We start from the raw sequence: 206,294 nt of genomic DNA, 5'->3' as shown, positions 1-206,294 counted from the left end.
CGCTTCCGTGTTGGCATGATGTCACATTACCCGCTTACGTGGGCCGGGTCACCCGGCCGACGTACGCGGTGGACGTTCACCTGCGGTCGTGGGGTGGGTTCGGGTCGTTGCCGGGAGCGATGGTGTCGCTGTCCCTGATGTGGCCGTCGCGACCGTGAATCCGCAGCTCGCCACCACCCGCGTTGCCGACGATCTCCCGACCGCGCGCGATGGCGTCGGCCTGGGTCTCGTGGTGGCTGCTCGCTCGCGAGGATCCCGGAGCGACGACGTCCCAGCCGCCCCGCTCGTTGTTCGGCGCGACGTGCCGCTCGTTCTCGGTCACTTCGGTGACCTCCTGACTTGAGTAGGGTCATGTAGACCACGACGGCATGACCACCGAACAGTATCGGAGGAGTTCTGTTTACCTAGTGGGTGCATGAAACGTCCATTCAGGGCAGAGGCTAACATGGTGTCTACGGGTGTATGGAACCCGCAGGAGGCCGAGGTGTCGGGTGAAGATCTTTTTCGGCAGTTCTGAGCTCGCACGCGTCTGCAACGACGACAGGGAGCGAGCTCAGGTCTACGGCGAGCCGCTGGCCTCAACCCTGCGCCGGCGTCTCGGGGAGATTTCTGCCGCCTCCCACCTGGCTGAACTGCGGCGATTCCCGGCGGTGCGGCTGAGGCAGGACGCCACGCGCGGTGACGGATCGTTGCTCGTCGCGCTCGGGCGTGTCGCTGATCTTCGGGTACGGCCTCGGTACGATCCGCCTCCGATCTTGCCGGACGGCCGGCTCGACGAGTTCGAAGTGCGGGAGCTCGTGGTGGCGGCCATCGCGGTCGCGGCATGACCACGCAGGGAAGTCACCATCTGAGAGGTATCCGATGACACTCGGCGCCGAACCGCTCGAGTACGTCCCCCAGTCGTCGGCTTCGCCGGGGGAGACGCTTAAGGAGACCCTCGAGGAACTAGGCATCACCCAAGCCGACCTGGCTCGCCGGACCGGGATCTCAACGAAGCACCTCAACCAGATGATCCAGGGCACGGCGGTCCTGACACCGGAGACCGCAGAGGTGCTCGAGCGAGTCACCGGTTTGCCCGCGGTCGCATGGAACCGGCTTGAGGCTGCGTGGCGGGCGCAAGCGGTTCGGGCGTCGGAGGACGAGAAGCTCAGCGAGCACCTGGACTGGCTCGACAACTTCCCGTTGGCGGAACTGGTCGTCAGGAAGATCCTGCCGGACAAGAAGAAGTCGGTGCAGAACCTGCGGCGCTTGCTGAACTTCTTCGGAGTCGCTGATCCCGGTCTCGCCGAAGAGCTGTGGGCGGGCTACCGGGTGGCGTTTCGCAGATCTGCGAAGATCGAGCCCAACGACTATTCGGTGCTCGTGTGGCTGCGCCACTCGGTGCTGCGCGCCCGCCAGGTCGAATGTCAGCCGTTCCGCCGGGACGAACTGGTCCGGTCGCTGCCGGAGATGCGCGCCCTGTGCCGCCGGAACCCGGAGTCCTGGCTGACGGAACTGCCCGCGTTGTGCGCACGTGCCGGTGTCGCGCTCGTGTTCATGCCGGCCATGCGGGGCACCCACGTCTCGGGAGCGACCAGGTGGCTCACCCCGGAGAAGGTCCTGATCGCCCTGACGGACAGGCACAAGAAGGACGATCGGTTCTGGTTCACGGTCTTCCACGAAATCGGGCACGTTCTCCTGCACGGCAAGCGGCTCACGTTCCTGGACGGGGATCCGTTGAAGTACGACGAGGATCCCGCGGAGGACGAGGCGAACCGGTTCGCCGCAGAGATGTTGATCCCCACACGCTATTCGTACGACTACGAGCGGCTGCGGGGTCGGCCCAGGCCGTTCACGAAGATCGAGGAGTTCGCCGAGATGGTCGGCATCTCACCAGGTGTGGTCGTCGGCCGTCTCCAGCACGACGGTGCGCTGGCGTGGTCGGAGGGCAATGGCCTCAAACAAGGATTCGAGCTGATTCTCGACGAACTGGTGTGACGGCAGGGCGTTGGATCTCGGCAGCGAGGCGGCCGCTGATGGTGCTGCCGGTGCCGGTGACAGACGTGGGGTGGATCGCGTCGGCTACCAGCGACGTCGACCTGGCGCTGCGGTTGCTGCTGCAGCTCTCACCTCCGGTGGAGGTGCTCACCTCCGCACTGGCGCGGCTGGGACCGCTGTACAGCCATCTGGAGAACCCGGTCCACAACGAGTTCATGGTGCCCGCCGACCACCAGCACCGAGAGGTGCCGGAGCTTCTCAAGAAGCACGGTCACATCCACCGGTTCAAGAAGCGGCGGCTGGCCAACATGTTCGACGTGGTCGTGAGGAAGTAGGGCTGCGAGCCGCAGATGCTTACGAGGAACGCGGAAGTGGTCGATGCGTTCCTCGAGGTGTGTGGCGGCTGGACGCGGAAGGCGGCGGACAGGCGGAAGTTCGCCAACGACGGGCCGGGCCGAGGTCATATTTTGGCGAGATGGTGCAGTTCGAGACCACCGCGGCCGTGCGAGCATCGGATCGACCGCATACAAAGAGAAAAGTACTTTCTCCGCGGGGAGAGCTCGTTCGATTCAGCTGGACGCGTGGCGACTGGGACGTGGACACGAGCGAGATGAGCCAAGGCGAGGGTTGGGTTCAAGTCGCTACCGACTTGAACCCCCACGTGTCCGAGGACGAAGCCGCACACTATTCACCCACGTAACCCTTCCTGGACCCGAGTAGCGCACCTGGCCCGTCTGGCACATCAGACCCGTCCCACGTTGTCCACGCGGGACGGGTCTGATGCTGCGGAGATGAAGGCCTCTGCCTGCAAAGATGTGACCGCGGGACACGGGACAGGCCGAACCGCATGTGTCCCGGCGCGAGGAGATGCACTTCAGGGGTGGAGTAGTCGAGGGGCCCGGTACCGGGACCGCGGACGCTTACAGAAGGCTTGTCAATCCGTAGCGTCCTGGAAGCAGGTGACTCGTCACCACCACGATCGACCGCAGCACCACACACCACACGGCGATACGAGACCACTCGATCGCAGCGCCGAGCCCATGAACCCGCTACCTCGCCGGCGAGTCTTCAGTGAGCTGATCAGCGAGTGCGAACCCTGCAGTCGACCGCAGGGTATGCCGCAGCTACGTAAGTCGTCGGCCGGGTAGCTGGCCACCAGCGGAGAGAGGACGTCCGTCGTGTTCGCACGGCAGCGCCTGTAACGTCGAAGATCTACTGAGCGACAGCCCGTTGACGTCTCGTAGAGGCGGCTTGTAGAGCGCCGCTCTGGGTGGAGGTGGGCATGACGGCGTGGTATGAGTTAGTGAGTCTTCCCGACTCTGCGCGTGCCAAGCTGATCGCACCAGTGCGGGAAGCAATAAACATGCCTCTTCATCTTCCCGGCTGGCATACGTTGCCGATTGGCCCAAAGATCTGGGACTTGTACGCTCAAAAGATCACCGGTCACGTCGAGAACTTTGTTTCTGAATGCACTGCGCCTCCACTCTCCGTCGGTTTCAATGGAATTAAGGACTGGCTTCAAAACCTTCTTGAAATCCGCAGCAGCATCCTGTCGCTCACGCTCGCTTTGGCTCCGTTCAGGAATTTCGACGAGTTCGCTGCGAGAAATATGCTAGGTCTCATCGATTTGAGCCTATTAGATATATCTCGGCGTCTGACAAGCGGTGGTCCGTTCCTCGTCGAAGAAGATATTCGAGACAGCGTCGGATGGCTTAATGTCGAATTAGTGGACGATCGGGCTGATCTGATCTCTCTTGCGTTCAAAATTGACTCTAACGAGCTCTATGATGCCAACAACGAGTTTAGTCCTAGTCGGGTATTCTCACATTACTATCAACGGGCTGGCGAACTCCTTGATGTCGTACTTCCTCACCTCGGGTCTCTTAACCTCCCGGCAACCAGCGATGTGCTCGTTGCGGTGTCCACGGTAGGTTGGATTCTTGCCTGCGAGGATCCGGTAACGGCTTACTGCTCGATGGATTCGCTAAAGAATCGGCTTCTGGGATCGCGAGGATCGGACGCGGCCAGGCAGGCACTACAATATCTCCGAAGAAGCGAGCCCGAACTACGCCAAGGTCGCATCAGAATCAATCAGACCTTCTTACGTTTGCTGGCACATCTGGACGATGATGAAGAATCGCATCTCGCACTTGCCGATCTGTATAAGAGAATGATTGAAGGGCCCTTCAGGAAATATGGTTGGGTTCATCATTGCTTAAGTGTGGGGAAGTGGTCGGAGCCGCCCATGCTGACACAAATGCGTGATGCACTGGTTGCTCAAGGCGGATGGCTTGGTGGTCTTGCGCAGCAAGCCGTAATTAGGGACGTAAGGAACGGCGAGGCGCACGAAACGCTTTTCTGGGACGGAGTCAAAGAGGTCTTTGTTGTAGAGGGGGCGGAGGTAGAGGATGACGTCGTAGCGCATGCCATCGTCTTGATCGATGGCTTTGCGCGAGGCTGCGAAGCTGCTGTTTCGTGGTTTCACGGGCTAAGTGCCGAGCACAAACCGATTCGTCCGTTGATGGAAGATCCTGGAAGGCTTTCCTCGTGGAGGCGGGCCGAGGCGATATTCGGAACCAACGGACTAAAGTTGATTCGCGCGAATTTCAATTCGAAGGTCGCTAGAGTCGTCTGTGCCTCCATCGCACAAGAGAACATTAATCCATGTTTGCAGTCCTTGGTCGCGTGCAGCGGATTATTGCCGCATGTCGAGAGATTTGAAGTTTTCACAGCTGAATCTGTGGAGTCAGTGGTGGTTGCGTCCAGAGAATCGCTTGAGCGGGCGCTGCCAATCTGGGAAAAAGCCATCGACATGCTTTCGATGATGCCGCTATCGACTTTTCTTCCAGTTAACCTAGATTCACGTCTTCGTTCTGAAAGTCTAATGAATGCAACGCGCTCGGTGGCGTGGATCGCTGTAGACGATTTCCTTGATGCGTTTGATGGTAGCGCGGAGAGCTGGGACGCGGAAGAACTTGAACTTTTTTCTCGCCGCATTGAGATTACTCGGCTAGCTATTGGTAGCTGTCTATCTGCCGTTCCGGCAACTGCTCGTTTCAGAATGCAGGTTGTCAACAATGCCGTCGAAGAAGTGTTGTCTCTTGTTCGTAGCAAAAATTTCCCTGCGAGCTGGCATTCTGTTGAGAGATCTGGACTGGTAGAGCGGTTTCGGCATTGGTGGGTTGAGTGGGGACCGGTGCCTAGGCTACCTACGGTAGTAACTCCTTCCTCACTCTCGCGGGAGGACGCGAAGCGCCCCATGTTAAGAGCTGCGCCCTGCGATTTGAGGCTGCACACGCTGTGATCGCTGGTCGTCAACCTTGTAACCGCATCTGCCGTAACACCTGAGAAGTTTCCGCGCTGCTTTCTGATTGGTTGGTGCATGAAGTTCACCGTCTCGCCGCGCCTCTTGGATCACTTTGGCGTAGCTATGTACAACACAGTAACAAAAGCTATCGCAGAGCTGTGTGCAAATGCTTACGACGCGGATGCAAAAATTGTGAAAATCAACTATACCGACTCCCAGATTGTCATTTCTGATGATGGCCTCGGAATGACCACGTCAGATATGAAGGAAAAGTACCTTCATCTTGGCAGGGATCGGCGTGGAGACGAGAGCGAGAACGGAGAACTAACTCAAAGCGGTCGGGCGGTGATTGGGAATAAGGGGATCGGAAAGCTTGCTGGCTTTGGCATTGTTCAGACGATGACAATCGAGACCTGGAAGTCTGGTGAGAAGACGCGGCTTACTCTCGATCGAGACGCCTTGGATACGGTCGAGGAGTTGGAGTCCTTCGATCTGCAGCCCACGGTAACCAAGGTTCGAAGTAAGACTTCATCCGGAACTACTATTACGCTTAGTGACTTCCTTGAGGAGGTTAAAAGGCCCGAGGATGAGGTCTTGCGTGCGTATTTAGCACGGCACCTGCCGGCGCGCCACGACTGGCAGATCTTTGTCAATGGTGTTAAATGCAGCCCGGGGTCCATACCGGGGAAAAAGTTAGGATCAATGACGTCATCGAAGGACACGGCAGGGTGCGTGGGTACTACGTCATTGCGAACGATCGGCGCAGTCTGGAACCCGGCTTTAGCGTCCGAGTTCGAGATCGTATTGTTCAGGACACCGGCCTATTCGGCCTAAATCAGCAGACACACGGTTACTTCAATATTACTCGTATCGTGGGTGAGCTGGAGCCGGGACTTTATTGACCCTATCAAGAAGCCGTCTAAGTCTTCCTTGAAGTCTCGGCGAGGCGGATTTGTTATTAATACGAGTCGTAGTGGATTCAATCCAGAGGATGAGTCGGTACAAGCACTGGAAGAGTATGCGCGTCAGAAACTCGAAGAGATCGCGAGTGGCCTGGCCAAGGAGAGAGCAAAAGAACGCAAGAGGGCGGCCATCGAGCGTAATCCGGCAGTCGAGAAGCGCTTGAAGGCTCTGGGGCCCGAGCTCTATGAGAAGTTGAATAAAACCCTCGATTCGATAATTGATAAGCTTGCGAGAAATGAGAAAAACGAGACTGTCGATGAAATTGTAGACCCGACGCGGCTCCAGAGGTTGTCATAGCGGTGATAGGTGATCGGGCGGCCATCTGCGTAGCGCAGCAGGCGTCCGTTCATCGGTGCGCTGCGGTGTTCAACATGCTGGAGCAGGTGCCACATCAGTGTGGGCGAGACCGGTTGCCAGCGTGAAGTCTCGCCTTTCTCACGCAGATAGACCAGGCACTGCTCCTCGTCGAGGTCCTTGGGCCGTAGGGCCAGTGCCCCACCACGGCGAGCAGCGGTTTCGGTGTGGAACCGGATGATCAGCGAATCGAGTTGCGGATCGTTGCCGGTGGTCGCGACGACCTCGTTGAGCTGGTCCATCTGCTTGCCGGACAACGCCCGTCGATTGCTGGGCTGACGTCGGGGCTTCGCCACCTTGGCAGCCGGGTTGGAGCGTTCGTCGATCAGTTCGTCGTTGACAGCGTGCCGATAAAGGCAGCGCAGCGCGGCGATGAGATGTTCGGCCGCGGAATTGCCGTTGCGGGTGTTACGGCGAACCGTCAGGTTGGCCTTGATGTGCTGGACGAGCCGCTGGATATCGGTGGGGGTCCTGTCGCTCAGAGAGATGTCCGCCCACTGGTCCAGCACGCGGTTCCAGTACGGGGTGTAGGCGCGGCGGGTGCCGTCGCTGACCGCGGCAGCGACGACTGGGATGTATTCGGCGAAGGTCGGGGCCGGTGGCTTCACCGTGTTGAGCAGGTCCTCGGCAGTCACGCCCATCCGGTCGAGAACCAGGCGGGCGGCATCGAGCTCAGCCTGGGTCGGTGCGCCGGTCATTCGTCCTCACCACCTGGAAGAACGGGGAGCACCAGCTGGTCCAGTGCGAAGGGTGGGAACACCGTGATCGACTGGCGGTCGAGGTGGGCCGTGAGCAGTACCCGGTCCCCGGAACTGAGGTCGGCCGCGCGGCGGGCGTCGGCGGGCAGCCGGAGATAGCCCTCTTTGGTGGGCTTGAAGACGCCGTGTGGATCAGCGGTGGCGACGAGCAGGCCGTGGTGTTCGCGGATGCTGAGCCGGGTGCCCGCGTTCCAGTCCAGTGCGGCTGTGACGTGGCGGTCTGCGACGCGGCCGCGGTGGTCGACGGCGGCCATCCGGTACAGCACGTTCGTCAGACGAGGTGGCCGTGACGCGGGGACCACGATTAGTGGAAGAGGTTGACCAGCGGCACGGGCGGCTGCGTCCGAGCCTTTTCCTGGCGCCGTGTCAGGGACGATCGGACGGATGTAGGAAATGGTCATCGAACGCCACCTGCCTGTGGCGCCGAAACGCAAAACAGGTGCTCAAGTGGACTTGAGCACCTGCCACGCAGACGTCGCAAATTTGCGACATTTCCGTGTCCGAGGACGATCTTGCTCGCTAAGCACACGCCTCATCTAGCCCAGGGCCTGTCCCGGCCGTCCCTTGTGGCGACGGTGGTCAGGACGGGTTGCGGGACGGCTGAAACCCAGCATCTGCCTGGGTGAACAGTGCGATTGGCAAGTGCGGGACAGGGTGCAAATCCTGTCCCGCACGCGTGTCTCTGAGTCTTGAACTGCCCTGCGGGAGTCGGCCTCAGACGGGACGGGACACGTCGAGCGTGAGGCGGCGTCCCTGGGTGGGGGCTCAGTGCTTGCCGACATGCAGCTGACGGCGGTGGCAGTAGGGCTAGGCTTCCTCGATCCCGGTCAGATGCGAAGGATGGCGGATGGCAGACACCGAAGGGTTCGTCGTCAGCGTTGGGTTCTACACGCCTTTTGACTTCACCATGACTGATATTCTCATACGTCCCTCGCCGTGGGTTGGTCCGACAGGTATGGGTGCCAAGGGCTTCCGTCCGGAGACTTCAGAACCAGTGCTGCTTATCGCAGAAGACACACCGCTTCAGTTTTCGATCCCAGACGGAAGATTCTCGAAGGAATCCTTGGAGAGGCTCCATGTTCTTCGTTTCAATGCAGATCAAAGGATGGCAACGGGCCAAGCGTTGGGGGAGGAGCTCAGACAGGGGGCAAATCCTCCGGATCTCGAATGCGTCAGTGGGTCGAATTCATTTGGAATCGAGTGCACTCAGCTGGGCGCTCCGGGGCGGCGAGAGGTGAACGCCTTCTTTCGATCCGTTCGTGAAGCGTTGGAAGCGGCGCCTATGCACTACTTTGGAGGGCTTCTCGGCGCGTCGGTTCAAATCAGCTTCGGTGACAGCAGTCGTGATATCGGCAGACCGTTCAGAAGGACTGACTTCGCTTCGGCTGAGGCCTTGATTGAGGCCATGAATGGCTATCGCCTAAACATTGATGACTTCAAGAGTGATGAACTGCCGTCGGACCGGCTTCCGAGCGGGCCTCTGCTGCTTGGCGAAGTTCCGGGTAGGGATACCTACTCGCGGGTCTACGCCAATCCGCTGCTTAATGGAGCGCCGGACAGCTACTTCTACTCGGTTCGCGGGTTTGAAGTCGTCCTGGGTTATGCATCAGGTTACACGAAGACGGATGCTGAGGTGGAGGTTCGACGGCTTGTTGATCAGCATGACAAACCCGGAGTTGACGTGCTCCTGATAGCTGTGGGGGCGCCTGATCGAGCTGGACTTTCCTATCCTTCCGACACCATGTTTGGGACGTTCTACCTAGAGTGTGGGGACCCGATTACGAAGCCGAAACATATCGATCGGGTTGTCATGCACCTTTGGGACAGTGGGGAGGTCTGGGATATAGTCGAAGCGAAGAGGAAATTGTTTGGCCCGCTGTACTCGGGTGTGTCTCCTGCGCACAGAACATGGTCGAATGAAGTTACGTCCGTTCGAGACTAAAACGGTGGATGCGCCTGTCAGGTTGGCTGCACCGGAGGAACGTGCGGTGCAGCATCAACGTTGTCACCGACCGGGAAGCGTTCGCTCTCGTTCAGGACACCGGACTGCTCGGTGTTCCACTGCTCGACTATCGCCCGGCCGAGACCCTTGAACTGCTTCCCAGAGGAGACTAAGGCACCGCGTTCACGTTGTTGATCAAGGTGAGTCATCGTCGCACCACACACTGATCTGCGTGGTTGCGCCGTGTGACCGTTCGACGTTACAACGCTTCGTTGTGAACCTCGCCAGCGCCCAACCCTGACACCAGAAGGACGTCGGGTCCTCCGAGTGGCCCCCAGCCGCTGAAGTTGCTCACCGCGGACTTGATGGTTGTTCGGCTGTTCTCCGACCAGTGATCGGCCTTTGTCGCGAAGATGAGTGTGTCGGCGCGCAGCCATGCTGCGGCTTGGCACTTCTTGGCGACTTCGCTTCGTCCTCTCCTGCCCACAATGTCGTCGCCAGAGGATTTGCACTCGGCCACTGTGATCGTGTCGTCGATGTAGGTGACGAGGTCGACCTCAACCTGTGGGGCGCCGTCTTTTGTGAACACGACCTCTGCCGCGTCGTCGAAGGGGCTTCGAGGATCTGGCCTGCCATTGAACAGTTGACGGGAAAGCAAGGCAGGTACGTCGCCGTTCTCGGCGAGGAGATGTCGCGCCACCGGATGCAGGTCGTAGAACCACATGGGCTCCGTCGTGGGTGCCTTCCAGGACCAAAGATCGAGATCGTTGGAGGCGTCACAACGCTGACACGTCCAGCGTTGCTTGACCCTGTCGAGCTGCATGAACTGTGTCTGCTCGCATGTGGCGCATCGCAGGACCAGGCCGCGCCGAACGACGCCAGCTCGTGCAGCGGCGTCGATTCGCTCGCGTACATCGCTCTCTGTCAGGTCTGGGCTTCGGGCGCAGAGCCCGGCGAAGGTCAGCACGCCTTCCGAGCTGGAAAGTGCCACGCCTTGATGATCTGGATAGGCGGTGCTCGTTGTTGAGCTTCTCGTCAGCATTGCGCGCAACGCGGGTAGCAGCGGTCCGCCGAACAACTCCAGGAAGGCATGCCGCCCGCCGAGCATCTTGGCCAGGAGTATCGCTCTTCTGCCGGCCTCGCTCGGCCGTACGTCGAGTCCATGTTCCAGCCCTTTGACCTTGACCCATGCCTGCAGGCTGAGGTCGCGCAAGGCTACGCTCGCGAGCCGGTTCTCTGGGCGGATGCCGGCGGCGACGAAGTCGAATCGCTCAGCTTGGTAGGTGATGCCGTCCCTGCTGCTTCTCGTCCAGGTGGGCATCGCTACCGGTGGCTCGGCGAACAGTTCAACGCTGTCGATGCCTCGGCGCCGTACAGCACGACCGGGGCGCCAGCTGACGTCGATGTGCCAAGGCGTGTTCGCCTGGTGAGGGAATTCGGGGTGGATGACCACTGGTGGCGGCAGGGGAGCTGCCATTGCGGTAGTCAAGGTGTCGTCCACTGTCACCGGGATCGTGGTGATGACGTCCCACCGCCCTTGCAGCGCCTGCCTGATCGTCGCATTTTGCTTCCACGAGAGTTCACCATCTTTGATGGCCCGAAGCGCATTCTTCTGCGCGGTCGGACTGATGATCGGGTCTGCGGCACTCAATCGTTCGTGTGCCTCCTGGAGCCGCTCACCGGACAGCGAGATCGTTGTCAGCGCCAGTGATCCGCCGCGGCGAGCCAAATCGCGCGCCAGGCTGTTGACCCGGAGTCCGACGGCCGTCGGAATCTCCTCTTGGGTGCTTACGAGCACTGAAGGCAGCCAATAGGCCCCGCCGAACGTCAGTCGCCACAAACGGGCAAGGGCGAAGTCGTCGGCGGTATCGCCGATCACGAGCACCCCAGTCTGGTGGCGTGCCGGTCCAGAGCTGATTTCTGTCAGCCGCGTCAGAGCACGTTGATTTGCGGTTGGTGTGCGGCTCGTGTCGACTCCGACAGCGACGCCGGGATGCCAGACGAGGTCGTTCGGGAGTTCGGTACCGATGCCGCCGAGCAGCCAGCTGGCCAAGCCGATCCGAACCGCGTCCGTGACGGACGGTTCCGCGTTGCTTCGTGAAGGTGCGACGGCCATGCCGGCATGGGACGCGATCGCTGCCCCGAGGACTCCACCCCAGTCGGCCGGGCAAGCGAGCACCGAACCTGCCCACCAAATACCCGGAAGATCGGTTATGGGTGTGAAGTTCGTGCTGTCGTCTTCCTCTTCCAGCGACGTGAGCGCTTCATGCCACCCTGCGTAGACGTTGCTCTGATAGCTCGAGCACACGGCGGCGATCTGATCGCGGGCTGCCTCGCTCGAGATGCTGGGGATTTGGACTGCCAGGGTGGGAGTCGGCATCTGATCGAACTGCTCGCTGGTCAGCGGTTCTGCTTCTTCGCCAGCGAATGCAACGTCTTCGGGTGCGAAGACTGCGAGGTCACCAATGGTCGGGTGGTAGTTCACCACGTAGTCCGGATCGTATGCGCGGCATGCGCGCAGCAACGTCGGGTGGACTTTGCCGTCGTGGTGCGGAACGACTGCGAACCCCGCCCCGCCCCAGATCTTGCAAGCACGATGAATTGCACGCCTGGCCCAATAGCTCCAGTGGACGTCGCCATCGATCACGATGACGACGCGCGGCGGTCGCAGTGTCGTGCTGATTGGCGCATATGACAAGGGTCTATCCGACGGCATGAGCAACTGAATCACGAAGTCAGCGGCTCTCGTCGGATCTGAGAGCGTGTCGGGCTGATCGTTGCGAGCTGATCTTCCCCTGTCCCGACGGGTTCTAGGAGCGGCCACGTCTCCATGATCACGGAGAGCGGTGCGGTCGAGGCCTCGATCGTGCCGTGGCCCGCGTGAGGTAGCGACAGCTCCGGCAGGGGATGCGAGCGGCGAAGCCTGCCAAGTGTGGCTTCTTCTTGGACGGGATGGGCGCAGCGGGCACCGTTCGGCCGTCGAGCGCGGTCAGAGTGCAGCAGCTGCCCGCCAGTCGAGCTGAGCATGGGCGTACTTCTCTGCCGCCGGGTTCAGCTGAAACATGTACTGGCGGATTCCGGGGCTGCTTTCATCGGACAGCTTGCGCATGACATAACCGGCCCAGTAGAGCTGCATCGTGTTCTTTCGAACGGTCGCCTCGTTGCTGCCAGGAATCTTGTCGGCCAGCTCGCGAACCGTGAATGATTTCGCCGGTGCGTCCCACAGGACGTAAAGGATCGCGCGGTACCGATCTTTGATAGGTAGTGGCGTCACGGATGGCTGCTGTTCGTCATGTAGGTCGTCTTTGAGGAACTCGCGAACAGCATCCGTTGCCGACGGTTCGATACGCCAGCGGTCACGACCGTAGGCGCGGTTGCGGGGTACGAACTCGACCGCACCAATCCTTTGAAGTGCCTGCAGTGCATATGCGATGGACCCAGGATTGCGCGGTGGCCCGCCTCTCGCCGCTTCCGCGGCGATCAAGGATTCTGGCGCCGCCTCAAGGAGTCGGCGAAGGAGGTACCGCTTGAGGGTGAGTCCTTGTGGGCTCAAGCTGTAGAGAGCGGCAAGAATTCGGTCGTTCATCTAGCACGCCCTTACCGTGGCCCGGTCGGACGGCTCGAAAGTGAGCGAACTTGCTATCTCGGCTATCAGCTCAACGGACTGATCCGGGTCAAGAGCGGTCCGCTGCAGTGCCGTGAAACCGTGCTGTACCAACTGGCATACCGTCAGATCCTCGATGTACCGGCCGGTACCCGAATCCTCCACGTACACGACGTCGTTGTGTTGCCGGTGAGGAAAAGCGAGGTGGAAGTATGAACCTCCGGGCCGAGCGTCGAGGTGGCTTCCGTGCTCCAGAACCTGCACCGTGAACCGCTCAAGCTCCGACAGGTGTATCAGCTGGAGGAGCGCGGCGTTCGTGGTATCTGGGCCACCAATTACACGTCGAACAGCGTCTTCGGTGAGCAACACCTCGACGGCTCGTTGACTCTTGGCGGCGCTAAGGCGGTCAAGCCAGCTTTCGTGCGCCTCCGCCCGCCGCGCTGCATTGTCGCCTGGATAGGTCGGGCGACCCATCTCCTGAGCCGCAAGACGGTATTCGGGAGTGTGGAGGCAGCACGGGATCACGTCCGCGCCAAACACACGGAGCGTCGCCGCTTCAAGGTAGGCCTCGTCGATGTCCTCGGTCGCGTTGAGGGTGAGGCTGTTCGCGTGAGTGCTGGCGGCGGTGCGCTTGTCGCGTGCGTGTTCAGCGCGCCTGGCCTCTCGCTTCCAATCGGCACTGGACACCCCGTAGACGTGTCCCAGCACCATGACGTCAAGTGGGTCCAACGGCTGAACGGCATTCTCGATCATGCTGAGCTTGGCGCTTGAGAATCTGGCCTTCGCGCTGGCTTCGGAGAGGCTCAGGCCAACGGTGTCCCGCCATCTGCGCAGAACGCGCCCAACGGACCGCTCTGCCATCGAAGCGCGAAAGTCGTTCTTCACCGGTGGGCCTCAGATCCTCGGTATGGGGTGTCCGGCGGCGCTGAGGCGGACAGGAGGTGTCCACGCCGCCGGACGGCTCGGGCGACCGCCGTGAGGCGGTCCGTGTCAAACTGAAATCAACGTCTCATCAGCACTTGGTCAGCGGAACGACCTGGCGGCGACATGCCGGCGACACGGGAGGTGGCGCGACGTGCGGGCATTCCGGACGGTCTTGGAGCAGAAGATCCGGGAACGGCGTCAGACCCTCCAGGAGTTCGTGGACTTCGCCGAGGCGTTCGCACGCGAGCACAACGAGCCGGGCACGATCGGCGTCCGGCATCTTCAGCGTCTTATCGCTGGCCGAAAGCCTTCTGGCGAGCCTCTCGGCCCGACCGTTCAGCCGACGACCGCACGCCTGTTGGAGAGGATCTTCGACGTCCGCATCGACGACCTGCTGTCAGAGCCGAGGCCGCCCGAGATCGTCGAGCGGCAACAGCCGGAGCGGGACGCGGTCGAGTTGGCCGCCGCGCTCGACTGGCTCGACGAGCGCGCGGCGTGGCAGCCAGGAACGAGCCGGTCGAAGGTACGCGCGAGGCTCGCGGAACTCGACCGGGGAAAGTTGCTGGACACGCGCGCGAGGCGGGCCAAGATCGGGCGGACGGCCATCGCTCGTGCGCTCGTCGACTACTACGGGGAGCGCGGCGTGTACCGAGCCGTCTACGCAGTCGGCGAGATCTTGACCAGCGTCGTCACCCGCACCGACTGGCTCGACCTGGCTTGCCCGCTCGACGGCGCCCACGATCTGCTCGCGCTCACCAACGAATCCGGCGACAACGCCACGCTCAGCGGCGTAGAAGCATCGGCGGCCGCGTCACGGCTCGCCGAGTCGGTCGCGCTCGGCGTGCGCTTTGCCAACCTGCCACTCTATCGCCTGGAGAGCGTCGACATTGGCCCTCAGCGGGTCGGTGGCCGCGTGGGTGTCGTGCCGTTCGTCGAGTACGCGCTCACTGCTGATCTGCTCGAACAAGAACTAGTCGATGCGGTCGCCGCTGGAACTGGCTCTCGGCAAACTCCCTTGCGGGACAAGCACTTGCCGAGCCTCGAATCGATACTCGATCTGTCGGGGCGTGTGTGTGCGGGTGGGGTTCTGGCGCTGTGTGCCATCGCTCGGCCGCATGATCAAGTCCGCGGTTCGGCAGACTACGCGCTGTTGGTGCAGGAGCGGTCCGGTCAAGTGCTGAACGCGGCCGGACGGCTCGCGGTTATCCCGAAAGGTTTCCACCAGCCTCTGACCGACGTGCGAGCCGAGGCAGCCGTAGGGGCCACGCTCCGGCGAGAGTTGGAAGAGGAGTTGTTCGGCCGCCCTGACGTCGATGCGACCGTTGGCGATGCGCGCTCGGCGGCGCCGATGCATCCGGGCCGTTGGTCGGAGCCGATGAAGTGGCTCGCCGAGGAACCGGCGCGGTTGCGGATGGAGTGCACGGGTTTCGGGCTGAACCTCGTCAGTGGGAACTACGAGTTCGCGAGTCTCGTCGTGATCGAGGACGAGGAGTTCTGGCGCCGGTTCGGCGGACAGGTCGTGGCCAACTGGGAGGCGGCCGGACTGCGGCTGTACTCCAGTCTCGACGGCGACCTGGTAAGCGAGCTGATCACGCAGGAGACCTGGAGCAACGAGGGACTGTTCGCGCTGCTCCAGGGCCTGCGTCGGCTGAGTGAGATCGGCGGCGACCGCGTCAGCCTGCCGCCAGTCGAGTGGCGGCTTGGTGACTGATCAGGTCTGGGACGGCCAACGCACCGTCATGACCACCGAGTCGTCGACGGCTTCCCACGAGTGGTCGATGCCAGGACCCCACATCACGTAGTCACCCTGGCGCGTCATCGTCGCGCTGCCCTCGGTGAGGTCAACGCGGAAGTTCCCTTGTACCAAGAGGACGAGGGTCGTGCGCTGGTCGTCTGAAGTCCACTCGACACGCTTGTCACCAGCAGGGTGATTGAACCACTTCACTTCGACGTCCTTCGACGACCGCACACCCTCGGACGGGTCGATGAAGTGCCCAACCAGCCAGCCACGCGTGGCGCTTCCATCCTCTGCGGCGTTGCCCTGGCTCCAGTTCGCGGTCACCGTATCTCCCACTCGATCGTTGGCACATTCACGCGGCTACCGCCGATCTCCTTGAGTCGGCGAAGCCCTTGCAGGAGCGCGAACAAGCCCTCGTTGCTCCACGCCTCGTCGGCCGCGAGCTCCTCGACGAGCTCGGCATCGGCACTGGAGTACTGGCGAAGGTTCGCCGTCTCCCAGTTGGCCTCGATCTGCCCGCCATACCGCTGCCAGAACTCCTCGTCATCGACGACGATCAGGAGGGGGAACTCGAAGTTCCCGCTCACCAGGTTCAGCCCGAATCCGGTGGACTCCATCCTCAAGCGGCCCGGCTCGCCGAGGAGCCAACGCATCGGCTCGGAAAGGCGGCTCGGGTGCATCGGATCAGCGCTGCGCTGGTCGCCCACCGTGTTGTCGATGTCGTGGCGGCCGAACAGCTCTTCTTCCATCTCGCGGCGCATCGTCGCACCCACCTGAGCGTCGGCCCGGAAGTCCGTCAACGGCTGGTGGAAGCCCTTTGGGATCACGGCAAGCCGACGCGCGGCGTTGATGACGTGACCTGAGCGCTCCTGCACCAGAAGAACGTAGTCCGCCGGACCTCGGAACGGGTCAGCAGGTCGAGCGAACGCGCACAACGCGAGTGTGCCGCCGGCTGTGAGGCGTCCGCCCACGTCCAGGACGGAGTCGAGGTCAGGTAGGTAGCGGTCGCGCAGCGGGAGCGCGCCCGACTTTGTGCCGTTGGACAGCGCGTCGACCAGCTCGCCCTCCAGGAGATCCATCGTCACGATGTACTCGACAAACGACGTGAGTCCGACCGAGCCGCCGATCGATTGCGGCCCTATGTCGACGCTCAGCAAGCGGTAGAGCGGCATGTTCATGAACCGGACGCCGAGCGAGAGCGACTCGGCGAGCCGCTGAACGGCTTGGTCGAACGCTTCCTCGTCGAGGGTGAGCTGTACGTCTCCGGCTGCGCGTTCGAGAGTGAGCCGGTCATGGGCGGCGACCATTGGGCAGGCCAGATCGAGCCAGTCCGCGCGCGTGAAAATGCTGGTGTCCGCCTCGACGCCGCCGAAGTGGGCGGCGTATCGGCCGTACCCGTCGGAGCGGTGGCCGTAGTAGCTCGCGAGTGCTTGAGCGACGGTGCCCTGATCGACGCGTCCGCGACGACTTCCCCTGTCCCGCAAAGCATTCACGTCGATCTGAACGAGACGCGACGCTACGGCGCGGCGTGCGGCTCCCGGTTCGCGAGCAGCGCGGCCGTCGAGCCAGTCGAGTGCGGCGACGATGTTCGGATCGGCTGCGAGCCGTTGCTCTGCGTCTGCCGCCGCGCTGTTCATCACAGGTGCGGTCGCGCCGCCCGATATGCCTGCGCGAGCCTCGGCGAAGCGTGCCTTCACCTCGTCGGACGCTCGATCGAGCGTTGTGTCCAAGGCCTGTTGTAGCTCTGGCTTGGGTCGTGAGCTGGGCTTCTTGTGCCAGTTGCCCACCGTGCGCCAGTGAACGCCGAGGAGATCGGCGAACCCCTCCTGGCTGAGCCTTAGTGCGTCCTGCAAGGCGCACGCGTCAGCACCAGTCCAGCCGTTCGGCAACGTCATCTCGTCGCTACCCCCGAAGCGCGATATGTAGGGAACTTGTCGTGGTTGTGTAGTGGTCTTGCATGGGCTCCGGCGCGTTTTCGCAGTGGAATTAGAGCCATGGAAAACAGCAGCGCCACCAGGCCAAACAACGAACTACCGGCGGCCGCGGACGTGCTTCGAGAGTTCCGCGAGCTGGCTCATTACCGAAGCAACATCGGATTTGAGGCCGTCGAGCCGGTCGGTGATGTCTTCGAGTCGCTCTTCGACACGGTCCATTCGCGACCACAGCGTGTCGGCGAGGTCCACAACCGGGTCGCCGACCTCGGGGGGCTTGCGGCCGCGCAGCACGGCGTCCAGGTGCTGCGGGTGCCAACCCAGTGCTGTGGAAAGAGATTCGAGGGTTCGAGGGCTCCGTCGGCGTTCCACGAGGTTGTGCTGAAGCTCGCGGACGATCGCGAGCGACACGTGTGACCGCTCGGCGAGTTCCTTCTGTCGCAATCCCAGCTCGTCCACCCGCTGGTTGATCGCCTTGGCGACTGCCGCCCAATCCTCCGACACGTATTTCCTCCGCGCTCCGCCTCGGCGCAGACATTAGTCACTGTTTCGCGCACTGCGGTGTGACACGGCGTTTCATCCGCCGTTCGCGACCTCGCACGTCTTCGTGACAACTGATATCAGCACAAATTGAACTGAAATCATCATTTCTCGTAGAAAGGTCATTCCTCATGCGTACTTCTCTGCCTTCCTCCGCGCACACCATCCGCGAGACCGCGTGGCTCCTCGGCGTCACCCGGTCCGAGGTCTGCCGCGCCATCCGGCTCGGCAAGCTGCACGCCGAACGTCGGCGCGGCCAGACCGTCATCCCCGTGAGCGGGCTCCTGCCGCTGCTCGCCAACGCTGGTCCGGGGGTGCTCCGTGACTGACGACCGACTGATCGGCATCGCGTGGTCGCTGGACCGCCTGCGGTGGGTGCCGACCGACCAGCTCGCCGAAGTGGTCGAGCGTGACGGCCTGTGCATGTGGGCGTTCACGAACGAGCCGCCCGACGCTGGCGAACAACTTGCCGATCGTGAACTCGCCGAGCGCACCTGTGCTGGCTGTCCCGTCCAGCACGAGTGCCTGGAACTGGAGCTGCGCACGGCCGGTGAGCAGACCACCGGCGTGTGGGGTGCGCTCACCGAGGACAACCGGCGGGAGTTGTACCCGCACTGGCTCCGTCGCGGTGACCGCTTCGAGAGGGGGCCGCGTTCATGAACGCTCTCACTCTCACCCCGACTCAGGTCATGGCGGGTGTTGGTGCGCTCTTGGTCCTGGTGCTCGTGTGGCGTACGGCGTCCCGTCGCGCGAAGGCTGCGGCGAGCGCTGCACGCACGGGAGCGCGGTTCGCCTCGCTCGCCGGGCGCGTGCTGTTCAACGCCGCGCTGATCGTCGTGGCGCAGTGGATCGTGATCACCCAACGAGGTAGCGGCTGGCTGCTCGTCGCGGTGCTCGCCGTGCCAGCGCTGTTCGCGTCGTACGCCCTGACCAAGGCGCTGACCGTGACGACGTACGAGCCTCGTCGCCGAGGCGGTGAACGGCGATGAGCGAGCCGATCGAGCGCGTAGCAGTGCAGGTCGATCGGTTGTGCTGGACCGGCATCCTGCTCGGGCTGGCGTTCACGATGACCAACGTTCAGCAGTTCGCGGCGGCTGGTTCTCCGGTGTGGTCGCTCGCCTGGTGCGCGGCGTGGCTGCTCGACCCGATGGTGTCGCTGGTGCTCCTGGCGATCCTCCGGGCCGAGCAGGTCACGGCCCGGCATGGCGTCCGCATGGGTGGCTGGGTGCGGGCGGCGAAGTGGTTCACGCTCGGCGCGACGTACGTCATGAACACCTGGAGTGCGTACGCCGCCGGATCGGCCGCGCTGGTGGTGCTGCACTCGGTTCCGCCGCTCGTCGTGTTCGTCGCCGCCGAGGCGGTGACCGATCTTCGAGACAAGCTCGGCTCGGCGGTCGTCGCGTTCACGGCGGAGCAGGAACCGTCGACTTCGCCGAGCCCTCGGCGGAAGGCGCCGAAGCGCGCGAATCCGAGGACGTCGTTTGACGACTACCTCGCGGTTGCCAGAGCGGCTCGAACGCCGGACGTGACGATCACGCCCGCGTGGGTGCGTGAGGTGACGGAGTGCTCACGCGGTCTGTCGTCGAAGCTGGCAGCGGCACTGAACGCCGAGGTGCAGCCATGAACGGCGAGATGGTTCCGGCCGGACCGGTGTTCGAAGGTGAACTCGTCGACGACCACGCGGACGTGACTCAGCCGCCACACGCTCACCGCGTGGCGGGCTGGTGGCAGCGGTCGCGGTTCGTTCCGGCGGCGTTGAAGTCACGGCAGGCGCTCGGGTATGCGGCCAAGGACGGGCTCGTGTGGTTGGCGCGGTCACCGTTCCGTTTCGTCCGAGCCACCTTTCGTGGCCTGGTGGTCGCCGTGCGCGGCTGGCGGCGATGGGTGCGGGTGCACGACTACCGCGAGGCGGCTGAGCAGTCCGAGAAGCTGGCGGACAAGTTCGCCGAGATCCGTGGACTGACGTTGTTCCGGTGGAAGGTAACCGGTGCTGTAGCCGCCGTTTCCCTTGTCTCGCTTGCGATCCTCGATCTCGTCTACGGGCACCGAGTGTTGTGGGTTGCCGGCGTCGTCGGCTCGGCGGTGTTGGCGATCTTCGGCAGGCAGAAGGATGGGAATCCCGGACGGAAGGCCGCTCTTGCGGGGCCGCGCTCGCTCGCGTGGACGATGGACTCACAGATCCTGGTGGACGCATTTCGTGACGCGAAGCTGATCGGCAAGGACGAAAGCCTGCGGCTCGTCGAGCGAGCGAAGCACCAGGGCGGGGGATGGGCGGTCACCATCGACCTACCCGCCACCCGCAAGGCGGCCGACGTCGTCAAGCATCGCGAAGACCTGGCGTCCGCTCTGGCAGTCGACGAGATCCAGCTCAGCGTCGAGCGCGTGCGCGGCAACGGCGGACACGCTGGACGCGTCGCGATGTGGGTTGCCGATGAGGACCCGTACGCCAAGCCGCCGATCCGGACGCCGTTGCTGGCGGTCGAGCGATGGGACGCGTGGCGGCCGGTGCCGTTCGGTACCGACGCACGCGGCAGGCGGATCACGCTGCCGTTGGTGTGGACGTCGCTTCTCATCGGCGCGCTTCCCAGACAGGGCAAGACAATGGCCGAACGGTTGGCAGCCGCGGGCTTGATCTTGGACCCCCACGTGCGGCTGTACGTCGCCGACTTCAAGAACGGCAAGGACTGGAAAGCCGCAGAGAAGGTCGCCCACCGGTTCATGGCGGGCGACGACGCCGAACACGTCCTTGCGTTCCTCGACTGGCTCGTCGAGCTGGTCGCCGACGTTCAGGATCGCTACCGGAGGATGCAGGACCTCGACGACGTGACGTGTCCCGAGTCGAAGGTGACGCCGGACATGTCTCGTGATCAGTCGCTGGCAATGCCGATCACGGCGCTGATCGTCGACGAGGTCCACATCGCACTGGAGGACCGCACTCCCGTTGAGGTGCAAGGGAAGAAGCTCACGGCGGGGGAGTACATCGGTGAGCTGCTGACGTGGTTGGCGAAGAAGGCGCCGGCTGCGGGAATCATCCTCGTTCTGGCGACCCAGCGACCAGACAGCAAGACCATCCCGACCAAGCTGCGTGCTGTGCTCGGCTCTCGCTTCGCCTTGCGCGTCATGGACTTTCGCGACAGCAACATCATCCTCGGCGAGCAGATGAACACGCGCGGATACGACAGCAGTCGACTACTCCCATCCCATCGAGGCGTCGGCATCTTGCGGCCGGACGGCGAGACCCAAGCTGGCGCCGATGTGCTCGCGCTGACCGTGCGGACCTACTACATGCCCAACGAGGACTGGCGGGAGATCTGCGAGCGCGGCCGTGTCCTGCGGGAGGCAGAAGGGACGCTGAGTGGCCACGCGGCGGGGCGGGACGTTCCGCCGATACTCGACCGCTCGACGGCGGTCAAGGCTATCGGAACCGGCACCGTGGCGAGACTGGCCGAGGTCGAGCTACCGGAACCGCTGGCATCGGTCGTCGAGTACCTCGGCGACGGCCTGGACGAGCGGGACTTCGTGCCTACCGCCGAACTCGTCGGAGCACTGGAAGTCGAGGCGACAGCGTTCGGTGCGGACATGGCGGAGTTCGACTGTCGGCCCACGCGCCAGTACGTCCAGGACGGCGAGAACACCCGGCGAGTACGCGGCTACCTGACGGCCGACATTCGAACGGCGATAACTGAAATCAGTTCCTCGGGTGGGTCGTCATGACCGCCGATGACCAGCAGGGGAAGCGCGTCACGGTCTACGTACCGGTTGATCCACCTGTCCTAACTCGGCAGGTAAGCCGCATACTGCTACAGATGCTGATCGAAAGAACCGAGATCGAGGTGCTCGACGTACCTCGGGGAGAGGAGGTGTGATGACTGCTGAAATCAGCACAGACCCGTGGGCAACGCTTGACGACCTCTGGGGTGTCGAGGCGGTGAGCGTCCTCGACGAGGGGATCGGGCCGTTGGCGTTCAGCGGCCGGTGTTCGACCGAGGACAACCAAGACCCAGAGACGTCTCGCGCTTGGCAGTTCGGCAACGCCCAGAAGTTCGTCGAGCCGCTCGGCGGTGTCATCGTCGAGGAGTTCTTCGACGTTGGTCAGTCGCGGTCCGTGCCGTGGGAGCGACGGCCGGAAGCGGCTCGGCTGCTGGAGGCGCTGAAGGACCCCAACCGGGGCTGGAGCGGCGTCGTGGTCGGTGAAGGGACGCGGTGCTGGTTTGGTAACCAGTTCTCGTTGATCGCACCCCGGTTCGAGGCGTACGGAGTGGATCTGTGGGTGCCTGAACTCGGTGGGAAGTTCGATGCCCGCAACCCGTCACACAAGATGCTGATGAGCGTGCTCGGCGGCATGAGCGAGTCGGAGCGACAGCACGTGCAGGCGCGTGTTCGGGCCGCCATGGATGCCCAGGTGGTCAACGAGGGACGGCACCAGGGCGGCCGAGCGCCGTACGGCTACGTCGTGGTGGACGGCGGCCCTCACCCGAACCCGCGCAAGGCAGCCGAGGGCTACAGGTTGCGCGTGCTCGCCGTTGACGACTCGGCGGCCGAGGCGGTGCGCCGGATCTTCGCCGACTACCTGAGCGGCGAACTCGGTGACCGGGCGATCGCGACTCGGCTCAATCGCGACGGCGTGCCGTGCCCATCGGCATTGCGGCCAGAACAGAACCGGCATCGGCTCGGCGACGGCTGGCAGGGGAGCACGGTCCGGGCGATTCTGGAGAATCCGCGCTACACGGGCTATGCGTTCTTCGGCCGGTGGCGAAAGTTCGAGACGCTGCTCGACCCGGACGACGTGGCGGCCGGTCACGTCGTCAAGTTCCGCCGATCGAGTCCCGACCGCGTTGTTCGCTCTCGCCGACCTGCGCACCCTGCGCTCGTATCGGTCGAGGAATTCACGCAGGCCCAGCTACTGCGGAAGTCACGAGCGGCCGGTGGCATGCGAGGACGGGCGAAGCTTGAGCGCACTCGCACCAGCGGAGCGCGGCCGTACATCCTGAAAGGCCGGATGCGGTGCGGAATCTGCACACGGAAGATGCAGGGAGCGATCATCCGGAAGGAACACACCTACTACCGGTGCCTGGCGCGCTCGTTGGCTCCAGGGTCAGCGGCACTGACCAACCATCCGAGGACGGTGAATCTCGCCGAGGACGTCGTGCTGGAGCCGCTGAACAAATGGCTGTGCCAGGTCTTCGACCGCAAGAGCATGGATCGGACCGTGGTGCACCTCGTCGCGTCACAGGGAGGACCAGAGGAAAAGTCGACGACGCGGGATGCCGCGAAGAAGCGGCTTGAGGCAGCCGAGGCCGAATTGCGGCGGTTTCAGGCGGCGATCGCGGCCGGAGTCGCCCCCGTGGCGCTGGTGAAGGCGATCAACGAGGCGGAGGAACAGCGCGCGGCGGCGAGCGCGGAACTGAAGGGCTTGCCCGCACCGACAGCGCTCACTGCTGCTGAGGTACAAGCGAGGCTCGACGGGCTCGACGACGTGACAACAATCATCACAGAAGGGAAGCCGGAAAGGCTCGCGAGGCTTTACGAGGATCTCGGAGTTGAACTCAGGTACGACATAGCAGAAGAGGCCGTCTATGCGACGACCTCTCCGCGTGTGTTTAACGTACGTGTCCGAGGGGGGACTTGAACCCCCACCCCCTTGCGGGGACTAGCACCTCAAGCTAGCGCGTCTGCCATTCCGCCACCCGGACGTATTTAGTTCTGCCGCGGCTCGCGCCGTGGTGTGTGCATAGGTTACATGATCGTCGCCGCGCGCCAAAATCGGGGGGTTGGCCTGCGGTTTGCGCTGGTCAGCGGCGGTGGTCGACGGCGGTGAGGACGTAGGGGGTTGGCCGGGCCTCAGGCCGGCGGGTCGGTTGGGTGCGGAGCGTTAGGGTCGGTGCATGAGTGAGCTGGTGGGGTGGTTGCTCGACTCTGATCCGGCTCTGCGGTGGCAGGTTGAGCGGGACCTGCTCGGGGAGCCGCAGGCGGTGTGGGAGGCCACGCGGGCGAGGGTGGCGAGTGAGGGGTTTGGGGCTCGGCTGCTTGCTGAGCAAGGGGGCGATGGGATGTGGGACGGCGGGGCCTTCTTTCCTGCCGGGTTTGACGTGGGTGGGGGTGGGCAGCCCTGGACGGCTACCACGTGGTCGCTCAACTCGTTGCGGGAGTGGGGGTTGGACGCCGCGGTGCTTCGGGGGCGCCGGACGGTTGAGTTGCTTGCGGAGCACTGTCGGTGGGAGTACGAAGGGCGGCCCTATTGGGGTGGTGAGGTCGACGTGTGCATCAACGCGTGGACGCTTGCCAACGGGGTGTGGCTCGGGGCGGATGTCGAGGGGATTGCTGAGTGGTTCCGTGTGCATCAGCTTGGGGATGGCGGGTGGAACTGCGAGTGGGTTGAAGGGGCGGCTCGGTCTTCGTTTCACTCGACGCTCAATGCGCTCAAAGGGTTGTTGGCGTACGAGCGGGCTGGCGGGCGCGTGCACGCGGCGCGTGAGGTGGGGGAGGAGTACCTGCTTGAGCGGCACCTGTGTCGGCGGCTGTCCACTTGGGAACCGGTGGGGGAGTGGGTGTCGCGGTTCCGGTCGCCGTTTCGGTGGGAGTACAGCGTGTTGAACGCGTTGGACTACTTCCGGGAGGCCGGGGTCAGGGATTCGCGGATGGCCGAGGCGGTTGCGATGGTCGAGGGGGCTCGGCAGGCGGACGGGACGTGGTTGCAGGCTGGGCGGCATCCTGGGCGCGTGTGGTTCGAGATCGATGTGGACGAGGGTGAGCCGTCCAAGTGGTTGACGTTTTGTGCCATGCGGGTTCTCGCTTGGTGGGGGAGTTAGATCCAGCCTCGGGCCTTGGCGAAGCGGGCTGCCTCGTGGCGGTTGGAGGCGCCGGTTTTGCCCACGGCGGAGGACAGGTAGTTGCGGACCGTGCCGGGGGACAGGGAGGCGCGGCGGGCTATTTCGTCGATCGGGGCGCCTTCCAGGGCCAGTTCCAGGACGTCGGCTTCGCGTGGGGTCAGTGGGTTGTCGCCTGCGCTGATGGCTTCGGCGGCCAGGGCCGGGTCGACGTAGCGGCCGCCGGCGGCGACGGTGCGGACGACTGTGGCCAGGACGTCGGAGGAGACGGTTTTCGGGAGGAAGCCGCGGACGCCTGCGGCCAGGGCGCGTTTCAGGTGGCCTGGGCGGCCGTGGCTGGTGACGATCATCGTTGAGCACGACGGGAGTTCGGACGAGAGGGCCTGGGCCACGGAGACGCCGTCGAGGTCGGGCATCTGCAGGTCGATCACGGCCACGTCCGGACGGACCACGCGGGCGGTGGCCAGGGCTTCGGCGCCGGTGGCGGCTTGGGCGACGACTTCCAGGTCGTCCTCCAGCGACAGCAACGCCGCCATGGCGCCGCGGATCAGGTGTTCGTCGTCGGCCAGCAGGATGCGGATCACGGGAGCTCCACGGTCAGCACGAAGCGGTTCGGCGGTTCGGAGGTCGCGGACACCGAGCCGCCCAGCGCTGACACGCGTTCGCGCAGGCCGGTGAGGCCGCTGCCGAAGCGGAACGGGGATGGCGCCGCGCCGTCGTTGGACATGGTGAGAACCTTGCCGCGCAACGTGATCGTGCACGTGCGGGCCTCGCTGTGGCGCAGGACGTTGGTCACGCCCTCACGGACCGCCCAGCCCAGCGCGCCCGCGGGCTCGCCGTCGAAGGTGACGTCGCCGATCACGCGGCAGTCGATGCCGGCGGAGGCGAGGAGGGAACGGGCGCCCGCCAGTTCCACGGACAGGTCGGCGGTGCGGTAGCCGCTGACGACGGCGCGCAGTTCGTCCAGGGAGTCCTGGGCGATGCGGCGGACCTCGAGCATCTCGTCGATCGACTCCGGGCGGTCGCGGCGGGCGAGCTGGGCGGCCAGTTCGGCTTTCAGCGCCACGACGGAGAGGTTGCGGCCCACCACGTCGTGCAGGTCGCGGGCGAAACGGAGGCGTTCCTCGGCGACGGCGAGGTTCGCGCGGACCTCACGGGAGCGGTCGAGCTCCCAGACGAGCCCCACCATCCACAGCGTCGTCCGGAACGCGAACGCCACCAACAGCAGCATGGCGACGACGTACACGGCGCGGTTCGGGGACGCGGTGAGCAGCACGAACAGACCGCTCGCGGCGGACGCGAGGATCAGGGTGCGCGGACGGACCACCGCGGACAGGGTCGTGATCGTGAGGACGAGGATCATGACCGCGACGGCGTCGGCGGGACCGTCGGGCTTGCCCGGGGTCGGCACAGGGAACGCCACCTGCGCGGCGACCAGCACCGCGCAGGTGAAGACGAGCAGGATCACGAGCGGCCGGCGCGGGTACGGGACCCTGCCGAGGTGGTGCTCGATGCCGAGGTGGACCAGGCGCACGCTCAGCACGATGTGGATCAGCACCGACGCCGAGATGGCCAGAAGCGCGGCCGTGCTGATCTCCTCCGCCAGCCCGATGATCAGCAACGGTGGCAGGAACAGGTAGCTCAGGTAGAACGTCGCGCGCACGAACAGGTCGAACCGCGCCGCGTTGCCCCTGGACCGCCACCAGCCGAGCAAGCTCACCTCCGAGGATCCCAGCGGAACCAGCGACGTACAGCGTAGGTGCCGAGGCCGATCCACAACGCCAGAACGATCATCGGGCGCAGCACCGGACCACCGTCCCAGCCCGCGCGCAGCAGGTCGAGCACCGGGCTCAACGGCAGCAGGCGCAGCACCGTGCCGACGCTGTCCGGCAGCACCGACACGGGGAAGAACAGGCCAGAACCGAGCACGCACGCCATGAGCACCGGCAACGACGTCACCTGCGCCATCTCGACCGTGCGCGTGAACGCCGAAGAGGCCGCCGCGAGCAGCATGAACACGATCACGCCCCCGACGACTCCCACGAGCAGGAACCACGGCCGCGACGGCAGATCAATGCCCGTCATCACACCGACGATCACCGCGAACAACGTCATCTGCCCCAACGCCACCACGACGGACGGCAGGGAAGCGCCGAGCAGGATCTCCGGATCCATCAGCTCGCCGACGCGAAGACGCTTCAGAACGAGCTCTTCCCGCCGCGCCACGAACGTGGTGACGAGGTTGTAGTAGACCGCCATCAGCAGGACGAACCCCGTCAGCCCGATGACCAGTGGCACGCCGTCAGCGTCCGCCGCCATCAACGCCGGCACGAGCAGCAACGGCAGGATCAACGAGTTGAACAGCGCGGTCTTGTTGCGCCAGAACAACTTCAGCTCGGCCTGCCCCACGGCCACGGCCCTCATGCCGCCTCCTCCGCGATCGCCAGGAACGCCTCCTCCAGGGACGCCGACCGAGCGTCCAAACCGGACAGCTCCACCGAGTTGGCGTGCGCCCACGTCAGCAGTTCGTGCAGCGTTTCCTGCAGGTTGTTGGTCCGCACGGTGACCCGCCCCGCCCCGTCCTCCGACGCCACGACGGGCAACGGCACACCGGTCGGCGGCACGAACGAAATGCGCGACGGATAGGCGTCCACCACCTCGGACACCGTCCCCTGGGCGACGATCCGGCCTCGATGCATGATCGCCAGACGGTCGGCCAGCGCCTGCGCCTCCTCCAGGTAGTGCGTCGTCAGCAGCACGGTCACGCCCTCGCGCAGCAACGAACGGATCAGCGCCCACGTGTTGCGCCGGCTTTCCGGATCGAGTCCGGTCGTCGGCTCGTCCAGGAACAGCACCTCGGGCCGCCCCAGCAACGCGAGCGCCAGGTCCAGGCGCCGCCGCTCGCCACCGGACAGCTGCTTGACCCGCACGGAAGCCCGATGCGGCAGGTCGACGAGGGCCAACGCTTCATCGACCGGACGTGCCGAGGTCAACGTCCCCGCCCACATCCGTGCGGCCTCGGTCACGGTGAGGTCGGGCGGGAATCCGCCTTCCTGCAGCATCACGCCCACACGCGGCCGTACGAGAGAGCGTTCCCGAAACGGATCGTGCCCCAGCACGGACACGGTGCCGGAGGCAGGACGTGAGAGCCCTTCCACCACTTCGACCGTGGACGTCTTCCCCGCGCCGTTCGTGCCGAGCAACGCGAACATCTCGCCCCGCTCCACCTCGAACGAGACGCCCCGCACGGCCTCGAAACCCCCGCTGTACCGGCGGGTCAGCCCACGCACCTCGATCACCGTCATAAGCCCACGATCTCGGCGGACACGCCGGAAAGGCAGTGCCGCGAAACATCAGAAAGCCATGACAGATGTCACGGGCGGTAGCGACCCACGACCTCCACCAGCACTGCGGCCGCCCACCGCCGCAAGGCCGTTCTTCCTGTGAACCACTTGGTCCAGTTGGCTGAACGACCGCGTTTCGTTTACCTCCTACACTCGCGAGGATGAATCAGCTGGACGATCCACGCCGATCGGTCCCGCGGGAGCTGGCGCCGTTGCTCCGAATGGAAGTGCCGCCGTTGTCGGTGGCCATTTTCGAGGCCATCGAGAAATCGATTCCCGAATACAGCCTGTTCCGCGAGAACGTCGTCGACGGCATTCGGCAGGCGTTGGTGAAGTTCGTCGACATGATCGCCGAACCGGAGGCCGGGCGCGACCCGCACGACGACATCCACCGCAAGCTCGGGGCCTGGGAGTTCAAGTCCGGCCGCAGCCTGGACAGCCTGCAGGCCGCCTACCGGATCGGGGCGAGGGTGGCGTGGCGGCACGTGTGCGGGTTCGCCGAGCAACGCGAGCTGTCGCTGCACCAGATGTCGGTGCTCGGGGAGGCGATGATCGCCCACGTCGACGAGCTGGTGAGCCTGTCGGTGGAGGGGTACGCGGCCGCGCAGGCGAGTGCGGCCGGGACGCTGGAACGCAAGCGGCGCAAGCTGATGGAGCTGCTGCTCGGTGATCCGTCGACCAACTGGCAGGCCGTGCTGGACGCGGCGGAGGCGGCGGCGTGGCCCATGCCCGAGCGGCTCTCGGCGGTCGCGCTTGAGCCGTCCGCCGCGCCGCCCGGCGACCTGCCGCCGGACGTGCTGGTGAACTTCGAGGACGCCACGCCGTACCTGCTGGTGCCGAACCCGGCCGCGGTGTCGCGCTGGATCCGCCGGGCACTGCCCGGTTGGCACGTGGCGATCGGGCTGCCGGTCGCTCCCGCAGAAGTGCGCAGGTCGCTGGCCTGCGCACGGCGGGTGCTCGGGCTGGCGCGCGAGAAGGTGCTGCCGGACCGGCCCGTTCTCGACTGCGCCGATCATCTGGTCGAGCTGACCGTGCTCGCGGACGAGTTCCTGGCCCGGCAGCTGGCCGAGCGCGCGCTCGCGCCGTTGGGGCCGCTGACCGACCGGCAGCGCACGAAGCTCGCCGAGACGTTGCTGGTGTGGCTGTCGGCACGGGGTGGCGCACCCGAGGTGGCCGCGCGGCTGCAGGTGCATCCGCAGACCGTTCGCTACCGCGTGAACCAATTGGAGGAACTGTTCGGCGACCGAATGCAGGACGCCGAGGAGCGGTTCGCGCTGGAGCTCGCGCTGCGGGCGCACAATTTATTGGATCGCGACTGATAAAAGGCGCCGGGTCAATTCGTACGCAGGTGATAAAAGCGGGTTTCCTCTTGCACTGCGGAATGTGGTGTGGCTACATTACCGGCGAGTAAACAAAGCCCGCCTTCTTGCAGTTCAATGTCGTACTCATGGAGGTCCCTGCAGATGAAGACCCTCGCACGCGCCGCTGCCTGCGTTCTGGCCACCGGAGCGCTGACTGCGGCGATGGCAGGTACCAGCTTCGCCGCGACCGCGTCGCTGAACCTGACCTACAACTGCGCCTTCACCCTCATCGGCGCGCAGGACATGCCGACCACGGTCAGCTCCGCGAACCTGCCGGACTCGGCGGCGGTCGGCGTGCCGACGGCGGCGTCCGACACCACGGTGACGAGCACGGTGTCGCAGGATGCCACGACCACGCTGGCCTGGCTCGGCGCGAAGACCGTCGACGGCACGATGACCAGCAACGTGCCTGTGACCAACGGGTCGGCCACCCAGACGCTGACGTCCGTGTCGACGATCCCGAGCACGCCGGTGCCGTCCAGCGGCACGTTCAGCGTCACCGCCACGGGCACGTTCCCGGCGATGACCCTGGCCAACGCCGGCACCGCGACGATCTCGCTCGGCAACGCGACGCTGAAGCTCACGCCGCGCCTGGCCGACGGCTCGCCGACCTTCCTCGGCACGATCACCGTTCCCTGCACCGTCAAGGCCGGTCAGAACACCTCGTTCTACACCTTCCCGGTGGCGTAGTGCCGGTCCCGTGATGGGATTGGCGGCATGGAGCTCCAGCAACTGGTGGACCGCATTGCCGCCGAGGTGACGCCAGGGGGTGCAGTCGCCGACTACATCCCCGCGCTCGCCAGGATCGATCCGCACGCCTTCGGCCTCGCCGTCGCCACACTGGACGGCGAGGTCTTCGGCGCGGGGGAGTACCGGACGCCGTTCTCCATCCAGAGCATCTCCAAGACCTTCACGCTCGCGCTGGCCCTGTCGCACAACGACGACGTGTGGACGCGCGTCGGCCGTGAACCGTCCGGATCGCCGTTCAACTCGCTGGTCCAGCTGGAGACCGAGCACGGCATCCCGCGCAACCCGTTCATCAACGCCGGTGCGCTCGTCGTCACCGACCACCTGGGTTTCGGCGCCGCTGACCGGCTGCTCGACTTCCTGCGTCAGGAGAGCGGCAACCCCTCGCTCGACGTGGACCCCGAGGTCGCCAAGTCGGAGCTGGACCACTCCGACCGCAACCGTGCTCTCGCGCACTTCATGGCCTCCTACGGCAACATGCGCAACCCGGTCGATGTCGTGCTGCACGAGTACGTGCGGCAGTGTTCGATCCGGATGAGCTGCGCGGACCTCGCCCTGTCGACGCTCTTCCTGGCCCGGCACGGCGTCCGCAACGACGGCACGCGGCTCCTGGGTGTCAGCGCTGCCAAGCGGGTCAACGCCGTGATGCTCACGTGCGGCACCTACGACGCCGCCGGCCAGTTCGCCTACCGCGTCGGCCTGCCCGGCAAGAGCGGCGTCGGCGGCGGGATCATCGCCGTCGTCCCCGGGAAGTGCGCGATCTGCGTGTGGAGTCCAGCATTGGACGCACGCGGCAACTCGGTCGCGGGCGTCGACGCCTTGGATCGGTTCACCACGTCCACGGGGTGGTCAGTGTTCTGACTGGTGATAGGAAGACTGGGTGAGCACATTGGGGAACGCGCTGGCACTGGCGCAGGACGAGGCGGTCACCCTGGTCAGCGAGCTGATCAGGATCGACACCACGAACACGGGTGATCCCGCGACGCTGGTGGGGGAGCGCGAGGCCGCCGAGTGGGTGGCGGAGAAACTGTCCGAGGTCGGGTACGAGACCACGTACGTCGAGTCGGGCGCTCGCGGCCGCGGCAACGTGATCGCGCGGCTGGCCGGTGCGGATCCGAGCCGGGGCGCGCTGCTGGTGCACGGTCACCTCGACGTCGTGCCCGCGGACGCCTCCGAGTGGTCGGTGCACCCGTTCTCCGGTGCCGTGCAGGACGGGTACGTGTGGGGCCGCGGCGCCGTCGACATGAAGGACATGGTCGGCATGACGCTGGCCCTGGCGCGGCACTTCAAGCGGGAAGGGATCGTGCCGCCGCGCGACATCGTGTTCGCGTTCCTCGCCGACGAGGAGGCGGGCGGGCTGTTCGGCGCGAAGTGGCTGGTGGAGAACCGGCCCGAGCTGTTCGAGGGCGTCACGGAGGCGATCAGCGAGGTCGGCGGGTTCTCGATCACGCTGAAGGACGACGTGCGGGCGTACCTCGTGGAGACCGCCGAGAAGGGCATCCGCTGGCTCAAGCTGCGGGTCAAGGGCACCGCGGGCCACGGCAGCATGATCCACCGGGACAACGCGGTCGCGAAGCTCGCCGCCGCCGTCACGAAGCTGGACCAGCACCAGTGGCCGCTGATCATCCGGCCGTCGGTGCGCGAGTTCCTCGACGGCGTCAGCGAGATCACCGGGCTGGACTTCCCCGACGACGACGTCGAGGGCTCGATCGGCAAGCTCGGCGCGTTGTCGCGGATGATCGGCGCGACGCTGCGCGACACCGCGAACCCGACGGTGCTGTCCGCCGGCTACAAGGCGAACGTGATCCCGTCCACCGCCGAGGCCACTGTGGACTGCCGGATCCTGCCGGGACGCGAGGAGGCGTTCGACCGCGAGCTCGCCGAGCTGCTCGGGCCGGAGGTCGAACGCGAGTGGGTCGGCCTGCCGCCCGTGGAGACCACGTTCGACGGCGCCCTGGTGGACGCGATGACCGCGTCGATCATCGCCGAGGACCCCGGTGCCCGCGTGCTGCCGTACATGCTGTCCGGCGGCACCGACGCCAAGTCGTTCCAGCAGCTCGGCATCCGCAACTTCGGCTTCGCGCCGCTGAAGCTGCCGGCGGATCTCGACTTCTCCGGGCTCTTCCACGGCGTGGACGAGCGCGTGCCGGTGGAGGCGCTGAAGTTCGGCGTGCGCGTGCTCGACCGATTCCTGCGCAACAGCTGAGGAGCATTCTGTGTCCACTGTGGACTTGAAGGGCCAGGTCGCGCTGGTCACCGGCGGCGCGGGCGGTATCGGTGCCGCCGTGTCGCGCCGGCTCGCGAAGCTCGGCGCACGGGTGGCGGTGCTCGACCTGGACGCCGCGGGGGCACAGCGGATCGCGTCGGCGACCGGCGGCATCGCGATCGTGGGGGACGTGGCGGACCCCGGCACGATGCCCGCCGTCGTCGAGCAGGTGGAACGGGAGCTCGGCCGGCTCGACGTCGTCCACCTCAACGCCGGGATCGGGGGCGGGCAGACCGGGGTGGACGACACGCTGGACGTCGCCCGCTACCGGAAGCTGATCGGTGTCAACGTCGACCACGTGGTCTACGGGCTCTGCGCGGCCGTGCCGGCGTTGCGGCGGCAGGGCGGCGGCAAGATCGTGATCACGGCGTCACTGGCCGGCCTGACCGCCATGCCGTCGGACCCGCTGTACACGCTGACCAAGCACGCGGTCGTCGGGTACGTGCGGGCGGCGGGAGAGGTGCTGGCGCGGGAGAACATCGCGGTCACCGCGTTGTGCCCGGGGTTCGTCGACACGTTGCTGCTCGGCGCGGCCAAGGAGGAGTTCGACGCGGTCGCGTTCCCGCTGCTGACCCCGTCGGACATCGCGGACGCGCTGGAGTCGGTGCTGGCCGGGGCGGCGTCGGGACAGGCGTGGGTCATCCAGCCCGGCGGACGGTCATCGGCGTACGAGTTCCGCGGGGTGCCCGGCGTCGGCGGCGGGCAGCTGCCGCCGGATGTGGTGCTCGGCCGCGTTCGATAACCGGATCCGTGTTGTCTCGTTAGGACGAACAGACGACGCGGCGAAAGGGATCAGATGGTGCGGCTGGAGGACGGGACCGAGCTCAACGTGGTGCGGGCGGGCGACCCCGAGGCGCCGGTGACGGTCGTGCTGGCGCACGGCTACGCGCTCGACCACCGCAGCTGGCACAAGGTGGTGGCCGACCTGAGCCAGGACTTCCAGGTCATCGCCTACGACCACCGCGGGCACGGCAGGTCGGCGGGTGCCACCAAGGAGACGGCGACCATCGAGCAGCTCGGGGACGACCTCGGTGAGCTGATCGAGCGGGCCGTGCCGCAGGGCCAGGTGGTGATCGCCGGGCACTCGATGGGCGGCATGGCGGCGCTGGCCATGGCCGAGCGCCGGCCGCGGCTGTTCCGGCAACGCGTGCTGGGCAACGTGTTCGTGTCGACGGCGGCGAGCGGGCGCAGTGAGACGTCGCTGGCGTGGCCGAAGGCCGTGGGCAAGCTCGTCCGGGAGCTGGAGCGGGCGTTCGGGCCGCTCGTGCGGGCCGTGCGGGAGAAGATCGAGCCGACCAAGACGGCGGGACTGCGGTGGTGGCTCTTCGGCGACCAGCCGAAGGACGAGGACGTCGAGCTGACCGCGGACATGGTGTGGGGGCAGTGGCCGGAGACGGTCGCGCTGTTCCGGCCCGCCGTCGACCGCTACGACCGCGAGGCAGGGCTGACCGTGGCCAAGGAGAAGACCGTCGTCGCCGTCGTGGGGGACGAGGACCGGCTCGTGCCGGAGACGGACGCGGCCAAGTTCGGCGGGACTTCGGTCATTCTGGCTGATGCCGGACATATGCTTCCGCTGGAACGGCCGTCGGAGCTCGCGAACCTGATCCGCGAGGTGGCCGCCGAGGCCTAGCTGGGGGAGAAGGTGCTGCGCTACCTGGAACCGCGGACGGACGTGCCCGCGAAGGACGACTGGTCGACCGGTCTGATCCTGCAGGAGCTGGGGATGGTGCGGCACGCGCTGTCGACCGTCGCGCTGGTGTCGCTCGCCGGGCTCGTCGGCTGTCTCTTCCTGCCGATGGTGGCGGGCAACATCGCGGCGATCGTGGTGTTGTCGCTGCTGTTGCTGATGGGTGCGGTTGGCCCGGTGATGCACCGCGTCGAGACGTTGCCGGTGCGCAGGGGACTGCTGGAGGAGCCGTGGCGGCGCAGCCCGGCGACCGTGGTGGACAACCCCGGCGTCAAGTACGCCACCTACGTCCGGCTGGCCGACGGCACCGTGCTCGAGAGCTTCGACGTGGAGCTGCCGGACATGGTGCACGAGTTCGGTGAGATCTTCCTCTGCGGACCGAACGACCGGGGCAAGGCCGTCGTGCGGGTCGCGGGCCTCGCGGAGACGGCGAACGCGAAGGTGGTCAGTCCGGAAGGTGTCGTGCCCCGTGAACCGGGGGAGCGGTACGAGCTCGGCCGCCCGCTGGACGAGCCCGCGGTGCGCAAGGCGTTCTCCGGCCTGGTGGCGGGCACGCACGCGGCACTGGGCGCCGTCATCCCGGCCGTGATCGGCGCGGTGATCGTGCTGATGAGCCTCTGGCCGGTCGCCCCGGCCGGCCTGGTCGTCGGCGGCTTGGTCGTGGTCCTGTCGCTGCTGATGCTGCCGTCGACGATCGAACTGGGCCGCTGGTACCGCGACGCCGTCAAGGGGATGCGCGCCGCGCAGACGTGGACGCCGGTGCCGGTCACGCTGTTCCCGTGGCAGCCGGGCACCCTCGTGTCCGGCCTCGCGACCATGCCGGGCGGGCGGCTCGCGCTCGTGCAGTTCGTGGACCCGAACCTGCACGTCGTCGCGAACATCGCCGACACCGGCACCATGTGGATCGCCGGCGTGCACGAGGACGTGATCGCCGTCGGCGTGCCGAGGGTGCCGGTGCTGACGATCGCGGCGGTGCAGCCGGACAGCGACACGCCGCGCGAGGCGCCGGTCCCGTGGATCCAGCGCCTGCGCCAGCCGGACTTCAGCGGCCTGCCGCGTTAGACGGGGGAGCGGCGCGCCCTGCCGGGCGGACGTCCGAAGAGCCGGACGTGCTCGTCGACCAGCCACTCCTTGAGCGGCGCCCACTCCGGGTGGTGGTTGAGCACCAGCAGCCGGTGCATCCACCAGTTCGGGTCGTCGTGCCGCGGGAACGCCGCGAGCCACGCGGCCCGCTCGTCCGCGGACAGGCCCCACAGGTGGGCCAGCTGCCCCTGGGCGTCGGTGTCGAGCCGCGCGGTGACCCGGCCGTCCTCGGTGTGCCACTCGGCGCGGAGTTCGCGCAGCACGGCCAAGGCACGGTCGTCGCCTTCGTCAGCGGTCACGACAACTGTGTGAAGGCCCTGCGCCGCGGCTTCGGCGAGCAGGGCTCTGGTGGACGTTTCGTCGTGCGGCAGTGCGCTGTGCGCGACCCCGACTTCATGCGGCACGAGCTCCATGACACCGCATCTGATCACATCAACAACCAATTCGGTGCATTTTATTGCTTCAGTGTTGACTGAAGAGTCATCTTCGCTGCGTGATCGGCCATGCTCGCTCCGTCACTCACAATCACTTCAGCACAGACCGAAATAAGCGACCAGTCGAGTGCGAGTTCCAGCTCGTGCGCGAGATTGTGCTGCCGCCGGAAGCAGTCGGGACCTTCCGGCGGGCTTCAGCGGCTCCGCGTCAGGTGATCAGGCCTGGCAACAGCGCGGGCTGCCGCTTGCGGCGCAGCCAGACCTTCCGGGAGCCGTCGCCGTAGAGCAGCGTGCGGGACAGTTCCCAGCCCGCGAACTCGGCGTGGATGGCCAACTGCGTGGTCGCGGTGCGGCGGGAGATGCCCGGCGGCAGACGCAGCGGCCGGTACTCCCAGTCCCCGTCGATCACCCCTTCGTTCATGGCGAGATCACCTGTATCCCTCCGTTGTCGCCGGACGTGACGGTGACGCGTCCGGTCTCCTGGTCGACGCTGACCGTGTTGGGCTGACGCACGGTGGGGAACCGGTACTTCTCGGTCGGTTCGCCACCGGCGACGTTGAGCCCGACGACCTCGTTGCGCTCGGTGAGCGTGATCCACGCGATGTCGCGCTTGGCGTCGTAGGCGATGCCGTACGGGCTGCCGGGGACGGGGTAGCGCTGGCGCATGATCAGCGGGTTGATGCTGAACGCGAGGAACTCCCCGCCGCGGGTGTCGACGACGAGCAGCCGGCCGTAGCGGTCCGCGACGGCGTTGGTGGCGCCGTCGCCTGCCCGCAGGCCGGTGCCGCGCGTTTCGGCGCCCTTGTCGTTGGTGGTCATCTCGAACACCGCGCTGCGCAGCCGGTCGAGCTCGATGTCGCGGCCGTTGACCTTGAACTTCAGCGTGGTGTCGCCCTCGGTGAACGTGCCGCCGGGGGTGACCTCGCCGGGCAGTGAGGCGTTCTGGGCGGGGGAGTGGGCCGGCTTGGCGGCCTCGAGCGTCGCCGCGACCTGCAGCGGGTCCTGTGACCCCTCGCTCTGTCCGCACGCGGCGAGCGTCGCGGTGGTCAAGAGCAGAGCAGCGAGCCGGCGCAAGATCGGGTCCTCCTGAGATACGTCGTGGTCTTCCAGCATCCACGACGTTCGGGCGAAGGTCACGCAAGGGGTGGGGTGAAACCCGTTTGGCCTCCTTGTGCAATAGCCTCTATTGCTTCAGTGTTGACTAAAATCAACCCTCACCACAACTCACCCCAGCAAACAACCAGACCCCAAAATCAAGGCATAGGACGCTCGGGGTAACCCAGCTCGATGGCGCTGACGTCGTCCAACGCGGCGCGGATCGCAGGTGGCAGGGTCAGCTGCTCGGCTTCCAGCGATGCGATCAGCTGGTTGGTGTCGCGTGCGCCCACCACGGGTGCGACGACGCCGGGCCGGTCGCGCACCCAGGCCAGTGCCACGCACAGCGCCGAGGTCCCGAGCCCGTCGGCGGCGGTCGCGACGGCCTGCACGATCCGGGCGGCGCGCTCGTTGCGGTGCTGTTCCACGTACCCGGCGAAGTGCGCGGAGGCGCCGCGTGAGTCCGGTGGCGTTCCGTTGCGGTACTTGCCGGTGAGCACGCCTCGTCCCAGCGGCGCCCACGGCAGCAGTCCGAGGCCGTGGTGCAGCGCGGCGGGGGCGACTTCGCGTTCGATGCCGCGTTCAAGCAGGGAGTACTCGACCTGGGTGGAGATGAGCGGGAAGGTCGAGGGGGTCATGACGGCGGTGGCGAGCTGCCAGCCGCTGTAGTTGGAGATGCCGGCGTAGCGGACCTTGCCGGCGGAGATGGCGTGGTCGAGGGCGGAGAGGGTTTCCTCGACGGGCACGTTCGCGTCCCAGGCGTGCAGTTGCCAGAGGTCGATGTGGTCGACGCCGATGCGGCGCAGTGATCCGTCGAGTGCGGCGAGCAGTGCGCCTCGGGAGGCTCCGCCGCCGAAGGGGCCTTCGGTGCGGCGGGCGACGGCTTTGGTGGCGATGACCAGTTCGTCTCGGGGGACGACTTCGCCGAGCAGGCCGCCGAGGATGCGTTCGGACTCGCCTTCGGTGTAGACGTCGGCGGTGTCGACGAGGGTGCCGCCGGCGTCGGCGAAGGCCATGAGCTGGGTGGCGGCCTCGTCCGCGTCGGTGTCGCGGCCCCACGTCATCGTGCCCAGTGCCGTCCTGGAGACGCGGAGGCCGCTGCGGCCGAGGTATCGCTGTTCCACGTGCGCGATGCTAAGGGGTGATCATCGGCTGAGCCTGGCAATCGGTGTTACTGACCGGTAGGGTCTCGCCCGTGAAGCTCGGATTGAACCTCGGATACTGGGGCGCCGGCAACGACGCCGCGAACCTTGAGCTGGCCAAAGAGGCCGACCGGCTCGGCTTTTCGGTGGTGTGGGCCGCGGAGGCCTACGGTTCCGACGCGCCGACGGTGCTCGCGTGGGTGGCCGCACAGACCGAACGCATCGACGTCGGCAGCGCGATCTTCCAGATTCCGGCGCGGACGCCGGCGATGGCGGCGATGACGGCGGCCACTTTGGACACGTTGTCGGGTGGCCGGTTCCGGATGGGGCTGGGCGTGTCGGGTCCGCAGGTGTCGGAGGGCTGGCACGGGGTGCGGTTCGACAAGCCGCTGGCGCGCACGCGTGAGTACGTGGAGATCGTGCGCAAGGCGCTGAGCCGCGAGAAGCTCCGTTACGAGGGTGAGCACTACACGCTGCCGTTGCCGGACGGTCCGGGCAAGGCGTTGCAGCTGACGGTGCACCCGGTGCGCGAGCAGATCCCGATCTACCTGGCTTCGGTCGGTCCGAAGAACCTGGAGCTCACGGGTGAGATCGCGGACGGCTGGCTGGCGATCTTCTTCTCGCCGGAGCACTCGGCCGAGTCGCTGGCGAGCGTGCGGGCCGGTCGGGAGAAGGCCGGCAAGTCGATGGACGGGTTCGACGTGGTGCCGACGGTGCCGTTGATCGTGGGTGAGGACTGGAAGGCGTGTGCTGATCCGGTTCGGGCGTACACGGCGCTGTACGTGGGCGGTATGGGCAGCCGCAAGCAGAACTTCTACAACAACCTGATGGTGCGGATGGGTTTCCCGGCTCAGGCGGAGGAGATCCAGGAGAAGTACCTGGCCCGTGACTACGCGGGGGCGATGGCGGCGATTCCGCTGGAGTTCCTGGATGCGACGTCGCTGTTGGGGCCGAAGGAGCGCATAGCAGACAAGATGAAGGCTCTTGCTGCCGCGGGGGTCACCACGCTGTCCGTTTCGCCGATGCTGCAAGATCTGGAGCAGGGGATCGCGGGTCTTCGGACCGCGGCCGAGGCTCTGGATCTGGCAGGAGTGGGTAGTTGAGCTGGTTGCAGGCTCTGGTCCTCGGACTGGTCCAAGGACTGACGGAATTCCTGCCGATTTCCAGCAGTGCGCACTTGCGCATCACGTCGACGTTGTTCTTCGGCAACGACGCGGGTGCGTCCTTCACGGCGGTCATCCAGCTGGGGACCGAGGTGGCGGTGCTGATCTACTTCGCCAAGGACATCGGGCGGTTCATCGCCGCCTGGTTCCGCGGGTTGTTCAGCGCCGCCGCGCGTCAGGAGAAGGACTACAAGCTCGCCTGGTACGTGATCATCGGTTCGGTGCCGATCTCGGTTCTGGGTTATCTGCTGAAGGACGAGATCCGCACGTCGGCGCGGAACCTGTGGATCACGGCGACGATGCTGGTGGTGTTCGGTCTGCTGCTGGGTCTGGCGGATCATCTGGCCAAGCACTCGCGGGACGAGCTGCGGATGAAGGACGCGATCGGGATGGGGCTGGCGCAGGCGCTGGCGCTCATCCCGGGCGTGTCGCGTTCGGGTGGCACGTTGACGGCGGGTCTGTTCCTGGGGCTGACGCGGGAGGCGGCGGCGCGGTACTCGTTCCTGCTGGCGATTCCGGCGGTGTTCGGGGCGGGGTTGTTCTCGATTCCGGATGTGCTGGAGCGTTCGGGTGCGGGTGTGCAGGCGTCGGTGCCGCAGATGATCGTGGCGACGATCCTGGCGTTCGTGGTGGGGTACGCGACGATCGCGTGGTTGTTGAAGTACGTGTCGAAGCACTCTTACTCGGCGTTCGTGTGGTATCGGCTGATGCTGGGCCTGGTGCTGATGGGGCTGCTGTCGATGGGGTTGTTGCAGCCGATCTAAGGTGGAATCCGTGGCCACGGTGATTCTGCTTCGACATGCGCGTTCGACTGCCAACGGTTCCGGTGTGCTGGCCGGGCGGTCGTTGGGTGTGGGGTTGGACGAGCGGGGGCAGGCGCAGGCTGCGGCGCTGGTGGGCCGGTTGAAGGACGTTCCGGTCTGTGCGGTGGTGTCGTCTCCTTTGCAGCGTTGCGAGGAGACGCTCGCGCCGTTGCTGGCGGATCGTGCTCTGGAGGCGGTCGCGGAGCCGGATGTGTCCGAAGTGGATTACGGGGCGTGGACCGGCAAGGCGTTGAAGGACCTGTTGAACGAGCCGTTGTGGGCGGTGGTGCAGCAGCATCCGTCGGCGGCGGTGTTTCCCGAGGGTGAGGGGCTCGCGCACGTGCAGGCGCGGGCGGTGGCGGCGGTGCGGGCGCATGATGCGCGGATCGCGGAGGAGCACGGGCCGGGTGCGGTGTGGGTGTTGTGCTCGCACGGTGATGTGATCAAGTCGGTGCTGGCGGACGCGTTGGGTGTGCATCTGGACGGGTTCCAGCGCATCGTGGTGGATCCGTGTTCGATCTCGGTGGTGCAGTACACGCAGACGCGGCCGTTCGTGTTGCGGGTCAACGACAACGGTGGGGATCTGGCGGGTGTGGTGCCGAAGGCGCCGCCGCAGGAGGAGCCGTCGTCGGACGCTACCGTGGGTGGCGCGACCGGGACCTGAGGTAGCGCTGTTCGGGCGCGCTCAGCGTGAGCTTCGCGGCTTTTTCGTATTCCTGTTGTGCGGCGTCGTGTTGTCCTTGCAGGTCGAGGAGATGTGCGCGGACGGCGTGGACTCGGTGGTGGTCGAGGTCCAGCGTGGACAGTTCGTCGAGTGCTTTGTGCGGGCCGTGGACCATGGCGACGGCGACGATGCGGTTGAGTGAGACCATGGGGCCGGGTGCGGTGACGGTGAGCAGCTCGTAGAGGCCGAGGATCTCGTGCCAGTCGGTGTCGTCGGCGGTCTTGGCGCCGGCGTGGACGGCGGCGATCGCGGCTTGGAGCTGGTAGGGGCCGATCTGGGCGGTGGCCAGGGCTTTCTGGATGAGCGTCGTGCCTTCCGCGATGGCGTCGGTGTCCCATTTGGTGCGGTCTTGTTCGGCGAGCGGGACGAGTGCGCCGTGGTGGTCGGTGCGGGCGGGGCGGCGGGCGTCGGTGAGCAGCATCAGCGCGAGCAGTCCGGTGAGTTCGCCGTCGTCGGGTCGTCTGCGGTGCAGCAGGCGGGTCAGGCGGATGGCTTCGGCGGTGAGGTCGACTCTGAGGAGGTCGTCGCCGGAGCTGGCGGTGGAGCCCTCGGTGAAGATCAGGTAGAGCACGTGCAGGACCGCGGTGAGGTCGGCCGGTGGCCGGAACTTGGCGCCTTTGATCTTCTGCTTGGCGCGGCTGATGCGTTGGGCCACGGTGGGTTCCGGTACGAGGAACGCGCGGGCGATCTCGGCGGTGGTGAGGCCGCCGACCGCGCGGAGGGTGAGTGCGATCTGCGAGGCGGTGGTGAGGCTGTCGTGGCAGCACAACGCGAGGATCGTGAGCGTGTCGTCCTGGGCGGGTACGGGGTCCGGTGGCGGTGGGGTCAGGGCGATGACCTTTTCCTCGCGTTGACGCCGTGCGACGTCGGACCGGTACTGCTCGATCCAGCGGCGGCCGGCCGCGGTGATGAGCCAGCCTTTCGGGTTGTCGGGGACGCCTTCGGCCGGCCACTGCTGTGCGGCGGCGAGCAGGGCTTCCTGCACGGCGTCCTCGCAGACGTCGAACTGGCCGTGGCGGCGCACGAGGACGCCGAGGACCTGCGGCGCCAGGTCGCGCAGCAGGTCCTCGATCTGTGGTGTGGTCCTCACAGGTCGAGCATGCTCATGTCGAAGACGGGCCGGATCTCGATGCCGTCGTTGTGCGCGTCGGGCAGGGTGGCGGCGTGGGCGACGACCTGGTCGATGGTGTCGGCCTCGACCAGGTAGAAGCCGGCCAGGTACTCCTTGGCCTCGGCGAACGGCCCGTCGGTGACGACGACCTCGCCGTTTTTGATGCTGACGCCTTTGCCGGTGTCGGGTCCGGCGAGGCCTTCGCTGACGACGAGTTCACCGGAGGCGCGGAGCTTGTCGGTGAGGTCGTAGTGGGCCTGCCCGAACTGCATCTGCTGCTCTTCGGTCAGCTTCTCCCACGCGGCGCGCGACTTCGGGTTGCTGTAGATGAGGATCAGGTACTTCACTTCGGCCTCCGCTCCTGGCTGGCTCGCCAAAAATCTTCTCACCGCCATGTCGAGACCGCGGGCCGTGCTTCGACATCGCTGTGTCAGCGGGTTCGAGAGGGAAGGTTTCGGAGATGACTCAGACGCTGGTGCAGGACGAGGCCGCGATCCGCGCGTTGTTCACCGAGCTCGTGGAGGGCATGCGGGAACGCTCGCCGGGGCGGGTGGTCGCGCGGTTCGCCGAGGACGCGGTGACGTGCACGCTGGCGCCGCCGTTGCGCAACACCGGCCTGGACGCCCGTGACCCGGAGGCGGTGGCGGGGTGGATGGCGGGGTTCGACGGGCCGATCACGGTCGAGCACCGGGATCTGGAGGTCGCGGTGTCCGGTGATGTCGCGTTCGTGCACGGGTTGCAGCGGCTGGCGGCGGTGCCCGTCGGGTATCCCGAGGGCTTCTCGATGTGGACGCGGGTGACGGTGGGGCTGCGGCGGCGTGAGGGGCGGTGGCTGGTCACGCACGAGCACCAGTCGGTGCCGTTCCACATGGACGGGTCGTTCCTGGCGGCCACAGACCTGGAGCCCTGAGCTGGAAACATGCCGGGGCCCGGACCGTGCAGGGGTGCGGTCCGGGCCCCGGTCTTCTTCGTGGCGGGTCCTACTTGACGTTCACCGCGGCCCAGGCGCGGTTGACCGCCGCGTACTCCGGCGACGAGGCGCCGTAGAGGTCGGCCGCGGCGGCGAGGGTGCCGGTGCGGGCGGCGGCGTACTTGGTGCTGGAGGTGAACTTGGTGGTCAGCGCGCGGTACCAGATCTTCTCGGCCTTGGCGCGGCCGATGCCGGTGACGGGCTGGTTGTCGTAGGTGGGGGAGTCGTAGGCGACGCCGTTGATGGTCTTCTGGCCGCTGCCCTCGGACAGCAGGTAGAAGAAGTGGTTGGCGATGCCCGAGGAGTAGTGCACGTCGACGCTGCCCGCGGTGGAGGACCAGTAGTCGAGGCTGCGGCCGTCCTTGGAGGGTTTGTCCATGTAGCGCAGCGGCTTGCCGTCACCGCGGATGTTGATCTTTTCGCCGATCAGGTAGTCGCCGACGTCGCTGCTGTTGGAGGCGTAGAACTCCGTGGTGGTGCCGAAGATGTCGCTGGTGGCCTCGTTGAGGCCGCCGGACTCACCGGAGTAGACCAGGCCCGCGGTCGCGGAGGTGACGCCGTGTGACATCTCGTGCGCCGCGACGTCGAGCGAGGTCAGCGGGTTCTGGTTGTTCGCGCCGTCGCCGTAGGTCATGCAGAAGCACGAGTCGTTCCAGAACGCGTTGCTGTAGTTGTTGCCGTAGTGGACTTTGCTCAGCGCGCCCACGCCGTTGTTCTTGATGCCGTTGCGGCCGTGGACGTTCTTGTAGTAGTCCCAGGTCTTGGCCGCGCCGTAGGCGGCGTCGACGCCGGCGGTGGCGGGGTCGGTGTAGGTGCCGTTGCCCCACTTGTTGTCGGCGTCGGTGAACAACGTGCCGGTGCCGGAGCCGTTGGCGAGGTTGTTGACCGACTGGTTGCCGCGCGCCGGGTCCTTGAGCTGGTAGGTGCTGCCCGACTGGGTGGTGTTGAGGGTGACCGTGCCGCTGAAGGTGGACTGGCCGGTGCCTTCGGCGTCGTGGATGTCGTCGTAGGACAGCAGCTTCTCGCCGGTCCTGGCGTCGGTGAACGTGTGCAGTTCGCTGGGCGTCTGGTCGTGCTTGACGCTGTGCTCGACGGTCTCCCAGGCCAGCACCGGGGCGTGGTCGAACGCGAACACCACGAGCGTCGCGCCGGAACGGGCCGCGACGGGCGCGGAGGTGTCGAGGCCGGCGAGGGAGGCCCCGGACGCCTTCGCGACGCCGGTGACCTGGCCTGACTTCTGGGTGACGACCACGTCGCCGCCGAAGACCTTCAGGCCGTTGAGTGTGCGGTCGAACCGCAGGTGGTTCGTGCCGTCGGCGTCGCGCACGACGTCTTTCGGGACGAGCCGCTCGCCCCCGGCCAGGCCGAGGGCGGTGGAGATCGTCCCCGCCGGGTCGGCCGCGTTGGCCGTGAACGTGCCCGTGGCGGCCAGTGCCGCCGCGGACATCAGGGCAGTCGTGATGCCCAGGGTTTTGCGCTTCATGAACGCTCCTTGTTCCGGTGCAGGGAGTGATCGCCCGGCGCGTTACAGGGGTGCCGGGTCGGTCACCGTGGAACAGCCCGACCTTCGTCTCGATGACCGGGCGTGGTGATCGTATTGCTCTGAGTGCATGCGACCAGCCACTCCCAAAATGCGAGATAGCTTCATGAATCGAGCTGCGGTGCTGGTCAGGCGATCATCTTTTGTCCGCATGGTGGAACAAAAGAGCAGCTCAACCACCGTGGAAACGCGACGGAAACAATCGGTGCCGGACGTGCTTACGGCGCAGTCCGCTGCTCCGGTTGGTGCAGCCCTACCGGAGGGGATCTTGTTTAGAGTTAACCGGCCCGCTTGAGAGCTGAGTCACAGATTCACAGGCCCAGACGGGTGACCGCGTTGTCCTCCAGCGGATTCGCCGTCCGGATGTAGCGGTGCACCGTGCGCGGGTTGGTCCACCGGCCCTGCCGCATGATCTCCCGGTCGCTCGCCCCGCCCAGCGCCGCCTGCGTCGCGAACCCCGCCCGCAGCGAATGCCCGCCGAACAACGCCGGATCCAGCCCCGCCCGCAGCGCGTAGCGCTTCACCAGCTCCGCCACCGCACGCCCCGACATCGCCTTCTCGCCGATGCCGCCGTGCCGGTTGACCACCGGGAACACCGGACCCGTGCGATTCGCGGCCTGATAGCCGTGGCAGCGGTGCAGACCGGTCTCCTCGATCTGCTTGCCGTCGAGCACATCCGCCCAGTCCGCGAACGCGCACACCGGGCACGTCGGCCGCCGGCTGCCGCGCGGCAGCACCACCGACTGCTGATGCTTGCCCGTCTGGTCCGTCTTCGTCGTCCCCAGCCTCACCAGCAACAACGGCTCGTGCGTGCGCGGATCGACGTCCACGCTCACGTCCTCGAACGCGATGCCCGCCAGCTCGCTGCGGCGCAGCGCACCCGCGAACCCCACGAGCAGCAACAACGCGTCGCGAGCCCGCGCCGGCCCCTCCGGCGGGCGTTCGCGCAGCAGCGCCTCCAGCGTGTCGAGCAGCACCGGCCGTTTGCGCACCGGCTGCGACCTGCGGCTGCGCCGGATGCCCCGCAACGTCAGCCGCACGACGTCACTGCGCGTCGGGCTCGGCAACCCGTTCGCCGCGTGCACCGCCGAGATCGCCGCCGACTTGCGCTCCAGCGTCGACGCCCCGAACGCCGGCGACCCGTCGTCCTTCACGGTGTCGGCCGCGGCCGCCAGGTACACCGCCACGTCGAGCGGATCGGCCGGCAACGCCTGCCTGCCCTCCGCTTGGCACCACCCGGCCCACGCGATCCAGTCCGACCGGTACGCCCGCACCGTGTTCGGCGACTGCGCGCTGCGCAGATAACTGCTCAGCGACGCCGCCTGCTCGTCGTCGAACCTCTCGCGCACCCTCGCGAGCGCGTCGACGTCGATCAGCACCGAGTGCGACACCCGGACCAGCGCGTGCTGGACGGGTTCGGGCAGGCTCACACCCGCGATGGTAGCCCTCTGATCAACTCCGCCACCTCGCCCGGCGCGAGCTCCAGCGCGCTGATCCCCACGCTGACCTCGAAACTGCACCGGCGCGGGTCCGGATTGGACCGCGCGTACAGGAACAGCTTGATCCCCGCTTCCTCCGCCAGGTTCTCCGCCGCGCGCTGCGCCTGTTCGGGCGGCATCGGCAGATGGACGTGGAACAGGGGAGTGGCCGGCACTTCAGGCGTGGTGTGGGCGAACCCGTCGTCGTTGATGGCCTTCGCCAACGCGCGCGCGTGCGCGGCGAACTCCGCCATGCGCGGCAGGTTCTCGTCCATGCCCATCAACGCGATCGCCGCCAACGGCCACGCGTCCGCGATCGCCCCGCCGAGCCTCCTGCGCCACACCTCCGCGTGCCCGATCGTGCCGGTGTCACCGGCGAGCACCGCGCCCCGCACCCCTTCGAGTCCTTTGTAGAGCGACACGTAAACCGTGTCGAACAGGCCCGCGATCTCCGGGAGCGTGACGTCGAAACCGGTCTGCGCCTCCCAGATCCGCGCCCCGTCGCAGTGCGCCGCCGCACCCCGGCCCCTGACCCATCCGGTCTGCTGCCGCAGCTCCTCGAACGTCGGCAGCAGGCCGCCGATGTCGCGCTGCGGCAGCTCGAACACCACCGCCGCCAACGGCTCCTTGACGGCCTTGAGATCGTCCAGGCCCAGCAGCCCGTTGCGGTCGCCCACGGGGTGGAACCGCAGCCCGTGCACCGCGCTGTACCCCTGGTTCTCCCACACGTGCAGATGCGACTGCGGATGCCCCGCGAACGCGTGCCGCCCCGTCCGCTCGGCGTGCACCCGCAGCACCGACTGCTGCGCCATCGTCCCCGACGGGAAGAACAACGCCTTCTGTTTGCCCAGCAGGCCCGCGACCCGCTCCTCCAGCTCCCGTACCGGGCCCTCGGGCGTCGTGTCCGGCGTGACCCACCCGGCGAGCCGGCGCGCCACCTCGTGCGGCGACCGGCGCGGACCGGCGTGGTTCGACAACGAGCGACGGATCTCCATGCCACGAGCCTACTTGTTGCAACTATCTGGCAATAGTGCCGTCTGTGTGGTCAGGCGGCTGCGCTCAGTCGCGCGTCCAGCTCCTCCTCGTCCGCCACGAACCACAACTGCCTGCCCTTGTTCGACTCGTAGACGAAGTCCCGCAACGCCGTACTCGCCGCCACCTGCTCGGCGATGTCACCCACCACCACGACCCGGAACCCGTACTGCTGCAACTTCTGCACCACCGCACCCGCCACCCGCGTGCGCAACCGGAAGAAGTCCGGCGTCAACCGCGCCACCGGCAACACCAGCCACTGCACGTCCTGCCCCCACAACGTGGCCATCAGGTCCACAGCGGACTGCTCGTCACCGATCGACGGGCCGTCGGGCGCGCACATCAGGACCGTCGCGCCGTGGCGCGTCTGCACAACATCAGGCATGAGCACGGAACCTAGCCGCGCAGTCCCGCCGCTGTCGCGGCGAATTCCGCTGCGGTGGCCTGAAAATGCCGGGCGCCACCGGGCCGGGCTGGGTAGCGTCGCCGGCCATGCGTGATCTTGCGGCGTTGCCCAAAGCCCACCTGCACGTGCACCTGGAGAGCACCGTGCGGGCGGACACGCTCGCCGAGCTCGCGGACCTGCACGGCGTCGACGTGCGGGCGCGGACCGGGAGGTTCGGCGACTTCGCCGAGTTCGCGGCGCACAACGGGCTCGTGCGGGACTGCCTGCGGCGAGCCGAGGACTTCAGCCGGATCGCGTACGAGTTCTGCGCCGAGGAAGCAGCGCAGGGGACCCGTTACGCCGAGGTCACGTTCACCGCGGCTGCGCACGGGGAACGGCTCGGGGATCCGGACATGCCGCTCGAGGCGGTGTTGTCCGGGCTCGCCGCAGGACAGGCCGCCCACGGCATCGAATGCCGTGTGATCGTGGACCACCCCCGCAAGCGGTCGGTCGAACGGTTCGAGACGTCACTTCGGCTCGCGGCCGCGCACCCTGAGGTCGTGGCGATCGGCATGGCCGGGGCGGAGGACCACCCGCTCACACCGTTCGCCGCCGTCTTCCGCGCCGCACGCGAGGCCGGGGTCGGGCTCGTGCACCACGCCGGAGAGTGCTGCGGCGCCGCCAGCGTGCGCGAAGCCGTCACCGTCGGGCTCGCCGACCGGATCGGCCACGGGTTCCGGGCACTCGAAGACCCCGAGGTCGTCGCACTGCTGCGCGACCGCGCCATTGCGCTCGAAGTGTGTCCCTCGTCCAACGTCGCACTGGGACTGGTCGAGTCCATCTCCTCTCATCCGCTGCCACTGCTCCTGGACGCCGGGCTGACCGTCACCCTCAGCACCGACATCCCCTCGTCCACCGGCGCCACGCTCACCGGCGAGTACCGGCTGCTGCGCGACGAACTCGGCCTCGACGACGACACCATCGCCACGATCGCGACGAACGCGGTCGACGCCTCCTTCGCGCCCGAAGACACGAAAGCCCTGCTGCGTCAGGACATCGCCACTTGGCGCGCCGGCTCGTAACACACCAGACCGTGCCGCGCCGCCAGCAACCCCACCAGCTCCACCACCCGCTGCCGGCCCGGCCACACCACGTGCACGATCACCGCGTCCACCCCCACCGTCAGCGCCTCGTTCCACGACACCGGCGACGACGGATCGGGCGAGGTCTGCCGCAGCTCCCGCACGAACGCCGCCACCGCCGGGTCGAACGCGCCCAACGGCGAAGCCCGCAACTCCGCGTAACGGGCAGCCGCCTCCGCCGACGACGCCGGACCGGGAGCCCGCCACACCACAACATCCACCGGCACGTCCATCACGCCACCTTCCCGAACAACGCACCCAGCCGCGGCACCCGCGCCGAGATCTCCACCGGATCCGAGAAGTCCCACTGCGGGCCCGCGGGCTCCGGCGACACCAGCACCCGCAGACCACGCGCCACGAGCTCCGGCTCGAGATCACCGCCGAACGCCTCGGCCGCCACGTAGTCGAGGCCCTCCCACGCCGGCCAGTCGTCATCGGCCCACGCGTGCACGCCACCACGCGACGCCAGCAGCCGCACGTGCGGCAGCTCCGCCAACGCATCCGGCGACGCGGCCACCGACTCGAACACCGCCCGCCCCTGACCCACCAGCCACGCCTGGAAGTAGAAGAACCCGTCGTCGCCGCACAAGCCGCCGCAGATCACCTCGGCCGCCTGCCAGTGCGCCCACGTGTCCACCCGCCGCCGCACCTCGTCCAGGCGCAGCGCGAACTCCACCGCCTCCTGCGGCGAAGGCAACGCGGCGGCCAGCCACTCCAGCCGCCGGTCCTGGCACGAGGTCTCCGCAGCCGACCTCTCGACCAGGACCCAGAACGCGTTCAGGTCCATGCCCAGCACGCTAGCGAGGGGGTCTGACAATTTTCGGCGCCCGCCCATCGCGCCTGGTCAATGGACGTGAGGGCGCGGTTCGCACCCGAAAGCGTCGGCCACCCGCCGACCCCGGCGAGGCCGCCACCGCCTGCCACCGCGAAATGGGCGCGGCACCCGAGGTCGGCGACGCGCGTCGTCACCCCGGTGCCGGTGGCGACGACGAGCGCGTCGCGGACGCGGACGAGCACCCGTCGTGCCTGCTCATGCCACTCGCGCCCGCCCCCTCGTGACAGGTGGGCGGCGGACGGCGCGCACCGGCGGAGAACCCCGCCACCGGCTCGGACGGTTATTGGCGCGAACGAGCCGGGGTGGTCTGACTATCCTTGAGGCCAAATGGACACCCCGCTCGCTGAACTGCACAAACGCCTGCCCGAGCTCATGCCGCGTGATCAACGCCGGCTCGCCAGGCGCCTCGACGGCGTTCGCAAGGTCAAGGACCCGCTCGCCCGCAAGAAGATCACCGAGGAGATCGCCGCCCAGATCGACGAGGCCGCGCTCAAGGTCGCGCTGCGCAGGGAGTCCGTCCCCAAGATCACATACCCGGAAGAACTGCCGGTCAGCCAGCGCAAGGACGACATCAAAGAGCTGATCGCGAACCACCAGGTCGTGATCGTGGCCGGCGAGACCGGCTCCGGCAAGACCACCCAGCTGCCCAAGATCTGCCTGGAGCTCGGCCGCGGCGTCACCGGCCAGATCGGCCACACCCAGCCGCGCCGCATCGCCGCCCGCACCGTCGCCGAACGCGTCGCCGAAGAGCTGAACACCAAGCTCGGCGACACCGTCGGCTACAAGGTCCGCTTCACCGACCAGTCCGGCGACGACACCCTCGTCAAGCTCATGACCGACGGCATCCTGCTCGCCGAGATCCAGACCGACAGGACGCTGAGCCGCTACGACACGATCATCATCGACGAGGCCCACGAACGCAGCCTCAACGTCGACTTCCTGCTCGGCTACCTCAAACAGCTGCTGCCGCGCCGCCCCGACCTCAAGATCGTGATCACGTCCGCCACGATCGACCCGCAGCGCTTCAGCGCCCACTTCGGCAACGCCCCGATCATCGAGGTCTCCGGCCGCACCTACCCCGTCGAGACCCGCTACCGGCCGCTCGACGAGGACGACGACCAGACCCAGGGCATCATCAACGCCGTCCACGAGCTGCAGGCCGAAGGCCCCGGCGACGTCCTCGTCTTCCTCTCCGGCGAACGCGAGATCCGCGACACCGCCGACGCCCTCAAAGCCGAAGACCTGAAGAACACCGAGATCCTCCCGCTCTACGCGAGGCTCTCCGTGGGTGAACAGCACCGCGTCTTCCAGAAGCACTCCGGCCGCAGGATCGTGCTGGCCACCAACGTCGCCGAGACCAGCCTCACCGTGCCGGGCATCAAGTACGTCATCGACCCCGGCAACGCCCGCATCTCCCGCTACAGCCACCGCCTCAAGGTCCAGCGCCTGCCGATCGAACCGATCAGCCAGGCGAGCGCCAACCAGCGCAAGGGCCGCTGCGGCCGCGTCAGCGAAGGCATCTGCATCCGCCTGTACTCCGAAGAGGACTTCGAGGCACGCCCGGAGTTCACCGACGCGGAGATCCTGCGCACCAACCTCGCCAGCGTCATCCTGCAGATGACCGCCATCGGCCTGGGCGACGTCGCGAAGTTCCCGTTCATCGACCCGCCCGACTCGCGCAACATCAACGACGGCATCGGCCTGCTGCAGGAGCTCGGCGCCATCGACGCCGCCCAGAAGGGGTCGGGGGAGAAGAAGCTCACGCCGACCGGGCGCAAGCTCGCCCAGCTGCCCGTCGACCCGCGCCTGGGCCGCATGGTGCTCGAGGCCGACACCACCGGCTGCCTCAAAGAGGTCATGATCATCGCCGCGGCGCTGTCCATCCAGGACCCCCGCGAACGCCCGGCCGACCAGCAGGAAGCCGCCACCCAGCAGCACGCGAGGTTCGTCGACTCCGAGTCCGACTTCGTCACGTTCCTCAACCTCTGGGACTACCTGAAGCAACAGCAGAAAGCACTGTCGGGCAACCAGTTCCGCAAGCTGTGCAAGAACGAGTTCCTCAACTACCTGCGCGTGCGCGAGTGGCAGGACATCTACCTGCAGCTGCGTCAGGTCGCCAAGCAGATCGGCATGACACCGGGCGACCAGCCCGGCGACCCCCGCAACATCCACATCGCCCTGCTGTCCGGTCTGCTCAGCCACATCGGCGTCAAGGACGTGCTCAAGAAGCAGGCCCCCGGCGAGAAACGCCGCCCCATGACGGAGTTCCTCGGCGCCCGCAACGCCAAGTTCGCGATCTTCCCCGGCTCCGCGCTGGCCAGGAAACCACCGCAATGGGTGATGGCCGCCGAGCTCGTCGAGACCAGCCGCCTCTGGGGCCGCATCGTCGCCAGGATCGAACCCGAATGGGCCGAACGCCTCGGCGAGCACGTCGTCAAGCGCCAGTACTCCGAACCCCACTGGGAAGCCAAGCGCGGCAGCGTCGTCGCCCTGGAGAAGGTCACCCTCTACGGCGTCCCGATCGTCGCCGGCCGCAAGGTCAACTACGGCCGCATCGACCCCGAACTCTCGCGTGAGCTGTTCATCCGCCACGCGCTGGTGCAGGGGGAGTGGACCACCCACCACAAGTTCTTCCACACCAACCGCGCCCTGCTCGACGAGGTCGAGGAACTGGAGAACCGGGCGCGGCGCCGCGACATCGTCGTGGACGAGGAGACCCTGTTCGGGTTCTACGACCAGCGCGTCGCCCCCGAGGTCGTCTCCGCGCGCCACTTCGACTCGTGGTGGAAGAAGCAGAAGAACAAGAACCTGCTCACCTTCACGAAGGACATGCTGGTCAACGACCGCGCCGACGTGAGCCCCGAGGCCTACCCCGACCAGTGGCGGCAGGGCGAGCTCACCCTCCCGCTGAGCTACCACTTCGAACCCGGGACCAAGAACGACGGCATCACGGTCCAGCTCCCGCTGCCGGCACTGACCACGCTCGACGACGACGCGTTCTCCTGGCAGATCCCCGGCCTGCGGCACGAGCTCGTCGTCGCCCTGATCCGCTCACTGCCCAAGCAGCTGCGCCGCAACTTCGTCCCCGTCCCCGACGTCGCCACCGCCGTGCTCGCCCGCATCAAACCCGAGGACACCAGCCTGCTGGCCGGCGTCGAACGCGAGCTCAAAGCACTCACCGGCGTCACCGTGCACCGCGACGACTGGCAGTTCGACGCCGTCCCCGACCACCTCAAGCTCACCTTCCAGGTCGTCGACGAGCACAACCGCACCCTCGCCGAGGGCAAGGACATCGCCGCGCTGAAGGAGAAGCTGCGCGACGAGGTCCGCGAGTCGCTCAGCCAGGCAGCCGGACACCTCGAACGCACCGGCCTCACCACCTGGGACTTCGACACCCTCCCACGCACCATCGAGCAACGGCAGTCCGGCATCACCGTCACCGCCTACCCGTCGCTGGTCGACCAGAGCTCGGCCGTCGCGATCAAGGTCCTCGACACCCCCGGCCGCCAGGCCTACGCCCACCGCCGCGGCGTGCGCAGGCTGCTGCTGATGAACATCAACTCACCCGTCAAGCACCTGCAACGCCACCTCGACAACGCCGCCAAGCTCGCGCTGACCCGCAACCCCCACGGCGGTGTCGCGGCGCTGCTGTCGGACTGCATCACGGCCGCCGTCGACCGGCTCATGGGCGAACCCGCCTGGGACGCCAAGACCTACGCGGCCCAGCTGAAGAAGGTCCAGGCCGCCCTCAACGACACCACCTGGGTCGTCGTCCAGGAAGTCCGCAAAGTCCTCGAAGCCGCCCACGAGGCCGAACTGAAGCTCAACGGCCTCAAGGGCGCGCCGGACTCGGTCGCCGACATCCGCGCCCACCTCAACTCGCTGGTGTACAAGGGGTTCGTCACCCACACCGGGTACGACCGGCTGCCCGACCTCGTCCGCTACCTCAAGGGCATCTCCCGGCGCATCGAGAAGCTGCCCGAGAACCCGCGCCGCGACCTCGAATGGACCGACAAGGTCCACCAGGTCCACGCCGAGTACCGCGAACTGCGCGCGCAGACCCCTGCCGACGAACCCGCGCCCGAGCTCGACGAGATCCGCTGGATGATCGAGGAGCTGCGGCTGTCCTACTTCGCCCAGACCATCGGCACCCGCTACAGCGTCAGCGACAAGAGGATCTTCAAAGCCCTGGACGCCGTGCCGCTGTGAGCCGCTACCGTGGAGCATGAGGTTCTCGGGGGATTCCACGTGGCTGATCAGAAGCGGTGACGGCGGCACGTTCCCGCTGTTCGTGCGGGAGGCGCTCGGCATCAGCACACCGACCGCCGACGCCATCCCGCGCCTGGTGCCCCCGGTGCCGCGGCTGACCGACGTCCTGTGCCCGCCGGAGCTCGTCGAGGACTGGGACCGGTGGTGGCGCGGGTGCACCTCGGCCGGGTCCAGCCGCGAACCGGTGGGCCTGCCCGAGATCCTGCACGAGGCCTACGCGGAGTGGGGCGCCTTCACCGCGCCGGACAACACCTGCCGCCGTGACGACGTCCGGCGCGGGTTCTCGGACTCGGTCCAGGAGCTGATGGCCGACCTCGAACGGGAACTGGGACACCGGCCGATCTTCGAACTGGAGGTGCTCCAGATCCCGGTCGAAGGGCAGTTCTGGCAGCGGCTGCGCCGCGACAAGGTGCTGGCGTCGGAGGAACTGCTGGCCTCCCGCAACGTCATCGCGCCGCTGGAGTCGGTGATCCGCGACCTCGTCCGATGAGCCGTCGGACGAGGTCGCGCCGTGCCTACTCCGGCGGCTCCATCGCCCCGGTCATGATCGCCACCGCGTCCGACATCGACACCGACTTCGGGTCCACCACGGCCTTGCGGCGCCCGAGCCGCTGGATGTGGATGCGGTCGGCCACCTCGAACACGTGCGGCATGTTGTGGCTGATCAGGATCACCGGCAGACCCCGGTCGCGGACCTGCAGCACCAGGTCGAGCACCGCGCGCGACTCCCGCACGCCCAGCGCCGCGGTCGGCTCGTCCATGATCACGACGCGGCTGCCGAACGCCGCCGCGCGCGCCACCGCCACGGCCTGGCGCTGGCCGCCCGACAGGGTCTCCACCGCCTGGCCGGGGTTCTGGATCGTCATGATCCCCAGCGCGTCGAGCTGACGGCGGGCCTCCTCGCGCATGCCCTGCCGGTCGAGCATCCGGAACACCGACCCCAGCACACCCTTGCGGCGCCGTTCGCGGCCCAGGAACAGGTTCGCCGCGATGTCCAGCGACGGCGACACCGCCAGCGACTGGTGCACCGTCTCGATGCCGGCGCGGCGCGCGTCCAGCGGCGACGAGAACGACACCGGCTCACCGTTGAGCAGGATCTGGCCCTCGTCCGGCACGACCGCCCCCGACAGGGCCTTGATCAGCGACGACTTGCCCGCGCCGTTGTCGCCGATCACCGCGAGGATCTCGCCGGGCAGCAGCTCCAGGTCCGCGCCCGCCAGCGCGGTCACCTTCCCGTACCGCTTCACCAGGCCCGTGGCCTGCAGCACCGGCGTGGTCATGCCTTCACCTTCCTGATCCACTGGTCCAGCGACACCGCCACGATGATCAGCACACCGACCGCCATGGTCTGCCACAGCACGTCCACCCCGGCCAGGGCCAGGCCGTTGCGGAACACACCGACGATCAACGCGCCGATCAGCGAACCCACCACGGCGCCGCGGCCACCGAACAACGACGTCCCGCCGATCACCACCGCGGTGATCGAGTCCAGGTTGTCGGTCTGGCCCGCCTGCGGGCTGGCCGAGGCGATCCGGCCGATCAACGTCCACGCCGCCAGCGCGTAGATCAGCCCCGCCGTCGCGTACACGCTCAGCAGCACCCGTGCCGTGCGGATGCCCGACAGCCGCGAGGCTTCGAGGTCGTCACCGGTGGAGTAGACGTGCCGGCCCCACGCGGTGTTCTTCAGCACGAACGCCATCGCCGCCACCAGCACGACCAGCATGATCGAGCCGTAGGTGATGCGGGTGCCGGCGATGGTGAACGTCTGCCCGGTCCACAGCAGCAGCTTCGGCATGTCCGTGCCGCGGATCGTGGCACTGCCGGAGTACCAGAGGTTCACCGCGAAGAACACGTTCAGCGTGCCCAGGGTGACGATGAACGGCGGCAGCTTCAACCTCGTCACCAGCACACCGTTGAGCAGGCCGCACAGCGTGCCGACCGCGAAGCCCAGCAGCAACGCGGGCAGCCCCGGCAGGCCGGTTCCCGCTGCCACCTTGGCCATCACGATCGAGGTGAGCACCATGATCGCCCCGCACGACAGGTCGATGCCCGCGGTCAGGATCACGATCGTCTGCCCCACCGCGAGCGTGCCCACCACCGCGACCTGCTGCAGGATCAGCGAGATGTTGCCCGGCGTCAGGAACCGGTCCGACAGCAGCGCGAACACGATCACCGCCACCAGCAGCACCACCGCCGGGCCGATCGTGGCCTGCGCGTGCAACAGGTGCTGCAACCGGGTCAGCACCGAACGGTCACGCTGCTCCGGCAGGGGAGCGGGAGGCCGGGTAGCCGTCGTCGTCATGGCTCAGCCCCAGCAGTTCTGCAGGCCGAACGCCGAGTCCTTCGACTCCACGCCCTGCGCCGGCTGGTCGGTGATCAACGTGACGCCCGTGTCGGTGTTCTGCGGCTTCGACCCGTCCTTGGCGAACTTCGTCACCGCTTCCACGCCGAGCTTCGCCATCTTCAACGGGTACTGCTGCGACGTCGCCCCGATCACCCCGGCCTTGACGTTGTTCACGCCGGGACAGCCGCCGTCCACCGAGACGATCACGACGTCCTTCTCCTTGCCGGCCGCCTTCAACGCCTCGTAGGCACCGGCCGCCGCGGGCTCGTTGATCGTGTAGACCAGGTTGACGCCCGGATCCTTCTGCAGCAGGTTCTCCATCGCCGTGCGGCCACCCGACGGGTCGCCGTTGGTCACGTCGTGGCCCACGATCCGCGGATCCGACTCGTCACCGATCTTGTTCTTGTCCTTGACGTCGACGCCGAAGCCCTCCAGGAAGCCCTGGTCGCGCTGCACGTCCACCGACACCTGGTTCGGGTTGAGGTCCAGCAACGCGATCTTGGGCTGCTTGCCGTTCGCGGCGAACTTCGCCTTCGCCCACTGCCCGATCAGCAGCCCTGCCTTGTAGTTGTCGGTCGCGAACGTCGCGTCCGCCGCCGTCGCCGGCTCCAGCGGCGTGTCCAGCGCGATCACCAGCAGGCCCGCCGCCCGCGCCTTGTCCACCGACGGCACGATCGCCTTCGAGTCGCTGGGCGTGATCAGGATGCCCTTCGCGCCCGACGCGATCAGGTTCTCGATCGCGTCCACCTGCGTCTGGTTGTCGCCGTCCTGCTTGCCCGCGAACGACTGCACCGTCGCACCCGACGACGAGGCCGCCTGCTGGGCGCCCTCCTTCATCTTCACGAAGAACGGGTTCGTGTCGGTCTTGGTCACCAGGCCGACCAGCGTCGTCCCACCCGACGAACCACCGCCCCCACAGGCCGCCGCGGACAGCGCCAGCACCGCCGCTGCCGTCAGACCGAACGCTCTGCGCGACATGACTCCTCCTACGTCAACGTTGACGTAACCGACCGGATTGGAAGCGGAAGCGGCTACGTGAGAAGTGGGGATTCCTTTACGTCATCGTTGACGCTAGCTTTCTGGGAGAAGACGCGACAAGCGGGCGTTACGCAAGCGTTACCCGGGGTGGGCAGACATGGATCAAGCAGGAGAAAGACGCGAACCCACGATGCGCGACGTCGCGGCGCTGGCGAAGGTCAGCACCAAGACCGTCTCCCGCGTCATCAACGGACTGCCCGGCGCGGGCCCCGAGGTCGTCGACCGCGTCCGCGCCGCCGCCCGCACGCTGGGCTACCGCCCCAACCTCACCGCCAGCAGCCTGCGCCGCTCCGACCGCCGCAGCGCCACCATCGGCGTGCTGTTCGAGGACCTCTCCAACCCGTTCGACGCCGCCCTGCTGCGCGCCGTCGAGGACCGCGCCCGCCACAACGGCGTCCTCGTGCTCGCCGGCAGCAGCGAGGACGACCGCGCCCTGCAGGGCGAACTGCTCGTCTCGCTGTCCGCCCGCCGCGTCGACGGCGTCGTCGTCATGGCCGCCGGCGGCCACCAGGACGCGCTGCAGCAGGAACGCGAACGCGGCACCCCGATGGTGCTCGTCGACCGGCCACCCACCTTCGGCGGCACCGACTGCGTCACCACCACCAACCGCGACAGCTCCCGCGAAGCCGTCCTGCAGCTCGCCTCGCTCGGACACCGCGACATCGCGTTCCTCGGCGACCGCCGCACCCTGTGGACCAGCCAGGAGCGCTACACCGGCTACCTCGAAGGCCTCGCCCAGGCCGGTCTCACCCTGCGCGAGGAACTCGTGCGCACCGACCTGCACGGCGCCGACCTCGCCGAGACCGCCGCGCGGGCGCTGCTCGACCTCGACCGGCCGCCCACCGCCCTGTTCACCGCCCAGAACCTCGTCACCGTCGGCGCCATGCGCGTGCTGCGCGCCCGCGGCCTGCAGCACCGCGTCGCCCTCATCGGCTTCGACGACTTCCCGCTCGCCGACATGCTCGAACCCGGCATCACCGTCGTGCGCCAGGACGTCCCCGGCCTCGGCCGCAAAGCCGCCGACCTCATCTTCGCCCGCATCGACGGCGACACCTCACCACCCGTGCACGCCGTCGTGCCCGCCGCCCTCGTGCGCCGCGGCTCCGGCGAGATCCAGCCCTCAGGCGACTGACAGCACCGCGCCGACCACCTGCGGACCCGAGCACAGCGCCGCGTCGTTGTGATCGGCACCGGCCACCTCGACCAGCCGCGCCCGTGCCGCCGCCGCCACCGCACGGCTCTGCGCGGGTGGCACCACCGAGTCCGCCGTGCCCAGCACCACGACCGTCGCAGCGTCCACACCGGACACGCGTTCGACCACGGGATACTTGTCCCGCAACAACATCCTCACCGGCAGCCACGGGTAGTGGTGCGACCCGGCCGCCGCCAGCGACGCGAACGGCGAGCGCAGCACCAGCCCCAGCGGCGGGCGGTGGGTCGCGAGCTCGACGGCGACCGCGGCGCCCAGCGACTCGCCGAAGTAGATCACCGGGCCGTCGACCAGATCCAGCGCCGCCCGCGCGTCGTAGGTCAGACCCTCCTCGGAAGGCGTGCCGGGATTGCCGCCGTAGCCGCGGTAGTCGAACAACAACACCGACAACCCGCGCCCGGTCAGCGACCGCGCCAGCGGCACCCGCCCCTCCCGGTTGCCGCCGTTGCCCGGGAACACGATCACCGTCGCCCGCGCGCCCGGCACCTCGAAGTGCCAGCCGTCCAGCAGCAGACCGTCCGCCGTCACCAGCCGGACGTCACGCCCACCGGGCAGCACCTCCTCCGCCGACGGCACCGGACCGGGGGAGGGGAAGTAGATCAGCTTGCGCTGAAAGGCGAAGACCACGGCGACGATGGTGACAACCACCGCCGCCGCGATCAAATCAGCTCAACTCAGCAGCGCTTGTCCGTGTTCGCGAAGTACCCGTACTCGGGGTTGTCCACCATGGTCCCCTGCGCCTGCGTGCACATCGACAACGTGGCCGTGCCCTTGGACCACACCTCGCGGTCGCGGTTGCCGCCCTTGACGTAGCCCTGCGTCCCGTTCGGCGTCAGGACGCCCACGGTGACGTAGTAGTTGTGGCCCTTGTTGTGGTACGAGTCCCACACGTACACGTAGGCCCAGTTCTTGCCGCACCCCTTGAACTGCTTCACCGACGCGACCGGGCCACCGCCCTCGTCGATGTAGGCGGTGCTGCCGATCTGCGTGACCGGACCGCACCCCGGCGCCGACTCCGCGTGTGCCATCCCCGGCGACAGCATCGCGACGAACAGCGCTCCTGCCAGTACGAGCGAACGCCTCATCCTCAGCACCTCCGGTCGGTCTCGGCGGTCAGCCAGGTGTCCTCGCTGATCACGAAGTCCTTCAGGCCTCCGGCTGCACGGGTGCACCGGTTGAGCGAATCCCTGCCGGCGGACCACCCCTCCTGCTGGTTGCGGGGATAGGTCCGCTGCCCCTGGAGCTCCCCTTCGACGTCCATGGCCACCGAGATCTGGAAGTCACCCACCTTGCGGGCGAACGAGTCCCACACGTAGATGTACGCGTAGTTCTTGCCGCAACCGATGAACTGCTTGACCGACGCCTTGGCGTCCCGGGAGTCACCACCGATGTAGGCGGTCTTGCCGATCTGCGTCACCGAACCACACCCCGGCGCCGACTCCGCGTGCGCCACCCCGGACGACATCCCTGCCAGCACGAAGACGGCCGCCGCCGCCACAGAAACGAATCTCACGCCCCGACCGTGCCCGCACCCGGTTACCCGGCGGTAAATCACCTGGCGGTCACGTACAGCCACACCGCCAGGGCGAAGCCGCAGAGGGCGATGAGCCACCGCATGACCTCCTGGCGGACCCGCCGGGCGATCGCGGGCCCGATGAGCCCGCCGACGACAGCTCCGAGACCCAGCGGGATCGCCGCCTGCCACGCGACGGTTCCGACGACGGCGAACAGCACGGCCGGCAGGATGTCCGACGCCAGCAGGATCACGTTCTTCATCGCGTTGGCCCGGTGCAGCACCGGTTCCTCGGTGAACAGCAGCAGAGCGATCAACAGGATGCCCGAGCCCGCGCCGAAGTAGCCGTTGTAGAGCGCGACCGCGCCCAGGCCGCCCAGCACCGCCGGGCGGCTCCACTCGTGCCGGCGCGCACGCTGCCACCGGCTGATAGCGGGCTGAAGCAGCAGGGTGAGCGACCCGGCGAGCACCAGAAACGGCACGATCCGGTCGAAGACCTCTCCCGGCGTGACCACCAGCAGAACCGCCCCGGCCAGCGACAACACCACACCCACCGCAGCCCACCGGCGGATGGTCCCGCCGTGCCCGGAGACGTCCGGCGCCGCCCGGCTCGCGGAGCTGATCCCGCTGCCGAGCAGGGCGACCGAGTTGGTCACGTTCGCCGCCAGCGGCGGAATCCCCGCGGCCAGCAGCGCCGGATAGGCCACGAGACTGGTGATGCCACCCGCCGTGCCGATGATCCCGGCCACCACACCCGCCACGAACAGGAACACCGTGACCAGGACCGGGTGCGGCACCCCGCGCTACTCCGCGGCACGAGGCGTGAACGGCACCAGCACCACGGTGATGTTGTCGTGGCCACCCGCGTCCAGGGCCACCTTCACGAACTCCTCCGGCCCGGACCCCAGCAGCGGCTCCAGGTCCTCCGGCTGCGGCCGGTAGTTGTGCAGCCCGTCCGAGCACAGCAGGAACACCCCGGGCGACGTCGGCTGCAGCGTCACGACCTGCGGCTCCACCCGCCCGGCGTCCGCGCCGATCCACCGCGACAGCACGTGCGCGCGACGGTCCGTGCGCGCCTGCTCCTCGGTCAGCACACCCTCCGCCACGAGCTGCGCGGCCCACGTGTCGTCGGTGGTGAGCTGCTTGGAGCCCTCCGCCGACAACCAGTAGGCCCGCGAGTCGCCGACCCACCCGACCGTCGCCGAGGAGTCCGTGACCAGCACCGACACGAACGTGCACGACGGCGCGACACCCCGGCCGCCCGCCTCGACCGGCTCGGCCTCCACCAGCTGCTCGACCGCGAAGCACGACGCCGCCACGGCGTCGACCATCGCCTGCTCCGGGTCCGCGGTGTCGATCAGCGCGTTGATCAGCACGTCCACCGCCGCGTCGGCGGCCGCCTGCGAGGCCTGCTCCGCCCGCTCGGACGACGCCACGCCGTCGCAGACCACGGCGGCGACACCCTTGCCCGCGACGTGCCCGAACGCCATCGAGTCCTCGTTGCGCGCCCGCCGCTTGCCCCGGTCCGACACACCGGACACCGCGCCGAGCGTGTACTCGACCCGGTCGCGCGCCGACGGCTGATGCCGGCCGCACTGGGTGCAGTAGTCCTCGTCGTCGATGTCGGGCGAGCCGCACAGGATGCACGAGGCCTGCGCGGGACCGGTCGGTCCGCCCAGCGGCGTGCGGCGGACCAGCAGGTTGCGTCCGCACGCCTCGCAGAACCGGTCCTCCGGCGCGACGGGCGCGAAGCACTCCGGGCACTTCAGGGTGTCCATCAAACCAACGTCCTAGGCCTTACCGCGTTCGCGCGGTCCACCAATGCGATCCGTTCCTCCGGCGTGGCCGCGAACCGGGCCAGCGTGCGGTAGCGCCGCTCGAGACCCAGCCGAAGCTCGTGTTCGGAGAGTGCACAGTCCAGCACCCTGCCCTCGGCGGCCTGATTGCGGGTCACGTAGTCGTACGCCGCCTCCAGCACCTCAGCCGACAGCTGGGTGTGCGAATGGACGTCGATGTCCAAGGCGTGCAACCGTTCCCCGGCCGCGACGAGGTCCTCCGCGCCGCAGTCGCCGAGCTGCGCGCGCACCGCCGCGATCTGCGCCGCGAGATGCTGCGAGGAAGTGTCCGGAACGGACAGCAGCACGTCGACCGCTCGCGCACGGTCACCGCACGCGAGCAACACGCGCGCCAGCCCGAACGCCGCCGACACGTACGCGTGGTCGGTCCGCCACACCAGCTCGTACCAGCCCGCCGCCGCCTTCAGATCACCCGTCGCCTCGTAGCACGCGCCCAGCGCGAGCTTCGGCGCCGCCTCACCCGGCACCGCCGAGCACACCGCGTCGAAGAACCCCAGCGCGTCCTGCGCGCGCCCGTCGGTCAGCGCGGCGAGACCCCGGTACCAGTCCGGCCGCCAGTCCTCCGGATCCAGCTCGGACTCGTCGAACATCGACGGCGCCGTCAGCGCCTCCAGCTCCCGCAACGCCGCCTCGGTGTCCCCGGACTCGATCAGCACCCGCACGATCCGCAACCGGACCTCCACGGTGTACTCCGGCGCTTTTCTCAATCCAGCCGGATCCGACGTCGTCGCCGTCGCGAGCCACGACGCCGCCGCGTCCGAGGTGCTCACGCTCGGCGCCGGCAACGCCAGCGCCACCTCCGCCAGGTCCAGCGCACCCTCCACACCGAACCGGCGGCGTTCCGGCGTGAACTGCCGCGACAGCCCGGGCCGCTGCACGCCGTCCTCCATCGCCAGCACCTCGCGCAGCACGCCCGTGAGCTGCTCGGCCATGTCCTCGGCGGAGGAGAACCGCAGCTCGGGGTTCGGGTTGGTGGCGCGCAGCAGCAGCCGGTGGAACGACTCGAACCGGCCCAGCAGCGGTTCCTCGTCGACCGTGGGCAGCCGGTCCTTGCACCGGCCGCGGAAGTCGAACGGGAAGCTCATCACCGCCAAAGCTCGCCCGATCGTGTAGATGTCGGAGAACACCGACGGACCGATCGTGCCGATCTCCGGAGCCTGGTAGCCGATCGTGCCGTAGATGGGGGAGTGGTGGTCGTCGATGCGCCGCACCGCGCCCAGGTCGATCAGCTTGAGCTGCTCCTCGGTGTGGATCATGTTGTCCGGCTTGAAGTCGCAGTACAGCAACCCGACCCCGTGCAGGTAGCCGACCGCGGGCAGGATCTCCAGCACGTACGCGATCGCCTGTGCCAGCGGCAACGCCTCGTCACCGCGGCCCTCCCGGCGCCGGCGCGTGATCATGTCCTTGATGGACTCGCCGCCGACGTACTCCATCACGATGTAGTCGACCAGGTTGCCGCTCTTGCGGTCCGCGTGCCGGATGAAGTTGTGGATCTTCACGATGTTCGGGTGCTCGACCTCGGCCAGGAACCGCCGCTCCGCCAGCGCCGCCGCCATCGCGTCGGCGTCACCGGAGTCGAGCAGGCCCTTGAGCACCACCCACCGGTCGCTCACCGCGTGGTCCAGCGCCAGGTACAGCCACCCCAGACCACCGTGCGCCAGACACCCCAGCACCTCGTACTGGTCGTGCAGCAGCTCACCCGGCTCCAGCTTCGGCGTGAACGAGTACGCGTGCCCGCACTGCGGGCAGAACCCCTCCACCCGCCCCGGCTTGCCGTCCTTGCGCCGCCCGACCTTCTTGCCGCACCGCGAGCAGAACCGCTTGGCCTCCGGCACCTCCGGGTTCTCCAGCACCGCGGTCTCCGGGTCGCGGTAGGGCACCCGCGGCACCTCGACCAGCCCGGCGCCCAGGCGGCCGCGGCTCATCGACCGCCCGCTGCCCCTGCGCGCGCGCCCCGAGCTCGAACGCGACAACCCCCGCGAGGCCTCCTGCGACACCGACCAGGGCGCGGTCCCCGGCGACGTCGCGGGCCCCGTGACCGGCAGATCCAGATCCTCACTCATCTCGCGACCCTCCCTAGTCCCGATAACGAGCGACCGGCGGCGCCGGTGCCGGACCCAGCCGATTCAGCCACCGCCAGTAAATCCCGCTCCACGTGCCGTCGCCGCGCATCCGCTCCAGCACGCCGTTGACGAACCGGACCAGGTCCTCCTGCCCCTTGGGTATCCCCACGCCGTACGGCTCCTCGGTGAACCGCGCCCCCACCACCTCGGTGTACGGGTCCTGCGCCGCCAGCCCCGCCAGGATCGTGTCGTCGGTGGAGATCGCGTCGGTCTGCCCCTGCTGCAGCATCACCAGGCAGTCCGTCCAGTTCGGCACGCTCACCGTCGTCTTCGCCCGGCCCACGACGTTGCCCAGCGACGTCGACCCCGTCGCCACGCACACCTTCTTGTCCTTGAGGCTGTCCACGCCGGTGATGCCCGAGTTGCGGCGCACCAGCACCCGCTGCCCGGCCTGGTAGTAGACCTGCGAGAAGTCCACGTCGGCCAGCCGCTGGCAGGTGATCGTCATCGTGCGCACCACGACGTCCACGTCACCGTGCTGCAGCACCGGGATCCGCTCGGCCGCCGTGACGACCTTGAACTGCACCTTCTTCTCGTCGCCGAAGATCGCCTTGGCGATCTGCCGCGCCACGTCGACGTCGAAGCCCTCGATCTCGCCGGTGAACGAGTTGCGGAACCCCATCAGGTACGAGTTCTGGTCCACCCCGGCGATCAACCGGCCGCGCTTGAGGACGCGTTCCATCGTCGAGCCCGCCGGCATCTGCCCCGCCGGCGGCAACGGGCCCGGCCGCAGGCTCGCCGTCGCGTCGCACGACGGCGCCGGCCCCGCCGAGCTGCTCGGCGCGACGGTGACCGTGCTCGCGTCGGCCGGCTGCGGCGCCGCGGCGTTGCGCGGCACGACCTCGCTCGGCGCCGGACCCGCCGAACACGCGCCCAGGAGCAGGACCGCTGCCAGGGTCAGTCGTCTCACCGGTACTCCTTGAGCCGCTGCCACAATCCCATCGTCGACCCCACCGCGCTGATCACCGCCAGCACCAGCACCCCGACCACCGTGCCCGCGAGCGCCGCCCGCGCCACCGCCACCTCGTCGCTGAAGTCCTGCCGCGCCTTCCCGATCGCCCGCACCAGGTCCTGGTCCAGCGAGTCGAAGTACGGGTTGTCGATCAGCGCCACGGCGTCGTTGTACTGGCCGGCGTCGTCGGCCTCGCGGATGCGCTGGTGCACCTGCTGCCACTGCCGGAAGTGCCGCATCGCGTGGTCGACCGCCTCGCTGTTCTCCTGCTGCTTCGCCCGGTCCAGCAGGCCCTCCAGCCGTTCGGACACCGCGACGAAGTTCTTCTCGTACGTCTGCCCCGCACCGCGCGCGACCAGTGTCAGCGTCTCCTCACCGCGCGCGGTCAGGGTCGCGATCCGCGCCTGCGCCAGCACGTCCACCTTCTCCGACGCCGACCGCGAAGCCGCGACGTCGCGCATCACCAGCACCGACACCGTCGTCGCCCACAGCAACGACACCACCGCCGCGGCCGTCGCCACCAGCAGACCGATGTTGAGCAGCCGGTTCGTCTTGCGGGTCAGGTAGACCTGGGTCAGCACCAGCGCGACCACGAACGCCAGCGCCACGGTCACCGAACCCCACGGGAAGCTCGCCTCGTCCTGCGCCCGTGCCACCCGGTCGGTCTCCGCCCGGTACAGCTCCTGCGCCGACGGCAGCAGTTGCGTGCGCATCAACCCCGAGGCCTCCCTCAGGTACGCGGCGCCCACCGGGAAGCCCTGCCGGTTGTTCGTGCGGGCGGTCTCGATCAGTCCCGTGTAGACCGGCAGCTGCGCCGCGAGCGTCGCGGTCAGGTCGGGAGAGGAGGCGGTGGCCACCGACAGCGCCGCCTGCGCCTGCGCGATGTCCGCCTCGTAGCGTTGCCGCAGCTGAGGAGGTTCCAGGCCGCCGGACAGGAACGCGCTCGCCGCCGTCGCGTCCGCGTCCTGCAACGCCCGGTAGACCTCCTGCGCGGCGTGTGCGAGCGGCTCCGACCGCGTCGCCAGGTCCTCCAGCGCCTGCTGCTGCCGGTTCACGCTCCACGTCGTCAGCCACCCGCTGGCCAGGCTCGCCATCACCAGCACCACGACGATCAGGCTCAACCGGCCCGGTGTCGACCGCGCCAGACCGGTGACCCGGCGCACCAGCGCCTGCCGCGGCTGCGAGTCGATCACCACGAGCGGGCCTCCCGACGGCAAGTTGATCGGCGTGGCGTAACTGTAGGCATCCGGACCACACCGCGTGGGAATTAGCGATTCATCCCGTGAGGTGTCACCAGGCCGTAACCAGCCGATCTCGCTCAGCGCTCGCGAGTGGCCGCCTCACCGCGAGGTGCACGCGGGGAGCTTTCGTGCACTCCTGCAACACGGGAGCGCCCCGCGTGCGGCGAGCGAGCAGGCGGTCAGCCGCGTGCGGCGATCAGCCGCGCGACCCCGTCGAGGATCATCTCCAGACCGAACTCGAACGAGTGCTCCGGGCTGAACGCGCTCTGGTGCGCCTGCCCGACGGCGCCACCGACCCGTGCCGCGACGGGGTAACGAGCCGGGTCGAACACCGTCATCAGGAACGGCACCACCGCGTCCCACCACTGCTGGTCGGTCAGCCCGGTCTCCTGCTCGGTCACCGCCGCCGCGGTCAGCCCCCGCGCCGAGTTCTGCACGTGCCCGAGCACGAGGTTGAGCACCGAGTCCATCTCCACGTCCGACAGGCCGACGCCCTCCAGGCCGCGCAGCTCGAAGTCGTACTTCGCCGCCACCTGCGGGCCCAGCACCGTGCGCGACGGCGCCACCTGCAGCAACCACGGGTGCCGCCGGTACAGGGCCAGGTTCTCCCGCGCCACGTACGTCAGGTGCTCGCGCCAGCCCTCGACCGCCTCCCGCCCGGTCACGGCCTGCACGGTGTCGACCATGACGTCGATCAGCTCGCCCTTGCCGGGCACGTAGGTGTAGAGCGACATCGTCCCCACGCCCAGCGACTCGGCCACGCGCCGCATCGACAGGGCTTTCAGCCCGTCGGCGTCGGCCAGGGCGATGCCCGCCTGCACGATGCGGTCCACGCTCAGGTCGGGCTTGCCCTTGCGGCTGGCGCGCTCCTGGGTGCGCCACAGCAACGCGAGCGTCCGCGCCGGGTCACCGCTGCCGGTGTGTTCGATCACGAGCGCGACCCTACCGTACCGTATGCTGTACGGTACATGGTATGTTCGGTCAGCTCAGAGGAAAAGCCCTGCTCGAAGCCTTACCCGAAGCGCTGAACGACTCCGGTTACTGGGGAGTGGCCACCGCGACGGCGCTCAGCCTCGTCGCGCGCGGCCGGATCGTGCCGGGCGTGACGGAGGACGGCCACGACACCTGGCGCATCGGGCCGCTCGACCACGCCGACGAACTGCACCTGCGGCAGCTCGCGGCGCACGGCGACTACAACGAGCTGCGGGCTTTCCTGGACGCGGTGGCGGACGTGCTGCCCCGCGGCGGAGAAGGCCCGTTCGCCGACCCGGAACCGCACCACGTGCCCCACCTCAAGGCGTGGGCCGACGGGCAGATCAAGCTGTCCCTGCGCATCGAGATCACCGACGACCTGCGGTTCCGCGCGATCGTCCAGGTACGCGGCATCACCGACCCCCACCCGCGCGACGTGCGCGGTTCGGGCCGTGAACTCGACGCCATCCGCGCCATCGGCCGCGCCGCCTGGCCACCGCTGCACCGGCTGCTCGACCAGGCCGACCTCACCGACGACGAGGTCGCCGAGCTCCTCGACACCGACCTCGAGGTCCACTGGCCCAGGAACCTCACCACGTCGTTGTCCGCGAAAGCCGTCATCGGCGAGCCCAGCGGCAGGTTCCGCGCCGACGACCTGCTGACCCTCGACTGGCGGCTCGCACTCGGCGGCGAGGAACTCACCGACGCCGAGAAGGACGTCGTCGCCGAGGCCGGACGGCCGATCGTGCGGCTGCGCGACCAGTGGGTGCTCGTCGACCCGAAGCTCAGGAACAAGGTCCGGCAGCAGCTCGCCCCGGTCACCGCCGTCCAGGCCGTGACCGCCGCCCTCACCGGCACCGCGCTGATCGACGGCGAGCACGCCGACGTCGCCCCGCACAGCCTCACCACCGCGATCACGACGATCCCCGACATCGCACCACCGGCCGGACTGAACGCGACCCTGCGCGACTACCAGCTGCACGGCCTGCGCTGGCTCGCCCACCTGACGAGCCTCGGCCTCGGCGCCTGCCTCGCCGACGACATGGGACTCGGCAAGACCGTCACGCTGATCGCCCTGCACCTGCACCGCGACCAGGAACCGACGCTGGTCGTCTGCCCGGCCTCGCTGCTCGGCAACTGGGAACGCGAGCTCCGCCGGTTCGCGCCCGGCACCCGAGTCACCCGCTACCACGGTCCACAACGGACACTCGCGACCGAGGGTGTCGTGCTCACCACCTACGGCACCATGCGCCTCGACGCCGACGCACTCCGCAACCACCCGTGGGGCATGGTCGTCGCCGACGAAGCCCAGCACGTCAAGAACCCGCACTCCGGCACCGCCAAGGCACTGCGCTCCATCCCGGCAGGCGCCCGCGTCGCCCTGTCCGGCACCCCGGTGGAGAACTCGCTGTCGGAGCTGTGGTCCGTTCTGGACTGGACGACACCCGGCCTGCTCGGCACGCACCGCGCGTTCCGCACCCGCTGGCCCGAACCCGACGACACCCTCGCGAAGGTCGTCAAACCGTTCCTGCTGCGCCGCCGCAAGTCCGACCCCGGCGTCGCCCCGGAACTGCCCGCCAAGACCGAGACCGAGCTGCCCGTGCGGCTCACCACCGAACAGGCGGCCCTGTACGAGGCGCTGACCGGGGAAACCCTCGACCGGATCGCGCGCAGCGACGGCATGGCCCGCCGCGGTCTCGTGCTGAAGCTGCTGACCGGCCTCAAGCAGATCTGCAACCACCCCTCGCACTACCTCGGCCACCCCGAACTGCGGGGTACCTCGGGCAAACTCGAGCTGCTCGACGAACTGCTCGCCACGATCGTCGCCGAGGACGGCTCGGCGCTGGTCTTCACCCAGTACGTCGAGATGGCGAGGCTCCTGGAGCAGCACATCGGCCACCCCACCCGGTTCCTGCACGGCGGCACGCCGATCCCGCAGCGCGAGCGGATGGTCGACGACTTCCAGCAGGGCAGGGCACCGGTGTTCCTGTTGTCGCTCAAGGCCGCCGGCACCGGCCTCAACCTCACCAGGGCCGACCACGTGATCCACTTCGACCGCTGGTGGAACCCCGCCGTCGAGGACCAGGCCACCGACCGCGCCCACCGCATCGGCCAGACCAGGCCCGTGCAGGTCCACAAGCTCGTCACCGAAGGCACCGTCGAGGAACGCGTCGCCGCGCTCCTGCAGGACAAGCGCGACCTCGCCGAGGCCGTCCTGCACGGGGGAGAGGCCGCGTTCACCGAACTGACCGACGCGGAACTCGCCGAACTCGTCCAGCTCAGGAGCACCTGATGACCGCACGCGGATTCGCCGCGTTCCCCAAGGTGAAACGCCGCGTCGCCACCACGTGGTGGGGCAAGGCGTGGGTCAGGGCGCTGGAGGACACCGCGCTCGACGCCGGCCTGGTCCGCCTCGGCCGCCGCTACGCCCACGCCGACGTCGTCGGGCCGATCACCGTCAGCCCCGGCCGCCTGCAGGCCCAGGTCCACGACGACGACACCGTCCACAGCACCACCGTCCGCGTCCCCCGGCTGCCGGAGGTCCACTGGGGACGGTTCCTCGACCGCGTCGCCGAACAGCCCGGCCACATCGCCGCCTTGCTGGACAACGACATGCCGCGTGACCTCGTCGCGGCCGCGGAGGAGTCCGGTGTGGACCTGCTGCCCGGCATCGGTGACCTGGAACCGGAGTGCGACTGCGACGGCTGGGAGCTGCCGTGCCGGCACGCGGCCGCGCTGGCGTTCCAGGTCGGCTGGCTGCTCGACGCCGACCCGTTCGTGCTCCTGCTGCTCAGGGGCAAACCGGAGCAGGAGCTCCTCGACGCGCTCCAGCAGCGCGTCGCCGGGCCCGTCGGCACCAGAACACCTGTGGTGGTTTCGCCCGAACCCGCAGGTCAGCTGCCTGCGAAACCCGGCCTTCCGGCCACCACACCTGTGGTGCTCGCGGTCGAACCGCCGCCGGGAACCGACGCCGAGCAGCTCACCGCGTTGATGGAGATCGCGGCGAAGAGAGCACGGGCACTGCTGCGTTCGGGCACTCTCGAAGGGTGATCACCGAGAAGCAGAAGATGATGACCGGGCAGCTGTACCGGGACTCGGATCCCGAACTGGTCGCCGAACGCCGGCGCGCGCAACAGCTCGTGGACGAGTTCAACGCCACCCGCTCCCACGCGGTCATCGAGAAGCTCTTCGGGTCCGTCGGCGAAGGCTCGTGGGTCATGCCGCGGTTCCAGTGCGACTACGGCTACCAGATCCACCTGGGCGCCAACAGCTTCCTCAACTACGACGCCATCCTGATGGACTGCGCGACGATCACCATCGGCGACGACGTCTCGATCGGCCCGCGCGCCCAGCTGCTCACCGCGCTGCACCCCGTCGAAGACCACGAGGCACGCAGGCAACGCTTCGAGACCGCCGCACCGATCACCATCGGCAGCAACGTGTGGCTCGGCGGCGGCGTCATCGTCTGCGCGGGCGTCACGATCGGCGACAACGCGGTGGTCGGAGCAGGTAGCGTCGTCACGCGCGACATCCCGCCGCGCGTGCTCGCGGTCGGCAACCCCTGCAAGGTGATCCGTGAACTGTGAGAAGCGCTCCGCCACCGAACCGCTGGTGCTTCTCGCGCTGACGGCGATCGCCCTGGTCGCCTCCGGCATCAACCCCTACAGCCGCACGACCTGGTACCTCGAAGTCACGCCGGTCGTGATCGGCGCGGCCGTCCTGATCACCACCTACCGGCGCTTCCCGCTGACGCCGCTGCTCTACCGGCTGATCTTCGTGCACGCGCTGGTGCTGATCCTCGGCGGCCACTACACCTACGCCCGCGTGCCGCCGGGCTTCTGGCTGCAGGACCTGCTGGACCTCGCGCGCAACCACTACGACCGGTTCGGCCACTTCGTGCAGGGCTTCGTGCCGGCGATCCTCGCCCGCGAGATCCTGCTCAGGAAGACCCCGCTGCGGCCGGGCGGCTGGCTCCTCGTCCTCGTCACGTGCGTCTGCCTGGCCTTCAGCGCCACCTACGAGCTCATCGAGTGGTGGTCGGCCGTGCTCGGCGGCACGGCGGCCGACGACTTCCTCGGCACCCAGGGCGACGTCTGGGACACCCAGTGGGACATGTTCCTGGCCCTGCTCGGCGCGCTCACCGCGCAGCTGACGCTGGCCGGGGTGCACGACCGGCAGCTCGCCCGTGCCCTTTGACCAGGCCATCGCGCACGTCGCCGCCCGCTGCACCGGTGAGCCGCTACCGCGCGACCTGCGGGTGACGCTCAACTTCCACCCCGGCCGCGGCGTGCTGACCAGGCTCGCCGCCGAGGGCGTCTACCGCTCGCAGTTCGAGACCGGCACCAGCAACGGCGGCCTCACCGCCCACGCCGGCGGCGCCCGCTGGGAGTGGGAGAGCAGGCTCTTCGGGGGCGCCTACGACCACGCGGCCCCCGCCGACCGCCCCAAGTACGGCGCGCTCGACCACCGCCGCCTCGGTCACGGCGGCGCACCGCGGTTCGGCTCCGCGCACCTGCGGCTCAAGGAGCACGTGCTCGACCGCACCACGTTCTGCTACCCCGACAGCGTCTTCGACCCGGTCCACTTCGGCACCGCGCAACGGATGGCGCTCATGGAGCTCGCCGACGCCGACGACCGCGACCCGCTCGACAACTACATCGAGGCCCACGTCCACGGTCCGGTCACGCTGGACGACGTCGAAGCCGTCGTGCTCGACCCGAGCTTCCCCGACGTCGACCTGCCGTGCCCCGTCGAACGGCACGCGGGCTTCCTGCTGTCCACGGAGGACCTGCTGCGCAACGCCGGTTACCGGACCCCCGAGTCCGTCGCGCTGGGACTGCGGATCGCGCGGGACGGGTTCATCGACCCGCACGTCCTGGAGAACGCCGACGCGCCACCACAGGTCGTGAAGCACCTGTGGCACCACCTCGCGCGGTTCGGCCCCGTCACCGGTGACCAAGGCGGCCTGGGCCCGCCGAGCAGGTGAGCTCCGGTCATCGCTCGTCCGTGCCGGAGCGGAGGTAGATCGACGCCAGCTGCCGGACCGCGGACGTGACGTGCTCGCGCAGCTCGTCCGGCGCCAGCACCTCGACCTCGCCGCCCATCCGCAGCAACATGCCCGTGGCGTGCCCGATCGACTCGATGGGGATCGTCACCCGCACCCGCTCGCCGTCCGGCACGGCCGACTCCGCCGCGGCCCGTGCCACCGCGGGCAGCACGTGCGACGCGAACGACTCGAACCCGCGCGCGGACAGCCTGATGACAGCCTCACCGGTGTACTGCCGCGCCTGGAACTCCTCCAGCGACGCCGCCCAGTGCGCCGCCAGGTCGAACCCGGCCGGCCGCTCGAACGCCTCGTCCAGCACCGTCACCGCCTGCATCTGCGACACCCGGTACGTCGAGATCCGCGACGACCCCTGCGCGACCAGGTACCAGCGCCCGGCCTTCAGCACGAGCCCCAACGGCCGCAGCGTCCGCGTCACCTCCTCCGGCGCCTGCCACCGCCGGTACGAGACCTTCAGCAGCCGTTCCCGCCACACCGCGTCCGCCACGAGCTCCAGGAACGGCGCCCGTTCCGGGTCGTAGTACCAGGCGGGCGCGTCCAGGTGGAACCGCTCCGCCATGCGCGAGGCCCGGTCGCGCATCGACGACGGCAGCGCCGCCATCAGCTTGAGCTGCGCCGCCGACACCGCGTCCCCGAGCCCCAGCTCCGCCGCCGGACCCGGCAGCCCGGCCAGGAACAACGACTCCGCCTCCTGCTCGGTGAGCCCGGTCAGCCGCGTGCGGTAGCCGTCCAGCAGCTGGTAACCCCCGGCGGGTCCCGCGTCGCCGTACAGCGGCACCCCGGCCGCGTGCAACGACTCCACGTCGCGGTAGATCGTGCGGACCGACACCTCCAGCTCGTCGGCCAGCGCCTGCGCGGTCATCCGCCCCTTGGTCTGCAGCAGGAGCAACAACGACACCAACCGGCTCGCACGCACGCGGATACACTGCCACAGGGTGTCAGTGATAGCTCATATGTTCGACACATGGCTTTCTACGAGAAGCACCTGGCGGTCAAGGAACCGCTGGTCGTCGCGGGCAGACACGTCAAGCGCTACGAGGTCGTGACGCCCGGCCTCGAGATCACCGACGACATCCGCGCGGCCGCCTGCGCGTTCCTGCCGGAGATCTACCCGGACTTCGCCGATCCGACCCCGCCCGCCACCGTCACGGTCCTGCACCGCAGCGCCGCGGGCATGTACCTCAACGCCTACAACTGGGTGTGGGACAACGTGCTGCACTGCCGCACCGCCGTGTCCGGCGACCAGCCGTTCCTCGGCTCGACCGACCCGGACCTCACGCACTTCAGCGTCATCCCGAAGGACCTCATCGGCTGCGTGTGGGAGCTGCCGCCGCTGTCGCACGAACGCACCGCGTGGGTGCGGTACGTGCTGGAGCCCGACGAGCCCGACTTCGAGGCCTACCTCGCGGACACGATGGCCGAGGGACCGGTGGGCAGATGAGGGACTGGCAGGGCGCGCCCTCGCGCTGAAATCGGGTGGACGGCGTGGCTACGGTCGCAGACATGACCACTCCGGAGACCGTTGTGCGCGTGCTGGCCGAACCGGCGAGGCTGCGGGCGTTCGCCGCTGTCGTCCTCGGCGCGGGGACGCTGGCGGACGTCGCCGCCGCCTCCGGGCTCAAGGTCAAGGACGCCGGCACCGCGCTGCGGAAGCTCCGCGAGGCCGGGCTGGTCGAGGGGGACCCGGCCCGGCCGGCCGACCTGAAGCCGCTCGCCGCCACGCTCACCGAGCCCGTGCCCGCCGACGGGCTCGCGCCGTTCGTGCGCGGGGACAAGCTGGTCTCGCTGCCGGTGTCGCCCGAGCGGCGACGCAAGATCCTCGAACACGTCGCGTCGAAGGCTTTCGTGCCGCAGACGTACTACGAGGAGAACGAGATCAACGAGCGGCTGCAGGCGTGGTGCGACGGGGGAGAGGTCGACCACGTGACCATCCGCCGCTACCTCGTGGACTTCGGTTTGCTGGAACGCGGCGGAGGCCTGTACCAGGCTCAACCCCTGCCGATGTAGGGCATGGTCGTCGCCATCACGGTCATGAACTGCACGTTGGCGTTCAACGGCAGCTGAGCCTGGTACAGCACCGCGTCGGCCACGTGCTGCACGTCGAACGTCGGCTCCGGCCTGGTCTCGAAGTTCGCCTGCAGCACGCCCTGGCCCATCCTCGCGGTCATGTCGGTCGCGGCGTTGCCGATGTCGATCTGCCCGCACGCGATGTCGTGCGCGCGGCCTTCGAGCGACAGCGACTTGGTCAGCCCGGTGATGGCGTGCTTGGTGGCGTTGTACGCCACCGCGTTCGGGCGCGGCACCGACGCCGAGACCGAGCCGTTGTTGATGATCCGGCCGCCGCCGTGGGTCTTCATCACCTTGAACGCCTCACGCGCGCACAGGAACGCGCCCGTGAGGTTCACCGCGACGACCTTCTCGAACGCGCTGAGGCTGAACTCCTCGATCGGCGTGGCTCCCACGTTCGTGCCGGCGTTGTTGAACAGCACGTCCACGCGGCCCCACTTCTCGACCACGGCGGCGAACAGCGCGACGACCGAGTCCTCATGCGACACATCGGTTGGTACGACCAGGGCGCTGCCGGCGAAACCGGACGCCGTCTCCCGCAGCGCGTCCTCGCGCCGCCCTGCCAGTGCCACCTGGAAACCGGCCGCGAGCAGGGTGCGCGCCACCGCGCGACCCACTCCGGAACCGGCTCCCGTCACGACCGCGACCGTCATCGGTGATGTCCCCTCGATTCAGCGATTGCCGCCAGTGTCCCCTGTGGAGTAATTACGTTGCGTGGAGTGTGAAGAGGACACCTGCCTGCTCTGCGCGGGGTCCGGAACGATGACCTGGCAGCAACCTGTTCCCGGGCCGCAAGGCCTTGTGCTGCACGAGATGTCGCACCCGTGCCCACGTGGCTGTTCGGGCTGGTGGAGGCTCCCGCACGGCGAGCGCAGAACCGTCGTCCCCGGCCTTGTCTCAGGCAATGTCGCACGTACCAACGAGATTCCGGCGGGACCGTCCACCTCGGCCTGATCACCGAGCGTGAACGATGGGGGTCACCCATTATTGCCGGGACGGTCCCTGCTTGGCGGCTGCGTCCACTCGGAGTAGAGGCGGACACTGATTCTCTGTGAAGGAGTGCAGCCGTTGCCATGGTTCTGGGCTCAACGAGGACCGGACCGCCTGCCGGGTCTGCGGCGGGCTCGGTCAGGTCCCTGACCGCTAGGACTATTTCTTCGTCATCAGCGTCGGGCCGAGGATCCGGCGGGCGATCCGGCGGGTGAGCGACTTGGGCGGGCGTGCGGGTGCCTGCGCGGCAGGGGTCGCTGGAGTTGTCGCCGGTACTGTCGGTTCCTCGGTCGTGATCTTCGCGAACACCTGGGTCTCCGGCTCAACACTGCCGGACTGCTGTTGCTCGATCGGCACGCGAAGATCTTGCCATCGGGGCCGTCCACGCCTGCCGTGAGGGGCGGGTCCCTCTGTGCTGGGTGACGGGCGTCACGCAGCACACTGGGCGCTCCCGGCCCCAGGCGGAGTGTGATGACTGAGACGACCGAGCGCGCGGACGTGGGTCCGCCGCCGGACGCGCACCTGTGGGACCGGATCGCCCAGGGCGACCACGCCGCGTTCACCGAGCTGTTCGAACGTCACGCCGAGGCGGTGTGGAACTACGCCTACCGGCTGACCGCGTCCTGGTCGCAGGCCGAGGACCTGCTCTCCGCGACGTTCCTGACCGCGTGGCGCAAACGCGGCCAGGCCCAGCTGGTGCGCGACTCCGCCCTGCCCTGGCTCTACACCGTGACGGCCAACCGCGCCCGCACCGAGTGGCGGGCGTCGCGCCGGGCGCTGCGGCTGGTGGCGAGACTGGCGCCGCAGCACGAGCGCGACCACGCCGACGAGGTCGCCGCCCGCACCGACGCCCAACGGCGGCTGGCGGAGGTGGTCGCCGCCATCGCCGAGCTGCCGCCGTCCGAACGCGAGATCGCCCAGCTGTGCCTGCTCGGCGACGTCTCCACCGCCGACGCCGCCACGCTCCTCGGCATCGCCGAGTCGAGCGTGCGCGCCCGCGTCGCCCGCACCCGCGCTCGCCTGCGCGAGCTGACCCCCGAGGACAACGGATGATCGACCAGCTGCCCGAGCACCGCGCCCTGCCCGACGACGTCCGCCTGCGCGCCCGCCGCCGTCTCGCCGAGGGCATGGACCCCGCCGCCTCCAACCGCACACCCGCGCTGATCGCCGCGGGCGTCAGCCTGCTCGCCGCAGGTGCCGTCTTCGCCGGTCAGGCCCTCGTCGGCGGATCCGCGCAGCTGGCGGACCCCACCGTGCAGCACAACGGTGAGTTCGTCGGCAAGGACCGCGCGGTCGTCAACCACGTCGAACGCGGCACGGTGAACCCGGACGCGCTCGCGCGGTGCGTCGCCGCGGCCAAAGAGCACCCACCTGCTGCTGAGTGGCAGGCCATCGCCACAAGCCGCCAGAACGGCACGACACTCACTGCGTTCCGCGGCCCGACCGGAGTGTTCTTCTGCGCGAACACAGTCACCACCACGACGATCTCCGCGCCCGACCAGGTGAAGGTCGAGGACGGCCGGCTCAAGGTGGAGGTGCTGTTCAGCACGCCCACCGGGGCGATGGCCGGCCTGGTGTCGCCGGACGTGAAGTTCCTCAGCCTGTCCCGCATCGGCGACCAGGGCTGGAACAACACCTCGCCCGCACTGGTCGACGGTCTCTTCCTCGCTCCCAGCGGCTTCACCAAGGCCGAGAACGGCACCCGGGCGTTGGTCAACGGCGAGGAGAGGGTGCTGCGCGGCGTGCCGAAGCCGACCCAGCCGGTCACCGACCGGCCGTTGCCGCCCGCCGTGCGCGACACGCGGGAGGCCGCGCGGTTCGCCGAGTGCCTGAAGGACCGGCCGGTCCCGGACGCCGACCAGTTCTGGCTGGGCGTCACCGCCAAGGTCAGCGCCACCGACACCATCGTCCTCGGCCGCTTCGGCGACGTGCTGGTGTACTGCCTGGACAGCACGCAGCGGCCGATGCGCGGCACGCTCCACGAGCCGGACGAGATGGACGAGGTCCGCGGCCGGACGATCGCCGCGGCGCCGGCGTTCTACAACTTCGTCAAGCGCGAGGACGGCTCTTCGGCCAGTTCGAGCCTCGCCGTCGTCGGCCTGGTCCTGGACGAGAAGGTGGCGTCGATCACCTACACCCGGCCCGGCACGGCCGACGTGGCCGCCTCGCTCGCCAACGGCACGTTCGTGCTGGCCGCGCCGATGGTCGACCACCACCCCGACGCCCGCGTCGTCGTGCGGGACGCCTCGGGGGCGGTGCTGGAGACGATCAAACCGTAGACAGGTTGTTTAGCATGGCGAAGTGACCTTACAGACGGCGGCTCCGGCCGGGTACAAGTGGATCGCGCTGTCCAACACGACACTGGGCATGCTGATCGCGACGATCAACTCGTCGATCGTGCTGATCGCGCTGCCCGACATCTTCAAGGGCATCGCGATCAACCCGCTCGACCCGGCCAACACCGGCTACCTGCTGTGGATGATCATGGGCTTCCTGGTCGTCACCGCGGTGCTGGTGGTGAGCTTCGGGCGGCTGGGCGACATGTACGGCCGGGCCCGCATGTACAACCTCGGCTTCGCGATCTTCACGTTCTCGTCGATCATGCTGGCGGTCACCTGGTTCGACGGTGACGTCGCGGCGATGTGGCTGATCGGGTGGCGGGTCGTGCAGGGCGTCGGCGGAGCGTTCCTGATGGCGAACTCCTCGGCGATCCTGGCCGACGCGTTCCCGGTCACCCAGCGCGGCATGGCGCTCGGCATCAACGGCGTGGCCGCCATCGCCGGCTCGTTCCTCGGGCTCGTGATCGGCGGCCTGCTGGCACCGGTCGACTGGAACCTGGTCTTCATCGTCTCCGTGCCGTTCGGCCTGTTCGGCACGGTCTGGGCCTACCTGAAGCTGCACGACACCGGCGAACGCCGGCACGCCGAGATGGACTGGTGGGGCAACGTCACCTTCGCGATCGGCCTGATCGCGGTGCTGGTCGGCATCACCTACGGCATCCAGCCGCACGGCACCTCCCAGACCGGCTGGACCAGCCCGTTCGTGCTGGCGTGCCTGATCGGCGGCGTGCTCGTGCTGGCCGCGTTCGTCGTGATCGAGCACCGCGTGCCCAACCCGCTGTTCGACCTGCACCTGTTCCGGCTGCGGTCGTTCACCTGGGGCAACGTCGCGAACTTCACCTCGGCGCTGGGCCGCGGCGGGCTGCAGTTCATCCTGATCATCTGGCTGCAGGGAATCTGGCTGCCGCTGCACGGCTACTCCTACGAGGAAACGCCGTTGTGGGCGGGCATCTACATGCTGCCGATGACCGTCGGGTTCCTGCTCGCCGCGCCCACCGCGGGCATCCTGTCCGACCGGCTCGGCAGCCGGATGCTCGCCTGCACGGGCAACCTGGTCGCGGCGCTGACGTTCGCGCTGCTGATCGTCCTGCCGGTCGACTTCCCGTACTGGGCGTTCGCGCTGATCCTCGTGTTCACCGGCATCGGCATGGGCATGTTCTCCTCGCCCAACCGCGCCGAGGTGATGAACTCGCTGCCCGCCAACGCCCGCGGTTCCGGCAGCGGCATGATGACCACGTTCCAGAACACCGCGATGGTGCTGTCGATCGGGTTCTTCTTCAGCCTGATCATCGTCGGCTTCTCCCAGTCGCTGCCCGGTGCGATGCGCACCGGCCTGGTCGAGCACGGCGTGTCCCCGGCCGCGGCCGCACAGGTCGCCTCGCTGCCCGCGGTCGCCGTGCTGTTCGCGGCGTTCCTCGGCTACAACCCGATCCAGCAGCTGCTCGGCGACCAGCTCGCGACCCTGCCACCGGACCAGGCCGCGTTCCTGACCGGGCGCGGGTTCTTCCCGAGCCTGATCTCCGGGCCGTTCGCGCAGGGGCTCGCGATCGCGTTCGGCTTCTCGATCGTGCTGTGCCTGGTGGCCGCCGTGGCGTCACTGCTGTGCGGTAAACCGGTGGACAACCGGGGCACGATTTCGTCGTGGAAACCGAACGACTGACGCTGCGCCCGCTCGGTGAGTCCGATGTGGACGAACTGACCGCACTCCACGCCGACCCCGAGGTTATGCGGTTCCTCGACCCCGCGCCGATCGAGCACTACCTCGGCGACAGCTTTCTCGCCGCGCACGAGATGAGCACCGGCCGGTTCGTCGGATGGTTCGAGCTCAAGCCCGTCGGCGACGGTGTGGCCGAGCTCGGCTACCGGCTGCACCGCGAGTTCTGGGGCCGCGGCTACGCCACCGAGGGCGCGAAGGCCCTGATCTCCCGCGGTTTCACGACCGGCGGGGTCCGGCGGGTCGTGGCCACCACGATGTTCGTCAACGCCGGGTCGCGCCGCGTGATGGAGAAGTGCGGGCTGCGGCACGTCCGCACGTTCCACGTCGACTGGCCGCAACCGCTGCCCGGCTCCGAGCACGGCGAGGTCGAGTATGCGCTGACCCGAGAGGAATGGCAGAGCATCACCATGTGGCAGACGGACCTGGTGGACCTCGACGCGTACTTCGAGCGCACCGGGGCGTCGGCGTCGAGCTCGCTGACGGAGCTGCACGAGAAGCACGTGCGCGCCATCCCGTTCGAGAACATCGACGTGATGCTCGGCCACGTGCCGTCGCTGGACCTGGCCGACATCCAGGCCAAGATGCTCGGCCGTCGCCGTGGCGGCTACTGCTTCGAGCACCAGCTGCTGTTCACGGCGGTCCTGGAACGTCTCGGCCACACCGTGGCGCGCCGCATGGGCCGGGTGATGACCGGGCCGCGCACGCACTTCATGTCGATCGTCGACGACCACCTCCTCGACGTCGGCTTCGGTGCCGGGATGCTGCACCCGATGCCGCTCGTGGACGGCGCCGTCGTGGATCAGGCGGGATGGCCGCACCGGCTGCGTTCCGCCGAGGGCTGCTGGGTGCTGGAGAAGGAGATGGCGGACGGATGGCGGCGAATGCACGCGTTCGAGCCCGACGTCGAGCAGTTGCCCGTCGATTACGTGATGGCCAACCACTACATCGCCACGCATGAGCGTTCACCGTTCAGCCGCCAACTCGTCGTCATGCGTCTCGAACCGCGACTGAGCCGCCGTTTGGTCGGATCGACGCTGACCGTCGAACGCCCTGGTGAGAAACCTGAGAATTCTCAGGTCGAGGACCTCGCGAAAACGCTGGAATCGCTGGACATCACGCTCACCGAAGGGGAGCTGAGTCACATCGAAGCAATTTCGGGAACAACTGCGGGAGCACGTTCGTAGTACTGGGCATAAGGGGATCGCATATCGGAGGTGTTGCAGAAATGACCACCGCGACTCCGCTCACCGCCGGTGCCGGCACCGGCATCAACGCACTGCCCACGCCGCCCTCGGGCTGGCCGATCGGTTCGTACGCCACCTACGAGGAGGCGCAGCGGGCCGTCGACCACCTGGCGGACAACGACTTCCCGGTCGCCGACGTCACCATCGTCGGCGTCGAGCCGATGATCGTCGAACGCGTCACGGGCCGTCTGACCTGGGGCCGCGTCCTGGGCGCCGGTGCCGCGTCGGGCGGCTGGTTCGGTCTGTTCGTCGGCTTGCTGCTCGGCTTGTTCTCGACCGGCGGCGCCCTCGCCCCGATCATCACGGGCCTGGTCGTCGGTACCGTGTTCGGACTGGCCGGCGCCGCGATGCGCTACTCGGCCCAGCGCGGCCGCCGCGACTTCGCCTCGACCACCCAGCTCGTGGCCGGTCGCTACGACGTGCTCAGCCAGCCGCGCAACGCCGAGCGCGGCAAGGAGATGCTGGCCACCCTGGCCTGGCGGTCCTGACCACCTCCTGAGAAAACGCCGTCCCGGCTGCCGGGACGGCGTTTTCCGCATACTGGTCAGGTGTGGATCACTGGGGTGCGGGCGAACTGGTGGCGTTTTGCGTTGGGTGCCGCGGGGCTGGCCGTCGCCGCCCTGGCTCCGGATTCCAGCGCGTTCGGGGTGCTCCCCGTCCTGCTGTGGTGCGTGCTGGCGCGGACCCGGCGGACCGGGCTCGTCGTCGGGTTCGTCCTGCTGGTTCTGCAGGTGTGGTTCGTCGTGCCGCGCGGGCTGGGCTGGTCGGGGCCGTGGGTGCCGTCGGCGCTGGACGGGTTCTGGCTCTACCCGGTGCTGACGGCGGTGGTGAGTTCGGCCGGTCTGCTGGTGGAGCGGCGGTGGCTCGCCGGCGTCGTCTGGCTGGCCGCCCTGGCGGGGCTGGGATTCCTGAGCGCCGCGTTCGTCGTGGTGGTCGTCTACGAAGGCGCCGCACCCCGTGACGAAGGAGTCCTGCCAGGACCGCCCGGGTTGCGGGTCGCGGAGGTCGACGGCTGGTGCGGCTCCGGCCACGGCGCCAACTGCGCGCGGGTGCTGGAGGCGACCGGCGAGCGCGCCCACGAGGTGATGCGCGCTCATCTGGTGTCACATGGCTACACCGCTGCGAAGCAGCTCGACACGGACGAGCGGTTGTGCCGCAGAACCGGGCTCGTGTCGGTGCAGGAGGTGTGCGCCGACCTGAAGGACCTGTCGGCGACCGGCGTGCGGGTCACCTGGTACGTCAACAGGAGCTGATCAGCGCGGTGCGCGGGACCGCCATTTCCGTAGACCGTACGGTATTGTTTTCGTACGGCCGGCGGAAATGGGGTGGGCGGATGGCCGCCGAACGCAGCGGCGGGGGAGACCCGGTCAGGACGCTCGCACTGCTCTGGCGCAGACCGCCGGAACCGAAACCGGTCGGCAGGAAACCCAAGGTGAGCGTCGACCAGATCGTCACGGCGGCGATCGCGGTGGCCGACCGCGAAGGGCTCGGCGCCATGTCGATGGCCCGTGTCGCGCAGGAACTGGGCGTCGGCACGATGTCGCTCTACGGGCACGTGCCCGGCAAGGCCGAGCTCATCGACCTGATGGCCGACACGGTGCTGCAGGAACGCGACCTCACCCCGGTTGGCACCTGGCGTGAGCGCGTCCAGCACTACGCCGACCGCACCCGCGCCGTGTACCGGAAGCATCCGTGGATGCGCGACGTGTCGATGGTGCGCCCGCCGCTCGGGCCGGGACTGATGGACGGCCAGGAGTTCGTGCTGGCCGCACTCGCCGACTCCGGCCTGGAGCCGCGGCAGATCACCGTGGCGCACGTGGCGATCGAGGGGTTCGTCCACAGCGCGGCGGCGTCCGAAGTGGACGATCAGCAGCTGGAGGAGAAGACCGGCGAGTCCGGTGACTCGTGGTGGGGCGCGCGGCAGGTGTTCTGGGACGACTACTTCGACGTCGAGCGCTACCCGACGATGACGAGCCTCTGGCACTCGGGTGCCTACGACACCGGCGGCACGCTCTCGGACAACGTGCGCAGCTCGTTCGACTACGGCCTGGCCAAGCTGCTCGACGGAATCGAAGGGGGCCTGCGATGACGATCCTGGTGACCGGTGCGACCGGCACCGTCGGCCGGCTGGTGGTGCGCGGCCTCGCCGGACGAGCCGACGTGCGGGCGATGAGCCGCAAGCCCGCGCCGGGAACCGTCTACGGCGACCTGGACGACCCGGACAGCATCCCGTTCGACGGCGTGGAGAAGCTCTACCTGTTCGCGTACCCTCCGACGGCACAGGAAGTCGTCGACCGCGCGGTGCGAGCCGGAGTGCGCCGGATCGTGACGTTGTCGTCGGGCGCGGTGACCCACGGCTACGACACGAGTCACCACCTGCCGGTCGAGCAGGCCGTCGAGGCGTCCGGCGTCGAGTGGACCCACCTGCGGCCCGGCGAGTTCGCGGCCAACAAGCTCAGCCTCTGGGGTCCGTCGATCCGCGAGGACGGGACGATCGTGCACCCGAGCCCCGACGCCTTCGGACAGCCGATCCACGAGGCCGACATCGCCGAGGTGGCGGTGAAGGCACTGCTGGAGGACGGGCACGCGGGCAAGGTCTACGACCTGACCGGACCGCCGCGGCTCACCCAGCGCGACATGGCGGAGGCCATCGGCGAGGCGATCGGCCGCCCGGTGCGGTTCCGCGACGTCACGACCGAGGAGGCGCTCGCCTACTACATGAGCGTCGGCTGGCCGGAGGAGATCGCCCGCTTCGTCCTCGGCCTCGGCGGCTACGAGGGTGGCGACCCGGACGACTTCGCCGGCTACGAGTTCGCCGTGTCACCGGACTTCGAAGCGGTGACCGGCAAGCCCTACCGGACGTTCGCCCAGTGGGCGCGCGATCACGCGGCCGACTTCACGGCCTGATCATCCGTCGATTCCGGCCCCTCTCGTTCGACGTACGGGTAACAGCGGACGAGGAGGCCCGGTGCGGTTCATGGTGTTCGTCAGAAGCCCGAAGCCGGTGGCAGCACGGCACGGGGACTCCCTGCTGCGCGCGGGTGTCCTGCTCGACGCGGGCGACCTCGTCCCGCACGCCTGCGGGGTGTCCGGGTACTGGCTGATCGACGTCCGCAGCCGCGAGGAGGCGGTCGAGCGGATCAGGCGCATCCCCCTTCCGGCGTGCGTCGTGGAAATACGGCAGGTGGCTGTGGTCTGATGCCCCCATGGGGGCTACCACCTCGGTGCACCGCACCATCGACGCGGTCTGGCGGATGGAGTCGGCGAAGGTCATCGCCGCGCTCGCCCGGTACACGCGTGACGTCGGCCTGGCGGAGGAGATGGCCCAGGACGCGCTGGTCGCGGCACTGGAGCAGTGGCCGGCCGAAGGCGTGCCGCGCAACCCCGGCGCGTGGCTGATGACGACGGCCAAGCGCCGCGCGATCGACCAGATCCGGCGGCGCGAGAACTTCAACCGCAAGGTCGAGGAGATCGGCCGCGAGGTCCAGGAGGCGACGCCGGACGCCAGCGAGGGCATCGACGACGAGATCGGCGACGACCTGCTGAGCCTGATCTTCACGGCCTGCCACCCGGTGCTGGGCACCGAGGCGCGGGTCGCGCTGACGCTGAAGATGCTGGGCGGCCTCAAGACCGAGGAGATCGCCCGCGCGTTCCTGGTCAGCGACGCGACCGTGGCCCAGCGCATCGTGCGCGCCAAGAAGGCGCTGGCCGACGCCGGGGTGCCGTTCGAGGTCCCGGAAGGCCCCGAGCTCGCGACCCGGCTCGCGAGCGTCCTCGAAGTGGTCTACCTGATCTTCAACGAGGGCTACTCCGCCACCCGGGGCGACGACTGGATGCGCCCGGAGCTGTGCGCGGAGGCCCTGCGGCTCGGCCGCGTGCTCGCCGAGCTGGCGCCGAAGGAGGCCGAGGTCCACAGCCTGGTCGCGTTGATGGAGATCCAGGCGTCCCGCGCCAAGGCCAGGACCGGCCCCAACGGCGAACCGGTGGTGCTGCTGGAGCAGGACCGCGGCAAGTGGGACTGGTTGCTCATCGGCCGCGGCCTCAAGGCCCTCGAACGCGCCGAGGCCCTCAACCAGCCGCCGGGCAACTACTACGTGCAGGCCGCCCTCGCCGCCTGTCACGCCCGTGCGCGCAAGCCGGAGGACACCGACTGGCAACGCATCGCCGCGCTCTACCAGGTGCTCGCGCAGATCTCACCGTCGCCGATCGTCGAGCTCAACCGCGCGGTCGCGTTGTCGATGGCGTTCGGCCCCGCCGCCGGTCTCGCGCTGGTCGACGAGATCTCCGGCGAGAAGGCGCTGCAGGGCTATCACCTGCTGCCCAGCGTCCGGGGCGACTTCCTGGTCAAGCTCGGCCGGACCGAGGAGGCGAAGGCCGAGTTCGAGAAGGCCGCCGCGCTGACCCGCAACGAGCGGGAGAAGACCCTGCTGCTGGAACGCGCCGCGGCCTGCGGTTAGGTCAACGCGAGCTTCGCGCCCAGGGCGGCGAACGACGTGGCGAAGAACCGGCGCAGCCACACGACCACGCGCGGCCGGGACAGCACCCGGTCGCGCATCGACGCCGCGAACACCCCGTAGACGGCGAAGACCGCGAACGTCAGCGCCATGAACACCCCGCTCAACGCGACCATCTCGCCGAACCCGGTCGCGAACTGCGGCAGGAACGCCACGAAGAAGATCGTCAGCTTCGGGTTGAGCAGGTTGACCAGCACGGCCGACACGACGATCCGCCGGGCGGACCTGGGAGCCGCCGCGGTGTCGACCACCAGCTCGCTCTTGTCCCGCAACGTCGTCCACGCCAGGTACACCAGATACGCCACGCCCAGGTACTTCACGATCTCGAGCGCCACCGCGCCGGCGTGCAGCAACGCCGCGAGTCCGGTGACGGTCGCCAGCACGTGCGGCACGATCCCCACCGTGCAGCCGAACGCGGCGATCACACCGGCTTTCCGGCCGTGTGCCAGTCCGGCCGACAGCGTGTACAGCACTCCGGTGCCGGGCGTGGCGACCGCGATCATCGTCGTGACCAGGAAGGCGATGCTCATGCCGGTGACTCTGCCGTCAAAGCGGTCCAGGAAGTAGAGCCACAACTACGCTTCGAAGTTGGACCACTTCGCGTGTCGAAGTCGGGCCGGCCGCTCCGTCCCAGGGGTACAACCGAGCAGGAAGGCACCCGAAATGGCCGTCAAGAGCATGCACCACCTCGGCATCACCGTCACCGACCTCGCGGCCGCCGTCGCGTTCTTCACCGACCTGGGCCTGGAGCTGGAAGGCAAGGCCCACATGGAGGGCGACTTCGTCGACAGCGTCATCGGCCTCGACGGCTCCAACAGCGAGATCGCGATGATGCGCACCCCGGACGGCCACCACCGCATCGAGTTCAGCCAGTTCCAGACGCCGACCAGCATCGACGGCAGCTCGCGCGCCCCGATCCACGCGCTGGGCCTGCGGCACGTCGCGTTCGTCGTGGAGGACCTCGACGACACCCTGGCCCGGCTCAAGCCGCACGGCGCCGAGCTGGTCGGCACCGCCGAGACGTACGAGAACATGCTGCGGGTGGTCTACGTCCGCGGCCCCGAGGGGATCATCGTCGAGCTGTGCGAGTACTTCAGCTGAGTGCCCGCGCATAGGCCGTTGGGGACACTCCAACGGTCTGGGTGAAGTCCCGCACGAGGTGGGCCTGGTCGCTGTACCCGAGGTCGGCGGCCAGCCGAGCCCACTGCACCTCGGACTCGGCGCGCTCCAGCGCCTCGTGGATGCGGTACCGCAGGATGACCCACTTCGGGCTCACCCCGACGTAGTCCGCGAACAGCCGTTGCATCGTCCGCACCGACACCCCGGCCTCCCGCGCGAAGTCGGCGACCCGGCGGATCTCCCGGTCGTCGCGGATCCGTTGCACCAGGTCCATCGCCAGCGTCGCCTGCGGGTCGGCCACCGGTCCCATCGTCAGCAGGAACCGGTCGAGCGCGGCCACCCGGTCGTCCTCGTCGAGCACCAGCGACGAGGGAACCTCGTGCAGCCGCACGTGCCGGCCGGTCCACTGCGACACCGGCTCGGCGCGGAACGGCCGGAACCCTCCAGGCCGGAACTGCACTCCCGCGACACGCACCCGCCCGCGCAGGGTCCGGCTGAACAACCCGAGCCCCACCCCGGCGAGTTCCGGGTGGTTGTACCCGTGTTCGAAGACGATGTTCACCGACGGGTGCGGTACGACGTGCGAGGTGTACGGCTCGTCGAGCACGCCGTCGATCAGCCAGTAGTGCTCCAGGTACGGCCGCAGCTCCGCGCACGGCAGATGCCGGCGGAACCGCACGCGGGCGAACAGCTCGCGCGCGGCCACGATCCCCCGAGTGTCCCGGCGCGGCCCCTGCACGGTGCCGATCCTAGGTCGGCGCGAAGTCCTGTCCGGGAACGAGGGTTTTGCCGCCCTTCATCGAGCGCTGCTCAGGTTGGCGCGTTTCTTCAAGAGCGGGGAACCGTGCCGGCCATAGCGTCGGCCCCATGAAGCTCAGTGTTCTGCTCGACCGCGCCCGCGACCACGCGTTGCCCGTCATCGCGTCCATCAGCGACGAAGACCTGACCAGGCCCACCCCGTGCGCCGACTACGACGTCCGCGCCCTGCTCGACCACCTGCTGCACGTCGTCGTCGAGTTCCAGAAGCTCGCCGTCAAGCAGGACGCCGACTTCAGCCACACGCCGTCCTACCCGGACTGGCGCACGCAGTTCCCGGCCGAGACGGCGAAGCTCGTCGCGGCGTGGGGACAGCCCGGCGCGGACGAGGGCATCGCCGGGAACATGCAGCTGCCCGCTCGCACCGTGGGCGGGCTCGCGTTGCTCGACCTCACCATCCACGCGTGGGACCTCGCCCAGGCCACCGGTCAGCGCTTCGAACCCGACACCGAGGTGTTCGCCGAGGTCTCCGACCTCGTCACGCAGATGGCGCCGACGGCGATCGAGTGGAAGGTGTTCAAGGAACCCGTCGAACCACCGGCGGACGCCTCGCCGCTTGAGCAACTGCTGGCCCGCACCGGCCGCGACCCGCGCTGGAGTGCTTGACTGGACCCGTGCTGACCATCGGGATGCTCGGCGGGATGAGCTGGGAGAGCAGCGCGGAGTACTACCGGCTCGCGAACGTGGTCGTGCGGGAACGCCTCGGCGGTCTGCACTCCGCGAAGATCGTGCTGCACTCCGTGGACTTCGCCGAGATCGAACGCATGCAGGTCGAGGGCCGCTGGGACGACGCGGGCAAGGCGCTCGCCGGCGCCGCCGCACGGGTGGAGGCGGGTGGCGCGGACTTCCTGTTGCTGTGCACCAACACCATGCACAAGGTGTTCGACGAGGTGCAGGCCGCCGTCGGCATCCCGATGATCCACCTGGGCGACACGACCGCCGAGGCGATCAAGGCCGCGGGCCTCACGACGGTCGGGCTGCTCGGCACCGGGTTCACGATGGACCAGCCGTTCTACCGCGAACGCCTGGAGTCGCACGGGTTGCGCGTCCTGCTTCCGTCCATCGAGGACCGTGCGACGGTGCACCGGATCATCTACGACGAGCTGTGCGTCGGGATCGTGCGCGACGAGTCCCGGCGTGCCTACCAGGACGTGATCGCCCGGTTCGACGGCGTGCAGGGCGTGATCCTCGGCTGCACCGAGATCGAGCTGCTGATCACCCAGGACGACGTGCCGCTGCCGGTGTTCCCGACGACGCGGCTGCACGTCGAGGCCGCGGTCGAGAGGGCGATCCGGGCGAATCTGTGAATATGTGATGTGAAACAGGTTGCAGCGCGATCGCGGTCAGAAGTGGTTTCAGTCACCGAGAGCTGACATCTCCACTGTGCACCACGGGAGTTCGCGTTGAAACGATCACATCTCGCCGCAGGGCTGACGGCTGTCGTGGTTGCCGCCACGGCAGCCGTTCCTGTCTCTGCGGCAGCCGAGCCGCAGAGACAGGTGCGTGCCGACGGGCTGACCACGAAGGTCACGCTCATCACCGGTGACGAGGTCACCGTCACCGGCGGAACGGTCCAGGTCAGAAGGGCGCGCGGCAGACAGGACATCGCGTTCCGGACCTTCACCGACCCGCGGGGCGACCTCCACGTCGTACCCGCGGACGCGCAGGCGAGACTCAACTCCGGCGAGCTCGACGCACGGCTGTTCGACGTCTCGCTGCTGGCCAGATCCGGCTACGACGACGCGTCCAGCAGGACCATTCCGCTGATCGTGCAGGGGCAGGGGATCAGCGCCGCCACCGCCGGGTCGTTGCCGAGCATCAACGCGCACACCGCGAGCGCGGACAAGAACGGCGGCTTCTGGTCCGGTGCGCGGGTGGCGGGAACCGGGAAGGTCTGGCTCGACGGCAAGGTCACCGCGTCACTGGACCGCAGCGCCGCACAGGTCGGAGCGCCACTGGCGTGGGCGAAGGGCTTCACCGGGGCCGGCGTGACGGTCGCCGTGCTGGACACCGGCGTCGACGAGACCCACCCGGACCTCGCGGGCGCCGTCGTCGAGTCGAAGAACTTCAGCGACAGCGACACCACCGACGACCGCTTCGGTCACGGCACGCACGTCGCGTCGATCATCACCGGTGAGGGCAAGTACAAGGGCATCGCGCCGGACGCCAAGCTCGTCAACGGCAAGGTGCTCGGCGACTCCGGCGACGGCAGCGAGAGCGGCATCATCGCCGGCATGGAGTGGGCCGCCACCAAGGCCAAGGTCGTCAACATGAGCCTCGGCAACTCGTGGCCGGACGAGGGCACCGACCCGATGTCGCTCGCGCTCAACCGGATCACAGCCCGGACCGGTGCCCTGTTCGTGGTCGCGGCGGGCAACTCCGGTGGCCCGATCGGCTCGCCCGGATCCGCCGACGCCGCCCTCACCGTCGGCGCCGTGGACCGTGACGACAAGCTCGCCGACTTCTCCTCACGCGGCCCGCGCTGGACGAACAACGCGGTCAAGCCCGACATCACCGCGCCCGGCGTCGACATCGTGGCGGCCAAGGCCCGCAACGGAAAGGTCGGCACGCCCGTCGACGAGGGGCACGTCGCGTTGTCCGGCACGTCGATGGCCACACCGCACGTGGCCGGTGCGGCGGCGATCGTCGCCGCCCAGCACCCGGCGTGGCAGGCGGACGACATCAAGGCGGCGCTGATGAACAGCGCCAAGCCCGACCCGTCGTTGACCGCCTACGAGCAGGGCGCCGGACGGCTCGACGTGGGACGCGCGGCGTCGTCACCGGTGAGCACCACCGTGGGCAGCCACTCGCTGGGTACCGCGTTGTGGCCGCACGACGACGACAAGCCCATCGCGCAGAAGCTGACCTACCGCAACAGTGGTTCGTCCGATGTGACCGTGGACCTCAGCGTCGCCGACGTGAAGCCCGCCGCGTCCGGCCTGTTCAGCGTTTCACCGGCGAAGCTGACGATTCCCGCCGGAGGTTCCGCGGACGCCGTGCTCACCGCCGACACGCGTGCCGCCGTGCCCGACGCGATCTACGGCGCCGCGGTGGTGTCGTCCGACGGCGTGCGCGTGGTCGTGGGTGTGGTGAAGGAGGTCGAGAGCTACGACGTGAAGCTGACGTTCCTCGACCGCAACGGCAATCCGACGCCGAGCCACACCTACCGGTTCGTCGACGTGAACCAGCCCAAGGCGTACTTCCAGTCCGACCCGTCGGGCACCCTCGTGCAGCGCCTGCCCAGGGGAACGTTCTTCCTCGACGGCTCGATCTACACCCCCGCGCCCGACCCGGCGCAGGGCGGTGTGACCACCGCCGTGATCGAACCGGCGCTCGAGATCACCGCCAACACCGACCTGGTGTTGGACGCCCGCCAGGCCAACGAGCCGTCGATCACCGTGGACCAGAAGGACGCGGCGCCGGTGAGCGCCGAGCTGCACTTCGACATGCAGACCAACTGGGGTCCGACCGGCGCCGGCTGGATCGCGTCCCGGCTCGCGGGGTTCTTCGTCCGCCCGTCCACGACGTCGTGGCCGAAGTTCCAGTTCCACGCCCAGCAGGTCATGGCCAGGCCGGACGGCAAGGGCCACTTCGACGGCAGCCCGTACCAGTACCACGTGCGGATCTCCGAGGACGGCCGCGTGCCGGCGGACGTCCAGCGCTCGGTCAGCGACCGGGACCTGGCCCAGGTCGACTCCGTCACGCATGCTCGCGTGCCGGGCTCGATCGGCCAGCGCGACGAGGGCGCCTCCGGCCCGCTGCCGTTGCGGCTCAAGGAGTTCTACACGCCTGACGTCGACTGGGCCGGCTCGCTCAGCGAGTTCGTGAAGCTCGGCGAGTACCCGAGCCTCGGTTACCAGTCCTCGGTGCGGCCGCGCGTGTTCACGCTCGGTCGCACCGTCACCGAGCACTGGAACAGCGCGGTCTACGGGCCCAGCCTGCCGAACGACCCGCGTTACGTGCGGTACGCCGCCCGCCTGGGCAACACGCTGCGCCTGGACGTGCCGATGTTCGGCACGGACGGCATGAACGGCCGCAGCCAGCACACGGGCCGCACGGTCGTGACGCTCGACGGCAAGGTCATCTACGAACAGGCCTACGCGGGCTCGGCTTTCGTCCCGGACGTGCCGGCCGAGAAGAAGCGCTACCAGGCCCACGTCGAGGCCACCCGCGAGTCGCAGACCTCGCAGCTCACCGCCGACTGGACGTTCACGTCCGAGAACGTGCCCGGCGAGGAATTCAAACCGATCTCGCTGCTCGCGGTCCGGTTCACGCCGCGGCTGGACGAGTACAACCGGGCCGGCCGCGTGCTGACCGTGCCGATCACGGTGGAACGCAACGGGACCGGTGTCGTCACCGACATCGAGGACCCGGCCGTGCAGGTGTCGTTCGACGAGGGCACGACGTGGAAGCCGGTGCCGCTGCACAAGACGCGCAACGGCTGGCAGGTCACGTTGTTCCACCCACAGGGGGCCAAGAACGTGTCGTTCAAGGCTCGGGCGGCGGACGCGGGCGGTGAGGTCCAGCAGACCATCATCCGCGCGTACGACCTGAAGTAGCCTCGCTCGACCGCACGCGGGGACCTTTCGTACCGTCATGCAGCACGAAAGGTCCCCGCGTGCTCACTTGTACGGCGCGAACGTCTCCGGGTCCTCGGTCGGCGGCCCCATGATCGGGTGCACCTCGATCGGCGCGTTCAGGACCTTCCCGCCGGGGCCGGGGCACGCGGAGGCCCGGCGGGCGATCTCCACGACCCGTTCGCGGCTGTCCACATCGACCACCCAGTACCCGGCGATCACCTCCTTGGACTCCGCGAACGGCCCGTCGACCACGATCGGCTTGCCGTCGTCACCGCCGCGCACCACGAACGCCCGCGCCGGACCGCTCAGACCCTCGGCCTGCAGCAGTTCACCGTTGGCCTCCAGCTCGGCGTTCAGCGCGTGCATGTAGTCGACCATGCGGTGCATGTCCTCGTCCGACCACGCGGCGATGCCCTCCCAGTCCTCCTGGTTGCCGCCGAAGGTCACCAGCATGTACTTCACTTCCACTCCCCACCGGTTGCGCGGGCCTTGATCTCCTGCACGGCCCAGCTGTTGCCGTCCGGGTCGTCGAAGAAGATGAACGACCCACCGTCCTTTTCGTTCATGCGCACGATCTCGCTGACCCCGACGCCCCGCTCGACCAGCTGCGCGCGGGCCTTCTCCAGGTCGGAGACGACCAGCTGCACGCCCTTCAGCGAGCCGGGCTCGCCCTTCACGATGCCCTTGCCCAGCACGATCGAGCAGCCGGAACCGGGCGGGGTGAGCTGCAGGACGCGGGTGTCGGCGTTGAACGTCGTGTCGTGGTCGACCGTGAAGCCGAGCTGCTCGGAGTAGAAGTGCTTGGCGCGGTCCAGGTCGGCCACCGGCACCACGATGACTTCCAGGGTCCAGTCCATGTCGAAAGTTCCTCTCAGCGGCTGCCTTGCACAGGTCCGTCGAAGGGCGCGGGGACGTTTCGACACGGGGTCCGGGTCCGCATACCAGCTCACTCCTCGACAGCGCCGCCGATCTTGCGCAGGTGCTCGCGGAACGTGAGCCCGCTCGCCAGGTACTCGGCGAACCGCAGCTGGCCGCGCAGGGACTCACCCTGCCTCACCCGGTCGGCCTGCGCGCGTTCGACGTCGCGGATCCCGGCGGCCTTGGCGAGCACGACCTCCACCTCCGATCCCGGCACGAACAGCACACCGTCGTCGTCACCGAACACGACGTCGTCGGAGGTGACGGTCCACTGGTCGACCTGCGCCGTCGAGAGAGCCTCCGGCGCACGGTCGCGCAGGCTCAACGGACCGGTCGGGTTGCTGCCGAGGCTGAACACCGGCAGCCCGATCGCCCGGATGTCCGCGGTGTCGCGGTGCAGGCCCCAGATCACGACCCCGGCCAGGCCCGCGGCCTGCGCTTCGAGGACGATCAGGTCGCCCACGCAGGACTCGTCCACACGGCCGTCGTTGTCGACGACCAGCACGTCACCGGGTTGCGCGCGGTCGATGGCCTCCAGGAAGACGTCGACGCTGCCCGCGTGCCGGGCGGGCAGGACGCGGCCGGACGTCTTGGCACCGGGGACGACCGGTGAGAGCACGGCCGTGCGGACCGGGATGTTCGCCCGGATGCAGGCGTCGGCCAGGTGGGCGGTGGTGAGATCCAGTCGGGCGAGGTCCATGGCGCACAGTTTTACGCGGACACGCGGTCCTTGGCGGGTTCGGCTCGCAACACGTTCGCCGAGAGCGCCGTGACCACGCAGAACGCCACGGGCAGCAAGAACGCGATGTTGAGCGGCACGACGTGCGTCAGCCAGCCGATCACCGCGGGTCCGGCCAGCACGCCGAGGTAACCGAGCCCGGCCACCCGTGACACGTTCGCCGCGGCCGCACCGGCTTCCGCGTGCCCGGCCGCGCTGAACAGCTGCGGCACCGTGCCCGACAACCCGGCGCCCGCGACCGCCCAGCCCGCCAGCGCCAGCCAGACCCACGGCGACAGCGCGGCCGTCGCGATGCCCGTCGCGCCGATCACCGCACCCCAGCGCAGCACCGCCACCGAACCGACCCTCGCGGTGATCCGGTCCGCGAGCAGCCGCCCGGTCGTCATCGTGGTGGCGAACGCGCCGTATGCGAGTGCCGCGACCTGCGGTGCGGCGCCGAGGACGTCTTGCAGGTGCAGCACGCTCCAGTCGTTCGCCGCGCCCTCGCTCAGCATCACCAGGCCCGCGAGCAGCGCCATGACCCAGATCCGGCGCGGCACCTTCCGCTTGCCGGTCGGCTGGACGCGCTGGTCTTCCTTCCCGGCGAGCAGCGCTTTGGCCGCGACCAGGCTGACCACGACACCGAGCGCGGCCGCCACTCCCAGCGTCACGGCGGGGGAGAGCTGCCAGCTGAGTGTGCGCGCTCCGGTCAACGCGGCTGCCACACCACCGAGCGACCACGTCGCGTGGAACGCCGACATCACCGGTCGCTTGTAGTGCTTTTCCACCACTACGGCGTGGGCGTTCATGATGACGTCCATCAGGCCGTTGCCGATGCCGAAGATGAGCAGCGCCGCACCGAGCGTCCACTGGTTGACGGCCAGCCCCGGCAGCAGGGCGGCCATGCTGCAGAAGACCCCGGCGATCGGCAGCACGAACTTCACGCCGGTCCGATCGGTGACCTTGCCGCCGATCCGCATGCCCAGGAACGCGCCCAGGCCGAGCAGCAACAGCAACCGGCCGAGCTCGGCGTGGTCGAGGCCGGTGCGCTGCTCGACCGTCGGGATGTGCACGAGCCACAGCCCGAGCAGGAACCCGTTGAGCGCGAAGTACGTGAAGGTGGCCACCCGCGCGGCCTTGAGAGCGTTCACTTGCCCCACGCTAACGAACGGATACCGTGTTCGAAAGTTTGTGTTTCGAACACCACTGTTGTTCAATCGTGTTCGTGTCCCGCCTGAAGCAGATCGCCGAGGCCGTCCGCGACGCCGGCTCCCTCGGCGTGGCCGAACTCGCCGCGCTCACCGGCGCGTCGGAGATGACCATCCGCCGTGACCTGGAGGTTCTCGCCGCCCAGGGCGTCCTCGAACGGTTCCGCGGCGGCGCCCGCAGCCTGCTGCTGCGCGGCTCCGAACCGCCGTTCGCGCTGCGTTCCGACGAGAACATCGACGCCAAGCGCCGCATCGCCGCCGCCGTCGCGGGCCTGATCGCGGACGGCGAGTCGGTCGTGCTGGACAGCGGGACCACGTGCCTTGAGGTCGCCCGGCTGCTGCACGACCGCCGCCTGACCGTCATGCCGTTGTCGCTGCACGCGGTGAACGCGCTGTCCACCTCCACTTCGGTGACGCTGCTGGTGCCCGGCGGCCGCCCGCGCCCCGGCGAACTGGCGCTGACCGGGCCGTTGACGCTGGCCTCGCTGCAGGCGCTGCGCTTCGACACCGCCGTGATCGGCTGCTGCGGCCTGTCCGCCGCTCAGGGACTCACCGCTTTCGACCTGGAGGACGCCTCGGTGAAACGTGCCGCCATCGCCTCGGCCCGGCGAGTGATCGCCGCCGCCGACGCGTCGAAGCTGAGCCGCACCGCGCTGGCGTTCGTCGCCCCGGCGTCCTCTTTGGACGCGGTGGTGACCGACGCGGACGGCGACGAGGACCTCACGGCCGCCGGCGTCGCGGTGGTGACCGCGTGATCGTGCTGTTCGACATGTTCGGCGTGATCGCGCGCGACCAGTCGCCCGAGGTGATGGCCACCATGAGCACCGATCCGAAGTTCTGGGACGCCTACTGGGCACACCGTCCCGCCTACGACCGCGGTGCCGTCACGGCCGAGCAGTACTGGCGGCTCGTCGGCCACGAACCGCTGGTGGAGGCGGACGTCGCGAGCTGGAGCCGCGTCGACTACGAGATGATCGCGCTCCTGCACGAACTGCACGGCGCGGGTCAGCGCATCGCGTTGCTGTCCAACATCCCCGAGGACCACGCGCGCAACTTCGAGCGCACGCACGCGTGGCTGGAGCTGTTCGAGGTGCTCGGCTTCTCGTGCCGCATCGGTCACGCGAAACCGGAACGCGCGGCCTTCGAGTGGTGCCGCGACCGGCTGGGTCACGACGACATCCTGTTCGTCGACGACAAGCGGGAGAACGTGCTGGCCGCCGAGCTGGCCGGCATGCGCGGTCACCACTTCACCGGGATCAGCGGGCTGCGGTCGGTGCTGGCGCGCTGACCGCCAGCAGCTGCTCGACGCGGTGCACGTCCGTGGACCGCTGCTGGGCCCGGTACAGGTCGAGCGCCAGCTGCCAGGTGCGGCGGGCGTCGCCGAGCTGCCCGAGGGCGTCGTACGCCTGGCCGAGGCGTTCGAGCATGACTGCTTCCCGGTGCGCCTCGCCCATGCCACGGCACAGGGCGATGGCGTCGCGGTAGTGGCCCACGGCCAGCTCGTGGCGGCCGGTGTGGTGGGCGATGTAACCGAGACTGTCCAAAGTGGCCGCTTGGCCTTCCCGGTCGTTCTGCTGCCGGAACAACAGGTTCGCCCGCGCGCAGTAAGCGTGGGCGCGGTGCGGATCGCCGGAGCGGGCGCGCAGCCAGCCGACGGAGTTGAGACCCATCGCTTCCAGGAGCGGATCGCCGAAGGTCCGGAACAACCGCAGCGCGCTCGTGGCGTGGGCGAGTGCTTGCCGGTAGCGCCCCATCCCCTCCCACACCTTCGAGAGGATCCGGTGGGTGTGCGCCCGGCCGTGTTCGTCACCGGTTCGCCGGGTGATCGCGAGGGCGTGCCGCAGGTGCGCGAGCGCCTCGGAGTGCGCACCCGCCCGCGAGCAGCCGAGGCCGAGACGTTGCAGGCACAGCACGTGCACGGCGGCATCGTCCAGCCGCTGGGCGGCGACGAGCGCGGTCCGCCACATGCGCACGTGCTCGTGCAGATGACCTCGCGCGATCTGGAAGCTCTCCAACGCCCAGGCGAGCTGCCAGGCCGGCACGTACCAGTCGTTGTCCAGGGCGAGCTGCTGCACGGCGAGCAGCGAGGAGTGTTCGGTCTCGAACCACGCCACGGCCGCTGCGGTGCCGGGGAACCGCAGGGGCCTGCAGCCGTCGCCTGGCCGGCCGAGGTCGACGGTCTGGCTGGGCTCCAGCAGCCTCGCGAGGTCCGCCGTGTGCAGGTAGAAGCCGATCAGCCGGCGCAGTGCCGCGTCGCGTTCGTCCTTGCTCAGCCGCAGGTGAGCCTGCTCGCCGGCGTAGAGGCGGATCAGGTCGTGCAGACGGTACCGGCCGGGCGCGAACTGCTGCAGCAGGTGCGCGTCCTCCAGCTCGCGCACCACCGCGCGGGCTTGCGCGGTGGCCAGGTCGCTGAGATCGGCCACCGCGGGCAGGCTGATGTCCGGTCCCGGCGCGAGTGCGATCAGCTCCAGCACGGTCGCGGCCGCTGCGTCCAGGGCGCGGTGCGACCACGAGAGCACCGCTCGCACGCCGGTGGTCAGCTCGGCGGTGTCCAGCGCGTCCAGCCGGGCGGAGGCGTCCCTGACCTCCTCGGCCACGACGTCCAGCGGAAACCGCGGATGAGTCGCCGCGCGGACGGCCACGATGCCCAGCGCCAGCGGCAGACCGGCACAACACGCCAGGAGCTCGGCCACGGCACCGGGCTCCGCGGTGATCCGGTCCCGGCCGACGACATCGGCCAGCAGCTCCTCGGCTTCGTTGTCCGGCATGGGATCGAGATCCACGGCGTGTGCCCGGTGCGTGACGATCAGGCCGTCGAGCCGGCGGCGGCTCGTGATCACCGCCGTGCAGGTCGGACTGCCGGGCAGCAGCGGCCGGACCTGCGCGGTGTCCCTCGCGTTGTCGAGGACCACGAGCAGGCGTTTTCCGGCGACGAGACTGCGGTACAACCCGATCTGGGCGTCGGGTTCCGCGGGGATCACGGCCGGGCCGACGCCGAGCGCCGAGAGGAACCCGCGCACCGCCGCATCAGCGCGGACGGGTGCCTCGGCGGGGTCGAAGCCGCGGAGGTTCACGTAGAGCTGCCCGTCGGGGAAGCGGTCGAGGTGACGGTGTGCCCAGTGCAACGCGAGCCAGGTCTTGCCGACTCCGCCGACCCCACCGATCACCGAGAGGACGGCGGCCCGCTCGCCCAGGGCCTCGTCGAGGCGGGCCAGCTCTTCGGCGCGGCCGGTGAACGACCTCGGTGCGGCGGGCAGCTGACGTGGCACCACGCTTGCCGACGGCACGGCGAGCGCCGGGTCAGCGGTGAGGATCCGCTGGTGCAGCTCCTGCAGCGGCGCGCTGGGATCCGTGCCGAGCCCGTCCGCGAGCCTGCGGCAAAGCCGTTGGTGGTGCAGCAACGCGTCCGCCGGGCGGCCGCAGCGGTACAGAGCGAGCATCAGCTGTCCGGCCACCCGTTCGTCCATCGGGTGTTCGTCGACCAGAACGGACAGTTCGGGCACGAGTGCAGCGTGCTGGCCTCGGCGCAACTGGATGTCGGCCAGGTCCAGCCGGGCGGCGTGCCGGCGGCCGGTCAGCACGGCCCTGGCCGCGTTGATCCACGGCGTGTCGAGGGTCGCGAACGGAACGCCCCGCCACAACGCGAGTGCCTGCTCCAACAGCGGTGCGGCGTCCTCGTCGTCCGCCTCCCGCGCCCGGTCGAGGAGGCGGTGGAACCGGTGCAGGTCCACCGCCTCCTCGTCGACCGCGATGCGATAGCCGCCAGGACTCCTGGTGATGAGGACCTCCGCCGGGGCCAGTGTCTTGCGCAGCAACGAGATGTAGGTCTGCACCGCACCGGCGGGCCGATGCGGCAGGCCCCGCCCGCCCCACACGCGGTCCACCACCTGGTCGACCGACACCGGGCGGTTGGCCTCCACCAGCAACACCGCCAGCACGCACCGCTGCCGGTCGTGCCCGACGTCGACCGGACGTCCGCCGAGGCGCACCTCCACGTCGCCGAACAGCCGGAACTCGACCGCCATCTGACCGCCCCCGGCCCTGGTTGTGCACTCCGACAGCGTTGTCCTATCGGCTCGGGACCTGGCGGCTCAAGGGCCGGGGCCGAGGTGGCGACGTTCGGCGGCGAAAGCTGCCCTGTGCGGTAGATCCCCGTGCGGCCGAAGAATCCCCAAAGCGAGGACTCCTAGCGTGCCGGTGCACCAGCCGACCTCAGGAAGGAGTCCGTTGTCCCCCCGACGACTGCACGCCATCCCGTTGCTCATCGCCCTCGTCGCGGCCGCACTGCTGGTCCCCGCGGCACCGGCCGGCGCGGTTCCCCCGATCTCCGTCTACCACAACCTCAAGAACGACTACCGGGACATGGCGTGCCTGGCGGGCCGTGAGCCCAGCCACAAGGTCCAGACGAGCCAGTGCGTCGACGAGTTCACCGACCAGTACTGGCGGCTGGAGCCGTCGCCGTCGACCGGCTACTACGAACTGCACAACAAGATCTCCGACCGGTGCCTGGCGATGCCCGTGGGCAAGACCGTCGCGGAGATGGTGCACTGCGACACCAGTTCGCAGATCGACTGGTGGGCGCTCGTCCCGACCTCGCTCGGCGACACCTTCATGCTGCGCAACCACCTCACGCAGAAGTGCCTCGTGGCGCTGCACCCCAACGGTTACGCGACCCAGTTCACCTGCACGTCCGACTACACCGACCAGTGGTGGCACTTCGTCCAGCGCTGATCCCGCGAAGGAGCTTCCGTTGCCACACCGACTGCGCGTCAGCCTGCTCATCGCCCTTGTGGTGGCCGCACTCGTCCCGGCGTTGCCGGCCGGCGCGACACCACCCACGTCGTACCTCTACAACCTGAAGAACGACTACCGCGACATGGCCTGTCTCGCCGGCCGCTCGGGAGGGTCCGCGAACCTCAAGGTGCAGACGAGCCAGTGCGTCGACGCCTTCACCGACCAGTACTGGCGGCTGGACCCCGCCCCCGGCACGGCGCTCGGGTACTACACGCTGACGAACCGGATCTCGGGCCTGTGCCTGGGCATGGACCCGAACAACACCCGCAACGGCGACCGGGCGTCCATGGGCAACTGCAGCCCGGGGGAGTACAACCCCTTCGTCTACTGGGCGCTCGACCCGACGTCACTGGGCGACACCTTCATGCTGCGCAACCACTGGACCCAGAAGTGTCTCGTGGCGCTGCACCCCAACGGTTACGCGACCCAGTTCAGCTGCACGCCCGACTACCACGACCAGTGGTGGCACTTCGTCCAGCGTTGATCAGTTCAGCACGGGCTGTATAGTTCAGCCCGTGCTGACGTGTGAGACCAGGGAAACCGCCCTGTCGAGGCTGGGCAAGGCGCTGGCCGACCCGACCCGCTGCCGCATCCTCGTGGCGTTGCTCGACGGCCCCGGCTACCCGGCCCAGCTGGCCGAGAAGCTGGGCCTGACCAGGTCGAACGTCTCCAACCACCTGTCGTGCCTGCGCGGCTGCGGCCTCGTCGCCGTCACCTACCAGGGCCGCCAGGTGCGCTACGAGCTCGCCGACCAGCGCCTCACCCGCGCCCTCACCGAGCTCGCGGACGTCGTGCTCGCCGTCGACCCGCAGCCGGAGTGCGTCGATGGCTGACACCCGGCAAGCCGTGCTCACCCGGCGCGTCCGGCTCCTGGTCGCCGCCACGATCACCTACAACCTCGTCGAGGCGGTCATCGCGCTCGCCGCGGGCACCGTCGCCTCCTCGACCGCGCTGATCGGGTTCGGGCTCGACAGCGTGATCGAGGTGGCGTCGGCGGCCGCGGTCGCGTGGCAGTTCTCCGGCAGCGACCCCGAAGCACGCGAACGCACCGCGCTCCGGGTGATCGCGATGTCGTTCTTCGCGCTCGCGGCCTACGTGACGTTCGAGTCGGTCACGGCCCTCTTCGGCCAGGACCGCGCCGAGCACTCCACCGTCGGCATCGTGCTGGCCGCCGTCTCGCTGCTGGTCATGCCCGTGCTCAGTCATGCGCAGCGCCGAGCCGGCCGCGAGCTCGGTTCGGCGAGCGCGGTGGCCGACTCGAAGCAGACCCTGCTGTGCACCTACCTGTCCGCGGTCCTGCTGGCCGGTCTCGGCGTCAACAGCCTGTTCGGCTGGTGGTGGGCCGACCCGCTGGCGGCACTGGTGATCGCCGCGGTGGCCGTGCGCGAGGGCCGGGAGGCCTGGCGCGGCGACCACTGCTGCTGAGCGCCTGGCTCCGCCGGCGTCTGCAAGTACCGCTCGTCGCGGTGGATGAAGGGCTCCTTCATCCACTCCAGGTGGATGAAGGAGCCCTTCATCGACAACGGGACACGGCCGGGCACGACAGGCCGGGTGCTCAGACCAGCGTCGACCAGTAGAACCAGAACGCCTGCAGCACACCGGCCGCGATCACCAGGTACCACACGATCAGCACGACGCTGTGGTACTGGAACGTCGGCCGCAGGTTGCGCAGCGTCGTGTACCAGAAGATCGGGATCGTCACCGCCCACACGACCATGCAGTACGGGCACAGCGCGCCGATCTCGTACAGCGACTGGAAGATCAGCCAGTGCACGAACAGCACACCGGCCGTCACGCCCACCTGCAACCCGATCCACACCCAGTTCGGCAGCGACACACCGGCCAGCAGGAGCACGCCGAGCGTCGTCACCACCGCGAACCCGGCGATGCCCAGCAACGGGTTCGCAAACCCGAACACCTCGGCCTGCGCGGTCTTCATGACCGAGCCGCAGCTCAGCACGGGGTTGATGCTGCACGTCGGCACGTAGAACGGGTCCTTGAGCAGCGCGATCTTCTCGACCGTCAGCACGAACGAGGCGACCAGCCCGACGAACCCGCCGATCGCCAGCACCCACGACACCGGCCTCACGACAGCGCCCGCTCGATCGCGGCCTTGAGGTTGGCGTAGGTCGGCGCGCCGCTGAACTTGGTGCCGTCGACGAAGAACGTCGGCGTGCCCTGCACCCCGGCCTTCGCCCCCTCGGTCCGCTCGGCGAGCACCCGCTCCCGCAACGCGCTGTCGTCCAGCCCGGCCTCGAACTTCGCCTGGTCGAGCCCGAGCCGCTGCGCGAACCCGACGAACACCGCCCGCTGCGACGTCGGCTGCCCGCCCCACTCCTGCTGCGACTCGAACATCAGCTTGATCATCTCGTCCCGCTTGCCCTGCGCCCCGGCCGCCTCCACGGCGACGGCGGCCAGCTCACCGTTGCGGTGGCTGGGGATCGGGAAGTGCTTCACGACGAACGTGACCCGGCCCCCGTACTCGGCCTTGAGCTTCTCCACGCCGGCATACGCGGCACGGCACGACGGGCACTCCATGTCGAGGTACTCGACCACGGACACCTTGCCGTCACCGGACCGCGGCGCGGCCGTCGTGTCGTTGCGGGAGAACAGGAGGAAACCGGCGACCACCACCGCCACGACGGCGACGATGACCAGGGACAACCGAGCGTTTTTGGACATGGCAGAACTCCACGAGGGTTGGCGCGAACAGGACCGGAGAACGGGTCCGGTCTAGGCGCGCAGCACGCAGAGCTGCGCCAGCCGCACTTCCAGCCGACGTGAAGGACTCGACCACACGGGCAGAGGCACCAGCGGCACCCGGAACGCCCCGTCCCGCCGCAGCACCGCGAACCCGATCAGAACGGCGAACGCCGCCACGAGAAACGCGCCCGCCAGGAGAACGGCGTCGAGCCAGCCGGTGTCGTCGACCTGGTCGGAGTGCACCACCACCTGGGTGCTCGACGTGGGGCACTGCGCGGTCCAGGCGAACTCGGTCCTGCACGGGGCGCCTTGCATCATCGCCACCGAGGCCACCAGCGCGAGCACGGCGAACACGCGCGCGAGGTTCGCGCGGGTCCGTGAGCCGCGGGTGCCGTGCATGTGATCCAGCGTAGCCACCGGCGCCTACGCTGGGTCACCTGGGGGAGAAGTTGCGCAGCACGAACGCTCCAAACCCTGGTTCGTGAGTTTGGAAGGCCGCCAAACAGCATGCTTTCAGGTTGATCTGCGGCGAATGGGTGGAGCCAAACGGAACACCGGTTCTACCGTCCCTGCATGCCTTTGCGGAGATCCACTGTGCGCGGCCGCGAGTTCGGCGACGCGATAAGGGCGCTGCTGCGGGCGGCCGGTCTGACAAATCGCGCCGCCGCCGATTTGCTGGGCTGGCAGGAGGCCAAGGTCTCGGAGCTGGTCAACGGCAAGGAAGGCACCACCGACATCGAACTCGCCAAGCTGCTGGGGTTGTTGCGCACGCCGCCCGCCGAGTTCGACCACCTGATGGCCCTGCATCACGAACTGAGCACCCGGGACTGGTTGCAGCCCACCAAATCCGGCATGACCGACCGTGCGCGCACACTCCGCGAGCACGAAAAGATCGCCTCGAACATCACCGGCTGGTCGATGAACGTCGTGCACGGCTTGTTGCAGGCACCCGACTACACGCGCCACCTCGCGCTCGCCAAACCGTTGACGCCGGAAGAGGCACAAGTGCTTGTGGACAATCGCACCGCCCGTCAAAAGGCGGTTCTCGACGGCTACCGAACCGTCACGATCTTCATGCACGAGCAGGCGCTGCGGCTGCCGGTCGGGAGTCCGGAAACCATGGCCGAGCAGTACCACCACCTGTTGCGGCTGTCTGTCCGGCCGTATCTCACGATTCGCTTGATTCCTACCGCGTTCGGGCCACACGCGGGTCTGGCCGGCGACTTCGACTTGCTTCAGTTCAAGAAGATCCCACCGATCGTCTACGTCGAAAGCGAAGGGGCTAACGTCTTCCTCGAAGATCAGCCTTCGGTCGGTCTCTACGACACCGTCGTGACATCACTCGGTCGGACGGCGTTGGACGAGTCGCAAACGAGGAAGCTGATCACCGACATCATCGGTGAGGAGGCTCGTGATGACGACCAGGTGGCGCAAGAGTAGCTACAGCGCTAGCGACGGCAACTGCGTCGAAGTGGGCCGTGGCGTCGGCGTCCGGGACAGCAAATCGCCGTCGGTCGAACTTCCGCTCACGGCCCACCAGTGGACGTTGCTGCTGCGCCTGGTCAGGTCCTGACGTAGAGGTTCATGCCGGTGAAGTCGAGCGTGACGCTGTAGGGCTTCCAGAAGCACTGGAAGAACGCGGCCGGCACGTCGAACCCGAGGCCCGCGGTGTCCGCGGTGGGGTGCGATTCGCAGTAGATCTCCTTGGCGACGGCACCGCCGACGCGGAGTTCCTTGGGGTAGCACGGGTAGACGACGGTCGGCGTGCTGTGCGCGGACGTCTCCAGCGGGCGGCCGAGGTCGGTGCGGACGCCCAGGCGGTCGGCCGTGTCGCCGAAGAGGACCGCGGCCATCTCGCCGCTGCCGCCGAAGTTCGTGCCCACCACGCGCGTGCCGGAGCCGGCGACGCTGCCCAGGCTGTGCAGGTAGTGGTCGTCAGCCAGCCACAGCGGCAGGGGCTTGGCGCCGGCGGTCGCGGACTTGACCGCTTCGGGGGTCGGGCGGCGCAGGACCAGGGCTCGGTTCGCGTAGTCGAAGGTGGTCAGCAGGTGGTAGAAGACCCACGTGCCGATCATGCCGTCGTGGTCGTTGTCGACGTCCTCGCCTGACTCGGTCGACGACCAGCCCACGGGGACGTTGCGCAGTTCGAGGCCGCCGATCTTGAAGGAGTCCAGCACTCCGTAGTAGGCCCAGATCCGGCCGCCCTCGTAGTCGATCTCCTGGCTGGCGACGGGCTTGAGGCCGGCCTGCTTGGCGAGCGTCGAGGTCAGGCCGAGGCACGGAGCGCCGGTGTAGAACGTGAAGCGCTTCGGCGGTCCGCCGTTGACCGAGGCCTCGACCTGCGGCATCGGGTCGAGCTTCTGGAACTGCACCCGGCCGATGTCGCCGTGGATCTGGTACGGCTCGCCACTCACCGCCGAGAACCACTTGGCGTAGGACTCCTCGCCGATCGCCTGCCAGTGCGGCACGGACAGCGCGAGCTTGTCCTGCCGCAGGTAGCAGTCGGCGAGGAACTTGTGGGCTTCCTTGTCGCCGGGCGCCAGGTCGAGCGCCGTCCTGAGGTACTTCTCGGCGTCGGCGAACTTGTTGGCCAGCAGGCCCACATAGCCGCGCTGACGGGCCGCGTGCACGTTCGTGGGGTCCGTTTTCAGGATCTCCTCGTACGCGCGGCCTGCCTCCTCGAACTTGCCCGCCTTGAACAGCGCGTCCGCGCCACCGCCCAGCGCCGTGGCCACTCCGCCCAGGAACGGCGTTGCCGCGGCGGCACCGGCCACCGCGGCAGCGCCTCGCAGCAACGAACGCCGGCTCCACTGTCCCCCAGTAGTCATGCCTTCAGCCAAGACCGAAGACCGTTGCGGGGCCGTATGCGTTTTTCGATACGCCCGCGATAGGTCAGGAGCGTTTCGCCGGGGGCTGCCAGCCGCCGGTGACCTCCTTGACGGGCTTGTGCGGGAACCGGCGCCGGGCGTGTTCCTGGGCGGCCGAGCCCGGCAGGACGTAGAGGGTCTCGGTCTTCTCCTGGAGTGGTCGCAGCACGGTGTCCAAGAACGTCCTGCGGTCGTCGAGGTACGGGCCGAGGACGTCCTCACCGGCGGGGCAGACCGCCACGCAGTAGCCGGACTTGTAGCCGGGCGGGGAGGCGAGGCTCTGCCACATCGAGGTGCTTTCGGAGTCGGTGACGCGAGAGCGGTAGTCGGCGGCGTCCTCGCTGTCGGCCACGGTCTGCACCCAGTCGGTGAACCCGCTCATGAACTCGCGGTAGTTGTGCGTGGCGCAGGCCAGCGCGTCGAACTCACCGGTCTTGCGGATGGCGCCGACCGGGCAGGCGGCGACGCACAACTTGCAGTCGATGCACGGGTTGTAGTCCAGCGCCTGGCCGTACTCGCTCACCTCCGCGTCGACCAGCACGGTGGCCAGCAGCACGAAGCTGCCGAACTTCGGGTGGATGACGTTGCGGTGCAGGCCCATCACGCCGAGCCCCGCGGCGACCGCGACGGTCTTGTGCGCGACCACCCAGATCCGTCCCGGGTAGCGGTCCATCTCCTGCGGGAAGCCGACCGACGGGTTGAGCGCGCGGTAGCCCGCGTCCTGCAGAGACTGGGTGATGCTGCGGGCGGCGTGGTTGGCGAGCTCGTCGGTCTGGTGGAACTCCTGGTTCGCGACGCTGCGCGCGGGGGAGCGGCAGTTGTCGCGGTTCATCCGGAACGCCATCGCGACGAGGGAACGGGTGCCGGGCAGCGCGGCCAGCACGTGCTCGCGTTCACCGGCCAGGTCCGGGTGGTCGAGGCTGACCGCGGCCACGTCGTCGGCACCGGCCGCGAGGCACAGTTCACGCAGCCAGGCCGCGTCGAGCACCGGCGGCGGGCTCGGCCTGCGCTGGGCGAGGACGGCCTGCACCGACGGGTGTGCGGCCAGCTTCGGCGGCAGCTCGGCGGTCATGCGACCGCGTCCAGCACGTCGGGCCGTTCCAGGGCGAGGAAGTGGCCGGCGTCCGGGACCTCGGTGAACTCGGCGCCGGGCAGCAGCCGCCGGTTGGCCTGCCGGTCCGAGGGCCGGGACCAGTCGTGCTCGCCGTAGACGAGGTGGACCGGCGCGGTGACCTCGGGGTAGCGGGCGCGGGCCGCGATGAGGGTGGGCAGGTTGCCGTAGATGGCGCGGGCGACCGTCGCGTAGCCGGGACGGCGTCCGACGGCGAGGAGCTCGTCCAGGTAGTCCTCGCGCAGCGCGGACGGATCGGCCAGGCCGCCGCTCAGAACGGCGCGCACGACGGGTTTGGGTTCGATCCCGGCGAGCAGCGGCCCGATGCCCGGTGCGAGGACGCCGGTGACGACCAGCCGGGCCAGTAGGCTCGACCTCGCGATTCCGCCGGCGTAGTCGTAGGCGTTCACCGCCACGACGCGCCGAACGCGGTCGGGCAGGTCGGCCGCTGTGGTGAGGGCGAGCACGGCCCCCATCGACTCGCCGAGCAGTGTCACGTCGCGCAGGTCGAGCTGGGTGATGAGCCGGGTGACGGCGGCGCGCAGGGCGGGTTCGCCGTAGGACGCGCCGGGCACGATCTCCGAGTGGCCCATCCCCGGCAGGTCGGGCGCGTACGCGGTGTACCGCTGCCCGACCAGCGGGACGAGGTGGCGGAAGTGCTCGGCCTGGGTGCGCACGGTGTGCAGCAGGACCAGCGGCGCGCCGCTGCCGCCCGTGAGGTACCGCAGCCGGCCGTGACCGGGCCCTGCCGGTTCGAGGAAGTGGGTGCTCGTTCCGGGAACGCTGATCCCGGACTCGTTCAGCTGCGGAGTCATCTGCGCCTCGTGACCAGTGTGTTGTGTTTTCCTACCGACTGCTCGTCACCGTAGGTCAGTAAGTTGGAAAGCACAACACACCCGGCTAGGCTGGGGAGATGACCGAACTGCAGCCCGGGATCCGCATGGCCGACCTGCCGATGGGGGTCCGCCCGTGCTCACTCGCGGCCGCGCTGGAGATCCTCGGTGAACGCTGGTCGCTGCTGGCGCTCCGGGAGATCGGCTACGGCGTGCACCGCTTCGCCCGCATCGCCGGCTACACGGGAGCGTCGCGCGACATCCTCACCGAACGCCTGCGCAAGCTGGAGGCCGCCGGGGTGATCGAGCGACGGCTCTACAGCGAGCACCCGCCGCGCCACGAGTACCACCTCACCGAGGCCGGCCGGGAGCTGTTCCCCGTCATGCTCGCCCTGACCCAGTGGGGCGACCGGTGGGCGGTGGACAGTCCCGCCCTGCTGCGTCGGCACTCCTGCGGCGAGCCGGTCCAGGTCGACCTGGTGTGTCACCACTGCGGCAAGCCGGTCACCCGCGACACGGTCCACGCCGAGCTCGCTAGCTGACGCCCACGTCGTTCCACGAGGCGCGCACGACGCCCGCGGCATCCGCGCCGAACAGCGACTGAGCGGACGCCGCCGTCGCGGCCGCGGCCTCGGTGAAGTCGGAGTTCACCCGGAGCTTCGTGGCGAGCGCGTCGTACCAGATCCTGCCCGCTCGCTCCCACGCGTTGCCACCGAGACGGGTCGCGGTCAGGTAGAAGGCCTTGTTGGGGATGCCGGAGTTGATGTGCACGCCGCCGTTGTCGTTGCGCGGGTTGCCGTCGTCGGGCAGGTCGGCGTAGGCGCGCATGTGGGCGGGCTGGCGGTCGAGCTGGTGCGCGGTGCCGGGGTCCTTCATCGACCGCAGCGCGACGCCCTGCAGCTGCGTGCCGAGGATGCCGCCGCCGATGAGCCAGTCGGCCTGGTCGGCGGACTGACCGAGCGTGTGCTGCTTGACCAGTGAGCCGAAGACGTCGGCCATCGACTCGTTCAGCGCACCGGACTGCTTGTGATACCGCAGGCCTGCCGTGTACTGGACGACGCCGTGGGTGATCTCGTGGCCGACGACGGAGGTGTCACGGGCGAGGGCGCCTGGTTGGAAGATCTTGCCGCTGCCGTCGCCGTAGACCATCTGGGTGCCGTCCCAGAAGGCGTTGTCGAAGCCGCGGCCGAAGTGCACCGACGAGATCAGCTTGAGGCCGTTGCCGTCGACGCTGTGGCGGCCCAGCACGTCGCGGTAGAAGTCGTAGGTCCGGTCGGCGTTGTCGAACGCGTCGTTGACGGCCGGGTCGCTGAAGGCGCCGTCGCCTTCCTTGCGGCGCATCACGCCGGGCAGGCTGCGTTCGTCGCCACCCTGGACGTCGTACACGGCCTTGAACTCGGCGGCGGGTGCGGGCAGCTGCGCGGCGTCGAGGCCGAGGAACTGGATCGCCTCGGTGAGCGTGGCGCGCTGGGCGCGCAGGGCGGCCGAGGCGAGCAGCGTCGGGATGGCGTCGCGGAGCTCGATGTTGCCGGCTTCCGCGAGCTCGATGAGCAGGTGCGTGGGCAGGATGAAGCAGACCATGGTTCCCCCTTCTGGCTCCCCTTGTACCAGAGGAGGAGGCACCGCATCGCGTGCAAATACGCGATGTCCCGCGAGGTCGGCCGAAGCTTTCATGCAACCAATGGTTGCGCTAGAGCGGGGCACCGGTTAGCTTGATATGCAACCGTTAGTTGCACATCAAGCCTGGAGGGCCGCGTGGAGTACGGAAGCATCGAGCGGGAGCTGCGCGTCAACGCAGCTCCCGAGGTCGTCTACGAGGTGATCAGCTCCGCCGAGCACCTGCGCGAGTGGTGGCCCGACGACGCCGAGCTCGACCCGGTGCCCGGCGGCATCGGCCGGATCGTCTTCGGCGACGCGTCCTCACCGGACGCGAAGATCGAGCAGCTCACCGTCGTGGAGGCCGATCCGCCCCGCCGGTTCGCGTTCCGCTGGGTGTACGACCAGGGCGCGTCGCCGTCGCCGGGCAACTCGCTGCTCGTCACGTTCGACCTCGTGCCGTCCGGCGACGGCACGCTCGTGCGCTTCTCGGAGCGGGGTTTCCGCGAGCGCGGCTGGGAGGCCGCCGTGCTGGAGCAGGCCTACGCCGACCACTCCCGCGGCTGGAACCACTTCCTCCCGCGCCTCGCCGCACGGGCCGAGAGCCTGGTCGCGCGGTCATGAGCACCGCGATCGACGACGACCTGTGGTCCGCGGTCGGCGACCCGACCCGGCGGAGGATGCTCGACCTGCTCCTCTCCGACGGCGGCGGCACGGCCACCACGCTCAGCGACCGGCTGCCCGTCACCCGGCAGGCGGTCGCCAAACACCTCGGCGTGCTGGACCGCGTCGGCCTGGTGCACGCGACCACGGCGGGCCGCGAGCGCCGCTACGAGGTGGACGAGGAGCAACTCGCCCGCGCGGTCGCCCAGCTGTCCGCGGTCGGCGCGACCTGGGACGCCCGGTTGCAGCGGATCAAGCGGATCGCCGAACGGATCCAGCAGGAGCGGAAGACGGGATCTGACCAGTCATGACGACATCCGAAACAGGCACGGCCCGCGACTACTCGACGTCATACGTGGTCGAGCAGTCGCCGGAAGAGGTCTTCGCCGCCGTCGTGGACGTCCGCGCCTGGTGGACGGGCGAGATCGAGGGGCAGACCGACCGGGTGGGCGCCGAGTTCACCTACCGGCATCCCCCGCAGCACTGCAGCCGTCAGCGCGTGACCGAGTTCGAACCCGGTCGCCGCGTGGTCTGGCGGGTCACGGACAGCCACCTGTCGTTCGTCTCGGAGCCGGCGGAGTGGACCGGCAGCGAGGTCGTCTTCGACATCGCGCCCGTGCCCGGCGGCACCGAGCTGCGGTTCACCCACGTCGGGCTGGTGCCGGACGTCGAGTGCTTCGGCGCGTGCTCCACGGCGTGGCTGCACTACGTCAACGGCAGCCTGCACAGCCTGATCACCGAGGGCCACGGCCTGCCCGACCCGTGGTGAGCACCGTGTCGACCGCGACCAACGCGATCACGGCGGCGCTCGACCAGCCGCGCGATGATCTCCAGCTGCTCAGGAACGCACCCACCGCGTGACGACCGGGGTGCCGTCGCTCGCCGCCACCCGTACCCGGACCAGTCCGGCCGGCACGTCGGCCGCCGTGAACCAGCCGTCGGAGATCGGCACCGCACGGCGGGAGCGCGGTGTCTCCACCACTGCCTCGCCCTCGGCTCCGGAGACGAACCCGCGCAGCCTGGAGCCGTCGATCTCCAGGCTGATCGTGACGTGTTCGGATTCGAAGGCGAGCGTCAGCGGCCCGTTGCCCCGGACGAGCGCCTCGGACTCGACGAGCTCGGCCAGTTCGGCGTCCAGGGTCCGCAACGCCAGTGCCGCGCTCGCGTCGCGCAGCACGCCCGCCGGCACCGGGTCGAACTCGTCGGCGGCGGCGCGCAGGACGTCGAGGAAGTCGTCGTCGTTCATGAGCGCTCCTCCAGCAGCTGGTTGCCCGCGACCAGCGCTTTCAGCCTGCCGAGGCAGCGCTGCCGGATCGGCCCGATGCTGCCGACCGGCATGTCCAGGGCGAGCGCGACCTCGGCGTAGGCGGGTGGCGGCGAGGCCATCAGCACGCGCAGCAGGCGCCGGCATCGGTCCGGCAGCTCCTCGAAGACGCGCCAGAGCGCGGCGTTGCGTTCGCGGACCAGCAGCTCGTGGTCGAGCGCCGGGGCGGGGTCGGGGGAGTCGGCGATCTCCTCGGCCGGTGCCGGGAGGCGGCCGGAGCGGCGCAGCAGCTGCAGGCACTCGTGCCGCGCGGTGGTCGAGAGCCAGCCGGCGAGGCGTTCCGGTTCGGCGATGCGGTCGAGGTGTTCGACCAGCTTGATCCACGTGCACTGCACGGCGTCGGCCGCATCGGCGTCACTGAGGCGGTAGGCGCGGGCGATCGACCACAGCAGCCCGCTGAACTGCCTGACCAGGGCGTCCCACGCGCTCTGGTCACCACGCGCGGCCGCCGACACCAGCGCCGGTATGTCCATGTGGACATGATGCCCCGCGATCAGGCCGTGATTCGCTATTTGCACCCGATGGTTGTTCGGTCCCCGGCGAACATTCCGCCGGGGTCATCAGGAACCCCGATCGGTCGCTCGTGAAGGACGACCCGCCGAAACCTTTCGTTTGGCGTAATTGCCGCCCAATTCGTGCGTCTCGGGTGCATCCTGGTCTCCGACAGCTCGACCCGAGGACTGATGACCATGACGAGTGCGACCGCGTCCTCCCGCCACAACTGGGAGTCCGACCTGGAGCGCTACCGGACCAGAGCGGTCCAGGTGCTGGACACGCACCTGCCCGCGACGACCGGGTGCACCGAGTGCGGTGACCCGTGGCCCTGTGCCCGCGCCTGCACGGCCGAGCTGGTGCTCGAGCTCTGATCAGGACTCCACCCGCGCGAGGAACGCCGCCACCCCGGTGACGATCCTCGCGGCCTGCTCTTCCTGCGTGATCGACTCGCGGAACCGCGAGCCGGGTCCCGCGCTCTTCTTCCCGCGCAGGTACAGCGAGCACTGCAGGTCGGCGCACACGTAGGCGCCGACCGAGTTGCCCAATTGCCCGGACTTCCCCGCCTTGCGCGCGGTCATCAGCGACACCCCGTCCCCGGAATGCGTGGTGAGGCACCACGCGCACATCGTCTTGCGCGCGTGCCCGGCCTGCGTCGCCCTGCGCAGCGCGATGCCGACGACGCGGCCCTGCAGTTCGATCACCAGGTACGCGCGGTCGGGCGCGGCCGGGTCGCGCCAGCCGAGGAAGTCCAGGTCGTCCCACGGTCGTTCGGCGAGATCCCTGGGGACGTGCATGCGCTTCGCCTCGCCCTTGGTGGAATTGACGAAGGACGCGCGGATGTCGTGTTCGGTCAACGGCTTCACGCCTGGGAACGCTAGGCTTACCTAGAGGTCCTAGGCAAATTATTAAGGACCCTAGGAAGGGTGGCGCATGGCACGCGCGGGGCTCACCGCCGACCGCCTCACGCAGGCGGCCGCGGAGCTGGCGGACGAGGTCGGCTTCGAGAACGTGACGGTGTCCGCGCTCGCCCGGCACTTCGGCGTGAAGGACGCGTCGCTCTACTCGCACATCCGCAACGCCCACGACCTGCGCGTTCGCCTCGCGGTGCGTTCGCTGGCCGAGCTGGCGGACCTGGTCGCGGAGGCGTTGGCGGGCCGTTCGGGCAAGGACGCGCTGGTGGCGTTCGCGCACGCCTACCGGCGGTACGCCCACGAGCACCCGGGCCGGTACGCGGCGACGCAGATGGCGCTCGACCCGGACACCGCGGCGACCAGCGCGGCCGGTCGGCACGCCGAGATGACCCGCGCGATCCTGCGCGGCTACGACCTGTGGGAACCCGACCAGACCGACGCGGTGCGGCTGTTGCACAGCACGTTCCACGGCTACGTCTCGTTGGAGCGCGCCGGGGCGTTCCACAGCCACCCGCGCGGGGTCGAGGCGTCGTGGACGCGTGCCCTGGACGCGCTCGACTCACTGCTGCGGGCGTGGCCGGCCGTCTAGGAGCTGTATCGCGGCCGGTCATCAGCATCATCTCGCTGTCGCGAGTCTTCCAGCCCAGCGCGTTGGAAGCCGCCGCTCGGACGCGGACCTCATCCGACCTGGGCGTGGTGGCGAGAACTCGGCGAGCCGCGTCACCTCCAGACGGTCGGACGGTCCGAGTTCGGCGTCGCCGCCCCTTGCGCGATCCGCGTCCGGCCCAGGTCGTCACCTTGACCGCCAGGTTCTCGCCGCCGGAGGCGTCGCGCTCCCTCCCGATGCAGGAGCTCTCCGGCAGTGGCCCAGGGCGCAGGTGCGACTCGTCAACGCGATGCGGCGGTCGCCGGAAGGTGATCAGCTGCCGCAGTTCCTGCGGTCGTGGAAGGTGCGGCGCAGGTCGCTCACCCACGCCCCGGGGTTCTCCCACGGGATGAAGTGACCGCCGTGATCATGGGCGTTGACGTTGACGTGGTTGAACCAGCCGGCCAGCGGGCCGGACTTGAACGCCCGGACGCGTTCGTCGGCGGTGTGGATGCCCGGCGGGTTCTCGTAGGTGACGAACGTGAGTCCGACCGGTGCCTGCACGACCGGCGTGCGGTCGTGGGAAGGCGTCCACGGGTAGCGGTTGGCGTTGGCGTAGTAGCGCATCGACGTGGCGATGGAGTTGTTCGCCCAGTAGATCGTGGCGTGGGTGAGCAGATCGTCCTTCGTGAACACGGACTCGATGTCGCCGCCGTCGTCGCTCCAGTCGTGCCAGCGCTTCAGCAGCCACGCGAGCAGACCGGCGGGTGAGTCGCTCAGCCCGTGCGCGAGAGTGGCGCCGTCGAGCATGTGCACGGCGAGATGAGTGGCCCACCGGTGGTCCTGCTCGATGACGCGGGCGCGGATCTCGGCGGGCTGGTCGTCGGTGAGCGGCCGGTTGCGGGCGAAGTCCCAGGCGCGGTCGCCGGTGAAGAAGTCGAGCGGCAGCCCGGAGCCGATGTGGACGCCGTACAGCGCGTCGGCGTACTTGTGGCCGAGCTGGCTGGAGACGATGCCGCCGATGTCGCAGCCCCCGGCCGCGTACTTCTCGTAGCCCAGGGTCTCGGTCATCAGCGTGTGCCAGAGGTCGGCGACTTTCCAGAAGTTGACGTCCGGGAAGCCGGTGAGCGGACCGGGGAACCCGAAACCGGGCAGCGACGGCACGATGACGTCGAACGCGTCGGCCGGGTCACCGCCGAACGCGCCGGGGTCGGCGAGCGGGTCGATCACCTTCGACCAGTGCCAGAACGTCCACGGCCAGCCGTGGGTGAGGATCAACGGGACGGGGTTCGGGCCGCGGCCGGGCTTGCGCAGGAAGTGCACCGGGACGCCGGCGACGGTCACCTGATAGTGCTCATAGGCGTTGATGGCGGCTTCGGCCTCGCGCCAGTCGTATCCGTCACGCCAGTACGTGACCAGGTCGCCGAGGTAGGCGGCCGGGACGCCGTAAGACCAGTCCTCGTTGCCCTCGTCCAGCGGCGCGCGGGTCCGCGCGAGGCGGGCGCGCAGGTCGTCGAGGACCTCGTCGGAGACGTGGATCGGGGTGGGTTCCATGGTTCCTTCCGGTTCCGCTCAGCGGTCTCGGGACTGCTCCGGTGACGCGTGCGCTGCTTGGATGAGCGCCATGCGCGCCCTGCTGCTCTCCGTGCTGCTGACCGTGTCGTTCGCGATGCCCGCTCAGGCCACCAGCGGGTTCGTCGTGCTGCGCGACGTGGACCCGACGATCTTGCACGACATCCGCTACTTCACCGACCACAACTTCGTCGGCACCCGCATCGACGGCTACCGCCAGCCGCTGTGCATCCTGACCAGGCCCGCGGCGCTCGCGTTGCGTTCGGTGCAGCGGGAGATGCTCAAGCAGGGCTACACGCTCAAGGTCTACGACTGCTACCGGCCGCAACGCGCCGTCGACCACTTCGTGCGGTGGGCCCGCGATCTCGCCGACCAGCGGATGAAGACCGAGTTCTACCCGCGGGTCGACAAGACGCGGCTGTTCGAGGACGGCTACATCGCGGAGAAGTCCGGGCACAGCCGCGGGTCGACGCTCGACCTGACGGTCGTGAGGCTGCCGGTGCGCCATCAACGGCCGTACCTGCCGGGGGAGCCGCTGGTGAACTGTTACGCGCCCGATCGGTTTCCCGACAACACCGTCGACATGGGTACCGGCTACGACTGCTTCGACACGTTGGCGCACACCGACGACCCGCGGATCATCGGGCAGGCGCGGGAGCACCGGCAGCTGCTCAGGTCGGCGATGGCGCGGGCCGGGTTCCGCAACCTGCCCGAGGAGTGGTGGCACTTCACCCTCAACGGCGAGCCCTATCCGGACACCTACTTCGACTTCCCGGTGTCACGCCGTCTCGGCTGATCGTGCGCTGTCCCCGTGCTCGCGGCGCACGCCCTGACGTGGATCGGGCGTGTCAGCGGCGTGGCCACGAGGTGGCGATGGCCGTCGGCTGAGCGTCCTGGCGCTCAGGCGGTGTCCCCCGGACGGCGGATCTTCTGGACCAGGTCGACCACGTTGACCGGCTTGTCGATCACGCCCGTGCGGTGTTCGCCGCCGAGCACTTCGAGCGTGTGGACGTCGGCGGCACCTTCCGTCAGCTCCTTCGGCTGCCTCTCGGCGGGAGCCAGCTCGGCCATCAGCGGATGCGCGACCTGCAACGTGATGGTGTGCGGCTGCAGGACGTTCTCCAGCACGTCGACCGGAGGCAGGACGCCGTTGCGCACGATGTCCCGATACGGGCCGACCGTGTCGTCGCGGTCGGGCGCGTCACCGAACCAGCTGATGAGGTACGTGCGCAGGTAGACGGTGAGGAACCGGGTCACGGCCTCGGGTTCCGTGCGGGTGCGGGGCGCCTCCGGCTGGTTGAGCAGGCTGTACAGGTCCGCGCCGAGCGGGAAGTCGGCGTCGCGCAGCCACAGCACCGGGTCGGTGTCGCCGCCCGAGCTCACCGCGTCCAGGCACGCGGCCACGAAGGCCAGCCGGTTCGCGGTGAGGTTGTGGTCGGCCTTCTCCCTGGTGAGCGCCGCGGTGGTGTCCTCCAGCTCGCGGCGCAGCCTGGTCACGGTGTCGGTCAGCTCGCGCTCGGCGCTGCTGCGGCTGCGTTCCTCCTGGACCGCGATGATGCGGATCAGGGCCCGTTCGCACTCCTGCCGGTTGGCGAGCCGGGCGCGCAGGTCGGTCAGCTCGCGTTCGTAGAACTTCAGGCTGGTCTCGTGCGCCTCGCGGAACTCGCGCACCGCCTTCTCGGCGTGGCGCTGTGCGTTGTTCTCCACGTGGGCCAGCTTGCTGAGCAGCATCTCGACCCGGATCTTGTCGTTGGGCAGCTCGTCGACGCCGGGGAACGGCGGCGGTGCGCCGGCGGGTGCCAGCACCGGCCCGTCGTAGCCGGGTGGCGGGTAGCGGCGTGACGCCTGCCAGAGACCGGCCAGGCGCGGGCGTGGTGCTTGCGCGTCGTCGACACCGCAGCGGGTCAGGACGAACTCGACGAAGTCCCACCTCGGGATCTCCCAGGCGGGCTGGCCGATGTGCCTGCTCATCGTCCGTTTGGCGTCCTCGAACGCCTTGCGGTCGGCGGGGTCGCCGGCGATGCCCGCGGGCGCGCCGGGGGCGGCCATGTGGTCGCGCAGGAAGTCGCTGAACCCCGGATAACGCGTCTTGATGGCTGTGACCAGCACGAAGGCCAGCTCGGCCGCGAACGGGTCGAGGCTCGTGTAGTCGCTGACCGAGGTAGGCAGCTGACGTCCGCCGCGACGGGTGCCCATTGGTTCCTCTGAGGTGGGGAGTGCCCGGCAGGGGCCGGGGGAGATGACGTGAACTGGGGTCAGCCGTACCCGCCCTTATCTCCGCGTTGTGCGGTTATTCATTTTTCGCCTTTCGTTCCGCTGCCACCGGTGTCCGCCTCAAGTGTCTCGTTTGGACCTTGGAGGAGGAACAAGTTCGCTCGATCGTCACCTGTTCGAGTGATATCGGATCCGGTCGGACAACCTCGGCATCCTGTCGGGTGCGCCGGATAACCACCGTGCGATCAGCCAGACCGAAATCGCCTTCCTTGGACTCCTGACCTGCATGTCCTGCACCAAACGGCAAATCCTGTTGAGACGGATAACCGTTGTTAGGTGCCAGTGATGGCATGGAATGACCGCTTGCCGCTCTCTTTGTGACCGCTCGTCGACGTCAATTTCGGGCGATCGGGTTCCGGTGATCATCACTGCGATAGTGGGGACTGCCCACGCTCCGGTGCGTAGGCACAAAAAAGAGCGGACCCCTGATGGCAGTCAGGGGTCCGCAGGTTCGTTGTCCTACCCCAGGCGTCCTGAAAGGGTTGAATCAACATGCGAAGTTTAGGCCTGCGGCCACCGTCCCGGCCGGGTGCGGTCGTTCCGGTGTCACGGCACCGGCGTGAGCAGGCGAGGCCCGGCTGTCTGCGCGGGCTGTTGTCGCTGCCCGGTGTGGTCGTGCGACTGACCTGGTCGAAGCTGACGCGTCGCTAGCCCGCACCCCGTACGAGGGCCGGCTGCGCCCGGCAGATCACAGGCGCGGCCGGCTCAGCAGCCGGGACAGCACGATGGCGCTCTCGGTCCGCTGGATCGGTGCCGTGGCGCGGACGCGCTGGATGGCTTGTTCGAGGTGCGGGATGTCGCGGGCGAGCAGGTAGAGCATCGCGTCGGCGGCGCCGGAGACGGTGCAGGCCTCGATGACCTCGGGAATGTCGTCCAGCGCGCGGCGCAGCTCGGCCGGCGTGGGGTTGCCGGCGCAGTAGACCTCCACGAACGCCTCGGTGTGCCACGCCAGCGCCTGCGGATCGACGACGGCGGTGAATCCCCGGATCGCGCCGGTCGACACCAGGCGATCCAGACGTCTCTTGGCGGCGGAGGGCGACAACCCGGCCGCCTTGCCGATCTCGGCGTACGTGGCGCGGGCGTTGCGCAGCACGCACTGGATGACCGCCTCGTCAATGGTGTCCACGGCTTAGAGGATGCGTCAGCACGCAAAGATTTGCCACAGGGTGGCGATATTCGCAAAAATCCGGCGTAGTTCGCCGGAAACAGCAATTGTTTGCATCGCTCGCACGAACCTAGTCTCACGGCTTGTGACGACGAACGAGGTGGAGGCGGCCGCCCTGGCCGCAGTCGACGAGGCGGCGATCGGCCGGCTCCTGCTGGAGCTGCTCGAGGTGCCGAGCGTGACGGGCAGCGCGGCGGAGTCCGACCTGCAACACGTGCTGGCCGGGCACCTGGAGCGGGCGGATCTCGACGTCGACCTGTGGTCCATGAACCTGCCAGAACTGCGGGCGCACCCCGATTTCCCCGGCGGCGAAGCCCCGCGCACCGAGGCATGGGGCCTGGTGGGCCGTACCCCGGGCGACGGCCCCACGCTGATCCTGCAAGGACACGTCGACGTCGTTCCTCCCGGTGACCCGGCGCAGTGGGTGGGCGACCCGTTCCGGCCGCGCGTCACCGGAGACGTGGTGCACGGCCGCGGCGCGTGCGACATGAAAGCCGGCGTGGTCGCGATCCTGGCCGCACTGGCGGCGATCCGCTCGGCGGAGGTGAAGCTGCGCGGGCGGGTGTCGGCGCATTTCGTCGTCAGCGAGGAGGACGGTGGTCTCGGCGCGTTCGGCACTCTCGCGCGCGGCCACACCGGCGACGCCTGCATCATCACCGAACCGACCAGCGGCGTGATCATGACCGCGAACGCCGGCGCGCTCACTTTCCGCATCGAGGTCCCGGGCCGCGCCACCCACGGCAGCACCCGGTACGTGGGCGTCAGCGCGATCGACGCCTACCTGCCGATCCACCAGGCCCTCGCCCGGCTGGAAATCCGCCGCAACGTCGATCCGGACCCTCTCATGTCCTCCTACCCCGTCCCGTACCCGTTGTCCGTCGGCACGGTGCAGGCCGGCGACTGGGCCAGCACCGTGCCCGACCTGCTGGTGGCCGAGGGACGACTGGGTGTGCGGCTGGGGGAGGACCCGGCCAGTGCCCGTGCGGACCTGGAGCAGTGCGTGGCCGAAGCCTGCGCGGCGGACCCGTGGCTGCGCACGCACCCCGCCACCGTGACGTGGCCCGGTGGCCAGTTCGCGAGCGGCCGCCTGGCCGCCGGGCATCCGCTCGCGCACCTGGTCGGCGCCGCGCACGCGGACGTCACCGGGACACGGCCTGCTGAGCGCGGCGCTCCCTACGGCAGCGATCTCCGGCTGTACGCGGGGTCGGGCATCCCGACGTTGCAGTACGGGCCCGGTGATGTGCGCCTTGCGCACAGCCCGCAGGAACAGGTCCGCGTGAGCGAGATCGTCACGGTCACCCGCGCTCTGGTGCTCTCGACGTTGCACGCGGTCGGTACGAGGTAGGCGCGTTCACGGGCCGATCCAGAGGTGCTGCGGCACCCGTGCGTACTCGGCAAGGCTGTCGACGACGGCCGGGAACTGCGGGTGCTGCGGTCCGATGATCCGTTTTGCCAGGTCCAGGGACTGTCCGGCCAGCCAGGAAGACAGCTCCTCGAACGCTTCCGCGGTGTGCCCGCGGGGGTTCCACAGCAGGCACGGTCCGGGCACTCGAGTGCAGACGCGCTGCCCCAGCGCCGTCACGATGATCGGCGGGCCCAGTTCGCTGTCGAGCAGGCACAGCGACGCGCCGGTCGACAGGGCGAGCGTCGCGAAGGTCTCCCGGACGGAGGGCGACATCAGGAAGAGCCGGCTCTGCGAGTTGGCCGCGGGCATGAACCCGAACCGCAGGTGATCCGGAAGGAGGGCGCGGGTGTCGCTGATGGTGAGGTAGATGTAGCCCACCAGGACCCGGCTGCTGCCGTCTGGCCAGGTTCGGGTCACGTCGGCTTGGTCCATCTCGTCCGGGTAAGCCCGCAACGGCTCGTCCAGCGGGAAGCACAGGGAAAGGTCGAAACTCTCGCTCAGGCCGTTCGCCACGGCGACCGTTTTGTCGCTCACGAAGCCATGGCTGCCCGGCAGCCTCACCGATCCGCCGTCGGGGAGAAGCACGTTCGTCCACCGCGACTCTTGCGGGTCGCACAGCTCCGCGACCGCCTCCAGGAAGCGACCGGAGTCCCGCCGGTGCACGTAGAACTCGTAGTCGAAGTCGATGCCCATGTGTCCCCCACACCGATCCAGGGTGTCCTGTGGAAGATCATCCCGCGGCGAAGCCGCGCCGTACCTGACCGAGCGCATCCGGGCGCTTCGGCGAATGTTCGCTCCGCGAGCTCGGTGACGAGACAGCGACCGAGATCTTCAGGTCTCCGTGGGCTCCTGATCGTTGTGTTCTTGCTCCTGCGCCCAGGTGATCGCCCATTCGTCGAGAGGACGGAGGGCATCACGGAGCGCTGTCCCCAGCCGTGTCAGCTCGTAGCCATCGGCCGAGGTGGTGATGATCCCGCTCGATACGAGTTCGCGGAGCCGCTGGTAGAGGACGCTGGATGACAGCCCTTCGCACCGTGCCAGCAGCGCGCGGGCGCCGAGCGGTCCCGCACGCAGTTCCCAGAGAATTCGCAGCGCCCACCGGCGGCCGAACAGGTCCATCGCGGCCATGAGGGGACGGCCGGTAGTCGATCCGCGAACCGGTGTTCCTGGACGCGGTGTCGGCATGATCCTCCTAGTGTTTCGTTATTCGAAACACTAGCATCCGTGCGGCGTTTCTGTTTTCGAAACGAACTCGCCGCCGGGCTGGTCCTCATCCCGTTCTCGGTGCTGGGGCACGTCGCAGGTTCGCCCTCGCCCGCCGACGCGCGCCCGAGGCCAACCCGTGAGTCAGATGCACTCATCCCAACACCGGAGGTTCCATGCCCAAGGGCTACTGGGTCAGCGTCTACCCCACCATCGAGGACCCCGAGAAACTTGATGCCTACAACGAACTGGCACGTCCAGCCGTCAAGGCCGCAGGCGGGCGGGTGCTCGCCCGCGGCGGCAGCCGGGTCGAAGCACACGAAGCCGGAATCGCCGAGCGCGTCGTCCTGATCGAGTTCGACAGCTTCGAACAGGCGGTCGCCGCACGCGTGAGCGCGGCCTACCAGGAGGCGCTGGCCGAACTCCCCGACGGCTTCGAGCGCGACTTCCGCATCGTCGAAGGCATCGACTGATCGATGTCCTGGCCGAATGTCACCGTGGTCGCTGCGTGCATGCGGCGCGACGGAGGGTGCGGTAGCCCCACGGCCGTTACTACCCGGCGGGTGCGTTGCCAGGTGGCGTCACCGTGACATTAGTGGCTGGCGTGCTGGGGATGGGCTGGGCTCGGTGGCGAGCCCGGACCCGTAAGTCCCCGCAGTCGCAGTCGTGGCGCACGACAGGGGAAGGGTGGCCGCGAACATGGTTGCGTCGACCGTCCTCGACCCGATTCTGACCGCCGATAATGTTCACTTATCGGCGGTCAGACTTTCCACCCCCAATTGGGTAGCGTTGCGTTTAATAACGTAACTACACACGTAATTCTGCTACGCTATTGCGGTGGAGACGAGCTGCAACTTCCCCGGCTGTGAGCGCCCCGTTTTCCGAGGTAGCGGGCCGGGCAGGCCTTCGGAGTACTGCGACCTGCCCGAGCACACGCGCTGGCGGGCGTGGCGCGAGCGGCAGCGGCTGGCTGCGGAGCCCGAGCAAAACATGGAGGTCGTCACCGTGACGAATCTCCCGAGGGTCTCCGGTACCGCCAAGATCAGGGCTGAAGAGCTTCTCGACCGCTTCCGGGTGCTGTCCGAACAAATGACGCAGACGCTCGGGCGGGCCGTGGGCGAGCTGAACGCGATGGCGGACCCGAGCGTCGCGGAGAACATGGTCCAGGCCGCGGAGGCCGAGGCCGCGCGACGGGTCGCGGAGGCGCGGTCCGAGCTGGCGGCCGCCGAACGTCGCCGGCACGAGGCGGAGCAGGCGCGCAAGGCGGCTGAGGAGATGACCGAGCAGGCGGTGCGGGCGGCGGAGGAAGCCGACGAGGCCGCGGACGCGGCGCTGACCGAGCGGGACGAGGCTCGCGAGGCGGCACGGATCGCCGGCGAACGGGCCGAGGCGGAGATCGCCGAGGTTCGGGTGCAGGCGGCGGCCGTGATCGAGGAGATCCGGGCCGAGGCGGACGCGAAGGTGCGGGAGGCCCAGGAGGCGGCGGAACAGGCGCGGGCCGATGCGGTGAAGCACGCCGAACAGGCGCGCAGGCAGGCCGCGAAGGAGATCGAGCAGGCTCGTGCCGAGGCCCAGGCCGAGATCGACCGAGTCCGCGAGGAAGCCGCGGCCTCGGCACAGGCCGCTGAACAGGCCCGCGCCGAGGCCGCCGCGCAGGTGGAGCTGGCACGGCGAGAGGCGGCCGAGACCGTCAGCCGGGCGGCCAAGGCTCGTGATCAGGCGGTGGTGCGCGCGGAACGGGCCGAGCAGGCCGCCGCGGACGTCCGTGCGGAACTGGAACGGTCGCGCGGCGAGGTAGACGCTCGGCTGGCGCAGGTCAGGCAGGAAGGTGCTGACCAGGTGGCGGCGGTGCGGCAGGCGCTGGCCGCGGTGGAGGACGCGCGGGCGCAGACGCTGGCCCGCGCGGAACGGGCTGAGCGTCAGCTCGACGAGACGGCCGCCGAGTTGCGGGCGCTGCGCCGGGCGGGGCAGCGGGAGTGACGGTGCGGCCGGTAGTACGGCTGACCTGCGGATGCGTAGGCTGATCACCGATGGACGAGCTCAAGGGCGACTGCGCCAACTGCTTCGGGCTGTGCTGTGTGGCGCTGCCGTTCACGAAGTCGGCGGACTTCGCGGCCACCAAGGACGCCGGCACGCCGTGCCGCAACCTGCTGGCCGACCACCGGTGCGGCATTCACGACCAGCTGCGGCAGAAGGGGTATCCCGGCTGCACGGTGTACGACTGCTTCGGTGCGGGTCAGCGGGTGTCGCAGGTCGTGTTCCGGGGCAACGACTGGCGCACCGGCGAGCGGGAGAAGATGTTCGCGGTGTTCCCGGTCGTGCGGCAGTTGCACGAGTTGCTCTGGTATCTCGCGGAGGCGCGCCGCCTCGACCCGCACGAGGACCTCGGCGAGGCCTACGCGGAGGTCGAGCGGCACACGGTCGCGGACCCGGACGAGATCCTGCGGCTCGACGTCGCGGAGATCCGGGCGAAGGTGAACGTCCTGCTGCTGCGGACCAGCGAACGGCTGCGCACGAGCGCGAAGTCGTACCGGGGCGCGGACCTCATCGGCGCGCGGCTGCGGAACAAGAACCTCAGCAACGCCGACTTCCGCGGCGCCTACCTGATCGGCGCGGATCTCGCGAACGCCGATCTGACGCGGGCGGACATGATCGGGGCCGACCTGCGGGGCGCGGACCTGTCGGGGGCGGATCTGAGCACCTGCCTGTTCCTGACGCAGCCGCAGGTCAACGCCGCGCGCGGGGACGCGAGGACGAAACTGCCGAATTCGTTGACCCGTCCGGTGCAGTGGAGTCAGGCAGGTGCAGGGAAACGACGCTGAGCGAGCGCGCCGGACTCAGACGAGACTGTCGAAAATCAGCCGCATGTCTTCTTTGACGGCGTTGACGAGGTCGGGGTCGTTGATCTGGGAGTCGTCGATCCGGAAGTGCTCCTTGGCGGCGCGGTGCTTTCCATCGCGGTCGATCACATTGGTGGTCTTCCGGAACTTCGCGGCGTTCTCGTCCCATTCGTAGAACACATGGCTGTTGTGGGCGCGATTCAGCGTGAGGTGGCATAACGTCCACGGGTCGCTGTCGACCTTGGCGTTCGAGACCGGTGACTTGGTGATGGTGATGTGCGCGGCGAACACCTCGTCGCCGAGTCTCACGCGCATGCCTTCGAGATACACCCATGCTCCGTTGCCGCTGTAGTTGACGGCGACCTTCTTCTCGTCGAACGAGATGGTGTCCAGTTTGTTCTTGAGGACGTGCGGCAGTTTCATCCAGTTTTCGGCACTTGTGCGCGTCGACGGCATTGCCCACCTGCTTTCACGTAGTCGGTCCGTGCGGAAGTCGCCGTGAATCGGTGGGCTGTTACGCCGATTCCGGGTGAGGTGTCAGCGCGGTGTCAGTGGCCGGTGCGAGAGTGCCGATCATGAAGAAGGCACTACTGATCACCGCCGCCGCGGTGTCGGCGCTGCTCGTGCCCGGTGTGGCGCAGGCGGAGACGCCGCCGGGCTGCTCCTCGGCCCAGCAGATCGGCTCGACCGCGTACGTGAAGTTCGCCGACGGCTCGACCGCCGCGTCGGTCAAGCAGTTCGCGGGCTGCGGCACCAACTGGAGCTACGTGTTCGTGTGGGCGGACTGGGCCGCGCGGCACGACGACTTCCACGTCGTCACCGCGGTGACGACCGACGACAACGTCGACCACGGCAAGGTCACCGGGCGGCTCAACCAGCGCGAGGTGTGGTCCAAGCCCGCGGACTCCGTGAACCGGTGCACGCGTGCGATGGGCCGGGTCGCGCTCGGCGAGGACGGCTGGAGCGCGTACACCGGCCGCCGCTGCTAGACCGACAGGCGCTGCTGGGCGACCGCGCGGGCGAAGCCCTCGACGTTGTCGATCATGATGTTGTGGCCGGTGTTCGGCACGGAGATGACCTGGACACCGGCCGCGGTGAGCTCGCGGGCACCGGAGGGCGGTGCGTCCTCGGGGTGCAGGAAGACGCGCGGGATCTCCAGCTCCAGCAACAGCTTCCGCATCGTCGGGGAGGTGCCGCGGACGAGGTCGACGGCGCTGCGGTAGAGGGCTTCGCGGCCGGCCATGCGCATGGTGGCCGCCCAGTGCGGGCCGACGTCGCGCAGCACGCGGTCGAAGCCGTGCGAGAGGAAGTCGGCCTCGCCGTAGGCGGCGATGCCGCGGCTGCCGGGTGCGCCGAGCGCGGGCGTGGCGGGGTCGACGTGGGGGTCGACGAGGACGAGCGAGCGCACCATCTCGGGGTGCCGTGCGGCGAGCACGATGGCGACCGCGCCACCCATGCTGTGGCCGATGATCTCGCTGCGCCGCAGCCCGATCTTGGCCAGCGCGACCGCGAGGGCGTCGGCGTGGCCTTCCAGGGAGTAGGCGAAGCCGGTGGGCCGGTCGCTGATGCCGAAGCCGAGCATGTCCATCATCAGGCTGCGGCGGCCGGCGAGCAGCGGGTGCGCGACGGCTTCGGCGTAGTAGGGCGCCGATGACGCGCCGAGGCCGTGCAGGTAGACGCGAGCGGGCGTGGCACCCGGTACTTCGACCCAGCGGATCCGGACCCCAGGTCTGATCTCGACGGCGCGCATTTCTCTCCCCGCGTGAATTCGGTGCCCGGACCCTACCTCGCGTCCACGGCCGGTGAGACCGGTTTCGAGACCGGGTTCTCACCTCGTCCCGCAGATCCTAAGGCGGGGTGTGGGCGCGCTCCCTCAGCTGATCGCCAGCGCGGCGCACGCGGCTTTGACAGTGGCCGCTTTCAGTTCGTCGAACGGCGCGTCGGGGAACTGCATGGTGCAGTCCTGCATGCCGCCGAACGCGAGCACCGCGCGGGTTTCCTGCTCCAGCGTGGGTTCCGGCCCGAACATCAACCGGGTGAGCCGGGCCCGCCAGGCCAGCACGGTGTCGATCAGGCCGAGCTCGGCGAGGGTGGTCATCTCGGTGAGCAGCAGCAGGACGTCGGCGCGGTGGCGGTGGTGGAAGTCGAAGAAGCCCTCGACGAGCTCGCGGGGCGGCACGTCGCCGCGTTGTTCCATGCGCGTGAGGAACTCCTCGCCGTCGTCGAGCAGCGGGGTGACGATGCTGCGGACGAGCTCCTCGCGTGAGGAGAAGTGGTAGTAGAGCGCGGGTTTGGTGATGCCGAGGCGGTCGGCGATCTCCTGCAGGCTGGTCTGCTGCACGCCCTTGGTGGCGAACAGCTCGCGCGCGGTCTGCAGGATCCGCTGCTTGGTGTCGGACTGTCTGGCCACGGCCCGAATCTTACTTAACAGTCGGTAAGTGCGGGTGTAGGCTCGCGGACAGGTCACTTACCGACCGTTAAGTAAGGGGGGTTTGAGGTGCGGATTCTCGTCTCGGGCGCCAGCATCGCGGGTCCGGTGCTCGCCTACTGGCTCACTCACCACGGGCACGAGGTGACGGTGGTGGAGAGGTCACCGGTGCTGCGCAAGACCGGCGGGCACGCGGTGGACCTGTTCAAACCGGCGATGGACATCTCGGAGAAGATGGGTGTGCTGCCGCGCATCGAGTCGCTGGCCACCGGCACCGAGCGGCTGTCGTTCCTGCGCGAGGGCACGCGCAAGCCCGTCACCGGTGACGTCACGAAGATCTTCGCCGCCGCGTCGGACCGGCACGTCGAGGTGATGCGCGACGATCTGAGCGAGATCTACTACGACGCCGCGCGCTCGGACGTCGAGTACGTGTTCGGTGACTCGATCACGTCCATCGGCCAGGACGGTGACGTCACCTTCGAGGTGGGGTCGCCGCGGCGGTTCGACCTGGTCATCGGGGCGGACGGGTTGCACTCGAACGTGCGGCGGCTGGTGTTCGGGGAGGTCGCCAAGACGTTCACGGGCGCGTATCTCGCGGTGCTGTCGGTGCCGCGGGAGCTGGGGGTTCCGGGTGCGATGTCCGGGCACATCGGGCCGGGGCGCAGCGCGCAGGTCTACGGGGCGCGGCACATCGACGACGCGCGGGCGGTGTTCCTGTTCCGCTCGCCCGAGCTCGAGTACCACCACCGGGACGTGGCACGGCAGAAGCAGCTGCTGCGGGAGGCGTTCGCGGGTCTGCACCCGCAGGTCGACGAGTGGCTGACCTACCTCGGCAGCGACCGCGTCTTCTACTTCGACTCGATCACGCAGCTGCGTGAGGACAAGTGGTCGCGCGGGCGGGTGGCGCTGGTCGGCGACGCGGCCTACTGCCCCGGCCCGGCCATCGGAGGCAGCACGAGCCTCGCGGTGCTGGGCGCGTACGTGCTGGCCGGTGAGCTGGCGTCGGGCGCGGACCACGAGGCGGCGTTCGCGCGCTACGAGCACGAGATGCGGGATCTGGTGCACGCCAGCAGGGCGTTCGCGCTGGGGGTGGCGAAGACGCTGATCCCGACGACGCGCGCGGGCGTGTGGACGCTGGTACGTGGCATGCAGCTGGTGACGTCGTTGCCGTCGTGGCTGGTGCGGCCGCTGGCCAAGCTGAACGCGAAGGGCATCCGGCTGCACGACTCGATGGACGTGAAGGACTACGAGGGTCAGGGCGCCGGCGTGCCGGCGCCCTGACCCGTCACGTCAGAACTGCAGGCTCCACTTGTCGAGGAACCCGGTGTCCTGGTTGGCGTTGTCGTTGACCCGCAGCTGCCAGGTGCCGTTGGCGACCTCGCTGGAGGCGTTGACGGTGTAGGTGGTGTTGATGTTGTCCGTGCCGCCGCCGGTGCGGTTGTGCAGGACGTAGGAGCTGCCGTCCGGGGCGATCAGCTCGACCTTCAGGTCGCCCTGGTAGGTGTGCTTGATGTCCACGCCGACCTTGAGCGTGGCCGGCGCGTTGCCGGTCACGTCGGACACCGTGATCGGCGAGTTGACGGTGCTGTTGTCGTTGATCGGGAAGTCGGTGGTGTTCTCGAAGTACTTGCCGGGGTTGGGCGGGGTGATGCCGCAGTACTGCTGCTCCTTGCCGATGGCCTTGTACGGGCAGTCGGCGCGTTCCAGCAGCTGCAGCACGGCCTCCTTGTTGCGGGAGGTCTGCGCCGGGATCACCTCGTCGGGCGGGTAGAAGCCGCCGCCACCGGACGAGCCGGGGTACATCTCGAAGGTGTAGGCGAAGATGCCCTGCGTGCCCCACAGCCAGTCGGGGATCGACCCGTCGGTGATGTACAGGTCGCTGGACTGCTCGGGCGTGTAACCGTTGCTGGCGGCCATGTCCTGGCCGATCTTGGCGAACGTGTCGCGCTGGTCCTGGGTCAGGCCCGGTGCGACGTCGTCGTAGGTCCAGCCCCACGGCCACAAGATGAGCTCGCTGTAGGTGTGGAAGTCGATGGACGCGGTGATCTGCTGCTTGCCGCCGACGTTGCGGCCGCGCACGAAGTCGGCCACGGCCTTCACCTCGGGCGCGGACTCCGCGCTCGGCCCGCGGTAGGTCTCACTGCCGGTGCTGCCCGAGGAGCCGCCGCAGCAGCCCCACTTGTAGTTCCAGTTGCGGTTGAGGTCGGTGCCGACGTTGCTGGAACCGGCGTTGGGCTGCCGGTTCTTGCGCCACGACCGATAGGTGCCGGTCGCGATGTCGTACTCGCCGCCGTCGGGGTTGACGTCCGGGATGATCCAGATCTCGCGGCTGTCGACGAGGCCCTTGATCCGCGGGTCGGTCGCGTACTGGCTCGTGAACTGGTTGAGCAGGTACAGCGCCATCTCGACGGTGAGGTGCTCACGGGCGTGCTGGTGGTGGGTGAACAGCACCTCCGGCTCGTCCTCGTCGACGCCGACGTTGTCGCTGATCTTGAGCGCGACGATGTCGCGGTTCTCGTAGGACTTGCCGATGACCTGCTTGGAGACCAGGTTCGGGTACGCGGCGACGACCGAGTCGATCTCGGCGGTCATCTCGGCGTAGTTGTGGTAGTTCGAGTCGGCGGCGGGGAAGTCGAACGGCCCGATCTCGGAGTTGGCCTCCATCCGCTTGGGCAGCTCGGTGACGTCGAAGCCCTGGGCCTTGAGGTTGCGGACCTCCCGCTCGGTGGCGGTGATCACGACGATGCCGTGTTCCTCGACCGAGTCGATCGCGGCTCCGGACTTGGCGAGCTTGGTGCGCTGGTCGACCGTGCGGACGTTGCTGACCTGGTAGTTCGTCGACGTCTCCTGGGCGCCGGGGACCGCGCCGGTGGGCACGCCTCCCATGGCGAACACGACGCTCGCGGCGACGGTGACCCCGATCAGGGGTCTGAGGTGGTTCTTTCGCATGCAGGGCAACCCTTCGTACCACGGCAGGGACATGGCTCCGCCAAGTGAAGTGCGTGTGAAGGCGCGCTGTCATCCCGCCATCCGTATGGGGTTATCAGGTGGGATTGGTGACTTTGTTCTCGAACGCGTGCTTCGGGTGCTGTGGTGCGGTTGCGTGGTCGGATGACGCGCTACGACGCTGTGGAGGCCACCTCGTATCGGCTGGCCAGGGAGATTTCGCTGACGGGGTTGTCGTCGTGGCGGGACGCGGTCGCGCCGTACTTCCTGCCGGGACGGACGGTGCTGGACCTGGGGGCCGGGACGGGGTTGTTCGTGCGGGCGTTCGGGGCGTGGTTCCCGGACGTGTCGGTGGTCGCGGTGGAGCCGTCGCCGGACATGAGGTCGGTGTCGGGGTTGGAGATGCTGGCCGGCGACGCGGAGTCGGTGCCGTTGCCGGACGCGTCGGTGGACGTGGTGTGGATGTCCACCGTGGTGCATCACGTGCGGGACCTGCCCGCCGCCGGGGCGGAGCTGCGACGGGTGCTGCGTCCGGGCGGGGTCGTGGTGTTGCGGTCGTTGTTCCGGGAGCGCCATCACGGGATCGCGTTGTTCCGGTTCTTCCCGGAGGCGGTGCGGGGCCTGGCGTCGTTTCCCACCGTGCAGGAGGCGGCCGACGGGCTGGGGTTCGTGGTGCGGCGGCTGGAGGCGGTGCCTCAGGTGACGGCGGAGTCGTTGGCGCAGAAGGCTTCCAGCGTGCGGCAGGAGGCGGACACGTTGCTGCGGTCGTTGTCGGCCGAGGAGTTCGAGGCGGGGCGGGCGCGGCTGGCGCGGGCCGCGCTCGTGGAGACCGGGCCGGTGGTCGATCACCTGGACCTGCTGGTGCTCGGAATGGCGAAAATCGCGGCGCAGCCGGCGCCTGCTCTGAAAGGCTGACCGTCATGGCCTCAGATCCGAAAACCGACCTGCACCGCTATCTGCGCACCGCCCGGGAGGTGCTGCTGTGGAAGCTCGACGGGCTGTCCGAGTACGACGTGCGCCGCCCGTTGACGCCGACCGGCACGAACCTGCTGGGGCTGGTCAAGCACCTGGCCACCACCGAGCAGGGGTACTTCGGCGACTGCATGGGCCGCAAGTTCCCCGAGACGTTGCCGTGGCTGGAGAAGATCGTGGACGGCACCGACCCGAACGCGGACATGTTCGCCACCGCGGACGAGTCGCGTGCGGACGTTCTGGCGTTGTACGGCCGGGTCGCGGAGTTCGCCGACGGCGTGATCTCCGAGCTGCCGCTGGACGCGCCGGGTGTGGTGCCGTGGTGGCCGCAGGAGCGCCGGTACGTGACGTTGCACCTGCTGCTGGTCCACATGATCGCCGAGACGAACCGGCACGCGGGGCACGCGGACATCCTGCGCGAGGGCCTGGACGGGATGGCCGGGTTGCGCGACGGGGTGTCGAACCTGCCGGACCAGGACTGGGCGGCCTACCGGGAGCGGGTGGAACGGGCGGCGAAGGCGGCGTCGGGGCGGGCGTGAGCTGGTCCGGCACCTGGGAATCACGGCTGACAGGTGCCGCCGGGCCGGTCGATACTGCGGATCATGGGTAAGGAATACGAGCGGATCGAGCTGCGGCTGTGGGAGTTCATCGAGAACCAGAAGGTGTTCTTCGTGGCCAGCGCGCCGCTGTCCGGTGACGGGCACGTCAACCTCTCGCCCAAGGGCCGTGAGGGCACGTTGCGGATCCTCGACGACCGCACGGTGGCCTACCTCGACTTCGGTGGCAGCCACGCCGAGACGATCGCGCATCTGCGGGAGAACGGCCGCATCACGTTGATGTGGTGTGCGTTCGAGGGACCGCCCACCGTGCTGCGGATCCACGGGCGTGGTGAGCCGGTGTTCCGCGACCACCCGCGGTTCGGTGAGCTGGTGGCGCGGTTCGGTGCGGCGGACGGGCCGGCGGTGCGGGCGGTGATCGTGGTCAGGGCCGAGCTGATCTCCGACTCGTGCGGGTTCGCGGTGCCGTTCATGGACTACCGCGGCGAGCGCGAGCTGCACGCGGACTACTTCGGCCGCAAGTCCGACGAGGAGTTCCGTGAGTACACCGGCAAGAAGCCCTACAACCAGGCCAGCATCGACGGTCTGCCCGCCGTTCCGCTGCCGTTGCCGCCTCGCTGAAAAAATCTTCGGACCGGGTGTAGAGAACGCCGGGCCCGCTGCGTCCCCGTGGCATGACGACAGAAGAGATCGCCGAGGTCCTGAACCGCCCGTTGAGCCGCGAGCTGCTGGCCCGCGACCTGGCCAGGCTCGCGTACGTGGCCAAGGACGGCACGCCGCGCTCGATCCCGATCGCGTTCGCCTGGAACGGCGAGCAGATCGTGCTGTGCACGTCGAAGAACGCGCCGAAGCTGCACTCGCTGCGGGCGAACCCGGCGGTGGCGCTGACGATCGACACCGAGGTGCACCCGCCGAAGATCCTGCTGATCCGCGGCACGGCCGAGCTGGATCCCACCGACGGCATTCCGGAGGAGTACCTGCAGATCAACGGCAGCTACGCGATGACGCCGGAGCAGCGGGTGGAGTGGGAACGCGAGGTGCGCTCGCTCTACACCGACGGCATGGTCCGCATCGTCGTCACGCCGACGTGGGCGAAGCTGATCGACTTCGAGACCACGCTGCCGACGCCGGTGCAGGAGCTGGCCGAGCGCAGGTCAGCTCGACAGGAAGCGGTCTAGCACGCGGACTCCGAACTCCAGGCCGGCGACGGGGACGCGTTCGTCGACGCCGTGGGCCATGGCGCGGTAGTCGAACCCGGCCGGCAGCGACAGCGGCGCGAACCCGTAGCAGTGGATGCCCAGGCGGCTGAACGCCTTGGCGTCCGTGCCGCCGCCCAGGCAGTACGGCACGACGACGGCGTCGGGGTCCTCGTCGCGCAACGCCTCGGCCATGGCGGCGAACCACGCCGTGTCGACGGGGGCTTCCACGGGTGGCTGGTGTTCGAGGAACTCGCGCGTCACGCCGGGTTCGAGCAGCGCGTCGATGGTGGCTTCGAGCTCTTCGACGGTGCCGGGCAGGGTGCGGACGTCGAGCTGCGCGGTGGCGGTGCCGGGGATGACGTTCACCTTGTACCCGGCCTGCAGCATCGTGGGCGTGGTGGAGCACCGCACGGTGTTCTCGACGAGCTTGGCGGCGGGTCCGAGGCGGGCGATGGTGGCGTCGACGTCGTCGAGGTCGGCCTCCACGCCGAGTGCCTTGGCCGCGCCGACGAGGAACGCCTCGACCGTGGGCGTCAGGCGCACCGGGTGTTCGTGGGCCGCGATGCGCGCCAACGACGTGACGAGCGCTGTCACGGCGTTCTGCGGGTTCTTGCGGGATCCGTGGCCCGCGCGTCCGACGGCGGTGAGCTTCATGTGCGACGTGCCGCGCTCGGCGGTGCCGACCGGGTAGAGCCGCACACCGCCGGCCTCGAAGGAGAACCCGCCGGACTCGCTGATCGCGGCCTGCACCCCGGCGAAGTGGGCGGCGTGGTGCTCGACGAGCCAGTGCGCGCCGTACACGCCCTGGTCCTCCTCGTCGGCGACGAACGCCAGCACCACGTCGCGGCGCGGCCGGCGGCCCTCGGTGTGCCAGCGGTGGACCACGGCCAGCGTCATGGCGGCCATGTCCTTCATGTCGACCGCGCCGCGGCCGTGCACGAACCCGTCGCGGATCTCGCCGGCGAACGGGTCGAAGCTCCACTCGCCCGCGTCGGCGGGCACGACGTCGAGGTGGGACTGGACCAGCACGGCGGGCAGGGACGGGTCGGTGCCGGGGATGCGCGCGAGGACGTTGGTGCGGCGTGGCGCGGGTTCGAGCAGCGTGGGCGGGACGCCGTTGTCCTGCAGGATCGCCGCGACGTGTTCGGCGGCCTCGCGTTCGCCCGCGCAGTCGCCGCCACCGCGGTTGGTGGTGTCGAAGCGGATGAGCTGCGCGCACAGCTGCGCCACGTCCAGCGTCATGCCGTCACCCTACGGTCAGCCGTAGATGCCTTCGATCGCCCCTGCCGCGATGTGGGTGACGACCTTGAACGCCTTCATGGCCTCGGTCATGGACGCGGCGCCGAACGCGACGCGGCGGGTGCTGGTCAGCTCGACGGTGGGCACGACCGCGGCGGCGTCGGCCAGGTGCGTGGCGTCGAACTCGACCTCGATGCGATGCGCCGACACGGCCCCGTCTGATCGTCCGGCGGCCGCCATGGCTGTGGTGGCCGCCTCGGTGATGCGTGCGTGGGCCACGGCGGGTGGCAGGCACACGGCCGCATAGCGCGACACGCACTCCTTCACCGCCACGAGCTCGGCGTGTGGCGCGTAGGCCGACGCGTCGGCACAGGTGAGGTCGTCGCCGGTGACGAGCAGCACCGGTACCCCGTGCTCGGCGGCCAGGGCGGCGTTGAGGCGTCCTTCGGAGGCGTGCACGCCGTCGAGCCACACGCCGGTGATGGAGTTCTCCAGGTAGGTGTGCGCGAGGACGCCGGGTGCGCCGGCGCCGGTGTGGTAGCCGAGGAAGACGACACCGTCCACGCCGCTGTCGACGCCCTGCATCATCGACAGCGGTTTGTGGCGGCCGGTGAGCAGCCGCGCGCCGGGGTGGAGGTCTTCGAGCAGGAGGTTGCGCTGCGACGAGTGCGCCTCGTTGACGATCACCTCGCTCGCGCCGCCCGCGACCAGCCCGGCGACGCAGGCGTTGACGTCGCCGGTGAACAGCCTCCGGAACCGTTGCCACTGCTCGGTACCGGGCACGACGTCCCCGGTCCAGGTGACTCCGGTGGCGCCTTCCATGTCCGCCGAGATCATGATCCGCACAGCTGAGTAACGTAGCGGTGGGCTGCTGGGGAAGAGGGGTATTTCGTGCGTGTGAAAGCGTGCGCGTTGCTTGCGATAGCAACGACACTGGTGCTCGCGACACCGCCCGCCACCGCCGCGGGTCCGGTCATCCTCAAGGTCGCGATCGTCCAGCAGATCGACTCGCTGAACCCGTTCCTCGCGGTGTTCCAGTCGAGCACCGAGATCGGCCGGCTGATGTACGACTCGCTGACCGCCTACGCGGCCGACGACCAGCGGGTCACCGAGGGCATCGCGAACAGGTGGGAGCCTTCGGCGGACAAGCTCACGTGGACGTTCACGGTCCCCGACGGCAAGAAGTGGTCCGACGGGCAGCCGATCACCGCGCAGGACGTCGCGTTCACCTACAACCTGATGCTCACCAACGAGGTCGCGCGGACCGCGAACGGCGGCTTCGTCGCCAACTTCTCCTCCGTCACCGCCCCGGACGACCGGACCGTGGTGATCAGGACGAAGGCACCGCAGGTGACCATGCTGGCGCTGGACATCCCGGTCGTGCCCAAGCACGTGTGGGAGAAGGTCACCGACCTCAAGAACTACGCCAACGACCAGATGCCGGTCGTGGGCTCCGGCCCGTTCGTGCTGACCGAGCACGTGCCGGGACAGTTCATCAAGCTCAAGGCCAACAAGAACTACTGGCGCGGCGCACCGAAGTACGACGAGCTGCACTTCGTGTACTTCCAGAACTCCGACGCCGCGGTGCAGGCGCTGGCCAAGGGCGAGGTCGACCTGGTCAACCGGATGGCCCCGGCCCAGTTCGACTCGCTGGCGGGCAAGGACGGCGTCACGCGCAACAAGGCGCAGGGCCGGCGGTTCACCGAGCTGCTGATCAACCCCGGCGCGCAGACCAGGACCGGTGAGCCGATCGGCAACGGCAACCCGGCGCTCAAGGACGTGCGGGTGCGGCGGGCGATCGCGCAGGCCGTCGACCTGGACGCGCTGGTGCAGCGGGTGAGCCTCGGGTACGCGGAGAAGGGGTCCGGGCTGGTGCCGCCGGTGTTCGGCAAGTGGCACTGGGAGCCGGACGCGCAGCAGCTGCACAGGTTCGACCCGGCCGCCGCGAACGCCGCCCTGGACGCGGCGGGCTACCCGCGCAAGGACGGCACGCGGTTCACGCTGCGGCTGATCGGCCGCGCCGGCCGTGCCTACGACGAGCAGGCCTCGGAGTACCTGAAGCGGTCGATGAGCGACGTCGGCATCGTGCTGGACGTGCAGCTGGTGTCGGACAACCAGCTCAACGAGATGACCACGGTGGCGACCTACGACCTGGCGTTCTCCGGCTGGGCGACGAACGTGGACCCGGACTTCATCCTCGGGCTGCACACGTGCGCGCAGCGGCCGGGCCCCGACGGCAAGGGCGGCACCACCGACGCCTACTTCTGCGACGAGACCTACGACCAGCTCTACGCGCGGCAGCTGTCGGAGTTCGACGAGGCCAAGCGGGTGGAGATCGTCAAGCAGATGCAGGCGCGGTTCTACGACCAGGTGCCCGCGGTGGTGCTGGCGTACGAGAACGCGCTGGAGGGCTACCGGTCCGACCACTTCGCGCACTTCACGACGCAACCGGCGCAGGGCGGCGTGATCATGGCGCAGAACGGTGTGTGGGGCTACTACCTCGCCGAACCCGCTGCCCGGGCCGAGCAGCCCTCGCGCGGCTGGTACGGGCTCGGGGCGTTCGCGGCGGCACTCGGCTCGATGGTGGTGGCGATCGTGGTGGCCACGCGCCGGCGCAAGGCCACGGCCGGGGAGCGCGAGTAGGTGCGGCTGATCGGTCGGCTCGCGGGTGCCGCGCTGAGCCTGGTGATGGTGGCGGTCCTGGGTTTCTTCCTGTTCCGGGTGGTGCCCGGCGATCCCGTGGTGTCGATGACGCGCGGGCGGCCGACGACGGCGGCGATGCAGGCCGAACTGCGCACGCAGTTCGGCCTGGACCGCCCGCTGCACGAGCAGTTCTGGAACTACTTCACGGCGTTGCTGCGCGGTGACCTGGGCACGTCGTTCACGTTCCGCCGGCCGGTGGCGGACGTGATCGGTGAGCGTCTCGGGCCGACGTTGCTGCTGGTCGGCACGGCGACGGTGATCGCGGTCGGGCTGGGGCTGTGGCTCGGGGTGCTGGCGGCGTGGCGGCGCGACTCGGCGTTCGACCGGGCGACGACCGGGGTGTCGCTGACGTTGTGGGCGGTGCCGACGTTCTGGCTCGGCATGCTGCTGATGATGGCCACGGGTGAGGTGTTCCCGTCGCGGGGCATGCGCGACACCGACACGGCGCCGGACTTCTTCTCCCAGGCCCTCGACATCGGTCATCACCTGGTGCTGCCGTCGGTCACGCTGGTCGCGGTGGTGTGCGCGGAGTACGTGCTGGTGATGCGGTCGTCGTTGCTGGAGGAGATGCACGCGCCGTACCTGACGACGGCGAGGGCGAAGGGCCTGCGCGACGACCTGGTACGGCGCCGGCACGCGGTGCCCAACGCGGTGCTGCCGGCGATCACGCTGGTGTTCCTGCGGTTCGGGCTGGTGGTGGCCGGGGCGATCACGACCGAGACCGTGTTCTCGTGGCCGGGGCTGGGGTTGTTGTTCTACGACGCGCTGACCGGGCCGGACTACTTCCTGCTGCAGGGGTTGCTGGTGGTGACGGCGGGCGCGGTCGTGGTGATGAACCTGCTGGCCGATCTGTTGCACGGGGTGCTGGATCCGCGGGTGAAGGTCGTATGAGCAGGTTTCTGGCGCACCGGGCGGGCGTGGCCGGTGCCGTGATCCTCGTGGTCGCCGCGCTGGCGGCTCTGCTCGCGCCGCTGCTGATCCCCGCCGACGCCCTGGACGTCACGCGGGTGACCGACGCGCCGTGGCAGCCGCCGGGTGCCGGGCACTGGCTGGGCACCGACCACACGGGACGGTCGGTGGCGCTGCTGGTGGTGCAGGGCGCGGGGACGTCGTTGTTCGTCGGGCTGACCGCGGCGGTGCTCGCGGTGGGCATCGGGACACTGGTCGGGATCCTCAGCGGTCACTTCGGCGGGCTGGTGGCGGGGGCGTTGCTGCGGGTGACGGACTTCTTCCTGGTGCTGCCGGGGCTGGTGCTGGCGATCGCGTTGTCCACGGTGCTGCCGCGGGGGCTGGGCACGATCGTGCTGGCGATCGGGCTGACGAGCTGGCCGACGACGGCACGGATGGTGCGGGCGCAGACCTTGACGATCGAGGCGCGGCCGTTCGTGGAGCGGGCGCGGGCGCTCGGGGGCGGGCACGGGCATGTGATCGGGCGGCACGTGTTGCCGTCGGTGGTGCCGTTGGTGCTGGTCAACGCGACGCTGGCGGTGGCGTCGTCGATCGTGGCGGAGTCGACGCTGGCGTTTTTGGGGCTGGGGGATCCGACGCGGATCTCGTGGGGCGCGATGCTGCACCAGGCGCAGCTGCACGGGGCGGTGCCGCAGCGGGCGTGGTGGTTCCTGTTGCCGCCGGGGGTGGCGATCGTGGTGGTGGTGCTGGCGTTCACGCTGGTGGGGCGGGCGCTCGAGGCCGTTGTGACGCCGAAGAGGTGACCGGGTTGCTGGAGCTGAGGAACCTCACTGTCCACTACGGACACAAGCGGGTCGTCGACGACGTGTGCCTGGCGGTGGCGCCGGGGCAGACGCTGGGGCTCGCGGGTGAGTCGGGGTCGGGCAAGTCGACGGTGGCGATGTCGGTGCTGCGGCTGCTGCCCAAGTCCGCGCGGGTGGACGGCGAGATCCTGCTCGGCGGCGAGGACGTGCGGACGATGTCGTGGGGCCGGCTGCGGGCGGTGCGGTGGGCGTCGGCGTCGATCGTGTTCCAGGGGGCGATGCACTCGCTCAACCCGGTGCGGCGCGTCGGGGAGCAGATCGCCGAACCGATGCGGCTGCACGGCACGCCCGGCAGCGTCCGCGAACTGCTGGAGCAGGTGGAGCTGCCGCACGACAAGGCGCGGGCGTATCCGCACGAGCTGTCCGGCGGGCAGCGGCAGCGGGTGATGATCGCGATGGCGCTGGCGTGCTCGCCGCGGCTGGTGATCGCGGACGAGCCGACGACGGCGCTCGACGTCGTGGTGCAGGCACAGGTGCTCGCGGTGCTCAAACGCCTCGTGGCCGAGCAGGACCTGGGGCTGCTGATGATCAGCCACGACCTGTCGGTGCTCGCGGAGACGTGCGAGGACCTGGCCGTGATGCACCGCGGTGCACTGGTCGAACGCGGGCCGACGCGCGCGGTGATCGCGAACCCCCAGCACCCGCACACGGCGGCGCTGACCGCGGCGTTCCCGGTGATCGGCGACCCGGCGCACCGCCTCACCGACCCCGCGGAGTGCACGCGGGGAGCTTTCGTTCACCAGGAGCGCACGGGAGGGCCCCGCGTGCAGCCGGAGGCGGAGCCGTTGCTGCGGGTGCGGGAGCTGGTGGTGGACTACGGTCGGACGCGCGCGGTCGACGGGGTGGACCTGGAGGTCGGGCGCGGGGAGATCGTGGCGCTGGTCGGGCAGTCCGGCTCCGGCAAAACGACACTGGCCCGTACCATAATGGGGCTGCGGAAACCGTCCTCCGGTCGGGTGATCTTCGACGGTGTCGAGGTGCCGCGCAACGGCAAGGCGCTCAAGGCGTTCCGGCGGCAGGTGCAGCTGGTGCTGCAGGACCCGGCGAGCGCGCTGAACCCCCGGCACACGGTGCGTGCCGCGGTGGCCGAGGGACTGCGCGTGCACGGCCTCACCGGCGATGAGGAATCGCAGGTCACGGCCGCTGTGGAACGGGCGGAGCTGCGTCCGGCGAGCCTCTACCTCGACTCGCTTCCGCACGAGCTGTCCGGGGGTCAGCAGCAGCGGGTGGTGATCGCCGGCGCCCTGGTGCTGCAGCCCCGTCTGCTGGTGGCCGACGAGCCGGTCGCGTCGCTGGACGCCTCGGTGCGCGGGGAGATCGTGGCGCTGCTGCTCCGGTTGCGGCGTGAGCTGGGCCTTGCTTCATTGATCATCACGCACGACCTCGGGCTGGCGTGGCAGATCGCCGATCGGGTCGCGGTGATGCATCAGGGGAAGATCGTGGAACAAGGCTCGGTGGAACAAGTGCTGCTCAACCCTTCTCACGACTACACGCGCGCGTTGCTGCGCGCGGTACCTCAGGTCTGACGTGATCCCGATCGAGCACGCCCGTTATCGGGCGGCGCTGACGCCTGCCGAAATCGGGCGGGGCGGGGCCGACGGCTGGATCGACGTGAACGACGTGCCGACGCTGGCGTGGCTGACGTGGCACGACCTGGGCCGCCCGCCAGGAGTCCTGGGCGAACTCGCGGAGGCCACGGAACCGGAGCACGTGTTGGCGTTGTGCCGGGTGCTGGCCTCGACCACGCGCGCGGACACGGCGGCGGTGTGGCGGTACTTAGCCGCGGACTGGGAACGCACGGGGGAGCGTTCCGACGGCAGGCAGCGTTTTCTGCTGGACCGTGCGACGCGGGGTGAGGGCATGAACTGGCGCGACTTCTCCGCCCTGATGGGCACCGACCGGCCCGAGGACGTCGACGCGGCGTTCGACCGCGGCGAGGACATGGTCGGAGTCTCGGTCATCGGCCTGTCGTTGTCCTACCCGGATCCGTGGGTGACGTTACGCAGGGTCGCGCGCGCGTTGGACCACAACCGCATCGAGGTCCGCCGGCAGGGCGCGACGGCGCTGGCGCACGTGGCGCGGTTGCACGGGGTGGTGTCGCGGGAGTGCCTGGAGGTGCTGCGCCGCCACCCGAACGAGGTGGCCGAGGACGACCTGTGGACGTTCATCCCGCACCACAAGCTGCCGGCGTGGTTGTGGTGGCGGCGGATCAGGACTCGGGCAGGGCGTCGAGTTCCGCGCGCACGGCGGTCTCGGTTAGCCGGTTGCGCTGGGCCGCGGTCCGCCGCAGCGCGTCCTCGAAGTGCGCGCGGGCCTGCCGGTGCTCGCCCGCGTCCCTGGCGATCCGGCCGCGTTGCAGGGCGATGTGGCAGCGCATCTCGTCCGGGCTGTACCAGCCGCCCGGGGTGAGGGTCCAGGCCTGGTCGCAGTGCGCGCGGGCGGCCGGGTGGTCGTGGTTGAGCCTGGCCAGCTCGGCCAGACCGAGGTGCGCGCCGGCCTGCACCAGCGGTGCTCCGGCGCGGCGGGCGAGGGTGAGCGCGAGGTCGAAGTCGGCTGCGGCGCCGTGGAGGTCTCCGGCGGCGAGCTGGGTGTGGGCGCGGCCCGCGACGGCTTCCGCGGTGTCCTCGGCGGCACCGAGCTCGTCGAACAGGCGGCGGGCGCAGTCGATGTGCGCCAGGGCCAGCGCCGTGTCGCCCGCGGCGAGGGCGATCTCGCTGAGCTGGTTGAACGCCAGCGCCGCACCCCACCGGTCACCGACCTCGCCGAACGCCGCGGCACCCCGTTCGAGCAGCTCGGCACCTCCCCGCGGGTCGCCTGCCATGCGTTTGATCAGGCCGTCGCCGACGAGGTCGAGCGCGGCGCTCCACGGGTCGGTGCCCAGCAGCCGGGCGCGGCGGTGCCAGACCTGGGAGTCGTTCTCCGGCGCGCCCAGCGCCATGCCCCACATCATGGTCATGATCGGGTAGCGCGGCGGCGCGTCGAGAGTGGCGAGCAGGTCGTCGGCCTGACGGATGCGCGCGGTCTGGTCGCCCGTCGCGACAGGCCAGGCGAGCAGCAGGCACAGCGCGTACTCCTGCTCCCGTCCCGGTGGCGCGGTCTCGCCGCACGCGCGCAGGACGGCGTCGGCCTGCTGGGCGGCCTCGGTGCGCAGACCGCGGCACCAGTAATAGGTGGCCAGCGCGGCAACCAGCTCCAGCGCCAGCTCGTGGTCGTGGACAGCCGCCCAGGTGACGGCGGCGACGAGGTTGTCGTGGTCGGCGGCGAGCGCGGTCAGCCACTCGACCTGTTCGTGGGCGCGCAGATGCGGCTCGGCCTGCTGGGCGCGGGCGAGGAACCAGCGGGCGTGGCGGTGCGCGAGGTCGGGTGCGTGGACGGCGCAGAACGCCCGGACGGTGTCGAGCATGCGGTAGCGGTCGCCGATGGTCTCGACGAGTGACTTGTCCACCAACGACGTCAGAGTGTCCACATCGGACCCGGTGACCTCGGTCGCGGCGTCCAGGCTCGCACCGCCGTGGAAGACGGTGAAGCGGGCGGCGAGATCGCGTTCGGCGTCGGTGAGCAGGTCCCAGCTCCACTCGACCACGGCGTGCAGGGTGCGGTGGCGGGGCGCGGCGGTGCGGCTGCCCTTCGACAGCAACCGGAACCGGTCGTCGAGCCGGGCGGCGATCTCGGTGAGCGGCAGCGACCGGACGCGCGCGGCGGCCAGCTCGACGGCCAGGGCGATGCCGTCCAGGCGGCGGCAGACGTCGGCGATGAGGTCGAGGTCGGCGGTGAAGCCGGGTTTGACGGCCTGGGCGCGGTCCAGGAACAACCGGGTGGCGGCGTCGGTGCCCAGGGCGGTGACCGGACTGAGGGTCTCGCCGGTGATGCCGAGCGCCTCGCGGCTGGTGGCGAGCACCTTCACGTCCGGGCACGCCGCCAGGACCCCGCCCAGCACACGGGCGGCCTCGTCGACGACGTGTTCGCAGTTGTCGACGACCAGCAGCGCGTGCCGGCCGGCCAGCGCAGCGTGCAACCGGTCCCGCACACCGGGGCCGCCCGCGGACAGCAGCCCGGCCTCGCGCGCCCCGACCCCGTCGAGCAGCGCGCGAGCGACGTCGGTGGTCGCGCTGAGGTCGACGAACGCCACCTCACCTGGCTCGCGGTGGGCGACCTCGACGGCCAGGCGGGTCTTGCCGGTACCGCCCGGACCGATGAGCGTGACGAGCCGGGTCTCCTGCAGCCACTTGGCGACCCGGCGCAGGTCGTCGTCGCGGCCGATGAAACTCGTGAGCTGCGCCGGCACACCGCGATGCGGCGCCTCGGCCCTGAGCACCTCCAGATGGGCGTCGGCCAGCACGGGGGAGGGACCGACACCCAGCTCGTCGGCCAGCAGGTCCCTGCCCCGGGCGAAGACGTCCAGCGCCTCGGTCTGGCGGCCGTCGCGGTGCAGGGCACGCATCAGCGCGGCCCGGACGTCCTCCCGCAACGGGTACCGCGCCAGAACCTCACGCAGGTCGTCGGTGGTGCCGCCGGCCAGCACGCAGTCGACGAACACCTCGGTCAGCCGCTGCCGCGCCTCGTCCGCGAACGGCGCGTCCACATCCGCCAGCGCCGGGCCACGCCACAACGCCAGCGCCGACGCACCCCGCCCCGCCGCGAGCAGCTCCTGACACCGGTGCAAGTCCACGTCAGCAGGCTCCGCGACCAGGCGGTATCCCGCAGGATGGTGCTCGACCACCACACCCGGCAGAGCTCGGCGCAGCCGCGACACCTGCGACTGCAGCGCGTTGGCCGCCCCGGCAGGAGGCCGCACGTACAAGCCGCCGATCAGCCGGTCGTGCCCCACGATCCGCCCGACGTCCAGCGCGAGCATCGCGACCAGGGCACGCTGTCGCGGCGCGGCGACCTCCTCACCGCCGACCACCACCGGACCGAGCACCCCGAACCTCACGGACCGGGATTCTTCCCGACTTCCATGATCCACAAGACCGGAACCACCGGCGCCGACTCAGCTCAGCGCCCGCAGGATGATCCGCTCCACCACCCGCGTCTTCGCGTCCGCGTAGTCCTGCAGCCGATCCCAGATCCCGCTCGCCAGGGCACGCTTGGTCCGCTCGCACTCCTCACGGTCCTGCGGATGCGAGCGCAGCCGGTCACGGAACTCCACTTCGGCATCCGGCAGCGCGGCCACGATCCGCTCACGTTCCGCTCGTACAGGCCCGGCCAGGCAGCGTCGTAGTCGGCCAACTCGATCTTCACGGCGTTCCCCCGGGGTGAAGCAGACAAGCCGACAAAACTATCAACCGCCGAACAGGTCACCCGCCGACTCCACCCGCTCCAGCACCTCGTCCGCCGTGAACACCAGCTCCTCCGGCACCTGGCACTCCTCGACCTCGTCCCAGGTCAGCGGCGTCGACACCGTCGGCCGCTCCCGCGCCCGCAACGAATACGGCGCCACCGTCGTCTTCGCCGGGTTGTTCTGCGACCAGTCGATGAACACCTTCCCGGTCCGCTGCGCCTTCGCCATCGTCGCCACGACCAGGTTCGGCATCTCCTTCGCCAACCTCCGCGCGACCGCCTTCGCGTACTCCGACGTGTCCTTCGCCGGGGCGTACGCGTACACCTGCATGCCCTTGTTCCCCGACGTCTTCGCCCACGCGTCCACACCGTCGTCGTCCAGCACCGTCCGCACCTGCTCAGCGACCCGGCAACACTCCACCACCGTCGCCGGCGCACCCGGATCCAGGTCGAACACCAGCAGATCCGGATCCCGCTTGCCCCCGCGCGGACCCACCGTCCACTGCGGCACGTGCAACTCCAGCGCCGCCAGGTTCGCCAGCCACACCAACGTCGCCAGCTCGTCCACCATCACGTAGTTGACCGTCTCGTTGCCCCGCGAACTGCCCGGCGACTCCAGCCGCATCGTCCGCACCCAGTCCGGACGGTGCTCCGGCGCGTTCTTCTCGAAGAACCACTTCCCGTCCACCCCGTTCGGGTAGCGCTTCAACGTGACCGGCCGATCCTTGAGATGGGGGAGCAGCACCGGCGAGACCCGCGTGTAGTAGTCGATGACCTCGCTCTTGGTGAACCCGAACTCCGGATACAGCACCTTGTCCAGGTTCGTCAGCTTCAACACCCGGCCCTCGACCCGCACGGTCGCGTCACTGCTCAACGCGGCGCACCTCCTCGGGCGACTTGTCCGGCCGCAACCCCCGCCACGCCGGAAACCGCATCCGCCCGTCCGGCGTCCACTGCCGGAACACCACCTCCGCCACCAGCTCCGGCTCCACCCACTTCGCGCCCTTCGCCCGTTCCCTCGGCACACCCGTCACGAACGGCGACGTCCTGCGCGCCAACGCCCTGAGCCGCGGCGTCAACACCGCCAGCTCCGCGTCGTTGAACCCGGTACCCACCGAACCCGCGAACGCCAACCCGCCGTCCTGCGGAATACCCAGCAACAACGCGCCGATCACCCCGGCCCGCTTGCCTTCACCCATCCGCCAGCCCCCGATCACCACCTCCTGCGCCATCAGGTCGGTGATCTTGCGCCACACCGGCGACCGCACACCCGGCTGATAGGCCGAATCCAGCCGCTTGGCCACCACCCCCTCCAGCCCCTGCTCCCGGCTCGCCGCCAGCACCGCCGCCCCATCCGCGTCGTAGGACGGGGGAGTCAGCCAGTTCGGCCCCCGCAACCCCAGCTCCCGCAACAACTCACGCCGTTGCCGAAACGGCAGCTGCACCGTCGACCGGCCGTCCAGATGCAGCAGATCGAACAACAGAAGAGTGACCGGATACTGACGAGCAGCCCTGCGCGCGGCCTCCGACTTGCTCACGTGCATCCGGTTCTGCAACGCGCTGAAACTCGGCCTGCCGTTCTGCAACGCCACGATCTCACCGTCGAGCAGCACCTCCGTCGACCCCAGCTGCTCACCCACACCCTGCAGCTCCGGATAGGCGACCGTGATGTCGTTGCCCAGCCGCGACCACGCCTGCACCCGGCCACCCTCGACCCGCAGGACCGCCCGCACACCGTCCCACTTGAACTCATAAGCCCACAGATCATCGTCATCGTGGGGGAGAGGACCCGGCACCGCCAGCATCGGCTTCAGCAGCTCCGGCAACGGCACCCAGTCAGGACGCGCCGCCGCGTGCCGACGCTTCACCATCCAGTTCTTCCCGTCCCCGCCCGACCGGAAGAACACGAACTGACCCTCGACCCGACGCCCCCGCAACACCACGTCGACCTCGCGGTCCGACCACTTCACCGTCTCGTACCGGCCGCGGTCCCAGATGAACATCTCACCGCCGCCGTACTCACCCTTCGGGATCTTCCCCGAGAACTCCGCGTACTCCAGCGGATGATCCTCGGTGTGCACGGCCAGCCGCACCACATCCGTCGTAGGCGGCAAACCCTTCGGCACCGCCCACGACACCAACACACCACCACGCTCCAACCGCACATCCCAATGCAGGCTGCTCGCGTGATGCTCCTGAATCACGAACGTGTCGTCATCGCCCCTCGGCAACTCGTCAGCACCAGGCACGGGCTCCGGCGTCCTCGCCGGATCCCGCTTGCGCCGGTACTCGTCGAGCCCGGCCATCTACGCCGACGAAGCCTTCTTCTTCGGAGGAGCCTTCTTCGCACCCTTGCGCCCGGCCTTCGCCTTCTCGACGCTGCGCTCCAGAGCCGTCATCAGATCGATGACATCACCCTTGTCCTCCGCCTCAGGCTGCTCGGGCAACTCCGCGCCCTCCGCCTTCGCCGCGATGACCTTCTCCAGCGCATCCCGGTAGTCGTCGGTGAACGTGTCCGGATCGAAGTCACCCGCCATCGACTCCACCAACGACGTCGCCATCTTCAGCTCCTGCGGCCGCACCTCCACGTTCTGGTCCAGGAAGTCGAACTCCGCCTTGCGGATCTCGTCCGGCCACAACATCGTGTGCATCACCAGCACGTCATCACGCGCCCGGATCGTCGCCAGCGTCTCCTTCTGCCGGATCGTGATCTTCACAACCGCCAGCTGACCCGTCTTGACCAGCGCATCCCGCAACAGCACATAAGGACGCGCCGCCGCCTTGTCCGGCTCCAGGTAGTACGTCTTCTGGAAGTAGATCGGATCGATCTCCTCCGCCGGCACGAACTCCAGGACGTCGATCGACTTGTCGGTCTTCACCGGCAGCTTCTCGAAGTCCTCGTTCTCCATGATCACCATCCGGCCGTCGTCCAACTCGTAGCCCTTGGTGATGTCGCTGTACTCCACCTCGTTGCCGCACACCGAACAGACGCGCTTGTACTTGATGCGCCCGCCGTCCTCCCGGTGCACCTGGTTGAAACGGAAGTCGTGCTCCTCGACAGCCGTGTAGAGGCGCACGGCGATCGTCACCAACCCGAAGGAGATGGCCCCACGCCACACGGATCTCATTCTCACTGGGTACCCCTGAAATGCGGTTTTCGCACTATCAGGTCACCCACTCGGCCTAACGATCCGGCAACAGGGCGACCCCCGGCTCACGGTGCTCCAGCCGAGCGTGCCCCACCGCGGTCGAGCCCGGCTAGATGTCCCGAAGCGCCCGATACGTCCGATTGCTCGCCACCGCCGCCCGCCGCTCCCGCGCCGTCGCCTCGATGTAGTTCTGACTCGTCGCCAAACTCGCATGCCCCAGCAACGCCATGATCTCGCTCGCCGACGCACCGTCCTCGGCCAGCCGCGTCGCGAACGTGTGCCGCAACGCGTGCAGATTCGCCCCCGTCGGCACCCGGTCGTTCAACCCCGCCCACCGGAAACACGACTTCACCAGGTACTCCAGCCCACCCCGGCCGATCGGCTCACCATGACGATCCCGCAACAACGCACTGTCCCGATCGAACCGCCCCTGCGGAAAACGCCGACGGCAACTCGCCAGATACGCGTCCACGATCCGTTCCATCGGCGGCTCGATCGGCACACTCCGGTCCCGGTTGCCCTTGCCCTTCACGTGCAACCGGCGATCACCCTCCCGGCCGACGATGCTCGCCAGCGTCAGAGTCCGCATCTCCGCACTTCGCAGGCCTGCCACCAGGCCCAGCGCGATCACCAGCACGTCCCGCTCCGGCCACGGGTCACGACCTTTCCGCGCGCCCTCCGCGGCCGCGGTGAGGAGCTGTTCGGGCGTGTCCTCACCCCGCAGCGGCTTGGGGACCAGCGGAGGGGTCTTGGGACGGGCGACCGCACCCATCGGGTTGCCGGCGATGAGGTCCTCGGCCACGCAGAACGTCAGGAACTGGTTCCACGTCGACCAGGCCCGCAGCACGGAGCTCTTGGCGTGGGTGTCCGCGAAGAGCCCGAAGGCCTGCCGGAGGTTGGCGCCGGTGAGGTGAGCGGTGGTGAGGTCCTCGACGGGGGAGTGGAGCGTCTCGGCCAGGAGTGTGTTCACACCGGCGAGATCGCGCTGGTAGGCCGCTGTCGTGTGCGGCGAGTCCTTGCGCGTCCGGCGGGCGAGGAAGAAGGCGTCCTGAGCGGCGAGCACGTACATATGGATCTTGTACCGCACACCACCGACAATCCCGTGCTCCGTGCTGGATAATAGCGATTATGCATGAAATGTCCGTTTAGTCCGGAGTTCGTCGGGCGCTGCGCCGGGTGGCGTCACTTGTCGGGGATCGTGAGCGTAATGACACGCCCCTGCGTACGTCTCACTGACGAGTCGTCGGTGTCGACCGCGCTCCGACATCGCCGGCGTGGAAGATGTTGTGGCGTCTGCAAGGGTGACCGGCCTGCCCGCCGGTGGTGCTTGCAGACGCGCAACAGCAGCCGTTTCAGCCCCTTCTGAGGACGATCTTCGCAGGTCACCGTTTCGCCGATAATCTACATTATGTCAAGTAACGGAGATCCGGCCACTGGCGGAGTCCTCTCCCGCCGCACCCGTGGTCGCGTTCCAGTCGTCGGCCGACGCTGCCTCCGGGACTGCTCTTCGACGGGTGCGTGCTGCCCGTTCGGCGCAGTCGGCCCTCGCGTCGATGCGCGCTGGCCGCGTGTGGCCGCCCGGCTGTCCACCCCTGCCCGGTCTCCGCTGCGGAGTTACGTCACCGTGGCGTTAGGCGTGGCATGCTCCCGTTCCATGATCGACGACTTCGCCAAGGGATATCTGCACAGCGATCTGCGTGAGCTGCGCGAGGTGATGCTGTGGAAGCTGGACGGCCTGTCCGATGAGGACGTCCGTCGTCCGCTCACCGCGAGCGGTACGAACCTGTTGGGTCTGGTGAAGCATCTGACGCTGACGGAGTCGCGTTATTTCGGTGAGGTGTTCGACCGGCCGTTCCCGGAGCCGATTCCGCGCTGGGACGACCTCGCCGCGCGCGGGAAGGACTTCTACGCCGCCGACGACGAGACCCGTGAGGAGATCGTCGAGCGGTATCGGCGTGCGTGGGCGCATTCGGACGCGACGATCGAGGCGCTGGCGGTGGACTCCCCCGGTTTTGTGCCGTGGTGGCCGCATCCTGAGGTGATGTTGTTCAACGTGCTGGTGCACGTGTTGACCGAGACGGCTCGGCACGCGGGTCATGCGGACGTCGTGCGGGAGCAGATCGACGGTGCGACCGGGGTTGGGCCGTGACTCCCCTGCCGGTCAGGTGGTGAGGCCTCGGAGGAGGGTGTCGAGGTAGCGGCGTGCGGTGGGGAGCCGGTCGGCGGGGGTGTCGCTGTGGACGTAGGTGGCGTAGGCGATGCCGCACATGAGTGGGACGAGGTCGCCGTCGGCGAGGTCGGGGCGGACTGCTCCCGCGGTGCGGGCGCGGGCGAGCAGTTCGGTGCCGATGGTGATGATCTGGTGTTTGAGCTCGGTGGTGCGGGGCAGGGTGTCGTGGGAGTTGGCGCTGACTTTGGCGAGTGAGGGGTCGCTGACCTGGGCTTCGACGAGTCGGGTGAGGTAGTCGGAGAAGGCGTGCCAGGGGTTGTCGTCTTCGAGGGCTTTGGTGCCGTGGGCGGCGAGGGTTTCGAGGCAGGGCGTGGCGACGGTTTCGAGGAGTGCTTCGGTGGTCGGGAAGTGGCGGTAGACGGTGCCGACTCCGAGGCCTGCGCGGCGTGCGACGTCGTTGAGTTGCAGTGGGGTGCCTTCGTCGACCAGTTCTCTGGCGACGGTGACGATCCGGTCCCAGTTGCGGGCGGCGTCTTTGCGCAGCGGGGTCATGCTTCCAGCTTAATTGGATAGGCCATCCGGAACGGGGTTGGCCGGGGCGTGCTGGTCGGTGAGTCTGCGCACCGCGGCGATGACGCGGGGGTCGAGTGCGGCTTTGACGGGCGTCACGGGTGTGCCTCGTGGTCCGATCAGCAGGCCGGTGGGCAGTGGCTCGGTGGCGGCGGCGATGGACGAGCGGGCCGCGAGGGAGGCGGGTCCGGAGGTCGCCCGTTCGAGGGTGCGTCGCACGAGTGGCCAGAGCAGGCGCAGTGCGGGTGTGACGACTTGGGGCTTGCGCGTCCTGCCGTCGGTCATGTCGGTGGCGGCGCCTCCGGGGTCGGCGGCGAAGACGGACACGCCGCTGTCCTTGAGGCGTTCGGCGAGGTCGAGGGTGTGGGCGAGGTGGGCGAGCTTGGCGCGTCCGTACCAGTGGAAGCCGTAGTAGCCGCCGGGTGGTTCGACCTGGTCGAACACCTTTTTGGCGAGGCGTACGGCGCCGGTGGTCACGTTGACGACGCGGCTGGGTGCTCCTGCTTTGAGCGCGGGCAGCAGGAGTTCGGTGAGCAGGTGGGGCGAGAGGTGGTTGACGACGAACGTCGCTTCGACGCCGTCGATTTCGGTTCGGTCGGCGAACATGGCGCCGACGTTGTTGACCAGGACGGCGAGCTCGCCTTCTGCGGCGATGTGTTCGGCGAGGCGGCGCACTTCGTCGAGTGAGGCGAGGTCGGCTTGCAGGAAGCGTGCGGGTTCCCCTCCCCCGGCGTTGATCTTGTCGACGGCGCGGGCGCCTCGTTCGGCGTTGCGTCCGACGACCGTGACGGCGAAGCCGGCTTTGGTGAGTCCGAGTGCGGTCTCCAGTCCGATGCCGCCGGTTCCCGCGGTGACGACTGCTCTGCGTGTCATGACACTCCCTTAATCGGATAGGCGATCCGTTTATCCCACGCTAGCACAGATCCGGATGCGCTATCCGGTTTTGGTCGTGGAGAATGCCGCAGTGGATCTTGGGGTCATCGGCCAGGCAGCCGGCATGTTCGCGGTGACCAACGTCGACGACCTCGTGCTGCTCGCGCTCTTCTTCGCGCGTGCCCGTTCGGTCCGGCAGGTGGTCGCGGGCCAGTACCTGGGTTTCGGCGGCATCCTGGCCGTCGCGGTGGTGGGCGCGTTCGGTGCCGCGTTGCTGCCCGCGCAGTTCAGGCCGTGGCTGGGGCTCATCCCCCTGGCTCTCGGTCTCAAAGCCGCTTGGTCGTTGTGGCGCGGCGACGGCGACGATGACGAGCCGGAGGCCGCTCCTGGCGTGCTGGCCGTGGCGGGCGTGACCCTCGCCAACGGCGGCGACAACATCGGCGTCTACGTGCCGGTCTTCACGGTCGCGGACTCGTTGTGGGTGTACGTGGCGGTGTTCCTGGTGCTGGTGGGCGTGTGGTGCCTGGCGGGCTGGTTTCTGGCGTCACGCCAGGTGGTGGCCCGCGCTCTGGCCAAGTGGGGGCACATCGCGCTGCCGGTGGTGTTGATCGCGATTGGGCTGTTGGTGTTGTTCTCGGGCTGAGCGCGCGCCTGGTCGTGTAAGAAGCTTCGGGTGCGAAGGACGTACAGCTACCGCGAGGCCGTGCAGATCCTCGGCGGCAAGGACCACCCGACCGTCGCCGCGCTGGACAAGCTGCTGGGCGGCGCGCTGCTGGCGGGCTCGCTGGGGTTGTGGCAGGTGCTCGCCCTGTTCGACGCGAAGCCGGACTTCACCAGGCTGCTCTCCGATCTCGCCAACAAGGTGTCGGAGAAGCGGCGGGGCCTCAACCGCTACAGCCGCACGCAACGCCTGCACGCGGCGCACGCGGTCATCGTGATCACGGCGTTCTTCGAGGCGTTCCGCGACCTGAAGCCGCCGTTTCCCTTCGCGCGAGCGGACGAGGATCTCGTCGTGGCGTTCGCGCCGTTCGACATGGAACTGCCCCTGCCCTCTGCTGGTCTGTCCTACGAGTCCAACCTCAGTACGATCCACGACTTCTACTTGGGTATCACCGACGAACTGCTGTCGGTGGCGAGCGTGCTGACCGCCTGGGACGGACTCGACGAGACGGAGGCCGGTCGGGTCGAGGCGATGTTGAGGCACCTGCCCGCCCGCGCGGTCGACCGGTACCAGGAGCTGTTCCGTCAGCTTGCGACGGACTTCCCCGAGGTGGCGTTCTGGTGCTCTGTTGAGGACCACCGCGCCACACGGGCGGCCTTGGCGCGGTTGGAAGAAGTGCTGCGCGAGACGACCATCGACCAGACCCTTGACCAGCGACTGGCCGAGCTGGCGGGGTTGTACGCCTGCGCGCTGGCGCGGCCGCTGATCCAATCTGGCGAGCTGCGGACACCCGTGCTCGGCGAGGCCTACATCGACCCGCGATTCCAGCTGTTGGCCCCGATCGGGCGGGAGACAGTGCCGTCGACGGCCGAGTTCTGGGAGAGCAGGCCCGCGCGATCGGACCTCTACGCCTATCTGGCGGGACATCTGACGTCGACGGACGCGTGGGCGGCGCCGCTGCTGGTGCTGGGCGATCCAGGTTCGGGCAAGTCGGTGCTGACGGAGATGCTGGCGGCGCGGCTGTCCGCGTCGGGGGTGCCGGTCGTGCGGGTGGAACTGCGCGGTGTGCCGGCCGACGCGGACCTGCGGGAGCAGATCGAGCACGGTCTGCGGCGGCTGCTGGACGAACCGCTGGGCTGGGGTGAGTTCTCGCGCGACACCGGAGGCTCGGTGCCGGTGGTGGTCCTCGACGGGCTCGACGAGCTGATGCAGGCGACCGGGGTGAGCCAGACGCGTTACCTGACGACGATCGAGCGGTTCCAGGAGGAGCTGCTGGCCAAGAAACGGCCGGCGGCGTTCGTGGTGACGAGCCGGTTGAGCGTGTGCGCGGGGCTGGCGTTGCCGCAGCAGTCGCACGTCGTGCGGTTGCTGCCGTTCTCCGACGATCAGGTCCGGCAGTGGCTGGCGGTGTGGAATGCGGCCAACCCGCCGCTGCCGGCCGAGGTCGCCCTGGAGTACCGGGAACTGGCCCAGCAGCCGCTGTTGTTGCTGATGCTGGCGTTGTACGACGCGGTCGACGGCGCTTTGCAGCGTGATCACGCGTCGATCAGCCGGGGTCAGCTGTACGAGCGGTTGCTGGAGCGGTTCGCGCGGCGTGAGGTGAGCAAGTCCGCGGTGGAGCGCACGGAGGAGGGTGTCGACGAGGACGTCGAGTTCGAGCTGGACCGGTTGTCGGTGGTGGCGCTCGCGATGTTCAACCGCGGTGTGCAGTGGGTGACCGGGCAGCGGGTGACCGAGGACCTGGCGGCGTTGCTCGACGTCGGTACGCCGGACCGGGCGGTCGGGACGCGCACTCCCCTGTCGTCGGGTGATCTCGCGCTGGGCCGGTTCTTCTTCGTGCAGAAGTCCGAGGCGGTCCGCGGTGACGACACGAAGCTCGCCACCTACGAGTTCCTGCACGCCACCTTCGGCGAGTACCTGGTGGCGCGGTTCGTGTGGAAGACGCTGGAGGAGCTGTGCCGGGAGGACGCGGCCCGGTCGCGTCGCAAGTCCACTGTGGACGACACGGAGCTGTACTCGGTGCTGTCGTTCATGGTGCTGACGACGAGCAAACCGGTGCTGGACTTCCTGCGGGAGTTCGCGAGGACAGCTGACCGCGATCGGGTAGCCGACGTCGTGGAGCGGTTGTGGGGCGCACGGCACGACCGGCGACTGTCGCGTGGCGGGTACGAGCCGGTCTCGTTGACGGACTCCACCAGGGACGCGACGTACTCGCTCAACCTGATCGTGTTGACGCTGATGGTGCGGGGCTCCGACGTTGAGGTGAATGCCGAGGACTGGCGCAGAGAGACGCTGTTCTGGAAGTCCAGGCTGTCCAACAGCGCCTGGGCGAGCGTCGTGCGAGGTCTGTGGGTGGATTCGCACGACTTCGGCCTCGTCACGGTCAACCAGCGAGCATCGACGCCGGAGGTGGGCACGGAATGGCAGCTGATGTCCGAGCCGCAAGTGACCCAGGACGATGTGGCGATCAAGCTGCAGGGCGCGGTGGTCCCGCTCGTGGAACGCTGCGGCATCGCCGTGGCAGCCGCGCTGGTCGAGTTGATGGCGACTCCGGTGCGCTCCTGCCTGCCGGCGCTCGGTCGGTTGTTCGACGCCACCGGAAGCAGTTCCCTGTTCACCGAGGCAGTCAGCGCGCGCATCGGGCGTGGCGGTGAGGATCTGGCGATTCTGGAGAGCCACGGCAGGCATCTGATCCACGGGCACCCCGACGCATTGGAGGCGTGGCTTCGGCTGCACGAGCAGGAGTTCCTGTTCCCGCTTGACCGTGACTACCCCGACATGAGGGAGTACCTGCGTGGTGCCCGTGTGCTCGAAGTGGCCGCTGATCGGCCGGATCTGATCAAGCGGGCCAGAACGGCCGCTGCTGAGCTGGGTCTTGAATGGCCGCCGCTAGAGCCTCGGCGATCCGCGCGAGATCAGTCTCGCTGAGGTCGCGCTCCCCCACCTGCCGCAGGATCTCGGTGCGGGAGCAGACGACGACGGCGCCGGTGTAGCCGCCGAGCTCGGCGGCGGCGACGATCTCGGTCGAACCGTTGTGCACCACCAGGATCGGGTCCGGGGTGTCGGTGTAGAGCAGGCGCTCGATGTCCCGTCCGGTGATGGCCATGGTCAGTCTTGTACGGCGCGGGCGTAGCGGGCCGCAAGGGTGCGAACGTGTGCCACCAGCTCCGGTGGTGAGGTGACCTCGAAGTCGAAGCCGAGCAGGCCGATCCACACGGCGAGCGACTCCACGGAGTCGGCGCCTGTCACGAGGACGCAGGAGGACGGGTCGACGGCTTCGACGCTGCCGATGGCGGCGTCGATGCGGGCGGCGACGGCTTCGGCCGGGGCGTGGACGAGGACGCGGGCCTGGAAGCGCCAGGCGGCGGCGGTCACCCGGGATGCGACGTAGGTGGTCGCGTCGAACTCGCGTGGGGTGAAGCGGGGGCCGTGCGGTGGTACGGGCTGGGTGATGCGGTCGACGCGGAAGCTGCGCCAGTCCTGCCTGTCGTCGTCCCAGGCGACGAGGTACCAGCGGCGGCCCCAGTTGACCAGCCGGTGCGGTTGCACGCGGCGGCGCGACGGGGTGCCGTCGTGGGAGTTGTAGTCGAAGCGGATGGTCTCGCTGTCGCGGCAGGCGGCGGCGAGGGTGGAGAGCAGCTCGGCGTCGACGGCGGGGGCCGGGGTGTTGCGGGGCACGGACTCGACGGTCTGCAGAGCCGAGACGCGGTGGCGCAGGCGTGAGGGCAGGACCTGTTCGAGCTTGAGCAGGGCCCGCAGGGAGACCTCTTCCAGGCCCGTGACCGGCGTGGTGCGCAGGGAGACCGCGACGGCGACGGCCTCGTTGTCGTCGAGCAGCAGCGGGGGCAGTTCGGCGCCGGCGCCGAGGCGGTAGCCGCCGAAGCTGCCGGTGGTGGCGTTGACCGGGTAGCCGAGCTCGCGCAGGCGGTCGATGTCGCGGCGGACGGTGCGCTGGCTGATCTGCAGCTCGTCGGCGAGTTCGGAGCCCTGCCAGTCGCGGCGGGACTGCAGCAGGGCGAGCAGGCGCAGCAGGCGCGCCGACGTTTCCAACATGGACGGAACTTTAGGACAGAGGGTGGCCGCAACGGGTCATAGCCTCATGTCATGACGGAGATCAGGGAATTCCACATCGCAGTCGACGAAGCGGACGTCGACGAGCTGCTGCTTCGTTTGGCGCGGACGCGGTGGACCGACCAGGTGCCGGGAGCCGGCGCGCGGTACGGCGACGACGTCGCGACGGTGCGGGAGATGGCCCGGTACTGGGCCGAGGAGTTCGACTGGTGGGCGGTGGAGCGCAAGCTCAACTCGTTCCCGCAGTTCGTCACGGAGATCGACGGCACGAACGTGCACTTCCTGCACGTGCGCAGCACCAACCCGGACGCGGTGCCGCTGATGCTGATCCACGGCTGGCCGGGTTCGGTGATGGAGTTCGTGGACGTCGTCGAGCACCTGCGGGACGAGTTCCACCTGGTGATCCCGTCGATCCCGGGTTTCGGGTTCTCCGGGCCCACCACCGACACGGGCTGGCACTCCGGGCGCATCGCGAAGGCGTTCACGGAACTGATGGCGCGGCTGGGGTACGAGCGGTACGGGGTGCACGGCAACGACGCCGGGGCGATCATCGCGCCCGAGATGGGCCGCGTCGACCCGGAGCGCGTGGCAGGCGTGCACGTGACGCAGATCTTCTCGTTCCCCTCGGGTGACCCGGCGGAGATGGAGGGGCTGACCGAGGACGACTTCCGGCGGCTCGGCGTGCTGCGGAACTTCCGGGAGAACATGTCCGGCTACAAGCACCTGCAGCAGGCGCGTCCGCAGAACGTCGCGTTCGCGCTCGCCGACTCCCCCGCCGGTCAGCTCGCCTGGACGATGCAGCTGATGGCCGAACCCGCTGTCACGAGGGAGTTCCTGCTGGCCAACGTGTCGATCTACTGGTTCACCGGTACCGCGGGGTCCTCGGCGCGGCTGTACTACGAGGACGCGCACCGCGAGGACACCCCCACCGAGCCGACGACGGTGCCGATCGGCGTGGCGATCTTCCGGGACGACTTCCAGAGCATCCGGCGCTTCGCCGAGCGCGATCACCAGAACCTGGTTCACTGGTCGGAGTTCGCCGCCGGCGGCCACTACTCGGGGCACGACTCCCCCGAGCTGCTCGCCGGTGATCTCAAGGTGTACTTCGCGAAGATGTAGGACACCCCTGCGCAATGCCACAGTGGATCGAAGCGGGTTTGTGGGGTCTGGCAGGCGGCGGCGCGCTCGTGGCGGGTGCGCTCGTCGCCTGGTTTCTGCGCGTGCCGCGGGACGTCGTCGCGGTCGTGATGGCGTTCGGCGCGGGCGTGCTGACCGCGGCGGCGGCGTTCGAGCTGATGGACGAGGCGGAGCGCAACGGCGGCCTGCTCGCCACTTCCACCGGGTTCCTCGGTGGCGCGGTGGTCTACGTGCTGGCGAACGTGCTGCTCGCCCGGCACGGTGCCCGGCAGCGCAAGCGCAGCAGCGACCAGCCCTCCGAAGCCGAGCAGGCGGGCAGCGGCACGGCGATCGCGGTCGGTGCGCTGCTCGACGGCGTGCCCGAGTCGGTGGTGCTCGGTGTCTCGTTGCTCGGTGGTGGCGGGATCGGCGTGACGATGCTGGCGGCCGTGGTCATCTCGAACGTCCCGGAAGGGCTGTCCAGCGTCGCGGGCATGAAGCAGGCCGGTCGCACCGCCCGCTACGTGTTCGGGGTGTGGGGCGCGATCGCCGTGGCGAGCGGGATCTCCGCCGCCCTGGGCAACCTGCTGCTCGACACGGCCTCACCGCAGGTCATCGCGGTGATCACGGCCGTGGCGGCGGGGGCGATCCTGGCGATGATCGCGGACACCATGATCCCCGAGGCCTACGAGCGGGCGCGGCTGTACACCGGGCTGTGCATGACCGCGGGGTTCCTGACCGCGTTCGTGGTGGAACGGGCCGGCTGACGCAACCGGATGGAACGGCTCGGCCCGATCACTGGCGCCCGTGACCGACCAGCGGTAGGACGGCACGCATGAGCGTTCCGCTGGTGGACTTGACCGGGTGGTTCGACGGCACGCGGCGTGCCGAGGTCGCGGCGCGGGTGGACGCGGCGTTGCGGGAGTCGGGGTTCCTGCTGATCACCGGGCACCGCGTCCCGGACGAGCTGCGCCACCGCACCCGCGAGCTGACGCGCCGGTTCTTCGCGCTGTCCACCGAGGACAAGCAGCCCTACGCGGTGCGCACCGGCGGCCGCGGCTGGATGCCACCCGACGCACAGGCCACCGGGCGCGCCGACGGCGGCACGGCGCCGCCGGACCTGAAGGAGACGCTGGCGTTCGGCTCGGACGACCCGGCGGGCGGTGACCCGTTCTTCTTCCGCCCCAACGTCTTCCCCGCCGAGGTGCCGGACCTCGAACCGGCCGTGACGGAGTACGTGCGGCGCATGCGGGCGCTGGCCGACGAGCTGCTGACGATCTTCGCCGTCGCACTCGGCGCGCCGGAGGACCTGTTCACCCAGTACACGCGCACGCCGTCGTACACGCTCAACGTCAACCACTACCCGCCGTTGCGGCAGGTGGGGCCCGCCGGTCCCGGCCAGTTCCGCATCGGCGAGCACACCGACTTCGGCACGGTCACGATCCTGGACCGCCAGCACGGCGTCGGCGGGCTGCAGGTCCGCAGCGCCGCCGGGGTGTGGCGGGACGCGCCGTTCGACCCCGCCGCCTTCACCGTCAACATCGGCGACCTCATGGCCCGCTGGGTGTCGGACCGCTGGCGCTCCACCCCGCACCGCGTGCTGCCACCGGACGCCTCGGCCCCCGAGGAGGACCTCGTGTCGCTGATCTTCTTCTACAACACCGACGCCGACGCGCGGATCGTGTCGCTCGACGGCCGCTACCCCGAGGTCGGCGGCGGCGAGTACCTGCGGGCCAAGCTCGACGCCATCACCCTCGGTTAGGCGCGCCAGACGGTGGCGCTGCGCGTTTCGGTGCTCTCCAGCGTGAGCGGCACCGGCACCTCGTAGCGCGCCTGGGCGGTGAACCGGTCGCGCGGCAGGTGCGCGCGGTCCGGGTCGCCCAGCAGCACCAGTGCGCCCCGTGCGGCGGCCCTGGTCAGGAACGGCAGCACCAGCGCAGTGACCTCCGCGTCGTAGAACACGTCGCCGGCCAGCACCACGTCGGCGCCGTGGGCGTCGCTGTGGAGCTGGTCGCCGGGCACCGTGCGGACCGCGACGCCGTTGGCCGCGGCGTTGAGCTCCACCGCGGCCAGCGCCAGCGGGTCGATGTCGTTCGCGGTCACCGCGTCCGCGCCCGCCAGCGCGGCGGCGATCGCCACCAGGCCCGAGCCCGAGGCGAGGTCGAAGACCTTCCGGTCGCGCACCAGGCCGGGGTGGTCGAGCAGATGCCGTGCCAGCGCCTGGCCGCCCGCCCACGGGAACGCCCAGAACGGCGGCTGATCGTGGTCGGTCAGCTCCCACAGGCCCATCGCCTCGGCCGCGCTGTGCAGGACCACCTCGGGCACCAGCGGCACCGGCGTGAGGGTGGTGTTGGCGAGCACGAAGTCGGTGAGCGTGGGCGCGGACATGACGAAGAAGCTTAGGGGCTCGCCGCGCTGTGCCCGCAGAGGCGAAAGTCGGTGGCTCACGTGCCACCGGTGACGCGCAGGATCGCCCCCGTGGCGTAGGAGGCCTCGTCCGACAGCAGCCACGCGATGGCGTTCGCGATCTCCTCGGCCTCACCGGCCCTGCCCATCGGCACCCGTCCCGCGACCCGCTCCGGGCGGTCGGGCTGGCCCGACAGCTGGTGGATCTCGGTGCGGATGGTGCCCGGCTGCACGCCGTTGACCCGGATCCCGCGCGGCGCCAGCTCCTTGCCCAGCCCGATCGTCAGCGCGTCCACCGCGGCCTTCGTGGCGGCGTAGTGCACGTACTCGCCCGGGCTGCCCAGCGTCGCCGCGCCCGACGACACGTTCACGATCGCCCCGCGCGTCATCCGGCGTGCCGCCTCACGGGCCACGAAGAACGCGCCGATCACGTTCACGTCCACCACCCGCCGCAGGTCCTCCGTGCGCAGCTGCGCCAGCGGACCGGACGGTGAGGTGATGCCGGCGTTGTTGACCACGCCGGTGATGTCGTCCCCCGCCTCGTCGAACAACCGCGCGACATCGTCCTCGTCGGCCGTGTCGGCCTGCACGGCGAGAACCCCGAGCTCCTTCTCCAGTGCGCGCGCCTCGTCGGCGGCCTGGCGGTAGCTGATCACGACCCGGTGCCCGTCGCGCACGAGCCTGCGCGCCGTCGCGGCACCGATACCCCGGCTTCCCCCGGTGATCACCGTTGTCATACCGGCCAACCTACCCCGTATACTCGGCGCCGGATATACGGGAGCGAATATGACCTTCAAGCGGACGAACCCCCTGGCGCTGGCCGTGCTGGCCCTGCTGGCGGAGCGGCCCATGCACCCCTACGAGATGGCGCAGACCATGCGGGCACGCCACCAGGAACAGGTCATCAAGCTCAACTACGGCTCCCTCTACACCGTCGTCGAGTCGCTGTGCCGCCACGAGCTGATCACCGCGAGCGCCACCCAGAAAGCCGGCAACCGCCCCGCGCGGACCATCTACGCGATCACCGGCACCGGCACCGACGAGCTGCACGCCTGGCTGCGCGAGCTGATCTCCGTGCCCGCCAAGGAGTACTCGCGGTTCGAGGCCGGCATCTCCCTGGTCGGCCTGATGCCCCCGGACGAGGCGCTGACCGTGGTCGACCAGCGGCTCGACGCGCTCGGCGAGCAGCTCACCGCGCTGGCCGTGCTGCTGGAGAAGCTCGCCGGCATGGGCCTGCCGCAGCTCGCGTGGATCGAGCTCGACTACCGCATGGCCATGCTGCGCGCCGAACGCGCCTGGCTCACGTGGTTCGCCACCGCCACCCGCGACGGCACCGTCGGCGGGTATGCCGACTGGGAGGACAAACACCGATGAGACTGCTGTTCGAGGTCTCCGGCGTCGTGCACGCGCCGCTGGAGGACGTGCGGGAGCGCCTGTTCGCCGACGCCGGCGAGTCCGGGTCGCACCGGCTCGTCGACCGCGACCGGGGCGTGATCGCCTACTGGGGCGACTGGTGGTACCGCGGCGAGGACTCCCTGCACCCCCATCCCGAGGGCGCGCTGCTGGTGCACCGCGTCTACAACATCGCCAAGCAGGGCAACTGGGCGCCGTACCTGGCGAACAAGCTGTTCATCGGCTACCGCGCCCGCCTGCAGGCCGCCCTGCGGCAACGGATCGCCCAGCTGGAAGCCGGGGACTGACCGGAGTTTCGGTCCGGCCGCCGCGGTGAAGCCAGGTGCGGTGTCACCCACAAGGTGAAGTAAGGATGCCCTTAGTCCTCACCCGAACGGCCGTATAGAGTGTGCAGATGAGGTGCTCGACGCTCTCCGGTGCCGCGGGCGAACCGCTGGCCGGCACCGCCGCGACCGCGACGGCCTGGTTGTGCCTGGAACAGCCGGGTCCGTGGGGCCGCGACGCCGTCGTGCAGAGCCACCTCGACCCCGAGCTCGGCGCCGAGCTCACCCGCCGCGCCGCCGGCACCGGCGTCCGCATCCTGCTCATCCGCCGCCCCGGCAAGCACGCCGACACCCACGTCGGCGCCGGCCGCCGCCTCTACCTGGCCTCGACCACACCCGGCGCCTCGTGGCTGGAGCAGGCCGACCTCGCCGCGCCGGAGGAAGCCCTCGAACTCGACTTCGCCGCCCTGGGCGAGGGCCGCTCGACCGCGTTCGGCACGCCCGTGACCACACCGCTGCTGCTGGTGTGCACCAACAGCAAACGCGACGTCTGCTGCGCCCTGTACGGCCGGCCGATCGCCACCGCGCTCAACCTCTGGGAGTGCACCCACACCGGCGGCCACCGCTTCGCGCCGACCGGAATCCTGCTGCCCACCGGTCACCTGTACGGACGGCTCGACCACCAGCTGGCCGAACGCGTGGTCACCGGCGGCATCACGGCCGACCGGTGCCGCGGCCGGTCCTGCTTCACCGCGCGCGGCCAGGTCGCCGAGGTCGCGGTGCGCGCCCGGCTCGGCGAGACCCGCGACGTGCTGACCGTGGTCGCCGAGACCGCGGACTCGGCGACCGTGCGGCACGCGGACGGCCGCGAGTGGCGCGTGACGCTGGCCGAGCAGCCCGTGCCGGCGCGGCCCGCGAGCTGCGGGCAGTTCCCCGACGTCGCGGTCGCCCTGGTCGCGACGGCGATCGACGAGCTGGTGCGCGTCTGCCGCTGAGACGCCGCACCCGGTGGCGCAGAATCGGGGCGGTGCCCAGGCTGATCCACCTCAACGGCCCCACCGGGGTCGGCAAGTCCACCACCGCCGCCCGCTACGCCACCGACCACCCCCGCACGCTCGACCTCGACGCCGACCAGATCGTCCGGCTCGTCGGCGGCTGGCAGGACGACTTCCCCGGCACCGTCGCGCTCGTCCGGCCGCTCGCCCTGGCCATGGCCCGCACCCACCTGTCCTGCGGGCACGACGTGGTCATGCCCCAGCTGGTCACCGACCGCGGCCAGCGCGCCCGCTTCGCCGACGCCGCCGCGCAGGCCGGCGCGGACTACGTCGAGGTCGTGCTGCTCGCCCCGCCCGAGACCACGATCGGCCGGTTCCGGCGGCGCGGGCACCACCTCGACCACGCCGTCGAGGCACTCGGCGGCGCCGCGGCGATCCGGCGGATCCACGACCGCCTCGCCGCCTACCTCACCCCGGACTCCACCGTGATCGACACCGCCGGGCACGACCCCGAGCAGACCTACGAAGCGCTGATCGCGGCGTTGTCCGGGCACCCCGGCAGGTAGGTCGACCGAACAGGCAGCCTGCTCAGCGCCCACCACGCCGGCACCGGCCGAAGACGCGTCCGGTCAGCGCGGCGCTGCTGGCCGCGATGTTCGCGGTGGCGTGCGTGGTGCCGGCGGTGATCAGCCTGATTCCGCTGATCGCTGTTCTGGTGACCGGCCGGAGTTGGGGACGGTCGCGGAGAACACTCCGATGCCCAGCGCGTACGGGTCGTCCAGGCCCACGGTCTCCAGCGTGTCCACCGGCAGCGCCAGCAGCGAGATCGCCACGCCCAGGAAGTAGGCGTCGAGCAGTCCCGTGTCGCGCACGGTCGAGGGCAGCCCGGCCGCCTGCTGCAGCGCCGCACCCGCCTCGGCGTTGGCCAGCACCATGCCCGACAGCGCCTCGCGCACGCCCGGCCGCCGCACCGCCTCCAGGTACAGCTCCACCATCGCGAGCATCTGGGTCGGGTCGTCGGCCACCGCGCGGCGCAGCAGCGCCGGGTACAGCTCGGCCACGTCGGAGGCGGAGATGTCGGCGGGCGTGGTCTCGCGCAGGCGGTCCACGGCGGCGCGGTGCAGCGCGGTCATGCGGGCCGCGCAGGCCTCCAGGATCGACTCCCGGGTCGGGAAGTAGTTCTTGGTCGTGCCGATGGGGACACCGGCCTCGCGGTCGATCGCGCGGTGGGTCAGTCCCCGGCCGCCTTCCACCGCGAGGATCTGGATCGCGGTGTCGCACAGAAGATCACGGCGGCTCACGGTCCGGGACACTAGCAAGATCACCACGGGTGTGGTGAATCGGGGCGAACGTGCTGGTCCCGGCGGTCGCGGTGACCGCCCCGCGTTCCACCACCAGGAACAGGCCGCACACGCAGCGCACGTAGGACACCGGGCCGTGGGAGGAGAGCGCGGACGAGCAGGGCCAGGAGCAGGCGGGGCAGGTGGTGATCATGCACCCCAGCCTGGTGTCATGGTCTAGTGCATTTCAACCCTTACGGCGGGGCGGCCGCGGAGCTCGCCGCGAAGCTGGTCAACGCCGACCCGGCGACACCCCTGATCGACGTGCTGAAAGCGTCCGACTACAAGCCGCTGGGCTCGCTCGACGCCCGCCAGGAACGTGACGTACGAGACTGGGTGCAACGACTGCGGCAGGTGTTCGCCGGTCCCACCGCGGAGCTGCTCAACGAGCTGCTGGCCGAGTCGTCGACCACGCACTACATCTCCACCCACGACGGCCGCGCGCCGCACCTGCACTACGCGCGCGAGGACGCCCCCACCGACGTACGGGTCAAGGCGTACACGGCCGCGGGTATGGCGGCGTTGTTCTGCGAGGACGCCCAGCGCATCGGCCGGTGCGACCGCGAGGGCTGCGGCACCGTGTTCGTCGACACCAGCCGCAACGGCCGCCGCCGCTTCTGCTCGACGAAATGCGCGAACCGCGTGGCGGTGGCCAACCACCGCAGCCGTCAGTCGGCGTGAACCCGATGCCCGAACCGGGTGTTCTCGAACGACGACTCCCCGCCGAACGCGGCGTCCACGAAGTCCTCGCGGCCCCGGAACCACGTGCCGGCGAACGTCACGGCGCCGGCGAACCAGGCGCGGCGGAACAGCGCGCGGCCGCCGAAACGCACACCGGAGCAGTCCACGTCCGAACCGAACCGGGCGCACGTGAAGTCCGCGCGGCCGGAGAACCGGGTGCCGCGCAACGTCATCGGACCGGCCACGTGGATGCCCGCGAGCTCGCCGTTGCCGCAGACGGTGCCGCCCCGCAGATCCAGGCCGCGGGCGAACACCGACTGCGTGAACAGCACGTGCCGGCCGAAGAACGCGCCACGGGCGTCGAACTCGCCGAGGAACGTCGTCTGGTCGAACCGCGTGTCGCCCAGGAACCGGGTGCGGCCGAACCGCGCGCCGCCCAGCCGGCAGTGCGACAGGTCGAAGTCCACCAGCGTCGTGCCGCGCAGGTCCAGCTCGCCGCCCAGCCAGAACCCCGGTCCCGGCCGCAGGTGCGCGGTGAGGCTGGCCTGCAGGACCATCCGCCACCGCTGGTCGACCTCCGTACCGGGCCACGGCAGCTCCCGCAGCACCTCGCACAGCACGTCCAGGGCGGGCTGCCGGTTCTGCACACATCGCTCGCCGTACTCGACCCAGTCCCGCAGCCCGCTCAGCCGCACGTCGGCCTCCGGCGCCAGGAGCCGGTCGCGGATGTCCTCCAGCGGCGTGTGCTCTGTTCGCGGTGTGGCGACCTCGATGTCGTGGTGCAACGTCAGGCGGCGCCTGCCCAGCGTCACCGCCGCCACGGTCAGAACAGAGGAAGTCGCTGTGAGCCAGCGCGAGAGAGTGGACATGACTCGATGATGTGAGCTGGGTCATTGCATCGGACAGTGGTGGAGTTCAACGCCGCGTTCACCGAGATGCCCACCGGCCGTCACGGGGCGTCTCAGCCGGTGACGTTCTTGAGCTTGCGCGGGTAGTACCCGTCGGTGCCGCTCAGGCCGTAGGTCAGGACGCGGTGGGTGGTGCCGTGGACGTCGCGCTGCTCGTAGGCCCAGTACCCGCTCTTGTAGGGGTCGGCCCACTTCTCGAAGATCACGACGTGGCGGGTGGTGCCCGTGCCGTTCGGGTCGACGACGATGTCGCCCCACTGCAGGTCCTTCGCCGAGATCGCCGTCGAGTACGTGTCGTAGAGCTCGACGGTGCGCTGGCCGGGCGCGCCGAGCTTGGCGGCCATCGACACGTAACCGGAGCAGTCCTGCCGGTAGCCCTCCGAGCCCCAGTAGCTGCTCTGGCTGTACGGCACGGGCCCGCCGTTGTTCGCGGTCAGCCACGTCTTCGCACGGGCGATCAGGTCCGCCCGGCTGATGGTCGCGGCCTGCGCGGGCGCCACCGAGGTGCTCAGGGCGGCGAGGACGGCGGCGGTCATCGCGAGGACTCTCATGCGTGCTACTCCCATTCCGTAGATCACCGGTCGGCGCTTAGGGTCGGTTCATGGAGCTGACGGAGCTGTGTTTCGCCGGGGCCGCCAGGCAGGCCCGCGCCGTGCGGTCCGGCGAGGTGACCGCCCGCGAGCTCGTCGCCGGGCACCTGGACCGCATCGAGCGCCTCGACCCGCAGCTCAACGCGTTCCGCCTGGTCTTCGCCGAACAGGCGCTGGCGCAGGCCGAGGCGGCCGACGAGCGCCGGGCGCGCGGGGAGGACCTGCCGCTGCTGGGCGTGCCGATCGCGGTCAAGGAGGACATCGCGATCGAGGGCCTGCCCACGACGAAGGGCACCAACGCCGCCCGCACGCCCGAGCCGGCCGACTCCGCGATCGTGCACCGCCTGCGCACCGCCGGCGCGATCATCATCGGCCGCACGCGCATGCCCGAGCTGGGCCTGTGGCCCTACACCGAGAGCGGCTGGGCGGGGCCGACGCGCAACCCGTGGTCGCTGACGCACTCCCCCGGCGGCTCCAGCGGTGGTTCCGCCGCGGCGGTCGCGGCCGGGCTCGCGGCGGCGGCGATCGGCACCGACGGCGCGGGCTCGATCCGCATCCCGTCCGCGGTGACGGGCCTGTTCGGGCTCAAGCCCCAGCGCGGCCGCGTCTCCCTCGCCCCCGAACGCGAGATGTGGGGCGGCCTGGTCGTGGCCGGGCCGATCACCCGCACGGTGCTGGACTGGGCGCTGGTCGCCGACCAGATCCACGGCGCCGTCCCCGGCGACCCGCACGTCGCCCATCCGCCGCGCACCAGCTTCACCGAGGCCGCCACCACCGACCCCGGCAGGCTGCGGATCGGGGTGTCGCTGCGGCCGTGGGGACCGGGCATCGGCGTCGCCGACGAGGTCCGCGACGCCGTGCAGGACACCGCCGCGCTGCTCACCGACCTCGGCCACGACGTCGTGCGCCTCGACCCGCCGATGCGCGATGTCGTCGCCTCGACCCAGTTCGCCGTGCGGTACCTGCACAACGCCCACCTGGCGCGACAGGGCATGCAGTCGCCGGACCTGGTCGAACGGCGCACACGGGCGGTCGCCGAGCTGGGCCGCCGCCTGCCGCGCGGGCTGGTGCGGTGGGCGACGAAGGACGACGACGCGCTCACCGCGTACGCGAACCGGATCTTCACCTCGGTCGACGTGCTGCTCACCCCGGCACTGACCCGCCCGCCGATCCGCGTCGGCGAGTGGGACGGCCGCAACGTCGTCTCGGCGCTGCTGGCCGCCTCGCACTACACGTCGTTCCTGCAGCTGTGGAACGTCGTGGGCAACCCCGCGGCGGCCGTGCCCGCCGGTCGCACGTCCACCGGCCTGCCGCTGGCGGTGCAGCTCGTGGGCCGCCGTCACGACGAGTGCACGCTGCTGTCGGTGTCCGCCCAGCTGGAGCGCGCTCGGCCGTGGGCGGACCGGACCCCCTCCGGCCTCGGTCATGCGAAGTAGGATATTACGAACACGTACTATCCGGAATGGGAACGGTCAGAGTCCTCGCCGGGACAGCTCGTCGAGCAGCTGGCGGTCCGCCACGTGCCGCGACTTGATGTGGTCCAGGTAGTCCGCGAACGCGTCGGGCTGCAGCCCCCGCAGCTGTTCCAGCCACTCCACGACGAGCTCCTGCTCCTCGATGCCCCGGCGGGCCAGCTCCACCTCGACGATGCGCCGGTACACCTCGACCGCGAGGCGGCTGCCGTCGCGCACCAGGTGGTCGATGAGCTGCGCGCGCAGCGGCGGCCACTCGTCGGTGTGCACGACCAGCGCACGGGCCTTGAGGTAGAGATCCAGGTTGGGCCGCGCGAAGAACGCGTCCCGGCACACCGCCACCGCCCGCTGCGGCGAACCCCGGCGCAGGTGCTCCTCCACCGCCAGGTCGATCAACCGCGGCGCCGCCCCGCGCCCGCCCACGGCCCGCAGCCCGCGTTCGACCCACTCCAGCGCCTCGTCCGAGCGGCCGTTGTCCCGCAGCACGGTCGCGACCTGCAGGTAGTGCCAGCCCGAGGACAGGTCCTTGCCCAGCACCAGCAGCTGCAGGTCGACGTCCTCGGTGTACTCGGCGAGCTCCTCCATCACCCGCAGCAACGCCCACCGTTCGCGGTCGTAGCGGCCGGTCTCGCCGAACCCGATCACCGGCAGCGGCTCGAACAACGCCACCGCGCGTTCCCGGTAGTGCGCGAGCCCCTCGTCGTCGAGGGCGTCGGCGTAGTCGGCGAGGCTGACGTCGGGGGCCTCGGGGTGCCGCAGCTGCAGGTCGAGCAGCCAGTCCGCGAGGCGCACCGGGTCGGGGCGGGTCTGGGCGCACGCGCGGGCGTGGGTGCCCAGGACGCGGTGCGCGAGCTCGGCCAGTTCGACCCGGTGTCTTCGGCTGCTCGCCACCCCGTCGGCCAGCTGGGTGACGATCTGCTCGATCAACGCGACCAGCTCCGGACCGGGGTCGGTGACCAGCAGCGACTGCAGTTCGACGGAGACCGCGGTGAGGGCCTGCCAGTGCTGCGGCCAGTCGGTGTTCCCGCTGTCGGCCTCGGCGAGTGCGGAGGCGACGGTCGCCGGCAGCGAGATCATCACAACATCATTCCCGCGTAGCCCGGCCGAGTGCCACAGATGTCGCCCTAACGGATTTAAGGTTCACCTTCCGTCGCTGCCGTTCGGCACGCGGGGCGCCTTCGTGCTCTCTGAGTGAACGAAAGCGCCCCGCGTGCACCAACCGAACGTGGAACTAGCGGTGCGGCAGGAAGTTGAGCAGGACACCGGTGAGCAGCACGACATAGGACAGCATCGTCACCACGCCGGTCGAGATCAGCGTGGCCCTGATCGGCTGCCGCACGCACTGGTAGGCGATCAGGCCCGGCACGATGAAGCCCAGCGTGCCGTGGGAGAACAGGAACGGCCGGTCGCTCGACAGGAACAGGAAGACCGTCAGCTGCAGGAACACCCCCAGCAGCAGCACCGTGGCGAACAGCCTCTTGCCGTACAGGATCACCAGCCGTTGCAGCAGCCGCGTGCCGAAGTAGGTCACGACGGTGACCCCGGCGATGATCCACAGCCGGCGCGGGTCGGTGATCAGGGCCAGGCCCAGCCAGCCGGGGGTGATCATCCCGCCCGGCGAGAGGTTGGACACCAGGTAGCAGCCCAGGGAGAACACCAGGCCGATGGCGATGGCCAGCACCGCCACCTCGGGCGTCAACGTCGCGGTCAGCACTGGCGCACCGCCTGTTCCAGGTGGTGCAGCAGCAGCTCGCCCTGGCCGTGGATGTTGCCGATGGCGATCAGCGACGCCTCGCCGTCGATCTGCTCGACGATCGCGTCGAGGATCTCCCCGACCGGCCGGTTCGCCCCGCCCAGGTCGAAGGACCGGCCCTGCCAGCCCGGTGGCACCTTGGCCAGCGCCGACCGGCTGGGGTGGCCGATCACGAAGAGCTTGTCGGTGAGCAGTTCGGGCACGATCTCGCCCATCTGGCCGTTGCGTTCGACCCGGTCGGGCCGGCAGTTGATCAGGGTGAAGATCGGCGGCTGGATCTGGTGCCGCTCGATGAGTTGCTGCACGTTCATCACGGTGGACCTGGGGTCGTTGGCGGCGAAGACGTTGGCGAACCGCAACGTCCTGTCGCCGAAGCGGTAGGACTCGACGGTGAGCACGCCGGGATCGGGCGGCGCCTCCCACATTCCCTTCAGCGCCAGGTCGCGGGGCACCCCGGCGAGGCGGGCGACCTCCAGCGAGATGGCGACGTTCTCCTTGAACGAGTGGTAGGCGAACCCGTCCAGCTCCTCGTCGGTGACGTCCTCGGGGTCGACCACGATCAGGTGGCACGACCGCTTGTCGGCCTCCTCCTGCAGGATGTGCAGCAGCTCGCGTTCGGCCGTGACGCAGACGCCGCCGACGGGCATGGACCGCGACAGCGACCGCGCCACGTCCGGAAGCGTCGGGCCCATCTCCTGCAGGTGGTCCTCGCGGACGTTGCTGAGCACCCCGATGGTCGACTGGATGAGCTTGGTCTGGTTGACCTCCTGCAGCGGCGGCATGACCGCCATGCACTCCATGACCAGCACGTCCGGGCGGGCCGCGGCCGCGCGGCGCACGATGCCGATCTGCTCGACCACGTTGGCGATGCCGAACTTGCGGTGCACCGGCTCCTCGGTGGCGTCCGGGTGGATGAACCGGGCCGCCGTGCCGGTGGTCTTCGCGACGACCGTCAGCCCGCCGCCGCGCAACGCCCCGGCGCACAGCCGGGTGACCGAGCTCTTGCCCCGGATGCCGTTGACGAGGATGCGGTTGGGGATGCTGCGCAGGCAGCGCAGGTGCCGGCGTTGCTCGACGATCCCCGCGATCAGCAGCACGCCGAGGACCCCGGCGTACACCGTGTACAGGAAGAACACGTCAGATCCTCCCGGCCAGGCCGCGCCGGACGCGTTCGAGGTCGCGTGCGACGAGGCCGAGGTGGTCGTAGCGGCGGACGATGACCGGTGCGGCGATGTCGCCGCCCGCGATCCGCCGGGCGTCGCGGGCCAGCGCCCACAGGGGGCTGATGACGACCGCGCAGAGCCAGCCGAAGATCACGACGGTCAGGGCCGCGATCAGCACGCCGAGCAGCACCAGCTCGTTGCGCTCCGACGAGTGCGGCAGCGTCAGCGACGTCTCCGGCCGGTCGGTGACCACGACGAGTCCGAGCTGCCGGGTCTGTTCGGCCGTGGCCACCGGCGCCCAGCTCACGAGGTGCCTGCGGCCGTCGACGTCGTGCAGGGCGGCGCCCGCTCCGGCGGTGCGCGCGGACTGGGCGGCCTGGTCGAGATCCGGCCTGCTCAGCGGTTCGAACGCGGTGAAGCCGGAGGTGGCGCCGATCACCAGCCGGTCGGCGTTGAGCAGCCGCGTGTTGCCCGGTCCGGCCAGGGCGAGCGGCGAGATCAGCGACTGGGGGTTGAACTCCGCGACGATCCGGCCCGCCCGGTCACCGGTGACCGGTACCGCGACGAAGACCCGCGGTGACACGCCCTGCGGCGCGGCGGCCGCGAGCGCCGGTTTGTCCGACGCGGCGATCGCGCCCGCGTCGACGTCCTCACCGGCCTTGGCCAGCACGGCGCCGCTCGGTGAGAGGTAGGCGGCTCCGCGGTAGCGGGTTCGGGTGGCCACCAGCTGGGTCAGCAGCCGGCCCGGTGTGTCGACGTCGGTCAGCGTCCGGATGCCCGCGGCGACGGCGTTGAGGTCGGACGCGCCGCTGTCCAGCGCCCGTTGCAGCTGACGGGCGGCCAGTGCCGTGCGCGTCTGCTGTTCGGTCACGACGCTCTGCGGGATGTCCTCCACCAGCCACGACGACGGAGCGGTCGCCACGGCCGCGCCGAGGCCGAGGAAGGCGGTGGCGCCCAGCGCCCAGACGACGAGGGCGATCGGGAAGTGACGCCGGGGGCGCTGTTCTGGCGTGGTCATCGGTGCTCTGCCATTTCCTCGTCGGCCTGTTGATCGGCCTTGGTCGTGCGTGCCTGGGCGAACGTCCGCGCGACGCGGCCCGCCTCGCCGTACTTCGGTCCGGGCACCGCCGGGTGCGACTCGCCGCTGACCTTCCGGAGCTGCCGGATCGGCCGCTGCACGAACAGGAACAGGGCCGCGAACACGATCACGACCAGGGCCGCCAGCACCCGGCCGACGGTGACGGCGCGGCGCCGGGAGTCGTCGGTGGCCACGGCGACGTCGGTGACCGGCTTGTTCGACACCACGCTCCAGCCCAGCCCGTTCGACGGCGCCCGTCCGGTCAGGGAGGCCCAGGCGAGCACGTCCATCCGGTCGCCCGTCCGCTGCGCCTGGCTGCCCGCGGCGTTCTCGCCGGGGTCGGTGGCCGGTGGGACGAAGCCCTGCGGCAACTGGGTACCGGTGCCCACGCCGACGATCACCGAGCCGGACCGGTCGACCAGCCAGGTGCCCTCCGCTCCCGCCACCGTGAGCAGGTCGCTGAGCCGGTTGGGGTCGTAGTGCCCGACCAGCAGGTACTTCGCCTCGGCCGGTTTGCCGACGGGTGTGTACTGCACGATCTGGTGGGTGGTGCCGACCTGGGCGATCTTCATGCCCGCCTCCTTGGGCAGGGGTTCGCCCAGCACCGCGGGCTGCGCGGCCTCGCCGACCTGGGCGACCACGGTCCTGGTGGTCTGATCCAGGACGTAGAGCGACTTCCACATCCGCGCCCGGAACGGGAGCAGCAGCGCGCGGTTGCGTTGCTTCAGCGACTCGTCGACGACGGTGGCGATCTCGGCCATGCTGCTCAGCCCGCCGTTGAGAGACCGCGTGATGGCCTGCGCGGCCGCGGTCGTGCTCTCCCGCCGGGCGTCGAGCACCGACTGGGGCACCGGGGACAGCGCGCGCGGGCGCGCCAGGTAGGCGGTGGCGCCGCCGGCCAGCAGCGAGAACAGGATCAGCCCGACGAGCCAGGGTGCCAGGACGCCGGGAACACGGGTGCGGCTCATCTGTCGCCCTTCTTCCCGGCGAGCACGGACGCGACCTGGTCACGTGCCGAAGGGCTGTCGCGGATGTCCCTGGACACCTCGACGTGGACGAACTCGGCCTTCTGCTCGTCGGAATAGCGCGCCTGCACGTTGGTGGTCGCCTCCAGGCCGGGGCACCCGGTCACCCAGGGCTTGCACACCGACAGGCCCGCCGACTCCAGCCGCTGGGCCGTCTGCACCGCCAACGGGCTGCTCAGCGGCGGTCCGGCGGAGACGACGACGTCGCTGTCGGGTGCGGTCTCGTTCTGGAACCCGTGCAGCTGCACGACCGGCACCTTGCGGCGCACCAGCAGTTCGTGCAGTTCCTCGAAGACGCTGGCGGTCGTGTGCGCCATGTCGGCCACCCGGTTCTCGGCGGCGCGGCGGTGTGCGCCGGCGATCACCAGCACCGAGCCGGGGGCCTTGCGGAACAGCTCGACGCCGAGCGACTCGCTGTCCTGGTCGGCCTTGGGGTGCGGCACCTCGATGCCCAGGCGGGCGTTCTCGGAGGTGTCGATCATGATGCGGCCCCAGCCGCGGGGGCTTCCGGCGTTGTCCGAGATCTCGTGGTACGTGCGTTGTGTGGCGGTGTCGACGCGTTGCCGGACGGTGTAGCCGACCGCGGCGAGCACGTTCTTGGCCTCGTCCGGCGCGTTGTCGAGGACACGCTGCACGCCGTTGCTGATGGCGGTGCGCTCGGTCTGGGTCGGCCGCGTGTAGCCGGTCTCGGCGGACATGCCCTGGGTGAACTGCTGCACGTCGGACAGCAGGTCTGTGCTGTCAGCGCCGGGTTTTCCGGGTTCCGGGTCCTTTCCGCCGGTGGGAATGAGGTACAGCACGAGCCCTGCGACGGCGATCGCGGCCACGATCGCCACGCTCGCCCGTGCGGTCGAGCGGAGTTTGATCACAAACCGAACGTGGCACGGCCACGGGAACCACGGCCGTGGGATGTAACTATCGTTCAGTCAGTACCGGACACCCGGAGGTCTCACCACTGGTCACCCGGACAGCGCCACCGGTCTGTCAGTAGTTGTCCTCGGCGTCGTAGGCGATCATCGCCAGTTGCACGCGGTTGCCGCAGTCCAGTTTCACGAGCATGCGGCTGACGTGTGCCTTCACCGACCCCTCGCTCATCTGGCAGGACCGTGCGATCTCGGCGTTGGCCAGGCCCTGGGCGAGCAGCCGCAGGACCTTGCGTTCGAGTTCGGACAACCCGGCCAGCCGGGCTCGGGCGCGGTGCGCGCGCCGCGGGTCCCGATCACGGAACGTGGTGAGCACCGACCGGGTCACCTGCGGCGCGAGTACCGCGTCGCCGGCGGCCATCGCCCGCACCGCGCTGATGAGCGCCCGCGGTTCCATGTCCTTGAGCAGGAACCCGACGGCTCCCGAATGCAGCGCGCTCTGGACGTAGTGGTCGTAGGTGAACGTGGTCAGCATCGCGACCGCGGTGGCCGGGACGTGCTTGCCGACCATCTCGGCGGTGGCCAGCCCGTCGCCGTCGGGCATGTGGATGTCCATCAGCAGGATGTCGGGCCGGTGCAGGTGCACCAGCCGCAGCGCCTCGGAGCCGCTGGCGGCCTCCGCCACGACCGCGATGTCCCCCGCGGTCTCCAGCACACCCCGGATACCGGCCCTGACCAGCTGTTCGTCGTCGGCGATGACAACGGAGATCACGTGACGTCCACTCCCTGCTCGAACACCGCGGTGACCGCGAACCCTCCGTCGTCCTGCGGCCCCCAGCTCAGCTGGCCGCCGCGGGTGCGCACCTCCGCGGCCAGGGTGGCGAGTCCCCGGCCGGTGCCGGTGCCGTGTGTCTCCGGTCGCCGTGCCGGTGGGCTGTTGCGGACCGTCAGCCGCGGCCTGCTCCGCACGACCTCGAACTCGACGACGACGTCGACCGGTCCGGCGTGCTTGTGGACGTTGGTCAGCGCCTCCTGCACCACGCGCCGCACGGCGTCGGACACCTCGGGCGGAAGAGCGTTCAGATCACCGGACAAGGCCGTCTTGACCCGCAGGCCCGCGCGGCAGGAGCTCTCGATGAGCTCGGCCACGGTCGCCGGCTGGGCGTCCAGCACACCGATGATCTGGCGCAGGTCCCGCATCGCCGCGCGGCTGGTACCACCGAGCAATCGCGCCGTCTCCGTGTCGGTACCGGTGAGCTCGAGCTTTCCCGCGTGCAGCGCGATCAGACTGAGCTTGTGACCCAGCACGTCGTGCATCTCCCGCGCGATCCGGTCACGTTCCCGTGCGACGGCCTGGTCCCGCTGCATCGCGACCATCTGCCGCGAGTGGCGCAGGTACACCCCGACCGCGAGCGGGAGCACGATCTGCAGCACCATGCCCGACGCGGCGACGGTGACGGAGAACGGTTCTTCGTCGTCCCACAGCGGGATCGCGAAGCCCGCCGAGGTCGCGACGGCCGCGAGCGTCCCCGGGACGACGCGGGCACGGGAGCCGACCGTGACGAGAGCGCAGAACACCGCCGCGAAGACGGAGCCGGGCGCCAGGACGTCGATCGAGGCGACCAGCACCGCCACGGCCGAGGGGAACTTCCTGCGCACCGCGAGCAGACCCGTGGCCGCGAATGTCCATTCCACCTCCTCGGCCCCGTACGCCCAGGTGAGATCGACGACGCCACACGCCACGACGACCGCGATGTCGGCGAGCAGGTCACGTCTTCGGCCGCTCAAGCCTCGCCAGCGCGTCTCGGCCCTCTTGACCACGGAACTGTTCACGACCACCGGATTCACTCTTCGACAGGCCAGTGTGCGGGTTCAGTCTCCGGGTGCGGCGAGATCGTCGAGCTTGCGGGTCAGCACAGCGCGTTCGCGTTCGTTGCCGCACAGCCGGACCGCGGTCTCGAGCTCCGCGCGTGCCTCGTCGAAGCGACCGAGACGGCGCAGCAGCTCGCCACGTACACCGGGCAGCTGGTGGGAGTCCTTGAACGCGTCGCCGGCGGCCAGTTCGTCGACGATCGGCAGCGCCGCCGCGGGTCCCCGGGCCATGGACACCGCGACCGCCCGGTTGAGCGCGACGACCGGGGACGGGGAGAGCCGGCCCAGCGCGTCGTAGAGCGCGACGATGCGGTTCCAGTCGGTCTCGGCCACCGACGGGGCCAGCGCGTGGCATTCGGCGATCGCGGCCTGCAGCCCGTAGTAGCCGTAACCGCGGCCGATGGCGGTGGCCTTGGCCAGCGCGGCACGGCCGCGGGCGATCGCGGAACGGTCCCAGCGGCGCCGGTCCTGGTCCTCCAGCAGCACGGTCTCGCCGTCGGGGCCGCGGCGGGCCGGGAAGCGGGCGGCGGTGAGCTCCAGCAGCGCGAGCAGGCTGTGCGCCTCGTGCTCCTCGGGCATCAGCCGCGACAGGATCCGCGCGAGCCGTTGGGCCTCTCCGGCGAGGTCCAGGCGGATGACCTCGTCACCGGAGCTGGCCGACGAGCCCTCGGTGAAGATCAGGTAGATGACGCTGAGCACCTGCGCGAGGCGGGCGGGGCGTTCGTCGGCCGGCGGCACCTCGAACGGCACGCCCGCGGCGCCGAGGGCCTTCTTGGCGCGGGTGATGCGGGCCTGCACGGTCGCGGTCGGCACCAGGAACGCCCGCGCGATCTCGTCGCTGGTCAGACCGCCGACCACGCGCAACGTCAGCGCCACACCGGCTTCCCGCGACAGCACCGGGTGGCAGGAGGTGAACATCAGGGCCAGCGTGTCGTCGTCGATCTGGTCGGGGTCCCACAGCACGTCGTCGGGCGCGGGTCCGGGTTCGGTGGCACCGGTCAGCGCGCCGCCCTCGGGCAGGTGGTGGGCGAGGGCGGCGTACTTCTCGTCACGGGTGCTGCGGCGGCGGAACGCGTCGATCGCGCGCCGCCGGCCGACCGTGAGCAACCACCCGGCCGGGTTGTCCGGCACGCCGTCGCGCGGCCAGGTCACCAGGGCCTCTGCCAGGGCTTCCTGGGCGAGGTCCTCGGCGAGCGAGAAGTCGCCGGTGTAGCGGGTGAGCGCACCGACGATCCTGGCGGAGTCGATGCGCCACACCGCGGCCACGGCCTTGCGTCCGGTGGGGTCGCTCATGGGCAGCTATCAGATCAGAGCTGACCGTTGGCCTCGCGCCAGGCCCGTTCCTTCTTGATCCACTCGTTGTCCTGCGGGAACTCGTCGATGGTCGGCACGCGGCGGATCTCGGTCTTGAAACCGGGACCGGTCAGCGGGGTGCGCTTGGCCCACTCGACGGCGTCCTCGATCGTGGGCACGTTGATCAGGTAGAAGCCGTTGAACAGCTCCTTGGTCTCGCCGTAGGGGCCGTCGGTGACCACGGGCGGTTCGGAGGAGAAGTCCACGACCACGCCTTCCTCGGCGGGCGCGAGGCCTTCGGCGGCGAGCAGGACACCGGCCTCGATCAGCTCCTCGTTGAACCGGCCCACGGTCTCCAGCATCTGCTCGAAGTCGACGGCGCCGAGCTTCTCCCAGGCGTCGGCCTCGGTCTGGCGCCAGATGAGCATGAACTTCATGTGGTGTCACTCCCCAGTGGGATCGGTGGGTCCGTTGTGGACCCTTTCACGCTCAGGTCGAACGGGCACACCGTTCGATCGACACACCCCCGGAAAAACGATGAACGGCGCATTTGTCCACCTGAGGTGAACGAATGCGCCGTTCATCGTGTGCGAGGCGCGGGGCTCAGGACTGGTCGTCGGGCTGGTGCAGCGACCGCGGCTGCTCGGCTTCCAGCTCCGGCACGGGCGAGGCGGCGGCCACCGAGCGCGCGGTGGTCAGCGGGCCGGGCACCTCCTTGCGCGCCACGGCCTCCGCGGCGGCGACGGCCTCGGCGACCTTCGGGTCGGGGGCGGTGTCGAACCAGTCGGCGATCGACTCGTCGTCGTCCTCCGGCTTGGGACGCGTGGCGTTGTCGGCAGGCGGTTCGTAGCGGAAGACGCCGTCGTCACCGGGCGCGCCGAGCATGCGGGCGAACCCTTCGAGGGCCTTGCCGTAGTCGGACGGGATCATCCAGACCTTGTTCGCGTCGCCCTGCGCCATCTGCGGCAGCGTCTGCAGGTACTGGTAGGCCAGCACCTCCGGGGTCGGCTTGCCGTCCTTGATCGCGCCGAAGACCTTCTCGATGGCCTTGGCCTGGCCCTGAGCCTGCAGGTAGCGGGCGGCGCGTTCACCCTGCGCGCGCAGGATCTGCGACTGCCGCTCGGCCTCGGCGGCGAGGATCGCGGCCTGCTTGGCGCCCTCGGCGGCGAGGATCTGCGACTGCTTCTGGCCTTCCGCGGTCTTGATCGACGACTCCCGCTGGCCCTCGGCGGTGAGGATCATGGCGCGCTTCTCGCGGTCGGCGCGCATCTGCTTCTCCATCGAGTCCTGAATGGACGGTGGCGGGTCGATGGACTTGAGCTCGACGCGGGCCACGCGCAGGCCCCAGCGGCCGGTCGCCTCGTCGAGTACACCGCGCAGCTGGCCGTTGATGTGGTCGCGGGAGGTCAGCGTCTCCTCCAGGCTCATGCCACCGACGAGGTTGCGCAGTGTCGTGATGGTGAGCTGCTCGACACCGACGATGTAGTTGGAGATCTCGTACACCGCGCTGCGCGGGTCGGTGACCTGGAAGTAGACGACCGTGTCGATGGACACCGTCAGGTTGTCCTGGGTGATCACCGGCTGCGGAGGGAACGACACGACCTGCTCGCGCAGGTCGATGCGGGCCCGCACCTTGTCGATGAACGGCACGATGATGTTCAGGCCGGGTGCCGCGGTGGTGCGGAAGCGGCCGAGGCGTTCGATGACGGCGGCCTGCGCCTGCGGGATGACCAGCACCGACTTGATGGCGATGGTCAGCACGAAGAGCGCAATGACGGCCACGACCACAGCGGTGATCGGGTCCAACTCGGTTCACATCCTTCTGGGTCACACAGCCGCTATGACCACGGCGGTCGCACCCGAGATCTCGACAACGGTGACGGCTTCGCCTTCTTCGACCACGGACCCGTCGAGGGTGCGCGCGCTCCAGGTGTCGCCGCCGATCTTCACCTGCCCGCCGTGCTCGTCCACCCGCGACACCGCGATGGCCTTGCCGCCGAGCAGCGCCTCGTGGTGCATCTTGATCCCCGAGCCGAGCAGCCTCCTCTTCACGAACGGCCTGGCTCCGACGATCAGGCCGACCGACGAGGCCGCGAACACGAGCACGCTGACCAGGTCGGCGGCGCCCAGTGCCGACACGCCGGCCGCGGCCAGTGCGGCGGCGCCGAGCATGACCAGCACGAAGTCGCCGGAGAGAACCTCGGCGACGACGAGCAGTATCCCGACGATCAGCCAGATCAGCGCGGCCATGCGCCCATACATACACCAACGGGGAGCACCCGGCTCCGAGATTCACCGTGCTGGGCCCCCGACCGTAACAAAATCGATCATCCGCCGATGTCGAATCCCGGATCGGCCGTTCGTGTAGCCCGCGACACGATGTTATTGACGAAGGGGTTACGGCGATGCGTTCGATCTCCGCGACGATGTTCATGACGCTCGACGGTGTGGTGCAGGGCCTGGGGCGCGCCGACGAGGACACCCGCGGCGGCTTCACCCGCGGCGGCTGGGGCGGCCGCTACCAGGACGAGGTGCTCGCTCAGGAGATGGGCAAGGGCATGGCGCGGGCCGGTGCGATGCTGTTCGGGCGGCGGACCTGGCAGGACTTCATCGGCGCGTGGGCGACGGCGACCGACGGCAACCCGTTCACCGCGCACATGAACGCGGTCACCAAGTACGTGGTCTCCCGCAGCCTCGGCGACGCCGGCGCGTGGCAGAACTCGGTGCTGCTGCGCGGCCTCGACGACGTCGCGGCGCTCGACGGAGACCTGTCGATCGTCGGCAGCGCGGCGCTGGTGCGCTCGCTGCACGCGGCCGGGCTGCTCGACCACTGCACACTGGTGATCCACCCGCTGACGCTGGGCACCGGCACCCGGTTGTTCGAGGGGCCGGCGCCGCTGACCGAGTTCGAGCTGACCGGCTGCGTCACCACCGGCAAGGGTGTGATCATCGCCGGCTACACGCGGGTCAGTCCTGCCCGGCGGTGACGAAGTCGATCAGCCGCTCGACGGCGCCGAGCAGGTCGGACTCGATGTCGCGGTAGCTGCTGACGGCACCGAGGACGCGCTGCCAGCCCTCCCAGGTCTCGCCCCAGCCGAGCTCGGCGCACACGCCTTCCTTCCAGGGGACGTTCCTGGGGATCACCGGCCACGCCTCGATCCGCAGTGCCCGGGGTTTGACGGCCTGCCAGATGTCGACGTAGGGATGCCCGGTGACCAGGACGTTGTCGTCGTGGATCTGCTCGACGATCCGCTGCTCCTTGGAGCGGGCGACGAGGTGGTCGACCAGCACGCCCAGGCGGCGGTGCGGCGCGGTGCCGAACTCGGCGATGCGCTCCGGCAGCTCGTCGACGCCGTCGAGCGGCTCCACGACGATGCCCTCGACGCGCAGGTCGTGTCCCCAGACGCGTTCGACGAGCTCGGCGTCGTGCTTGCCCTCGACCCAGATGCGGCTGGCCTTGGCGGTCTGCGCGCGCAGGCCTTCGACCCGGACGGAGCCGGACGCGCTGATGCGGGGTTGTTGTTTTTGTGGCGCGGGTTTGACGAGGGTGACCGGCTGGCCGTCGACGAGGAACCCGGCGGGGCGCAGCGGGAACAGGCGGTGGCGGCCGTGGCGGTCCTCCAGCACGACCTGGCCGTGCTCGAACTTCACGACGGCGCCGCAGAAACCGCTGGCGGGGTCCTCGACGACGAGGCCGGGCTCGGCGGGGATCTCGGGGACCTTCTTGCGCTTGGGGGTGGAGAGGACGTCGCGGCCGTAGTCGTGGGAACGCACGGTCGCAAACCCTAGCCGTAGAAGGGTTTGAAGGCGGTGAGCCACTCCTGCACGCGGTCGAGGTCGACGTCGGCGCCGTGCAGGTCGTGGCCGTCGTGGACGAAGTCCATCCAGTCGAACGCCGGGTCGCCGGCGTGGGCGCGCGGGTCGATGGCGACCGGGCCGCGGGGGCCTTGCAGGACGTTGCCGGGGTGCATGTCGCCGTGCAGCAGGACCGGCGTGACGTTGTCCTCGGCGAGTTTGCGGGCGAGGTGGTGCTCGGTGGCGTGGTAGGTGCCGGTGCGGCGGGTCAGCAGCGTCTCGAACAGGAAGTCGACGCGGGCGCCGAGCGGCGGGAAACCGGCCGGGTTCGCGGTGTCGTGCAGCTGGGGCAGGACGCGGGTGGGCTCGTCGGCGGGGGTGCCGGGGGTGATCCGTTCGAGCAGCAGCGCGCCGCGGGCGAGGTCGGTGTCGAGCAGGTCGGCCATCGCGGGCGTGCCGGCCCAGGCGGTGAGGGCGCGGGCTTCGAGTGCGGCGACGTCGTGGTCGGGGGTCACCTTGAGCACGGCGGTGGTGCACAGGAAGGTGGCGCCGGTGCCGCCGGGCACGTGCTCGACGAGGGTGAGGTCCCAGCGGGCGGTGAGGGTGGCGACCAGGTCGGGCAGCGCGTCGATCCACGTGGTGACGTCGTGGCCGAACCGTCGGATGAGCCGGGACCTGGCGTGCTCGTCGATCACCGGGTTCAGGTTAGCGAGCCGGCCGCGGCCTGGCGGCGGAACTGGTGGTCGGCCAGTGCCGGGAGCCAGAACGCGTTGGCGCCGAAGCAGGTGGTGAGCAGCCGCAGGTCCGCGCCCTGCCGTCGACGACCCACCTGTTGACCGGCAGCAGCGGGACGGGCCAGCCGGCCACGACGAGCCGGTCGCACACGAGGCGTTGCGGGCGGCCGCCGTCGTTGTCGACGATCACCGCGGGGGTGCGGGGACGGTCAGTAGGTGACGGTGATGGACCGCTGTGGCCCGTCGATGCGGACGGTGCCGCCGACAGGGATGACGAGTTGCGGGTCGGTGTGGCCGAGGTCGACGTCGAACACGATCATCGTCTCGGGCGCGTACTGGCCGAACGCCCGGAGCACCGCGGCGCGCTGCCGCGCGGTGTAGGTGGCGCGGTCGGTGGTCTGGTTGTCGAACGACCACGACTTGGCGCGGCCGACCATGACCGCCGCGAACCGCTGCAGCAGGCCGCGTTCGCCCATGTTGCGCAGGATCCGGTAGACCTCGACGTCGGAGGGCATCTCCTCGGAGGTCTCGAAGAAGAAGATGGCGCCGTCGTAGTGCTCGGGCGGCTTGATCTCCCGGTCGGCCATCATCAGCCACGACAGGATCTCCAGGTTGCCGCCCCACGACGGGCCCTGCGCCGTGTAGCTGGGCTGGTGCCAGATCCAGCCACCGCTGGGGTCGAGCCGGGGTTCGCCGGCGAAGGTCGCCTCGTCCTCCCAGGGGTCCTCCCGGTCGCCGTAGGCGGTGCTCTCGGCCAATGCGTACTCGCCGGGAGTGAACAGCGCGGCCCGCAGCGAGGCGGCGGTGGCCGGGTGCATCGCGCCGGGGCGGCCGAACTGGACCATGACGCAGCCGCCGGAGAAGCCCACGATGCCGCGGTGGGCGAGCCACAGCAGCAGGTTGGTGTTGTCGCTGTAGCCGAAGAACGGCTTGGGGTTGGCGGTGATCAGCTCGGCGTCCAGGTGCGGCAGGACGGTGATCTGGTCGTCGCCGCCGATGGAGGCGATCACGGCCTTGACGGTGGGGTCGGCGAACGCGGCGTGCAGGTCGGCGGCGCGTTCCCGCGGGGTGGCGCCCATCGTGCGGGTCGTCGGGTATTCGACCGGGTCGAGGCCGAATTCGGTCCTCAGCCGCCGCAGACCGAGTTCGTGGGGCAGCGGGAAACGACCCGGCAGGCCCGCCGACGGGGACACGATGGCGACGCGGTCGCCTGGCCGGGGTTTGGGCGGGTTGATCAACGGCATGGTCGCCGAGCGTAGTGACGGTGTGCCGGTCGAGCAGCGGAATTGGCCCCGCACCAGCGCAGCGGGGCGTGGCGGTGAGCCCACGCGCGGATCTCTTCCAGTTCGCTCACCGGGCTGACGCTGGGGGGACGGTCAGAAAGCGGGCCAGGGAATGGCGGGCCAGTCGCCGGAGGGCTCGGGGTAGATGCCCTCGGCCAGCAGTTTGTCGGTGCGCTCCCCCACGGCCCTGACCTCGGCGCGGGTGAGGTGGTCGTGCAGGGACTCGCCCAGCGCGCCGTCGAGCGCGGATCTCAGCCGGCGCAGCGACTCCAGGACCGGGGCGGGCAGTGGTTCGCGGGCCCAGCCCCACAGCACGGTGCGCAGCTTGGGTTCGGTGTGCAGGCAGATGCCGTGGTCGACGCCGTAGACCGAGCCGTCGACGGCGTGCAGGACGTGGCCGCCTTTGCGGTCGGCGTTGTTGACCACGACGTCGAACGCGGACATGAGCGCGATGCGCGGGTGGTCGGCGTGCACGAGGACGGCGGGGTCGCCGAAGCGGTCGTGGGCGTGGAAGACGGGGATCCAGCCCGGTTTGACGTCGTCGACACCGACGATGTCGACCAGTTCGTCCTCTTCGCGGGTGTCGACCCACAGCTGGACCATGCCGGAGCCGAACGGGCCCGGCCGCAGCACGGTCGGGGGCACGAGGTCGAGCCCGGCCGCGGCGGAGATCAGGTAGGTGGCCACCTCGCGGCCCGCGAGCGTGCCGTCGGGGAAGTCCCACAGGGGGCGTTCGCCGCGCACGGGCTTGTAGACGCACTGGGCGTCGACGCCGTCCATGCTGATCTTGCAGAACAGCGTGGCGTTGGAGGCGTCGACGAGCCGGCCCTCGACCTCGATGCGGCCGTGCGTCAGCAACTCCAGGGCCGCGGCGGTGTCCACGTCAGTCTTCTTCGGTGCGGCGGTAGCCGTTCTGCCGCGGGCAGATGTGGCCGTCCGGGTCGAGCGGTTCGGCGCACAGGGGACACGGTTTGCGGCCGGCGTTGACGACGCGGTCGGCGCGCTCGGCGAACGCGCGGGCCGCGGACGGCGAGAGGAACACCCGCACGGCGTCGGGACCTTCCTCGGTGTCGTCGAGCACGACGGCTTCGTCGACCTCCTCCTCGGAGATCGCGAGGAGCTCGATCACGACGGCCTTGGACTCGGCGTCCCACCCGAGCCCCATGGTGCCGACGCGGAACTCCTCCTCGACGGGCACGTCGAGCGGTTCGGTGTCGAGGTCGTCCGGCGGCGCGTCTTCCGGCACGTCGGTGCCGAAGCGGCGGTGGACCTCCTCGAGCAGCGAGCCGATGCGCTCGGCGAGGACCTGGACCTGCTGCTTTTCCAAGGCGACGCTGATCAGCCTGCTCTGCTCGGAGGCCTGCAGGTAGAAGGTGCGGTCGCCGGGCTGCCCGACGGTTCCTGCGACGAACCGGTCGGGTGCGCGGAATACGTGGATGACACGAGCCATGGCCCTTACGACCCTAGGCCACGCGGAGATCGTCGGCAGGTCCTCCCCCACCAAACACTCCGCGTATAGGGTCGGGTTGTGGTGAAGATCGCTTCGTACGGGACCTGGGAATCGCCGATCACAGCCGGCGACACCTCGAAACCGGGCGGTGGGTTCCAGTGGGCCGACCTGCACGGCGAGCGGGTGTGGTGGGCGGAGAGCCGGCCGGCCGAGGGCGGCAGAGTGGCGCTGGTGCGCGACGGTGTGGACGTGCTGCCCGCTCCGTGGAACGCCCGCAACCGGGTGCACGAGTACGGCGGCCGGCCGTTCGCGGTGCTGTCCGACGACCGGGTGGCGTTCACGCACTGGGACGACCAGCGCGTCTACGTGTTCGACCCGGACGCGCCCGCGCCGACGCCGTTGACGCCGGAGCCCGAGCGGCACCACGGGGTGCGCTACGCCGACCTGTCCGCGGGTCCGGACGGCGAGGTGTGGTGCGTGCGGGAGACGATCACCGGTGACGCGCGCACCGACGTGCGCCGCGACCTGGTCGCGATCACCCCTGAGGGCGAGGTGCGGGTGCTCGGCGCCTCGCACCACTTCATGACCGGCCCGAAGATCAGCCCGGACGGCACGAAGTTCGCGTGGATCGGCTGGAACCACCCGCAGATGCCGTGGGACGGCACCGAGCTGTGCGTGGCCGAGGTCGGCTCGACCGGGCACCGGGTCGTGTCGGGGTCGCAGACCGAGGCAGTGTGCCAGTTCGAGTGGGAGGGCGACTCCCTGCTGGCGCTGACCGACCCGGACGGCTGGTGGAACCTGTTCCGGGTGAGCCTGGACGGGTCGCGCCGCAACCTCGCGCCGTGCTCCGAGGAGCTGGGCGGCCCGATGTGGCGGCTGGGCAACCGCTGGTTCGCGCCGCTGTCGCCCGGCCGGTACCTGGTGGTGCGGTCGGGGCATCTGGCGGTGCTGGACGAGCGCAGCGCGACGGTGACCGACGTGCAGACCGACCTGCCGACGTGGGCGCCGGACCTGTCGGTGCGCGACGGCGTGGTGGTCTGCGGCGCGGCCGGGCCGACCCGAGAGTTCGCGGTGGTGCGCCTGGACCTGTCCAACGGCGAGCTGACCTACCTGACCGGTGGCGAGCCGTCCCCGCAGGACGCCTACCTGCCGGAGCCGGTGGAGCGGATGTTCGGCGAGATCCCCGCGTACGTGTACCCGCCGTCCAACCCGGACTTCGCGGCACCGGAGGGCGAGCTGCCGCCGTACGTGGTGCACGTGCACGGTGGCCCGACGGGGCGGGCGTTGCCGAAGCTGGACCTCGACATCGCCTACTTCACCAGCCGCGGCATCGGTGTGGTGGCGGTGAACTACGGCGGTTCGACCGGCTACGGGCGGGCGTTCCGGGAACGGCTGCGCGAGCAGTGGGGTGTCGTGGACGTGGAGGACTGCGCGTTCGTGGCGCAGCAGCTCGCGAAGGAGGGCACGGCGGACCCGCAGCGGCTGGGCATCCGGGGCGGCTCGGCGGGTGGCTGGACGTCGGCGGCGTCGCTGACCTCGACGGACGTGTACCAGTGCGGGATGGTGGCGTTCCCGATCCTGGACCTGAAGGGCTGGACGTCCGAGGGCGGCGAGACCCACGACTTCGAGTCCCGTTACGTGGAGGGCCTGGTCGGCCGGCTGCCCGAGGCCGAGGACCGCTACCGGGACCGGTCGCCGTCGAGCAGGGCGCGGTCGGCGTCGGGCCCGGTGCTGCTGCTGCAGGGCCTGGAGGACGAGATCTGCCCGCCGGAGCAGGCGGACCGGTTCGCCGCGGACCTGGCGGGCTCGGGCATCCGGCACGCCTACCTGAGGTTCGCCGGCGAGCAGCACGGGTTCCGCAAGGCCGAGAACATCAAGGCCGCGCTGGAGGCGGAGCTGTCGTTCTACGGACAGGTCTTCGGGTTCACCCCGCCCGGTGTGCCCGTGCTCGAACTGTCCGAGTGAGCCGCGTGCTGCGCGCGGGTGACCGGGTCGCGCTGGTGTCCCCGGCCGGCCCGGCCCTGCCCGAGAAGGTCGCGGCGGGGGTGGCGGTGCTGCGCTCGTGGGGCCTGGAGGTCACCACACCTGTGGTGGCGTCGTGGTCGCTGCCTTATCTGGCCGGCTCGGACAACGCGCGCGCTGCGGAGTTCGTGTCGGCCTGGTGCTCGGACGTGGCCGCGGTGGTGTGCGTGCGGGGCGGCTACGGATGTCTGCGGATGACCGATTTGGTGCCGTGGAAGGACCTGCCGCCGCGGGTGTTCGTGGGCTCGTCGGACGTGACGGTGCTGCACACGGAGCTGAACCAGGTGGGTCTGCCGACGGTGTTCGGGCCGATGCCGGGCACCTCGGACTTCGTCGACGACCCGGTGGCGCAGCAGCGGCTGCGGGCGTTGCTGTTCGAGGGCACGTCGTCGTGGACGGCCGGAACGGCTGTGGTGGCGGGGACCGCGCGTGGGGTGCTCACGGGCGGCAACGCGGCGTTGCTGGCGGCGGGGGTGGGCGGGCCGCGGTGGGCCCCGCCGGTCGGCGGGGCGATCGCGTTGCTGGAGGACGTCGGCGAGGAGCCCTACCGGCTGGACCGGATCCTGACGCAGCTGCTGCGGGCGGGGTGGTTCGAGCCGGTGTCGGGGATCGTGCTGGGGTCGTGGACGGGCTGCGGGGACGTGGCGTCGGTGCTGTGGGACCGGTTGTCCGGGCTGGAGGTGCCGATCCTGGGCGACTTCGGGTTCGGGCACTGCGCCGGGCAGTGGTCGCTGCCGCTGGGTGTGGCGGCGGAGCTGGACGCCTCGGCGGGGACGCTGACGCTGCTGCGGGCGTGACGACGGAGCTCACCGCCTCAGCGCGAAGCCGCGCCGAACGCCCGGCCAGAGTACGCGGGGAGCTTTCGTACTCTCCTGGAGTACGCGGGGGCCCTGCGTACAACCCAACAGCAGGGAGCGCCGGTGCCGTGCGTGCCGCTGGGCGTGGTCGTCCGGCGCTGTCGTGGACGCGCGGATGCCTCAGGCGCGGCGTTGACGTTGCTGCAGCCGTGCCTGGGCGTCGAGCCGCACCTGGTCGGTCTGCTCGCTGATCGCCGCGATGCGTTCGGCGAGCCCCGGATGCTCGTCGCGCAACGCGGGGACGGCCTCGGCCAGCGGTGCGAGCAGGCCGGCCGCGTCCTCGCCGCCGAGGGCCTGTTGCACGGCGTCGTCGTGCGGGCCGACCTGGGCGGCGAGCATGCGCAGCACGCCCGCGTTGCGCCGTGCCCAGGCGGCGACGGCCTTGTCTCCCGCGCGCCGGTCGCGTTCGGCCTGCACGCGTTCGTCGCCGGTGCCGGACTCGCCGGTGCGCCGGACGCGCAGGTAGCGCTTCTCCGCGGCCTGGCGGCTGGCGACGCCCAGTGCCGGGGCGAGGTCGGCCCAGCTGGTGCCCAGGGCGCGGGCGGCCTCGATGAGCTGGGGTTCCCAGCCGGACAGCTCGTCGCGCAGCTCGCGCAGCAGCATGAGCGCGGCCAGGACCTGGGTCGCGTCGCCGGGTGAGGCGGCCGCAGCGCGCACGGTTTCGTAGTCGTTTCGAGGGTCGTTCGTCATGTCGTCCTTCCGATGACGGCCGTCACTTGTCATCGTTCCGACGACATGCTACAACGGTGGTGCAGCGCATTGACAGTCCAACGAGGGATATCAGGAGGTGTCAGATGTTGATGCGCACTGACCCGTTCCGTGAGCTGGACCGGCTGACGCAGCAGGTGTTCGGGACTCCGGGGACGTGGTCGCGGCCGACGGCGATGCCGATGGACGCCTTCCGCGACGGCGAGCAGTTCGTGGTGTGCTTCGATCTGCCGGGTGTGACGCCGGACGCGATCGAGCTCGACGTCGAGCGCAACGTCCTGACGGTCAAGGCGGAGCGCCGCCCGGTGGGCAAGGACGTCGAGATGCAGGTGTCGGAGCGGCCGCTGGGTGTGTTCTCGCGGCAGCTGTTCCTCGGTGACACCCTCGACACCGACCACATCGACGCCAGCTACGACGCGGGTGTGCTGACGCTGCGGATTCCGATCGCGGAACGCGCGAAGCCCCGCAAGATCGCGATCACCTCGGGTGAGGAAGCGCCGAAGCAGATCGACGCGTGATCCACCCGGCGGGCGGCGGCCGACCGGGTGACGGCAGGTAGGCTTCCGCCCGCCATGAGACCCCAGCCTCAGTGGGCGGCGTTAGACGTCTACGCGTCCAACTCCGACCTCTACGCCGATCCCCGACTGGTGGAACGGGTGGACTACCGGCGTCGCTTCAGGCGGCACCGGCCCCGCACGCCGTCCGTCGTCCTCGCCCCGCACGGCGGTGGCATCGAGGTCGGCACGTCGGAACTGTGTCTCGCGATCGCGGGCTATCACCCGTCCACGCGGGTGCCGATCGGCCAGACGCACGACTACTGGATGTTCGAGGGCCTGCGGTCGGTCGCGAACGACGAGCTGCACGTGACCTCGTCGAACTGCGACGACCGCGTGGCCCGCGACCTGGTGTCCGGCGCCTCCTACGCGTTGGGCCTGCACGGGTGCACGGCCGCGGCGGCCGGCTTGGAGGACCACGACCGGGCGGTGCTGGTCGGCGGCCGGGACGGGTTGCTGCGCATGGAGCTGCTGGCGGCGTTGCGGCGGGCCGGGTTCCACACGATCGACGCGGTGGACCACCCGATACTGGGAGGCTTCGACCGGTCGAACATCGCGAACCGGACGCGGTCGCGGCAGGGCGGGCAGCTGGAGCTGACCACTCCCCTGCGGGCGGCGATGTTCGAGGAGAACTCGCGGTCGGACCGGCGGCACACGACGACCGAGGTGTTCTGGGGGTTCGTGCACGCCTGCCGGGCGGCGCTGGCGGCGCGGGAAGCGTTGAGCAACTGATCTCCGCGAGCCGCTCAGGCGCCGGGGCCGACCTCGGGATGTGTGAACCGCACGGGCTTGCCCAGCGACCGGGCGTAGGCGATCTCGGCTCGGGTGCTGTCTCCGAGGTAGTCGCCGACCACGAGCACCTCGTCAGCGAGCCGGATCTTCGCCCGGTGCAGGTCGTCGAGCCGGACCTTCAGCGCCTCGGCCCCGGCGGGATCGGACCAGAGCTCGTGCGGTGACTTCAGGTCGCAGCCCGGTTTGACGACGATCCGTCCGGCCGCGGTCTCCCGCAGATCGGCCTCGGTCATCTCGGTCATGAAGCGGGTGGAGCCGCAGATCGCGACGATCTGCGGGAGGCCGAGCTGCTTCTTCGCCTCGGCGAGCTGCTCCTCGGGGGTGGGCACCGGTTCCTCCTGGAACAGATCATCTGGCACAACTGACCTCTGCGCGGGGTCCGCGGTCCGTAGCCTGCCCGGTCATGGGGACTTCCAGACGTGTGTTTCTCGGGTTGGTGGCGGCGACGCCGTTGCTGACGCGTGTGGTGCCGGCGCGTGCGGCCGGTTATGCCTCCTACAGCGAGATCTACCGTGATCCGGGGTTGCGGGAGGGCGTGGACTGGGGCCGGCGGATGCTGCGGCACCAGGCGTTCGGGCGGACGGTGGTGTTCGCGCCGCACGGCGGCGGGATCGAGACCGGGACGTCGGAGCTGTGCCTGGCCGTGGCGGGCTATCACCCGGCGACGCTGCAGGCCTCGGGCGCGGTGTGCGACTACTGGATGTTCGAGGGGTTGCGGTCCTCGGGCAACTCCGAGCTGCACGTGACCTCGACCGGTTGCGACGACCATTACGCGCAGTCGCTGGCGGCGGGCGCGTTCAACGCGGTGGCGCTGCACGGGTGCACGGTCACGGAGGCTGAGCGGAACTGGCGGACGTTGCCGGACCAGGCGTGTGCGCTGGTGGGCGGCGCGAACGCGGACTTGCGCGGGCGGGTGATCTCGGCGCTGACCGGTGCGGGGATGTCGGCGGTGGACGCGTCGACGCATCCGACGCTGGACGGCGGGGACCCGGACAACATCGTGAACCGGACGTTGCTGGACGCGGGCGTGCAGGTGGAGATGACCACGCCGTTGCGGGGCGGGATGTTCACCACGAACACCGCGGCGCAGCGCAAGAACACGACGACGCAGCTGTTCTGGGACTTCGTGGGCGCGATGCGGTCGGCGGTCGCGGGCCTGGAGGCGACGCAGGAGATCCTCTAGGCGAGAAACGAGGGGCGGCCCGGGATCGGTCCGCCCCTGCGTCGTTTCTAGAGGTACTTCTTGAGTTCCCGCTTGGCCAGCGACATGCGGTGGACCTCGTCGGGGCCGTCGGCGATGCGCAGGGTGCGGGTGGCGGCCCACAGCTCGGCGAGCGGGGTGTCCTGGCTGACGCCGGCGCCGCCGTGGGCCTGGATGGCCTTGTCGATGACCCATTCGGTCATCAGCGGGGTGCCGATCTTGATGGCCTGGATCTCGGTGTGGGCGCCCTTGTTGCCGACGGTGTCCATCAGCCACGCGGTCTTGAGCACGAGCAGGCGGGCCTGTTCGATGCGGACGCGGGACTCGGCGATCCACTCGTGCACGACGCCCTGGGCGGCGATGGGCTTGCCGAACGCCACGCGGGACGAGGCGCGCCGGCACATGAGTTCGAGGGCGCGTTCGGCCATGCCGATCAGGCGCATGCAGTGGTGGATGCGGCCTGGGCCGAGGCGGGCCTGGGCGATGGCGAAGCCCTCGCCCTCGCCGGCGATCAGGTTGGAGGCCGGGACGCGGACGTCGTCGAAGACGATCTCGGCGTGGCCGCCGTGCGCGTAGTCCTGGTAGCCGAAGACGCTCATGGCGCGCTTGACGGTGATGCCGGGGGTGTCGCGCGGGACGAGGATCTGCGACTGCTGGCGGTGGCGGTCGGCGGAGGGGTCGGTCTTGCCCATCACGATGAAGATGGCGCAGTTGGGGTTCATCGCGCCGGAGGACCACCACTTGCGGCCGTTGATGACGTAGTCGTCGCCGTCGCGTTCGATGCGGGTGGCGATGTTGGTGGCGTCGGAGGAGGCGACGTCGGGTTCGGTCATGCAGAACGCGGAGCGGATCTCGCCGTCGAGCAGGGGCTGCAGCCACTGCTTCTTCTGTTCGTCGGTGCCGAACATGGCCAGGACTTCCATGTTGCCGGTGTCCGGTGCGGCGCAGTTGAGCGCCTCGGGGGCGAGGTGGGGGCTGCGGCCGGTGATCTCCGCCAGGGGCGCGTACTGCAGGTTGGTCAGGCCCGCGCCGTGCTCGGCGTCGGGCAGGAACAGGTTCCACAGGCCCTGTTTGCGGGCTTCGGCCTTGAGCTGTTCGAGGATCGGCTGGCGTTCCCACGGGTCGGCGGCGTCGTGCAGCTGCTGTTCGAGCACCGCTTCGGCCGGGTAGACGTGCTCATCCATGAAGGTGAGCAGCTTGGTGCGCAGTTCTTCGGTCTTGGCGTCGTAGGCGAAGTCCATGTCAGAGCTCCTTGTGGGCCGCGGCGAGACCCTGCCGCACGAGGGGGACGGTGAACGCGCCGAGCTTCTCGAAGCCGGCGCCGACGGTCTTGCCGCCGGCGAAGCGGTAGTGGATGCCTTCGACGATGACGGCGAGCTTGAAGTAGCCGAAGGCGATGTACCAGCCCAGGCCGGAGGTGTCGGTGCCGGTGCGGGCGGTGTAGCGGGCGACTAGCTCGTCGGGGGTGAGGAAGCCGGGCATCGACGGGACGCTGCCGGTGATGGGGTCGTTGTCCACGCCCAGGCCGGCCCAGTAGACGTAGAGCAGGCCGAGGTCGGCGAGCGGGTCGCCGAGGGTGGCCATCTCCCAGTCCAGGACGGCGCTGATCTGCAGGGGGTCGGGGGTGACGAGGGCGTTGTCGAGGCGGTAGTCGCCGTGGATGATCGCGGCCCGCGGCGAGCCTGGGACGGTGTCGGCGAGCTTGTCGCGCAGTTCGTCGATGCCGGGCAGGTCGCGGCTGCGGGAGGCGTCGAGCTGCTTGCCCCACCGCGTGACCTGGCGGGCGAGGAACCCGTCGGGGCGGCCGAAGTCCTGCAGGCCGACGGAGGCGGGGTCGACGGAGTGCAGGTCGGCGAGCACGTCGACGAGCCGCTCCGACAGCGTGCGCGCCTGGTCGGGGGTGAGCCACGGGCACTGCGACCGTTCGCGCAGGGCGGCGCCGGGCATCTCCGACATGAGGTAGAACGGCGCGCCGATGACGGAGGTGTCCTCGACGAGCCGGTGGGCGTGCGGCACGGGCACCGAGGTGGGCTCGAGGGCGGAGATGACGCGGAACTCGCGGGCCATGTCGTGGGCGGTGGCCAGCACGTGGCCCAGCGGCGGGCGGCGCAGGACCCAGCGGTGGGTGCCGTCGGTGACGCGGTAGGTGAGGTTGGAGCGGCCGCCGGGGAACAGTTCGCCGGTCAGCGGTCCTGTGCCCAGATGCGTGGCGAGCGCCAACAGGTCGAGGCCGGGGAGGTCGGTCACAGGTTCACTCCGAGGGTGGCGAGGTGGGCGCGGGTGTCGTCGACGCCGGTGTGGCGGAAGGCGTGCATGCCGACGGCCTGGGCGGCGTCGACGTTGACCGGGGCGTCGTCGAAGAACACGGTGCGGCCGGGTGTGACGCCGATGCGGTCGAGGGTGTGGTGGTAGATGCGCTCGTCGGGTTTGCGCAGGCCGACGCGGCCGCTGATCACGACGGTGTCGAACAGCTCGATGAGCAGGTCTTTCGGGTAGCCCTCGCCCCAGCTGTTGGACAGCAGCGCGGTGTGCAGGCCGGCGGTGCGGGCCTTGCGGACGAGCTCGACCATCGCCGGGTCGGGGGTGGCGCCGCCGAACATGCGCCGCAGCAGCCCGTCGTCGTCGACCCTCGCGCCGGTGGTGGTGATCAGCTCAGCGGCGAGCAGGCGTTCGAACTCGCGCACCGTCAGCTCGCCGGTCTCCAGGCGGAACACGGGGTTGTCGGGCAGCGCGTCGCGGCTCATCCACTCGCGCATGATCCGGCCGTAGACCTGCCGGTCGATGGCCTCGGCGTGCAGCCAGGCGCCGACGAACTCGGGCACGGAGACCGTCATGACGCCGCCCCAGTCGAAGACGAGCGCGTCGACGAGCGGAAGTGTTGTGTCACCCACGGAACGGAGGGTACCGACCGGTCGGTATGTCGGCAACCGGTGATCGGAACCGTCTACTTCCGGTGACCGGATCAGTTGACCTTCAGCCGTTTCATCCCCTTGCCACCCTCGCTACGTTTGAGGTCGAAGGGGGTCAAACAACTCATGTCCAGAACGCTGACGGTGGCCGCGGCCGCCGCGATGACACTCGCCTTCCTCCAGGTCCCCGCCGCGCACGCCGCGGGCGGCGGCCAGGTCGTCCAGACCGACAAAGGTGCCGTGTCCGGCACCGTGACCAGCACTTACCGCACGTTCGGCAACATCCCGTTCGCCGCACCGCCCGTCGGCGCGAACCGGTGGCGCGACCCGCAACCGGTGACACCGTGGCAGGGCGTGCGGGACGCGACCAAACCGAGCCCGGACTGCGCGCAGACCCCGCAGCTCGGCCAGCCGTCCTCGGAGGTCGAGGACTGCCTCTACCTCAACGTCACGACGCCGGCGGCACCGTCGGCCCGGCCGCGGCCGGTGATGGTGTGGATCCACGGCGGCGGGTTCACCAGCGGCGCCGCGAGGCTGTACGACGCGCGGCGGCTCGCGACGAAGACCGGCGCCGTCGTGGTGACGATCAACTACCGGCTGGGGGCGTTCGGGTTCTTCGGCTACCCCGGCCTGCCCGGTTCGGGCGCGTTCGGGATCGCCGACCAGCAGGCGGCACTGAAGTGGGTGCACCGCAACGCCCGCGCGTTCGGCGGCGACGTCGGCAACGTGACGATCTTCGGCGAGTCCGCCGGCGGCCTGAGCGTCTGCGCCCAGCTGGCCTCCCCCACCGCGGCGGGGCTGTTCCACAAGGCGATCATCCAGTCCGGCGCTTGCGGCCTGACGACACCTTCGGCGCCGGGCAAGTTCGTGACGTTGTGGAAGCCGCGGGCCGAGGTCGAGAAGGCCGGTGCCGCGCTGTCGCTGGGCTGCCAGGACATCGCGTGCCTGCGGGCGTTGCCGGTGGCGACGCTGCTGCAGGTGCACGACCAGTTCGCGTTCCCCGCGTACGACACCCGTGTGCTCCCGGTCGACCCCGCGGTCGCGCAGCGGACCGGCCGGATGCACCGGGTACCCACGATGGTGGGGTCCACGCACGACGAGTTCACCCTGTTCACGGGCCTGCTCGAACCGGCGCCGGTGCCGGACGCGCAGTACCGGCCGAGGGTGGCCGCGTGGTTCGGGGAGGACGTCGCCGACCGCGTCGTCGCACGCTATCCGCTCAACGGCAACGGCGACGCCCGTGACGAGATCGCCGCCGCGATGACGGACAGGTCGTGGGCCTGCACGACCCACGACACGCGTCAGCAGCTGGGCCACCGCACCGCGGTGCCGGGCTACGAGTTCGCCGACGCCACCGCACCGGTGTTCTTCCCCGGCCTGCCACCGTTCCCCGGCGGGTACCGGGCCTTCCACGGCTCGGAGCTGCCGTACCTGTTCGACCTGGGCACGACGCTGACGCCGGCACAGCGCGAGCTGTCCGACTACATGATCACGGCGTGGGGACGCTTCGCCCGCACCGGCGATCCCGGCTGGCGTTCGGCGGTGCAGTCGCTGGCACCCGGAGCAATCAAGGGCACCGATTTCGCCCGTGATCACCAGTGCGCGTTCTGGTCGTCCATCCTGTAGCGCATGCCCGGCTACCGCGAGCTCGCCCGCGACGGTGAGTTCCGCGCCCTGTTCACCGCGCACGTGGTGTCGGTGGCCGGGGACCAGTTCGCCCGGGTCGCGCTGACGGTGCACGTCTACGACCGCACCGCCAGCGCGGGCCTGACCGCGCTGACCTACGCGTTGACGTTCCTGCCGGACCTGGTCGGCGGGCCCCTGCTGTCGGGCCTGGCCGACCGGTTCGCGCGCAAAGAGGTGATGGTGGCCGCCGACCTCGCCCGCGCGGCCCTGCTGCTGGTGATGGCGGTGCCGCTGCTGCCGCTGTGGGCGCTGGCGGCGCTGCTGGTGCTGGTGCAGTTCGCGGGAGCGCCACACGGGGCGGCACGGGCGGCGTTGCTGCCGCAGATCCTGCCCGACCAGCGCTACCCGCTCGGGCAGGCGGTGCTGAGCACGCTGACGCAGGCCGCCCAGGTCGCCGGTTTCCTCACCGGCGGGGCGCTGGTCGCGTGGTGGGGGCCGAACCTGGTGCTGATGGCGGACGCGGTCACATTCGGCGTCTCGGCGTTCCTGGTGGGCTTGTTCCTGCTGGACCGGCCCGCTCCCCCACGCCCGCACGTGCGGGCGTGGCCTGCGGACCTGGTGGGCGGGGCCCGGCTGGTCTGGGACGACCGGCGGCTGCGCGCGCTGGTCGCACTGGCCTGCGTGTCGGGCTTCTACATCGTCGGCGAAGCGCTCGCCGCGCCCTACGCCGCACAGCTGGGCGCCGGGCCCGCCGCCGTGGGGATGATCTTCGCCGCCTACGCCGCCGGCACGGCGGCGGGCATGCTCGGGCTGGCCCGGTTGCCTTCTCCACGTGGGCTGCGGTTGATGCCGTGGCTGTGCGTCTTGTCGTGCGCGGTGTTGCTGCCGATGCAGTTCGCACCGGGGCTGGGCGCTGCGTTGACGTTGTTCGCGCTGTCCGGCCTGGCCAGCTCCTACCAGCTGCTGGCGAACACGGTGTTCATGCGGCTGGTGCCCAACGCGAGCCGCGGGCAGGCGTTCGGGCTGGCGGTGACGGCGTTGCGGGTGTCGCAGGGGGTGGGCATCGCCCTGGCGGGCGCGGCGGCCGAGTGGTGGCCTGTGCACCGGGTCGTGGCGGTGGCAGGGCTCGGAGGTGCGGTGGTGGCGGCGGGCGCGGCCTGGTCGTGGCGGCGGGCGGCGCGGTCAGGCGTCCAGATCTGACGCGGGTGACCGGCTCGAGGTCCGACGGCACGACCAGGCCGTGGTCGTCGCGGCTGCTGCTTCACCGAGGCCGTGGCCGCGCCCTCGTCCCACAACCGGCTCACGATCACCGACACGATCATCGCCCGAAGGTGCCGATTCACCCAGTGCGCGCCGGCCCGACGCCGCGCGAAGAGGCGTGGAGGGTGCCGGCGTGCACCCTCCACCGCCGCGCCGATGTGGACGGAGAGTCAACGCTCCCTAGACGGTCCAGTCCGTGCTCGCGAACGTCCAGTCGGTCGAATGGAACGTCCAGTCGGTGGACGACGCGAACGTCCAGTCGGTCGAGGTGGAGGCGAAGGTCCAGTCGGTGGACAGCGCGAGGTTCATCATGACCGTCTCCTTGGGAATGCGGGAGTTGCGAGGGGATGAGAAAACACGAGGACTACTCAGGGTGAGGTCCCCCACATGGAGCCACGACTTCGCGTGACCCGCTAGCTACAGTGGTTTGTTCCTGATGGTTTTCGGTGGGGGTGGCAGCGTGCCTTGGCTCGACCCGCGCCGGTGGAAGTTATGGTCCCTTCCTCCTGTCGTGCTGGCCTATGTCGTGACGACCGCCGTGGCGGCGACACTCGTCACGCTCGCAACCGCACGGCTTACCCCTGTCGAGCCACGCCACTGGGTCTGGTTCGCCGCACTCTCCGCAGCGGCGCTGGTTCACCTCGAAGCGGCGCGCGGCATCGAACGCATCCGCGAAATCTCCTCTGAGGGCGTCCCTCACGCGCAGATGCAGTCGGTGTGGCAGTTCGCTGGCGTGCTCGTTCTCCCGATGCCACTGGTCGTCCTGCTGGTCCTGGCCATCTACCTGCACGCGTGGCTGCGGGTCTACAAGCGCCGGGCGGTCCTTTACCGGAAACTGTTCTCCGCCGCCACTGTCGTACTTGGATGCGCCGCGGCGCAATGGGCGCTGGCCATGTTCTCCGCCTCAAACCCGTCCGACCTGGACGGACCACGTGGACTGCTCGCCCTCGTCGTCGCCGGGTTCCTGTACTGGTTCGTCAACTACGCCCTCGTCGTCGGCGCCATCGTCATGACGAACCCGGCCAACCCGATCCGCACCGCCCTGGGGCACGCCTCCGACGTGCTGATCGTGACCGCCTCGGTCGGCCTCGGCTCCGGATTCGCCATCATCGCCACCGCCCGGCCGTGGCTGTCGCCGATCCTGCTGCTCACCGTGCTCGCCCTGCACATGGGCCTGCTGCTGCCGCAATTCCGCGTCGCCGCCCGCACCGACTCCAAGACCGGCCTGGTCGACGCCACGTTCTGGCACGACGTCGCCGAACGCGAGATCGCCCGCGCCCGCCGCCTGGTCTCCACCGTCGGCGTGCTCATCCTCGACCTCGACCACTTCAAGCAGATCAACGACACCTACGGCCACCTCGCCGGCGACCGCGTCCTGCGCGCCGTCGCCGACGCGATCAAGCACGCCGTGCGCTCCTACGACCTCGTCGGCCGCTTCGGCGGCGAGGAGTTCGCCGTGCTGCTACCCGGAGTGGGCACCGACGAGGTGCGCGCCACCGCCGAACGCATCCGCTTCGACATCGCCCGCCTCGAGGCCGACGTCATCGACCGGTCCGGCCAGCCCCGTCTCATCAGCGGCCTGACCGCGTCCATCGGCGCCGCCGTCTTCCCCGACACCGCGACCGAGCTCAGCCCGCTGCTGCTGGCCGCCGACGAAGCGCTCTACCAGGCCAAGAACGCCGGCCGCGACCGCGTCGCCACGGCCTAGGCGTCCAGGAACGCCGCGACCTGCTCCGCGACCCGACCCGGATCCTCCACCCACGGGTAGTGCCCCACACCCTCATGCACGTACAGGGTGGCGTCCGGGAACAACGCCGCCAGCTCCGCACACCGCCGCACCGGCGAGATCGGGTCCTCGCCGCACGCGTACACCAGCACCGGATGACCGAAATCCATCAACGCCCGCCGCAACACACCCGGCACGAACGCGCCGTCGGCGTTGTACCCCAGCGCCACGTGGTACTTCCACTGCCCCAGCTCGGCATTCGCGTGCGCCTGCGCGCGCTCGTCCCACCGCGCGTACAGCAACGGCGAGGCGGCCACCCGGTTCTCCACCGAGTCGTCACCGGCGGCATTGCGCGCCAACGCGGCCGTGGCGGCCTCGAACCACGGCTCGTCCGCACGCGCCGCGAGAAACGCGTCCCAGTCGCTCTGCTCCGGCGACAGACCCACCGACCGCAACGCCGGAGTGAGCAGCACGAGCTTGCCGACGCGGTCCGGGAAGTCCGCCGCATACCCCATCGCGATCCCCGCACCCGCGGAATGCCCCAGCACGTCCACCACGTCCAGACCGAGATGACGGCGCAGCATCTCCACATCCCTGACCAGCATGTCCCGCCGATAGGTGAACGGATCCACCGGCTCGTCCGACTCACCGGTACCCCGGTTGTCCAGCACGAAAAGCCTGCGATGCGCCTCCAGCCCGCCCAGCGTCCCCAGATACTCGGACGCCCTGCCCGGACCGCCCGCGAGAACCACGAGCGGAACACCGTCACCCACTTCCCGGTAGGCGAGTTCCGTGCCGTCGAACGAGGTGAACCGTGCCATGCTGCACATCATGCCGAAGATCGCCACCGCCGACCTCGTCGACCGGCCGCAGCTGCTCGAGTTCCTCCGCACCCGCCACCACGGCGTCCTCATCACCCGCCGCACCACCACCGACGGCCTGCAGGTCTCCCCCGTCTCCTGCGGCGTCGACACGCAGGGCCGCATCGTCATCGCGACCTACCCGCAACGCGCCAAGGTCCGCAACGCCCGCCGCAACCCCGCCGTCACCCTCTGCGTTCTCTCCGACGACTGGGACGGCCCCTACGTCCAGATCGACGGCACCGCCGAAATCCTCGACCTGCCGGAAGCACTCGAGGACTTCGTCGAGTACTACCGCTGCATCGCAGGCGAACACCCCGACTGGGACGAATACCGCGCCGCCATGATCCGCCAGGGCAAAGCCCTCATCCGCATCACCATCGACAGCTGGGGCCCCGTCGCCACCGGCGGCTTCCCACCCGAGCTGGATGCCACTAGCTGACCCAGTTCCCGCCCCACCCCTTCGGGTGCTCCAGCAACGCACACCGACCACCGCGCGGGCCCTCGATCGACGCCGTCACCCCGACCGGCGCCGACTCGGGGCCCGACCACACCCGACCACCCAGCTCGGACACCCGCGCACACGCGGCCCCGACGTCATCCACGGCGAAAAACACCGTCCAACCCGAACCCGCACCCGCCACCGGACGCGGCTCACCGTGCCGCGACGACGTGAAAAGACCGGAACCACCCTCCGCCCGCGCGGCCTCCCAGCCCAACTCCCGCCGCCAGAACACCTCGTCATCGCCCGGCAGCACCACCCAGCACGGCTCACCGTGCCGAGGCGCCGGCGCCCACGGACCGTGCAACACCCGACCACTGTCCACAAAAGACCCAGCCGTCAGCTCACGCGGCTCGTCCCCACCGAAGAAAACCCGCCAACCCTCTTGCCCCGCAACAACCTGAGCCGCGAGCCGATCACCCACCCAGCCCGTGAAAGAACCACCCGGCTCGGCTATCACCGTCCAACCGAGCACAGCGGCGAAGAAGTCCACCGACAGCTCAGGCTCGGCAACGCTCAACTCAAGACGACGCAAACCACAAGACGACACGGGCATCCCATCAAGGCGGTGATCAGGAGCGCGCACCATCCTCTGCTCCGACCACCTGAGACGACAATGCGCCATTCGGCGGCATGCGCTCCGCGTTCACCACGTCACGCAACGGCACCGGCCTGCCCAGGTGAAAACCCTGCCCCACCCGCACGCCCAACCCACGCAGAACCTCCACCTGCGACGGCCGCTCCACCCACTCCGCCACCGACGACAAACCCAGCCCGTTCGCGATCTGCACGATCCCCGACACCAGCACCGCGTCCGCGTCGTTGGTCTCGATGCCCTTCACGAACTCACCGTCGATCTTGATCCCCGTGATCGGCAAATGCTTCAGGTGCACGAACGACCCGAACCCCGAACCGAAGTCGTCCAACGTGATCCGGCACCCGAAACTGCGCAGCTGCGTCGCCAGCGACACCGCCGCGTCCAAATTGGTCACCGCGGCCGTCTCCGTGATCTCCAGCCCCAACCGCCCCGGCGCCACCCCGGCCGAACCGAGCTTGTCGAGCACGAAACCACCGAAGTCCGGATCCTCCAACGTCCGCCCCGAAACGTTCACGTTGAACCGCAACCGCGAATCCGGCTGCGCCACCAACGCGTCGATCGCCGTCGACAACACCCACCGGTCGACCTCCAGAATCAGGTTCGACCGCTCCGCCACCGGAAGGAAATCCGCCGGACCCAGATAAGGCTCCTGCTGATCCTCCAACCGCAACAACAACTCATGACCCAACGTCGTCCCGGTCGCGAGCTCGACCATCGGCATCCCGTACAGCGCCAGACCATCCCCCGCCAGCGCCGCCCGCAGCCGGTCCAGCACACTCACCCGCTTCACCGTGTCCGCGTAGTGGTTCGGCTCGTACACCGTCACCCGGTCACGACCCGCCGCCTTCGACGCGTACAACGCCAGATCCGCGTTCGCCAGCACCAGCTCCCACGAGTCACCCGGCCCGAACTCCGCCAGCCCCGTGCTCACCGTGATCCGCGCCGGCGTCCCGATCCCCGCCAGCGGAAAACCCGCCACCGCCTCCTTCAGGTGGTCCGCCACACCCGACGCGTCCTCCAGCGACGCACCCGGCAGCACCACCGCGAACTCGTCACCACCCAGCCGCGCGATCAACCGGTCACCCAGCCGCGACTGCAACGCCGACGCCAGCATCCGCATCACCCGGTCACCCACCGCGTGACCCCGCAGATCGTTGACGTCCTTGAAGTTGTCCAGATCCAGCACCAGCAGCGCACCCGAACCGTTGTTCGCCAGCTGCTGCTCCAACGCCCGCGTCAAAGCCCGGCGATTCGGCAGACCCGTCAACGGATCCTGCTCCGCCATCCGCACCAGCTCGTCGTGCACCCGCGACGACTGCGTCACGTCGTGCGCCGTCCCCAACGCCCGCACCGGCGCGCCCGTCTCGTCGAGCTCCACCTCACCGAAACACTCGAACACCCGCTCCGCACCGTCCGGACGCAACATCCGATGCGTGTACGTGAACACCGAACCCGTCTTCAACGCCGCGTCCAGCGTCTCCTCGATCATCGGCAGATCGTCCGGGTGCACCAGCTGCGAGTACAGCTCGAAGTCGAACGCCATCCCCGGCGCGAACCCGAACATCTCCAGCAAGGTGTCCGACCACGTCACCCGGTCGTCCGAGATGGACCACTCCCACGTGCCCATCCGCCCCAACGCCTGCGCACGCCGCAACGCGTCCGCCTCCTGCGTCACCGTCAACTCACGATCACGCCACGCCGACACGTCCACGACCTCGTACATCAGGTCGTCACCCAGCTTCGAGCACCGCACCTCGAGCCACTTCGGACCCGGAGCCAGCACCTCCCGCGCCGGCGCGGGCACCTCGGGCACACCTGGAAGCAGCGCCGGCAACGACCGCCCGTACGCCTGCTCCACCGCAACACCGAGCACCACGCCCAACGCGCGGTTGCACCACAGCAGGTTCCCGCGCGCGTCCGTCACGGCATAGCCGACATCCGCCCGGTCCAGCACCGTGCGGCTAAAGGAGGTCACGCGCGTCATGATCGTCCGATCACCGGACGTAAGCAACCCGCTACGCCGGTCAGTTCGCTGATTTGCGAACGGCTACCGAAGCCGCTCCAAGCCCTTCGCCGACTCCACCAGCTCCGCGGCCAGCTTCCGCAGCTCCTCGTTCTCCGCCCCGTCCTGCGCCGCCGTCACCACGTCCTCCGCGGCACACCGCAGCTGGAACAACCTGTCCTGCAGATCCGCGAGCTCCGCGGTGGACAGCACCACCGCGTCCTCCGGCAGACCACCCCGCTGCAACGCCGCCCTGCGCTCGTACGCGCGCTGACGGCACGGCTGCGCACAGTACCGCCTCGGCCGGCCGATCCGCCCACTCCCCGGCAACCTCCGCCCGCACCACGCGCAGTGCCTGGGCTCATCCGCCTCCATGGAGCGCTCCATGGCGCGCGACGGTAGCGAATGGCGGCGGGTGGTCTCCAGCGACGCGCCAGAAAGCCCGACCTTCGTAGGGAACCGGACAGTACCCGTACGGCGATTGCTGTTGCTTTCGGGTGGGGTTTGGTCGTTCTGCCTTGACTGATCGCGCTTCAACGAACTCTCCCCACCACGGCACGGCTGAGCCACTTCGATGCCGAAATCCTCGCCGGGGTTCCTTGGCTTGTTTTGTTTTTTGCCTGTTTCGCGGATCTGGATGACCGGTGGGTTTGAATTTAGTCAACACTGAAGAAATAGAGACGAAGAAGAAAATGTCCCGCCACCCACTGTCCACCCCGAAGCCACGACCGGCAGGCACACTCAGGGCGTGACCCACCCGTACCTCGCAGGCCCGCACCCCCGAGCCTTCGCCCACCGCGGCTGGCACGTCGACGACCTCAGCGGCATGGAGAACTCGCTGAGCTCGTTCCGCCGCGCCGTGCAGGAGGGCTACCGCTACATCGAGACCGACGTGCACGCCACGTCCGACGGCGAGGTGGTGGTCCACCACGACCACACGCTCGAACGAACCACGGACGGCCAGGGGCGGGTCGCCGACCTGCCGTGGACCGAGGTGCGCCTGGCCCGCATCGGCGGACGCGAACCCGTCGCCCGGCTCGCCGACGTCCTCGAAGAACTGCCCGACACGTTCTTCAACATCGACGTCAAGGCCGACAACGCCGTCGAGCCGATCCTCGCCCTGCTGCGCAAAGCCAAGGCACTGCACCGGGTCTGCCTCGCCAGCTTCTCCGACAACCGCCTCGCCCGGCTGCGCCGCCGCGGCGGACCGCAACTGCTCACCTCCATGGGACCCTGCTCGGCCGGCGCGCTGTGGGCGGCGGGCCGCATCCCGTTCGCCGGACTGGCCGTACGCGGCCAGGTCGCCCAGGTGCCGGTGAGCCAGGGACCGCTCACCGTCGTCGACGCCCGGTTCGTCCAAGCCGCCCACCGCCGCGACCTCGAAGTGCACGTGTGGACGATCGACGACGAAGCCGACATGCGCGCACTGCTCGACCTCGGCGTCGACGGACTCGTCACCGACCGGCCCGACGTCCTGCGTGAAGTGCTCCGCTCACGCGGCACCTGGTAACAGGTTGGACAGTCGATCATCGGCTGTGTCGGCGGACAAGTACAGTCCGCCGACATGAAGGTCAAGGGCGACGACGCCGCCGACGCCAAGACAGCCCGCCGCCGCGAACAGCGCGGCTGGGTCTGGTACGACGTGGCGAACTCCGTGTTCCCCACGTCCGTGGTCACAGTCTTCTTCTCGCTGTACCTCACGAGCATCGCGAAGAACGCCGCCAAGGCCGACGCGGCCCTCAACGGCGCAAATCCCTGCGCGGGCGACAACGCGTTCGACCACTGCGACGTCACGTTCCTCGGGGCCCAGTTCCCCGCCGGATCGCTGTGGGGCTACCTGCTCTCGCTCGCCACGGTGATCCAGGTCGTGGTGCTGCCGATCATGGGCGCCATCGCCGACCGCACCCAGAACAAGAAGAAGATGCTCGCCTTCTTCGCCTTCACCGGGTCCGCCGCCACCGTCGCGCTCGCCGCCGTGCAGGGCACCAACTGGACCCTCGGCGTGCTGTTCTTCATCATCGCCAACATCGGCTACGGCGCCAGCGTCGTCGTCTACTACGCCTTCCTCCCGGAGATCGCGCCGCCCGACGAGCGCGACGCCCTGTCCAGCCGCGGCTGGGCCTTCGGTTACCTCGGCGGCGGTGTCGCGCTGGCGATCCAGCTCGCCATCACGCTGTCCGCGGACTCCCTCGGCATCACCGCCGCCGACGCGGCGCGCATCGCGTTCGTCATCTCCGGCGTGTGGTGGGCGGGCTTCACGTTCATCCCGCTCACCCGCCTCGCCCGGCACCAGCCACCGCACGGCACCGAGCACGGCGGCTCGGTGATCTCCGCGGGCTTCCGGGAACTCGGCACGACCCTCAAGCAGGCCAAGGCCTTCCCGCTCACACTCGCGTTCCTCGGCACGTACCTGATCTACACCGACGGCATCGCCACCGTCGCGAACGTCTCGGCGCAGTACGGCAGCGTCGAGCTGAAGTTCGAGCAGAAGACGCTGATCGCGGTGATCCTGATCGTCCAGTTCGTCGCGTTCGCCGGCGGCATCCTGCACGGCGTCGTCGCCAAGCGCATCGGCGCCAAGAAGACGATCCTCGGCTCGCTCGTGGTGTGGATCGTCGTCATCACCGCCGCGTTCTTCGTCAAGGCGGGCGACCAGATGCAGTTCTACCTCGTCTCGGCCGGCATCGGCATCGTGCTCGGCGGCACGAACGCCTTGTCCCGCAGCCTGTTCAGCCAGATGGTGCCGCCCGGCAGGGAAGCCCAGTACTTCTCCCTCTACGAGGTCGGCGAGCGCTCCACCAGCTGGCTCGGCCCGCTGGTGTTCGCCGGCGTCGGCCAGGCCACCGGCAGCCTCCGGCCCGCCATCATCTCGCTGATCATCTTCTTCGTCGCCGGCTTCGTCCTGCTGATCTTCGTGCCCGTCCGCCGGGCCATCAAGGCAGTCGGGAACCCAGAACCGACGCTCGTCTGACCGGGGCGGCGGCGCTGACCAGCCACAGCGCCGCCGTCACCACGACGAACCCCCTCCACTCCGGCGGACCGTCCACGTACGACACGACGAGCCCGCCCGCGAACAACACCGCGAAGATCGACAACGCCCGCCCCAGCGCCACCTCCCCGCGCACGTACGCGTAGATCCGCACGCCCAGCACCACCGCCGCGAGCACGGCATGACCGGTCCCCCACGTCAGCAGCTCCACCGCGCCGACCAGCACCGCCGCCCCGCTCCACCACAGCATCGGCCGCACCGGCGGCGTCGGCGCCTCCCGGTGGAAACCCAGGCACAGGCACACGAACGTCACCAGCGCCGGCAACTGCCACAACACGCTCGTGACACCCGCCGGACCGTCGTCCGTCAGCACATTGGCCAGCCACGGCACCAACGCCGCACCCGCCACGACCTTCGCCCACGTCCGATGGCCGCTCAACAGCAACCCGATCGCCACCAGCGGCGCGAAGTGGCTCACCGTCACCCACACCGGCGCCGGCACGAACTCGGGACTGCTCAGCTGCACGATCCGGCCGTAGACCGCGGGCACGACGAACGTCAGCCCCAGCAACAACCCCAGCACACCCAGCCACCGCACGACCTCCCCCAGCCGCACGGCGCTCACGGGCGCACTGGTGGCGGCCAGCCGCGTGCGGACCGCCAGACCCAGCATCGCGCCGGTCTCACCCCAGCCGGGCCAGCTGTGCTCCAGGTCGAGCTCGTCCGTCCGGTCGGCCAGGAACAGACCGACCATCTCCTCCTCGCGGTCCTGCCGGTACCACTCGGGCAGGACCTTCAGCAGCGCGCGGTACCGACGTTCCAGGTTGTTCACGCCCGCACCGCCCCGCGCACCGGGAGGACCGCGCCGAGCACCAGCAGCAGCTCCAGCACCACCGTCGGCACGACCAGCCCTCCCACCACCAGCCCTTCACCGGCGAGCACGAACGCGATCGGCACCAGCAGCAGCACGGCGAACAACGACAACGCCCGTCCGAACACCGCGTCCCCGCGCACGTACGCCACCACCCGCAACGCCACCGCGACCAGCACGATCGCCAGCAGGCCGCCACCGGCCGCCATTCCTCCGACGACGCCCAGCGCCAGCGCTCCCCCGCCCCACCACAGCAGCCTGCGCATCGGCGGCGTCGGCGCGTCGCGGTGGAAACCCAGACACAGCGCCACGAACGTGACGAGCGACGGCACCTGGAACACCGCCCACACCCAGACGTGCTGCGGCCACAGGTTGATCATCCCGGGCACCACGGCCACCGCCGCCGCCGTCTTGGCCGGCGTGCGCCAGCCGTTCAGCAACGCCAGGAACGCCACGACCGGCGCCAGGTCCAGCGCCCGCAGCCACGTCACCGTCGAGCCGGAGTACTCCACGCCGGACTGCACCGCGTTCGCGATCGACGCGCCCGCGTAGAAGATCCCGAGCAGCAGCCCGAGCATCCCCAGGGCGCGCACGATCTCACCGCGCCACATGACCTTCCCCGGCACGCCCGTGAGCGCCGCACCGGCCGCCAGGTGCGTGCGCACCGCGAGCCCGAGCACCGCACCGGTCTCACCCCAGCCCGGCCGGCCGTGCTCGTCGGTCCGGCCGGCCAGGAAGATCGCGGCCATCTCCTCCTCGCGGTCCTGCCGGTACCACTGGGGCAGGACCCTCAGCAGCCGACGGTAGCGCCGCTCCAGCTTGCTCACGCCCGGTTCGCCCACGGCAGGACACCCCTCCCCCTCAGCACCGCGGAGGCCGCCCGCACGTTCGCGCTCAGCCTCGCGACCTCCGCCTGCAACGCCCGCACCCCGGAGTCGGTGAGCTTGTAGTAGCGCCGCAGCCGCCCCTGGTGCACCTCCTCGCGGTCGCGCTCGGCGAGCCCGTCCGCCACCAGCCGGTCCAGCACCCCGTACAGCGTGCCCACCCGCAGCACCATCCGTCCCTCGGACAGCTCCTCCACCGCCTGCACGATCGCGTAACCGTGCAACGGCTCCTCCGCGAGCGCGGTGAGCACGAGGAACGCCTGCTCGGACATGACCCGACCACTCATGTCGTTGAATATATCGTGGCGCGAGCTATAGCGGGAAGCGAGTTATCGGAGTTGCCCTGATTTCAGCCAGCACTGCAGTTATCGAGGTATTCGATCCAGGTTCATGTTTCGGCGGCCTGCGCAGTGGCTATGCCTGCGCCACCGGATCCGCGGCTGAGCCGAGGGGACGCACGATGGGCAGGGATACGCCGTGGGGGTTCTTGTTGATCAGGGGTCAGGCACTAGGGTGACCCGCCGTGGACGCCCTCCCCGATCCGACAGATGCCCTCTCCGCTGTACCTGTCGCGGGTTCCCGACGGTCGACTCCGGTGGTGGGCCACCTGAAGTTCTTCTTCGGCCCCATGGACTGCGGCAAGTCGACGCTCGCGCTGCAGATCGACCACAACAACTCGCGACAGGGCCGTCGCGGGCTGCTGCTGGTGCGTCACGACCGGTCCGGACGGCCGCAGATCTCGAGCCGCATCGGCATCACGCGGGAGGCCGCGGAGATCCGCGACGACGATCTCCGCCAGTTGGTGCGCGCGGAGTGGGCGGCGGGGCAGCGGGTGGACTACCTGATCGTCGACGAGGCGCAGTTCCTCTCCCCCGCCCAGGTCGAACAGCTGGCGGAGCTCGCGGACGACGTCCAGGTCGACGTGTACTGCTTCGGGCTGGCCACGGACTTCCGCGGCGAGATGTTCCCCGGCTCGCAGCGGCTCTTCGAACTGGCCGACGAGCTGAAGGCCATCCAGGTCGAGGTGCTGTGCTGGTGCGGGGTGCCGGGACGGTTCAACGCGCGGGTGCGGGCCGGTCGGGTGATTCGCGCCGGGGACACGGTACTCGTCGCGGACACGGTTTCGGATACGGAACAGCACCGATCGGGTACAGAGAGCAACGGTGTAACCGATACCACGGAAACTACTGTGCGCTACCAAGTGCTCTGCCGGCGTCACTTCCGGTTGGGTGACCTAGGCCCTGACGTCGCACAAAGTGGCCAACTGCGGTTGGCCTAGGCGGTTACCCACAGGGTTGGCTAGGCCATTAGAGTGAGGCATGAGCGCAGTAGCTTGATAACGCGTCACGATCCTGTGGCGATCGCATCCATTAGTAGGAAGCCTTCGTTGACGAGTGAACGACGTCACTGTGGGCGACCATGAGAGCGAACCGGAAACAAACGGAGCAATCCGGGCGTTGCACACGGTGAGCAAGAAGCCTGGGCCCCGGCCCTGAGCCGAGCGAAAGGACACCGCCATGGCCGACCGCGTTTTGCGTGGCAGCCGGCTCGGAGCAGTCAGCTACGAGACCGACCGCAACCACGATCTCGCTCCGCGCCGGGCAGCGCGGTACGCCTGCCCGAAGGGACACGACTTCGAGGTCCCGTTCTCCGACGACGCCGAGTTGCCGCCGACCTGGGAATGCCGGCTGCACGGAACCGAGTCGAAGATCATCGACGGCGTCGAGCCGGAGGTGAAGAAGATCAAGCCGCCGCGCACGCACTGGGACATGCTCCTGGAGCGCCGGTCGATCCCCGAGCTCGAGGAGCTGCTCGACGAGCGTCTCGAAGAGCTGCGCGGACGCCGCACCCGCACGGCCTGACCTGCCGGGGAAGCCCCAGACGCTTCAAGCCGTCCCGGTCTCCCGCCGGGACGGCTTTTGCGTGCGCTTCTTCGAAGCGCGGAAGCGGCGTCAGAACGGCGTCAGGTCTGCCGGCTGGTGCGCACCAGCACCCTGCCCCACCACAGCCCGGCCGCCGCCAGCACCGCCCAGACCGACAGCGCCACGATCGACCGCGGCGACCCGAGGTCGCTGAACGCGTCCCCCAGCACCGCGGCCAGCACGGTCGACGGCACGAGTCCCAGCGCCGTGCCGAGCGTGAAGTGCGCCGCCTTCACCGACGTGACGCCCGCGCCGTAGTTGGCCAGCGTGAACGGCAGGACCGGCAGCAGCCTGATCACCAGCGTCGCCTCGACGCCTCTTCTGGCGAAGACCTCTTCGAGCGTGCCCAGCCGCTCCCCCAGTCGCGCCGCGACCTCGTCCCGGCCGAGCAGGCGGGCGATGCCGAACGCGATCATCGCGCCCGCGGTGAACCCGGCGATCGCGACGACGCTCCCCCACGTGACGCCGAACAGCAGCCCCGCGGCCGTGGCGAGCACCGGTTTCGGGAAGAACACCGCGGTGCCGAGCGCGCAGACGCCCGTGAACACCACCGGTCCGAGCCGTCGGAGTGCCTCGACGTCCGGGAGGTCGACGAGCTGGGCCGCGGCCGCGAGAGTGACCACGAGCAGCACCAGGACGATGAGGCCCGCGCGTCGCATCAGCCCACCGTACCCGGCATCCTGGGACGCATGACTGTCGCGCTGCCGTCCGGTTCGGTCATCCCCGCGCTCGGCATGGGCACGTGGATGATGGCCGAGGACCCCGCCCGGCGGGCCGACGAGATCGCGGCCCTGCGCGCGGGCCTCGACCTCGGCCTGACGTTGATCGACACGGCCGAGATGTACGGGTCCGGAGCCGCCGAGACGCTCGTCGGCGAGGCCGTCCGCGGCCGCCGCGCCGAGGTCTTCCTCGTGTCGAAGGTGCTGCCGTCCAACGCCTCCGCGGTTGGCACCGTGCGTGCCTGTGAAGCCAGTCTGCGGCGTCTCGGGACCGACTACCTCGACCTGTACCTGTTGCACTGGCGCGGCAGCGTGCCGCTCTTCCGGACGGTGGACGCGTTCTCGACGCTGATGGCGTCCGGCAAGATCCGGCATTGGGGCGTCAGCAACTTCGACCTGGCAGACATGCGCGAGCTCACGGCGTTGCCGGGCTTCTGCCAGACCAACCAGATCCTCTACAACCTGTCGCGGCGCGGGCCGGAGCACGACCTGCTGCCGTGGCACGCCTCGTGCGGGATGCCGGTCATGGCCTACTCCCCCGTCGAGCAGGGGCGGCTGCTGGGCTCGCCGGTGCTGGCGTCGGTCGCTGCCCGGCACTCCGCCACGCCCGCCCAGGTGGCGCTGGCGTGGGTGCTGCGGCTGCCGTACGTGAACGCGATTCCCAAGGCGGGGACGGTGGCGCACGTGCGGGAGAACGCGGCGGCGCTGTCGTTGCGGCTGTCCTCTGAGGACCTCGCGGAGCTCGACCGCGCCTTCAAAAGTGTAGTCATTGCACTTTTTAAGTCGATGCGGTTTCATCGAAGGCATGACCACACCACGCATCGCCATCGCAGGGGCCGGGCTCGGC

General features: G+C 69.3%; 224 protein-coding genes, 1 tRNA gene and 1 pseudogene. 108 read left to right on the top strand and 118 right to left on the bottom strand.

Features of this window, described 5'->3' with window-relative positions:
- Positions 1 to 76 precede the first annotated feature (76 nt).
- Positions 77 to 322 carry a DUF2188 domain-containing protein gene (locus tag ABZV40_RS11685; RefSeq protein WP_355438769.1) on the bottom strand — a complete coding sequence of 82 codons (246 nt, stop codon included), beginning with the start codon at positions 320 to 322 and terminating at the stop codon, positions 77 to 79.
- A 169-nt stretch (positions 323 to 491) separates the two neighbouring features.
- On the opposite strand from ABZV40_RS11685, the gene ABZV40_RS11680 reads away from it, so the two are divergent.
- From ABZV40_RS11680 to ABZV40_RS11660, 5 genes are all read left to right on the top strand, one after another.
- Positions 492 to 827 carry a hypothetical protein gene (locus tag ABZV40_RS11680; protein ID WP_355438767.1) on the top strand — a complete coding sequence of 112 codons (336 nt, stop codon included), beginning with the start codon at positions 492 to 494 and terminating at the stop codon, positions 825 to 827.
- Positions 828 to 861: 34 nt separating this feature from the next.
- Positions 862 to 1,977 carry an ImmA/IrrE family metallo-endopeptidase gene (locus tag ABZV40_RS11675; protein ID WP_355438765.1) on the top strand — a complete coding sequence of 372 codons (1,116 nt, stop codon included), beginning with the start codon at positions 862 to 864 and terminating at the stop codon, positions 1,975 to 1,977.
- Positions 1,978 to 2,027: 50 nt separating this feature from the next.
- Positions 2,028 to 2,312 carry a hypothetical protein gene (locus tag ABZV40_RS11670; protein ID WP_355438763.1) on the top strand — a complete coding sequence of 95 codons (285 nt, stop codon included), beginning with the start codon at positions 2,028 to 2,030 and terminating at the stop codon, positions 2,310 to 2,312.
- A 947-nt stretch (positions 2,313 to 3,259) separates the two neighbouring features.
- Complete coding sequence (locus tag ABZV40_RS11665; protein WP_355438761.1) at positions 3,260 to 5,281, top strand: hypothetical protein; 2,022 nt, start codon at positions 3,260 to 3,262, stop codon at positions 5,279 to 5,281.
- A 78-nt stretch (positions 5,282 to 5,359) separates the two neighbouring features.
- Positions 5,360 to 6,118, top strand: coding sequence for an ATP-binding protein (locus ABZV40_RS11660; RefSeq protein ID WP_355438759.1), 759 nt, complete (start codon positions 5,360 to 5,362; stop codon positions 6,116 to 6,118).
- A gap of 311 nt (positions 6,119 to 6,429) precedes the next feature.
- Here the strand turns inward: ABZV40_RS11660 and ABZV40_RS11655 are convergent, their stop codons facing one another.
- Both ABZV40_RS11655 and ABZV40_RS11650 read right to left on the bottom strand, forming a co-directional pair.
- Positions 6,430 to 7,299: a site-specific integrase gene (locus ABZV40_RS11655; RefSeq protein ID WP_355438757.1), complete on the bottom strand. Its 870-nt coding sequence runs from the start codon at positions 7,297 to 7,299 to the stop codon at positions 6,430 to 6,432.
- Positions 7,296 to 7,625, bottom strand: coding sequence for an AbrB/MazE/SpoVT family DNA-binding domain-containing protein (locus ABZV40_RS11650; protein ID WP_355438755.1), 330 nt, complete (start codon positions 7,623 to 7,625; stop codon positions 7,296 to 7,298). The genes ABZV40_RS11655 and ABZV40_RS11650 overlap by 4 nt, the downstream gene beginning before the upstream one ends.
- 581 nt (positions 7,626 to 8,206) lie before the next feature.
- Between ABZV40_RS11650 and ABZV40_RS11645 the strand changes: the two genes are divergently transcribed.
- On the top strand, positions 8,207 to 9,301 hold the full coding sequence (locus ABZV40_RS11645) for a hypothetical protein (RefSeq protein WP_355438753.1): 1,095 nt from the start codon (positions 8,207 to 8,209) through the stop codon (positions 9,299 to 9,301).
- Between the two features lie 17 nt (positions 9,302 to 9,318).
- Here the strand turns inward: ABZV40_RS11645 and ABZV40_RS11640 are convergent, their stop codons facing one another.
- The 4 genes from ABZV40_RS11640 to ABZV40_RS11625 all read right to left on the bottom strand — a co-directional run bounded on the left by ABZV40_RS11640 (position 9,319) and on the right by ABZV40_RS11625 (position 13,790).
- Positions 9,319 to 9,510, bottom strand: a complete 192-nt coding sequence (locus ABZV40_RS11640) for a hypothetical protein (protein WP_355438751.1) — start codon at positions 9,508 to 9,510, stop codon at positions 9,319 to 9,321.
- A gap of 50 nt (positions 9,511 to 9,560) precedes the next feature.
- Complete coding sequence (locus tag ABZV40_RS11635; protein WP_355438749.1) at positions 9,561 to 11,948, bottom strand: hypothetical protein; 2,388 nt, start codon at positions 11,946 to 11,948, stop codon at positions 9,561 to 9,563.
- Positions 11,949 to 12,290: 342 nt separating this feature from the next.
- Positions 12,291 to 12,887, bottom strand: coding sequence for a hypothetical protein (locus ABZV40_RS11630; RefSeq protein ID WP_355438747.1), 597 nt, complete (start codon positions 12,885 to 12,887; stop codon positions 12,291 to 12,293).
- Positions 12,888 to 13,790 (bottom strand): Scr1 family TA system antitoxin-like transcriptional regulator, encoded by a 903-nt coding sequence (locus tag ABZV40_RS11625; RefSeq protein ID WP_355438745.1) that lies wholly within the window; start codon positions 13,788 to 13,790, stop codon positions 12,888 to 12,890.
- Positions 13,791 to 13,980: 190 nt separating this feature from the next.
- Between ABZV40_RS11625 and ABZV40_RS11620 the strand changes: the two genes are divergently transcribed.
- Positions 13,981 to 15,540, top strand: a complete 1,560-nt coding sequence (locus ABZV40_RS11620; RefSeq protein ID WP_355438743.1) for a transcriptional regulator — start codon at positions 13,981 to 13,983, stop codon at positions 15,538 to 15,540.
- Here the strand turns inward: ABZV40_RS11620 and ABZV40_RS11615 are convergent, their stop codons facing one another.
- The 3 genes from ABZV40_RS11615 to ABZV40_RS11605 form a co-directional block, all read right to left on the bottom strand.
- Positions 15,541 to 15,891: a signal peptidase I gene (locus ABZV40_RS11615; RefSeq protein WP_355438742.1), complete on the bottom strand. Its 351-nt coding sequence runs from the start codon at positions 15,889 to 15,891 to the stop codon at positions 15,541 to 15,543. It abuts the gene before it with no gap.
- Positions 15,888 to 17,462 carry a transcriptional regulator gene (locus tag ABZV40_RS11610; protein ID WP_355438740.1) on the bottom strand — a complete coding sequence of 525 codons (1,575 nt, stop codon included), beginning with the start codon at positions 17,460 to 17,462 and terminating at the stop codon, positions 15,888 to 15,890. Before ABZV40_RS11610 ends, ABZV40_RS11615 begins: the two co-directional genes overlap by 4 nt.
- Before the next feature lie 135 nt (positions 17,463 to 17,597).
- Positions 17,598 to 17,957, bottom strand: coding sequence for an XRE family transcriptional regulator (locus ABZV40_RS11605; RefSeq protein WP_355438738.1), 360 nt, complete (start codon positions 17,955 to 17,957; stop codon positions 17,598 to 17,600).
- Between the two features lie 212 nt (positions 17,958 to 18,169).
- Here ABZV40_RS11605 and ABZV40_RS11600 point away from each other — a divergent pair, with 212 nt between their 5' ends.
- The 6 genes from ABZV40_RS11600 to ABZV40_RS11575 all read left to right on the top strand — a co-directional run bounded on the left by ABZV40_RS11600 (position 18,170) and on the right by ABZV40_RS11575 (position 23,667).
- Positions 18,170 to 18,367 carry a helix-turn-helix domain-containing protein gene (locus tag ABZV40_RS11600; protein ID WP_355438737.1) on the top strand — a complete coding sequence of 66 codons (198 nt, stop codon included), beginning with the start codon at positions 18,170 to 18,172 and terminating at the stop codon, positions 18,365 to 18,367.
- Positions 18,360 to 18,698 carry a WhiB family transcriptional regulator gene (locus ABZV40_RS11595; RefSeq protein ID WP_355438735.1) on the top strand — a complete coding sequence of 113 codons (339 nt, stop codon included), beginning with the start codon at positions 18,360 to 18,362 and terminating at the stop codon, positions 18,696 to 18,698. The genes ABZV40_RS11600 and ABZV40_RS11595 overlap by 8 nt, the downstream gene beginning before the upstream one ends.
- On the top strand, positions 18,695 to 19,027 hold the full coding sequence (locus tag ABZV40_RS11590) for a hypothetical protein (protein WP_355438733.1): 333 nt from the start codon (positions 18,695 to 18,697) through the stop codon (positions 19,025 to 19,027). Before ABZV40_RS11595 ends, ABZV40_RS11590 begins: the two co-directional genes overlap by 4 nt.
- On the top strand, positions 19,024 to 19,662 hold the full coding sequence (locus tag ABZV40_RS11585) for a hypothetical protein (RefSeq protein ID WP_355438731.1): 639 nt from the start codon (positions 19,024 to 19,026) through the stop codon (positions 19,660 to 19,662). The genes ABZV40_RS11590 and ABZV40_RS11585 overlap by 4 nt, the downstream gene beginning before the upstream one ends.
- On the top strand, positions 19,659 to 21,752 hold the full coding sequence (locus tag ABZV40_RS11580) for an FtsK/SpoIIIE domain-containing protein (protein ID WP_355438729.1): 2,094 nt from the start codon (positions 19,659 to 19,661) through the stop codon (positions 21,750 to 21,752). Before ABZV40_RS11585 ends, ABZV40_RS11580 begins: the two co-directional genes overlap by 4 nt.
- Positions 21,753 to 21,903: 151 nt before the next feature.
- A complete protein-coding gene (locus ABZV40_RS11575; RefSeq protein WP_355438727.1) occupies positions 21,904 to 23,667 on the top strand; it encodes a recombinase family protein in 1,764 nt (587 codons plus the stop codon).
- On the opposite strand, the gene ABZV40_RS11570 is transcribed toward ABZV40_RS11575, so the two are convergent.
- Positions 23,649 to 23,731 (bottom strand) — tRNA-Leu (locus tag ABZV40_RS11570). The genes ABZV40_RS11575 and ABZV40_RS11570 overlap by 19 nt on opposite strands.
- A gap of 192 nt (positions 23,732 to 23,923) precedes the next feature.
- Here ABZV40_RS11570 and ABZV40_RS11565 point away from each other — a divergent pair.
- The gene (locus ABZV40_RS11565) at positions 23,924 to 24,847 is read left to right on the top strand and encodes a squalene cyclase (protein WP_355438725.1); all 924 of its coding nucleotides are present in this window, start codon (positions 23,924 to 23,926) and stop codon (positions 24,845 to 24,847) included.
- Here the strand turns inward: ABZV40_RS11565 and ABZV40_RS11560 are convergent.
- The 4 genes from ABZV40_RS11560 to ABZV40_RS11545 are packed head-to-tail and all read right to left on the bottom strand — an operon-like array spanning position 24,844 to position 28,170.
- On the bottom strand, positions 24,844 to 25,449 hold the full coding sequence (locus tag ABZV40_RS11560) for a response regulator transcription factor (protein ID WP_355438723.1): 606 nt from the start codon (positions 25,447 to 25,449) through the stop codon (positions 24,844 to 24,846). The genes ABZV40_RS11565 and ABZV40_RS11560 overlap by 4 nt on opposite strands.
- Positions 25,446 to 26,585 (bottom strand): histidine kinase, encoded by a 1,140-nt coding sequence (locus ABZV40_RS11555; protein WP_355438721.1) that lies wholly within the window; start codon positions 26,583 to 26,585, stop codon positions 25,446 to 25,448. The genes ABZV40_RS11560 and ABZV40_RS11555 overlap by 4 nt, the downstream gene beginning before the upstream one ends.
- Complete coding sequence (locus ABZV40_RS11550) at positions 26,582 to 27,289, bottom strand: ABC transporter permease (RefSeq protein ID WP_355438719.1); 708 nt, start codon at positions 27,287 to 27,289, stop codon at positions 26,582 to 26,584. Before ABZV40_RS11550 ends, ABZV40_RS11555 begins: the two co-directional genes overlap by 4 nt.
- Positions 27,286 to 28,170: an ABC transporter ATP-binding protein gene (locus ABZV40_RS11545; RefSeq protein WP_355438717.1), complete on the bottom strand. Its 885-nt coding sequence runs from the start codon at positions 28,168 to 28,170 to the stop codon at positions 27,286 to 27,288. The genes ABZV40_RS11550 and ABZV40_RS11545 overlap by 4 nt, the downstream gene beginning before the upstream one ends.
- Positions 28,171 to 28,370: 200 nt before the next feature.
- On the opposite strand from ABZV40_RS11545, the gene ABZV40_RS11540 reads away from it, so the two are divergent.
- The 7 genes from ABZV40_RS11540 to ABZV40_RS11510 all read left to right on the top strand — a co-directional run bounded on the left by ABZV40_RS11540 (position 28,371) and on the right by ABZV40_RS11510 (position 35,332).
- Positions 28,371 to 29,528 (top strand): helix-turn-helix domain-containing protein, encoded by a 1,158-nt coding sequence (locus ABZV40_RS11540; protein WP_355438715.1) that lies wholly within the window; start codon positions 28,371 to 28,373, stop codon positions 29,526 to 29,528.
- 144 nt (positions 29,529 to 29,672) lie between these two features.
- The gene (locus ABZV40_RS11535) at positions 29,673 to 30,260 is read left to right on the top strand and encodes a DUF6801 domain-containing protein (RefSeq protein ID WP_355438713.1); all 588 of its coding nucleotides are present in this window, start codon (positions 29,673 to 29,675) and stop codon (positions 30,258 to 30,260) included.
- Positions 30,261 to 30,287: 27 nt separating this feature from the next.
- Entirely contained in the window at positions 30,288 to 31,178 is an 891-nt protein-coding gene (locus tag ABZV40_RS11530; RefSeq protein WP_355438711.1) for a glutaminase, read from the top strand.
- Between the two features lie 28 nt (positions 31,179 to 31,206).
- Complete coding sequence (locus ABZV40_RS11525; protein ID WP_355438779.1) at positions 31,207 to 32,523, top strand: M20/M25/M40 family metallo-hydrolase; 1,317 nt, start codon at positions 31,207 to 31,209, stop codon at positions 32,521 to 32,523.
- A gap of 10 nt (positions 32,524 to 32,533) precedes the next feature.
- Complete coding sequence (locus ABZV40_RS11520; RefSeq protein ID WP_355438709.1) at positions 32,534 to 33,325, top strand: SDR family NAD(P)-dependent oxidoreductase; 792 nt, start codon at positions 32,534 to 32,536, stop codon at positions 33,323 to 33,325.
- Between the two features lie 54 nt (positions 33,326 to 33,379).
- On the top strand, positions 33,380 to 34,213 hold the full coding sequence (locus ABZV40_RS11515; protein ID WP_355438707.1) for an alpha/beta hydrolase: 834 nt from the start codon (positions 33,380 to 33,382) through the stop codon (positions 34,211 to 34,213).
- Positions 34,214 to 34,225: 12 nt separating this feature from the next.
- Positions 34,226 to 35,332, top strand: coding sequence for a hypothetical protein (locus tag ABZV40_RS11510; protein ID WP_355438705.1), 1,107 nt, complete (start codon positions 34,226 to 34,228; stop codon positions 35,330 to 35,332).
- Here ABZV40_RS11510 and ABZV40_RS11505 read toward each other — a convergent pair.
- From ABZV40_RS11505 to ABZV40_RS11490, 4 genes and pseudogenes are all read right to left on the bottom strand, one after another.
- Positions 35,329 to 35,757: a hypothetical protein gene (locus ABZV40_RS11505; RefSeq protein WP_355438703.1), complete on the bottom strand. Its 429-nt coding sequence runs from the start codon at positions 35,755 to 35,757 to the stop codon at positions 35,329 to 35,331. The two genes, ABZV40_RS11510 and ABZV40_RS11505, sit on opposite strands and share 4 nt — an antisense overlap.
- A 238-nt stretch (positions 35,758 to 35,995) precedes the next feature.
- Positions 35,996 to 36,208, bottom strand: coding sequence for a DUF5703 family protein (locus ABZV40_RS11500; protein WP_030465938.1), 213 nt, complete (start codon positions 36,206 to 36,208; stop codon positions 35,996 to 35,998).
- Positions 36,205 to 36,642: pseudogene (locus ABZV40_RS11495) on the bottom strand (hypothetical protein); the annotation flags it as partial. The pseudogene ABZV40_RS11495 and the gene ABZV40_RS11500, both read right to left, overlap by 4 nt.
- A gap of 398 nt (positions 36,643 to 37,040) precedes the next feature.
- Positions 37,041 to 38,006 carry an aldo/keto reductase gene (locus tag ABZV40_RS11490; RefSeq protein WP_355438701.1) on the bottom strand — a complete coding sequence of 322 codons (966 nt, stop codon included), beginning with the start codon at positions 38,004 to 38,006 and terminating at the stop codon, positions 37,041 to 37,043.
- Between the two features lie 71 nt (positions 38,007 to 38,077).
- Here ABZV40_RS11490 and ABZV40_RS11485 point away from each other — a divergent pair, with 71 nt between their 5' ends.
- Genes ABZV40_RS11485 through ABZV40_RS11475 form a run of 3 tightly spaced genes read left to right on the top strand, consistent with a single transcriptional unit; the run spans position 38,078 to position 40,654 of the window.
- Entirely contained in the window at positions 38,078 to 39,127 is a 1,050-nt protein-coding gene (locus ABZV40_RS11485) for an LLM class F420-dependent oxidoreductase (RefSeq protein ID WP_355438699.1), read from the top strand.
- Positions 39,124 to 39,951, top strand: a complete 828-nt coding sequence (locus tag ABZV40_RS11480) for an undecaprenyl-diphosphate phosphatase (RefSeq protein WP_355438697.1) — start codon at positions 39,124 to 39,126, stop codon at positions 39,949 to 39,951. The genes ABZV40_RS11485 and ABZV40_RS11480 overlap by 4 nt, the downstream gene beginning before the upstream one ends.
- A gap of 10 nt (positions 39,952 to 39,961) precedes the next feature.
- Complete coding sequence (locus tag ABZV40_RS11475) at positions 39,962 to 40,654, top strand: histidine phosphatase family protein (protein ID WP_355438695.1); 693 nt, start codon at positions 39,962 to 39,964, stop codon at positions 40,652 to 40,654.
- On the opposite strand, the gene ABZV40_RS11470 is transcribed toward ABZV40_RS11475, so the two are convergent.
- Entirely contained in the window at positions 40,626 to 41,804 is a 1,179-nt protein-coding gene (locus ABZV40_RS11470; protein WP_355438693.1) for a DUF6596 domain-containing protein, read from the bottom strand. The genes ABZV40_RS11475 and ABZV40_RS11470 overlap by 29 nt on opposite strands.
- Entirely contained in the window at positions 41,801 to 42,172 is a 372-nt protein-coding gene (locus ABZV40_RS11465) for a YciI family protein (RefSeq protein WP_355438691.1), read from the bottom strand. Before ABZV40_RS11465 ends, ABZV40_RS11470 begins: the two co-directional genes overlap by 4 nt.
- A gap of 113 nt (positions 42,173 to 42,285) precedes the next feature.
- Here ABZV40_RS11465 and ABZV40_RS11460 point away from each other — a divergent pair, with 113 nt between their 5' ends.
- Positions 42,286 to 42,735 carry a nuclear transport factor 2 family protein gene (locus tag ABZV40_RS11460; protein WP_355438689.1) on the top strand — a complete coding sequence of 150 codons (450 nt, stop codon included), beginning with the start codon at positions 42,286 to 42,288 and terminating at the stop codon, positions 42,733 to 42,735.
- Positions 42,736 to 42,805: 70 nt separating this feature from the next.
- Here the strand turns inward: ABZV40_RS11460 and ABZV40_RS11455 are convergent, their stop codons facing one another.
- From ABZV40_RS11455 to ABZV40_RS11440, 4 genes are all read right to left on the bottom strand, one after another.
- Positions 42,806 to 44,278, bottom strand: coding sequence for a M4 family metallopeptidase (locus ABZV40_RS11455; RefSeq protein WP_355438687.1), 1,473 nt, complete (start codon positions 44,276 to 44,278; stop codon positions 42,806 to 42,808).
- Positions 44,279 to 44,646: 368 nt separating this feature from the next.
- On the bottom strand, positions 44,647 to 45,765 hold the full coding sequence (locus ABZV40_RS11450) for a site-specific integrase (RefSeq protein ID WP_355438685.1): 1,119 nt from the start codon (positions 45,763 to 45,765) through the stop codon (positions 44,647 to 44,649).
- Positions 45,762 to 46,808 carry a beta-eliminating lyase-related protein gene (locus tag ABZV40_RS11445; protein ID WP_355438683.1) on the bottom strand — a complete coding sequence of 349 codons (1,047 nt, stop codon included), beginning with the start codon at positions 46,806 to 46,808 and terminating at the stop codon, positions 45,762 to 45,764. Before ABZV40_RS11445 ends, ABZV40_RS11450 begins: the two co-directional genes overlap by 4 nt.
- Before the next feature lie 50 nt (positions 46,809 to 46,858).
- Positions 46,859 to 47,230: a DUF4180 domain-containing protein gene (locus tag ABZV40_RS11440; protein WP_355438681.1), complete on the bottom strand. Its 372-nt coding sequence runs from the start codon at positions 47,228 to 47,230 to the stop codon at positions 46,859 to 46,861.
- 107 nt (positions 47,231 to 47,337) lie between these two features.
- Between ABZV40_RS11440 and add the strand changes: the two genes are divergently transcribed.
- The gene (gene add / locus ABZV40_RS11435) at positions 47,338 to 48,312 is read left to right on the top strand and encodes an adenosine deaminase (RefSeq protein ID WP_355438679.1); all 975 of its coding nucleotides are present in this window, start codon (positions 47,338 to 47,340) and stop codon (positions 48,310 to 48,312) included.
- On the opposite strand, the gene ABZV40_RS11430 is transcribed toward add, so the two are convergent.
- Positions 48,279 to 48,605 carry a hypothetical protein gene (locus ABZV40_RS11430; protein ID WP_355438677.1) on the bottom strand — a complete coding sequence of 109 codons (327 nt, stop codon included), beginning with the start codon at positions 48,603 to 48,605 and terminating at the stop codon, positions 48,279 to 48,281. The two genes, add and ABZV40_RS11430, sit on opposite strands and share 34 nt — an antisense overlap.
- Complete coding sequence (locus ABZV40_RS11425; RefSeq protein WP_355438676.1) at positions 48,605 to 49,159, bottom strand: DUF4240 domain-containing protein; 555 nt, start codon at positions 49,157 to 49,159, stop codon at positions 48,605 to 48,607. Before ABZV40_RS11425 ends, ABZV40_RS11430 begins: the two co-directional genes overlap by 1 nt.
- 143 nt (positions 49,160 to 49,302) lie before the next feature.
- Between ABZV40_RS11425 and ABZV40_RS11420 the strand changes: the two genes are divergently transcribed.
- The 3 genes from ABZV40_RS11420 to ABZV40_RS11410 all read left to right on the top strand — a co-directional run bounded on the left by ABZV40_RS11420 (position 49,303) and on the right by ABZV40_RS11410 (position 53,966).
- On the top strand, positions 49,303 to 49,431 hold the full coding sequence (locus ABZV40_RS11420; protein ID WP_355438674.1) for a hypothetical protein: 129 nt from the start codon (positions 49,303 to 49,305) through the stop codon (positions 49,429 to 49,431).
- Positions 49,432 to 49,534: 103 nt separating this feature from the next.
- Complete coding sequence (gene hrpA / locus ABZV40_RS11415; protein ID WP_355438672.1) at positions 49,535 to 53,416, top strand: ATP-dependent RNA helicase HrpA; 3,882 nt, start codon at positions 49,535 to 49,537, stop codon at positions 53,414 to 53,416.
- Positions 53,417 to 53,432: 16 nt separating this feature from the next.
- Positions 53,433 to 53,966 carry a hypothetical protein gene (locus tag ABZV40_RS11410; protein WP_355438670.1) on the top strand — a complete coding sequence of 178 codons (534 nt, stop codon included), beginning with the start codon at positions 53,433 to 53,435 and terminating at the stop codon, positions 53,964 to 53,966.
- Positions 53,967 to 53,991: 25 nt separating this feature from the next.
- Here ABZV40_RS11410 and ABZV40_RS11405 read toward each other — a convergent pair whose 3' ends face one another.
- Genes ABZV40_RS11405 through ABZV40_RS11395 form a run of 3 tightly spaced genes read right to left on the bottom strand, consistent with a single transcriptional unit; the run spans position 53,992 to position 56,798 of the window.
- Positions 53,992 to 54,756: an ATP-binding cassette domain-containing protein gene (locus tag ABZV40_RS11405; RefSeq protein WP_355438668.1), complete on the bottom strand. Its 765-nt coding sequence runs from the start codon at positions 54,754 to 54,756 to the stop codon at positions 53,992 to 53,994.
- On the bottom strand, positions 54,753 to 55,778 hold the full coding sequence (locus ABZV40_RS11400; protein ID WP_355438666.1) for an ABC transporter permease: 1,026 nt from the start codon (positions 55,776 to 55,778) through the stop codon (positions 54,753 to 54,755). Before ABZV40_RS11400 ends, ABZV40_RS11405 begins: the two co-directional genes overlap by 4 nt.
- A gap of 3 nt (positions 55,779 to 55,781) precedes the next feature.
- Positions 55,782 to 56,798: a sugar ABC transporter substrate-binding protein gene (locus ABZV40_RS11395; protein WP_355438664.1), complete on the bottom strand. Its 1,017-nt coding sequence runs from the start codon at positions 56,796 to 56,798 to the stop codon at positions 55,782 to 55,784.
- Between the two features lie 157 nt (positions 56,799 to 56,955).
- On the opposite strand from ABZV40_RS11395, the gene ABZV40_RS11390 reads away from it, so the two are divergent.
- Positions 56,956 to 57,990 (top strand): LacI family DNA-binding transcriptional regulator, encoded by a 1,035-nt coding sequence (locus ABZV40_RS11390; RefSeq protein ID WP_355438662.1) that lies wholly within the window; start codon positions 56,956 to 56,958, stop codon positions 57,988 to 57,990.
- Here ABZV40_RS11390 and ABZV40_RS11385 read toward each other — a convergent pair.
- The 9 genes from ABZV40_RS11385 to ABZV40_RS11345 all read right to left on the bottom strand — a co-directional run bounded on the left by ABZV40_RS11385 (position 57,979) and on the right by ABZV40_RS11345 (position 66,685).
- Positions 57,979 to 58,695 carry an alpha/beta fold hydrolase gene (locus ABZV40_RS11385; RefSeq protein ID WP_355438660.1) on the bottom strand — a complete coding sequence of 239 codons (717 nt, stop codon included), beginning with the start codon at positions 58,693 to 58,695 and terminating at the stop codon, positions 57,979 to 57,981. The genes ABZV40_RS11390 and ABZV40_RS11385 overlap by 12 nt on opposite strands.
- A gap of 47 nt (positions 58,696 to 58,742) precedes the next feature.
- Complete coding sequence (locus ABZV40_RS11380; protein WP_355438658.1) at positions 58,743 to 59,153, bottom strand: hypothetical protein; 411 nt, start codon at positions 59,151 to 59,153, stop codon at positions 58,743 to 58,745.
- 2 nt (positions 59,154 to 59,155) lie between these two features.
- Positions 59,156 to 59,581, bottom strand: coding sequence for a hypothetical protein (locus tag ABZV40_RS11375; protein ID WP_355438656.1), 426 nt, complete (start codon positions 59,579 to 59,581; stop codon positions 59,156 to 59,158).
- Positions 59,582 to 59,619: 38 nt separating this feature from the next.
- Positions 59,620 to 60,378, bottom strand: coding sequence for a sulfite exporter TauE/SafE family protein (locus ABZV40_RS11370; RefSeq protein ID WP_355438654.1), 759 nt, complete (start codon positions 60,376 to 60,378; stop codon positions 59,620 to 59,622).
- Positions 60,379 to 60,384: 6 nt separating this feature from the next.
- Entirely contained in the window at positions 60,385 to 61,359 is a 975-nt protein-coding gene (locus tag ABZV40_RS11365; RefSeq protein WP_355438652.1) for a protein phosphatase 2C domain-containing protein, read from the bottom strand.
- The gene (locus ABZV40_RS11360; protein ID WP_355438650.1) at positions 61,359 to 63,500 is read right to left on the bottom strand and encodes a tetratricopeptide repeat protein; all 2,142 of its coding nucleotides are present in this window, start codon (positions 63,498 to 63,500) and stop codon (positions 61,359 to 61,361) included. The genes ABZV40_RS11365 and ABZV40_RS11360 overlap by 1 nt, the downstream gene beginning before the upstream one ends.
- 13 nt (positions 63,501 to 63,513) lie before the next feature.
- Positions 63,514 to 64,470: a transporter substrate-binding domain-containing protein gene (locus ABZV40_RS11355; RefSeq protein ID WP_355438648.1), complete on the bottom strand. Its 957-nt coding sequence runs from the start codon at positions 64,468 to 64,470 to the stop codon at positions 63,514 to 63,516.
- Entirely contained in the window at positions 64,467 to 65,708 is a 1,242-nt protein-coding gene (locus ABZV40_RS11350; RefSeq protein WP_355438646.1) for a hypothetical protein, read from the bottom strand. The genes ABZV40_RS11355 and ABZV40_RS11350 overlap by 4 nt, the downstream gene beginning before the upstream one ends.
- Positions 65,709 to 65,932: 224 nt before the next feature.
- Complete coding sequence (locus tag ABZV40_RS11345; RefSeq protein ID WP_355438644.1) at positions 65,933 to 66,685, bottom strand: TetR/AcrR family transcriptional regulator C-terminal domain-containing protein; 753 nt, start codon at positions 66,683 to 66,685, stop codon at positions 65,933 to 65,935.
- A 41-nt stretch (positions 66,686 to 66,726) separates the two neighbouring features.
- Here ABZV40_RS11345 and ABZV40_RS11340 point away from each other — a divergent pair, with 41 nt between their 5' ends.
- The 5 genes from ABZV40_RS11340 to ABZV40_RS11320 are packed head-to-tail and all read left to right on the top strand — an operon-like array spanning position 66,727 to position 71,712.
- Complete coding sequence (locus ABZV40_RS11340; RefSeq protein WP_355438642.1) at positions 66,727 to 69,018, top strand: DEAD/DEAH box helicase; 2,292 nt, start codon at positions 66,727 to 66,729, stop codon at positions 69,016 to 69,018.
- Positions 69,018 to 69,776, top strand: coding sequence for an SWIM zinc finger family protein (locus tag ABZV40_RS11335; RefSeq protein ID WP_355438640.1), 759 nt, complete (start codon positions 69,018 to 69,020; stop codon positions 69,774 to 69,776). The genes ABZV40_RS11340 and ABZV40_RS11335 overlap by 1 nt, the downstream gene beginning before the upstream one ends.
- Complete coding sequence (locus tag ABZV40_RS11330) at positions 69,773 to 70,312, top strand: sugar O-acetyltransferase (RefSeq protein ID WP_355438638.1); 540 nt, start codon at positions 69,773 to 69,775, stop codon at positions 70,310 to 70,312. The genes ABZV40_RS11335 and ABZV40_RS11330 overlap by 4 nt, the downstream gene beginning before the upstream one ends.
- The gene (locus ABZV40_RS11325; protein WP_355438636.1) at positions 70,302 to 70,922 is read left to right on the top strand and encodes a DUF2238 domain-containing protein; all 621 of its coding nucleotides are present in this window, start codon (positions 70,302 to 70,304) and stop codon (positions 70,920 to 70,922) included. The genes ABZV40_RS11330 and ABZV40_RS11325 overlap by 11 nt, the downstream gene beginning before the upstream one ends.
- Positions 70,912 to 71,712 (top strand): DUF3626 domain-containing protein, encoded by an 801-nt coding sequence (locus tag ABZV40_RS11320; protein ID WP_355438634.1) that lies wholly within the window; start codon positions 70,912 to 70,914, stop codon positions 71,710 to 71,712. Before ABZV40_RS11325 ends, ABZV40_RS11320 begins: the two co-directional genes overlap by 11 nt.
- A gap of 7 nt (positions 71,713 to 71,719) precedes the next feature.
- Here ABZV40_RS11320 and ABZV40_RS11315 read toward each other — a convergent pair whose 3' ends face one another.
- Positions 71,720 to 72,706 carry a YafY family protein gene (locus ABZV40_RS11315; RefSeq protein WP_355438632.1) on the bottom strand — a complete coding sequence of 329 codons (987 nt, stop codon included), beginning with the start codon at positions 72,704 to 72,706 and terminating at the stop codon, positions 71,720 to 71,722.
- A gap of 48 nt (positions 72,707 to 72,754) precedes the next feature.
- Here ABZV40_RS11315 and ABZV40_RS11310 point away from each other — a divergent pair, with 48 nt between their 5' ends.
- The gene (locus tag ABZV40_RS11310; protein WP_355438630.1) at positions 72,755 to 73,231 is read left to right on the top strand and encodes a hypothetical protein; all 477 of its coding nucleotides are present in this window, start codon (positions 72,755 to 72,757) and stop codon (positions 73,229 to 73,231) included.
- Positions 73,232 to 73,293: 62 nt separating this feature from the next.
- Positions 73,294 to 73,797, top strand: a complete 504-nt coding sequence (locus tag ABZV40_RS11305) for a DUF2087 domain-containing protein (protein WP_355438628.1) — start codon at positions 73,294 to 73,296, stop codon at positions 73,795 to 73,797.
- Here ABZV40_RS11305 and ABZV40_RS11300 read toward each other — a convergent pair.
- Both ABZV40_RS11300 and ABZV40_RS11295 read right to left on the bottom strand, forming a co-directional pair.
- A complete protein-coding gene (locus ABZV40_RS11300) occupies positions 73,779 to 74,510 on the bottom strand; it encodes an SDR family oxidoreductase (RefSeq protein ID WP_355438626.1) in 732 nt (243 codons plus the stop codon). The two genes, ABZV40_RS11305 and ABZV40_RS11300, sit on opposite strands and share 19 nt — an antisense overlap.
- A gap of 496 nt (positions 74,511 to 75,006) precedes the next feature.
- Positions 75,007 to 75,204 carry a hypothetical protein gene (locus ABZV40_RS11295; protein WP_355438624.1) on the bottom strand — a complete coding sequence of 66 codons (198 nt, stop codon included), beginning with the start codon at positions 75,202 to 75,204 and terminating at the stop codon, positions 75,007 to 75,009.
- A 114-nt stretch (positions 75,205 to 75,318) separates the two neighbouring features.
- On the opposite strand from ABZV40_RS11295, the gene ABZV40_RS11290 reads away from it, so the two are divergent.
- The 10 genes from ABZV40_RS11290 (at position 75,319) to ABZV40_RS11245 (ending at position 84,604) form a co-directional block, all read left to right on the top strand.
- Entirely contained in the window at positions 75,319 to 75,900 is a 582-nt protein-coding gene (locus ABZV40_RS11290; protein ID WP_355438622.1) for a sigma-70 family RNA polymerase sigma factor, read from the top strand.
- Positions 75,897 to 77,126 (top strand): hypothetical protein, encoded by a 1,230-nt coding sequence (locus ABZV40_RS11285; RefSeq protein ID WP_355438620.1) that lies wholly within the window; start codon positions 75,897 to 75,899, stop codon positions 77,124 to 77,126. Before ABZV40_RS11290 ends, ABZV40_RS11285 begins: the two co-directional genes overlap by 4 nt.
- Before the next feature lie 88 nt (positions 77,127 to 77,214).
- Entirely contained in the window at positions 77,215 to 78,846 is a 1,632-nt protein-coding gene (locus ABZV40_RS11280) for an MFS transporter (RefSeq protein WP_355438777.1), read from the top strand.
- Positions 78,828 to 80,087, top strand: a complete 1,260-nt coding sequence (locus ABZV40_RS11275) for a GNAT family N-acetyltransferase (protein WP_355438618.1) — start codon at positions 78,828 to 78,830, stop codon at positions 80,085 to 80,087. Before ABZV40_RS11280 ends, ABZV40_RS11275 begins: the two co-directional genes overlap by 19 nt.
- A 41-nt stretch (positions 80,088 to 80,128) precedes the next feature.
- Entirely contained in the window at positions 80,129 to 80,635 is a 507-nt protein-coding gene (locus ABZV40_RS11270) for a general stress protein (protein ID WP_355438616.1), read from the top strand.
- Between the two features lie 60 nt (positions 80,636 to 80,695).
- On the top strand, positions 80,696 to 81,400 hold the full coding sequence (locus ABZV40_RS11265) for a hypothetical protein (protein ID WP_355438614.1): 705 nt from the start codon (positions 80,696 to 80,698) through the stop codon (positions 81,398 to 81,400).
- Between the two features lie 80 nt (positions 81,401 to 81,480).
- A complete protein-coding gene (locus tag ABZV40_RS11260) occupies positions 81,481 to 82,236 on the top strand; it encodes a TetR/AcrR family transcriptional regulator C-terminal domain-containing protein (protein WP_355438612.1) in 756 nt (251 codons plus the stop codon).
- Positions 82,233 to 83,054: an NAD(P)H-binding protein gene (locus ABZV40_RS11255; protein WP_355438610.1), complete on the top strand. Its 822-nt coding sequence runs from the start codon at positions 82,233 to 82,235 to the stop codon at positions 83,052 to 83,054. The genes ABZV40_RS11260 and ABZV40_RS11255 overlap by 4 nt, the downstream gene beginning before the upstream one ends.
- Before the next feature lie 61 nt (positions 83,055 to 83,115).
- Entirely contained in the window at positions 83,116 to 83,346 is a 231-nt protein-coding gene (locus tag ABZV40_RS11250; RefSeq protein WP_355438608.1) for a hypothetical protein, read from the top strand.
- Between the two features lie 7 nt (positions 83,347 to 83,353).
- Positions 83,354 to 84,604: an RNA polymerase sigma factor gene (locus tag ABZV40_RS11245; RefSeq protein ID WP_355438606.1), complete on the top strand. Its 1,251-nt coding sequence runs from the start codon at positions 83,354 to 83,356 to the stop codon at positions 84,602 to 84,604.
- Here ABZV40_RS11245 and ABZV40_RS11240 read toward each other — a convergent pair.
- Positions 84,601 to 85,191 carry a LysE family translocator gene (locus tag ABZV40_RS11240; protein WP_355438604.1) on the bottom strand — a complete coding sequence of 197 codons (591 nt, stop codon included), beginning with the start codon at positions 85,189 to 85,191 and terminating at the stop codon, positions 84,601 to 84,603. The genes ABZV40_RS11245 and ABZV40_RS11240 overlap by 4 nt on opposite strands.
- A gap of 133 nt (positions 85,192 to 85,324) precedes the next feature.
- Here ABZV40_RS11240 and ABZV40_RS11235 point away from each other — a divergent pair, with 133 nt between their 5' ends.
- On the top strand, positions 85,325 to 85,762 hold the full coding sequence (locus ABZV40_RS11235) for a VOC family protein (RefSeq protein ID WP_355438602.1): 438 nt from the start codon (positions 85,325 to 85,327) through the stop codon (positions 85,760 to 85,762).
- Here the strand turns inward: ABZV40_RS11235 and ABZV40_RS11230 are convergent.
- Entirely contained in the window at positions 85,755 to 86,519 is a 765-nt protein-coding gene (locus tag ABZV40_RS11230) for a helix-turn-helix domain-containing protein (protein ID WP_355438600.1), read from the bottom strand. The two genes, ABZV40_RS11235 and ABZV40_RS11230, sit on opposite strands and share 8 nt — an antisense overlap.
- A gap of 128 nt (positions 86,520 to 86,647) precedes the next feature.
- On the opposite strand from ABZV40_RS11230, the gene ABZV40_RS11225 reads away from it, so the two are divergent.
- From ABZV40_RS11225 to ABZV40_RS11215, 3 genes are all read left to right on the top strand, one after another.
- On the top strand, positions 86,648 to 87,202 hold the full coding sequence (locus ABZV40_RS11225; protein WP_355438598.1) for a TIGR03086 family metal-binding protein: 555 nt from the start codon (positions 86,648 to 86,650) through the stop codon (positions 87,200 to 87,202).
- 8 nt (positions 87,203 to 87,210) lie between these two features.
- Positions 87,211 to 87,903 carry an aspartate/glutamate racemase family protein gene (locus tag ABZV40_RS11220; RefSeq protein ID WP_355438597.1) on the top strand — a complete coding sequence of 231 codons (693 nt, stop codon included), beginning with the start codon at positions 87,211 to 87,213 and terminating at the stop codon, positions 87,901 to 87,903.
- Between the two features lie 192 nt (positions 87,904 to 88,095).
- Complete coding sequence (locus ABZV40_RS11215) at positions 88,096 to 91,155, top strand: S8 family serine peptidase (protein ID WP_355438595.1); 3,060 nt, start codon at positions 88,096 to 88,098, stop codon at positions 91,153 to 91,155.
- 63 nt (positions 91,156 to 91,218) lie between these two features.
- Here ABZV40_RS11215 and ABZV40_RS11210 read toward each other — a convergent pair whose 3' ends face one another.
- The 4 genes from ABZV40_RS11210 to ABZV40_RS11195 form a co-directional block, all read right to left on the bottom strand.
- On the bottom strand, positions 91,219 to 91,629 hold the full coding sequence (locus ABZV40_RS11210) for a YciI family protein (protein ID WP_355438775.1): 411 nt from the start codon (positions 91,627 to 91,629) through the stop codon (positions 91,219 to 91,221).
- Between the two features lie 5 nt (positions 91,630 to 91,634).
- Positions 91,635 to 92,033, bottom strand: coding sequence for a VOC family protein (locus tag ABZV40_RS11205; protein WP_355438593.1), 399 nt, complete (start codon positions 92,031 to 92,033; stop codon positions 91,635 to 91,637).
- Between the two features lie 89 nt (positions 92,034 to 92,122).
- A complete protein-coding gene (locus ABZV40_RS11200) occupies positions 92,123 to 92,794 on the bottom strand; it encodes an RraA family protein (protein ID WP_355438591.1) in 672 nt (223 codons plus the stop codon).
- A gap of 11 nt (positions 92,795 to 92,805) precedes the next feature.
- The gene (locus ABZV40_RS11195) at positions 92,806 to 93,972 is read right to left on the bottom strand and encodes an MFS transporter (RefSeq protein WP_355438589.1); all 1,167 of its coding nucleotides are present in this window, start codon (positions 93,970 to 93,972) and stop codon (positions 92,806 to 92,808) included.
- 65 nt (positions 93,973 to 94,037) lie between these two features.
- On the opposite strand from ABZV40_RS11195, the gene ABZV40_RS11190 reads away from it, so the two are divergent.
- Together ABZV40_RS11190 and ABZV40_RS11185 are read left to right on the top strand one after the other, a co-directional pair.
- Entirely contained in the window at positions 94,038 to 94,775 is a 738-nt protein-coding gene (locus ABZV40_RS11190) for a DeoR/GlpR family DNA-binding transcription regulator (protein ID WP_355438587.1), read from the top strand.
- Positions 94,772 to 95,308, top strand: a complete 537-nt coding sequence (locus ABZV40_RS11185; RefSeq protein WP_355438585.1) for an HAD-IA family hydrolase — start codon at positions 94,772 to 94,774, stop codon at positions 95,306 to 95,308. Before ABZV40_RS11190 ends, ABZV40_RS11185 begins: the two co-directional genes overlap by 4 nt.
- Here the strand turns inward: ABZV40_RS11185 and ABZV40_RS11180 are convergent.
- Complete coding sequence (locus ABZV40_RS11180) at positions 95,277 to 98,045, bottom strand: BTAD domain-containing putative transcriptional regulator (protein WP_355438583.1); 2,769 nt, start codon at positions 98,043 to 98,045, stop codon at positions 95,277 to 95,279. The genes ABZV40_RS11185 and ABZV40_RS11180 overlap by 32 nt on opposite strands.
- A 202-nt stretch (positions 98,046 to 98,247) precedes the next feature.
- Here ABZV40_RS11180 and ABZV40_RS11175 point away from each other — a divergent pair, with 202 nt between their 5' ends.
- From ABZV40_RS11175 to ABZV40_RS11160, 4 genes are read left to right on the top strand one after another with little or no spacing between them, the layout of a single operon-like run.
- Positions 98,248 to 98,751: an RICIN domain-containing protein gene (locus ABZV40_RS11175; RefSeq protein WP_355438581.1), complete on the top strand. Its 504-nt coding sequence runs from the start codon at positions 98,248 to 98,250 to the stop codon at positions 98,749 to 98,751.
- A 19-nt stretch (positions 98,752 to 98,770) separates the two neighbouring features.
- Positions 98,771 to 99,298 carry an RICIN domain-containing protein gene (locus tag ABZV40_RS11170; protein WP_355438579.1) on the top strand — a complete coding sequence of 176 codons (528 nt, stop codon included), beginning with the start codon at positions 98,771 to 98,773 and terminating at the stop codon, positions 99,296 to 99,298.
- A gap of 31 nt (positions 99,299 to 99,329) precedes the next feature.
- Complete coding sequence (locus tag ABZV40_RS11165; protein ID WP_355438577.1) at positions 99,330 to 99,647, top strand: metalloregulator ArsR/SmtB family transcription factor; 318 nt, start codon at positions 99,330 to 99,332, stop codon at positions 99,645 to 99,647.
- The gene (locus ABZV40_RS11160) at positions 99,640 to 100,239 is read left to right on the top strand and encodes a cation transporter (RefSeq protein ID WP_355438575.1); all 600 of its coding nucleotides are present in this window, start codon (positions 99,640 to 99,642) and stop codon (positions 100,237 to 100,239) included. The genes ABZV40_RS11165 and ABZV40_RS11160 overlap by 8 nt, the downstream gene beginning before the upstream one ends.
- 130 nt (positions 100,240 to 100,369) lie before the next feature.
- On the opposite strand, the gene ABZV40_RS11155 is transcribed toward ABZV40_RS11160, so the two are convergent.
- From ABZV40_RS11155 to ABZV40_RS11145, 3 genes are read right to left on the bottom strand one after another with little or no spacing between them, the layout of a single operon-like run.
- Entirely contained in the window at positions 100,370 to 100,894 is a 525-nt protein-coding gene (locus tag ABZV40_RS11155; protein ID WP_355438573.1) for a vitamin K epoxide reductase family protein, read from the bottom strand.
- Positions 100,895 to 100,899: 5 nt separating this feature from the next.
- A complete protein-coding gene (locus ABZV40_RS11150; RefSeq protein ID WP_355438571.1) occupies positions 100,900 to 101,496 on the bottom strand; it encodes a thioredoxin domain-containing protein in 597 nt (198 codons plus the stop codon).
- A 51-nt stretch (positions 101,497 to 101,547) separates the two neighbouring features.
- Complete coding sequence (locus tag ABZV40_RS11145; protein ID WP_355438569.1) at positions 101,548 to 101,916, bottom strand: hypothetical protein; 369 nt, start codon at positions 101,914 to 101,916, stop codon at positions 101,548 to 101,550.
- A 195-nt stretch (positions 101,917 to 102,111) separates the two neighbouring features.
- Here ABZV40_RS11145 and ABZV40_RS11140 point away from each other — a divergent pair, with 195 nt between their 5' ends.
- Both ABZV40_RS11140 and ABZV40_RS11135 read left to right on the top strand, forming a co-directional pair.
- The gene (locus ABZV40_RS11140) at positions 102,112 to 102,957 is read left to right on the top strand and encodes a helix-turn-helix transcriptional regulator (RefSeq protein ID WP_355438567.1); all 846 of its coding nucleotides are present in this window, start codon (positions 102,112 to 102,114) and stop codon (positions 102,955 to 102,957) included.
- A complete protein-coding gene (locus ABZV40_RS11135) occupies positions 102,932 to 103,090 on the top strand; it encodes a DUF397 domain-containing protein (protein WP_355438565.1) in 159 nt (52 codons plus the stop codon). The genes ABZV40_RS11140 and ABZV40_RS11135 overlap by 26 nt, the downstream gene beginning before the upstream one ends.
- Here ABZV40_RS11135 and ABZV40_RS11130 read toward each other — a convergent pair.
- The 3 genes from ABZV40_RS11130 to ABZV40_RS11120 all read right to left on the bottom strand — a co-directional run bounded on the left by ABZV40_RS11130 (position 103,080) and on the right by ABZV40_RS11120 (position 106,310).
- A complete protein-coding gene (locus tag ABZV40_RS11130) occupies positions 103,080 to 104,345 on the bottom strand; it encodes a tetratricopeptide repeat protein (RefSeq protein ID WP_355438563.1) in 1,266 nt (421 codons plus the stop codon). The two genes, ABZV40_RS11135 and ABZV40_RS11130, sit on opposite strands and share 11 nt — an antisense overlap.
- Before the next feature lie 64 nt (positions 104,346 to 104,409).
- Positions 104,410 to 105,456 (bottom strand): 4Fe-4S binding protein, encoded by a 1,047-nt coding sequence (locus tag ABZV40_RS11125; protein WP_355438561.1) that lies wholly within the window; start codon positions 105,454 to 105,456, stop codon positions 104,410 to 104,412.
- Complete coding sequence (locus ABZV40_RS11120) at positions 105,453 to 106,310, bottom strand: alpha/beta hydrolase (RefSeq protein WP_355438559.1); 858 nt, start codon at positions 106,308 to 106,310, stop codon at positions 105,453 to 105,455. The genes ABZV40_RS11125 and ABZV40_RS11120 overlap by 4 nt, the downstream gene beginning before the upstream one ends.
- Before the next feature lie 98 nt (positions 106,311 to 106,408).
- Here ABZV40_RS11120 and ABZV40_RS11115 point away from each other — a divergent pair, with 98 nt between their 5' ends.
- Complete coding sequence (locus ABZV40_RS11115) at positions 106,409 to 106,870, top strand: helix-turn-helix domain-containing protein (protein WP_355438557.1); 462 nt, start codon at positions 106,409 to 106,411, stop codon at positions 106,868 to 106,870.
- Here the strand turns inward: ABZV40_RS11115 and ABZV40_RS11110 are convergent.
- Positions 106,863 to 107,909, bottom strand: coding sequence for a M4 family metallopeptidase (locus tag ABZV40_RS11110; protein ID WP_355438555.1), 1,047 nt, complete (start codon positions 107,907 to 107,909; stop codon positions 106,863 to 106,865). The two genes, ABZV40_RS11115 and ABZV40_RS11110, sit on opposite strands and share 8 nt — an antisense overlap.
- Positions 107,910 to 108,083: 174 nt before the next feature.
- On the opposite strand from ABZV40_RS11110, the gene ABZV40_RS11105 reads away from it, so the two are divergent.
- Genes ABZV40_RS11105 through ABZV40_RS11095 form a run of 3 tightly spaced genes read left to right on the top strand, consistent with a single transcriptional unit; the run spans position 108,084 to position 109,356 of the window.
- The gene (locus ABZV40_RS11105; protein ID WP_355438553.1) at positions 108,084 to 108,548 is read left to right on the top strand and encodes an SRPBCC domain-containing protein; all 465 of its coding nucleotides are present in this window, start codon (positions 108,084 to 108,086) and stop codon (positions 108,546 to 108,548) included.
- Positions 108,545 to 108,898 (top strand): metalloregulator ArsR/SmtB family transcription factor, encoded by a 354-nt coding sequence (locus ABZV40_RS11100; protein WP_355438551.1) that lies wholly within the window; start codon positions 108,545 to 108,547, stop codon positions 108,896 to 108,898. The genes ABZV40_RS11105 and ABZV40_RS11100 overlap by 4 nt, the downstream gene beginning before the upstream one ends.
- On the top strand, positions 108,895 to 109,356 hold the full coding sequence (locus ABZV40_RS11095; protein WP_355438549.1) for an SRPBCC domain-containing protein: 462 nt from the start codon (positions 108,895 to 108,897) through the stop codon (positions 109,354 to 109,356). Before ABZV40_RS11100 ends, ABZV40_RS11095 begins: the two co-directional genes overlap by 4 nt.
- Positions 109,357 to 109,425: 69 nt before the next feature.
- On the opposite strand, the gene ABZV40_RS11090 is transcribed toward ABZV40_RS11095, so the two are convergent.
- Together ABZV40_RS11090 and ABZV40_RS11085 are read right to left on the bottom strand one after the other, a co-directional pair.
- A complete protein-coding gene (locus ABZV40_RS11090) occupies positions 109,426 to 109,833 on the bottom strand; it encodes a hypothetical protein (protein WP_355438547.1) in 408 nt (135 codons plus the stop codon).
- Complete coding sequence (locus tag ABZV40_RS11085; RefSeq protein ID WP_355438545.1) at positions 109,830 to 110,384, bottom strand: sigma-70 family RNA polymerase sigma factor; 555 nt, start codon at positions 110,382 to 110,384, stop codon at positions 109,830 to 109,832. The genes ABZV40_RS11090 and ABZV40_RS11085 overlap by 4 nt, the downstream gene beginning before the upstream one ends.
- Before the next feature lie 216 nt (positions 110,385 to 110,600).
- Between ABZV40_RS11085 and ABZV40_RS11080 the strand changes: the two genes are divergently transcribed.
- Entirely contained in the window at positions 110,601 to 110,777 is a 177-nt protein-coding gene (locus tag ABZV40_RS11080; protein WP_156093641.1) for a hypothetical protein, read from the top strand.
- Here the strand turns inward: ABZV40_RS11080 and ABZV40_RS11075 are convergent, their stop codons facing one another.
- A complete protein-coding gene (locus ABZV40_RS11075; RefSeq protein ID WP_355438543.1) occupies positions 110,778 to 111,269 on the bottom strand; it encodes an FBP domain-containing protein in 492 nt (163 codons plus the stop codon). It abuts the gene before it with no gap.
- A 67-nt stretch (positions 111,270 to 111,336) separates the two neighbouring features.
- Here ABZV40_RS11075 and ABZV40_RS11070 point away from each other — a divergent pair, with 67 nt between their 5' ends.
- The gene (locus ABZV40_RS11070) at positions 111,337 to 111,906 is read left to right on the top strand and encodes a WHG domain-containing protein (RefSeq protein ID WP_355438541.1); all 570 of its coding nucleotides are present in this window, start codon (positions 111,337 to 111,339) and stop codon (positions 111,904 to 111,906) included.
- Positions 111,907 to 112,236: 330 nt separating this feature from the next.
- Here ABZV40_RS11070 and ABZV40_RS11065 read toward each other — a convergent pair whose 3' ends face one another.
- The gene (locus tag ABZV40_RS11065; RefSeq protein WP_355438539.1) at positions 112,237 to 113,457 is read right to left on the bottom strand and encodes an epoxide hydrolase; all 1,221 of its coding nucleotides are present in this window, start codon (positions 113,455 to 113,457) and stop codon (positions 112,237 to 112,239) included.
- Positions 113,458 to 113,518: 61 nt separating this feature from the next.
- On the opposite strand from ABZV40_RS11065, the gene ABZV40_RS11060 reads away from it, so the two are divergent.
- Positions 113,519 to 114,271, top strand: coding sequence for a M15 family metallopeptidase (locus tag ABZV40_RS11060; RefSeq protein ID WP_355438537.1), 753 nt, complete (start codon positions 113,519 to 113,521; stop codon positions 114,269 to 114,271).
- A 104-nt stretch (positions 114,272 to 114,375) separates the two neighbouring features.
- Here ABZV40_RS11060 and ABZV40_RS11055 read toward each other — a convergent pair whose 3' ends face one another.
- Complete coding sequence (locus tag ABZV40_RS11055; RefSeq protein ID WP_355438535.1) at positions 114,376 to 115,671, bottom strand: hypothetical protein; 1,296 nt, start codon at positions 115,669 to 115,671, stop codon at positions 114,376 to 114,378.
- A 570-nt stretch (positions 115,672 to 116,241) separates the two neighbouring features.
- Between ABZV40_RS11055 and ABZV40_RS11050 the strand changes: the two genes are divergently transcribed.
- A complete protein-coding gene (locus tag ABZV40_RS11050; protein WP_355438534.1) occupies positions 116,242 to 116,400 on the top strand; it encodes a hypothetical protein in 159 nt (52 codons plus the stop codon).
- Between the two features lie 37 nt (positions 116,401 to 116,437).
- On the opposite strand, the gene ABZV40_RS11045 is transcribed toward ABZV40_RS11050, so the two are convergent.
- Positions 116,438 to 116,875 (bottom strand): Lrp/AsnC family transcriptional regulator, encoded by a 438-nt coding sequence (locus tag ABZV40_RS11045; RefSeq protein WP_355438532.1) that lies wholly within the window; start codon positions 116,873 to 116,875, stop codon positions 116,438 to 116,440.
- 124 nt (positions 116,876 to 116,999) lie between these two features.
- Here ABZV40_RS11045 and ABZV40_RS11040 point away from each other — a divergent pair, with 124 nt between their 5' ends.
- Positions 117,000 to 118,259 carry an ArgE/DapE family deacylase gene (locus tag ABZV40_RS11040; RefSeq protein WP_355438530.1) on the top strand — a complete coding sequence of 420 codons (1,260 nt, stop codon included), beginning with the start codon at positions 117,000 to 117,002 and terminating at the stop codon, positions 118,257 to 118,259.
- A gap of 6 nt (positions 118,260 to 118,265) precedes the next feature.
- On the opposite strand, the gene ABZV40_RS11035 is transcribed toward ABZV40_RS11040, so the two are convergent.
- On the bottom strand, positions 118,266 to 119,012 hold the full coding sequence (locus ABZV40_RS11035; RefSeq protein ID WP_355438528.1) for a hypothetical protein: 747 nt from the start codon (positions 119,010 to 119,012) through the stop codon (positions 118,266 to 118,268).
- 138 nt (positions 119,013 to 119,150) lie between these two features.
- Positions 119,151 to 119,447 carry a helix-turn-helix domain-containing protein gene (locus ABZV40_RS11030; RefSeq protein WP_355438526.1) on the bottom strand — a complete coding sequence of 99 codons (297 nt, stop codon included), beginning with the start codon at positions 119,445 to 119,447 and terminating at the stop codon, positions 119,151 to 119,153.
- A 251-nt stretch (positions 119,448 to 119,698) separates the two neighbouring features.
- Between ABZV40_RS11030 and ABZV40_RS11025 the strand changes: the two genes are divergently transcribed.
- The 3 genes from ABZV40_RS11025 (at position 119,699) to ABZV40_RS11015 (ending at position 122,344) form a co-directional block, all read left to right on the top strand.
- Positions 119,699 to 119,995 (top strand): DUF1330 domain-containing protein, encoded by a 297-nt coding sequence (locus ABZV40_RS11025; protein WP_355438524.1) that lies wholly within the window; start codon positions 119,699 to 119,701, stop codon positions 119,993 to 119,995.
- A 364-nt stretch (positions 119,996 to 120,359) separates the two neighbouring features.
- Positions 120,360 to 121,502 (top strand): hypothetical protein, encoded by a 1,143-nt coding sequence (locus ABZV40_RS11020; protein ID WP_355438522.1) that lies wholly within the window; start codon positions 120,360 to 120,362, stop codon positions 121,500 to 121,502.
- Between the two features lie 50 nt (positions 121,503 to 121,552).
- Positions 121,553 to 122,344 carry a pentapeptide repeat-containing protein gene (locus ABZV40_RS11015; RefSeq protein WP_355438520.1) on the top strand — a complete coding sequence of 264 codons (792 nt, stop codon included), beginning with the start codon at positions 121,553 to 121,555 and terminating at the stop codon, positions 122,342 to 122,344.
- A gap of 15 nt (positions 122,345 to 122,359) precedes the next feature.
- Here ABZV40_RS11015 and ABZV40_RS11010 read toward each other — a convergent pair whose 3' ends face one another.
- A complete protein-coding gene (locus ABZV40_RS11010) occupies positions 122,360 to 122,818 on the bottom strand; it encodes a hypothetical protein (RefSeq protein WP_355438518.1) in 459 nt (152 codons plus the stop codon).
- A gap of 119 nt (positions 122,819 to 122,937) precedes the next feature.
- On the opposite strand from ABZV40_RS11010, the gene ABZV40_RS11005 reads away from it, so the two are divergent.
- Positions 122,938 to 123,351 carry a hypothetical protein gene (locus ABZV40_RS11005; protein WP_355438516.1) on the top strand — a complete coding sequence of 138 codons (414 nt, stop codon included), beginning with the start codon at positions 122,938 to 122,940 and terminating at the stop codon, positions 123,349 to 123,351.
- On the opposite strand, the gene ABZV40_RS11000 is transcribed toward ABZV40_RS11005, so the two are convergent.
- Positions 123,348 to 124,112, bottom strand: a complete 765-nt coding sequence (locus ABZV40_RS11000) for an alpha/beta hydrolase (protein WP_355438514.1) — start codon at positions 124,110 to 124,112, stop codon at positions 123,348 to 123,350. The two genes, ABZV40_RS11005 and ABZV40_RS11000, sit on opposite strands and share 4 nt — an antisense overlap.
- Before the next feature lie 123 nt (positions 124,113 to 124,235).
- Positions 124,236 to 124,772 carry a helix-turn-helix domain-containing protein gene (locus ABZV40_RS10995; protein ID WP_355438512.1) on the bottom strand — a complete coding sequence of 179 codons (537 nt, stop codon included), beginning with the start codon at positions 124,770 to 124,772 and terminating at the stop codon, positions 124,236 to 124,238.
- Positions 124,773 to 124,859: 87 nt separating this feature from the next.
- Here ABZV40_RS10995 and ABZV40_RS10990 point away from each other — a divergent pair, with 87 nt between their 5' ends.
- On the top strand, positions 124,860 to 126,071 hold the full coding sequence (locus ABZV40_RS10990; RefSeq protein WP_355438510.1) for an FAD-dependent monooxygenase: 1,212 nt from the start codon (positions 124,860 to 124,862) through the stop codon (positions 126,069 to 126,071).
- A 9-nt stretch (positions 126,072 to 126,080) separates the two neighbouring features.
- Here the strand turns inward: ABZV40_RS10990 and ABZV40_RS10985 are convergent, their stop codons facing one another.
- The gene (locus ABZV40_RS10985) at positions 126,081 to 127,739 is read right to left on the bottom strand and encodes a M14 family metallopeptidase (RefSeq protein ID WP_355438508.1); all 1,659 of its coding nucleotides are present in this window, start codon (positions 127,737 to 127,739) and stop codon (positions 126,081 to 126,083) included.
- A 162-nt stretch (positions 127,740 to 127,901) separates the two neighbouring features.
- Between ABZV40_RS10985 and ABZV40_RS10980 the strand changes: the two genes are divergently transcribed.
- The 4 genes from ABZV40_RS10980 to ABZV40_RS10965 all read left to right on the top strand — a co-directional run bounded on the left by ABZV40_RS10980 (position 127,902) and on the right by ABZV40_RS10965 (position 130,443).
- On the top strand, positions 127,902 to 128,651 hold the full coding sequence (locus ABZV40_RS10980; RefSeq protein WP_355438506.1) for a class I SAM-dependent methyltransferase: 750 nt from the start codon (positions 127,902 to 127,904) through the stop codon (positions 128,649 to 128,651).
- A 5-nt stretch (positions 128,652 to 128,656) separates the two neighbouring features.
- Complete coding sequence (locus ABZV40_RS10975; protein ID WP_355438504.1) at positions 128,657 to 129,247, top strand: DinB family protein; 591 nt, start codon at positions 128,657 to 128,659, stop codon at positions 129,245 to 129,247.
- A gap of 63 nt (positions 129,248 to 129,310) precedes the next feature.
- A complete protein-coding gene (locus ABZV40_RS10970) occupies positions 129,311 to 129,886 on the top strand; it encodes a pyridoxamine 5'-phosphate oxidase family protein (RefSeq protein ID WP_355438502.1) in 576 nt (191 codons plus the stop codon).
- A 53-nt stretch (positions 129,887 to 129,939) separates the two neighbouring features.
- Entirely contained in the window at positions 129,940 to 130,443 is a 504-nt protein-coding gene (locus ABZV40_RS10965; protein WP_355438500.1) for a pyridoxamine 5'-phosphate oxidase family protein, read from the top strand.
- On the opposite strand, the gene ABZV40_RS10960 is transcribed toward ABZV40_RS10965, so the two are convergent.
- Together ABZV40_RS10960 and ABZV40_RS10955 are read right to left on the bottom strand one after the other, a co-directional pair.
- Entirely contained in the window at positions 130,420 to 131,706 is a 1,287-nt protein-coding gene (locus ABZV40_RS10960; RefSeq protein ID WP_355438498.1) for a M20/M25/M40 family metallo-hydrolase, read from the bottom strand. The two genes, ABZV40_RS10965 and ABZV40_RS10960, sit on opposite strands and share 24 nt — an antisense overlap.
- 15 nt (positions 131,707 to 131,721) lie before the next feature.
- On the bottom strand, positions 131,722 to 132,549 hold the full coding sequence (locus ABZV40_RS10955; RefSeq protein WP_355438496.1) for a M55 family metallopeptidase: 828 nt from the start codon (positions 132,547 to 132,549) through the stop codon (positions 131,722 to 131,724).
- 90 nt (positions 132,550 to 132,639) lie between these two features.
- Here ABZV40_RS10955 and ABZV40_RS10950 point away from each other — a divergent pair, with 90 nt between their 5' ends.
- From ABZV40_RS10950 to ABZV40_RS10935, 4 genes are read left to right on the top strand one after another with little or no spacing between them, the layout of a single operon-like run.
- Positions 132,640 to 134,346, top strand: a complete 1,707-nt coding sequence (locus ABZV40_RS10950; RefSeq protein ID WP_355438494.1) for an ABC transporter substrate-binding protein — start codon at positions 132,640 to 132,642, stop codon at positions 134,344 to 134,346.
- Positions 134,347 to 135,297 (top strand): ABC transporter permease, encoded by a 951-nt coding sequence (locus ABZV40_RS10945; protein WP_355438492.1) that lies wholly within the window; start codon positions 134,347 to 134,349, stop codon positions 135,295 to 135,297.
- Positions 135,294 to 136,118 (top strand): ABC transporter permease, encoded by an 825-nt coding sequence (locus tag ABZV40_RS10940; RefSeq protein WP_355438490.1) that lies wholly within the window; start codon positions 135,294 to 135,296, stop codon positions 136,116 to 136,118. Before ABZV40_RS10945 ends, ABZV40_RS10940 begins: the two co-directional genes overlap by 4 nt.
- Positions 136,115 to 137,704, top strand: coding sequence for an ABC transporter ATP-binding protein (locus tag ABZV40_RS10935; protein WP_355438488.1), 1,590 nt, complete (start codon positions 136,115 to 136,117; stop codon positions 137,702 to 137,704). Before ABZV40_RS10940 ends, ABZV40_RS10935 begins: the two co-directional genes overlap by 4 nt.
- A gap of 683 nt (positions 137,705 to 138,387) precedes the next feature.
- Here ABZV40_RS10935 and ABZV40_RS10930 read toward each other — a convergent pair.
- From ABZV40_RS10930 to ABZV40_RS10905, 6 genes are all read right to left on the bottom strand, one after another.
- Positions 138,388 to 141,111, bottom strand: coding sequence for a BTAD domain-containing putative transcriptional regulator (locus ABZV40_RS10930; RefSeq protein WP_355438486.1), 2,724 nt, complete (start codon positions 141,109 to 141,111; stop codon positions 138,388 to 138,390).
- A gap of 57 nt (positions 141,112 to 141,168) precedes the next feature.
- The gene (locus tag ABZV40_RS10925) at positions 141,169 to 141,351 is read right to left on the bottom strand and encodes a GrpB family protein (protein WP_355438484.1); all 183 of its coding nucleotides are present in this window, start codon (positions 141,349 to 141,351) and stop codon (positions 141,169 to 141,171) included.
- A gap of 108 nt (positions 141,352 to 141,459) precedes the next feature.
- Positions 141,460 to 142,332: a non-homologous end-joining DNA ligase gene (gene ligD / locus ABZV40_RS10920; RefSeq protein ID WP_355438482.1), complete on the bottom strand. Its 873-nt coding sequence runs from the start codon at positions 142,330 to 142,332 to the stop codon at positions 141,460 to 141,462.
- Positions 142,322 to 143,764, bottom strand: a complete 1,443-nt coding sequence (ligD, locus tag ABZV40_RS10915) for a non-homologous end-joining DNA ligase (protein WP_355438480.1) — start codon at positions 143,762 to 143,764, stop codon at positions 142,322 to 142,324. The genes ligD (ABZV40_RS10920) and ligD (ABZV40_RS10915) overlap by 11 nt, the downstream gene beginning before the upstream one ends.
- On the bottom strand, positions 143,765 to 144,586 hold the full coding sequence (locus ABZV40_RS10910) for a Ku protein (protein WP_355438478.1): 822 nt from the start codon (positions 144,584 to 144,586) through the stop codon (positions 143,765 to 143,767).
- Between the two features lie 130 nt (positions 144,587 to 144,716).
- Positions 144,717 to 145,694 carry a tyrosine-type recombinase/integrase gene (locus ABZV40_RS10905; RefSeq protein WP_355438477.1) on the bottom strand — a complete coding sequence of 326 codons (978 nt, stop codon included), beginning with the start codon at positions 145,692 to 145,694 and terminating at the stop codon, positions 144,717 to 144,719.
- A 567-nt stretch (positions 145,695 to 146,261) separates the two neighbouring features.
- Between ABZV40_RS10905 and ABZV40_RS10900 the strand changes: the two genes are divergently transcribed.
- On the top strand, positions 146,262 to 146,756 hold the full coding sequence (locus ABZV40_RS10900) for a DinB family protein (RefSeq protein ID WP_355438475.1): 495 nt from the start codon (positions 146,262 to 146,264) through the stop codon (positions 146,754 to 146,756).
- A gap of 12 nt (positions 146,757 to 146,768) precedes the next feature.
- Here ABZV40_RS10900 and ABZV40_RS10895 read toward each other — a convergent pair whose 3' ends face one another.
- Together ABZV40_RS10895 and ABZV40_RS10890 are read right to left on the bottom strand one after the other, a co-directional pair.
- The gene (locus tag ABZV40_RS10895) at positions 146,769 to 147,329 is read right to left on the bottom strand and encodes a TetR/AcrR family transcriptional regulator (protein WP_355438473.1); all 561 of its coding nucleotides are present in this window, start codon (positions 147,327 to 147,329) and stop codon (positions 146,769 to 146,771) included.
- Between the two features lie 9 nt (positions 147,330 to 147,338).
- A complete protein-coding gene (locus tag ABZV40_RS10890) occupies positions 147,339 to 148,220 on the bottom strand; it encodes an SDR family NAD(P)-dependent oxidoreductase (protein WP_355438471.1) in 882 nt (293 codons plus the stop codon).
- Positions 148,221 to 148,311: 91 nt separating this feature from the next.
- On the opposite strand from ABZV40_RS10890, the gene ABZV40_RS10885 reads away from it, so the two are divergent.
- Positions 148,312 to 148,863, top strand: a complete 552-nt coding sequence (locus ABZV40_RS10885; RefSeq protein WP_355438469.1) for a cadmium resistance transporter — start codon at positions 148,312 to 148,314, stop codon at positions 148,861 to 148,863.
- Positions 148,864 to 148,893: 30 nt separating this feature from the next.
- Positions 148,894 to 151,809 (top strand): hypothetical protein, encoded by a 2,916-nt coding sequence (locus tag ABZV40_RS10880; protein ID WP_355438468.1) that lies wholly within the window; start codon positions 148,894 to 148,896, stop codon positions 151,807 to 151,809.
- Here ABZV40_RS10880 and ABZV40_RS10875 read toward each other — a convergent pair.
- Both ABZV40_RS10875 and ABZV40_RS10870 read right to left on the bottom strand, forming a co-directional pair.
- The gene (locus tag ABZV40_RS10875) at positions 151,721 to 151,987 is read right to left on the bottom strand and encodes a hypothetical protein (protein ID WP_355438466.1); all 267 of its coding nucleotides are present in this window, start codon (positions 151,985 to 151,987) and stop codon (positions 151,721 to 151,723) included. The two genes, ABZV40_RS10880 and ABZV40_RS10875, sit on opposite strands and share 89 nt — an antisense overlap.
- Before the next feature lie 2 nt (positions 151,988 to 151,989).
- On the bottom strand, positions 151,990 to 152,934 hold the full coding sequence (locus ABZV40_RS10870; RefSeq protein WP_355438464.1) for a YafY family protein: 945 nt from the start codon (positions 152,932 to 152,934) through the stop codon (positions 151,990 to 151,992).
- 51 nt (positions 152,935 to 152,985) lie between these two features.
- On the opposite strand from ABZV40_RS10870, the gene ABZV40_RS10865 reads away from it, so the two are divergent.
- The 3 genes from ABZV40_RS10865 (at position 152,986) to ABZV40_RS10855 (ending at position 155,830) form a co-directional block, all read left to right on the top strand.
- The gene (locus ABZV40_RS10865; protein ID WP_355438462.1) at positions 152,986 to 154,071 is read left to right on the top strand and encodes an epoxide hydrolase; all 1,086 of its coding nucleotides are present in this window, start codon (positions 152,986 to 152,988) and stop codon (positions 154,069 to 154,071) included.
- 14 nt (positions 154,072 to 154,085) lie between these two features.
- The gene (locus ABZV40_RS10860; protein WP_355438460.1) at positions 154,086 to 154,835 is read left to right on the top strand and encodes a ZIP family zinc transporter; all 750 of its coding nucleotides are present in this window, start codon (positions 154,086 to 154,088) and stop codon (positions 154,833 to 154,835) included.
- A gap of 68 nt (positions 154,836 to 154,903) precedes the next feature.
- Positions 154,904 to 155,830: a 2-oxoglutarate and iron-dependent oxygenase domain-containing protein gene (locus tag ABZV40_RS10855; RefSeq protein ID WP_355438458.1), complete on the top strand. Its 927-nt coding sequence runs from the start codon at positions 154,904 to 154,906 to the stop codon at positions 155,828 to 155,830.
- Here the strand turns inward: ABZV40_RS10855 and ABZV40_RS10850 are convergent.
- Together ABZV40_RS10850 and ABZV40_RS10845 are read right to left on the bottom strand one after the other, a co-directional pair.
- A complete protein-coding gene (locus ABZV40_RS10850; RefSeq protein ID WP_355438456.1) occupies positions 155,827 to 156,456 on the bottom strand; it encodes a 50S ribosomal protein L11 methyltransferase in 630 nt (209 codons plus the stop codon). The genes ABZV40_RS10855 and ABZV40_RS10850 overlap by 4 nt on opposite strands.
- Before the next feature lie 56 nt (positions 156,457 to 156,512).
- The gene (locus tag ABZV40_RS10845) at positions 156,513 to 157,211 is read right to left on the bottom strand and encodes an SDR family oxidoreductase (protein WP_355438454.1); all 699 of its coding nucleotides are present in this window, start codon (positions 157,209 to 157,211) and stop codon (positions 156,513 to 156,515) included.
- A 49-nt stretch (positions 157,212 to 157,260) separates the two neighbouring features.
- Between ABZV40_RS10845 and ABZV40_RS10840 the strand changes: the two genes are divergently transcribed.
- The 4 genes from ABZV40_RS10840 (at position 157,261) to ABZV40_RS10825 (ending at position 159,711) form a co-directional block, all read left to right on the top strand.
- On the top strand, positions 157,261 to 157,848 hold the full coding sequence (locus ABZV40_RS10840) for a PadR family transcriptional regulator (protein WP_355438452.1): 588 nt from the start codon (positions 157,261 to 157,263) through the stop codon (positions 157,846 to 157,848).
- Positions 157,845 to 158,174: a hypothetical protein gene (locus ABZV40_RS10835; RefSeq protein ID WP_355438450.1), complete on the top strand. Its 330-nt coding sequence runs from the start codon at positions 157,845 to 157,847 to the stop codon at positions 158,172 to 158,174. Before ABZV40_RS10840 ends, ABZV40_RS10835 begins: the two co-directional genes overlap by 4 nt.
- 107 nt (positions 158,175 to 158,281) lie before the next feature.
- Positions 158,282 to 159,145: a sucrase ferredoxin gene (locus tag ABZV40_RS10830; protein ID WP_355438448.1), complete on the top strand. Its 864-nt coding sequence runs from the start codon at positions 158,282 to 158,284 to the stop codon at positions 159,143 to 159,145.
- A gap of 32 nt (positions 159,146 to 159,177) precedes the next feature.
- A complete protein-coding gene (locus ABZV40_RS10825; protein WP_355438446.1) occupies positions 159,178 to 159,711 on the top strand; it encodes an AAA family ATPase in 534 nt (177 codons plus the stop codon).
- Between the two features lie 120 nt (positions 159,712 to 159,831).
- On the opposite strand, the gene ABZV40_RS10820 is transcribed toward ABZV40_RS10825, so the two are convergent.
- Positions 159,832 to 160,446, bottom strand: coding sequence for a TetR/AcrR family transcriptional regulator (locus tag ABZV40_RS10820; protein WP_355438444.1), 615 nt, complete (start codon positions 160,444 to 160,446; stop codon positions 159,832 to 159,834).
- Positions 160,433 to 160,639, bottom strand: coding sequence for a hypothetical protein (locus ABZV40_RS10815; protein WP_355438442.1), 207 nt, complete (start codon positions 160,637 to 160,639; stop codon positions 160,433 to 160,435). The genes ABZV40_RS10820 and ABZV40_RS10815 overlap by 14 nt, the downstream gene beginning before the upstream one ends.
- Positions 160,640 to 160,665: 26 nt before the next feature.
- Between ABZV40_RS10815 and ABZV40_RS10810 the strand changes: the two genes are divergently transcribed.
- Positions 160,666 to 161,166 carry a CGNR zinc finger domain-containing protein gene (locus ABZV40_RS10810; protein WP_355438440.1) on the top strand — a complete coding sequence of 167 codons (501 nt, stop codon included), beginning with the start codon at positions 160,666 to 160,668 and terminating at the stop codon, positions 161,164 to 161,166.
- Here ABZV40_RS10810 and ABZV40_RS10805 read toward each other — a convergent pair.
- Both ABZV40_RS10805 and ABZV40_RS10800 read right to left on the bottom strand, forming a co-directional pair.
- Positions 161,154 to 162,035 (bottom strand): pentapeptide repeat-containing protein, encoded by an 882-nt coding sequence (locus ABZV40_RS10805; protein WP_355438438.1) that lies wholly within the window; start codon positions 162,033 to 162,035, stop codon positions 161,154 to 161,156. The two genes, ABZV40_RS10810 and ABZV40_RS10805, sit on opposite strands and share 13 nt — an antisense overlap.
- Before the next feature lie 92 nt (positions 162,036 to 162,127).
- A complete protein-coding gene (locus ABZV40_RS10800) occupies positions 162,128 to 162,625 on the bottom strand; it encodes a hypothetical protein (protein WP_355438436.1) in 498 nt (165 codons plus the stop codon).
- Between the two features lie 50 nt (positions 162,626 to 162,675).
- Between ABZV40_RS10800 and ABZV40_RS10795 the strand changes: the two genes are divergently transcribed.
- Positions 162,676 to 164,100: an amidase gene (locus tag ABZV40_RS10795; protein WP_355438434.1), complete on the top strand. Its 1,425-nt coding sequence runs from the start codon at positions 162,676 to 162,678 to the stop codon at positions 164,098 to 164,100.
- 36 nt (positions 164,101 to 164,136) lie between these two features.
- On the opposite strand, the gene ABZV40_RS10790 is transcribed toward ABZV40_RS10795, so the two are convergent.
- The 12 genes from ABZV40_RS10790 to ABZV40_RS10735 all read right to left on the bottom strand — a co-directional run bounded on the left by ABZV40_RS10790 (position 164,137) and on the right by ABZV40_RS10735 (position 175,433).
- Positions 164,137 to 165,213, bottom strand: a complete 1,077-nt coding sequence (locus ABZV40_RS10790; RefSeq protein ID WP_355438432.1) for a hypothetical protein — start codon at positions 165,211 to 165,213, stop codon at positions 164,137 to 164,139.
- Between the two features lie 154 nt (positions 165,214 to 165,367).
- On the bottom strand, positions 165,368 to 165,850 hold the full coding sequence (locus tag ABZV40_RS10785; RefSeq protein WP_355438430.1) for a poly-gamma-glutamate biosynthesis protein PgsC/CapC: 483 nt from the start codon (positions 165,848 to 165,850) through the stop codon (positions 165,368 to 165,370).
- On the bottom strand, positions 165,844 to 167,025 hold the full coding sequence (gene pgsB, locus ABZV40_RS10780; RefSeq protein ID WP_355438428.1) for a poly-gamma-glutamate synthase PgsB: 1,182 nt from the start codon (positions 167,023 to 167,025) through the stop codon (positions 165,844 to 165,846). The genes ABZV40_RS10785 and pgsB overlap by 7 nt, the downstream gene beginning before the upstream one ends.
- 1 nt (position 167,026) lies before the next feature.
- Positions 167,027 to 168,070, bottom strand: a complete 1,044-nt coding sequence (locus ABZV40_RS10775) for a hypothetical protein (RefSeq protein WP_355438426.1) — start codon at positions 168,068 to 168,070, stop codon at positions 167,027 to 167,029.
- The gene (locus ABZV40_RS10770; RefSeq protein WP_355438424.1) at positions 168,067 to 169,098 is read right to left on the bottom strand and encodes a hypothetical protein; all 1,032 of its coding nucleotides are present in this window, start codon (positions 169,096 to 169,098) and stop codon (positions 168,067 to 168,069) included. Before ABZV40_RS10770 ends, ABZV40_RS10775 begins: the two co-directional genes overlap by 4 nt.
- Complete coding sequence (locus ABZV40_RS10765) at positions 169,095 to 170,024, bottom strand: hypothetical protein (protein WP_355438422.1); 930 nt, start codon at positions 170,022 to 170,024, stop codon at positions 169,095 to 169,097. Before ABZV40_RS10765 ends, ABZV40_RS10770 begins: the two co-directional genes overlap by 4 nt.
- A gap of 115 nt (positions 170,025 to 170,139) precedes the next feature.
- Complete coding sequence (locus ABZV40_RS10760) at positions 170,140 to 170,790, bottom strand: response regulator transcription factor (RefSeq protein WP_355438420.1); 651 nt, start codon at positions 170,788 to 170,790, stop codon at positions 170,140 to 170,142.
- The gene (locus ABZV40_RS10755; RefSeq protein WP_355438418.1) at positions 170,787 to 171,851 is read right to left on the bottom strand and encodes a histidine kinase; all 1,065 of its coding nucleotides are present in this window, start codon (positions 171,849 to 171,851) and stop codon (positions 170,787 to 170,789) included. The genes ABZV40_RS10760 and ABZV40_RS10755 overlap by 4 nt, the downstream gene beginning before the upstream one ends.
- A 39-nt stretch (positions 171,852 to 171,890) precedes the next feature.
- Positions 171,891 to 173,183 carry an RNA polymerase sigma factor gene (locus ABZV40_RS10750; protein ID WP_355438416.1) on the bottom strand — a complete coding sequence of 431 codons (1,293 nt, stop codon included), beginning with the start codon at positions 173,181 to 173,183 and terminating at the stop codon, positions 171,891 to 171,893.
- Positions 173,184 to 173,197: 14 nt separating this feature from the next.
- Positions 173,198 to 173,620 carry a YciI family protein gene (locus tag ABZV40_RS10745; protein WP_355438414.1) on the bottom strand — a complete coding sequence of 141 codons (423 nt, stop codon included), beginning with the start codon at positions 173,618 to 173,620 and terminating at the stop codon, positions 173,198 to 173,200.
- A 166-nt stretch (positions 173,621 to 173,786) separates the two neighbouring features.
- Entirely contained in the window at positions 173,787 to 174,980 is a 1,194-nt protein-coding gene (locus ABZV40_RS10740) for an SPFH domain-containing protein (protein WP_355438773.1), read from the bottom strand.
- Positions 174,981 to 175,010: 30 nt separating this feature from the next.
- Entirely contained in the window at positions 175,011 to 175,433 is a 423-nt protein-coding gene (locus ABZV40_RS10735) for an NfeD family protein (RefSeq protein ID WP_355438412.1), read from the bottom strand.
- Between the two features lie 155 nt (positions 175,434 to 175,588).
- On the opposite strand from ABZV40_RS10735, the gene ABZV40_RS10730 reads away from it, so the two are divergent.
- Positions 175,589 to 176,170: a dihydrofolate reductase family protein gene (locus ABZV40_RS10730; protein WP_355438410.1), complete on the top strand. Its 582-nt coding sequence runs from the start codon at positions 175,589 to 175,591 to the stop codon at positions 176,168 to 176,170.
- Here ABZV40_RS10730 and ABZV40_RS10725 read toward each other — a convergent pair.
- The 6 genes from ABZV40_RS10725 to ABZV40_RS10700 form a co-directional block, all read right to left on the bottom strand.
- Positions 176,151 to 176,957, bottom strand: a complete 807-nt coding sequence (locus ABZV40_RS10725) for a DUF3097 domain-containing protein (RefSeq protein WP_355438408.1) — start codon at positions 176,955 to 176,957, stop codon at positions 176,151 to 176,153. The two genes, ABZV40_RS10730 and ABZV40_RS10725, sit on opposite strands and share 20 nt — an antisense overlap.
- A gap of 11 nt (positions 176,958 to 176,968) precedes the next feature.
- Positions 176,969 to 177,673, bottom strand: coding sequence for an aminoglycoside phosphotransferase family protein (locus ABZV40_RS10720; RefSeq protein ID WP_355438407.1), 705 nt, complete (start codon positions 177,671 to 177,673; stop codon positions 176,969 to 176,971).
- 5 nt (positions 177,674 to 177,678) lie between these two features.
- Entirely contained in the window at positions 177,679 to 177,807 is a 129-nt protein-coding gene (locus ABZV40_RS10715) for a hypothetical protein (RefSeq protein WP_355438405.1), read from the bottom strand.
- A 114-nt stretch (positions 177,808 to 177,921) separates the two neighbouring features.
- Entirely contained in the window at positions 177,922 to 178,956 is a 1,035-nt protein-coding gene (locus ABZV40_RS10710) for a S66 peptidase family protein (protein WP_355438403.1), read from the bottom strand.
- Positions 178,957 to 179,088: 132 nt separating this feature from the next.
- On the bottom strand, positions 179,089 to 179,877 hold the full coding sequence (locus tag ABZV40_RS10705) for an SCO1664 family protein (RefSeq protein ID WP_355438401.1): 789 nt from the start codon (positions 179,875 to 179,877) through the stop codon (positions 179,089 to 179,091).
- 1 nt (position 179,878) lies between these two features.
- Positions 179,879 to 180,445: a DUF3090 domain-containing protein gene (locus tag ABZV40_RS10700; protein WP_355438399.1), complete on the bottom strand. Its 567-nt coding sequence runs from the start codon at positions 180,443 to 180,445 to the stop codon at positions 179,879 to 179,881.
- A 78-nt stretch (positions 180,446 to 180,523) separates the two neighbouring features.
- On the opposite strand from ABZV40_RS10700, the gene ABZV40_RS10695 reads away from it, so the two are divergent.
- On the top strand, positions 180,524 to 182,410 hold the full coding sequence (locus ABZV40_RS10695) for a prolyl oligopeptidase family serine peptidase (protein WP_355438397.1): 1,887 nt from the start codon (positions 180,524 to 180,526) through the stop codon (positions 182,408 to 182,410).
- Complete coding sequence (locus ABZV40_RS10690) at positions 182,407 to 183,264, top strand: LD-carboxypeptidase (protein WP_355438395.1); 858 nt, start codon at positions 182,407 to 182,409, stop codon at positions 183,262 to 183,264. Before ABZV40_RS10695 ends, ABZV40_RS10690 begins: the two co-directional genes overlap by 4 nt.
- 180 nt (positions 183,265 to 183,444) lie before the next feature.
- Here the strand turns inward: ABZV40_RS10690 and ABZV40_RS10685 are convergent, their stop codons facing one another.
- Positions 183,445 to 184,014, bottom strand: a complete 570-nt coding sequence (locus ABZV40_RS10685; RefSeq protein WP_355438393.1) for an HSP18 transcriptional regulator — start codon at positions 184,012 to 184,014, stop codon at positions 183,445 to 183,447.
- A gap of 104 nt (positions 184,015 to 184,118) precedes the next feature.
- Here ABZV40_RS10685 and ABZV40_RS10680 point away from each other — a divergent pair, with 104 nt between their 5' ends.
- Together ABZV40_RS10680 and ABZV40_RS10675 are read left to right on the top strand one after the other, a co-directional pair.
- Positions 184,119 to 184,550 carry an Hsp20 family protein gene (locus ABZV40_RS10680; protein WP_355438391.1) on the top strand — a complete coding sequence of 144 codons (432 nt, stop codon included), beginning with the start codon at positions 184,119 to 184,121 and terminating at the stop codon, positions 184,548 to 184,550.
- Between the two features lie 54 nt (positions 184,551 to 184,604).
- Positions 184,605 to 185,318, top strand: a complete 714-nt coding sequence (locus ABZV40_RS10675; RefSeq protein WP_355438389.1) for a poly-gamma-glutamate hydrolase family protein — start codon at positions 184,605 to 184,607, stop codon at positions 185,316 to 185,318.
- Between the two features lie 14 nt (positions 185,319 to 185,332).
- On the opposite strand, the gene ABZV40_RS10670 is transcribed toward ABZV40_RS10675, so the two are convergent.
- Positions 185,333 to 185,707 carry a hypothetical protein gene (locus tag ABZV40_RS10670; protein ID WP_355438387.1) on the bottom strand — a complete coding sequence of 125 codons (375 nt, stop codon included), beginning with the start codon at positions 185,705 to 185,707 and terminating at the stop codon, positions 185,333 to 185,335.
- 74 nt (positions 185,708 to 185,781) lie between these two features.
- On the opposite strand from ABZV40_RS10670, the gene ABZV40_RS10665 reads away from it, so the two are divergent.
- On the top strand, positions 185,782 to 186,561 hold the full coding sequence (locus ABZV40_RS10665; RefSeq protein WP_355438385.1) for a poly-gamma-glutamate hydrolase family protein: 780 nt from the start codon (positions 185,782 to 185,784) through the stop codon (positions 186,559 to 186,561).
- A 47-nt stretch (positions 186,562 to 186,608) separates the two neighbouring features.
- On the opposite strand, the gene ABZV40_RS10660 is transcribed toward ABZV40_RS10665, so the two are convergent.
- The 3 genes from ABZV40_RS10660 to ABZV40_RS10650 are packed head-to-tail and all read right to left on the bottom strand — an operon-like array spanning position 186,609 to position 189,470.
- Positions 186,609 to 187,820, bottom strand: coding sequence for an acyl-CoA dehydrogenase family protein (locus ABZV40_RS10660; RefSeq protein WP_355438383.1), 1,212 nt, complete (start codon positions 187,818 to 187,820; stop codon positions 186,609 to 186,611).
- A 1-nt stretch (position 187,821) separates the two neighbouring features.
- Positions 187,822 to 188,826: a phosphotransferase family protein gene (locus ABZV40_RS10655; protein WP_355438381.1), complete on the bottom strand. Its 1,005-nt coding sequence runs from the start codon at positions 188,824 to 188,826 to the stop codon at positions 187,822 to 187,824.
- The gene (locus tag ABZV40_RS10650) at positions 188,823 to 189,470 is read right to left on the bottom strand and encodes an HAD family phosphatase (protein WP_355438379.1); all 648 of its coding nucleotides are present in this window, start codon (positions 189,468 to 189,470) and stop codon (positions 188,823 to 188,825) included. Before ABZV40_RS10650 ends, ABZV40_RS10655 begins: the two co-directional genes overlap by 4 nt.
- A 144-nt stretch (positions 189,471 to 189,614) precedes the next feature.
- Between ABZV40_RS10650 and ABZV40_RS10645 the strand changes: the two genes are divergently transcribed.
- Positions 189,615 to 191,114, top strand: coding sequence for a carboxylesterase family protein (locus tag ABZV40_RS10645; RefSeq protein WP_355438377.1), 1,500 nt, complete (start codon positions 189,615 to 189,617; stop codon positions 191,112 to 191,114).
- Positions 191,115 to 191,117: 3 nt separating this feature from the next.
- On the top strand, positions 191,118 to 192,314 hold the full coding sequence (locus ABZV40_RS10640; protein ID WP_355438375.1) for an MFS transporter: 1,197 nt from the start codon (positions 191,118 to 191,120) through the stop codon (positions 192,312 to 192,314).
- Positions 192,315 to 192,554: 240 nt separating this feature from the next.
- Here the strand turns inward: ABZV40_RS10640 and ABZV40_RS10635 are convergent, their stop codons facing one another.
- Positions 192,555 to 192,686 (bottom strand): hypothetical protein, encoded by a 132-nt coding sequence (locus ABZV40_RS10635; RefSeq protein ID WP_355438373.1) that lies wholly within the window; start codon positions 192,684 to 192,686, stop codon positions 192,555 to 192,557.
- Between the two features lie 199 nt (positions 192,687 to 192,885).
- Between ABZV40_RS10635 and ABZV40_RS10630 the strand changes: the two genes are divergently transcribed.
- A complete protein-coding gene (locus ABZV40_RS10630) occupies positions 192,886 to 194,082 on the top strand; it encodes a GGDEF domain-containing protein (RefSeq protein WP_355438371.1) in 1,197 nt (398 codons plus the stop codon).
- Here the strand turns inward: ABZV40_RS10630 and ABZV40_RS10625 are convergent.
- Positions 194,079 to 194,921, bottom strand: coding sequence for an alpha/beta hydrolase (locus ABZV40_RS10625; protein ID WP_355438369.1), 843 nt, complete (start codon positions 194,919 to 194,921; stop codon positions 194,079 to 194,081). The two genes, ABZV40_RS10630 and ABZV40_RS10625, sit on opposite strands and share 4 nt — an antisense overlap.
- 10 nt (positions 194,922 to 194,931) lie before the next feature.
- Here ABZV40_RS10625 and ABZV40_RS10620 point away from each other — a divergent pair, with 10 nt between their 5' ends.
- A complete protein-coding gene (locus ABZV40_RS10620) occupies positions 194,932 to 195,402 on the top strand; it encodes a PPOX class F420-dependent oxidoreductase (RefSeq protein ID WP_355438771.1) in 471 nt (156 codons plus the stop codon).
- On the opposite strand, the gene ABZV40_RS10615 is transcribed toward ABZV40_RS10620, so the two are convergent.
- The 3 genes from ABZV40_RS10615 to ABZV40_RS10605 all read right to left on the bottom strand — a co-directional run bounded on the left by ABZV40_RS10615 (position 195,395) and on the right by ABZV40_RS10605 (position 198,449).
- A complete protein-coding gene (locus tag ABZV40_RS10615) occupies positions 195,395 to 196,018 on the bottom strand; it encodes a VOC family protein (protein ID WP_355438367.1) in 624 nt (207 codons plus the stop codon). The genes ABZV40_RS10620 and ABZV40_RS10615 overlap by 8 nt on opposite strands.
- Positions 196,019 to 196,034: 16 nt before the next feature.
- Complete coding sequence (locus ABZV40_RS10610; protein ID WP_355438365.1) at positions 196,035 to 198,035, bottom strand: EAL domain-containing protein; 2,001 nt, start codon at positions 198,033 to 198,035, stop codon at positions 196,035 to 196,037.
- Positions 198,036 to 198,107: 72 nt separating this feature from the next.
- Positions 198,108 to 198,449 (bottom strand): hypothetical protein, encoded by a 342-nt coding sequence (locus ABZV40_RS10605; RefSeq protein WP_030475304.1) that lies wholly within the window; start codon positions 198,447 to 198,449, stop codon positions 198,108 to 198,110.
- A gap of 361 nt (positions 198,450 to 198,810) precedes the next feature.
- On the opposite strand from ABZV40_RS10605, the gene ABZV40_RS10600 reads away from it, so the two are divergent.
- Positions 198,811 to 199,572 (top strand): glycerophosphodiester phosphodiesterase, encoded by a 762-nt coding sequence (locus tag ABZV40_RS10600; protein ID WP_355438363.1) that lies wholly within the window; start codon positions 198,811 to 198,813, stop codon positions 199,570 to 199,572.
- A 54-nt stretch (positions 199,573 to 199,626) separates the two neighbouring features.
- Positions 199,627 to 201,033, top strand: coding sequence for an MFS transporter (locus tag ABZV40_RS10595; protein ID WP_355438361.1), 1,407 nt, complete (start codon positions 199,627 to 199,629; stop codon positions 201,031 to 201,033).
- Here the strand turns inward: ABZV40_RS10595 and ABZV40_RS10590 are convergent.
- Genes ABZV40_RS10590 through ABZV40_RS10580 form a run of 3 tightly spaced genes read right to left on the bottom strand, consistent with a single transcriptional unit; the run spans position 200,996 to position 203,093 of the window.
- Positions 200,996 to 201,883, bottom strand: a complete 888-nt coding sequence (locus ABZV40_RS10590) for a hypothetical protein (RefSeq protein WP_355438359.1) — start codon at positions 201,881 to 201,883, stop codon at positions 200,996 to 200,998. The two genes, ABZV40_RS10595 and ABZV40_RS10590, sit on opposite strands and share 38 nt — an antisense overlap.
- Entirely contained in the window at positions 201,880 to 202,749 is an 870-nt protein-coding gene (locus ABZV40_RS10585; protein ID WP_355438357.1) for a hypothetical protein, read from the bottom strand. Before ABZV40_RS10585 ends, ABZV40_RS10590 begins: the two co-directional genes overlap by 4 nt.
- The gene (locus ABZV40_RS10580; RefSeq protein ID WP_355438355.1) at positions 202,746 to 203,093 is read right to left on the bottom strand and encodes a PadR family transcriptional regulator; all 348 of its coding nucleotides are present in this window, start codon (positions 203,091 to 203,093) and stop codon (positions 202,746 to 202,748) included. The genes ABZV40_RS10585 and ABZV40_RS10580 overlap by 4 nt, the downstream gene beginning before the upstream one ends.
- A 236-nt stretch (positions 203,094 to 203,329) precedes the next feature.
- Between ABZV40_RS10580 and ABZV40_RS10575 the strand changes: the two genes are divergently transcribed.
- A complete protein-coding gene (locus ABZV40_RS10575; RefSeq protein WP_355438353.1) occupies positions 203,330 to 204,085 on the top strand; it encodes a thymidine kinase in 756 nt (251 codons plus the stop codon).
- A gap of 238 nt (positions 204,086 to 204,323) precedes the next feature.
- Complete coding sequence (locus ABZV40_RS10570; RefSeq protein WP_065919117.1) at positions 204,324 to 204,668, top strand: RNA polymerase-binding protein RbpA; 345 nt, start codon at positions 204,324 to 204,326, stop codon at positions 204,666 to 204,668.
- A gap of 101 nt (positions 204,669 to 204,769) precedes the next feature.
- On the opposite strand, the gene ABZV40_RS10565 is transcribed toward ABZV40_RS10570, so the two are convergent.
- The gene (locus ABZV40_RS10565) at positions 204,770 to 205,387 is read right to left on the bottom strand and encodes a VTT domain-containing protein (RefSeq protein ID WP_355438351.1); all 618 of its coding nucleotides are present in this window, start codon (positions 205,385 to 205,387) and stop codon (positions 204,770 to 204,772) included.
- Positions 205,388 to 205,417: 30 nt separating this feature from the next.
- Here ABZV40_RS10565 and ABZV40_RS10560 point away from each other — a divergent pair.
- Positions 205,418 to 206,294, top strand: an 877-nt coding sequence (locus tag ABZV40_RS10560; protein ID WP_355438349.1) for an aldo/keto reductase, incomplete at its 3' end; no start/stop codon positions are given.

Source organism: Lentzea sp. NPDC004782 (assembly GCF_040609115.1).
In the GTDB taxonomy this organism is placed as follows: domain Bacteria; phylum Actinomycetota; class Actinomycetes; order Mycobacteriales; family Pseudonocardiaceae; genus Lentzea.
This window is presented reverse-complemented; position numbering and strand designations above follow the sequence as displayed.

Excerpts from the sequence above, each read along its gene's own strand:
- ABZV40_RS11675 (WP_355438765.1), top strand. The coding sequence starts at position 862 with ATGACACTCGGCGCCGAACCGCTCGAGTACGTCCCCCAGTCGTCGGCT.
- ABZV40_RS11665 (WP_355438761.1), top strand. The coding sequence starts at position 3,260 with ATGACGGCGTGGTATGAGTTAGTGAGTCTTCCCGACTCTGCGCGTGCC.
- ABZV40_RS11660 (WP_355438759.1), top strand. The coding sequence starts at position 5,360 with ATGAAGTTCACCGTCTCGCCGCGCCTCTTGGATCACTTTGGCGTAGCT.
- ABZV40_RS11655 (WP_355438757.1), bottom strand. The coding sequence starts at position 7,299 with ATGACCGGCGCACCGACCCAGGCTGAGCTCGATGCCGCCCGCCTGGTT.
- ABZV40_RS11645 (WP_355438753.1), top strand. The coding sequence starts at position 8,207 with ATGGCAGACACCGAAGGGTTCGTCGTCAGCGTTGGGTTCTACACGCCT.
- ABZV40_RS11640 (WP_355438751.1), bottom strand. The coding sequence starts at position 9,510 with ATGACTCACCTTGATCAACAACGTGAACGCGGTGCCTTAGTCTCCTCT.
- ABZV40_RS11630 (WP_355438747.1), bottom strand. The coding sequence starts at position 12,887 with ATGAACGACCGAATTCTTGCCGCTCTCTACAGCTTGAGCCCACAAGGA.
- ABZV40_RS11610 (WP_355438740.1), bottom strand. The coding sequence starts at position 17,462 with ATGACGTTGCCGAACGGCTGGACTGGTGCTGACGCGTGCGCCTTGCAG.
- ABZV40_RS11600 (WP_355438737.1), top strand. The coding sequence starts at position 18,170 with ATGCGTACTTCTCTGCCTTCCTCCGCGCACACCATCCGCGAGACCGCG.
- ABZV40_RS11590 (WP_355438733.1), top strand. The coding sequence starts at position 18,695 with ATGAACGCTCTCACTCTCACCCCGACTCAGGTCATGGCGGGTGTTGGT.
- ABZV40_RS11585 (WP_355438731.1), top strand. The coding sequence starts at position 19,024 with ATGAGCGAGCCGATCGAGCGCGTAGCAGTGCAGGTCGATCGGTTGTGC.
- ABZV40_RS11580 (WP_355438729.1), top strand. The coding sequence starts at position 19,659 with ATGAACGGCGAGATGGTTCCGGCCGGACCGGTGTTCGAAGGTGAACTC.
- ABZV40_RS11575 (WP_355438727.1), top strand. The coding sequence starts at position 21,904 with ATGACTGCTGAAATCAGCACAGACCCGTGGGCAACGCTTGACGACCTC.
- ABZV40_RS11565 (WP_355438725.1), top strand. The coding sequence starts at position 23,924 with ATGAGTGAGCTGGTGGGGTGGTTGCTCGACTCTGATCCGGCTCTGCGG.
- ABZV40_RS11550 (WP_355438719.1), bottom strand. The coding sequence starts at position 27,289 with ATGAGGGCCGTGGCCGTGGGGCAGGCCGAGCTGAAGTTGTTCTGGCGC.
- ABZV40_RS11545 (WP_355438717.1), bottom strand. The coding sequence starts at position 28,170 with ATGACGGTGATCGAGGTGCGTGGGCTGACCCGCCGGTACAGCGGGGGT.
- ABZV40_RS11540 (WP_355438715.1), top strand. The coding sequence starts at position 28,371 with ATGAATCAGCTGGACGATCCACGCCGATCGGTCCCGCGGGAGCTGGCG.
- ABZV40_RS11535 (WP_355438713.1), top strand. The coding sequence starts at position 29,673 with ATGAAGACCCTCGCACGCGCCGCTGCCTGCGTTCTGGCCACCGGAGCG.
- ABZV40_RS11530 (WP_355438711.1), top strand. The coding sequence starts at position 30,288 with ATGGAGCTCCAGCAACTGGTGGACCGCATTGCCGCCGAGGTGACGCCA.
- ABZV40_RS11515 (WP_355438707.1), top strand. The coding sequence starts at position 33,380 with ATGGTGCGGCTGGAGGACGGGACCGAGCTCAACGTGGTGCGGGCGGGC.
- ABZV40_RS11500 (WP_030465938.1), bottom strand. The coding sequence starts at position 36,208 with ATGAACGAAGGGGTGATCGACGGGGACTGGGAGTACCGGCCGCTGCGT.
- ABZV40_RS11460 (WP_355438689.1), top strand. The coding sequence starts at position 42,286 with ATGACTCAGACGCTGGTGCAGGACGAGGCCGCGATCCGCGCGTTGTTC.
- ABZV40_RS11455 (WP_355438687.1), bottom strand. The coding sequence starts at position 44,278 with ATGAAGCGCAAAACCCTGGGCATCACGACTGCCCTGATGTCCGCGGCG.
- ABZV40_RS11445 (WP_355438683.1), bottom strand. The coding sequence starts at position 46,808 with ATGGAGATCCGTCGCTCGTTGTCGAACCACGCCGGTCCGCGCCGGTCG.
- ABZV40_RS11440 (WP_355438681.1), bottom strand. The coding sequence starts at position 47,230 with ATGCCTGATGTTGTGCAGACGCGCCACGGCGCGACGGTCCTGATGTGC.
- add (WP_355438679.1), top strand. The coding sequence starts at position 47,338 with ATGCGTGATCTTGCGGCGTTGCCCAAAGCCCACCTGCACGTGCACCTG.
- ABZV40_RS11430 (WP_355438677.1), bottom strand. The coding sequence starts at position 48,605 with ATGGACGTGCCGGTGGATGTTGTGGTGTGGCGGGCTCCCGGTCCGGCG.
- ABZV40_RS11425 (WP_355438676.1), bottom strand. The coding sequence starts at position 49,159 with ATGGACCTGAACGCGTTCTGGGTCCTGGTCGAGAGGTCGGCTGCGGAG.
- ABZV40_RS11420 (WP_355438674.1), top strand. The coding sequence starts at position 49,303 with ATGGGCGCGGCACCCGAGGTCGGCGACGCGCGTCGTCACCCCGGTGCC.
- hrpA (WP_355438672.1), top strand. The coding sequence starts at position 49,535 with ATGGACACCCCGCTCGCTGAACTGCACAAACGCCTGCCCGAGCTCATG.
- ABZV40_RS11410 (WP_355438670.1), top strand. The coding sequence starts at position 53,433 with ATGAGGTTCTCGGGGGATTCCACGTGGCTGATCAGAAGCGGTGACGGC.
- ABZV40_RS11405 (WP_355438668.1), bottom strand. The coding sequence starts at position 54,756 with ATGACCACGCCGGTGCTGCAGGCCACGGGCCTGGTGAAGCGGTACGGG.
- ABZV40_RS11400 (WP_355438666.1), bottom strand. The coding sequence starts at position 55,778 with ATGACGACGACGGCTACCCGGCCTCCCGCTCCCCTGCCGGAGCAGCGT.
- ABZV40_RS11395 (WP_355438664.1), bottom strand. The coding sequence starts at position 56,798 with ATGTCGCGCAGAGCGTTCGGTCTGACGGCAGCGGCGGTGCTGGCGCTG.
- ABZV40_RS11390 (WP_355438662.1), top strand. The coding sequence starts at position 56,956 with ATGGATCAAGCAGGAGAAAGACGCGAACCCACGATGCGCGACGTCGCG.
- ABZV40_RS11380 (WP_355438658.1), bottom strand. The coding sequence starts at position 59,153 with ATGAGGCGTTCGCTCGTACTGGCAGGAGCGCTGTTCGTCGCGATGCTG.
- ABZV40_RS11365 (WP_355438652.1), bottom strand. The coding sequence starts at position 61,359 with ATGGACACCCTGAAGTGCCCGGAGTGCTTCGCGCCCGTCGCGCCGGAG.
- ABZV40_RS11360 (WP_355438650.1), bottom strand. The coding sequence starts at position 63,500 with ATGAGTGAGGATCTGGATCTGCCGGTCACGGGGCCCGCGACGTCGCCG.
- ABZV40_RS11340 (WP_355438642.1), top strand. The coding sequence starts at position 66,727 with ATGTTCGGTCAGCTCAGAGGAAAAGCCCTGCTCGAAGCCTTACCCGAA.
- ABZV40_RS11335 (WP_355438640.1), top strand. The coding sequence starts at position 69,018 with ATGACCGCACGCGGATTCGCCGCGTTCCCCAAGGTGAAACGCCGCGTC.
- ABZV40_RS11310 (WP_355438630.1), top strand. The coding sequence starts at position 72,755 with ATGGCTTTCTACGAGAAGCACCTGGCGGTCAAGGAACCGCTGGTCGTC.
- ABZV40_RS11305 (WP_355438628.1), top strand. The coding sequence starts at position 73,294 with ATGACCACTCCGGAGACCGTTGTGCGCGTGCTGGCCGAACCGGCGAGG.
- ABZV40_RS11300 (WP_355438626.1), bottom strand. The coding sequence starts at position 74,510 with ATGACGGTCGCGGTCGTGACGGGAGCCGGTTCCGGAGTGGGTCGCGCG.
- ABZV40_RS11290 (WP_355438622.1), top strand. The coding sequence starts at position 75,319 with ATGACTGAGACGACCGAGCGCGCGGACGTGGGTCCGCCGCCGGACGCG.
- ABZV40_RS11285 (WP_355438620.1), top strand. The coding sequence starts at position 75,897 with ATGATCGACCAGCTGCCCGAGCACCGCGCCCTGCCCGACGACGTCCGC.
- ABZV40_RS11280 (WP_355438777.1), top strand. The coding sequence starts at position 77,215 with ATGCTGATCGCGACGATCAACTCGTCGATCGTGCTGATCGCGCTGCCC.
- ABZV40_RS11270 (WP_355438616.1), top strand. The coding sequence starts at position 80,129 with ATGACCACCGCGACTCCGCTCACCGCCGGTGCCGGCACCGGCATCAAC.
- ABZV40_RS11260 (WP_355438612.1), top strand. The coding sequence starts at position 81,481 with ATGGCCGCCGAACGCAGCGGCGGGGGAGACCCGGTCAGGACGCTCGCA.
- ABZV40_RS11255 (WP_355438610.1), top strand. The coding sequence starts at position 82,233 with ATGACGATCCTGGTGACCGGTGCGACCGGCACCGTCGGCCGGCTGGTG.
- ABZV40_RS11245 (WP_355438606.1), top strand. The coding sequence starts at position 83,354 with ATGGGGGCTACCACCTCGGTGCACCGCACCATCGACGCGGTCTGGCGG.
- ABZV40_RS11240 (WP_355438604.1), bottom strand. The coding sequence starts at position 85,191 with ATGAGCATCGCCTTCCTGGTCACGACGATGATCGCGGTCGCCACGCCC.
- ABZV40_RS11235 (WP_355438602.1), top strand. The coding sequence starts at position 85,325 with ATGGCCGTCAAGAGCATGCACCACCTCGGCATCACCGTCACCGACCTC.
- ABZV40_RS11225 (WP_355438598.1), top strand. The coding sequence starts at position 86,648 with ATGAAGCTCAGTGTTCTGCTCGACCGCGCCCGCGACCACGCGTTGCCC.
- ABZV40_RS11210 (WP_355438775.1), bottom strand. The coding sequence starts at position 91,629 with ATGCTGGTGACCTTCGGCGGCAACCAGGAGGACTGGGAGGGCATCGCC.
- ABZV40_RS11205 (WP_355438593.1), bottom strand. The coding sequence starts at position 92,033 with ATGGACTGGACCCTGGAAGTCATCGTGGTGCCGGTGGCCGACCTGGAC.
- ABZV40_RS11200 (WP_355438591.1), bottom strand. The coding sequence starts at position 92,794 with ATGGACCTCGCCCGACTGGATCTCACCACCGCCCACCTGGCCGACGCC.
- ABZV40_RS11180 (WP_355438583.1), bottom strand. The coding sequence starts at position 98,045 with ATGGCGGTCGAGTTCCGGCTGTTCGGCGACGTGGAGGTGCGCCTCGGC.
- ABZV40_RS11160 (WP_355438575.1), top strand. The coding sequence starts at position 99,640 with ATGGCTGACACCCGGCAAGCCGTGCTCACCCGGCGCGTCCGGCTCCTG.
- ABZV40_RS11150 (WP_355438571.1), bottom strand. The coding sequence starts at position 101,496 with ATGTCCAAAAACGCTCGGTTGTCCCTGGTCATCGTCGCCGTCGTGGCG.
- ABZV40_RS11145 (WP_355438569.1), bottom strand. The coding sequence starts at position 101,916 with ATGCACGGCACCCGCGGCTCACGGACCCGCGCGAACCTCGCGCGCGTG.
- ABZV40_RS11135 (WP_355438565.1), top strand. The coding sequence starts at position 102,932 with ATGACGACCAGGTGGCGCAAGAGTAGCTACAGCGCTAGCGACGGCAAC.
- ABZV40_RS11130 (WP_355438563.1), bottom strand. The coding sequence starts at position 104,345 with ATGACTACTGGGGGACAGTGGAGCCGGCGTTCGTTGCTGCGAGGCGCT.
- ABZV40_RS11125 (WP_355438561.1), bottom strand. The coding sequence starts at position 105,456 with ATGACCGCCGAGCTGCCGCCGAAGCTGGCCGCACACCCGTCGGTGCAG.
- ABZV40_RS11120 (WP_355438559.1), bottom strand. The coding sequence starts at position 106,310 with ATGACTCCGCAGCTGAACGAGTCCGGGATCAGCGTTCCCGGAACGAGC.
- ABZV40_RS11115 (WP_355438557.1), top strand. The coding sequence starts at position 106,409 with ATGACCGAACTGCAGCCCGGGATCCGCATGGCCGACCTGCCGATGGGG.
- ABZV40_RS11110 (WP_355438555.1), bottom strand. The coding sequence starts at position 107,909 with ATGGTCTGCTTCATCCTGCCCACGCACCTGCTCATCGAGCTCGCGGAA.
- ABZV40_RS11100 (WP_355438551.1), top strand. The coding sequence starts at position 108,545 with ATGAGCACCGCGATCGACGACGACCTGTGGTCCGCGGTCGGCGACCCG.
- ABZV40_RS11095 (WP_355438549.1), top strand. The coding sequence starts at position 108,895 with ATGACGACATCCGAAACAGGCACGGCCCGCGACTACTCGACGTCATAC.
- ABZV40_RS11090 (WP_355438547.1), bottom strand. The coding sequence starts at position 109,833 with ATGAACGACGACGACTTCCTCGACGTCCTGCGCGCCGCCGCCGACGAG.
- ABZV40_RS11085 (WP_355438545.1), bottom strand. The coding sequence starts at position 110,384 with ATGGACATACCGGCGCTGGTGTCGGCGGCCGCGCGTGGTGACCAGAGC.
- ABZV40_RS11080 (WP_156093641.1), top strand. The coding sequence starts at position 110,601 with ATGACGAGTGCGACCGCGTCCTCCCGCCACAACTGGGAGTCCGACCTG.
- ABZV40_RS11070 (WP_355438541.1), top strand. The coding sequence starts at position 111,337 with ATGGCACGCGCGGGGCTCACCGCCGACCGCCTCACGCAGGCGGCCGCG.
- ABZV40_RS11065 (WP_355438539.1), bottom strand. The coding sequence starts at position 113,457 with ATGGAACCCACCCCGATCCACGTCTCCGACGAGGTCCTCGACGACCTG.
- ABZV40_RS11060 (WP_355438537.1), top strand. The coding sequence starts at position 113,519 with ATGAGCGCCATGCGCGCCCTGCTGCTCTCCGTGCTGCTGACCGTGTCG.
- ABZV40_RS11055 (WP_355438535.1), bottom strand. The coding sequence starts at position 115,671 with ATGGGCACCCGTCGCGGCGGACGTCAGCTGCCTACCTCGGTCAGCGAC.
- ABZV40_RS11050 (WP_355438534.1), top strand. The coding sequence starts at position 116,242 with ATGCGAAGTTTAGGCCTGCGGCCACCGTCCCGGCCGGGTGCGGTCGTT.
- ABZV40_RS11035 (WP_355438528.1), bottom strand. The coding sequence starts at position 119,012 with ATGGGCATCGACTTCGACTACGAGTTCTACGTGCACCGGCGGGACTCC.
- ABZV40_RS11030 (WP_355438526.1), bottom strand. The coding sequence starts at position 119,447 with ATGGCCGCGATGGACCTGTTCGGCCGCCGGTGGGCGCTGCGAATTCTC.
- ABZV40_RS11025 (WP_355438524.1), top strand. The coding sequence starts at position 119,699 with ATGCCCAAGGGCTACTGGGTCAGCGTCTACCCCACCATCGAGGACCCC.
- ABZV40_RS11015 (WP_355438520.1), top strand. The coding sequence starts at position 121,553 with ATGGACGAGCTCAAGGGCGACTGCGCCAACTGCTTCGGGCTGTGCTGT.
- ABZV40_RS11010 (WP_355438518.1), bottom strand. The coding sequence starts at position 122,818 with ATGCCGTCGACGCGCACAAGTGCCGAAAACTGGATGAAACTGCCGCAC.
- ABZV40_RS11005 (WP_355438516.1), top strand. The coding sequence starts at position 122,938 with ATGAAGAAGGCACTACTGATCACCGCCGCCGCGGTGTCGGCGCTGCTC.
- ABZV40_RS11000 (WP_355438514.1), bottom strand. The coding sequence starts at position 124,112 with ATGCGCGCCGTCGAGATCAGACCTGGGGTCCGGATCCGCTGGGTCGAA.
- ABZV40_RS10985 (WP_355438508.1), bottom strand. The coding sequence starts at position 127,739 with ATGCGAAAGAACCACCTCAGACCCCTGATCGGGGTCACCGTCGCCGCG.
- ABZV40_RS10980 (WP_355438506.1), top strand. The coding sequence starts at position 127,902 with ATGACGCGCTACGACGCTGTGGAGGCCACCTCGTATCGGCTGGCCAGG.
- ABZV40_RS10975 (WP_355438504.1), top strand. The coding sequence starts at position 128,657 with ATGGCCTCAGATCCGAAAACCGACCTGCACCGCTATCTGCGCACCGCC.
- ABZV40_RS10970 (WP_355438502.1), top strand. The coding sequence starts at position 129,311 with ATGGGTAAGGAATACGAGCGGATCGAGCTGCGGCTGTGGGAGTTCATC.
- ABZV40_RS10965 (WP_355438500.1), top strand. The coding sequence starts at position 129,940 with ATGACGACAGAAGAGATCGCCGAGGTCCTGAACCGCCCGTTGAGCCGC.
- ABZV40_RS10960 (WP_355438498.1), bottom strand. The coding sequence starts at position 131,706 with ATGACGCTGGACGTGGCGCAGCTGTGCGCGCAGCTCATCCGCTTCGAC.
- ABZV40_RS10940 (WP_355438490.1), top strand. The coding sequence starts at position 135,294 with ATGAGCAGGTTTCTGGCGCACCGGGCGGGCGTGGCCGGTGCCGTGATC.
- ligD (WP_355438480.1), bottom strand. The coding sequence starts at position 143,764 with ATGGCCGGGCTCGACGAGTACCGGCGCAAGCGGGATCCGGCGAGGACG.
- ABZV40_RS10910 (WP_355438478.1), bottom strand. The coding sequence starts at position 144,586 with ATGAGATCCGTGTGGCGTGGGGCCATCTCCTTCGGGTTGGTGACGATC.
- ABZV40_RS10900 (WP_355438475.1), top strand. The coding sequence starts at position 146,262 with ATGATCGACGACTTCGCCAAGGGATATCTGCACAGCGATCTGCGTGAG.
- ABZV40_RS10895 (WP_355438473.1), bottom strand. The coding sequence starts at position 147,329 with ATGACCCCGCTGCGCAAAGACGCCGCCCGCAACTGGGACCGGATCGTC.
- ABZV40_RS10890 (WP_355438471.1), bottom strand. The coding sequence starts at position 148,220 with ATGACACGCAGAGCAGTCGTCACCGCGGGAACCGGCGGCATCGGACTG.
- ABZV40_RS10875 (WP_355438466.1), bottom strand. The coding sequence starts at position 151,987 with ATGGCCATCACCGGACGGGACATCGAGCGCCTGCTCTACACCGACACC.
- ABZV40_RS10870 (WP_355438464.1), bottom strand. The coding sequence starts at position 152,934 with ATGTTGGAAACGTCGGCGCGCCTGCTGCGCCTGCTCGCCCTGCTGCAG.
- ABZV40_RS10865 (WP_355438462.1), top strand. The coding sequence starts at position 152,986 with ATGACGGAGATCAGGGAATTCCACATCGCAGTCGACGAAGCGGACGTC.
- ABZV40_RS10860 (WP_355438460.1), top strand. The coding sequence starts at position 154,086 with ATGCCACAGTGGATCGAAGCGGGTTTGTGGGGTCTGGCAGGCGGCGGC.
- ABZV40_RS10855 (WP_355438458.1), top strand. The coding sequence starts at position 154,904 with ATGAGCGTTCCGCTGGTGGACTTGACCGGGTGGTTCGACGGCACGCGG.
- ABZV40_RS10850 (WP_355438456.1), bottom strand. The coding sequence starts at position 156,456 with ATGTCCGCGCCCACGCTCACCGACTTCGTGCTCGCCAACACCACCCTC.
- ABZV40_RS10845 (WP_355438454.1), bottom strand. The coding sequence starts at position 157,211 with ATGACAACGGTGATCACCGGGGGAAGCCGGGGTATCGGTGCCGCGACG.
- ABZV40_RS10840 (WP_355438452.1), top strand. The coding sequence starts at position 157,261 with ATGACCTTCAAGCGGACGAACCCCCTGGCGCTGGCCGTGCTGGCCCTG.
- ABZV40_RS10835 (WP_355438450.1), top strand. The coding sequence starts at position 157,845 with ATGAGACTGCTGTTCGAGGTCTCCGGCGTCGTGCACGCGCCGCTGGAG.
- ABZV40_RS10830 (WP_355438448.1), top strand. The coding sequence starts at position 158,282 with ATGAGGTGCTCGACGCTCTCCGGTGCCGCGGGCGAACCGCTGGCCGGC.
- ABZV40_RS10815 (WP_355438442.1), bottom strand. The coding sequence starts at position 160,639 with ATGATCACCACCTGCCCCGCCTGCTCCTGGCCCTGCTCGTCCGCGCTC.
- ABZV40_RS10805 (WP_355438438.1), bottom strand. The coding sequence starts at position 162,035 with ATGTCCACTCTCTCGCGCTGGCTCACAGCGACTTCCTCTGTTCTGACC.
- ABZV40_RS10800 (WP_355438436.1), bottom strand. The coding sequence starts at position 162,625 with ATGAGAGTCCTCGCGATGACCGCCGCCGTCCTCGCCGCCCTGAGCACC.
- ABZV40_RS10795 (WP_355438434.1), top strand. The coding sequence starts at position 162,676 with ATGGAGCTGACGGAGCTGTGTTTCGCCGGGGCCGCCAGGCAGGCCCGC.
- ABZV40_RS10790 (WP_355438432.1), bottom strand. The coding sequence starts at position 165,213 with ATGATCTCGCTGCCGGCGACCGTCGCCTCCGCACTCGCCGAGGCCGAC.
- ABZV40_RS10775 (WP_355438426.1), bottom strand. The coding sequence starts at position 168,070 with ATGACCACGCCAGAACAGCGCCCCCGGCGTCACTTCCCGATCGCCCTC.
- ABZV40_RS10770 (WP_355438424.1), bottom strand. The coding sequence starts at position 169,098 with ATGAGCCGCACCCGTGTTCCCGGCGTCCTGGCACCCTGGCTCGTCGGG.
- ABZV40_RS10750 (WP_355438416.1), bottom strand. The coding sequence starts at position 173,183 with ATGAGCGACCCCACCGGACGCAAGGCCGTGGCCGCGGTGTGGCGCATC.
- ABZV40_RS10745 (WP_355438414.1), bottom strand. The coding sequence starts at position 173,620 with ATGAAGTTCATGCTCATCTGGCGCCAGACCGAGGCCGACGCCTGGGAG.
- ABZV40_RS10735 (WP_355438412.1), bottom strand. The coding sequence starts at position 175,433 with ATGGCCGCGCTGATCTGGCTGATCGTCGGGATACTGCTCGTCGTCGCC.
- ABZV40_RS10730 (WP_355438410.1), top strand. The coding sequence starts at position 175,589 with ATGCGTTCGATCTCCGCGACGATGTTCATGACGCTCGACGGTGTGGTG.
- ABZV40_RS10710 (WP_355438403.1), bottom strand. The coding sequence starts at position 178,956 with ATGCCGTTGATCAACCCGCCCAAACCCCGGCCAGGCGACCGCGTCGCC.
- ABZV40_RS10700 (WP_355438399.1), bottom strand. The coding sequence starts at position 180,445 with ATGGCTCGTGTCATCCACGTATTCCGCGCACCCGACCGGTTCGTCGCA.
- ABZV40_RS10685 (WP_355438393.1), bottom strand. The coding sequence starts at position 184,014 with ATGACGAACGACCCTCGAAACGACTACGAAACCGTGCGCGCTGCGGCC.
- ABZV40_RS10680 (WP_355438391.1), top strand. The coding sequence starts at position 184,119 with ATGTTGATGCGCACTGACCCGTTCCGTGAGCTGGACCGGCTGACGCAG.
- ABZV40_RS10675 (WP_355438389.1), top strand. The coding sequence starts at position 184,605 with ATGAGACCCCAGCCTCAGTGGGCGGCGTTAGACGTCTACGCGTCCAAC.
- ABZV40_RS10665 (WP_355438385.1), top strand. The coding sequence starts at position 185,782 with ATGGGGACTTCCAGACGTGTGTTTCTCGGGTTGGTGGCGGCGACGCCG.
- ABZV40_RS10660 (WP_355438383.1), bottom strand. The coding sequence starts at position 187,820 with ATGGACTTCGCCTACGACGCCAAGACCGAAGAACTGCGCACCAAGCTG.
- ABZV40_RS10645 (WP_355438377.1), top strand. The coding sequence starts at position 189,615 with ATGTCCAGAACGCTGACGGTGGCCGCGGCCGCCGCGATGACACTCGCC.
- ABZV40_RS10640 (WP_355438375.1), top strand. The coding sequence starts at position 191,118 with ATGCCCGGCTACCGCGAGCTCGCCCGCGACGGTGAGTTCCGCGCCCTG.
- ABZV40_RS10635 (WP_355438373.1), bottom strand. The coding sequence starts at position 192,686 with ATGATGAACCTCGCGCTGTCCACCGACTGGACCTTCGCCTCCACCTCG.
- ABZV40_RS10625 (WP_355438369.1), bottom strand. The coding sequence starts at position 194,921 with ATGGCACGGTTCACCTCGTTCGACGGCACGGAACTCGCCTACCGGGAA.
- ABZV40_RS10620 (WP_355438771.1), top strand. The coding sequence starts at position 194,932 with ATGCCGAAGATCGCCACCGCCGACCTCGTCGACCGGCCGCAGCTGCTC.
- ABZV40_RS10615 (WP_355438367.1), bottom strand. The coding sequence starts at position 196,018 with ATGCCCGTGTCGTCTTGTGGTTTGCGTCGTCTTGAGTTGAGCGTTGCC.
- ABZV40_RS10605 (WP_030475304.1), bottom strand. The coding sequence starts at position 198,449 with ATGGAGCGCTCCATGGAGGCGGATGAGCCCAGGCACTGCGCGTGGTGC.
- ABZV40_RS10595 (WP_355438361.1), top strand. The coding sequence starts at position 199,627 with ATGAAGGTCAAGGGCGACGACGCCGCCGACGCCAAGACAGCCCGCCGC.
- ABZV40_RS10580 (WP_355438355.1), bottom strand. The coding sequence starts at position 203,093 with ATGAGTGGTCGGGTCATGTCCGAGCAGGCGTTCCTCGTGCTCACCGCG.
- ABZV40_RS10570 (WP_065919117.1), top strand. The coding sequence starts at position 204,324 with ATGGCCGACCGCGTTTTGCGTGGCAGCCGGCTCGGAGCAGTCAGCTAC.
- ABZV40_RS10565 (WP_355438351.1), bottom strand. The coding sequence starts at position 205,387 with ATGCGACGCGCGGGCCTCATCGTCCTGGTGCTGCTCGTGGTCACTCTC.